191 protein-coding genes and 33 pseudogenes (2 of these 224 cut by a window edge) are annotated in these 227,885 nt (G+C 67.9%); 123 read left to right on the top strand and 101 right to left on the bottom strand.

All coding sequences use genetic code 11. The annotated features are described in order from the left end of the window. The 3 genes in view from ACHMW8_RS18505 to ACHMW8_RS18495 are tightly spaced (at most 55 nt apart) and all read left to right on the top strand, a layout consistent with a single transcriptional unit that may run on beyond the window. On the top strand, window positions 1-727 hold the final stretch of the coding sequence (locus tag ACHMW8_RS18505) for an FAD-dependent oxidoreductase (protein WP_395443380.1). The gene continues 797 nt to the left of window position 1, outside the view; only the last 727 of its 1,524 coding nucleotides appear in the window; its start codon lies beyond the left edge, outside the window; its stop codon occupies window positions 725-727. Continuing rightward, complete coding sequence (locus ACHMW8_RS18500) at window positions 724-1,050, top strand: hypothetical protein (RefSeq protein WP_395443379.1); 327 nt, start codon at window positions 724-726, stop codon at window positions 1,048-1,050. Before ACHMW8_RS18505 ends, ACHMW8_RS18500 begins: the two co-directional genes overlap by 4 nt. A 55-nt stretch (window positions 1,051-1,105) precedes the next feature. Continuing rightward, window positions 1,106-1,285 carry a hypothetical protein gene (locus ACHMW8_RS18495; RefSeq protein ID WP_125157822.1) on the top strand — a complete coding sequence of 60 codons (180 nt, stop codon included), beginning with the start codon at window positions 1,106-1,108 and terminating at the stop codon, window positions 1,283-1,285. Window positions 1,286-1,291: 6 nt separating this feature from the next. On the opposite strand, the gene ACHMW8_RS18490 is transcribed toward ACHMW8_RS18495, so the two are convergent. The 4 genes from ACHMW8_RS18490 to ACHMW8_RS18475 all read right to left on the bottom strand — a co-directional run bounded on the left by ACHMW8_RS18490 (window position 1,292) and on the right by ACHMW8_RS18475 (window position 5,913). Continuing rightward, on the bottom strand, window positions 1,292-1,741 hold the full coding sequence (locus ACHMW8_RS18490) for a DUF2147 domain-containing protein (protein WP_395443378.1): 450 nt from the start codon (window positions 1,739-1,741) through the stop codon (window positions 1,292-1,294). Between the two features lie 125 nt (window positions 1,742-1,866). Further along, entirely contained in the window at window positions 1,867-3,312 is a 1,446-nt protein-coding gene (locus tag ACHMW8_RS18485) for an efflux transporter outer membrane subunit (RefSeq protein ID WP_395443377.1), read from the bottom strand. Continuing rightward, window positions 3,296-4,834 carry a DHA2 family efflux MFS transporter permease subunit gene (locus tag ACHMW8_RS18480; RefSeq protein ID WP_395443376.1) on the bottom strand — a complete coding sequence of 513 codons (1,539 nt, stop codon included), beginning with the start codon at window positions 4,832-4,834 and terminating at the stop codon, window positions 3,296-3,298. Before ACHMW8_RS18480 ends, ACHMW8_RS18485 begins: the two co-directional genes overlap by 17 nt. Continuing rightward, window positions 4,834-5,913 carry an HlyD family secretion protein gene (locus ACHMW8_RS18475; protein ID WP_395443375.1) on the bottom strand — a complete coding sequence of 360 codons (1,080 nt, stop codon included), beginning with the start codon at window positions 5,911-5,913 and terminating at the stop codon, window positions 4,834-4,836. Before ACHMW8_RS18475 ends, ACHMW8_RS18480 begins: the two co-directional genes overlap by 1 nt. A gap of 120 nt (window positions 5,914-6,033) precedes the next feature. Here ACHMW8_RS18475 and ACHMW8_RS18470 point away from each other — a divergent pair, with 120 nt between their 5' ends. Continuing rightward, window positions 6,034-6,981: a LysR family transcriptional regulator gene (locus tag ACHMW8_RS18470; protein ID WP_395443374.1), complete on the top strand. Its 948-nt coding sequence runs from the start codon at window positions 6,034-6,036 to the stop codon at window positions 6,979-6,981. 4 nt (window positions 6,982-6,985) lie between these two features. Here ACHMW8_RS18470 and ilvD read toward each other — a convergent pair whose 3' ends face one another. After that, on the bottom strand, window positions 6,986-8,833 hold the full coding sequence (gene ilvD, locus ACHMW8_RS18465) for a dihydroxy-acid dehydratase (protein ID WP_395443373.1): 1,848 nt from the start codon (window positions 8,831-8,833) through the stop codon (window positions 6,986-6,988). Between the two features lie 95 nt (window positions 8,834-8,928). Between ilvD and ACHMW8_RS18460 the strand changes: the two genes are divergently transcribed. Beyond that, on the top strand, window positions 8,929-9,870 hold the full coding sequence (locus tag ACHMW8_RS18460; protein WP_395443372.1) for a LysR family transcriptional regulator: 942 nt from the start codon (window positions 8,929-8,931) through the stop codon (window positions 9,868-9,870). 21 nt (window positions 9,871-9,891) lie between these two features. On the opposite strand, the pseudogene ACHMW8_RS18455 reads toward ACHMW8_RS18460, so the two are convergent. The 5 genes and pseudogenes from ACHMW8_RS18455 to ACHMW8_RS18435 all read right to left on the bottom strand — a co-directional run bounded on the left by ACHMW8_RS18455 (window position 9,892) and on the right by ACHMW8_RS18435 (window position 15,738). After that, window positions 9,892-11,515: pseudogene (locus ACHMW8_RS18455) on the bottom strand (GMC family oxidoreductase). A 33-nt stretch (window positions 11,516-11,548) separates the two neighbouring features. After that, complete coding sequence (locus tag ACHMW8_RS18450) at window positions 11,549-12,013, bottom strand: DUF1348 family protein (protein ID WP_395443371.1); 465 nt, start codon at window positions 12,011-12,013, stop codon at window positions 11,549-11,551. 17 nt (window positions 12,014-12,030) lie between these two features. Further along, a complete protein-coding gene (locus ACHMW8_RS18445; RefSeq protein WP_395443370.1) occupies window positions 12,031-14,079 on the bottom strand; it encodes a pyridoxamine 5'-phosphate oxidase family protein in 2,049 nt (682 codons plus the stop codon). 24 nt (window positions 14,080-14,103) lie between these two features. Then, entirely contained in the window at window positions 14,104-14,715 is a 612-nt protein-coding gene (locus tag ACHMW8_RS18440) for a glutathione S-transferase family protein (RefSeq protein WP_125157811.1), read from the bottom strand. 126 nt (window positions 14,716-14,841) lie between these two features. Next, on the bottom strand, window positions 14,842-15,738 hold the full coding sequence (locus ACHMW8_RS18435) for a LysR family transcriptional regulator (protein WP_395443369.1): 897 nt from the start codon (window positions 15,736-15,738) through the stop codon (window positions 14,842-14,844). A 271-nt stretch (window positions 15,739-16,009) separates the two neighbouring features. On the opposite strand from ACHMW8_RS18435, the pseudogene ACHMW8_RS18430 reads away from it, so the two are divergent. The 18 genes and pseudogenes from ACHMW8_RS18430 (at window position 16,010) to ACHMW8_RS18345 (ending at window position 34,114) form a co-directional block, all read left to right on the top strand. Next, window positions 16,010-17,642 (top strand): annotated as a pseudogene (locus ACHMW8_RS18430) (TldD/PmbA family protein). A gap of 22 nt (window positions 17,643-17,664) precedes the next feature. Next, window positions 17,665-18,997, top strand: a pseudogene (locus ACHMW8_RS18425) (TldD/PmbA family protein). An 8-nt stretch (window positions 18,998-19,005) separates the two neighbouring features. Continuing rightward, a complete protein-coding gene (locus tag ACHMW8_RS18420) occupies window positions 19,006-19,725 on the top strand; it encodes a DUF4159 domain-containing protein (RefSeq protein ID WP_395443368.1) in 720 nt (239 codons plus the stop codon). Window positions 19,726-19,753: 28 nt separating this feature from the next. Beyond that, the gene (locus ACHMW8_RS18415; RefSeq protein ID WP_395443367.1) at window positions 19,754-20,755 is read left to right on the top strand and encodes an AAA family ATPase; all 1,002 of its coding nucleotides are present in this window, start codon (window positions 19,754-19,756) and stop codon (window positions 20,753-20,755) included. Between the two features lie 6 nt (window positions 20,756-20,761). Beyond that, on the top strand, window positions 20,762-21,649 hold the full coding sequence (locus ACHMW8_RS18410; protein WP_395443366.1) for a DUF58 domain-containing protein: 888 nt from the start codon (window positions 20,762-20,764) through the stop codon (window positions 21,647-21,649). 36 nt (window positions 21,650-21,685) lie between these two features. After that, a pseudogene (locus ACHMW8_RS18405) lies at window positions 21,686-21,832 on the top strand (hypothetical protein); the annotation flags it as partial. Between the two features lie 24 nt (window positions 21,833-21,856). Next, complete coding sequence (locus ACHMW8_RS18400; protein WP_395443365.1) at window positions 21,857-22,801, top strand: hypothetical protein; 945 nt, start codon at window positions 21,857-21,859, stop codon at window positions 22,799-22,801. A 510-nt stretch (window positions 22,802-23,311) separates the two neighbouring features. Then, window positions 23,312-24,925, top strand: coding sequence for a DUF4175 family protein (locus ACHMW8_RS18395; protein WP_395446010.1), 1,614 nt, complete (start codon window positions 23,312-23,314; stop codon window positions 24,923-24,925). Further along, entirely contained in the window at window positions 24,922-26,418 is a 1,497-nt protein-coding gene (locus ACHMW8_RS18390; protein WP_395443364.1) for a hypothetical protein, read from the top strand. Before ACHMW8_RS18395 ends, ACHMW8_RS18390 begins: the two co-directional genes overlap by 4 nt. 295 nt (window positions 26,419-26,713) lie before the next feature. Beyond that, window positions 26,714-27,883 (top strand): alpha-hydroxy-acid oxidizing protein, encoded by a 1,170-nt coding sequence (locus ACHMW8_RS18385; protein WP_395443363.1) that lies wholly within the window; start codon window positions 26,714-26,716, stop codon window positions 27,881-27,883. A gap of 138 nt (window positions 27,884-28,021) precedes the next feature. Next, a complete protein-coding gene (locus ACHMW8_RS18380; protein WP_395443362.1) occupies window positions 28,022-28,669 on the top strand; it encodes a hypothetical protein in 648 nt (215 codons plus the stop codon). Window positions 28,670-28,703: 34 nt separating this feature from the next. Further along, the gene (locus ACHMW8_RS18375; RefSeq protein WP_395443361.1) at window positions 28,704-28,928 is read left to right on the top strand and encodes a hypothetical protein; all 225 of its coding nucleotides are present in this window, start codon (window positions 28,704-28,706) and stop codon (window positions 28,926-28,928) included. 218 nt (window positions 28,929-29,146) lie between these two features. After that, window positions 29,147-29,896, top strand: a complete 750-nt coding sequence (locus tag ACHMW8_RS18370) for a response regulator (protein ID WP_125157798.1) — start codon at window positions 29,147-29,149, stop codon at window positions 29,894-29,896. Continuing rightward, window positions 29,893-30,519: pseudogene (locus ACHMW8_RS18365) on the top strand (hypothetical protein); the annotation flags it as partial. The gene ACHMW8_RS18370 and the pseudogene ACHMW8_RS18365, both read left to right, overlap by 4 nt. A 292-nt stretch (window positions 30,520-30,811) precedes the next feature. Beyond that, window positions 30,812-31,216, top strand: a complete 405-nt coding sequence (locus ACHMW8_RS18360) for an ATP-binding protein (protein WP_395443360.1) — start codon at window positions 30,812-30,814, stop codon at window positions 31,214-31,216. 163 nt (window positions 31,217-31,379) lie between these two features. After that, complete coding sequence (locus ACHMW8_RS18355) at window positions 31,380-32,075, top strand: carbonic anhydrase (RefSeq protein ID WP_125157796.1); 696 nt, start codon at window positions 31,380-31,382, stop codon at window positions 32,073-32,075. Next, a complete protein-coding gene (locus ACHMW8_RS18350; RefSeq protein WP_125157795.1) occupies window positions 32,072-33,622 on the top strand; it encodes a SulP family inorganic anion transporter in 1,551 nt (516 codons plus the stop codon). The genes ACHMW8_RS18355 and ACHMW8_RS18350 overlap by 4 nt, the downstream gene beginning before the upstream one ends. A gap of 81 nt (window positions 33,623-33,703) precedes the next feature. Then, window positions 33,704-34,114, top strand: a complete 411-nt coding sequence (locus tag ACHMW8_RS18345; protein ID WP_125157794.1) for a MucR family transcriptional regulator — start codon at window positions 33,704-33,706, stop codon at window positions 34,112-34,114. 14 nt (window positions 34,115-34,128) lie between these two features. Here ACHMW8_RS18345 and phnX read toward each other — a convergent pair whose 3' ends face one another. The 4 genes from phnX to ACHMW8_RS18325 all read right to left on the bottom strand — a co-directional run bounded on the left by phnX (window position 34,129) and on the right by ACHMW8_RS18325 (window position 38,248). Next, a complete protein-coding gene (gene phnX, locus ACHMW8_RS18340) occupies window positions 34,129-34,938 on the bottom strand; it encodes a phosphonoacetaldehyde hydrolase (RefSeq protein ID WP_395443359.1) in 810 nt (269 codons plus the stop codon). Further along, window positions 34,935-36,074: a TIGR03364 family FAD-dependent oxidoreductase gene (locus ACHMW8_RS18335; protein ID WP_395443358.1), complete on the bottom strand. Its 1,140-nt coding sequence runs from the start codon at window positions 36,072-36,074 to the stop codon at window positions 34,935-34,937. The genes phnX and ACHMW8_RS18335 overlap by 4 nt, the downstream gene beginning before the upstream one ends. Continuing rightward, the gene (locus tag ACHMW8_RS18330) at window positions 36,074-37,405 is read right to left on the bottom strand and encodes a DUF5690 family protein (RefSeq protein ID WP_395443357.1); all 1,332 of its coding nucleotides are present in this window, start codon (window positions 37,403-37,405) and stop codon (window positions 36,074-36,076) included. Before ACHMW8_RS18330 ends, ACHMW8_RS18335 begins: the two co-directional genes overlap by 1 nt. Before the next feature lie 90 nt (window positions 37,406-37,495). After that, window positions 37,496-38,248 carry a UTRA domain-containing protein gene (locus ACHMW8_RS18325; protein ID WP_395443356.1) on the bottom strand — a complete coding sequence of 251 codons (753 nt, stop codon included), beginning with the start codon at window positions 38,246-38,248 and terminating at the stop codon, window positions 37,496-37,498. A gap of 152 nt (window positions 38,249-38,400) precedes the next feature. On the opposite strand from ACHMW8_RS18325, the pseudogene ACHMW8_RS18320 reads away from it, so the two are divergent. Together ACHMW8_RS18320 and ACHMW8_RS18315 are read left to right on the top strand one after the other, a co-directional pair. Further along, window positions 38,401-40,525: pseudogene (locus tag ACHMW8_RS18320) on the top strand (phosphocholine-specific phospholipase C). Window positions 40,526-40,547: 22 nt separating this feature from the next. Next, window positions 40,548-41,123, top strand: coding sequence for an HD domain-containing protein (locus ACHMW8_RS18315; protein ID WP_395443355.1), 576 nt, complete (start codon window positions 40,548-40,550; stop codon window positions 41,121-41,123). On the opposite strand, the gene ACHMW8_RS18310 is transcribed toward ACHMW8_RS18315, so the two are convergent. The 10 genes and pseudogenes from ACHMW8_RS18310 to ACHMW8_RS18265 all read right to left on the bottom strand — a co-directional run bounded on the left by ACHMW8_RS18310 (window position 41,120) and on the right by ACHMW8_RS18265 (window position 60,406). Continuing rightward, a complete protein-coding gene (locus ACHMW8_RS18310) occupies window positions 41,120-42,058 on the bottom strand; it encodes an aspartyl/asparaginyl beta-hydroxylase domain-containing protein (protein ID WP_395443354.1) in 939 nt (312 codons plus the stop codon). The genes ACHMW8_RS18315 and ACHMW8_RS18310 overlap by 4 nt on opposite strands. 3 nt (window positions 42,059-42,061) lie before the next feature. Beyond that, a complete protein-coding gene (locus ACHMW8_RS18305) occupies window positions 42,062-43,963 on the bottom strand; it encodes a sulfotransferase (protein ID WP_395443353.1) in 1,902 nt (633 codons plus the stop codon). After that, window positions 43,960-44,580: an aspartyl/asparaginyl beta-hydroxylase domain-containing protein gene (locus ACHMW8_RS18300; RefSeq protein ID WP_395443352.1), complete on the bottom strand. Its 621-nt coding sequence runs from the start codon at window positions 44,578-44,580 to the stop codon at window positions 43,960-43,962. The genes ACHMW8_RS18305 and ACHMW8_RS18300 overlap by 4 nt, the downstream gene beginning before the upstream one ends. Then, window positions 44,577-45,215 (bottom strand): sulfotransferase family 2 domain-containing protein, encoded by a 639-nt coding sequence (locus tag ACHMW8_RS18295; RefSeq protein WP_395443351.1) that lies wholly within the window; start codon window positions 45,213-45,215, stop codon window positions 44,577-44,579. Before ACHMW8_RS18295 ends, ACHMW8_RS18300 begins: the two co-directional genes overlap by 4 nt. Before the next feature lie 80 nt (window positions 45,216-45,295). Continuing rightward, window positions 45,296-48,098, bottom strand: a pseudogene (locus ACHMW8_RS18290) (TonB-dependent receptor). A gap of 524 nt (window positions 48,099-48,622) precedes the next feature. Continuing rightward, window positions 48,623-49,913, bottom strand: a pseudogene (locus tag ACHMW8_RS18285) (MFS transporter). After that, window positions 49,906-50,964: pseudogene (locus tag ACHMW8_RS18280) on the bottom strand (LacI family DNA-binding transcriptional regulator). The pseudogenes ACHMW8_RS18285 and ACHMW8_RS18280 overlap by 8 nt, the downstream one beginning before the upstream one ends. A gap of 192 nt (window positions 50,965-51,156) precedes the next feature. Then, window positions 51,157-54,156: a TonB-dependent receptor plug domain-containing protein gene (locus ACHMW8_RS18275; RefSeq protein ID WP_395443350.1), complete on the bottom strand. Its 3,000-nt coding sequence runs from the start codon at window positions 54,154-54,156 to the stop codon at window positions 51,157-51,159. 181 nt (window positions 54,157-54,337) lie between these two features. Beyond that, entirely contained in the window at window positions 54,338-57,373 is a 3,036-nt protein-coding gene (locus tag ACHMW8_RS18270; RefSeq protein WP_395443349.1) for a glycosyl hydrolase family 28-related protein, read from the bottom strand. Window positions 57,374-57,395: 22 nt separating this feature from the next. Next, window positions 57,396-60,406: pseudogene (locus tag ACHMW8_RS18265) on the bottom strand (glycosyl hydrolase family 28-related protein). 151 nt (window positions 60,407-60,557) lie between these two features. Here ACHMW8_RS18265 and ACHMW8_RS18260 point away from each other — a divergent pair. Beyond that, a complete protein-coding gene (locus ACHMW8_RS18260; protein ID WP_233586651.1) occupies window positions 60,558-61,145 on the top strand; it encodes a gluconokinase in 588 nt (195 codons plus the stop codon). Here the strand turns inward: ACHMW8_RS18260 and ACHMW8_RS18255 are convergent. After that, the gene (locus ACHMW8_RS18255) at window positions 61,113-61,790 is read right to left on the bottom strand and encodes a FadR/GntR family transcriptional regulator (protein ID WP_395443348.1); all 678 of its coding nucleotides are present in this window, start codon (window positions 61,788-61,790) and stop codon (window positions 61,113-61,115) included. The genes ACHMW8_RS18260 and ACHMW8_RS18255 overlap by 33 nt on opposite strands. A 336-nt stretch (window positions 61,791-62,126) precedes the next feature. Between ACHMW8_RS18255 and ACHMW8_RS18250 the strand changes: the two are divergent. The 8 genes and pseudogenes from ACHMW8_RS18250 to ACHMW8_RS18215 form a co-directional block, all read left to right on the top strand. Further along, window positions 62,127-62,339: pseudogene (locus ACHMW8_RS18250) on the top strand (response regulator transcription factor); the annotation flags it as partial. A 44-nt stretch (window positions 62,340-62,383) separates the two neighbouring features. Continuing rightward, on the top strand, window positions 62,384-63,298 hold the full coding sequence (locus tag ACHMW8_RS18245; protein WP_395443347.1) for a hypothetical protein: 915 nt from the start codon (window positions 62,384-62,386) through the stop codon (window positions 63,296-63,298). Between the two features lie 126 nt (window positions 63,299-63,424). Beyond that, the gene (locus ACHMW8_RS18240; RefSeq protein WP_395443346.1) at window positions 63,425-64,585 is read left to right on the top strand and encodes a hypothetical protein; all 1,161 of its coding nucleotides are present in this window, start codon (window positions 63,425-63,427) and stop codon (window positions 64,583-64,585) included. After that, a pseudogene (locus tag ACHMW8_RS18235) lies at window positions 64,578-66,638 on the top strand (glycosyltransferase); the annotation flags it as partial. The gene ACHMW8_RS18240 and the pseudogene ACHMW8_RS18235, both read left to right, overlap by 8 nt. Beyond that, window positions 66,593-66,715, top strand: a pseudogene (locus tag ACHMW8_RS18230) (hypothetical protein); the annotation flags it as partial. The pseudogenes ACHMW8_RS18235 and ACHMW8_RS18230, both read left to right, overlap by 46 nt. A 27-nt stretch (window positions 66,716-66,742) precedes the next feature. After that, on the top strand, window positions 66,743-67,000 hold the full coding sequence (locus tag ACHMW8_RS18225) for a glycosyltransferase (protein WP_395443345.1): 258 nt from the start codon (window positions 66,743-66,745) through the stop codon (window positions 66,998-67,000). Further along, window positions 66,997-67,713, top strand: a pseudogene (locus ACHMW8_RS18220) (glycosyltransferase); the annotation flags it as partial. The gene ACHMW8_RS18225 and the pseudogene ACHMW8_RS18220, both read left to right, overlap by 4 nt. Window positions 67,714-67,783: 70 nt before the next feature. Next, a pseudogene (locus ACHMW8_RS18215) lies at window positions 67,784-67,903 on the top strand (glycosyltransferase); the annotation flags it as partial. 121 nt (window positions 67,904-68,024) lie between these two features. Here the strand turns inward: ACHMW8_RS18215 and ACHMW8_RS18210 are convergent. The 5 genes from ACHMW8_RS18210 to ACHMW8_RS18190 form a co-directional block, all read right to left on the bottom strand. After that, the gene (locus ACHMW8_RS18210) at window positions 68,025-69,293 is read right to left on the bottom strand and encodes an MmgE/PrpD family protein (RefSeq protein WP_395446009.1); all 1,269 of its coding nucleotides are present in this window, start codon (window positions 69,291-69,293) and stop codon (window positions 68,025-68,027) included. Window positions 69,294-69,401: 108 nt separating this feature from the next. Continuing rightward, the gene (locus ACHMW8_RS18205) at window positions 69,402-70,301 is read right to left on the bottom strand and encodes an adenosine deaminase (protein WP_395443344.1); all 900 of its coding nucleotides are present in this window, start codon (window positions 70,299-70,301) and stop codon (window positions 69,402-69,404) included. A gap of 231 nt (window positions 70,302-70,532) precedes the next feature. After that, window positions 70,533-71,855: an NCS2 family permease gene (locus ACHMW8_RS18200; protein ID WP_395443343.1), complete on the bottom strand. Its 1,323-nt coding sequence runs from the start codon at window positions 71,853-71,855 to the stop codon at window positions 70,533-70,535. Then, entirely contained in the window at window positions 71,852-72,973 is a 1,122-nt protein-coding gene (locus tag ACHMW8_RS18195) for a nucleoside hydrolase (RefSeq protein WP_395443342.1), read from the bottom strand. Before ACHMW8_RS18195 ends, ACHMW8_RS18200 begins: the two co-directional genes overlap by 4 nt. A 68-nt stretch (window positions 72,974-73,041) precedes the next feature. Further along, on the bottom strand, window positions 73,042-76,005 hold the full coding sequence (locus ACHMW8_RS18190; RefSeq protein WP_395443341.1) for a TonB-dependent receptor: 2,964 nt from the start codon (window positions 76,003-76,005) through the stop codon (window positions 73,042-73,044). A gap of 277 nt (window positions 76,006-76,282) precedes the next feature. On the opposite strand from ACHMW8_RS18190, the gene ACHMW8_RS18185 reads away from it, so the two are divergent. Next, window positions 76,283-77,236, top strand: coding sequence for a LysR family transcriptional regulator (locus ACHMW8_RS18185; protein WP_125157766.1), 954 nt, complete (start codon window positions 76,283-76,285; stop codon window positions 77,234-77,236). A gap of 29 nt (window positions 77,237-77,265) precedes the next feature. On the opposite strand, the gene ACHMW8_RS18180 is transcribed toward ACHMW8_RS18185, so the two are convergent. Together ACHMW8_RS18180 and ACHMW8_RS18175 are read right to left on the bottom strand one after the other, a co-directional pair. Next, window positions 77,266-78,189: a hypothetical protein gene (locus tag ACHMW8_RS18180; protein ID WP_395443340.1), complete on the bottom strand. Its 924-nt coding sequence runs from the start codon at window positions 78,187-78,189 to the stop codon at window positions 77,266-77,268. A gap of 5 nt (window positions 78,190-78,194) precedes the next feature. Next, on the bottom strand, window positions 78,195-79,409 hold the full coding sequence (locus ACHMW8_RS18175) for a glycosyltransferase (protein WP_395443339.1): 1,215 nt from the start codon (window positions 79,407-79,409) through the stop codon (window positions 78,195-78,197). 206 nt (window positions 79,410-79,615) lie between these two features. Between ACHMW8_RS18175 and ACHMW8_RS18170 the strand changes: the two genes are divergently transcribed. The 4 genes from ACHMW8_RS18170 (at window position 79,616) to ACHMW8_RS18155 (ending at window position 83,704) form a co-directional block, all read left to right on the top strand. Continuing rightward, window positions 79,616-80,851, top strand: coding sequence for a glycosyltransferase family 4 protein (locus ACHMW8_RS18170; RefSeq protein WP_395443338.1), 1,236 nt, complete (start codon window positions 79,616-79,618; stop codon window positions 80,849-80,851). Between the two features lie 19 nt (window positions 80,852-80,870). After that, the gene (locus tag ACHMW8_RS18165; protein ID WP_125157763.1) at window positions 80,871-82,067 is read left to right on the top strand and encodes an LptF/LptG family permease; all 1,197 of its coding nucleotides are present in this window, start codon (window positions 80,871-80,873) and stop codon (window positions 82,065-82,067) included. A gap of 172 nt (window positions 82,068-82,239) precedes the next feature. Next, complete coding sequence (locus tag ACHMW8_RS18160; RefSeq protein WP_395443337.1) at window positions 82,240-82,884, top strand: glycoside hydrolase family 19 protein; 645 nt, start codon at window positions 82,240-82,242, stop codon at window positions 82,882-82,884. A 151-nt stretch (window positions 82,885-83,035) separates the two neighbouring features. Further along, the gene (locus tag ACHMW8_RS18155; RefSeq protein ID WP_125159695.1) at window positions 83,036-83,704 is read left to right on the top strand and encodes a helix-turn-helix domain-containing protein; all 669 of its coding nucleotides are present in this window, start codon (window positions 83,036-83,038) and stop codon (window positions 83,702-83,704) included. A gap of 298 nt (window positions 83,705-84,002) precedes the next feature. On the opposite strand, the gene ACHMW8_RS18150 is transcribed toward ACHMW8_RS18155, so the two are convergent. After that, entirely contained in the window at window positions 84,003-85,790 is a 1,788-nt protein-coding gene (locus ACHMW8_RS18150) for a PHA/PHB synthase family protein (protein WP_395443336.1), read from the bottom strand. Between the two features lie 166 nt (window positions 85,791-85,956). Here ACHMW8_RS18150 and ACHMW8_RS18145 point away from each other — a divergent pair, with 166 nt between their 5' ends. The 3 genes and pseudogenes from ACHMW8_RS18145 (at window position 85,957) to ACHMW8_RS18135 (ending at window position 89,213) form a co-directional block, all read left to right on the top strand. Continuing rightward, a complete protein-coding gene (locus ACHMW8_RS18145) occupies window positions 85,957-86,604 on the top strand; it encodes a Bax inhibitor-1/YccA family protein (protein ID WP_395443335.1) in 648 nt (215 codons plus the stop codon). A 61-nt stretch (window positions 86,605-86,665) separates the two neighbouring features. Then, a pseudogene (locus tag ACHMW8_RS18140) lies at window positions 86,666-87,637 on the top strand (HAD-IC family P-type ATPase); the annotation flags it as partial. A gap of 166 nt (window positions 87,638-87,803) precedes the next feature. Continuing rightward, on the top strand, window positions 87,804-89,213 hold the full coding sequence (locus tag ACHMW8_RS18135; RefSeq protein WP_395443334.1) for an HAD-IC family P-type ATPase: 1,410 nt from the start codon (window positions 87,804-87,806) through the stop codon (window positions 89,211-89,213). 59 nt (window positions 89,214-89,272) lie between these two features. Here the strand turns inward: ACHMW8_RS18135 and ACHMW8_RS18130 are convergent, their stop codons facing one another. Then, window positions 89,273-89,716 (bottom strand): hypothetical protein, encoded by a 444-nt coding sequence (locus ACHMW8_RS18130; RefSeq protein WP_125157758.1) that lies wholly within the window; start codon window positions 89,714-89,716, stop codon window positions 89,273-89,275. A gap of 151 nt (window positions 89,717-89,867) precedes the next feature. Between ACHMW8_RS18130 and ACHMW8_RS18125 the strand changes: the two genes are divergently transcribed. The 4 genes from ACHMW8_RS18125 to ACHMW8_RS18110 all read left to right on the top strand — a co-directional run bounded on the left by ACHMW8_RS18125 (window position 89,868) and on the right by ACHMW8_RS18110 (window position 94,174). Next, window positions 89,868-90,953: an efflux RND transporter periplasmic adaptor subunit gene (locus ACHMW8_RS18125; RefSeq protein ID WP_395443333.1), complete on the top strand. Its 1,086-nt coding sequence runs from the start codon at window positions 89,868-89,870 to the stop codon at window positions 90,951-90,953. Between the two features lie 162 nt (window positions 90,954-91,115). After that, the gene (locus ACHMW8_RS18120) at window positions 91,116-92,210 is read left to right on the top strand and encodes an ABC transporter permease (RefSeq protein WP_395443332.1); all 1,095 of its coding nucleotides are present in this window, start codon (window positions 91,116-91,118) and stop codon (window positions 92,208-92,210) included. Beyond that, the gene (locus tag ACHMW8_RS18115; protein WP_125157755.1) at window positions 92,207-92,887 is read left to right on the top strand and encodes an ABC transporter ATP-binding protein; all 681 of its coding nucleotides are present in this window, start codon (window positions 92,207-92,209) and stop codon (window positions 92,885-92,887) included. The genes ACHMW8_RS18120 and ACHMW8_RS18115 overlap by 4 nt, the downstream gene beginning before the upstream one ends. A 606-nt stretch (window positions 92,888-93,493) precedes the next feature. Then, window positions 93,494-94,174, top strand: coding sequence for a glycosyltransferase (locus ACHMW8_RS18110; protein WP_395443331.1), 681 nt, complete (start codon window positions 93,494-93,496; stop codon window positions 94,172-94,174). Here ACHMW8_RS18110 and ACHMW8_RS18105 read toward each other — a convergent pair. Together ACHMW8_RS18105 and ACHMW8_RS18100 are read right to left on the bottom strand one after the other, a co-directional pair. Further along, a complete protein-coding gene (locus ACHMW8_RS18105; protein ID WP_395443330.1) occupies window positions 94,161-95,153 on the bottom strand; it encodes a zinc-binding alcohol dehydrogenase family protein in 993 nt (330 codons plus the stop codon). The genes ACHMW8_RS18110 and ACHMW8_RS18105 overlap by 14 nt on opposite strands. Before the next feature lie 2 nt (window positions 95,154-95,155). After that, window positions 95,156-95,629 carry an Hsp20/alpha crystallin family protein gene (locus ACHMW8_RS18100; protein WP_395443329.1) on the bottom strand — a complete coding sequence of 158 codons (474 nt, stop codon included), beginning with the start codon at window positions 95,627-95,629 and terminating at the stop codon, window positions 95,156-95,158. A gap of 136 nt (window positions 95,630-95,765) precedes the next feature. Here ACHMW8_RS18100 and ACHMW8_RS18095 point away from each other — a divergent pair, with 136 nt between their 5' ends. From ACHMW8_RS18095 to ACHMW8_RS18075, 5 genes are all read left to right on the top strand, one after another. Then, window positions 95,766-96,032 carry a hypothetical protein gene (locus ACHMW8_RS18095; RefSeq protein WP_125157751.1) on the top strand — a complete coding sequence of 89 codons (267 nt, stop codon included), beginning with the start codon at window positions 95,766-95,768 and terminating at the stop codon, window positions 96,030-96,032. A gap of 63 nt (window positions 96,033-96,095) precedes the next feature. Next, window positions 96,096-97,142, top strand: a complete 1,047-nt coding sequence (gene ptcA / locus ACHMW8_RS18090) for a putrescine carbamoyltransferase (protein WP_395443328.1) — start codon at window positions 96,096-96,098, stop codon at window positions 97,140-97,142. A gap of 3 nt (window positions 97,143-97,145) precedes the next feature. Continuing rightward, window positions 97,146-98,591: an APC family permease gene (locus ACHMW8_RS18085; RefSeq protein WP_125157749.1), complete on the top strand. Its 1,446-nt coding sequence runs from the start codon at window positions 97,146-97,148 to the stop codon at window positions 98,589-98,591. 41 nt (window positions 98,592-98,632) lie between these two features. Next, window positions 98,633-99,757 carry an agmatine deiminase gene (gene aguA / locus ACHMW8_RS18080; protein WP_395443327.1) on the top strand — a complete coding sequence of 375 codons (1,125 nt, stop codon included), beginning with the start codon at window positions 98,633-98,635 and terminating at the stop codon, window positions 99,755-99,757. A gap of 189 nt (window positions 99,758-99,946) precedes the next feature. Continuing rightward, on the top strand, window positions 99,947-100,660 hold the full coding sequence (locus ACHMW8_RS18075; RefSeq protein WP_395443326.1) for a carbamate kinase: 714 nt from the start codon (window positions 99,947-99,949) through the stop codon (window positions 100,658-100,660). Between the two features lie 254 nt (window positions 100,661-100,914). On the opposite strand, the gene ACHMW8_RS18070 is transcribed toward ACHMW8_RS18075, so the two are convergent. Beyond that, window positions 100,915-101,388: a hypothetical protein gene (locus ACHMW8_RS18070; protein ID WP_395443325.1), complete on the bottom strand. Its 474-nt coding sequence runs from the start codon at window positions 101,386-101,388 to the stop codon at window positions 100,915-100,917. A gap of 53 nt (window positions 101,389-101,441) precedes the next feature. After that, entirely contained in the window at window positions 101,442-102,014 is a 573-nt protein-coding gene (locus ACHMW8_RS18065) for a MarR family winged helix-turn-helix transcriptional regulator (RefSeq protein WP_395443324.1), read from the bottom strand. 67 nt (window positions 102,015-102,081) lie between these two features. Here ACHMW8_RS18065 and ACHMW8_RS18060 point away from each other — a divergent pair, with 67 nt between their 5' ends. Together ACHMW8_RS18060 and ACHMW8_RS18055 are read left to right on the top strand one after the other, a co-directional pair. Then, the gene (locus ACHMW8_RS18060; RefSeq protein WP_395443323.1) at window positions 102,082-103,596 is read left to right on the top strand and encodes a serine hydrolase; all 1,515 of its coding nucleotides are present in this window, start codon (window positions 102,082-102,084) and stop codon (window positions 103,594-103,596) included. A gap of 57 nt (window positions 103,597-103,653) precedes the next feature. Further along, a pseudogene (locus tag ACHMW8_RS18055) lies at window positions 103,654-103,968 on the top strand (hypothetical protein); the annotation flags it as partial. A gap of 207 nt (window positions 103,969-104,175) precedes the next feature. Here the strand turns inward: ACHMW8_RS18055 and ACHMW8_RS18050 are convergent. Both ACHMW8_RS18050 and ACHMW8_RS18045 read right to left on the bottom strand, forming a co-directional pair. Next, window positions 104,176-105,744, bottom strand: a pseudogene (locus ACHMW8_RS18050) (TonB-dependent receptor domain-containing protein); the annotation flags it as partial. Window positions 105,745-106,323: 579 nt separating this feature from the next. Next, a pseudogene (locus tag ACHMW8_RS18045) lies at window positions 106,324-106,848 on the bottom strand (TonB-dependent receptor plug domain-containing protein); the annotation flags it as partial. 712 nt (window positions 106,849-107,560) lie between these two features. Between ACHMW8_RS18045 and ACHMW8_RS18040 the strand changes: the two are divergent. The 4 genes from ACHMW8_RS18040 to ACHMW8_RS18025 all read left to right on the top strand — a co-directional run bounded on the left by ACHMW8_RS18040 (window position 107,561) and on the right by ACHMW8_RS18025 (window position 117,699). After that, on the top strand, window positions 107,561-108,394 hold the full coding sequence (locus ACHMW8_RS18040) for an IclR family transcriptional regulator (protein WP_395443322.1): 834 nt from the start codon (window positions 107,561-107,563) through the stop codon (window positions 108,392-108,394). A gap of 441 nt (window positions 108,395-108,835) precedes the next feature. After that, window positions 108,836-112,240, top strand: a complete 3,405-nt coding sequence (locus ACHMW8_RS18035) for a glycosyl hydrolase (protein ID WP_395443321.1) — start codon at window positions 108,836-108,838, stop codon at window positions 112,238-112,240. A gap of 743 nt (window positions 112,241-112,983) precedes the next feature. Beyond that, window positions 112,984-114,144, top strand: a complete 1,161-nt coding sequence (locus ACHMW8_RS18030; RefSeq protein ID WP_395443320.1) for a hypothetical protein — start codon at window positions 112,984-112,986, stop codon at window positions 114,142-114,144. Between the two features lie 453 nt (window positions 114,145-114,597). Next, on the top strand, window positions 114,598-117,699 hold the full coding sequence (locus ACHMW8_RS18025) for a PAS domain S-box protein (RefSeq protein ID WP_395443319.1): 3,102 nt from the start codon (window positions 114,598-114,600) through the stop codon (window positions 117,697-117,699). Between the two features lie 108 nt (window positions 117,700-117,807). Here the strand turns inward: ACHMW8_RS18025 and ACHMW8_RS18020 are convergent, their stop codons facing one another. The 8 genes from ACHMW8_RS18020 to ACHMW8_RS17985 form a co-directional block, all read right to left on the bottom strand. Then, entirely contained in the window at window positions 117,808-118,320 is a 513-nt protein-coding gene (locus ACHMW8_RS18020) for a CinA family protein (RefSeq protein WP_395443318.1), read from the bottom strand. Window positions 118,321-118,325: 5 nt separating this feature from the next. After that, complete coding sequence (locus tag ACHMW8_RS18015; RefSeq protein WP_395443317.1) at window positions 118,326-118,853, bottom strand: hemerythrin domain-containing protein; 528 nt, start codon at window positions 118,851-118,853, stop codon at window positions 118,326-118,328. A gap of 113 nt (window positions 118,854-118,966) precedes the next feature. Next, entirely contained in the window at window positions 118,967-120,256 is a 1,290-nt protein-coding gene (locus tag ACHMW8_RS18010) for an NRAMP family divalent metal transporter (RefSeq protein ID WP_395443316.1), read from the bottom strand. Window positions 120,257-120,461: 205 nt separating this feature from the next. Then, on the bottom strand, window positions 120,462-121,253 hold the full coding sequence (locus tag ACHMW8_RS18005) for an SDR family NAD(P)-dependent oxidoreductase (protein WP_395443315.1): 792 nt from the start codon (window positions 121,251-121,253) through the stop codon (window positions 120,462-120,464). Further along, entirely contained in the window at window positions 121,253-122,443 is a 1,191-nt protein-coding gene (locus tag ACHMW8_RS18000; protein WP_395443314.1) for a zinc-dependent alcohol dehydrogenase, read from the bottom strand. Before ACHMW8_RS18000 ends, ACHMW8_RS18005 begins: the two co-directional genes overlap by 1 nt. Before the next feature lie 111 nt (window positions 122,444-122,554). Beyond that, window positions 122,555-123,064 (bottom strand): SRPBCC family protein, encoded by a 510-nt coding sequence (locus tag ACHMW8_RS17995; protein ID WP_395443313.1) that lies wholly within the window; start codon window positions 123,062-123,064, stop codon window positions 122,555-122,557. Window positions 123,065-123,175: 111 nt separating this feature from the next. Next, window positions 123,176-123,592 carry a DUF6766 family protein gene (locus tag ACHMW8_RS17990; RefSeq protein ID WP_395443312.1) on the bottom strand — a complete coding sequence of 139 codons (417 nt, stop codon included), beginning with the start codon at window positions 123,590-123,592 and terminating at the stop codon, window positions 123,176-123,178. After that, complete coding sequence (locus ACHMW8_RS17985; protein WP_395443311.1) at window positions 123,589-125,274, bottom strand: glycoside hydrolase family 65 protein; 1,686 nt, start codon at window positions 125,272-125,274, stop codon at window positions 123,589-123,591. Before ACHMW8_RS17985 ends, ACHMW8_RS17990 begins: the two co-directional genes overlap by 4 nt. 157 nt (window positions 125,275-125,431) lie before the next feature. On the opposite strand from ACHMW8_RS17985, the gene ACHMW8_RS17980 reads away from it, so the two are divergent. The 7 genes from ACHMW8_RS17980 (at window position 125,432) to ACHMW8_RS17950 (ending at window position 129,197) form a co-directional block, all read left to right on the top strand. After that, complete coding sequence (locus ACHMW8_RS17980; RefSeq protein WP_395443310.1) at window positions 125,432-125,692, top strand: hypothetical protein; 261 nt, start codon at window positions 125,432-125,434, stop codon at window positions 125,690-125,692. A gap of 490 nt (window positions 125,693-126,182) precedes the next feature. Further along, on the top strand, window positions 126,183-126,500 hold the full coding sequence (locus tag ACHMW8_RS17975) for a plasmid stabilization protein (RefSeq protein WP_395443309.1): 318 nt from the start codon (window positions 126,183-126,185) through the stop codon (window positions 126,498-126,500). A gap of 11 nt (window positions 126,501-126,511) precedes the next feature. Beyond that, a complete protein-coding gene (locus ACHMW8_RS17970) occupies window positions 126,512-126,781 on the top strand; it encodes a DUF2188 domain-containing protein (protein WP_395443308.1) in 270 nt (89 codons plus the stop codon). Next, window positions 126,778-127,770 (top strand): SDR family oxidoreductase, encoded by a 993-nt coding sequence (locus tag ACHMW8_RS17965; RefSeq protein ID WP_395443307.1) that lies wholly within the window; start codon window positions 126,778-126,780, stop codon window positions 127,768-127,770. Before ACHMW8_RS17970 ends, ACHMW8_RS17965 begins: the two co-directional genes overlap by 4 nt. Window positions 127,771-127,889: 119 nt before the next feature. Further along, window positions 127,890-128,096: a hypothetical protein gene (locus tag ACHMW8_RS17960; RefSeq protein ID WP_395443306.1), complete on the top strand. Its 207-nt coding sequence runs from the start codon at window positions 127,890-127,892 to the stop codon at window positions 128,094-128,096. A gap of 266 nt (window positions 128,097-128,362) precedes the next feature. Further along, on the top strand, window positions 128,363-128,656 hold the full coding sequence (locus ACHMW8_RS17955; RefSeq protein ID WP_395443305.1) for a DUF3175 domain-containing protein: 294 nt from the start codon (window positions 128,363-128,365) through the stop codon (window positions 128,654-128,656). 277 nt (window positions 128,657-128,933) lie between these two features. Beyond that, a complete protein-coding gene (locus tag ACHMW8_RS17950) occupies window positions 128,934-129,197 on the top strand; it encodes a DksA/TraR family C4-type zinc finger protein (protein WP_395443304.1) in 264 nt (87 codons plus the stop codon). A gap of 423 nt (window positions 129,198-129,620) precedes the next feature. On the opposite strand, the gene ACHMW8_RS17945 is transcribed toward ACHMW8_RS17950, so the two are convergent. The 6 genes from ACHMW8_RS17945 to ACHMW8_RS17920 form a co-directional block, all read right to left on the bottom strand. After that, a complete protein-coding gene (locus ACHMW8_RS17945) occupies window positions 129,621-129,806 on the bottom strand; it encodes a DUF3606 domain-containing protein (protein ID WP_395443303.1) in 186 nt (61 codons plus the stop codon). Between the two features lie 42 nt (window positions 129,807-129,848). Next, window positions 129,849-130,196: a hypothetical protein gene (locus ACHMW8_RS17940; RefSeq protein ID WP_395443302.1), complete on the bottom strand. Its 348-nt coding sequence runs from the start codon at window positions 130,194-130,196 to the stop codon at window positions 129,849-129,851. Window positions 130,197-130,408: 212 nt separating this feature from the next. Further along, window positions 130,409-130,744 (bottom strand): hypothetical protein, encoded by a 336-nt coding sequence (locus tag ACHMW8_RS17935; protein WP_395443301.1) that lies wholly within the window; start codon window positions 130,742-130,744, stop codon window positions 130,409-130,411. A 65-nt stretch (window positions 130,745-130,809) separates the two neighbouring features. Continuing rightward, window positions 130,810-131,211, bottom strand: coding sequence for a hypothetical protein (locus tag ACHMW8_RS17930; RefSeq protein ID WP_395443300.1), 402 nt, complete (start codon window positions 131,209-131,211; stop codon window positions 130,810-130,812). A gap of 79 nt (window positions 131,212-131,290) precedes the next feature. Next, the gene (locus ACHMW8_RS17925) at window positions 131,291-131,527 is read right to left on the bottom strand and encodes a KTSC domain-containing protein (RefSeq protein ID WP_395443299.1); all 237 of its coding nucleotides are present in this window, start codon (window positions 131,525-131,527) and stop codon (window positions 131,291-131,293) included. Between the two features lie 11 nt (window positions 131,528-131,538). Further along, the gene (locus ACHMW8_RS17920; protein WP_395443298.1) at window positions 131,539-131,718 is read right to left on the bottom strand and encodes a hypothetical protein; all 180 of its coding nucleotides are present in this window, start codon (window positions 131,716-131,718) and stop codon (window positions 131,539-131,541) included. 108 nt (window positions 131,719-131,826) lie between these two features. On the opposite strand from ACHMW8_RS17920, the gene ACHMW8_RS17915 reads away from it, so the two are divergent. The 9 genes and pseudogenes from ACHMW8_RS17915 to ACHMW8_RS17875 all read left to right on the top strand — a co-directional run bounded on the left by ACHMW8_RS17915 (window position 131,827) and on the right by ACHMW8_RS17875 (window position 137,572). Further along, window positions 131,827-132,012, top strand: a complete 186-nt coding sequence (locus ACHMW8_RS17915; protein WP_395443297.1) for a DUF3606 domain-containing protein — start codon at window positions 131,827-131,829, stop codon at window positions 132,010-132,012. 4 nt (window positions 132,013-132,016) lie between these two features. Next, window positions 132,017-132,790, top strand: coding sequence for an exodeoxyribonuclease III (locus ACHMW8_RS17910; protein WP_395443296.1), 774 nt, complete (start codon window positions 132,017-132,019; stop codon window positions 132,788-132,790). Continuing rightward, on the top strand, window positions 132,787-133,125 hold the full coding sequence (locus tag ACHMW8_RS17905; RefSeq protein WP_395443295.1) for a hypothetical protein: 339 nt from the start codon (window positions 132,787-132,789) through the stop codon (window positions 133,123-133,125). The genes ACHMW8_RS17910 and ACHMW8_RS17905 overlap by 4 nt, the downstream gene beginning before the upstream one ends. Further along, a pseudogene (gene dinB, locus ACHMW8_RS17900) lies at window positions 133,094-133,954 on the top strand (DNA polymerase IV); the annotation flags it as partial. The gene ACHMW8_RS17905 and the pseudogene dinB, both read left to right, overlap by 32 nt. A 76-nt stretch (window positions 133,955-134,030) precedes the next feature. After that, window positions 134,031-134,240: a hypothetical protein gene (locus ACHMW8_RS17895; RefSeq protein ID WP_395446008.1), complete on the top strand. Its 210-nt coding sequence runs from the start codon at window positions 134,031-134,033 to the stop codon at window positions 134,238-134,240. A gap of 33 nt (window positions 134,241-134,273) precedes the next feature. After that, on the top strand, window positions 134,274-134,399 hold the full coding sequence (locus tag ACHMW8_RS17890; RefSeq protein ID WP_395443294.1) for a hypothetical protein: 126 nt from the start codon (window positions 134,274-134,276) through the stop codon (window positions 134,397-134,399). 194 nt (window positions 134,400-134,593) lie between these two features. Beyond that, complete coding sequence (locus ACHMW8_RS17885; RefSeq protein ID WP_395443293.1) at window positions 134,594-135,241, top strand: DsbA family oxidoreductase; 648 nt, start codon at window positions 134,594-134,596, stop codon at window positions 135,239-135,241. A 135-nt stretch (window positions 135,242-135,376) separates the two neighbouring features. Beyond that, entirely contained in the window at window positions 135,377-136,207 is an 831-nt protein-coding gene (locus tag ACHMW8_RS17880; RefSeq protein ID WP_395443292.1) for an aldo/keto reductase, read from the top strand. Between the two features lie 108 nt (window positions 136,208-136,315). Next, on the top strand, window positions 136,316-137,572 hold the full coding sequence (locus tag ACHMW8_RS17875) for a DUF6880 family protein (protein ID WP_395443291.1): 1,257 nt from the start codon (window positions 136,316-136,318) through the stop codon (window positions 137,570-137,572). 32 nt (window positions 137,573-137,604) lie between these two features. Here ACHMW8_RS17875 and ACHMW8_RS17870 read toward each other — a convergent pair whose 3' ends face one another. Next, window positions 137,605-137,793, bottom strand: coding sequence for a hypothetical protein (locus ACHMW8_RS17870; RefSeq protein WP_395443290.1), 189 nt, complete (start codon window positions 137,791-137,793; stop codon window positions 137,605-137,607). 118 nt (window positions 137,794-137,911) lie between these two features. Here ACHMW8_RS17870 and ACHMW8_RS17865 point away from each other — a divergent pair, with 118 nt between their 5' ends. From ACHMW8_RS17865 to ACHMW8_RS17840, 6 genes and pseudogenes are all read left to right on the top strand, one after another. Beyond that, a complete protein-coding gene (locus tag ACHMW8_RS17865) occupies window positions 137,912-138,676 on the top strand; it encodes a histidine phosphatase family protein (RefSeq protein ID WP_395443289.1) in 765 nt (254 codons plus the stop codon). Beyond that, complete coding sequence (locus ACHMW8_RS17860; RefSeq protein ID WP_395443288.1) at window positions 138,673-139,533, top strand: NAD(P)H-hydrate dehydratase; 861 nt, start codon at window positions 138,673-138,675, stop codon at window positions 139,531-139,533. The genes ACHMW8_RS17865 and ACHMW8_RS17860 overlap by 4 nt, the downstream gene beginning before the upstream one ends. Before the next feature lie 63 nt (window positions 139,534-139,596). Next, entirely contained in the window at window positions 139,597-139,749 is a 153-nt protein-coding gene (locus ACHMW8_RS17855; protein WP_395443287.1) for a hypothetical protein, read from the top strand. Window positions 139,750-139,791: 42 nt separating this feature from the next. Beyond that, window positions 139,792-140,688 (top strand): annotated as a pseudogene (locus tag ACHMW8_RS17850) (ATP-dependent DNA ligase); the annotation flags it as partial. Continuing rightward, window positions 140,654-140,986, top strand: coding sequence for a hypothetical protein (locus ACHMW8_RS17845; protein WP_395443286.1), 333 nt, complete (start codon window positions 140,654-140,656; stop codon window positions 140,984-140,986). The pseudogene ACHMW8_RS17850 and the gene ACHMW8_RS17845, both read left to right, overlap by 35 nt. Before the next feature lie 297 nt (window positions 140,987-141,283). After that, window positions 141,284-141,695 (top strand): annotated as a pseudogene (locus ACHMW8_RS17840) (helix-turn-helix domain-containing protein). Between the two features lie 4 nt (window positions 141,696-141,699). Here the strand turns inward: ACHMW8_RS17840 and ACHMW8_RS17835 are convergent. The 11 genes and pseudogenes from ACHMW8_RS17835 to trbB form a co-directional block, all read right to left on the bottom strand. Then, on the bottom strand, window positions 141,700-141,924 hold the full coding sequence (locus ACHMW8_RS17835; RefSeq protein ID WP_012286309.1) for a DUF2274 domain-containing protein: 225 nt from the start codon (window positions 141,922-141,924) through the stop codon (window positions 141,700-141,702). Further along, window positions 141,921-143,078 carry a TrbI/VirB10 family protein gene (locus ACHMW8_RS17830; protein ID WP_395443285.1) on the bottom strand — a complete coding sequence of 386 codons (1,158 nt, stop codon included), beginning with the start codon at window positions 143,076-143,078 and terminating at the stop codon, window positions 141,921-141,923. Before ACHMW8_RS17830 ends, ACHMW8_RS17835 begins: the two co-directional genes overlap by 4 nt. Then, window positions 143,075-143,875 (bottom strand): P-type conjugative transfer protein TrbG, encoded by an 801-nt coding sequence (trbG, locus tag ACHMW8_RS17825; RefSeq protein ID WP_395443284.1) that lies wholly within the window; start codon window positions 143,873-143,875, stop codon window positions 143,075-143,077. Before trbG ends, ACHMW8_RS17830 begins: the two co-directional genes overlap by 4 nt. Further along, complete coding sequence (trbF, locus tag ACHMW8_RS17820) at window positions 143,872-144,558, bottom strand: conjugal transfer protein TrbF (RefSeq protein ID WP_395443283.1); 687 nt, start codon at window positions 144,556-144,558, stop codon at window positions 143,872-143,874. Before trbF ends, trbG begins: the two co-directional genes overlap by 4 nt. After that, on the bottom strand, window positions 144,558-145,814 hold the full coding sequence (gene trbL, locus ACHMW8_RS17815) for a P-type conjugative transfer protein TrbL (protein ID WP_395443282.1): 1,257 nt from the start codon (window positions 145,812-145,814) through the stop codon (window positions 144,558-144,560). The genes trbF and trbL overlap by 1 nt, the downstream gene beginning before the upstream one ends. Beyond that, a complete protein-coding gene (trbK-alt, locus tag ACHMW8_RS17810; RefSeq protein ID WP_395443281.1) occupies window positions 145,811-146,050 on the bottom strand; it encodes a putative entry exclusion protein TrbK-alt in 240 nt (79 codons plus the stop codon). Before trbK-alt ends, trbL begins: the two co-directional genes overlap by 4 nt. Continuing rightward, window positions 146,047-146,766 carry a P-type conjugative transfer protein TrbJ gene (gene trbJ, locus ACHMW8_RS17805; RefSeq protein WP_395443280.1) on the bottom strand — a complete coding sequence of 240 codons (720 nt, stop codon included), beginning with the start codon at window positions 146,764-146,766 and terminating at the stop codon, window positions 146,047-146,049. The genes trbK-alt and trbJ overlap by 4 nt, the downstream gene beginning before the upstream one ends. Further along, window positions 146,763-149,202, bottom strand: a pseudogene (gene trbE / locus ACHMW8_RS17800) (conjugal transfer protein TrbE). Before trbE ends, trbJ begins: the two are co-directional and overlap by 4 nt. 2 nt (window positions 149,203-149,204) lie before the next feature. Continuing rightward, window positions 149,205-149,471 (bottom strand): VirB3 family type IV secretion system protein, encoded by a 267-nt coding sequence (locus ACHMW8_RS17795; RefSeq protein WP_395443279.1) that lies wholly within the window; start codon window positions 149,469-149,471, stop codon window positions 149,205-149,207. Next, a pseudogene (locus ACHMW8_RS17790) lies at window positions 149,471-149,843 on the bottom strand (TrbC/VirB2 family protein). Before ACHMW8_RS17790 ends, ACHMW8_RS17795 begins: the two are co-directional and overlap by 1 nt. Then, a complete protein-coding gene (trbB, locus tag ACHMW8_RS17785) occupies window positions 149,833-150,816 on the bottom strand; it encodes a P-type conjugative transfer ATPase TrbB (RefSeq protein ID WP_395443278.1) in 984 nt (327 codons plus the stop codon). The pseudogene ACHMW8_RS17790 and the gene trbB overlap by 11 nt, the downstream one beginning before the upstream one ends. Before the next feature lie 61 nt (window positions 150,817-150,877). Here trbB and ACHMW8_RS17780 point away from each other — a divergent pair. Beyond that, window positions 150,878-152,050 (top strand): annotated as a pseudogene (locus ACHMW8_RS17780) (IS3 family transposase). A 45-nt stretch (window positions 152,051-152,095) separates the two neighbouring features. On the opposite strand, the pseudogene ACHMW8_RS17775 reads toward ACHMW8_RS17780, so the two are convergent. Then, window positions 152,096-152,659, bottom strand: a pseudogene (locus tag ACHMW8_RS17775) (IS110 family transposase); the annotation flags it as partial. Between the two features lie 675 nt (window positions 152,660-153,334). Further along, window positions 153,335-153,964, bottom strand: coding sequence for a MarC family protein (locus ACHMW8_RS17770; RefSeq protein WP_395443277.1), 630 nt, complete (start codon window positions 153,962-153,964; stop codon window positions 153,335-153,337). A gap of 232 nt (window positions 153,965-154,196) precedes the next feature. Here ACHMW8_RS17770 and ACHMW8_RS17765 point away from each other — a divergent pair, with 232 nt between their 5' ends. The 6 genes from ACHMW8_RS17765 (at window position 154,197) to ACHMW8_RS17740 (ending at window position 159,449) form a co-directional block, all read left to right on the top strand. Then, entirely contained in the window at window positions 154,197-154,673 is a 477-nt protein-coding gene (locus ACHMW8_RS17765; RefSeq protein WP_395443276.1) for an Hsp20 family protein, read from the top strand. A 39-nt stretch (window positions 154,674-154,712) separates the two neighbouring features. After that, window positions 154,713-155,216, top strand: a complete 504-nt coding sequence (locus ACHMW8_RS17760; protein WP_395443275.1) for an Hsp20/alpha crystallin family protein — start codon at window positions 154,713-154,715, stop codon at window positions 155,214-155,216. A gap of 78 nt (window positions 155,217-155,294) precedes the next feature. Further along, window positions 155,295-156,515 (top strand): S1C family serine protease, encoded by a 1,221-nt coding sequence (locus ACHMW8_RS17755; RefSeq protein ID WP_395443274.1) that lies wholly within the window; start codon window positions 155,295-155,297, stop codon window positions 156,513-156,515. Continuing rightward, window positions 156,421-156,756 carry a PDZ domain-containing protein gene (locus tag ACHMW8_RS17750; protein ID WP_395446007.1) on the top strand — a complete coding sequence of 112 codons (336 nt, stop codon included), beginning with the start codon at window positions 156,421-156,423 and terminating at the stop codon, window positions 156,754-156,756. Before ACHMW8_RS17755 ends, ACHMW8_RS17750 begins: the two co-directional genes overlap by 95 nt. Before the next feature lie 69 nt (window positions 156,757-156,825). Beyond that, entirely contained in the window at window positions 156,826-158,928 is a 2,103-nt protein-coding gene (locus ACHMW8_RS17745) for a gamma-glutamyl-gamma-aminobutyrate hydrolase family protein (RefSeq protein WP_395443273.1), read from the top strand. Further along, window positions 158,925-159,449: a DedA family protein gene (locus tag ACHMW8_RS17740; RefSeq protein WP_395443272.1), complete on the top strand. Its 525-nt coding sequence runs from the start codon at window positions 158,925-158,927 to the stop codon at window positions 159,447-159,449. Before ACHMW8_RS17745 ends, ACHMW8_RS17740 begins: the two co-directional genes overlap by 4 nt. Window positions 159,450-159,479: 30 nt before the next feature. Here the strand turns inward: ACHMW8_RS17740 and ACHMW8_RS17735 are convergent, their stop codons facing one another. After that, complete coding sequence (locus tag ACHMW8_RS17735; RefSeq protein ID WP_395443271.1) at window positions 159,480-159,974, bottom strand: usg protein; 495 nt, start codon at window positions 159,972-159,974, stop codon at window positions 159,480-159,482. Between the two features lie 103 nt (window positions 159,975-160,077). Between ACHMW8_RS17735 and groES the strand changes: the two genes are divergently transcribed. The 6 genes and pseudogenes from groES (at window position 160,078) to ACHMW8_RS17705 (ending at window position 166,544) form a co-directional block, all read left to right on the top strand. After that, complete coding sequence (groES, locus tag ACHMW8_RS17730) at window positions 160,078-160,392, top strand: co-chaperone GroES (RefSeq protein WP_395443270.1); 315 nt, start codon at window positions 160,078-160,080, stop codon at window positions 160,390-160,392. Between the two features lie 50 nt (window positions 160,393-160,442). Further along, window positions 160,443-162,061: pseudogene (gene groL, locus ACHMW8_RS17725) on the top strand (chaperonin GroEL). Window positions 162,062-162,541: 480 nt separating this feature from the next. Continuing rightward, entirely contained in the window at window positions 162,542-163,054 is a 513-nt protein-coding gene (locus ACHMW8_RS17720) for an RNA polymerase sigma factor (protein ID WP_395443269.1), read from the top strand. A gap of 14 nt (window positions 163,055-163,068) precedes the next feature. Then, entirely contained in the window at window positions 163,069-164,091 is a 1,023-nt protein-coding gene (locus tag ACHMW8_RS17715) for a FecR family protein (protein WP_395443268.1), read from the top strand. Next, window positions 164,081-165,973, top strand: coding sequence for an NAD(P)-binding protein (locus ACHMW8_RS17710; RefSeq protein ID WP_395443267.1), 1,893 nt, complete (start codon window positions 164,081-164,083; stop codon window positions 165,971-165,973). The genes ACHMW8_RS17715 and ACHMW8_RS17710 overlap by 11 nt, the downstream gene beginning before the upstream one ends. A gap of 97 nt (window positions 165,974-166,070) precedes the next feature. Next, window positions 166,071-166,544 (top strand): Rid family hydrolase, encoded by a 474-nt coding sequence (locus ACHMW8_RS17705; protein ID WP_395443266.1) that lies wholly within the window; start codon window positions 166,071-166,073, stop codon window positions 166,542-166,544. Window positions 166,545-166,732: 188 nt separating this feature from the next. On the opposite strand, the gene ACHMW8_RS17700 is transcribed toward ACHMW8_RS17705, so the two are convergent. The 6 genes from ACHMW8_RS17700 to ACHMW8_RS17675 form a co-directional block, all read right to left on the bottom strand. Continuing rightward, window positions 166,733-167,317, bottom strand: a complete 585-nt coding sequence (locus tag ACHMW8_RS17700) for a hypothetical protein (protein WP_395443265.1) — start codon at window positions 167,315-167,317, stop codon at window positions 166,733-166,735. After that, a complete protein-coding gene (locus ACHMW8_RS17695; RefSeq protein ID WP_395443264.1) occupies window positions 167,244-169,940 on the bottom strand; it encodes a TonB-dependent receptor plug domain-containing protein in 2,697 nt (898 codons plus the stop codon). Before ACHMW8_RS17695 ends, ACHMW8_RS17700 begins: the two co-directional genes overlap by 74 nt. A gap of 281 nt (window positions 169,941-170,221) precedes the next feature. Beyond that, a complete protein-coding gene (locus ACHMW8_RS17690; RefSeq protein WP_395443263.1) occupies window positions 170,222-170,401 on the bottom strand; it encodes a hypothetical protein in 180 nt (59 codons plus the stop codon). An 80-nt stretch (window positions 170,402-170,481) separates the two neighbouring features. Beyond that, on the bottom strand, window positions 170,482-170,928 hold the full coding sequence (locus ACHMW8_RS17685) for an NADPH-dependent F420 reductase (RefSeq protein WP_395443262.1): 447 nt from the start codon (window positions 170,926-170,928) through the stop codon (window positions 170,482-170,484). Window positions 170,929-171,096: 168 nt separating this feature from the next. Next, complete coding sequence (locus ACHMW8_RS17680; protein ID WP_395443261.1) at window positions 171,097-172,929, bottom strand: SEC-C metal-binding domain-containing protein; 1,833 nt, start codon at window positions 172,927-172,929, stop codon at window positions 171,097-171,099. Continuing rightward, window positions 172,913-173,302, bottom strand: coding sequence for a hypothetical protein (locus ACHMW8_RS17675; RefSeq protein WP_395443260.1), 390 nt, complete (start codon window positions 173,300-173,302; stop codon window positions 172,913-172,915). The genes ACHMW8_RS17680 and ACHMW8_RS17675 overlap by 17 nt, the downstream gene beginning before the upstream one ends. A gap of 325 nt (window positions 173,303-173,627) precedes the next feature. On the opposite strand from ACHMW8_RS17675, the gene ACHMW8_RS17670 reads away from it, so the two are divergent. Then, window positions 173,628-173,957 (top strand): hypothetical protein, encoded by a 330-nt coding sequence (locus ACHMW8_RS17670; RefSeq protein ID WP_395443259.1) that lies wholly within the window; start codon window positions 173,628-173,630, stop codon window positions 173,955-173,957. Between the two features lie 181 nt (window positions 173,958-174,138). On the opposite strand, the gene ACHMW8_RS17665 is transcribed toward ACHMW8_RS17670, so the two are convergent. After that, window positions 174,139-174,546 (bottom strand): hypothetical protein, encoded by a 408-nt coding sequence (locus tag ACHMW8_RS17665; protein ID WP_395443258.1) that lies wholly within the window; start codon window positions 174,544-174,546, stop codon window positions 174,139-174,141. Next, entirely contained in the window at window positions 174,543-175,046 is a 504-nt protein-coding gene (locus tag ACHMW8_RS17660; RefSeq protein WP_395443257.1) for a hypothetical protein, read from the bottom strand. The genes ACHMW8_RS17665 and ACHMW8_RS17660 overlap by 4 nt, the downstream gene beginning before the upstream one ends. A 99-nt stretch (window positions 175,047-175,145) precedes the next feature. Between ACHMW8_RS17660 and ACHMW8_RS17655 the strand changes: the two genes are divergently transcribed. Then, window positions 175,146-176,204, top strand: a complete 1,059-nt coding sequence (locus ACHMW8_RS17655) for a helix-turn-helix domain-containing protein (protein ID WP_395443256.1) — start codon at window positions 175,146-175,148, stop codon at window positions 176,202-176,204. Here ACHMW8_RS17655 and ACHMW8_RS17650 read toward each other — a convergent pair. Further along, complete coding sequence (locus tag ACHMW8_RS17650; RefSeq protein WP_395443255.1) at window positions 176,195-177,025, bottom strand: abortive infection family protein; 831 nt, start codon at window positions 177,023-177,025, stop codon at window positions 176,195-176,197. The two genes, ACHMW8_RS17655 and ACHMW8_RS17650, sit on opposite strands and share 10 nt — an antisense overlap. Before the next feature lie 127 nt (window positions 177,026-177,152). Between ACHMW8_RS17650 and ACHMW8_RS17645 the strand changes: the two genes are divergently transcribed. The 4 genes from ACHMW8_RS17645 to ACHMW8_RS17630 all read left to right on the top strand — a co-directional run bounded on the left by ACHMW8_RS17645 (window position 177,153) and on the right by ACHMW8_RS17630 (window position 181,459). Continuing rightward, window positions 177,153-177,527 (top strand): hypothetical protein, encoded by a 375-nt coding sequence (locus ACHMW8_RS17645; RefSeq protein WP_395443254.1) that lies wholly within the window; start codon window positions 177,153-177,155, stop codon window positions 177,525-177,527. 271 nt (window positions 177,528-177,798) lie between these two features. Next, entirely contained in the window at window positions 177,799-179,010 is a 1,212-nt protein-coding gene (locus tag ACHMW8_RS17640; RefSeq protein ID WP_395443253.1) for an ABC-three component system protein, read from the top strand. Then, window positions 179,010-179,522: a three component ABC system middle component gene (locus ACHMW8_RS17635; protein WP_395443252.1), complete on the top strand. Its 513-nt coding sequence runs from the start codon at window positions 179,010-179,012 to the stop codon at window positions 179,520-179,522. The genes ACHMW8_RS17640 and ACHMW8_RS17635 overlap by 1 nt, the downstream gene beginning before the upstream one ends. After that, window positions 179,519-181,459, top strand: a complete 1,941-nt coding sequence (locus ACHMW8_RS17630) for a DUF3732 domain-containing protein (protein ID WP_395443251.1) — start codon at window positions 179,519-179,521, stop codon at window positions 181,457-181,459. Before ACHMW8_RS17635 ends, ACHMW8_RS17630 begins: the two co-directional genes overlap by 4 nt. 736 nt (window positions 181,460-182,195) lie before the next feature. Here ACHMW8_RS17630 and ACHMW8_RS17625 read toward each other — a convergent pair. The 4 genes from ACHMW8_RS17625 to ACHMW8_RS17610 all read right to left on the bottom strand — a co-directional run bounded on the left by ACHMW8_RS17625 (window position 182,196) and on the right by ACHMW8_RS17610 (window position 184,025). Beyond that, window positions 182,196-183,122 (bottom strand): alpha/beta hydrolase, encoded by a 927-nt coding sequence (locus tag ACHMW8_RS17625; protein ID WP_395443250.1) that lies wholly within the window; start codon window positions 183,120-183,122, stop codon window positions 182,196-182,198. After that, the gene (locus ACHMW8_RS17620) at window positions 183,119-183,289 is read right to left on the bottom strand and encodes an EF-hand domain-containing protein (RefSeq protein ID WP_395446006.1); all 171 of its coding nucleotides are present in this window, start codon (window positions 183,287-183,289) and stop codon (window positions 183,119-183,121) included. Before ACHMW8_RS17620 ends, ACHMW8_RS17625 begins: the two co-directional genes overlap by 4 nt. Then, the gene (locus ACHMW8_RS17615; RefSeq protein WP_395446005.1) at window positions 183,286-183,450 is read right to left on the bottom strand and encodes a hypothetical protein; all 165 of its coding nucleotides are present in this window, start codon (window positions 183,448-183,450) and stop codon (window positions 183,286-183,288) included. The genes ACHMW8_RS17620 and ACHMW8_RS17615 overlap by 4 nt, the downstream gene beginning before the upstream one ends. A gap of 167 nt (window positions 183,451-183,617) precedes the next feature. Further along, window positions 183,618-184,025 carry a hypothetical protein gene (locus ACHMW8_RS17610; RefSeq protein ID WP_125158034.1) on the bottom strand — a complete coding sequence of 136 codons (408 nt, stop codon included), beginning with the start codon at window positions 184,023-184,025 and terminating at the stop codon, window positions 183,618-183,620. A 154-nt stretch (window positions 184,026-184,179) separates the two neighbouring features. Here ACHMW8_RS17610 and ACHMW8_RS17605 point away from each other — a divergent pair, with 154 nt between their 5' ends. The 4 genes and pseudogenes from ACHMW8_RS17605 (at window position 184,180) to ACHMW8_RS17590 (ending at window position 186,249) form a co-directional block, all read left to right on the top strand. Then, window positions 184,180-185,514: a response regulator gene (locus tag ACHMW8_RS17605; RefSeq protein WP_395443249.1), complete on the top strand. Its 1,335-nt coding sequence runs from the start codon at window positions 184,180-184,182 to the stop codon at window positions 185,512-185,514. After that, window positions 185,498-185,545: pseudogene (locus tag ACHMW8_RS17600) on the top strand (hypothetical protein); the annotation flags it as partial. The gene ACHMW8_RS17605 and the pseudogene ACHMW8_RS17600, both read left to right, overlap by 17 nt. Window positions 185,546-185,936: 391 nt before the next feature. Then, window positions 185,937-186,032 (top strand): annotated as a pseudogene (locus ACHMW8_RS17595) (hypothetical protein); the annotation flags it as partial. Between the two features lie 4 nt (window positions 186,033-186,036). Next, window positions 186,037-186,249: an ATP-binding protein gene (locus tag ACHMW8_RS17590; protein WP_395443248.1), complete on the top strand. Its 213-nt coding sequence runs from the start codon at window positions 186,037-186,039 to the stop codon at window positions 186,247-186,249. 83 nt (window positions 186,250-186,332) lie between these two features. Here ACHMW8_RS17590 and ACHMW8_RS17585 read toward each other — a convergent pair whose 3' ends face one another. From ACHMW8_RS17585 to ACHMW8_RS17575, 3 genes are all read right to left on the bottom strand, one after another. Then, the gene (locus tag ACHMW8_RS17585) at window positions 186,333-187,598 is read right to left on the bottom strand and encodes a TolC family outer membrane protein (protein WP_395443247.1); all 1,266 of its coding nucleotides are present in this window, start codon (window positions 187,596-187,598) and stop codon (window positions 186,333-186,335) included. Continuing rightward, a complete protein-coding gene (locus ACHMW8_RS17580; protein WP_125158031.1) occupies window positions 187,595-187,798 on the bottom strand; it encodes a DUF2892 domain-containing protein in 204 nt (67 codons plus the stop codon). The genes ACHMW8_RS17585 and ACHMW8_RS17580 overlap by 4 nt, the downstream gene beginning before the upstream one ends. A 112-nt stretch (window positions 187,799-187,910) precedes the next feature. Beyond that, window positions 187,911-189,191, bottom strand: coding sequence for an NAD(P)/FAD-dependent oxidoreductase (locus ACHMW8_RS17575; RefSeq protein WP_395443246.1), 1,281 nt, complete (start codon window positions 189,189-189,191; stop codon window positions 187,911-187,913). A 154-nt stretch (window positions 189,192-189,345) separates the two neighbouring features. On the opposite strand from ACHMW8_RS17575, the gene ACHMW8_RS17570 reads away from it, so the two are divergent. The 7 genes and pseudogenes from ACHMW8_RS17570 to ACHMW8_RS17540 all read left to right on the top strand — a co-directional run bounded on the left by ACHMW8_RS17570 (window position 189,346) and on the right by ACHMW8_RS17540 (window position 194,836). Continuing rightward, window positions 189,346-189,690 carry a helix-turn-helix transcriptional regulator gene (locus tag ACHMW8_RS17570; protein ID WP_125158029.1) on the top strand — a complete coding sequence of 115 codons (345 nt, stop codon included), beginning with the start codon at window positions 189,346-189,348 and terminating at the stop codon, window positions 189,688-189,690. Then, window positions 189,690-190,016, top strand: a complete 327-nt coding sequence (locus ACHMW8_RS17565; protein ID WP_395443245.1) for a rhodanese-like domain-containing protein — start codon at window positions 189,690-189,692, stop codon at window positions 190,014-190,016. The genes ACHMW8_RS17570 and ACHMW8_RS17565 overlap by 1 nt, the downstream gene beginning before the upstream one ends. Window positions 190,017-190,210: 194 nt before the next feature. After that, window positions 190,211-190,708, top strand: coding sequence for a biotin/lipoyl-binding protein (locus tag ACHMW8_RS17560; RefSeq protein ID WP_395443244.1), 498 nt, complete (start codon window positions 190,211-190,213; stop codon window positions 190,706-190,708). Next, window positions 190,605-190,877 (top strand): annotated as a pseudogene (locus ACHMW8_RS17555) (HlyD family efflux transporter periplasmic adaptor subunit); the annotation flags it as partial. The gene ACHMW8_RS17560 and the pseudogene ACHMW8_RS17555, both read left to right, overlap by 104 nt. A 25-nt stretch (window positions 190,878-190,902) precedes the next feature. After that, window positions 190,903-191,247, top strand: a complete 345-nt coding sequence (locus tag ACHMW8_RS17550; RefSeq protein WP_395446080.1) for a hypothetical protein — start codon at window positions 190,903-190,905, stop codon at window positions 191,245-191,247. Continuing rightward, window positions 191,244-194,456 (top strand): efflux RND transporter permease subunit, encoded by a 3,213-nt coding sequence (locus ACHMW8_RS17545; RefSeq protein WP_395443243.1) that lies wholly within the window; start codon window positions 191,244-191,246, stop codon window positions 194,454-194,456. The genes ACHMW8_RS17550 and ACHMW8_RS17545 overlap by 4 nt, the downstream gene beginning before the upstream one ends. A gap of 161 nt (window positions 194,457-194,617) precedes the next feature. Continuing rightward, window positions 194,618-194,836, top strand: coding sequence for an ArsR/SmtB family transcription factor (locus ACHMW8_RS17540; protein WP_395443242.1), 219 nt, complete (start codon window positions 194,618-194,620; stop codon window positions 194,834-194,836). 35 nt (window positions 194,837-194,871) lie between these two features. On the opposite strand, the gene ACHMW8_RS17535 is transcribed toward ACHMW8_RS17540, so the two are convergent. From ACHMW8_RS17535 to ACHMW8_RS17500, 8 genes and pseudogenes are all read right to left on the bottom strand, one after another. Beyond that, window positions 194,872-196,209: a DUF1254 domain-containing protein gene (locus ACHMW8_RS17535; protein WP_395443241.1), complete on the bottom strand. Its 1,338-nt coding sequence runs from the start codon at window positions 196,207-196,209 to the stop codon at window positions 194,872-194,874. Between the two features lie 26 nt (window positions 196,210-196,235). Next, the gene (locus ACHMW8_RS17530) at window positions 196,236-198,761 is read right to left on the bottom strand and encodes a TonB-dependent receptor domain-containing protein (RefSeq protein ID WP_395446004.1); all 2,526 of its coding nucleotides are present in this window, start codon (window positions 198,759-198,761) and stop codon (window positions 196,236-196,238) included. A 320-nt stretch (window positions 198,762-199,081) separates the two neighbouring features. Beyond that, a pseudogene (locus tag ACHMW8_RS17525) lies at window positions 199,082-199,489 on the bottom strand (TonB-dependent receptor plug domain-containing protein); the annotation flags it as partial. A gap of 196 nt (window positions 199,490-199,685) precedes the next feature. Further along, complete coding sequence (locus tag ACHMW8_RS17520; RefSeq protein ID WP_158624706.1) at window positions 199,686-200,315, bottom strand: GntR family transcriptional regulator; 630 nt, start codon at window positions 200,313-200,315, stop codon at window positions 199,686-199,688. Window positions 200,316-200,507: 192 nt separating this feature from the next. Next, window positions 200,508-201,488 (bottom strand): TonB-dependent receptor domain-containing protein, encoded by a 981-nt coding sequence (locus tag ACHMW8_RS17515; RefSeq protein WP_395443240.1) that lies wholly within the window; start codon window positions 201,486-201,488, stop codon window positions 200,508-200,510. Further along, window positions 201,466-202,902, bottom strand: a complete 1,437-nt coding sequence (locus tag ACHMW8_RS17510) for a TonB-dependent receptor plug domain-containing protein (protein WP_395443239.1) — start codon at window positions 202,900-202,902, stop codon at window positions 201,466-201,468. The genes ACHMW8_RS17515 and ACHMW8_RS17510 overlap by 23 nt, the downstream gene beginning before the upstream one ends. Before the next feature lie 59 nt (window positions 202,903-202,961). Beyond that, on the bottom strand, window positions 202,962-203,945 hold the full coding sequence (locus ACHMW8_RS17505; protein WP_395443238.1) for a FecR family protein: 984 nt from the start codon (window positions 203,943-203,945) through the stop codon (window positions 202,962-202,964). A 97-nt stretch (window positions 203,946-204,042) separates the two neighbouring features. After that, window positions 204,043-204,570 (bottom strand): RNA polymerase sigma factor, encoded by a 528-nt coding sequence (locus ACHMW8_RS17500; RefSeq protein WP_395443237.1) that lies wholly within the window; start codon window positions 204,568-204,570, stop codon window positions 204,043-204,045. A 171-nt stretch (window positions 204,571-204,741) separates the two neighbouring features. Here ACHMW8_RS17500 and ACHMW8_RS17495 point away from each other — a divergent pair, with 171 nt between their 5' ends. From ACHMW8_RS17495 to ACHMW8_RS17475, 5 genes are read left to right on the top strand one after another with little or no spacing between them, the layout of a single operon-like run. Continuing rightward, window positions 204,742-205,452, top strand: coding sequence for a thermostable hemolysin (locus ACHMW8_RS17495; RefSeq protein ID WP_395446003.1), 711 nt, complete (start codon window positions 204,742-204,744; stop codon window positions 205,450-205,452). After that, complete coding sequence (locus tag ACHMW8_RS17490; protein ID WP_395443236.1) at window positions 205,449-206,915, top strand: AMP-binding protein; 1,467 nt, start codon at window positions 205,449-205,451, stop codon at window positions 206,913-206,915. The genes ACHMW8_RS17495 and ACHMW8_RS17490 overlap by 4 nt, the downstream gene beginning before the upstream one ends. After that, entirely contained in the window at window positions 206,912-207,580 is a 669-nt protein-coding gene (locus tag ACHMW8_RS17485) for a TenA family transcriptional regulator (protein WP_395443235.1), read from the top strand. Before ACHMW8_RS17490 ends, ACHMW8_RS17485 begins: the two co-directional genes overlap by 4 nt. Beyond that, window positions 207,573-208,325, top strand: coding sequence for an SDR family NAD(P)-dependent oxidoreductase (locus ACHMW8_RS17480; RefSeq protein ID WP_395443234.1), 753 nt, complete (start codon window positions 207,573-207,575; stop codon window positions 208,323-208,325). Before ACHMW8_RS17485 ends, ACHMW8_RS17480 begins: the two co-directional genes overlap by 8 nt. A gap of 18 nt (window positions 208,326-208,343) precedes the next feature. After that, window positions 208,344-209,048, top strand: coding sequence for a hypothetical protein (locus ACHMW8_RS17475; protein WP_395443233.1), 705 nt, complete (start codon window positions 208,344-208,346; stop codon window positions 209,046-209,048). On the opposite strand, the gene ACHMW8_RS17470 is transcribed toward ACHMW8_RS17475, so the two are convergent. Then, window positions 209,017-209,718: a VIT family protein gene (locus ACHMW8_RS17470; RefSeq protein WP_395443232.1), complete on the bottom strand. Its 702-nt coding sequence runs from the start codon at window positions 209,716-209,718 to the stop codon at window positions 209,017-209,019. The genes ACHMW8_RS17475 and ACHMW8_RS17470 overlap by 32 nt on opposite strands. Before the next feature lie 453 nt (window positions 209,719-210,171). Between ACHMW8_RS17470 and ACHMW8_RS17465 the strand changes: the two genes are divergently transcribed. Continuing rightward, complete coding sequence (locus tag ACHMW8_RS17465; RefSeq protein ID WP_395443231.1) at window positions 210,172-210,546, top strand: hypothetical protein; 375 nt, start codon at window positions 210,172-210,174, stop codon at window positions 210,544-210,546. Between the two features lie 31 nt (window positions 210,547-210,577). On the opposite strand, the gene ACHMW8_RS17460 is transcribed toward ACHMW8_RS17465, so the two are convergent. Both ACHMW8_RS17460 and ACHMW8_RS17455 read right to left on the bottom strand, forming a co-directional pair. Then, window positions 210,578-211,333 carry a DeoR/GlpR family DNA-binding transcription regulator gene (locus ACHMW8_RS17460; RefSeq protein WP_125158012.1) on the bottom strand — a complete coding sequence of 252 codons (756 nt, stop codon included), beginning with the start codon at window positions 211,331-211,333 and terminating at the stop codon, window positions 210,578-210,580. Between the two features lie 108 nt (window positions 211,334-211,441). Continuing rightward, entirely contained in the window at window positions 211,442-214,459 is a 3,018-nt protein-coding gene (locus ACHMW8_RS17455; protein WP_395443230.1) for a carboxypeptidase regulatory-like domain-containing protein, read from the bottom strand. Window positions 214,460-214,759: 300 nt separating this feature from the next. Between ACHMW8_RS17455 and ACHMW8_RS17450 the strand changes: the two are divergent. Further along, window positions 214,760-215,806, top strand: a pseudogene (locus ACHMW8_RS17450) (metallophosphoesterase N-terminal domain-containing protein); the annotation flags it as partial. Window positions 215,807-216,008: 202 nt separating this feature from the next. Then, on the top strand, window positions 216,009-216,746 hold the full coding sequence (locus ACHMW8_RS17445; RefSeq protein WP_395446002.1) for a calcineurin-like phosphoesterase C-terminal domain-containing protein: 738 nt from the start codon (window positions 216,009-216,011) through the stop codon (window positions 216,744-216,746). A 37-nt stretch (window positions 216,747-216,783) separates the two neighbouring features. Here ACHMW8_RS17445 and ACHMW8_RS17440 read toward each other — a convergent pair. The 3 genes and pseudogenes from ACHMW8_RS17440 to ACHMW8_RS17430 form a co-directional block, all read right to left on the bottom strand. Then, a pseudogene (locus ACHMW8_RS17440) lies at window positions 216,784-218,206 on the bottom strand (amino acid permease). 52 nt (window positions 218,207-218,258) lie between these two features. Continuing rightward, the gene (locus tag ACHMW8_RS17435) at window positions 218,259-219,461 is read right to left on the bottom strand and encodes a Xaa-Pro peptidase family protein (RefSeq protein WP_125158009.1); all 1,203 of its coding nucleotides are present in this window, start codon (window positions 219,459-219,461) and stop codon (window positions 218,259-218,261) included. Next, on the bottom strand, window positions 219,458-220,738 hold the full coding sequence (locus tag ACHMW8_RS17430) for an NAD(P)/FAD-dependent oxidoreductase (RefSeq protein ID WP_395443229.1): 1,281 nt from the start codon (window positions 220,736-220,738) through the stop codon (window positions 219,458-219,460). Before ACHMW8_RS17430 ends, ACHMW8_RS17435 begins: the two co-directional genes overlap by 4 nt. Window positions 220,739-220,813: 75 nt before the next feature. Between ACHMW8_RS17430 and ACHMW8_RS17425 the strand changes: the two genes are divergently transcribed. The 5 genes from ACHMW8_RS17425 to ACHMW8_RS17405 all read left to right on the top strand — a co-directional run bounded on the left by ACHMW8_RS17425 (window position 220,814) and on the right by ACHMW8_RS17405 (window position 225,067). After that, window positions 220,814-221,713: a dihydrodipicolinate synthase family protein gene (locus ACHMW8_RS17425; RefSeq protein WP_395443228.1), complete on the top strand. Its 900-nt coding sequence runs from the start codon at window positions 220,814-220,816 to the stop codon at window positions 221,711-221,713. 30 nt (window positions 221,714-221,743) lie between these two features. Beyond that, complete coding sequence (locus ACHMW8_RS17420; RefSeq protein ID WP_395443227.1) at window positions 221,744-222,754, top strand: 4-hydroxyproline epimerase; 1,011 nt, start codon at window positions 221,744-221,746, stop codon at window positions 222,752-222,754. Between the two features lie 112 nt (window positions 222,755-222,866). Beyond that, window positions 222,867-223,256 carry a GntR family transcriptional regulator gene (locus ACHMW8_RS17415; RefSeq protein ID WP_395443226.1) on the top strand — a complete coding sequence of 130 codons (390 nt, stop codon included), beginning with the start codon at window positions 222,867-222,869 and terminating at the stop codon, window positions 223,254-223,256. Further along, on the top strand, window positions 223,253-223,513 hold the full coding sequence (locus ACHMW8_RS17410) for an FCD domain-containing protein (protein WP_395443225.1): 261 nt from the start codon (window positions 223,253-223,255) through the stop codon (window positions 223,511-223,513). Before ACHMW8_RS17415 ends, ACHMW8_RS17410 begins: the two co-directional genes overlap by 4 nt. Window positions 223,514-223,582: 69 nt before the next feature. Next, window positions 223,583-225,067 (top strand): amidohydrolase family protein, encoded by a 1,485-nt coding sequence (locus ACHMW8_RS17405; RefSeq protein WP_395443224.1) that lies wholly within the window; start codon window positions 223,583-223,585, stop codon window positions 225,065-225,067. Here ACHMW8_RS17405 and ACHMW8_RS17400 read toward each other — a convergent pair. Next, window positions 225,064-226,062, bottom strand: a complete 999-nt coding sequence (locus tag ACHMW8_RS17400; protein WP_395443223.1) for a hypothetical protein — start codon at window positions 226,060-226,062, stop codon at window positions 225,064-225,066. The genes ACHMW8_RS17405 and ACHMW8_RS17400 overlap by 4 nt on opposite strands. Window positions 226,063-226,162: 100 nt before the next feature. Further along, the gene (locus tag ACHMW8_RS17395) at window positions 226,163-226,288 is read right to left on the bottom strand and encodes a hypothetical protein (RefSeq protein ID WP_395443222.1); all 126 of its coding nucleotides are present in this window, start codon (window positions 226,286-226,288) and stop codon (window positions 226,163-226,165) included. A gap of 461 nt (window positions 226,289-226,749) precedes the next feature. Between ACHMW8_RS17395 and ACHMW8_RS17390 the strand changes: the two genes are divergently transcribed. After that, a protein-coding gene (locus tag ACHMW8_RS17390; RefSeq protein WP_395443221.1) for a DPP IV N-terminal domain-containing protein crosses the window boundary here: on the top strand, window positions 226,750-227,885 show its 5' portion. Its footprint extends 784 nt past the window's final position; 1,136 of the gene's 1,920 nt are visible here — the first part of the coding sequence; the start codon lies at window positions 226,750-226,752; its stop codon lies off the right edge, out of view.

Raw genomic sequence — 227,885 nt, 5'->3', positions numbered from 1 at the left:
CCACGTCACCTATTCGAACGACGGCGACGCCGAGACCGAAGGCTCGGTCGTGGCCGTCACGCGCACGGCGCCGCTGGAGCTCTATGCGCCGACCAAGCGGCTGTCGCCCCACTGCGTGATCGGCTCGGGCCTGAAGGCCCAGGCGCGGATGAAGACCGGCAATTTCACCGCCACCCTCTACAAGGCCACGCCCTCCGGGGCCGACACCAAGGTCGGCGCCGACACGCAGGCGATCCGTCGGACCAGCGGCCGCATCGCCGGCCAGGACGAGGCCCAGCTGCTGGGCTACTTCGCCATGACCGAGCACTTCCCCAATCCCGACAGCCGCGTGACCCTGGACCCCGAGCACAAGGATCCTTTGGGCATGCCGCGCGTGCGCCTGACCTGGACCTATGGCGAGAAGGACTATGCCGATCTGGAGCGGTCGGTGGCGGGCCTGGCCGACGCGTTCGGCGCCTCCGGCCAGGGGCGACTGTGCTGGTCGATCCCGCGCGACAAGTTGCTGGCGACCTCCAGCGCCTCGCGCCACCACATGGGAACGACACGGATGCACACTGATCCGAGCAAGGGCGTGGTCGACGCCGATCTGCGTCTGCATGAGGCCAGGAACCTCTATGTCGCCGGCAGCTCGGTCTTCCCGACCTCCGGCATCGTCAACCCGACCCTGACCATCCTGGCGCTGTGCATGCGGCTGGCCGACCACCTGAAAAGCGAGACTGCACAATGACCAGCCGCCGCGACCTCCTGGCCGCCCTGGTGGCGCTGGCCACACCGGCCATGGCCCGCTCCGCCACACCCGACGTCGTCGTCGGCCTCGACGCCGCCGCCGTGCAGCGGATCGGCGAGGCCTGGCGCGAACTGCATCCGAACGTCACTGCCGCCGTGCTGGCCAAGCGCCTGTTCCCGGCCGGACGCGGTCTCGCCGCCCTCCCCCGGCTGCGCGATCAGGCCGCCGCCGATTTCCGCAAGGGCGCGGTTTTCACCTATCGCGGCTGGCGGCTGTCGGACACCGAGGGGGCGCTGCTGGCGCTGCTCTCGTTCGAAGCTTAGCCCCAGGAACTCGAGCGGGCATGGCCGGTTAGGTCCTCAGCAGAGGAGTTTCGCCATGCCCCAGGGCGACAAGAGCAAGTACACGGACAAGCAGGAACGCAAGGCCGACCACATCGCCGAAGGCTACGAGGCCAAGGGCGTCTCGGACAAGGAAGCCGAGCGCCGGGCCTGGGCCACGGTCAACAAGCAGGACGGCGGCGGCAAGAAGCCCGGCGGCTCGGGTCGCCACGCCTGAGCCGGGTCAGGACGCCTTGGCCGTACCGGCGTTGGCGGTGTCCACCCGTGTCCAGGTCTGCGACTTGCAGAGGAAGTTGGGCAGCAGACAGCCCTTGGCCTTCAGCGAGGCGCGGTCCAGCAGCTTGACCTGGCCCGAAAAGGTCATGTCCAGGTCAGGCACATAGACCCGTCCCTTCCACTCGTTGGGATCCGACGCGGAAAAGTCACGCAGCAGCTGCATGCCGACCAGGTCTTGGTTCTTCTTTTTCTTCACGTCGGCGCGCGCGTTGTCATTGGCCCAGACGACAACCCCGCAGGTGCGGCCCTCGCAGGGCTTGATCTCGATATGGACGCTGCCCTTGGGATTACGCCAGACGCCGTAGATGTCCCCCGGACGCGGCGCGGCGCCGGTCTGCGCGAGGGCGGCTCCGCCCCCGGCCCACAGCGCTAACGCCACAGCCAGTCCACGCGACATGCTTCGGCTCATCATGGCCGTCCTTCTCTCAGCGGCTACGCCAACGCGCACCCCGACGGGGCGCGAAGCTAGCCGCTTGGAAAGACGAGGTGAAGCCGTCAGAATTGAGGCGTCCCCTTATTCGGTCAGCCGGTGCGCCAATCGGCCCCGGTCGCCCCGAACAGGCGGATGGCGTCGACCAGGCGTTGGCCCTGCGCGCGGGCCTGGGCCGAGCGCGCGGCGTTGAGCGTACGCTGAGCGTCGACGACCTCCAGCAGCGTGCCGCCGCCCTTGTCGAAGGCGACCCGGGCCAGGCGCAGGCGCTCGGTCGCCTGCTGCTCGGTGCGGGCGTGGGCGGCCAGCGCGGCCTCGTCGGACGACAGAGCCGACAGCGCGTCCGCGACCTGGCCGAAGGCGGTCAGCACGGTCTGCTGGTAGCGGGCGCTGGCGGCGCGGGCGGCCTCGCGGGCCTGCTGGCGACGCGCCTTCAGGGCGCCGCCGTCGAAGATCGGGGCGGTCAGGCCGGCCCCGAGGTCCCAGCCGCTGGCGTCGTACGAGAAGAGGTCGCCCGGCTTCAGCGCGCCCTGGGTCAGCGACGCCGTCAGCTTTAGGTTCGGATAAAGGTCGGCCGTCGCCACGCCGATGTCGGCCGTGGCCGCGTGCAGCTCGGCCTCGGCCGCCAGGATGTCAGGACGCTTGCGGACCAGCTGCGACGGCAGGGTCACCGGCACGGGCGCGTTCAGGACCATGGTCGAAAGATCAAAGGCCGGAGCGTTCCAGTCGGCCGGCGCCTTGCCGACCAGAACGGCCAGGGCGTGGCGGGCGGCGGCCAGTTCGCCCTGCAGGGCCGGCAGCTGGCCGCGGTCCTCTTCCAACTGGCTTGCCGCCGAGACCTTGGCCAGGCTGGTCGAGCCGCCCAGGGCGTTGGCCTTGCGGATCAGCTCGATATTGGCCTGGTCGTCGGCGATCATCCGCTCGACGCTGGCGATCTGGGCCCGCAGCGTGGCGATGGTCGCGGCCTGGAGGGCGACATTGGCGGTCAGGCTGAGATAGGCCGCCTCGGCGCGGCGCCCCTGGGCCTCGGCCCGGGCGGTCGCGCTCTCGATCCGCCGCCTGTTCCCGCCCCACAGGTCGAGGTCATAGCTGACCGCGCCGCCGACCGAATAGAGGCTGAAGGTCGGGTTGCTGAGCTGGATGTCGCCAAAGCCCGTAAAGCCGAACGCCTGCAGGTTGGCGCGTTCGCGGGCGACGCCGGCGTTGCCCGTGACCTGAGGTCCGGCCACGCCGCGCGCCTGGGCCAGGGCCGATTGGGCCTGAGCCAGGGTGGCGTCCGCCTCGGCGAGCGTGGGACTGTCCTTCAGCGCCTGGCGGATGACGGCGTCCAGTTCGGGCGCGTTCAGGGCCGTCCACCACGGGCCGGCGTTAGCCGCCTCGGCGTCAAGGCGCGCGGCGGCTGGAGCCGTCTCGCCCGCGCCGAGGGCCGAGGCGGTCTTGGGCGCGTCCGGCGCCTGGAAGTTCGGCCCCACGGTCGCGCAGGCGGACAGGCTGGTCGCCGCCAGCAAGGCGGTCAGGAGCTTAGTGGTCGGAGACATTGGCGGCCTTCGCCCCGGGCTTGGGGGTACGCATGAGAAGGATGAGCGGCGCGCAGGCGATGGTGATCACCAGCATCAGCCGGAAGTCGTCGAGATAGGACAGCATCGCCGCCTGCCGGCCGATGACGCCGTTGAACGCGGCCATCGCCGCCTCGGTCGAGAACACGTTCGGAGCGTAGGCCTGGTACAGGGGGTTGTCGGGCCGGGCGTGCTCGACCAGCACCGCGTGGTGCTTCTCGATGCCGCTGACGAACAGGGCCTGCATGATCGAGATGCCCGCCGCCGAGCCGATATTGCGGATCAGGGTGAACAGCCCCGCGCCCTCGGCTCGGTGCTGCGGCATGACCTTGGCGAAGGCGATGGTGCTGAGCGGCACGAAGATCAGGCCCGTGCCGACGCCCGACAGGAAGCCCGAGGTCACGAGCAGGGTCGTGTCCATCTCCAGATTGTAGTGGCTCATCTGCCAGAGCGAGAGCGCGCTGATCGCCAGGCCGATGCTGAGCAGCAGCTTGATGTTCATCCGCCCCATCAGCTGGCCCACCGCGAACATGGCGATGAACGAACCCAGGCCGCGCGGCATCGACACCAGCCCCGTGAAGGCGACCGGATAGCCCAGCAGGGTCTGCATCAGCGGCGGCAGCAAGGCCAGGGTGCTGTACAGCAGGATGCCGATGAAGAAGCCGAACAGGCAACAGGTGATGAAGTTGCCGTCGGCCAGCAGTTCACGCGCCACGAACGGCTTCTCGGCCGTGGCCAGCTGAACGCCGAATACCCACAACGCGATGACGGCGACGATCAACTCGACCCAGATCTCGCGTGAGCCGAACCAGTCCTGGCTGGGGCCGCGGTCAAGCATCAGCTGGAAGGCGCCGATGGCGATGGCCAGGGCCAGAAAGCCCAGAGTGTCGAACTTGCGCTTCTCGCTGCTTCTCTTCTCGGAGAGAAAGAAGAACACGCCGCAGAAGGCCAGCACGCCGATCGGCAGGTTGATGAAGAACACCCACCGCCAGTCGAGATTGTCGGTCAGCCAACCGCCCAGGCCGGGCCCCAGCAACGGCCCCAGCACCGCGCCGGCGCCCCAGACGGCCATGGCCTGGCCGTGGCGCTCGGGCGGGTTGATGTCCAGCAGCACCGCCTGGGACAGCGGGATCAGCGCCGCGCCGAACAGGCCTTGCAGCAGGCGGAACAGCACGATCTCGACCAGGTTCTGGGCCACGCCGCACAGCATCGAGGCGGCGGTGAAGCCGATGATCGAAACGATCAGCACCATCTTGCGGCCCATCCGCTCGGTCAGGAAGCCGGTCAGCGGCGTCATGATCGTCGAGGCCACGATGTAGGAGGTCAGCACCCAGGTGATCTGGTCGGTCGACGCCGAGACGCTGCCCTGGATGTGCGGCAGGGCGACGTTGGCGATCGTGGTGTCCAGCGAGATCATGATCGTCGCCAGCATCACCGAGATGGTGATCGGCAAGCGATTGGCGACGTCGCGGGCGTGACCCTCCTGGAGCGCCTTGGGGGTCATCAGCGCTTGCCCGAGCGAATGTCCACCTTCGCCTTGGCGCTGAGCCCCGCCGACAGGTTGCTGGGCGCGGCGTCGTCCAGGGTCAGGCGCACGGGCACGCGCTGGACCACCTTGACCCAGTTGCCGGTGGCGTTCTCGGCCGGCAGCAGGGCGAAGCTGGCGCCGGTGCCCGGGCTGAAGCTGGCGACATGGGCCTTCAGCGGCTTGTCATAGGCGTCGACCTTGATCGTGGCCGGCTGGCCGACGCGCATGTGGGCCAGCTGGTCTTCCTTGAAGTTAGCCTCGATCCAGGGCTTGCCCGAGATCAGGAAGAACAGGGGCCTGGACGCCTCGACCCGCTGGCCGACCTGCAGCTGCTCGACCTTTGCGATGACGCCGTCGGCCGGGGCGATCACGGCGGCGTAGGAGCGATCCAGCTTGGCGCGCTCCAGCTTGGCGGCGGCTTCCAGCACCCCGGGCTGCTGCTCGGTGGCGATGTCGGCGCGACCGCCGAGGTCGGCCAGGGCCGTGGCGATCTGCTGCCGGACGACGGCGACCTGGCGCTGGGCCTGGTCGGCGGCGTGGCGGGCCTCGTCGGCCTGGGCCTTGGTGGCGACGCCGGCGGCGGCCAGATCCCGCTGACGGGCGGCCTCGCGCTGGGCGTAGCCGGCGGTCTCCTGGACGGCGGCCAGATCGGCCAGACGCTGGCTATAGACCGCGCGCTTGCCCTGGACGTCGAAGCGGGCCTGGGCGAGCGCCGCCTCGGCCTGCGACACCGCCACCTGATAGTCGGCCGGGTCGAGGCGGAACAGCACCTGCCCCTTGGCCACGCGTTGGTTCTCCCGCACGTCGATCTCGATCACCCGGCCGTCGATGCTGGTGCTGATCGCCGTGCGGCTGGCCTGGACGTAGGCGTTGTCGGTGGTTTCGGACTTGCCGCCGGTGAGCACGACGAAGGCGCCGATGCCCACGAGAACGACGACCGGCACGCCGATCATCAACGGCCAGCGCAGCCGCTGGCCCAGGGTCTTCTGGCGCCGCCTGCCGGCCGCGCCGACCTCGGCTTCGGCGATGGCGTCGTAACCTTCAGCGTCGCTCACGCGCTGCTCCACGTCTCGATAGGTTTTGGGGAATCGTCGAGGTTCGTTCGGCTCGCGAACCTTGGCGCTCAGATAGGGCTCGGCCCGTCATGAGAGAAATGATATGTCTTCACGACAGCCATGAACGTCGTGAATTTCCGAAACGCCGATCTCAACCTCTTCCGGGTGTTCGTCACCCTGCTGGAAGAGAAGAACGCCACACGCGCCGGCGAGCGCCTGGGCCTGTCGCAATCGGCTGTGAGCCATTCTCTGCGGCGACTGCGCGAAATGGTCGGTGACGACCTCTTCGTCAGGGGACAGACCGGTCTGCGCCCCACGCCCCGCGCGCTGGAGATCGCCGACACCGCCCGCACCGCCCTGAAGCTGCTGGAGACCGCCGTCACCAACCAGCGGTTCGACCCGGCGCTCGACACCCACACCTTCAACATCGCGGCCGGGACCTACATTTCCTACGTCCTGGGCCCTTTGATCGCCGAGCGCGTGATCGCCACCGCGCCCAACGTCCAGATCCACTTCCACAACCTCTATGCCGGCATGACCGAGGACCTCGACACGGGGCGGCTCGACATGGTCATCGGCTGTTTCGAGGCGATCCCTGGACGCTTCTCCTACAGTCCGCTGTTCGAGGAGACAGGCGTGTGGGTGCTGCGCGCCGACCACCCCATGGTCGCGAGCGGCGTCGACTACGACACCCTGGCCCGTCTGCCGCGCCTGGGCGTATCGGGCGGCGGCAACGACGATCCCGACCGCACCTCGGCCGGTCACCTGGGCCTGCGGCGCGTAACCTCTTGGGGCGACACTTACGCCCTGGGCGAGAGCCCCTATCAGCCGTTCACGGTGCAGGACTCATTCAGCGCCATGAACATGGTCGGCCGGTCGGACATGACCTGCATCCTGCCGCGGCGCCTGGCCCAGTTGGCCGCCGACCGGGGCAAGGTGTTCATGGTCGAGCCGCCGAACGCCCCGCCCCCCATGCCGTTCGGCGCGGTGCTACGGGCCAGCGACGCGGCGGACTCGCCCAATGGCTGGCTGCTGGACCTCTGCCGGGAAGCAGCGGCCCAGCTATAACCCTCTATTCGACCTGGCTGACGTCGCGCACCGCGCCGCGGGCGGCGTTGGTGGTCATGGCGGCGTAGGCGCGCAGGGCCGGGCTAACCTCGCGCTTGCGATCCAGCGGCTTCCAGGCCTTGGCGCCCCGGGCTTCCTGGGCGGCGCGGCGCTCGGCCAGGACCGCGTCGGAGACTTCGAGGGTGATGCCGCGATTGGGGATGTCGATCAGGATCGAGTCGCCGGTCTCGACCAGGGCGATCAGGCCGCCCTCGCCCGCTTCCGGCGAGACGTGGCCGATCGACAGGCCCGAGGTGCCGCCCGAGAATCGGCCGTCGGTGATCAGGGCGCAGGCCGCGCCCAGGCCCTTCGATTTCAGATAGGTGGTCGGGTACAGCATCTCCTGCATGCCCGGACCGCCCTTGGGCCCCTCGTAGCGGATGACCACGACCTCGCCGGCCACGACCTTGCCGCCCAGGATGCCGCTGACCGCCGCCTCCTGGCTCTCGAAGACACGCGCCGAGCCTCGGAAGGTCAGGATCGAGTCGTCGACCCCGGCCGTCTTCACGATGCAGCCCTCGGGGGCCAGGTTGCCAAACAGCACCGCCAGGCCGCCGTCCTTCGAGAACGGATGCTCGACCGAGCGGATGACGCCCTTCTCGCGGTCCAGGTCCAGGCTTTCCCAGCGGGCGGCCTGACTGAAGGCGATCTGGGTCGGCTTGCCGCCCGGCGCGGCGCGGAACAGCTCGTGAGCGACGGCGCTGTTGGTGCGGCCGATGTCCCAGCGCGCCAGGGCCTCGGCCAGGGTCGTGGCGTGGACGGTCGGCTGGGTCGTGTCGATCAGACCGCCGCGCTCCAGCTCGCCCAGGATGGCCATGACGCCGCCGGCGCGGTGGACGTCCTCCATGTGCACGTCGGCCTTGGCCGGGGCCACCTTGGACAGGCACGGCACCCGGCGCGACAGGCGGTCGATGTCCTCCATCTTGAAGTCGACCCCGCCCTCCTGGGCGGCGGCCAGCAGGTGCAGCACGGTGTTGGTCGAACCGCCCATGGCGATGTCCAGGCTCATGGCGTTCTCGAACGCCGCTCGCGTGGCGATGCCGCGCGGCAGGGCCGTGGCGTCGTCCTGCTCGTACCAGCGCTGGCAGAGGTCGACGACCAGGCGGCCGGCTTCCTTGAACAGCGCTTCGCGGTCGGCGTGAGTGGCCAGGACCGAGCCGTTGCCCGGCAGCGACAGGCCCAGGGCCTCGGTCAGGCAGTTCATCGAGTTGGCGGTGAACATCCCCGAGCACGAGCCGCAGGTCGGGCACGCGGCCTTCTCGATCGCGTTGACTTCTTCGTCGGTGTACTTGTCGTCGGCGGCGACGACCATGGCGTCGACCAGATCCAGCGCTCGGATCTCGCCCTTCACCCGCACCTTGCCGGCCTCCATCGGGCCGCCCGAGACGAAGACCACCGGAATGTTGAGCCGCATGGCGGCCATCAGCATGCCGGGCGTGATCTTGTCGCAGTTGGAGATGCAGACGATGGCGTCGGCGCAGTGGGCGTTGACCATGTACTCGACGCTGTCGGCGATCAGTTCGCGGCTGGGCAGCGAGTACAGCATCCCGCCATGGCCCATGGCGATGCCGTCGTCGACGGCGATGGTGTTGAACTCCTTGGCCACGCCGCCGGCCGCCTCGATCTCGCGGGCGACCAGTTGGCCCAGGTCCTTCAGGTGCACGTGGCCCGGGACGAACTGGGTGAAGCTGTTGGCCACGGCGATGATCGGCTTGCCGAAATCCTCGTCCTTCATGCCCGTCGCGCGCCAGAGGCCGCGGGCTCCCGCCATGTTGCGGCCGTGGGTGGAGGTGCGTGAGCGATAGGGAGGCATGGCAAATCTCAATGTCGGCGGTGGGGTTATTTACGGCCGTTTCGTCCGCGCTCAAAATATATTAGTTCAGCATCATTAGGTTGCTGAGAATATCAATGGATGCTCGCCCGCTCCGCCACTTCGTCGCCGTGGCCCGGACCCTGCACTTCGGACGCGCCGCCGAACGACTGGGCATGACCCAGCCGCCGCTCAGCCAGTCGATCATGAACCTCGAGCGCGACCTGGGCGCGCCGCTGTTCGAACGCACCAAGCGCAGCGTCCGCCTGACCGCCTTGGGCGAGCAATGGCTGCCGCATGCGCTGGAAGCCCTGGCGACGCTGGACGGCCTGCCCGCCCTGGCCCAGCGGATGCGCGACGGCCAGACCGGCTATCTGGCCCTGTCGTTCGTCAGCACCGCCGACTACAGCGTCCTGCCCTCTCTGGTCCGGCGATATTCCCAGGCCTATCCAGACGTCGAGATCCGCCTGTTCGAGGCCACCAGCGACGTGCAGATCCCGGCCATCGTCGGCGGCGAGCGCCATGCCGGCATCATCATTCCGCCGCTCGATCATCCCTTGCCCCCTGCCCTCGCCTATCGACGCCTGCTTCGCGAGCCTCTCGTCGCCGCCGTCCCCAGCGCCTGGATCGAGGACGGCCGCATCGCCCACGAGACCGAGATCTCCAGCACGGAGGTGCTGGCGTCGCCGCTGATCCTGTTCCCCAAACACGTGGCCCCGGCCTTTCACGACCTGGTCACCGGCTATTTCGCGTCACTGGGCGGGACGGCGCGGATCATCCAGGAAGCCATCCAGATGCAGACGATCATCAGCCTGGTCTCCAGCGGCCTGGGGATCGCGCTCGTGCCCGCTTCGCTGCGCAACCTGGCGCGGGCGGGGGTCACCTATGTCCCGCTGGCCGGGGTCGCGCCGATGCTGGAGACCGGCCTGGCCTGGCGACGCGACGATCAGGCCCCGACCCTGGCCAACCTCCTGAACCTGCTGGACGAGGCCGAAGCGCCGGGCTCGACGATCGGCGAAGACGCGCCTCGACATCCATGAGGAGCAGGAGCCGGCGCGGCGTTAGCCCCGGCGATCTTCCAGGATCATCGCCGCGCCCTTTTCGGCGATCATCACGGTGGGGGCGTTGGTGTTGCCCGAGGTGATCGTCGGCATCACCGAGGCGTCGACGACCCGCAGGCCTTCGAGGCCGCGCACTCTCAGCCGTTCGTCGAGTACCGCCATCGGGTCGTCCGCCACGCCCATGGCCGCCGTGCCGACGGGGTGAAAGATGGTCGTGGCCAGGGCTTTGGCGGCCGCCAGCAGGCCCTGATCGGTATCGACCTCAGCCCCTGGCCGGAACGCCTCGGGCGCATAGGCGGCCAGGGCCGGTTGTCCCATGATCCGCCTTGCCCAGCGCAGCGAGGCCACGGCGACGTCCCGGTCGGCCTCGGTGGTCAGGTAGCGGGGATCGATCAGCGGGGGATCGGCGAGGTCCGGGCCCGAGAGCGTGACGCTACCCCGGCTGGTGGGCCGCAGGTTGCAGACGCTGGCCGTTATCGCGCCGAACCGGTGCAGGCCCTCACCCCAACGATCCAGGCTGAGCGGCTGGAAGTGGAACTCCAGGTCCGGCGTGGTCAGGCGCGGGTCCGACCGACAGAACATGCCCAACTGCGACGGGGCCATGGTCAGCGGCCCGGACCGCCGCAGGGCATAGTCCAGACCCATGCCCAGCCGCCGCGCCAGGTTGGCGTAGTCGGTATTCAGGGTCCGCACGCCGCTCACCTTGTAGACCGGCCGGATCTGCAGGTGATCCTAGGTTGGCCCCGACGCCGGGCAGGTGATGGCGAGGCGCGACGCCGATCCGCTTCAGAACCTCGGCGTCGCCGACGCCCGAGCGTTGCAGGATCACCGGAGAGCCGATCGCTCCGGCGGCCAGGATCACCTCGCCCTTGGCGCGGGCGCTCAGCGCCTGCCCGCCCCGTCGCGCGCGCAGGCCGATCACGCGCTTGCCGTCGAACACGAGGCTTTCGACCTCGACGCCCTTCTCCAGCCGCAGGTTGCTGCGCCCGAGAATGGGCTTGAGGAAGGCCGTGGCGGTGCTCCAGCGCCGACCGGCCCGCTGGTTGACCTGGAAATAGGACGAACCGGCGTTGTCGCCGCCGTTGAAGTCGTCGATTTGCGGGACGCCCGCCTGCTCGCCCGCCAGCCGGATCGCGTCGAGAATGTCCCAGCGCACGCGCGGATGCTCGACCCGATATTCGCCGCCAGACCTGTGGTGCTCCCCCTGGGGGGCGACGTGGTCCTCGTGGCGCAGGAAGTAGGGCAGCACGTCGGACCAGCTCCAGCCGGCGAGGCCGCGCTGGCGCCAGCCGTCATAGTCCTGAGCCTGGCCGCGCATGTAGATCATGGCGTTGATCGCCGACGACCCGCCGATCACCTTGCCGCGCGGATAGGCCAGGACCCGGTTGTCGAGCCCTGGCTGAGCCGTCGTCTCGAACAGCCAGTCGGCGCGCGGATGGCCGATCGCGAACAGGTAGCCGACCGGAATGTGGAACCAGATCCAGTCGTCCTGACCGCCAGCCTCCAGCAGCAGCACGCGAACCGAAGGATCGGTCGTCAGCCGATTGGCCAGCAGGCATCCGGCGGATCCCGCCCCAACCACGATATAGTCGTACTCGCCCAGATCGATCGCGTCCGTGGTCACGGCTGATTCCGTCCTCCCGAGAGAAGACTGCGGTCAGAAGCCGAAGTCGCTCAAGCCGGGATGATCGTCGGGTCGGCGGCCCAGCGGCCAATGGAACTTGCGGTCGGCCTCGGCGATCGGCTGTTCGTTGATGCTGGCGTGACGATTGCGCATCAAGCCGTCGGCGTCGAACTCCCAGTTCTCGTTGCCGTAGGCGCGGAACCAGTTGCCGCTGTCGTCGTGATATTCATAGGCGTAGCGAACGGCGATGCGATCGCTCTCGAAAGCCCACAGCTCCTTGATCAGCCGATAGTCCAGCTCCTTGGCCCATTTGCGCTCCAGGAAGGCCTGGGCCTGATCACGGCCGTTCAGGAACTCGGCGCGGTTCCGCCAATGGGTGTCGGTCGTATAGGCCAGGGCGACCTTGGCGGCGTCGCGGCTGTTCCAGCCATCCTCGGCCAGGCGGACCTTCTCTATGGCTGTTTCGCGCGTGAACGGGGGCAGCGGCGGACGGGACATGGGCTTCTCCTTGAGGATCAGAGGGCGAGTTGCAGCGCCTCGCCTTCAGCGGCCGGAACAGCGCAGCAGATCAGCGCCTCGTCCTCGGCGACCGGAGCGGTCGGCGGCGTCAGATAGGAAACGGCGCCTTGCAGCACCTTTGTCTTGCAGGAACCGCAAGTTCCGGCGCGGCAGCTGAATTCGGGTTGCAGTCCCCGCGCCTCGGCCAGTTCCAGCAGCGTGCCCGAGCCGGGCTCCCAGCGGGCTTCCTTGGATGACTCCATGAACAACACCGGCTTCGAGGTCGTCGCGGGCGGCGGGCCGACCTTGGCCGGCGCGCCGCCCAGGTCCGGCGTGCGTTGCAGCGATGCGGGGCCAAAGGCCTCGGCATGGATGCGCCGATCGGCGACGTTCAGACCCCGCAGGCCGTCATAGATCGCCTGCATGAACCCCGGCGGGCCACACAGATAGAAGTCATAGTCGTCGAACGGCAACTCGGCGCGCAGGGCGTCCATGTCCAGCCGGCCCAGGAGATCGTAGTCATCCGGGTCCGCGCCGTCCGTGTCGCCGAGGATGCGCGTCAGGCGGATCGCCCCCTGCCCCGCCTCGACCAGCGCCGCGAGCTCCTCGTCGAACGCCCGCTCGGCCTTGGTCCGCGCCGCCTGGAAGATGTACGTCCGCCGGACACCGCGCGTGCGGAAACCCTCGAACAGGATGTGCCGCGCCATGGCGATCATGGGCGTGATGCCAACGCCAGCCGCCAGCAGCACCGCCGGACGCCTTTCCGCGGCGTCGATCGTGAAGCCGCCAGCCGGGGCGCGAGCCTCGATCAGGTCGCCTTCGCGGATCTGGTCGTGGAGGTATTGGGAGACCCCGCCCTCGCGCTTGACGCTGATCCGGTAGAACGGGTCCGACGGCGCGACCGAGAGCGTGTAGGTGCGGATGACGGGCCGCTCGTCGCCGGGCAACAGGACGCGGATCGGCAGATGCTGACCGGCCAGGTGCGGAATGGTCGCCACGCCATCTGCCGGCTCGAGCTCGAACGAGCGGATCGTCGCGCTCTCCCGGGTGATCTTCCTGACCCGGAACGGACGCCACCGGCCGGCCAGTTCGGCGGCCTTCAGCCGCGCCGCCGTCGCATCCCAGTCGCCGGTGATCAGGGCGTTCGGCGAAGCGCCGTTGGCGCGGTCGGCCCAGCGCACCGGCAAGATGCTCCGTCGACGGACGATCTTGGTGGGACGCACGCGCCACAGGCGCTCCGCGCCCTGGAAAGCGGCGATCTCGGGCGAGTCCAGCACCACCTCGGCCTCGCCGGTCAGCTGCAGCATGTCACCGGACGAGAAGTCGACAAAGACCAGGCCGGCCTTGCCGTTCAGGCGGATATTGCCCAGTGTGTTGAAGAACAGGTTGCCGGCGAAGTCGGGAATGGTCAGGACGCCGTCTTGGCCGATCCGCACGAAGCCAGGCTTGCCGCCCCGGTGCGAGACGTCGACCCGTCGCCCGCCCTCGTCGCTGTAGGACGCCACGAAAAACGTGTCGGCGGCGGCGATCAGCGCGCGGGCGTCGACGTCCAGATCCGTAGAGGTCTCGACCTCGCCGGCATAGGGCGCGGCGGGGTCGCCCACGATCGCGAAGTCGCGCAGCTGGATGTATTGCGGGCAATTGCCATAGCTCTGGTCCACGACCACGTCGAAGCCGCCAGCCGTGCGGCGCAACGCACCGTTCATGCGATTGCGGCGGCGCGTATGCAGCTCGACGCCCAGCAGGCCGACGGGGTCGCCGTCCTCCATCCCCGCATCGGCGGGATCACTGGGTTGCCGCGCGGCCTCGATCGAGAGGGTGTAGATGTCGGGCGAGCCGATGAAACCCGGCTGGCCGGCGACGATGGTCGCCCAGGGCGCGCCCGCCGGATCGACGCTGCCCACCACCAGGAAAGGCAGTTGCGGAAAGAACGCGCGGTGCTGATCCAGCAGGTAGTCGCGGATGACGCGACGGCCGATCCCGTCCATCCTCGCCTCGACGCCGACGCTACGCTGGATCTCGACCTCGCCGCGATGCCAGGGAGAGGGCTTTTCGGTGGTGGTCATGGGCCCGCTCCCCGGCGCTCGACGCTACGCGGCCAGGCCGACGGGCGTCTGGCGGAACGGCACGAAGCCCGGCAGAGCCTCGATGCGCGCCAGCCATTGGCGGACGGCCGGATAGGGCTGAAGGTCGACGTTCCCCTCGGGCGCGCGGGCCGTGTAGCTGTAGAGCGCCACGTCGGCGATCGTCGGGCGGCCGGCGACCAGCCAGTCCTGCTGGGTCAGAAGGCCTTCCAAGATATTCAGCAGCGCGGCGCCGCGCCCGATGACCTCGTCGGCGTCGCGCTTGGCCCCGAACACGGTGATCAGGCGAGCGGCGGCGGCGCCGTAGGCCAGTTCGCCGGCGGCCACGGACAGCCAGCGCTGGACCTGGGCGGCCTCGATGACGCCCTCCGGCAGCCAGTCGGTCTTGTCGAACTTGCGAGCCAGATAAACCATGATGCCGTTGGAATCCGAGACGATGACGCCGTCGTCGTCCAGCACGGGCACCTGGCCGAACGGGTTCAGCTTCAGGAATTCCGGCGTCTTGTGCGCGCCCGACGCCAGATCGACCTCGACCAGCTCGAAGTCCGCGCCGATCAGCGACAGGAACAGGTGGGCCCGGTGGGCATGGCCCGACAGCGGATGGTGGTAGAGGCGCATCGTCATGTCCTTCGCGGAGCGGCTGGACACAGCGTCCATCCGACGGGCCAAGGACACTCCATCCAACGGACGGGCTGAAGCCGCGACGAGGGAAAGGCACTCTTCCGCGCGGCGGAATGCTCTAGCCTAATTGATCCGGCGGTCCGCCCGTAGCCGCCCCGCCGCGAAGTCGATGAAGGTGCGGACCTTGGCCGGCGCGTGCCGTCCCTCAGGGTGGACGATGTGGACCGGCAGCGGATGCTCTTCATAGTCCGAAAGCACCGTCCGCAACGCGCCGGACGCCAGCGACGGCGCCGCCTGGTAGGACAGCACCCGCGTCAGGCCGAAGCCGTCGATCGCCGCCTGGAGGGCCGCGTCGTTGGTGTTGCAGTAGAGCCGCGGATAGACGTGAACGACGGTCTTCTGGTCCTGGCCGAAGCGCCACTCCGTCGAGGCCCAGGCGCTGGTCGCCGAGATCACCGAGTGGCAGGCCAGATCCGCCGGCGTGGTCGGGACGCCGTTCTTCTCGAAATAACCGGGCGAGCCGCAGACGACCCGGCGAACCGAGCCGACGCGCAAGGCGCTGAAGCCGGAATTGGGCAGGTTGCCGATCCGCACGGCCAGATCCACGCCTTCGTCGACGATGTTGACCATGCGGTCGACGAACAGGGTGCGGATGCTGACCCGCGGATGTTCGGCCAGGTAGTCCATGATGATCGGCAGGATGTACTGATGACCGAACATCACCGAGGCGGTGATGGTCAACGTGCCGCTGGGCGTGGCGAAACTTCCGGCGGCGCTGGCCTCGGCCTCGGCCAGATCGGCCAGGATCCGCGAGCAGTCCTCGAAGAACCGCGCGCCGGCGTCGGTCAGGGTCACCGAGCGCGTGGTGCGCACCAGCAGACGCGCGCCGATCGTCTCTTCCAGCGCCGCGACCGCGCGGGTCACGGCCGGCGGGCTCATGTGCAACTGCCGCGCCGCCTCGGCGAAGCCCTTGGTCTCGGCGACCTTCACGAACACCTTCATCGCTTGCCAGCGATCCATGACGCCCGTCCCTGTTCCCGAGTCCCTGGCGTTATAGCCGGGACGCGACACCCTAGGCCACGCCTTCGCGGTCAGCCCCGGTTCGGGACGCGGGAGGTGACGTTGCGTCGCGCTTGGCCGCCAATGCGCGCAATCCGATCATATCGACTACAATATACGGGAAAGATTTGACCTCGGCGGCGGGGCGCTACAGAACTTCGTTCGCGCGAGATTCCCGCGCGCGGGGGGTCACGCGAGCGCCTGTGTTTTTGGGCCGTTGGGGAGAAGAAACTTGGATAGACGTCAGTTCCTTGCCGCCTGCGGGATCGGCGCCGGCGGCGTTCTGCTGCCCGGCTTCGGCCGCGCCATCGCCGCCGAACAGCTGGTCGAGTCCCTCGAACGTGGCGGTCAAGAAGCGCCTGGCCGACGCGGCCATGAGCGCCGCCAAGGCCGCCGGGGCCAGCTATTGCGACGTGCGCGTGGGCCGCTACCTGCGCCAGTTCATTCAGACGCGCGAAGCCAATGTGCAGGGCGTGACCAACACCGAATCCAGCGGCGTCGGCGTGCGCGTCATCGCCGGCGGCGCCTGGGGCTTCGCGGCCACCAACAGCCTCTCGGCCGAGGCGGTGGCCGACACCGCCCGCCTGGCGGTCGCCATCGCCAAGGCCAACGCCAAGAACCAGACCGCTCCCGTGCAGCTGGCCCCGACCAAGGGCGTCGGCGAGGTGAAGTGGGCGACGCCGCTGCGCCGCAACGGCATGGAGGTCTCGCTGCAGGAAAAGGTCGACCTGCTGATGCGGGTCAATGGCGCGGCCCTGAAGGCGGGCGCCAACTTCGTCAATTCCAGCCTGTTCCTGATCAACGAGCAGAAGTACTTCGCCAGCACCGACGGCTCGTACATCGACCAGGACGTCCACCGCATCTGGTCGCCGTTCACGGTCACCGCCGTCGACAAGACCACTGGCAAGTTCCGCTCGCGCGAGGGCCTCTCGGCCCCGATGGGCATGGGCTACGAGTATCTCGATCCGCAGGCCAAGGATAAGACCCTCTCGCCCAACGGCATCATCAGCTACGGCCGGTCCTACGACATGGTCGAGGACGCCCAGGCCGCCGCAGTACAGGCGCGCGAGAAGCTGACCGCCAAGTCGGTCAAGCCGGGCCGCTACGATCTGGTCCTGGATCCCAACCACCTGGGCCTGACCATCCACGAGTCGATCGGCCACCCGCTGGAGCTCGACCGCGTGCTGGGCTACGAGGCCAACTACGCAGGCACCAGCTTCGCCACGCTGGACAAGCGCGCCGCGCACTTCAAGTACGGCAGCGACCTCGTCAACATCATGGCCGACAAGCTGCAACCGGGCAGCCTGGGGGCCGTCGGCTTCGACGACGAAGGCGTCAAGACCAAGCAATGGCCGCTGATCCAGGACGGCAAGCTGGTCGACTACCAGGCCACCCGCGACCAGGCCCATATCCTGGGCAAGACCGAGAGCGACGGCTGCTCCTACGCCGACTCCTGGTCGACGGTGCAGTTCCAGCGGATGCCCAACGTCTCGCTGCAGCCGGGCAAGACGCCGCTCAGCCTCAACGACATGATCGCGGGCGTCGAGGACGGCATCTACATCCTGGGCCGCGGCTCGTTCTCGATCGACCAGCAGCGCTACAACGCCCAGTTCGGCGGCACGCTGTTCTACGAGATCAAGAACGGCAAGATCACCCAGCCTCTGGAAGACGTCGCCTACCAGATGCGCACGCCCGAGTTCTGGAACGCCTGCTCGGCGATCTGCGACGAGCGCGACTATCGCCTGTTCGGTTCCTTCTTCGACGGCAAGGGCCAGCCCAGCCAGGTCTCGGCCGTGAGCCACGGCTCGTCGACCACGCGGTTCAACGGCATCAACGTCATCAACACCGCGCGTTCGCTCGGTTGATCGGTTCGGGGAAGATTATCCAATGAGCATCATGACCGAAGCCGAGGCCAAGACGATCCTCGCGAAAGTCATCAAGCTGTCGACGGCGGATGAGTGCACCGCGCAGCTGACCGGTTCGATCGAGGGCAATATCCGCTTCGCCCTGAACAACGTCTCCACCAGTGGCGTCGTCAGCAATATCGACCTGGCCGTCACCGTCGCCTTCGGACGTCGCGTCGGCACCGCGACGATCAACGAGTTCTCGGACTCGGCCTTGGCCCGCGTGGTCAAGCGCGCCGAGGAGCTGGCCAAGCTGGCGCCTGAGAACCCCGAGTTCGTACCCGCCGTCGAGGCCACGACCTACAAGCCGAGCGACACCTTCAGCGCCGCGACCGCGGCGATCACGCCCGACCAGCGGGCCGAGGTCGCTCGCGCCTCGATCGCCCCGTGCCGCGCCCAGAACCTGGTCGCCGCCGGCTTCCTGCAGGACGAGCAGAGCTTCGTGGCCTTCGCCAACAGCAAGGGCGCGTTCGGCTATCAGCGCGCCACCCAGATGGACTACACCTGCACGGTGCGGACGGCCGACGGCAAGGGCTCGGGCTGGGTCGCCCGCAACCTGCAAGAACTCCAGCGCCTTCAAGCCGGCCAGCGACATCGAGATCGCCATGCGCAAGGCTAGCGCCTCGGCCGAGGCCCAGGCGCTGGAACCGGGCAAGTACACGGTAATCCTGGAGCCGAACGCGGCTTCGGGCCTGATCTCGTTCATGTTCAACTATTTCGACGCCCGTCAGGCCGACGAGGGCCGCAGCTTCCTGTCCAAGAAGGGCGGCGGCAACAAGCTGGGCGAACAGGTCTTCGATCCGCGCGTCACCTTCATGGCCGACCCTTGGGACAAGGAACTGCCGGTGTTCCCGTGGGACGAGCAGGGCCGTCCGCGCGAGCGCATGCCGTTGGTCGAGAACGGCAAGATCGCCAACCTGCTCTACAGCCCCTACTGGGCCCAGAAGCAGGGCAAGAAGGTCACCGGCCGACCGGGCAATATCGTCATGTCGGGCGGCACGAAGTCGACCGCAGACCTGGTGCGCGAGACCGAGCGCGGCATCCTGGTGACCCGCACCTGGTATATCCGCATGGTCGACCCGCAGACCGTGCTGCTGACCGGCCTGACCCGCGACGGCACCTTCTACATCGAGAACGGCCAGCTGAAGCACCCGGTGAAGAACTTCCGCTTCAACGAGTCGCCGGTGATCATGCTGAACAACATCGATGACCTGGGCCGCCCGGTCCGCGTCAGCGAAGGCGGTCGCATGCAGATGATGATCCCCGCCATGCGCCTGCGGGATTTCACCTTCACCTCTCTGTCGGACGCCGTCTGACGTTCGACATGCCGAGTAGAAGCGTAACGCGTACCGAGTGCCTGCGTCTGCTGGCGGGCGGCGCGATGGGAAGCTGGCTCGCCAGCCGACCATCCGCCGTCCAGGCCGCGCCGACCTACGACTTCTGGTTCACGCGCCTGCGCTACGATTCCGGCGACTGGGACGTCGACCAGCGGATGCCGTCCAACATCCTGACCTCGCTGGTCGACTACACCAACCTGCGCGTGGACACCGAGGAGCGCGTGGTGCGCCTCTCGGACCCGGCCATGCTGACCGCGCCGCTCTGCTATCTGGCCGGCCACAAGCTGGTCGAGTTCAACCCCGCCGAAGCCGCGAACTTCCAGCGCTACGTCCGCAATGGCGGCTTCGTTCTGGTCGACGACTGCAACCACGACATCGACGGCCTGTTCGCCAAGTCGTTCGAGCGTCAGATGGCCAAGCTTTTCGGCGGCGACGCCCTGAAGAAGCTGGCCAAGGACCATCCGATCTATCGCAGCTTCTTCAAGTTCGACGGCCCGCCCGCCACCAGCTTCGAGCTGAATGGATGGGGCGACGATCTCGTCCATGACTACCTCAAGGGCATCGAGATCAACGGGCGCCTCGGGGTGCTCTACAGCAACAAGGATTACGGCTGCGAGTGGGATTACGACTGGCGCAACAAGCGCTTCCTGGCCGAGGACAACACCAGGTTCGCGGTCAACATCGTCCTCTACGCCCTAACGGCCTGATCCGCTTTACGACCTGTCCGGAGTTCCGATGAGCGTCACCCCCACCGAAGCCGACATCGCGGCCAAGCTCGAGCGCCTGGGCCAGCTGCGCGCCGCCATCGGTCAGGCCATCGTCGGCCAGGACGAGGTCGTCGAGCAGTTGCTGATCGGTCTGCTGGCCGGTGGTCACTGCCTGATCGAGGGCGTGCCGGGCCTGGGCAAGACCCTGCTGGTCCGCACCCTGGGCCAGGCGCTGTCGCTGGACTTCCGCCGCGTGCAGTTCACACCCGACCTGATGCCCAGCGACATCCTGGGCACCGAGGTGCTGGAAGAGGACCATGGCACCGGCCACCGTCACTTCCGCTTCCAGCCAGGGCCGGTCTTCACCCACCTGCTGCTGGCCGACGAACTGAACCGCACGCCGCCCAAGACCCAGGCCGCCCTGCTGGAGGCCATGCAGGAGCACCAGGTCAGCTACGCCGGCGTCACCCACCGGCTGTCCGAGCCGTTCTTCGTGCTGGCCACCCAGAACCCTCTGGAGCAGGCCGGCACGTACCCCCTGCCCGAGGCCCAGCTCGATCGCTTCCTCCTCAACATCCGCGTCGGCTATCCGACCGCCGAGGAAGAGCGCGCCATCCTGACCCTGACCACCGGCGGCGCGATCGCCGCGCCGGCGGCTGTGATGACGGGGGCCGACATCGTCGAGCTGCAGACGTGGGTTCGTCAGGTCCATGTCAGCGACGGCCTGCTGACCTGGATCACCGCGCTGGTCCGCGGCACCCGGCCCGGGCCGGACGCCCCCGCCGCCGTCCAGGACTACGTCCGCTGGGGCGCTGGCCCCCGCGCTGGTCAGGCCCTGGTGCTGGCCGCCAAGGCCCGCGCCCTGCTGCACGGACGCTTGGCCGCCACGCGTGAAGACGTCAAGGCCCTGGCCGCGCCGGTCATGCGCCACCGCATCCTCTTGTCCTTCGCCGCGGAGGCCGAACGCAAGTCGACCGACGACGTGGTCGCCGCCCTGCTGGCCGCCCTGCCCGCGCCGGCGCGCGACTAGCAGACAATGTCCCCGTTCGACCTGCCCCCGGACCTGCGTAGCCGTCTGCGACGTCTGTCGCTGACGCCGCGCGCGGCCGCGGTGCTGAACGGGGATGGCCACCACGCCAGCCGCAATCGCGGCGGGGCCATGGAGTTCGCCCAGTACCGCGCCTACGAGCGTGGCGACGACCTGCGGCGCATCGACTGGAAACTCTATTCGCGCTCGGACAAGTTCTTCGTCCGCGACGCCGAGCGTGAGAGCCCCGTGGCGATCTGGGTCGTGCTGGACGCCAGCGCCTCCATGGGCCAGACCGATCTCGCCAAGCCTAGCTGGACGCGCTTCGACGCCGCCCGCCGCCTGACCGCCGCGATCATCGAGGTCGCGCTCCAGCAGGGCGACCGCTTCGGGGTGATCGTCGCCCAGGCCGAGGGCGCGATCGTTCTGCCGCCCTCCAGCGACAGCCGCCATCGCGACCGTATCCGGCTGGCGCTGAGTCCGCTCCGTCCCAAGGGCGTCCCCCAATGGGATCGGGACCTGAAGCTGCTGGGCGAGCGGATCGCCCCCGGCGACCTGACGATCTTCATCTCCGACGGCTTCGACGACACCTGTGTCGCTGCCGCCGAGCGGCTGGCCGCGTCTGGTCGCGACGTCTCGTTCGTCCAACTCCTGACCGGCGACGAGCGCGACTTCCCGTTCGATCGGAGCCTGCTGTTCCGCGATCCGGAGAGCGACATCGCACTGGCCGGCGACGGCCGCGGCCTGCGCGCCGACTTCCTGACGCGCTTCGCCGAGGCTCGCGCCGCTCTGCGCGCGCGGCTGGAGGCCAAGGGCGCGCGGTTCGTCGAACACTTCAGCGATCGGGATCCTGACCAGCCGATCCAGGATCTCTCCCGCCCGGCGACGCGCGGATGATCCCCGCCCTGCTCGCCCCCCGCCGCGCTCGGCGCCCTGCTCGCGGTCCTGGTCCCGCTGGCGATCCACATCGCCCGCCGCACCGAGACACAAGTCATCGACTTCGCCGCCCTGCGCTGGCTGAACCCGAACCCCAAGCCCGTCCAGCGACTGCGCCTCGACGAGCGGCTGCTGCTGGCGGCGCGCATCGCCCTGGTCGCCGCGATCGTGCTGGCTCTGGCCGAGCCGGTGCTACGGCCGACGAGCGACGGCCGGCCCGTGGTCGCCGTCTCGCCCGCGGTCGACGCCAGGAGCGTACCGGACCGTGGCGAGCGGCGCGTGTGGCTCGCGCCGGGCTACCCGGGCCTCGACCGTCCACCTCCCGCGCCGTCGGCGGACTTCGCCAGCCTCGTGCGCCAATTGGACGCCGAGACGCCCGGCAAGACACCCATCACGATTGTCGCGCCGCCGGAAGTGAGCGGCGATGCCGAACGGCTTTACCTGTCGCGCAAAGTGGATTGGCGGATCGGCGCGGCGGCTGCGCGCTCGAAGACCGTCACCGCGCCAGCGCCCCCGGCGCTGACCGTCCGCTACGCCCCGGCCAGCGAACGCGCGGTCGGCTACTTCCGCGCGGCGGCGACCGCCTTCGCCGAGGCCGGTAAGCCGCCCGCCTTCGACGCCGTGCCGACCGACAGTCCCGTGCCGGGGACGGCGCGCTATCTCATCTGGCTCTCCGACGCGCCCATGCCCGCGCCCGTTCTCGACTGGATCGAGACCGGCGGCGTCGCCTTGCTGGCCCGAGACGCCCCCTCGCCCGTCGAAGGCGCGCAGCCCGCGATCTGGCGCGACGCCGACGGCGCGCCGCTGGCCACGGCCGGCCGCTTCGGAAAGGGCCGCGTGTTGCGCCTGACCCGTCCGCTCGAACCCAGCGCCATGCCGGACTTGGTCGAGCCGAACTTCCCCGAGCAGCTGTGGACGCTGCTGGCCCCGCCGCCCGCGCCAAGTCGGGTCGCGGCGACCGACTATGCCCCGAGCGTCCGCCCGGCGGCGGGCGGCTTGGCTTACAATCCGCATCCCGTCAGCCTGAAGCCTTGGCTGGCCCTGATCATCGCCCTGATTTTCGCCGTCGAGCGCTGGCTGGCGACACGGCGTGACCGTCCGGTGGCCGCATGATCGCCGCCCTCGCCCACCATCCGCGCGCGGCTCGACAGCGGGCTGTTCTCGACACGGTCGCCGTCGGCCTGCCCGTCGTTCTGGCGCTCGCCGCGCTGGGCCTGCGCTGGTTCCAGGTCGTCGGGGCCATCGCCGTGCTCGTCGTCGGCGCGCTCGTCCTGGCCGGGATCGCGATGCGCCGCGCGAGCCGTTTCGATCAGACCTGGCTCACCGCCGCCCTTGACGCGCGCGCCCCAGGTCTGGAGGACAGCAGCGACCTCCTGTTTCAGCCCGCCGTCGACGGCCTGGCCGCCCTGCAGCGCGCCCGCCTGGAGGCCCGCCTCGCCGAAGCCGCCGCCGTGGACCTGCGGCCCGACTGGTCCCGTCGCTGGATCCCCTGGACCGCCGGCTTCGGCGCGCTCGTGATCCTCGCCGCCTTGTTCTGGCCGCCCGCATCGGGCGTCGCTCTCGGCCCAGAGGAAGCCGAAAACCGCGGCGGCGCCCGGCGCGCCCAAGGTCACCAACGCCAAGCTGCGGATCACGCCGCCGGCCTATACCGGCCAGCGCCCCTACGACCAGGGCGGCCTGGACGCGCGGGCTCCGGAGGGGTCGCGCATCGAGTGGACGGTAAGCTTCCGCCCGCATCCCGACGCCGCCAGCCTCAACTTCCCAGGCGAGGCCTCGCTGTCGCTGCGCCGCGACGGCGGACGCTGGCTGGGGGGGCGTGCGTTCGAGCGGTCGGCGCTCTATCGCGTTGAAGCCCCTGGACTGGCCCGCCAGCGCCTGCACCGCCTTGAGATCATCCCCGACGCACCGCCCGTCGTCCGCGTCGTGACGCCCGACAGTTCGCTGACCCTCATCGCGCCCGGCCAAACCCGCTGGTCGCCGGTGTTCGAGGTCCGCGACGACTACGGCGTCGACGGCGCCGCCCAGCTGCGCATCACCGTGACCAAGGGCGAAGGGGAGAACATCACCACCACCCAGCGGACCCAGCCCCTGAGCGGCCAGGGCGCCGGGCGGCTCAAACGCTTCACCGCCGCGCTGGACCTGGCGCGCGAAGGCCTGGCGCCGGGCGGCGACATGATCGTCCAGCTGGTCGTCGGCGATAACCGCGTCCCGCGACGCCACACGGTGGAGGGTCCTAGCGTCATCCTGCGCTGGCCCGCCGCCATGGGCCTGGCCGACGGCCTGGACGGCATGGCCAAGCAGGTCATGCCCGCCTATTTCCGCAGCCAGCGCCAGATCATCATCGACGCCGAGGCCCTGATCGCCCAGCGCGGCAAGATCACGCCCGACGCCTTTCTGAGCCGCTCGAACAGCCTGGGCGCCGACCAGGCCCAGCTGCGGCTGCGCTATGGTCAGTTCATGGGCGAGAAGGCCGAAGGCGAAAGCGGCGGCGGCCTCGACCTGCCGACCAACGACGCGCCCGCCCTGCCGACGGACGATGCGCCCGCCGCCACGCCCGCCAAGGCCGAGGCGCATCACGACGACGATGACGGCCACGACCATGGTGGCGGGGCCAATCTCAACGACATGACCGACGTCGTCGCCAAATACGGTCACGCCCACGATACCGGCGACGCCGCGACGCTGTTCGACCCGGGCACGCGCTCGACCCTGGCCCAGGCGCTGGACGCCATGTCGGATTCCGAGCGCGCCCTGCGCCAGGGCAAGCCGAAGGACGCCCTGCCCCACGCCTACAAGGCCCTGAACCTGCTGAAGACCGCCCAGCAGGCCGGACGCATCTTCCTGGCGCGCACGCCGCCGAAGCTGCCGCCGGTCGACCTGTCCCGCCGCCTGACCGGCAAGCGCGAGGGCATCGCGCCGAGTCACCTCGCGCCGGCGACGCGCGATCCCGCCGACACGCCGGCCGTCGAGGTCTGGCGCGCGCTGGGCGATCGCCCCGACGCCCCGCTCCAGCTCGACGCCTTGGCCCGCTGGGTGAACGCCAACCAAAAGCGCCTGGCCGATCCGCTGGCCCTGTCGGCCGCGATCGACACGGTCCGCAACGAACCCCAGTGCCAGGACTGCCGCCGCAAGCTGCGCGCCCTGCTCTGGACCGCGCTGGAGCGCCCGCCCGCCGCCGTCAGTCGCCGCGATCCGGCCGACGCACGCGGCCGGCGCTATCTGGACGCTTTGCGATGAGCGGTCCCTTGGAACTCTGGACGGCGACCCTGATCGCGATCGTCACGGTCGGCGGGATCGCGCGGACGGTTCTGCGGCGACGATCGGCCGACGTGCGCGGGCCCGCCTGGCGGTTCGCCGCGCTGATCGCTCTGCAGATCCTGGGTGGAGCGCTGCTCTATCCGACGCTCTTCCCGCCTTCGGTCGCTACGCCGCCTGGTCGCCTCGTGGTCGCCACGCATAGCGCGAAACCGGCGCTACGCGCCTCGGGGGACGTCCTGGTCGCTCTGCCGGAGGCCGGGCCGCTGCCGGGAGCGGTCCGCGCGCCCGACCTTGGCTCGGCCTTGCGCCTCTATCCGGAGCCCGGGCGCCTGCGGATCGAGGGCGACGGCCTGACGCCGCGCGACCAGATTCAGCTCGACCGCCCCGCCGAGTTCGCCCCCTCGCCCGCGCCCAGAGGCCTGATCGCGCTGACGCCGCCGAAGCCGCTCGCCCCGGGCGAACGCTTCACGGTCGCCGGCCTGGTGGGAGGCGGGGGCGGTGTCGAACTGATCGATCCAGCCGGCGCCGTGGTCGACCAGGCCGCCGTCGCCGCCGACGGACGCTTCCAGCTGTCGGCCGCCGCCCGCGCGCCCGGTCTGGCCCTGTTCGACCTGCGCCTGAAGGACGCCGCCGGCCGCACGGTCGAACAGATCGAGATCCCGATCGAGACCCGCGCCCAGCGCCAGCCGCGCGTGCTGGTCCTGGCCGGCGCGCCGAGCGCGGAGACCAAGTACCTGCGCCGCTGGGCCCAGGACGCCGGCATCGCGCTCAACCTCGACATCGACGTGGGCGCTGGCGTGGCCCTGGGCGATCCTCCGATACCGATCACCCGCGCGACCCTGGCCGAGATCGATCTCGTCGTGGTCGACGATCGCCGTTGGGAAAGCCTCTCGCCCGGCGCGCGGACCGCCCTGGCCGCGGCGACGGGCGAGGGCCTGGGCCTGCTGCTGCGCCCAACCGGCCCGCTCTCGGCCGCCACGCGGCGCGATTGGACCAATATGGGGATGGCGACATCGGGCGATGGCGAGGTCCACGCCTTCAGGCTCGACGGCCCGACCAACCTTGAGCTCAGTCGCTACGACCTCGCTCAAGCCGGTCGCGACGGCGTTCCGATGATCCGCGACAAGGCGGGCGCGCCTCTAGCCGCCTGGCGGCCGCGCGGCCAGGGGCGCGTGGAACTCTGGATCGTGGTCGACAGCTACGGCCTCGCCCTGGCCGGCCACGCGGATCGCTACGGCGAAATGTGGAGCGAACTCTTCTCCACCCTGGCCCGGCCCAGCGACGGCCCCGGTGTGTGGGTGGACGGTATCGCCAGGGTGGGCCAACGCGCGACGCTCCGCGGCGTCAGGGGGCCGATCCCGGGTTGTCGACCCGGATGGCGTCGAAAGCCGGCCCGTCGTCGATCCGGCGGCCGGCCCCGCCGCCCGCGCCGCCTACTGGCCCCGCCGCGCCGGCTGGCACAGGGTCTCTGACGGCGCGCGCTTCTACGTCCATCCCGCCGACGCCGCGCCCTCGCTGGCCTGGGCCGCCGACCGCCAGGCGACGCTCGACGTGGTGGCCACCAGCGACACGCGCGGCGCCCGCGCCATCCGTACGGCGCCGGGTTCGTCCTGGCCCTGGGCCGCCGGCCTACTGGCCGTGCTTGGCCTTCTGTGGTGGCTGGAGCGCCGATCACGCTCTTGAAGGACTGGCGGCCGGCGGCGCGATCGCGTCAAATCGGATCGACGCATCGACGCCCAGACTGTCGAGCAGCCCAGGGAGCAAACCATGCCGCACTACGGCGACTACCAGACCGAGATCTATTTCCAGGGCCTGCACGGGGTGCTGCCGAAATACCCCGTCGACTTTGCCGGCCTCGTGGCGCGCGCCCAGGCGGCCATGCCACCCTCGACCCTGAAATACGTGCAGGGCGGTTGCGGCGACGAACACACCCAGGACAGCAACGCCTCGGCCTTCAAGCACTGGGGGCTGATCCCGCGGATGATGGTCGACTGCTCCACGCGCGACCTCTCCATAGACCTGTTCGGCATGAAGCTGCCCAGCCCGCTGTTCATGGCCCCGATCGGCGTGACCGGCCTCTGCACCCAGGACGGCCACGGCGACCTCGCCGCCGCCCGCGCCGCCGCCGCGACGGGCGTGCCCATGGTGGTCTCAACCCTGACCAACGATCCGCTGGAGGACGTCGCCGCGGCCATGGGCGACACGCCAGGGATGTTTCAGCTGTACACACCCAAGGACCCCGAACTGGCCGCCAGTCTGGTCAGTCGCGCAGAAGCGGCCGGCTACAAGGCCATCGTCGTGACCCTGGACACCTGGGTGACTGGCTGGCGGCCGCGCGACCTCAACGACTCCAACTTCCCACAGCTGCGCGGCGCCGTGCTGGCCAACTATTTCTCGGACCCGCGCTTTCGCGCCATGATCGGCGGAAAGGACCCGAAGTCGGACCTCCAGACCTCGGTGATGACCTGGGCGGCGACCTTCGGCAAGGTGCTGACCTGGGCCGACCTGCCGTGGCTGCGGTCGCTGACCAAGCTGCCGATCGTGCTGAAGGGGATCTGCCATCCCGACGACGTGCGCCGGGCCAAGGACGAGGGCGTCGACGGAATCTACTGCTCAAACCACGGCGGTCGGCAGGCCAATGGCGGCGTCGCGGCCATCGACATGCTGCCGGGCGTAGTCGAGGCGGCGGGCGACACGCCGGTGCTGTTCGACTCTGGCGTCCGCTCGGGCAGCGACGTCGCCAAGGCCCTGGCGATCGGCGCGACGGCGGTGGGCGTCGGACGTCCCTATTCCTACGGCTTGGCCCTGGGCGGGACCGAAGGCGCGGTCCACGTCCTGCGCTCGCTGCTGGCCGAGGCGGACCTGCTGATGGCCGTCGACGGCTTCCCGACGATCAAGGCCCTGCGCGAGGCCGGGGCGGTGCGCCTGCCGGCGTAGCCTCGGGCGTTCTTGCCGAGCAGCGTCGCCTGTCATGCTTTGTCACAATCGCGATGCAGAGCCGCAAGGCGGGCTCGCCACTCTCGAACCGTTGAAAGGCCGCCCCCGATGGCGCGGCCCCTGTTCGGGAGAACATGGATGCGCAAGACCCATACCGGCCTGGCGGCCCTGGCCGTCGTAGCCGGACTCGCCGTGAGCGGCGCCGCGAGCGCCGAGACCGTCCGCCTGCCCGCCAAGCAGACCGCCCTGACCGCCGACCACTTCCATGCCCGCGCCCAAGTCATCGACGATCCGTTGGACATCGAGACGGTGATCAGCACCGAGCGCGGCTTCCAGACCGGCAAGGGCGTCTTCAAGTCGCCCCGTAACGACAACCACCTGCGGGCGGTCGTCGACAAGCGCTCGGGCGCCACGCGCTTCGAGGTCCGGCAGACCCTGACCTACCCTGGCTCTATCCGCGGTTATAGCGAGGTCTCGCATCAGACGGGCCAATGGCCGGTCGCCGCGCCGCTGACCAAGATTCGCGACAACGCGAGCCACTGCTTCCTGTTCGAGGCGCCGGAAGTCTGCCGCGAGGAGGTCTCGTTCGGCGTCGCCGAGAGCGAATTGCGCCGCGCCGCCGCGACCCCCGGCGCCTGGGCCTTCAAGTTCACCTCGGCCAAGGGCTACGAGCATCGCGCCGCCATCACCCATGCCGAGATCGAGGGCCTGTTGAAGGCTGTCGACACCTACCGCCGCACCCTGCCCGCCACTCAGGCGCAAGCCGACACCGCCGCAGGCGGCTGAGTTTCCTCGTTCAATTTCCCGGAGTCTGTTTCGTATGAAAGTCCTCGCGTCCCTCGGCCTCGCCGCCTGCCTGCTGGCCTCCCCGGCCATCGCGGGTCCCGCCGGCACCGGCCTGACCTTCACCGAGGAGGTCGCCAAGAAGAACCAACAGAAGCGCGACGCCAAGGCCCAGGCAGCCATCGCCTGCGCCACGCCCAAGGCCCAGACAACCGACGCCGCGCCAGCGGACACCGCCGTCGACACCTGCCTCGCCGGCTAGCGCGGCGTCCGGACGGTCGCCGTAGCTTCATCGTCAACGGCGGCCAGCCCTCGCGCGCTCCCCTACCTGCAAAATGCGCGCGAGGGCCCAGTTTCGTGGGATGCTGAAAGTATCCCCGCTTTTTAGTCCGGAGCTGGCGAGAAATCGTCGGCTCCGGCCTTGTTCCCGGCGCTACGGCGCCTAACTAGCCCGAGCATATGGATTCTTCAGGCCACGGAATGATCGCGCTGCCGCGCGACTTGGCGACCGCGCCGCTCGCCTCCACAGTGCTCGTCGTAGAGGACGATCCGGCCCTTCGCACCCTGCTGATGCGCCTGCTGCGCGAGGAAGGCTTCCAGCCGCTCAGCGCCGCTCATGGCGCGGAAATGGCGCGCGTTCTTGAGACCAATACGGTCGACCTTATCCTCTTGGATGTCATGCTGCCGGGCAGCAATGGCTTCGATCTCTGTCGCCTGGTGCGCCGCGAGAGCGATGTGCCGATCGTCATGCTCAGCGCCCGCCACGACGAGACCGACCGCCTGATCGGCCTGGAGCTCGGCGCCGACGACTATATCGGCAAGCCCTTCAGCAAGAAGGAGCTGATCGCCCGCATCCGCGCCATCCTGCGTCGGACCCAGACCGGATCGCAGTCCAGCCAGCCGCGCGGCCACCAGCGGATGACCTTCTCCGGCTGGAGCCTGGATCCCGGCCGCCGCGAACTCCTGTCGCCGGACGGCGCCTTCGTCGACCTGTCGGGCGCCGAGTTCGACCTGCTGCTGGCCTTCGTCAGCTCGCCCCAGCGGGTGATCGGCCGCGAGCGACTGCTCGAGATGTCCCGCGCCCGCCTTTCCGACGCCTCGGACCGCAGCATCGACGTGCTGGTCAGCCGCCTGCGCCGCAAGCTGGCCGTTGTCGGCCAGGCCGAACCTCTGCTGCGCACCGTGCGCGGCGTCGGCTACATCTTCACCGCCGCCGTCGAGCGCCGATGAAGTCCTGGCGGCTGTGGCCGCAGCGTCTTGTCGGCCAGGTCACCCTGGTCCTGATGCTGGCCGTAGCCCTGGAGTTCATCGGCAGTTCGATCCTGTTCGAGAACAGCCGGCTCTATCCCGACCGCGAGAACCAGATCCGACGCGTGGCCGAGCAGTTGGCGGCCGCGACGGAGATTCTGGAGTCGTCGTCTCCAGGCGAGCGCGGGGTGCGGGCGGCGGTGATTTCCAATCGCGCCACCCACCTGACCTGGTCGGTCCTGCCCACGTTGGTCGACGGCGGCCGGGCGGTCGAGAACGACTACCGCGAAGAACTGTTCGACGCCGAGCCCAGCCTGCGCGACCGCGATCTGCGCGTCCACGCCGACATCGACCGCGCCCTGCCGCGCGACACCCGCCTGAAGGTGGCCGTCAAGTTGCGCGACGGCAGCTGGATGGCGTTGAGCACCAAGATCCGCGTCGCGCCCTGGGCGGTGCTGCTGAGCGGCTTTGGTTCCGCCTTTACGTTGGGCCTGGGCGTGATCATCGCCGCGGCGCTGGTGCTGCGCAATCTCAGCCGCCCGCTGCGGGCCTTGGCCGAGGCCGCCGACAAGGTCGGCAAGGGCGGACAGGTCCGTATCGCCGAGAGCGGGGCCGGCGACCTCAAGCTGGTGGCCAAGGCTTTCAACGCCATGCAGGACCGCATAGCCGGCCTGCTGCAAGCCCGCACCGAAGCCCTGGCCGCCGTCGGTCACGATCTGCGCACGCCCCTGGCCCGCCTGCGGCTGAGGGCGGGCTTCGTGACGGACCCGGACGCGCGCGAGGCCCTTGAGGCCGACGTCGACGAGATGACGTCCATGCTGAGACTCCCTGCTGGCCTATCTGGGCGGTCAGGAGGATCCCGAGCCCCGGCGACGGACAGACCTGGCCGCAATCGCCATGACGGTAGTCGACGACGCCGCCGACGCCGAACGGCCCGCGACCTATGCCGGCCTCGACCACCTGCCCGTGCTGGCCCGACCGCTCTCCGTGAAGCGGGCGATCAGCAACATCGTCGAGAACGCCCTGCACTACGGCGGCGACGCCGCCCTCACGCTCACGCGCGACGGCGACACGGCGGTGCTGGCCATCGAGGACAACGGTCCGGGCATACCCGAGGCGGAGTTGACCCATGTGCTTCAGCCGTTCCATCGCCTCGACGACGCCCGGGCCCGCAACACCGGCGGCCTGGGTCTGGGTCTGACCATCGTCCAGCAGATCCTGCAGCGCGAGAACGGAACCCTGGTCCTCAAGAATCGTCCGCGCGGCGGTCTGCGCGTCGAGATCCGCCTGCCCGCGCTTTAGGCCGACCGAACTCCCCCCAAGACATCCTTTGTCACAAAGCCGCTGCACCGCAGCAAAGACCCCAAACGACCTTCATCAATGCGTCCGGCGCTTCTCGCCGTAGCGCTCGCCGCGGCGCCCGCCCCCCTTTTGGGCGTCGCGGCGATCAGTTTACGGAGGTCCCTTGGAACAGTTTCTCGAACGCGCCGCCTTATTTCGCGGCCAGGTCTTCCCCGCCCAGAGCGCCCTCTACGAACGCCTGGCCAGCCACGGCCAGAGCCCGTCGGCCCTGATGATCTCGTGCGCCGACTCGCGCGTGGTTCCCGAACTGATCACCCAGGCCGCGCCGGGCGACCTGTTCGTCTGCCGCAACGCCGGCAACATCGTTCCGCCGTTCAGCCAAGCCAATGGCGGCGTCTCGTCGGCGGTTGAATACGCCGTCATGGCCCTGGGCGTTCGCGATATCGTCGTCTGCGGCCACTCGGACTGCGGCGCGATGAAGGCGTTCTCGAACCCGGCGGCCCTGGAAAAAATGCCGAACGTGGCCGCCTGGCTGCGCCACGCCCACGCCGCCCACAGCGTCGTGTGCAACGCCTATCACGGCCTCGACGAGCATGGCACGACCCGCGCCCTGTCGCTGGAAAACGTCGTCGTCCAGCTGAATCACCTGCGCACCCACCCGTCGGTGGCGTCGGCCATCGCCCAAGGCAAGCTGACCCTGCACGGCTGGTTCTTCGAGATCGAGACCGGCCAGATCCAGGCCTATAACGGCGACACCGGCCAGTTCGAGCAGGTCTATGAGGGCGCGCCCCTCCCCGTCGCGCAGCGCCCCTCGCGCCGCATGGTCGCCGCCGATCACCTGGGCATCGCCGCCGAATGACCCAAGCTGTCGCTTCCTCTCCCCAGGGCGTGAAGCCTGGCTTCTCGACGATCCTGTCGCGTGACTTCATCGCGTCGATCGTCGTCTTCCTCGTGGCGATGCCGCTGTGCATGGGCATCGCCGTCGCCTCCGGCGTCCCGGCCGAGCGCGGTCTCGTTACCGGCATCATCGGCGGCGTCATCGTCGGCGCCCTCGCCGGCTCGCCCTTGCAGGTCAGCGGGCCCGCCGCCGGCCTCGCGGTCATCGTCTTCGAGATCGTCGCCAAGCACGGCCTGTCCATGCTGGGCCCGATCCTGGTCGTCGCCGGCCTGATCCAGTTGATCGCCGGCGCGGCCAAGCTGGGCAACTGGTTCCGCGCCATCTCGCCCGCCGTCGTGCATGGCATGCTGGCCGGTATCGGCGTGCTGATCGTGGCGGGGCAGTTCCACGTCCTGTTCGGCGACTCGCCCAAGGCCCACGGCCTGCAGAATCTGGCGGCCATCCCGTCGGCCCTGGCCGGCGTGCAGTTCGCCACCTTGACCCAGGTCGAAGCCGCCCTCGCGGTCGGCGTGGTGACCATCGGCTCGATCCTCCTGTGGGAAAAATTCCGCCCCAAGGCCCTGAAGCTGGTTCCGGGCGCCCTGCTGGGCGTCGTCGCCGGCACCGTGCTGGCCACGGCCCTGGGCCTGGACGTCCAGAAGATCGTCGTGCCGGAATCGATCGCCGCGGCGATCGCCATTCCTGGCGTCGCCGACTTCGCCCGCATGGCCGATCCGATGCTGCTGGTGACCGCCATCGCGGTGGCCTTCATCGCCTCGGCCGAGACCCTGTTGTCGGCCGCCGCCGTCGATCGGATGCACGACGGCGAGCGCACCAAGTACAACAAGGAGCTGGGCGCCCAGGGCGTCGGCAACATGCTGTGCGGCCTGGTCGGCGCCCTGCCGATGACCGGCGTGATCGTGCGCAGCTCGGCCAACGTCCAGGCCGGCGCCATGACCCGCCTGTCGGCCATCCTGCACGGCGTCTGGATCCTGGCCTTCGTCGCCCTGCTGCCCTGGCTGCTGCGCATGGTGCCCAGCGCCGCCCTCGCCGGCGTGCTGGTCGTCACGGGCTGGAAACTGGTCAGCCTGCAGCACGTCCGCCATCTCTTCGCCCGCTACGGTCTCCTGCCGGCGATGATCTGGGCCGCGACGTTCGTAATGGTCGTAGCAACGGACCTTCTGACCGGCGTGCTGGTCGGCATGGCCCTGACGCTGCTCGAGCTGGTTCCCAACCTCAAGAAGATGCGCCTCAACGTCTCCCAGCACGAACTGGGCCCCGACGAGAGCGAGATCCGACTGGAGGGCGCGGCCACGTTCATTCAGCTGCCCAAGATCGCCAAGGTCCTGGACGGCGCGCCGAACAACGGCCGGGTGACGCTGGACACGCGCGGCCTCACCAGCCTGGACCACACCGTCGCCGAGGCTCTCAGCGACTGGCTGAAGGGCAAGGCGCGCGCTGGGGTGAAGGTCGAGTTGCCCCCGACCTGCGCCTTCGGCGACCGCCTTCGAGCCGCGGGCGCGCACTGACCCACCGTTCGTCCGCCAACTGGCCCAGGGGCGCGATCCCAGCGCCCCTGGGTCTCTTCCCACAGGATCCCCGAGACCCCCATGACCAAGGCCCAGGAACGCGCCGCCGAGATCGCCGCCCAGGTGCTGTGCGCCTATCTCAGCCGTAACACCGTGTCGGCGGACGACCTGCCGGCGCTGAGCGCGCGCACCTACGCCGCGCTCGAAGCCGTGTTCGCCGGCGCTGCGACCGGCGCCCCGCCCACCGAGCCGCCGACGCCCGACCAGATCGCCGCCAGCGTCACGCCCGACGCTATCGTCAGCTTCGAGAACGGCCGTCGCTATCGTTCGCTGCGCCGGCATCTGAACCAGTTGGGGCTGAGCGAAGACCAGTACCGCGCCAAGTGGGGTCTGCCCGCGGACTATCCGCTGGTGGCCCAGAGCTTCTCGGACCTGCGCTCCAGCGCGGCCCGCGCCCAGCGCTTCGGCGGCGCGGCGGTGGCGGCCGAGTAACGCCGGCGCAAGCCTTAAGCCGCCGGACGCTCGCCGCGTTCGATCCGGGCCGCGATCTCGGCTAGGACGGGCCCGAGCTCGGCGACGCTCTCGACCACGTAGTGGGCGCCGGCCCCGCGCAGGGCCTGGGCGGACGCCTCGACCCGAGCAACGCGCTCGGCTTCCGGCAGTTGGGCCAGGTCATCGAACGAAAGACCGACCCCATTGCCAGAGGCCGACAGGCCCACGGTCCAGGCGCCGACCTCCAGCCCCTCGCCGATGCCGACGACCGCGTCGTCGACCTTGACGCAGGCCTGCGCCGGCCAGGCGCCCAGCTCGACCAGGGCTTTCCACATCATCAGGGGCGAAGGCCGTCCCGCCGCCGTCTCGCCGGCGCAGACCACCACTTCGGGCGCATAGCCCTGTTCGGCGGCCAGCGGCATGATGTCAGCCATCATCGGGCGGGTGTAGCCGGTGGTGGAGCCGATCTTCACGCCTCGCGCCCGCAGCTCGGCGACGAGTTCGGCCGCGCCGGGGATCAGCTGGGCGCAATCGCGGGCGGCGGCGCGCATCCTCGGCTCGACGGCGTCGTGCAGGCGATCGACATCCGCCTCCGTCGAGGCCGCGCCGTGTCGCTCGGTCCAGAGCTTGGCGAGGCGCGGCATGGCCAGCAAGGCCCGCACGTGGTCGCGCTTGGCCTTGCCCATGTCGGCGCGAGCCTCCGCTTCCGAGATCCCGATCCCTGCCTCGGAGAACACCTCGCGCAAGGCCATGACCGGCGCGCGGCAGCCAAAATCGATCATGGTGCCGGCCCAGTCGAAGACGACGGCCTGGATTGGGCTCATGCGGCGGCTCCTTGCCGGGGAAGGCCGTAGAGGCCGGCGATCACGTCCTCGGCCAGGCCGAAGGCCGTCGAGGCGCCGGTGCCGCTGGTCACGGTCACCAGGCGCACGCGCGGCATCGGGGCCTCGATCAGACTGTGACCGACCGCCGACGCATAGGTGCCGGTCCATCGCTCCAGCACCGGCGGCGGCGCCTGGCCGAACACCTTGGCGAATTCGTCGAGGATCAGGGCGTCGACGTCGTCGCGGGCGAAGGGGTCGGGCGTGGCGCCATAGTGGTGACTGTCGCCGACCACCAGCGAGCCGTCCGCGCTCTGCGCCACGATCAGGTGGACGCCGTGCTCCAGATGCGACGGCTGCTCGGCCTCCAGCCGCGCGCGCAGCGCCGCCGCCTGGGGCAAGGCGGCATAGCCGAGGTAGCGAACCAGACCGAGGTCGGACATCACCGGACCGGGCAGACGCCAGCCCGGCGCGGCCAGACGCAGCATCTGCAGCTTGCAGCGCGTCACCTCGGCCTGGGCGAAGGCGTCGGGGAACAGGGTGACGAGATCGTCCCCCGGGCAGACCACGACGGTCTCCGCCGAAACGGCCCCGACGGAGGTCTCCAGGCGACCGGTCTCGACGCCACGAACGGCGACGCCTCGCAGGAAGGTCACGCCGTGCGCGGCCTCCAGCCAGGCGGCCAGGCGCGGAATGGCGGTGCGGGATTCGACCCGCAGATCGACCGAACTCGTCAGGGCGCCCAGCACCTCGCCCTGAACCGGCAGTCGGTCGCCGAGGTCGCCGGCGTCGCGCCAGGCGCAGCCCTCGGCCATCTCGGTTTCGAGAAAGGCTTCCAGCACGGCCTTGGCCTCGGTCCGGCGGGCGACCATGGTCAGGCCGCGCTGCACGACCTCGATTCCGGCCGGCCCGGCGATCTCGGCCCAGACCCGCGCCGAGCGCCGCGCCCGTCGCCAGACCTCGCCTCGCGCCTGGCCCGTGACGGTCACGAAGCCGAAATTGCGCACCGAGGCGCCGTTGGCCTGGGCGTCGCGGTCGATCACCACGACACGCTTGCCAAGGCGCGCGGCGGCCAGCGCATGGGCCAGGCCGACAATGCCCGCGCCGACAACGGCGAGATCGAAGGGGCGCTCCGACATCACGGCTCGACGATCTGGCCGGGGGCCGCAAAGGCCACCGCGCCCTGCCCGCTGTCGGACGCCTTCCGCCGACGCAGGAAATAGAGGCCCGCTAACAGCGTGCAGATCGCGCCAACGACGCTGGTCGCGTAGGCGCTGTTGACGAAAAAGCTCAGCCAGTCGAGGTCGACCATGGCGAAGTTGCGCCAGACCAGCAGCGCCACGCTGCCCAGATACCCCGAGGCGTCGGCCACATAGATCAGGAAGCCGGCCGTGCCGACCTGGCCGCTGAAGGCGATCATGCGGTCGAACAGCATGGCGTTGAACGGGGTGTAGGCCATGTAGAGCCCCGCGCCGGTCAGGACCATCCAGGTCAGGGGGGCCAGCATATGCGCCTGAAACGCCAGGGTCGAGCCGCCCAGCACCAGGAAGCCGGCTAGGATCACGCCGTGCATGACCAGCAAGGCCCGCAGGTTGTCGCGCACCAGCATCACCGCGCCCATCACGGCCAACGAGACGACCGCGACCGGCAGTTCGCTGGCGGTGAACACGCCCGAGGCCTCGCCGAAGCCCAGGGCGGTCCAGATCTCGGCGGCGAAATTGTCACGAAAGTCGCGCAGGGCCGTCAGCAGGATGTAGGCCAGCACCAGCAACACGACGCCCGGCGCGTAGGATCCCAGGAAGGCGCGGCGCTGGGCCTTGTCCATAGGCTCCCGGCGCACGCGAGCGGCCTCGTCGGCGGCGCTCGGCGGCGGCATCTGGACCAGCGCCCAGACCGAGACGGCCAGCAGCGGCATGAAGATCGCGCCGGTGGCGGCCGGCATCCAGAACGGCGAAACGTGCAGGTCGACCATCAGCCACTTGCCGACCGACTTCACCACGCCCGACGACAGGATGAAGCTGGCGCAGAGGATGGCGCCCAGCACCTCCGACGTGCGGCGGCCTTCCATGAAGCCAAACACCAGGCCCCAGATCATGCCCAGCGGCAGGCCGTTCAGGAACAGCGCCGCGACATTCCAGGGCGCGGGCGTGACCGCGAAGGCCAGCAGCGCCAGCCACGAGAGGCCGATCAGGCCCAGAATGGCGCCGCCGCGATGGCGAGGCGCGATCTCCGAGATCACCTTGACGCCGATCATCTTGGACAGGGCGTAGCCGGCGACCTGGGCCAGCACGAGCGCGATCTTGTAGTCGACCGCGAAATTCCAGCCCTCGACCACGCCGAACGTCGCCGCCGCGAACGGCTTGCGGAAGGCGTACATCGAGAAATAGGCGCAGAAGCCGGCAAGGCCCGCGAATAGGGTGAAGGCCAGCGGGTTGGCGCGCTCCAGCCAGCGCTTTGGACCAGTTGTCATGCGACGCCCTCTTTGGAGCGCACTGGTCTAGACCAAGTCTAAGACACTTGGATGACGGCCGCGTATGCCCGGGACGCACCCCTTCTCAAGTCAGCGTACGCGGATATCGACGCTGATTTTAAGGGAGTCGTGGCGCCAGTGTTCACGGTCGAACTCGACCACGCGACCCTGCGCGTCATAGCAGGTGCGAACCAGATTGAGCCCCGGCAGGCCGGACTTGACGCGGAGGGCCTCGGCCTCCTCGCCCGTGAGGGCGCAGGGCCTCATGTCGACCTTGTTGCGCGCCACGCCGATGCCATAGACCGACTTCAGCACACTGGTCAGCGAGCCATTCAGATCGTGGTCTATCAGACCCGGCGCCAAGGATGCGTCGACGACGATGCTCTCGAACAGCACCGCCCGGCCATCGACCGAACGCCGGCGGCGGATCCAGTACATGGGCGACCCGATCGGGCGCGAGAAGATCTCGGCCAGCATGCCGTCGCAGACGATGTCGGTCTTGCTGAGCGTCTCCGTCGCCGGCCGCCGCCCCTGCGCCTCGACATAGGACATGAAGCCTTCCCAGCGGGTCGGGTCGTAGACCACGGGCGGTGGCGAGACATACCAGCCGCTGCGGTCCTTGCGGTAGATGACGCCTTCGGCCTCGAGCTGGAACAGGGCTTCGCGAACCGTGCCGCGGGCGACGCCGCCGCCGATCTGCAACTGGCGCTCTGACGGAAGGCGCTCGCCCGGCTTGAACTCGCCGCCAGCGATGCGCGCGGCGATGTCATCGCGCACGCCGAGATACTGAAGGCTTTCGGGATGCTGCATCGAGCGACCTGGCCAGCGGTCGAATCCCGCCATGGCGCGAGGATGGGAGGGCGCTCCCCCAGGGTCAAGGAACTGGATCGGTCCGGCAGCGGAATGGCCTGATCCACGTCGCGCTGTCACGAAACTTTCGCCGACGCCCCAAACAATCTGGTCTATACCAAACAAGAATTTCGGGAGATGGGCCGATGACGACCGACCGCCGCTCTTTCCTGCGCGCCGCCGCCACGGCCAGCGCTGCGGCCGGCCTGTTGCCAGCCACCGTCGCCAGGGCCATGGCCATCCCCGCGCGCCATCGCACCGGCACGATCATGGATGTCGAGCACGTCGTGATCTTCATGCAGGAGAACCGGTCGTTCGACCATTATTTCGGGGCGCTGAACGGCGTGCGCGGCCTGGGCGACCCGCGTCCGCAGCGCCTGCCCGGCGGCGCATCGGTGTGGCGACAGCCGAGCAAGGAACACCCGGACGGCTTCGTCGCCCCGTTCCACGGCGACGCCTCGGCGACCAACGCCTACACCGTCGACGGCTCGGACCAGGGCCACCAGGCGGCGATCACCATCGTCAACGGCGGGCGCTACGACCAGTGGGGCCACTCGGGCGAACTGCACAAGCGGATGGTCTACTACAAGGCCTCCGACCTACCCTTCTACCACGCCTTGGCCAGCGCCTTCACGGTCTGCGACGCCTATCACTGCTCGACCCTGACCCAGACCTACCCGAACCGCCTGCACCTTTGGACAGGCTGCAACGGCGGCGGCAAGGTTGGCGGCGATCCGGAAATGAGCAACTACGGCGAGGACGAGACGCCCAGCGCCGACATGGCCGAAGACAAGGTCATGGCCAAGGGGCCGCACGACTGGACGACCTATGCAGAGCGCCTGCAGGCGGCCGGGGTCAGTTGGAAGGTCTATCAAGAGTACGACAATTTCGGCGACAACATCCTGTCGGTGTTCAAACCCTTCCGCCCCTGCGCCAAGGACTCCGAGCTCTACGTGCGCGGCCGCTCTTGGGTGAGTGAAGACAAGTCGGGCGCCGACCGCAGCCGCTCGGACGGAGAACAACTGGTTCGAGGCCTTCCGCGCCGACGTCGCCGCCGACCGGTTGCCGCAGGTCTCGTGGATCGTCACCGCCGCCGACCTCTCCGAACATCCCCAGGCCGAGCCCTCTAAGGGCGAACATGTCTGCGCCGAACTGATCAAGGCCCTGGTCGACCACCCCGAGGTGTTCGCCAAGACCGTCTTCATCGTCAATTACGACGAAGCCGGCGGCTTCTACGACCACATGCAGCCGCCGATGCCGCCTCTGACGCCCGAACAAGGCTGGAGTTCGGTGTCGGTGGCCGGCGAGGCCAAGACCTACGGTCCCGACGCCGAAGGCCCGAACAAGGGCGCCCATCCCCTGGGCCTGGGCATCCGCGTGCCGGCTATCGTCGTCTCGCCCTGGAGCCGGGGCGGCTTCGTCTGCTCGGAGGTGTTCGACCACACCTCGACGCTGAAGTTCCTGGAGAAGCGCTTCGGGGTCCGCGAGGACAATATCAGCGACTGGCGCAGGACGGTCTGCGGCGACCTGACCTCGGCCTTCGACTTCGCCACGCCGAACCAGGACTGGACGGCCCTGACCCTGCCCGCCACCGCCGACTACATGCAGCGCGTGGCCCGCTCCAAGGCCGCGGCAAGCCTGAAGATCCCCGTCACGCAAGGTCCATCGGCCCAGGACGGCCCGCAGCGCGGCGCGCGCGCCCTGCCCTACGTCCTGTCGGCCGACGCCCGCGTCTTGGACGGCGCGCTGTGGATCGACTTGGTCAACGCCGGCCGCGCGGGCGCGGTGTTCCAGGTGTTCGACAACACCGACCGCGACGCACCCTGGCGCTTCACCCTGGCGGCGGGCCGGAAATACGCCGCCGGTCACTGGAACAAGGACGGCCGCGCGCCGGGTCCCTACGACCTGACCGTCCACGGCCCGAACGGCTTTTACCGTCGCTTCGCCGGCGACACGTCACGATCGCAGCCGATCGTCACGGTCGCCGCCGACGCCCGCTCACGTCTGGTCGTCAGCCTGCAGGGCGTCGGCCTGGCGACCCTGCGCATGGCCGAGGACTATCCGCTGGCCGAGGGCGAGGCCCGCCAGACCGTCGTGTTGAAGCCCAAGGGCGTCGTCCGCTCGGTCTGGGACCTGCGCGGCAGCGACCACTGGTACGATCTGACCCTGACCTCGGCCGACGATCCCTCGTTCATCCAGCGCCTGGCCGGACACCTGGAAACCGGCCGCGCCAGCCGCACCGATCCCGGCATCGGCCGGATGCGCCCCTAAGCCTTCAGTACACGGATAGTCCATGACCACTCGTCCCGCCGCCGACGCCTTTCTGGCCGAACTGACAGACCTGTTCACCCGTCTGGGCGATCTGCACTACGGTGAAGGCGTCAGCCAACTGGAGCACGCGCTGCAGACCGCGCACCACGCCAAGCTGGACAACGCCCCGCCGGAACTGGTCGCCGCCGCCCTGCTGCACGACGTCGGCCACCTGATGCAGAAGATCGGCGAGAACGCCGCCGACCTGGGCATCGACACCCGCCACGAACACATCGGCGCCGGCTATCTGGCCCGCGTTTTCAGTCCGGCGGTCACCGAACCGATCCGCCTGCACGTGGCGGCCAAGCGCTATCGGGTCTCGGTCGATCCGGCCTATCTGGAACGTCTTAGCCCCGCTTCGCTGCAGAGCCTGGCCCTGCAGGGCGGCCCGATGTCGGCGGCCGAGATCGACGACTTCCTGGCCGATCCGGCGGCGCACAGCGCCCTGCGATTGCGCGGCTACGACGAGGCCGGCAAGGCGCCAGACGCCGAGGTGGCGGGCCTGGCGACCTATCACGACCTCCTCCGCGACCTGATCGACCGCGCGGACGGGACCTAATCCACGACCAGGTGCTGCAACACACGCTTTTCCAGCACCAGCAGCGCGCTGGCGTCGTTGGTGCGCATCACCAGTCCCTCGGCCAACGGTCCGGCGGCTTCGCGCAAGGCGCCGGCCAGCCGCCGAAAGTCCTCGAGCCCCCGCCCGCCGACGCCGTGGAGCGCGCACAGCTGGCGCCAGTCGAACAGGAAGCTCTCCAGCAGCTTTCCGAACCGCGCCGCGCGCGCCCTGGCGGCGGCCGTGTCGTCGGTGATCGCCAGTTCCGCGCACAGGTCGTCGATCAGCCACTGAGCCTCGGCGGCGGGCATCACGGGCGAGCGCTGGCCATCCTCGGTGAGCAGCTCCGGGCTGGCGCCGGGATCCCAGGCCAACGTCCGCCATTGCGCGCGCGGCGGCGTCGGCCCGCAGGCGAGCCGCCAGAACGCCGCCGTGCCCGTGGTGTCCGCGACCAGATGGATACGCTCGGCGCTGGCTCTGTTCTCGACATGGTGCCGGCGCCAGTTGTCGAAGATCCAGGCCTCGCCGGCGGCCATGTGCACCGCCTCGCCATCGCAATGGAAGCGCACCGCCGGCTGAGTGAAGACCGGAATGTGGACACGCACCCGCGTGTGCCAGTGGTAGTTGATGTCGGCGTGCTCGGGCACGTCGGCGCCTGCCGCCAGGCGCATCAGTCGCGAGCGGCTCCAGACCACGCCGAAGCCCGCCAGGACCTGTTGAAGGTAGGGCATGCTCTGCAGCCAGCGTGTCGGCAGCATCTGTCCGTGCACGGCGTCGGTCTCGCCCCCGCCGGCGCTGATCAAGCGCGCCGCGCTGTTGCCCGGCAGGCGATCCGGATGCGCAACCCAGGCCTCGCCCGGCAACGCGGCGACCTCGGCCTGCAGGCGCGCCACGTCGAAGAGCACGGGAATCTGGAAGAAGGGCCGCGACAGCCGCATCGGTTAGTCCTTGTAGTCGGTCACGGCGCCGCCCAGCGCCTGTCGGAGCGGTTCCAGCCACGGGGCGTAGTTCCGCCACTGGGTCAGTCCGTCTCTTCCGAGGGGCTGACGCACCTGTTCGGAGCTTGGCGTGCGCACGCTACGGCGCGTTTCGTGGAAGGTCAGGCAGGCCGGTTCGAACGGCAATCCGGCATGGTCCACCATCCGGCGCACGCCGCCCTCGAGATCCTCGACCATGTCTTCGTACGCGACCCTCAGCACCCGCCCCGGCAGCACCGCGGTCCAGTGCCGCATGACGTCGAGATAGGTCCGGTAGTAGCGGGCGATATCGTCGACGCCATAGGTAAATTCCTGGTTCGTCGTCCCGAAAAGTTGCTTGAGGTTGCTGAAACCGCAGGCCATCGGCTCGCGCCGGACGTCGAGGATCGTCGCGCGCGGCAGGATCAGGTGGATCAGTCCGATGTGCCAGAAATTGTTCGGCATCTTGTCGACGAAGAAAGGCCGGCCCAGCCGGCGATAGGTCCGCGTCTCGGTCAGAAAGCGTTCGCCCAGCGCCCTCGCCCCTTCGGCCGTCAGATCCAGCAGCGCCTCGGGGTCCAGCGGCAGGCCGCAGTCCGCATCGCGGCCGCACAGCTCGGCGGCATAACGGCCGATCTCGGTCAGCTCTTGCGTCCCCTCGACCTGGGAATGGGAGGCCAGGATCTGCTCGATCAGGGTCGAACCCGACCGCGGCAGGCCCAGGATGAAGATGGGCGCCGGATCCTCCAGGCCCCAGCCGGCGCGTTCGGCGAAGACCTTGGCGGTGAAGACCTGTTTCAGCCGGGCCGCGTGAGCTTCCGCCACCTCCGGCCGCCAGCGACCGAGACCGCGGCGCACCGCGTTGCCGCGCGCGTAGGATCGCCACGAGGCCTCATGGTCGCCCCGGTCTTCCAGCGCCTTGCCCAGGGCGAACCCGAGATAGACGCGGTCCATGTCCTGGAGATCGTTCCGCCCCTCCAGAGCGCTCATCCGCGCGACCTCGTCGTCGGAGAAGCGATAGGTCTTGAGGTTGGCGAGACTGAACCAGGCCACGCCGTTATCCGGCCGCGCCGCCAGCGAAGCCTGGTAGTCGGCGATGGCCTCGGCCTGCCGCCCTGTGACCTTCAAGGCGTTGGCCCGCCACAGGCGCAGGTCGGCGACCTCCGGTCCCGTCGGGGGCAGACCGTCCAGCAGCCGCGCATAGACGTCGATGACCGGCTCGTGGTCGCCCAGCGCGACGCAGGCCGCGCCGTACTGCTTGAGGTAGTCGCGGTTGTCGGGATCGTCTCGCAGCAGCCGCTCGGCTTCCCGCCGCGCCTGTGCCGGCTTCTGCCGCTGCAACAGCACCATCCCGTAGTCGAAGCGGGCCGCATGATAGTCCGGCGCGCGTTCGACCACCGACTGCAGCAGCGCTTCTGCCCCGGCGAGATCGCCACGCTCCAGACGAATCCGGGCGAACAGGCGCAAGGCGCCGACATTGAGATGGTCCTGGCGCAGGTAGTCGCGCAGGACCGCCTCCGCCGGTTCCAGGTCGCCATCGGCCAACAGGCTGTTGGCCATCACCACCGCTGGCGGCAGCTGCTTCAGGATCGCCAGATGCTGAGCCGCCGTCGCCGCCTGAGCGGCGTCGCCCGCCATGCGGTAGAGCTGTTCCAGCATATCCCAGCTGGCCGGCAGGCTCGGGTTGAGACGCACGGCCTCACGCAGCGCCTCGATCGCCGCCGGCCCATCGCGCAGCAGGATGTGGCAGTGCCCCCGTTCCTGGTGAAGGCGGCCGAACCGGGGATTCAGCGCCTCCAGCCGCGCCAACGTGGCCAGGGCGTCCGGGACACGCTGGCTGGCGCGCAGGCCCTGGGCCTCGCGCAGCAAGGCGTCGCGTTCCGTCACCGCGCCACGCTCGCCGCCAGGAACGGCGCCAGCCAGTCCGGATCTGGCTGGTCGGCGTCGTAATATTCGAAGATCAGGTGGATGCGGTCGGTGTCGCCGTCGTTGCGCACCCAGTGCGGACCGAGGTTGTCGACCTCCACCGCCTCGCCCACGGGGAAATGGCGCTCTTCGCCGCCGAAGAACGACACCACACCCGGATTGGTCGTCAGCGGCACGTGGACCTTGTGCGGCCATTTCGCGGCGGGGTTGGCGTCGATGTGCGGATGGATCAACCCGCCCGGCGGCATGCTGGCCAGCATCACCCGCGGAAACAGTCCGCGCGCATAGCCGTAGTCGCGCACCGCCTGGGCGAGCACCGGCTCCAGCCGATCGCGCCATGCGGCCCAGGCCGGACGATCGTGCGACCCGCGCCAGTCGCGCGGACTGTCGATGAAACGGAAGACGATGTGACGGGTCGCGCCCAGCGCCTCGAACCGGTTGGGCTTGCCGGCGTTCTCCGCCGCCCAGATGTCCTCGGGGATCGCCAGCACGGCCGCCCGCAGGTCGGCGATATCAACGGGGCCGAGCTTGCGGACCGCCGCGGTCTTGCGCGGATTGGCGGCCGGCATGGCGCTCATCGCGGGCCGTCGAAAGTGTAGCCGAACAGCTCCAGATCCTGGGCGTAGCGGGCCGCGACGCCGTCGATCAGGGCCTGATCGTAGTACTGGCGATAGTCGCCGTGCCGACTGCCGTTGACGCGCTCGAGCGGCTGGGAGGGAATGCCGATGCGGGCGCAGATGGCCTCGTAGGATCCCTGCATGTCCTCGACCCGGCCGATCGCGTCGGTCAGCAGGGTCGCGCCGTCGTCGTCGACCAGTAGCGAGGCCTGCGGCTTGAACAGGATGTGCTGCTCCGGTGGCTCGGCGAAGAGAAAGTGGCGCATCACATCGCGCGGGCGCTGCTGGAAGGCATCGCCGCCGCGCAGCATGAAGGCGCAATAGGACACGAAACGGTCGAACGGGTTGCGGACGAAGGCGAACTTGAAATAGCCGCCGAAAGCGTCATCTCCCAGATACGGCCTGACCTGCTGCAGTGACAGATGGCCATGCTGGATCTCAGCCAGGTCCTGCCAGGGGAAGCGCTTGTTGAGGAACAGCCCGACCTGTTCGACATCCTCGTCGCCAAGCTGCTCGCGCAGGGCGCGTCGCACCGAATGGGTGCCCGTCTTGGGCACCGCGGCGAAAATGAAGCGATGGCGATGGGAGACAATCACGTTCGAGCCCACGCAAAGGGGGCGACCCTCCCCGCCGGAAAGGCGGGTCGGGGGCGCGGTATTGATCGAGTTCGGTCGTCTTAGAACTTGTAGCGAAGACCGACCATGTAGGTCGAACCGCTCTGGGTCTGGTTATAGAGATACTCGTTCTGCCCCCAGAACTGGGTGTCCTTCTGGTTCGTCAGGTTGATCGCATTCAGCGTCAGCTGCAGCGCGCTGGAGACGTTGACGAAGGCCGAGGCGTCCACATAGGTGGATCCCTGGAACCCTCGCGTGCTGGCGCTCATCAGGCTGTCGCTATGGCCGGTGAACCACTTGTTGCGATGGCTCAAGGAGCCCCGCAGTCCCCAGCGCTCGGTTTCATAGTAGAGCGTGGCGTTATAGCTGGTGTTCGAAATGCCGGTGAGCGCCTCGTCGGCGTCCACATAGGTATAGTTCACCACCGCGCCCAGCTTGTCGAACGGCGCCGGCAGGAACGAGAACTGGCCTTGCGCGGCCAGTTCCACGCCGGTCAACTGCTTCGTGCCGGCGATGTTGATCGGCATCTCGAACTCTTTGACGATCGAAGTAGCCGTCGCGCCCGGGATCGTGGTGTAGGGCACGCCGGTCTGGCTGAACGGCACGTTCTCGAGCGTCTGCGTACCGATGAAGTTCTTCAGGCTCTTGTGGAACACGCTGGCCGACAGCAGCCCGTCCTGGCCGAAGTAGTATTCCGCCGCCAGGTCCAGCGTGCTGTCCTTATAGGGCTTCAGGTTGGGGTTGCCGCGCGAGGCCGTGATGTCGCCGCTGTCGGACTGGAAGGCGCTGCCCTTGGCCGCCATCGAGCCCAGACCCGGACGGTTCAGGTTTTGCGTGGCGGAGAAGCGCACCAGCACCTGCGGCGTCAGTTCCAGCACCGAGTTCATGGCCGGCAGTACGCCGTCATAGCTGCCCTTCACGTCCGTCGTGCCCAGATAGGCGTAAGCGTCCCCCTGAATCCAGCCGGTGCCGTGCGTGTCGGTCTGATAGCCGCGCAGGCCGATATTACCGCGGAAGCGCTTGCCGAAGAGGTCGCTGTCCCAGTCCGCCTGCACATACTCGGACACGGTCTCTTCCGAGGTCTCGTAGACGTTCTCGATGTCCTGCAGCGCGCCGCCCGTGCCGTCCTTGTTCGGGCCGAAGCGGTGGTACTCGTTGAACTTGGCGAAGGTCTTGTCGTAGTCGCCGACCAGCCACGAACCGAACGCGTTGGTGAACACGGAGACCAGGCCGGTGACCGACGCGCCGCGCATCTTGGATCGGGTGCCATTGACGTTGTCGTCATAGAACAGGTCCCGGCCGCCTTGCGTGAACTTGTGGTAGGCCACGCCAGCGCGCAGGGTCCACGTGTCGTTCAGCGCATACTGGGCGTTCAGCACGCCTTCCTTCAGTTCCGACTGGTTGTTGAAGCCACGATAGTAGAAGGAATCCAACGCGTAGTTCGCCGGGTTGGTGGCGTCGAAATTCGGGTAGGAGAACGTCGCTGATTGGCCATCAGCGCCATAGTTGGCGACCATATTGCCCTTGGCGCGCATATACAGCTTGTCGTCATAGGGGGTCTTGTAGGTCGACTTCTCGTAGCCGACGTGACCATCGATCTTGAGGCGATCGGACAGGTCCCACTTGCCGGTCAGCGCGACCTGGTTGAAGCGGTTTTCGTTCAACGACCGGCGATGCTCGCTGCCGAAGGTCGTGCCCGTGACATCGGTCATGGTGACGTAGTTGCTGCTGTCCCACGCCAGGTTGTTGAGCACCGAACCCTTCTGGAACTGCGACGGCCAGACCCCGCCGGCCGGGGTGTCGAACGCGAAGGATTTCGTCCCTGACCCCAGCGGCCGCGTGGCCAGGTGATATTCGTTGCGGTGGGTCGTGAACTCGCCGTGCAACACGTCCAGCGTCAGGAGGAGATTGTCCGCCGGCTTCCACTGCACGGCGCCCGTCAGACCCAGGCGCTCGGCCTTCGAGTTCCAGGAGGAGATGCGGTTGCCGTCCGCGATATACAGGTCGCCGGACAGGAACTTGGCCTGCTGCGCGGCGGAGAGGTGGGAGATGTCCAAGCCGTTGGCGACCAGCTTGCCCATGTCCGAGGCGCTCAGCTTGTCGTAGTTATACGTGTTGTGACCTTGCTCGGTGGTCTCGCGCTTGCTGTAGGCGACCGACACCGCCACGCCGAACCTGTTGTCCCAGTTGTAGCTGAACAGGCCGGCGACGCGCGGCTGGGTGTCCTTGGTATATTGGTTGGTGCCGGCCTTGACCGAGATGGCGCCTTTGGCGCCGGGCGCGTAGTCGAACGGCTTGCCGGTGAACAGGCCGACCGTGCCGGCCATGCCGCCCTCGTTCTGGGCGGCCTGGAAGGTCTTCTCGACCTCGACCTTCGAGAACAGTTCCGAGGCGAAGATGTTGAAGTCGAAGGCGCGGTCGCGCGAGCGCTGGCCGCGGCTGTCCTGCGCCGAGTCGACATTGCCCAGCACTTCCATGCCGTTCAGCTGCACGCGGGCGAAGTCGGGACCCAGGCCCCGCAGCGAGATGCGGCGACCTTCGCCGGCCTCGCGGGTGATCTGCACGCCCGGCAGGCGCTGCCAGCGACTCGGCCAGGTTCAGTTCCGGGAACTTCGCCATGTCCTCGGCGACGATCACGTCCTTCTGGATGACCGAGTCGCGCTTGATGGCGCGCGCGTCGCTCAGCGACTTGCGGAAGCCGGTGACCACGACCGCGTCGACCGTGTCGGCCGCGGCCGATTCATTGGCGGTCTGTTGCGCGAACGCGGCCGATGAATGAGCGCCAACGGCCAGCGCCGCGACGGTCGCCAACAGAATGGTCTTCAGGTTCGGGCGCGCGGCTCGAACGGGATATAGCGTCGACATAGGTGGCTCCCCTGCCCCAACTGGTATGGACCAGAGCGCTTTAAGCAGCTTGCCACGACATCAGCGTGACAGTCGGCGTCGATGAACTAGAAAATCGGCTTGCCCTGCCAAAGCGTCAGCGAACCCCCTCGTCGCAAGCTCAGGTTGAAGCCCATAATCTCATCGATCGAACCCTTCCGAGCGAATTTCATCGCATACGGATGAACGCCGAGCCGCATCCCCAGGCGCTAGGCGATGTTGCTTCCGCCAGACATGCTCGCAGGCGCATGGCGGCCGCGCTTCAGCCAGGACTCCACTTTTGGACTATACCAAAATCAGTTCAGGGAGCCCATCCGCGACCAGCGTCGCCGATCGGGGACAGACGGCCGACCGCGGCCAAGGCGGATAAGGGCCGCGCGGGGTCAACGCGCCGTTTGAGCGTTCGCCCCGCGGCCTGGCTGGAAGACGTCGTCGGATCGATCCGGATCACCAGCGCCTTGCGGCGCCGGCTGCGGGCGATGGGACGGCGGCGAATGGCGTGCGGATCAAGCCAGGTCCCGCCGGCCCAACTTCCGCATGGCGTAGAAGATCAGCAGGCTGGTCACCAGCAAGACGGCGGCCAGGGCCAGCATGGGCGCCAGGTTGCTGCCGGTGGCGTCGCGCACCATCGGCACCATGTTCTGGGCGATGAAGCCGCCCAGATTGCCGATCGCGTTGATCGCCGCGATCCCGGCCGCCGCTCTAGGGCCGCTTAGAAAGCTGGGCGGCAGACTCGCAGAACACCGGCTGGGCGGCGAAAATGGCCGGCGCGGCGATGCACAACGCGGCGAACTTGAGCACCGGCCCCGGCAGGACCACGCTGAGGACGAGACAGAGCGCCCCCAGCAGAACCGGTCCGGCGATATGCCAGGCGCTAGCCCCATGGCGCGCGGCATGGCGCGGCACCGCCCAAAGCGCCACGGCGACCATCAGCCAGGGGATGACGTTGATCAGGCCGTTTGTCGTATTGGAGACGCCGAACGACTTGACGATGGTCGGCAGCCAGTAGCTCAGACCGTAGGCCCCCAGCGGCATGCCGATGTAGAGGCCCGCCAGCAGAAGCACGCGCGGATCGAAGATCGCCTTCCAGGCGCCGCGATGGTCGTCCATCGCGCCGCCGCGCTCGGTGTCCAGCATCTTGGCCAGCCAGGCCTTCTGATCGTCCGGCAGCCAACGCGCATGGGCCGGGCCATTGGGCAGCTTCCACAGCACATAGGGCGTCAGCAGGATCGCCGGCGCGCCGGTGGCCAGGAACACCCATTGCCAGCCGGCCAGCCCCAGCAGGCCGTCCAGGTCCAGCAGCAGGCCGCCCAAGGCCGCGCCCACCGCGTTGGCGATGGCGCTGGCGATCATGAACAGCCCCACCATGCGCGCCCGGTGCGACTGCGGATACCAGAGCGTGAGGACATAGAGCACGCCGGGGAAGAACCCGGCCTCGGTGACGCCGAGCAGGAAGCGCAGGACGTAGAACATCGTGGCGTTCTGGGTGAAGCCCAGGGCCAGGGTGACCAGACCCCAGGTGAACATGATCCGCGCGAACCAGACCCGCGCGCCCACCTTGGCCAGGATCAGGTTCGACGGCGCCTCGAACAGGAAGTAGCCGATGAAAAACAGGGACGCGCCAAGACCATAGGAGGCTTCGCTGAGGCCAAGGGCCTGGACCATGTCGAGCTTGGCGTAAGAGACGTTCTGCCGGTCGATATAGGCGATCAGGTACATCAGACAGAACAGCGGCATCAGCCGTGCGGTGACCCGCCGGACGGTCGCGACTTCCAGATTGGGAGACGGATCAGACATTCGAGGGCCTCTTGTCGGGACGTCGGGGTGGAGCGGTAGAGTCCCGCTGGATAAGCACATGGTCCAGCACGTGATCCGCATAGACCTCCGCCGAGGGCTTGGGCGAACGCAACGCGCGCAGCAGAAGGTCGAGGGCCACCGCGGCCATCTGGCGGACAGGCTGGTGAATGGTGGTCAGCGGCGGCCACAGCGTGGTGGCCACGGTCGTGTCGTCAAACCCGACGATGGTCAGGTCGCCCGGCACGTCCAGGTGTCTGCGATGAGCGACCGAGACGGCGGCGGCGGCCATGTCGTCGTTGCTGGCGAAGATCGCGGTTGGCAGGCGCTCGCCGTCCAGCAACACCTCGGCGGCGCGCAGACCGGAGTCGTAGGTGAACGCGCCGTGCGCCAGGACAAGCTCGGCGTCTTCGACGGCTGCGACGGCCGCCCGGGCGCCGTCCAGGCGCGCGGCGCTGGCGGTCTGGTTGGGGTTGCCAACGATGAAGCCGATCCCGGCGATGACCCAGATCCAGCAGATGCCGGGTCATGGCTTGGCTGGCCTGACGGTCATCGATCCGGACATTGATCGCGTCCGCCGGAGGACGCCCCGCGGCGACCACGGCGACGGGCAGATTGGCGGCGCGGAGGATATCCAGCACCGCGGCGGACTCGCCGAGCGGGGGCGCTAGGACCACGCCGTGAACGCCGCCGTTCAACAGGGGCCGCAGCTCCTGGAGCGAAGGGGCCGCGCCGTTCTCGCCGCGCACCAGGATCAGCCGCGCGCCGGCGTTGGTGGCCTCCTCGAACACGCCAACCAGGAAGTCGCTCATGAACGCGGCGCTAGGATTGGAATAGACGACGCCGATCCGCAGTTCCCGGCCGTGACGAGATTGCGGGCCGCCAGGTTGGGTTGGAAATTGAGGTCGCGGATGGCTTCGAGCACGGCCCGCCGAGTGGCCTCGCGGACCTTGGCGCCGTCGTTGATGACGCGTGACACGGTCATCCGCGAGACGCCCGCCCGCTCGGCGACGTCGGCCATGGTGGCGTCGCGGAGGCGGTCCGGCCTGCTCAACGGGGCCCCCTCGGCTGATCGCTCTCGTCACCAGAATCCTCAACTCGATCTCCCCGCCCAAGGCCGCCTCTGGCGGCGCCGGCCGGCTTCAGTGTGTAGCGCAAAGAAAGACGCCCGAGCCACGATCCGGCGCTTGGCCGGACTCGGGCCCGGGCGGGACCGCCCAGGGGAAGGAAAGGCGGAGGAACCGGACTAGAAGCTGTAACGCAGACCAACGTGGTAGAAGCGGCCCAGCAGGTCATAGAGCGCCGGATTGGCGTCCAGGCCGGTGTTGGTCTGCGGCGACGGCGTCGGATCGCGGTTCAGCAGGTTGTCGACCTTGCCATAGAGCTGCAGACCCTTGCCGAACTTGTACGAGGCGCTGATGTCGACATAGGTCGCGCCCTTCATATGGTTGTAGTCGATGGTCGGGTTGACGCCGGTCGAGACGGGGCAGCTGCCCGGCTTGCATTCGATATAGTCGGTGGTCGTGCCGCCGAACCGGCCATTGCTGAACCAGCGCTCCTGGACGCTGAAGGCGAAGCGGTCGGTGTCCCACGACTGGATGGCCAGGAACTTCCAGTCCGGCGTCGCGCCGGAGTTCTGGCCAGCCGAGTCGACGGCGACCGCGCCGGGGATGCCCGGATTGGTAACGAACTTGTGGGTGTTCGTGGCCAGGCCACGGACCGTGAAGCGCCCCGGAACGCTGGGCAGCTCGAAGCGATAGCTGCTTTCGATGTCGAAGCCGCTGGTCTTGATCGAGGCCAGGTTGAACGTCTGGGAGTTGATGAACGGCGTCACGCCGCCCGAGGGGGCAAGATTGAAGGCGCCGCAGAACTGGCTGAGGCCAGCATAGCAGAAATTGACGATCTGCTGGGCGCCCAGGCTGGAGATGCCGCCATTGAGGACGATGTTGTACCAGTCGACCGAAACGCTGAAGCCCGGCAGCCATTGCGGGTTCGACAGCACCGCGCCGATGGTCACGTTCTTGGCGATTTCCGGCTTCAGGTCCGGGTTCCCCACCACGTTCTGGAACGCCGTCACCGCGCCGCCGGAAGGCTGGCCTGGCGGGGGGTTGTTGGTCGTGGGAATGGTGAAGTTCGGCAGGGTGGTCGTCACCGGTGCGGCGAACAGTTCCGACAGGTTCGGCGCGCGGACGTCCCGCGAGGTGACGGCCCGCAGGCGGACGCCGTCGATCGGCGTGTCCCAGGTAGCCCCGACCTTCCAGGTGTAGACGGTGCCGGAGGTGCTGTAGTCGGTCCAGCGGCCGGCCATGTTCAGATTGGCCCGGCCCGCCGCGTCCGAATTGACCAGCGGGATGTTCACTTCGGCGTAGGCTTCCTTGACCGAATACTCGCCGGCGCCGGAGTGGTAGTTGCCCGCGAACCAGTTGGAGCCCGATGCATTCAGGACCGGATCGGCCGGGTAATCGGCGGTATCGGGCGAGTCCGTGTTGCCGTCGCCGTAGGGGTCGCCTTGGACGTGGTACTGCTCCTTGCGCCACTCGCCGCCAAACGCCAGCGAGACCGGACCTGCCCAAGACGAGAAGGGTTCGCCGCTGAAATTGATGCTGGCGACGTCCTGCTTCTGCACCGAGTGCTGATACGGGCCGTTCTTGGGCGTGATGTAGGCTAGGGCGGCTTCGCTCGGCGGCTTACCGCCGAAGATATTGATCGGCACGCAGCCGTTGGCGCGGGCGATCGGGTCGGCGCAGACGATCTGACCACCGACGGTCGTGGCCTGGATGGCCGCGCGATAGCGCGGCATCAGCAGGATGTCGCGAACGTGGATGTTCGTCGTGTTCTGGCCGTGGGTGTAATAGGCGTCGTAGCGCCACTCCTTGCCCATGGCGTTGAACTTGCCGTCGGCGCCGATGACCGCCCGGACCTGGGTCCGCGTCGGATGGACCGAGATATTCCGCGGCAGCAGCGCGTTGCTGGTGCCGAAGTTGAAGGACGTGATGTTGTTGGCCGCGCAGGCCGCCACGATCGACGCCGGCAGGAACGGGTTCGAGCACGACATCGTCAGGCCGGTGGTCGCCGCGCCCGGATTGGGCTGGTTGCTGCTTTCCACACGGGCGACGTTCAGGGTCGCGTAGATCTCGTTGTTGTCGTCCAGGTCGTAACCGATGCGGCCATAGCTGCCCATCCGCTTGATCCGGGATTGCAGCGAGGTGCCGACGCCGACGTTGCCCGACAGGTCGCCGCCAACGCAGAAGCCGCCGTTCGTATAGCAGCCGCTGACCGCGCCGTTGGCCGCCTTGGACGGCACGCCGCCGCCACCATACTGAAACTGGAACGGATTGCCGGCCTGGTCGAAGGCTGTGCCTTGCAGCGGCCCGTTACTGATCAGGCCGTATTTGGTGTACTGATAGGCTTGGGCGTGCTCGCGATAGAGGTACTGAGGCGAACCGTCGTTGGTGACCCCGCGATTGACCAGGGTGGCGGTCGTATACCAGTCGCGGCTGCCCGGCGCGTCCTCGCCGAAGCCACCCGCCGGGACGCCCTCTTCCCAGTCATATTCGCCGCTGACCTGGACATGCAGGCGGTCATTCAGGAAGTTCTTCCCGGCGGCGACCTGGGCCAACCATTGGTGGTTGTCGCCATACTTGGTGACGCCCCCCATGACGTTGGCCTTGAAGCCCACGAACTTCTTGTTGGTGATGAAGTTGACCACGCCGCCGACGGCGTCCGAGCCATAGGAGGCCGAGGCGCCGCCGGTGACCACGTCGACCCGCTCGACCAGCAGCTGGGGGAACAGGCTGATGTCCGGCACGCCGGTGACATTGGCCGGCACGACCCGCTGGCCGTCCAGCAGGGTCAGGGTGCGGATGGTGCCAAGGCCCCGCAGCGAGAACGAGGACAGGCCCTGCTGGCCGCTTGAGGTGCTGAACGTGCCGGTAGTGGCGCCGCTGGAGCCCTGCAGGGACGGCAGCTGAGTGATGGCGGTGAAGATGTTCGGCTGGGCGGCGCGCTCGAGATCGGCCTGGCCCAAGACCTGGGTCGGGGTCGGCGCGGTGAACCCGGTCGACCGGATCCGCGTGCCCGTGACGATGATTTCGGTCAGCGCCGTCGAGTCGGACGATCCCGCGGCGGGGGCCGGCGCCGTCTGGGCGTTGGCCGCTCCGGCCGCCATGACCATCGCGACCGCGCTGGTCGCGAGCAACATGCTCAAAACGGGCGATCGCCCCCGCAGGCTACCGACAGCGCTCATCCTACACCCTCCCATTTTTCATTGAGACCACCGTTCGGTGGCCTGATCGGACTATCTCAGACGATGGGACCGCTAACTATACGACCATGGTCGTATGCCCCGCGGGCGGGAGCTTCGGGCGAACGCCAACAGCCCCGAACGCGACGCGTTCGGGGCTGCTTCGCCGTCCGTCATCGGCGTTTTATCGCGGGCGAACCGCGTAGAGCGCGTGGTGGGTCAGCACGAACAAAGTCTGCTTGCCGGGGCCGCCGAACAGCAGCTGCAGCGGCCGCTCGGGAACGTCCACGCGACCCAGTTCCTGGCCGTCCGGCGCGTAGACGAACACCTGGCCGTTGGCGACATAGACCCGGCCCTGGCCGTCCGTCGCGACGCTCTCGCCGCCCCGGTCGGCGAAGGGTTTCAGGTCGGTGATCGCCCCGCCCTTCCCCACCACGCCGCTGTAGGTCTTGTTCTCGGAGCTGTTAGCCAGGAACACCCGCTGTCCCGGCTTCGCCGCCGTGAAGCCGTAGGTGTCCAGCGAGTCGGAGAACCGCAGGCCGCGATAGTCCGGCGGTCCCTGCTGAAAGACGCGGTAGGCCGGCAGAACCAGGCTACCGTCGGGCGAGACGTATTCGCGCGACTTCGAGCCGGCCATGCCACGGACGAAGAGCTCGGCCAGGGTCGGATACTGGTAGGTCTCCGGGTCGATCTGGTCCTTGAACTCACCGTTGTTCCACCAGTTGACCGGCAACACGGTGGCCGCGCCGGCGTGGTCGGCGGTCGGCGTCGCGGCGATCACCGTCACCTCGGTGTCCGGGCTTCCAGGCTTGAAGCTATAGACCGAGCCGTTGCGGCCGTCCGACGACAGCACCAACAGGTTCCCCGAGGCGTCGACCGCCAGGTTGACCGGATCCAGGGTGTTGTCGCGCACGATCGACAGCTTGCGGGCGTCCGACCAACTGTAGATGCGCTGATGCTTGCGATCGGCGAAGTACAGCGTCCCGGCCGCGTCCACCGCGCCGCCGCCCAACGAATAGAAGCCGTCGGCCAGCTTCTCCACCGTCGCGCCGGCCGGGAAAACCGAGGGCGCGACCGGCTTCGAGACGGCCGGAAGGTCCAGCACCGCGAACTGGCGCTCGCGCACCTCCAGGCCGTTGGTGACGTCCTGGATCGCGTTCTCGTACGGGTACTTGGTCAGCCGCAGGAAGGTCGCGCAGCCGTTCTCGTCGCAGGTCCCCAGACCGCTCTCGCCATTGACCGCCACGTTGCGGAATCGGATGTCGCGCGAGTTGTAGACCCGCACCGCCGCCGGCGCCGGCTTGCGCGTCCGGGTGACGCGATAGCCGTGATAGTTGGCCAGCAGGATGTTGTGGGAGTCGCGGATCTCCAGCGAGACGGTGTCCTCGCCCTCCCCGGCCTCCTCCTCGGTCTGCGGCGCCAGGAACTCCCAGTTGGCGACACGGTTGAGGGTGATCTCGGTGCGCACGTGGTGCTCGACCGAGGCCTGGTAGACGTGACCCGGCGTCGTGGTGTCGGAAACGTAGATGCCCGTATAGGCATAGGTATTGGGGCTCCAGACGTTGGCGAACGTTCCGCCGCCGCCGTTGGTCACCCACAGGCTGGGATACTGCCCCGCCCAGCGCTTGGCCGGGTCGGCGTCGCCGGTTCCGTTGGCGTTGTAGGGAATGACCCGCGTCCCATCGAACAGGTTGGTGCCGTGGCCGCCCTGAAACTTGACGTCGTTGACCATCGAGGTCGCGCCGGCCGTCCATAGCAGCGCCGTGGCGCGCGGATTGGCGCCGTCGGTGTAGAGGCCCAGGCCGAAGACGATGTTGTCGCCCCCCTTCGCCGACTCCACCAGCGCCTTGGGCGCGCCGACGCCCTGATAGGCGGGCGTCCCGTGGGGCAGGACGATCTGGGTCAGGCTGGGATGCAGGCCGACAAGCACGGTGTCGGGTTTCAGCTTCAGGGTGTCGGTGACGCGGTAGAAGCCGGTCGGGAAATAGACGACCCGATGGCCGTCGATCGCCTTCTGGATGGCGGCGGTGTCGTCGGTGACGTTGTCGCCCTTAGCGCCCAGCGTGCGGACATTCGTCCAGTCGGCGGTCGGCGGCAGCGGCCGGATCGCGGGCGCGTTGACCTTGGGAAAGGCCTTCAAGGGTTCGGCCTGGAGGTTCGTACGGTACTCGCCCATCTGGCCGGGGGCCGGCACGGTGAGGCCATGGTTGAAGGCGGAAACGTGGTAGGTCGCCCCCTTGCCGGCGACCGTCTTGCCGCTGTCGCGGAAGCGGGCGAACACCGGGGTGTTGGACGCCACGGCGTTCTCGAAGCCGACCTGAGTATAGACGTTGCGCTCGTTGGAAATGACGACGCCGGCCTTGGAGACGTTCTCGAAGCGGACGTCCTTGCCCCACAGCCAATCGCCATAGCCCTTGTCGATCTCGATGCCGACCGGCGTGTCGCGCATCGTGACATTGACCAGGGTCAGGCCAGCCTCGTGCTCGCGGATCGCCGCGTCGCGCTGGCCCTCGAAGGTCGAGTCCAGCAGCACAAAGCCCCAGGCTGGCGACGGCTTCTCGGCGAGAATGCCATAGCGACCGCCCTTGAAGTGTAGGTCCTCGGCCTCGTTGGCGACGTGGTAGAGACCCGCCAGGCCCGAGCCGATGTCGAACTCCATGTGGGTCAGCACAGCGTGCTGGGCGGCGTGGAAACGGATCGCCGTCGCGGCCGGATTGCCCTTGCCGATCTTGAAGTCGATGTTGCTCATCGCGCTGTAGAAGGTGCCGGGATTGGCGTCGGGCACGGTCTTGTCGAACGGCACGCTGCCCGGCGGCGGAAAGGCCACAGGACGGCCCGCCGGGTCGCGCTTGGCGCCGGCGAAGATCACCATGTTGGCGACGCCCTTCTGGAAGCCCGGGGTGGCGTCGGGAAGCTCGATCAGCGGCCGCGTCGCGCCGACGCCGAACACCCGCACGCCCGGCCACAGGAACAGGGTCCTGGTGATCCGATAGCGCCCCGAGGGCAGGAAGACGAGACCGCCGCCCGGCTTGGCCGCCGCCGCGTCGATGGCCGCCTGGATCGCCGCGCCGTCGTCGGCTTTGCCGTCGCCCTTGGCTTTGACCACGATGGCGGCCGGGTCGTCGGGGACCGTCGCCAGGACCGAGGTCGAGGCCCAGACGGAGCCCGCCGCCAAGCTCAGCGCGATCGAAGCCGCGCCCAACACCAGCCAATGCTTCATGGCAGCCTCCCTCACCCGCGACCTACGGGTTCACAGCGTAGAGCGAATGGTGGGTCAGGACGAACAGGGTCTTGCCGCCCTCCCCGCCGAAGATCAGTTGCAGCGGCCGCTCGGGCACGTCGATGCGACCAGCCGGCTGGCCATCGGGGCCGTACTGGAAGATCTGGCCGTTGGCGACGAACACCCGGCCCTGGCCGTCCACCGCCACGCTCTCGCCGCCGCGGTTGGCGAACACCTTCAGGTCGGTCAGCGTCCCGCCGGGCCCCACCTGGCCGCTATAGGTCTTGTTCTCCGAGCCGTTGGTGAAGAACAATCGCTCGCCGACCGCGCCGCCGATCAGGCCGTGGGCCTGCAGGCTGTCGGACCAGCGCCAGCCGACATGGTCCGGCGGCCCTTGTTGCCAGACCCGGAAGGCCGGAAGCGCCACGCTGCCGTCGGGCGAGACGTATTCCTGGGCCTTGGGTGTCCCGACGTCGCGGGCGAACATCTCGGCCAGGGTCGTGAACTCGCCCTTGGCCGGGTCGTACTGGTCGCGGAATTCGCCATTGTTCCACCAGTTGACCGGCAGCAGCGTCTTGGTCCCGGCGCGCGAGGAGACGGCCGTCGGCGCGATCATCGTCATCTGGTCCTTGGGGCCGTTCGGATCGATCGAATAGACCGCGCCTTGCGGCCCCAGCGATGACACCACCAGCAGGTTGCCCGAACGGTCGACGGCCAGGTTGGTCGGGTCCAGCGAGCTGTCGCGGACGATCTCCAGGCCCTTGGCCGCCGTCCAGCGATAGATCCGCTGGAAGCGCTTCTCGACGAAATACAGCGCCCCGTCCGCGCCGACCGTCGCGCCCGAGATCGACCAGAAGCCGGTCTCCAGCTTCTTGACGTTCGGATTGGCCGGAGGCGGCGCCGGCTGGTCATCCTTCACATCCAGCACCGCGAACTCGCGCTCGCGCACCTCCAGCTTGCGGGTCTTGTCCTGGATGGCGTTCTCGAACGGATACTTGCTGGCCCGCAGGTAGGTGCCGCAGCCTATTGTGTCGCAAAGGGCCACGCCGCTCTCGGCGTTGATGTGGACATTGCGGAAGCGGATGTCGGTCGAGTTGAACAGCTTCACCGCCGTCTCGGCCGGGTGGTACGACCGCGTCACCCGATAGCCGTGATAGTTGGCGAACAGGATGTTCTTGGAGTTGCGGATCTCCAGAGACACCGCATCGGGGCCGTCGCCGACCTCCTGCTCGGTCTGAGGCGCCAGGAATTCCCAGTTCTCGACATTGTCGAGCACGAACTCGTTGCGCACGTGGTGCTCGACCGAAACCTCGTAGATGTGGCCCGGCGTCTTGGTGTCGCTGATGTAGAACCCCGCGGAGGCGAAGGTGTTCGGGCTCCAGACATTGGCGAAGGTCCCGCCGCCGCCGTCCGTCACCCAGATGCTGGGGTACTGAGCGTCCCAGCGACCGTCGGCCACGGGATCGCCGCTGCGGGCCTGGGCCGCGCCCAGCGGCTTGCCGTCGGCGGTGGGCGTGCCGCCGCCGCCCATGATCTTGACGTCCGTGACCAGGGACTTTTCGCCCGACCGCCACAGCAGCGCCGAGGCGCGCGGATTGATGCGGCCTGTGAACAGCCCGATGCCGGACAGGATGTTGTCGCCGCCCTTCGGCGTCTCCAGGATCGGCTTCACCGCCCCGACGCCGGCGTGACGGGAATTGCCATCCGGAATGACCAGCTGGGTCAGGGCTGGGTGCAGGCCGATCAGCACGGTGTCGGCTTTGAGCTTCAGGGTGTCGCTGACCATGTAGAAGCCGATCGGCAGATAGAGCACGCGATGGCTGTCGATGGCCTTCTGCAGGGCGACGGTGTCGTCCGTCGCGCCATCCCCCTTGACGCCCAGCGTCTTGACGTTGGTCCACTCGCCGATCGGGGGCGTGGAACGCAGCGCCGGCGCGCCGGCGTTGGGCAGCGCCTTGAGCGGCGCGATGTCGGAGATCGTCTTGTACTCGCCCACTTGACCCAGGCCCGGCAGGGTCAGGCCGTAGGTGAAGTTGGCGACCCGATAGGCCTTGCCCTTGCCCGTCACCGTCTTGCCGCTGTCGCGGAAGCGCGCGAACACCGGGGTGTTGGAGGCCACCGCGTTGTCGAAGCCAACCTGGGTGAAGACGTTGTCCTCGGCGGAGATGACCACGCCGGCCTTGGAGACGTTCTCGAACCGGACGTTCTTGCCCCACAGGCTGTCGCTGTAGCCGCGATCGATCTCGATCCCGACCGGCGTATTCTTGATCGCGACATTGACCAGGGTCAGGTCGACCTCGTGCTCGCGGATCGCCGCGTCGCGCTGGCCGTCGAAGGTGGAGTCCACCAGGGTGAACTGCCAGGCGGGCGAGGTCTTCTCGGTGACGATGCCATAGCGGCCGCCGTGGAAGTGGACGTCCTCCATGATGTTGCCGGCCTGGTAGACGCCCGCGAAACCCGAGCCCAGGCGGAAGTCCATGTGGCTGAGGAAGGCGTGCTGGGCCATCCGGAAGCGGACCCGGCCGCGGCCGGATTGCCGTCGCCGATCTCGATGTCGACATTGCTCATCGACGAATAGAAGGTGCCGGAATTGGCGTCGCGCACCTTGGCGGTGGCGGGCCGCACGGTCGGCACCGGCACGGGGATGTCGCCGACCTGGTACTGGTCGCCGCCGGTGAACACGACCATCGTGCCCACGCCCTCCTGGAAGCCTGGCGTGTTGGCGCCCAGCACGAACACAGGCCGGGTCGCGCCCACGCCGAAGACGCGAACGCCCGGCGGCACCAGCAGGCTTCGGCTGATGCGATAGCGACCCGACGGCAGGAAGACCAGGCCATGACCCGCGCCGTCTCGGGCGGCGTCGATGGCCTTCTGGACGGCGTCGGTGTCGTCGGCCTTGCCGTCCCCGACACCCTTGACCGTGATCGCCCGAGGATCGTCAGGCGCCTTGGGCAGATACGAATTCGAAGCCGCGGCTTCCGCCACGACGGGGCACGCAGCCACCAGGATCGCCGACAACAGGATCGCTCTCATGCTGCTCCCCAAATCTACTTTGGGACTAGTGATAGAGCGGTCAGCGTGGGCGCCCACCGCGACCATGGTCGTAGTTACGGCTCGTCGACACGCCGCTAGAACCCCAACCTCGGCGTGTCGATCTCCGACACCTTCCGGTCGAGGACACCGCTTGCCGCCATCGCGCCCAGCACGCTCCACCAGTTTCGCCGTCGTCGTCATGGGCGTCAGCGGCTGCGGAAAGTCGACCCTTGGCGCCCTGCTGGCCGGCGCGCTGGACTGCCCGTTCCTGGAAGGCGACGAGTTTCACGACAGCGGCGCCGTCGCCAAGATGCGTGCGGGCCAGCCCCTGGCTGACGACGACCGCTGGCCATGGCTCGATCGACTGGGCGCGGCCACCGGGGAGTCCCTGACAACGCAGGGCGGCGTCGTGGCGGCCTGCTCGGCGCTGAAACGCAGCTATCGCGAGCGACTGCGCGAGGCCATAGGGGCGCCCACGCGGTTCGTCTTTCTTGACGCACAACCAGACGAACTCATGCGCCGCCTCACCCAGCGCGCGGGCCACTATATGCCGGCCAGCCTATTGAACAGCCAGTTGGCCACCCTGGAGCGTCCGGACAGCGACGAGGCCATCCTCACGCTCGACGCCGCCGCCTCGCCCGAGCGTCTGCGGGACCTGGCGCAGACCTGGCTCGAGACCATCGCTCGGCCAGCCAGCGCCACGCGCCTAGGGCATGAGCCGCTTCCGCCCCCTGGATAGATGCCAGCGCATGGCCAGAGCGGCGCCGTCGCCGTCCTGCGCTCGGATCGCTTCCACGATCATCTCGTGCTCGCGCATCATCTCGGCGATCGCTTCCGGCGGCCTTGACCGCGAGATGTCGACGCCGGCGCGCATGATGCGGTCGACATCGGCCTCCAGCGCCTCGAAGGCGGCCAGGAAGGCCGGGTTGGCGGTCGCCAGCACGATCTCGCGATGCAGCGCCATATCCTCCGCGTGGGCCGGCGCGCTCGACATCAAGGCGGTGCGCAGCCTCGATAGCGCCGCCTCGATCGCCATCATTTCCTCCGCCGAGCGTCGCACCGCCGCCAGCCGCGCGGCCTCGGCTTCCAGCACGAAGCGCACCTCGTAGCTGCCCATGGTCGACGGCAGCTCGGACAGCGGCATGTAGGCGCTCAGCTTGTCCGACGGCCGGTTCTTGATGAACGAGCCCGCCCCGCGCCGCGCCTCGGTGATGCTGTCGGCGGCGAGGCGCACCAGGGCCTCCCGCACGACGGTGCGCGACATGCCGAACATCTCGGCCAGCCGCGCCTCGGACGGCAGGCGGTCGCCAACCTCCAGGCCATCGCTGTTGATCATCTCGACGATGCCCGTATAGGCCCGATCAGCCAGGCGGCCTTCGCTCATCGCTCTCCCCTTCGTTGACGCCACCATCGGGCCATTCGCGTCGCGAGGCCAACCCCCACGCTCCGCAACCGTGCGCCACCCAAAAACCTGTATGACAGATTTCGGAGATATAACGACGCCGACGCGATGTTCACGCTCACATTTCTAAAATCGCTTGAATTGGTCCAACAGATAACGCTAACATCCGAAATCAGCGAACCGGGCCCAGCCGACTCACAGCGGCAGCGAGAAGCCGGTCGCCGCGCCTCCGAACACGGAGGCGCCGGGACGAGACAGAGGGGTTGACGCATGACCACGATGGACATCCGCGGCGCGGACCAAGGCTTCGAGACCGGGCTGGGCGCTTTGACGCCGACCCAGATGAAGGTCCTTGAGGGCGTCAATCTGGGGCTGCTGAACAAGCAGATCGCCCACGATCTCGGCATCGCCGAGGCCACGGTGAAGGCGCACATGACCGCGCTGATGCGCAAGCTCAACGTCCACAATCGCACCCAAGCCGCCATCGCCGCACAGTCCCTGGCTCAAGGCCTGCGGTCCGCCGGACGCTAAGCCCGCGCTTGCCAATAGGGGCGCCCTCGCGCTAGCGCAGAGCCATGCCCCTATTCGCGGATATCTGGCGCGTCGGCGTGATCGAGAGTTCCATCCAGGCCGTCGCCGCGGCTGGGGGCCTGCACGCCGCCCCCGTGCGTTGGCTGCCGGAGGAGCCGTCCTACAGATTTCTGGCGGACCCGTTCGGCCTGTGGCGCGACGGCCGGATACACCTGTTCGCCGAGGCCTACGACTACCGCACGCGGCATGGCGTCATCGACTATCTTGAGCTGGACTCCGACTATCGGCCGGTCCGCCGCGAGACGGTGATCCGCGAGCCCTGGCACCTCTCCTATCCCGTCGTGTTCGAGGCCGACGGCGAGACCTGGATGACGCCGGAGGCCTTTCGATCGGGGACCTTCACCCTCTATCGCGCCCAGCGCTTCCCGGACGTCTGGGAGCCAGTGGCGAAGATCGCCTTCGACACCCCCGCCATAGACCCGACCTTCTTCCAGTGGGAGGGACGCTGGTGGTGCGCCTATTCGCCGGACGGCGCGCAGCGTGACAAGCAGGGCAAGATGCACCTGGCGCACGCCGATCGCCTCGAAGGCCCCTGGACGCCCCATCCGGGCAATCCGGTGCGGATCGACCTGGCCAGCAGCCGGCCGGGCGGCACGCCCTTCATCCACGAAAATCGCCTTCACCTGCCGGTTCAGGACTGCACCCGCACCTACGGCGGCGACCTGCGCCTGCTCATCGTCAACGTCCTGACCCCCAACCGCTTCGAGGCCGAGGCGACAGCGATCCTCAAGTCCCCTGTCGACGCCGGCCGCTATACGGGCGGACGCCATACCCTGGCCGCCTGCGGGCCCGTGACCCTGTTCGACGCCAAGCAACAGAAGGTCTCGCCACGTGGCCTGGCGATCGACATCGCCCGCAAAATCCGCGAGCGCGGGGCGAAGGCTGGGCGCTCCGCCTGACGTCCCGCCGCGCGGCGCGGTGTCACGGTCGCGCTTTTTTCACGAACCAGTACGGCTCCGCTCGATCGGTGTCGTCAGACTGGTATGCGGATTTGTTTCCTCTTCAATCACGACCAAGTCCATCAGGTGGCGCATAGCCTGCCGATCGCCCTGGCGATGCTGGACGCCAATCTCGACGCCGAGATCATCATCGCGACGTCGAACGCCCGACTGACGGCCGAAGTGACGCGATTGAGCGGAGGCCGGGCCGGCCTGCCCGTCGTGGAACTGGGCCTGACACGCCGGTCCAGCCAGCTTGCGAACCAGATGCTGGAGCGATTGCTCCCCGCCGGCAAGCTGCTGTTCTACCGCGACAATCTCGACTTCTTCCGCTCGGTGGACGTGCTGGTGGTCGCCGAGAAGACCTCGCTGATCCTCAAGACCAAGTTCGGTCTGGACAACCTCAGGATCGTCCACACGCGTCACGGCGCGGGGGACCGGGCGGTCGGCTTCGACCCCGCCAGCGCCCTCTTCGACCATGTGCTGGTTTCGGGTCCGAAGATCCGCGAGCGACTGGTCAGCGACACCGGCGTGAGTCCCGAGGCGATCTCGGTGGTCGGCTATCCGAAATTCGACCTGGCCTCGGCCGCCCCCGCGCGGCCGCTGCCGAACGACGGTCGTCCGCTGGTGCTGTACAACCCCCACGTCTCGCCGCACCTGTCGTCGTGGTTCACCGTCGGCCGCCAGGTCCTGGACTGGTTCGTCGACCACCCCGAATACCAACTGATCTTCGCGCCGCACGTCATGCTGTTCGAGCGCCCGTTCACGATCAGCGTCGACAAGCTACGCATCGACCGGCCCGGTCGCCTGGCGGCGCGACACCTGAACGCGCCGAACATCCATATCGACCTGGGCAGCCGCGCCTCGACGACCATGACCTACACCCAGGCCGCCGACATCTATCTTGGCGACGCCAGCAGCCAGGTCTACGAGTTCCTGCTGCGCTCGCGTCCCTGCATCTTCCTGAACCCGCAGGGCCATGACTGGCAGAACGACAAGAACTTCGGACACTGGAAGATGGGCCGCGTGATCAACGGCGTGGATCAGTTGGGCAGCGCGCTCGAAACAGCCTCGACCGACCACGCCGCCGGCTACTGCCATGTCCAGCGCGAGCAGTTCGAGAACAGCTTCGACCTGACCGAGGAGCCCTCGGCCCGTCGCGCGGCGCGGGCCGTGGCGGCGTTCGCGGGCCTGACCGCGCCTTTGCTGCAGCCGATCGCCGAGTTCGTCCGTGTCGCGAATGGCTGAGGATCGCGGCGCGCTGCGCGGCATCTTCGGCAACACCTTGCGTCTCCTGAGCGGCAAGGCCGGGGCCGGGATCATCAGCCTCGTCTATATCGCCCTGGCCGCCCACGCCCTGGGCCCGAAGGACTACGGCATTCTGGTTCTGGTCCACACCTATGTGCTCGCCGTCGGCGGCGTCATCGAGTTCCCGGGCTGGCACGCGGTGGTGCGCTATGGCGCCCAGGCCCTGCTGGCCGGAGACGAGCGAAGGCTTGCCCGCCTGCTCAAATGCGCCGCCGCGTTGGAGCTGGCCTGCGGGGTCGTCGCCGTCGTGATCTCGGCGCTGCTCGCGCCGTGGATCGGCGCCAAGCTCGGCTGGTCGGCGCGCGCCATCGAACTGAGTCTGCCCTACAGCCTGGCGGTGCTGGCCACCGTGCGCGCCACGGCCGCTGGCTATCTGCAGGTCACTGGACGCTTCGGCCTGCTGGGCGTCCACAGCCTGGTTCCGCCCGTCGTGCGCCTGATTGGCGCCGTCGTCGTCTGGATTGGCGGCTGGGGGCTGGTCGGTTTCCTTTGGGCCTGGCTGGCCGCGGCCGTGCTGGAATGGGCCGTGATGTGGATCATGGCCTTCGCCGTCATGCCCCGGTCGCTACGCGGGCTTGCCCTGGCCGCCGATCCCCGCGGCGTGCGCGCCGAGAACCCCGGCATTGTCCGCTTCATGCTGGGCGCCAACGCCGATGTGACCTTGGCTGAACTGGCTGCGCGCGTGACGCCGCTGGCCATCGGCTGGCTGGGCGGCCCGGCCGCCGCCGGCCTCTTCGCCATCGCCCAGCGCGCCACCACCGTGATCGCCCAACCCGCCCAGAGCCTTGGCCAGGCGGCCTACGCCGAATTGGCCAAGCTGGCCGCCAGGGGGGAGACGGCGCTGGTCATCTCGACGATCGCCCGCGCCAGCGGCGTGACCATGGCTATCGCGATCCCGGTCTGCGTCCTTTTCGGCCTGTTCGGAGACACGTTCGCCCGGCTGATGGGCGGTGATGGGTTCGCCGCGGCCGGCGGGCTGATGCTTTGGCTGGCCATCGCCCGCACCCTGCTGCTCTGCGCCCCGCCGCTGAGCGCGGCCCTGACCGCCCTCGGTCGTCCCGGCCTGTCGGCCACCATGAATCTGATGGGCAGTTTCAGCCTGGTCGCCATGTTGTCGATCGCCCTGCCCGACTGGGGCCAGGGCGCGATCGGTCCTTGCATCGTCGCGCAGGCGGTGCTGACCATGGCGCTGCTGGCCGCGGCGTTGGCCACCCAGGCTCGTCCGTCCGCGAGCACGCCCCGAAACCGCGTAGTATGGCCGCCTGACATGCGTATCGCCTATGTGATCAACTCCGTCGAAGGCGGCGGCGCTCAATCGCCTGTTCCCGCCATCGCCCGGGTGCTGCGCGACGAAGGCGCGGAGGTCGCGGTGTTCGCGCTCAGCCGCCGCGACGGCCGAGGCGCCGTCGCCATGGAGGCCGCCGGCTTGGACGTACGCGTCTGTCCGGCCAGCGAAAAACAGCAGATCGCCGCCCTTCGCTGGCTCCACGCCGAGCTGAAGGCCTGGGAGCCCGATGTGGTCTGGACCTCCCTGACCCGCGCCACCCTGATGGGCCAGATCGTCGGCGGCTGGCTGGGCAAGCCGGTGGTCAGCTGGCAGCACGCCGCCTTCCTCAAGCCCGCCAACCGCGCCCTGCTGCGCTGGCGGCGCTCGGCGTCGGCCCTGTGGATCGGCGATTCAGAAAGCGTCACCGCCCTGACCGCCGAACGGATCGCCCCCGATCCGGACAAGCTGGTCTGCTGGCCGATCTTCTCTGTGGACGCCGACGCGCCCCAGGCCAAGCCGTGGCGCCCGGGCCAGACCCTGCGGCTCGGCGCGCTGGGCAGACTGCACCCCGTGAAAGGCTATGACGTCCTGCTCGAGGCTCTGACCCAGTTGAAGGCTCAGGGCTTCGCGCCCGCCACGCCGTTCGAGGTGCTGATCGCTGGCGATGGCGGCGAGCTGGAGCGGCTCGAGGCCCAGAAGGCGGAAGCCAGTCTCGACAATGTCCGGTTCGTCGGTTTCAGCCAGGACCCGCGGAGCTTCCTGGCGACCTTGCATCTCTATCTGTCCAGCCCTCGCGCTCGGAGGGCCTGTGCGTCGCGGCCCACGAAGCGATGCAGGCCGGCTTGCCGGTGCTGGCCTCGGCGGTCGGCGAGCTCCCCTACAGTATCGTGGACGGTGAGACTGGTTTCCTCGTTCCGCCGCTCGACCCCGCCGCGCTGGCCGTGGCTCTGGCTGAAGCGCTATCGAATCCGGAGCGCCTGGAGCCCATGGGTCAGGCCGCCCGCGCCCGGATCGAGACGCGCTTCGGGGCCGAACAATTCGCGGCGCGCGGCGCGGCGATCGTCCAGCGCTTGAAACGCCTGGCATGAAAATCCTCGTCGTGCTGCACGACCTGCCCCTGGGCGGCACCGAGCGCGTCGCCCTGCGCCTGACCGACGCCTGGGCCAAGGCGGGTCATCAGGTCACCTTGCTGTGCGGCTCGGCGACAGGCGCCCAGGCGGGTTTGGTGTCGGAGGCCGTGGAGTTGGTCGAGTGCGCCCCGCCGATCCCACGCGGCTTCGGCTCCCGCATCCGACTGGGCCGCGCGGTGGCCGAGCATTTGCGCCGCCATCCCGCCGACGTGCTGTTCGCGCCCGGGAACTTCCACTGGTCGGTCTGCCGCTCCGTGGCCAAGAGCCTGGGCGACGACCGTCCGGCCATCGTCGCCCAGGTCAGCTCCCCCATCTTCAAACATGGCCGCAAGGGCTTGAAACAACGGATGTTCGAGGCCGGCGCGCGCCGCCGCCTTCGGGATGTCGACGCGATGGTGACGCTGTCGCCTCGGACCGTGCCCGAGACGGATAGATTGTTGGGCCGCCGCATCGCCACCGCGATCCCCCTGCCCGCGCTCGACGACACCCTCCATCCGGCGAAGATCGCCTCCGGCAAGCTGATCGTCGCGGCGGGTCGCCTGGCGCCGGAAAAGGGCTATGACATCGCCCTGAAGGCCTTCGCCAGGATCGCCGATGCCGAAGCCCGCCTGGCCTTCATCGGCGACGGGCCGCTGCGGGCGGATCTGGAAGCGCTGGCCAAGAGCCTCGGCGTCCGGGAGCGCGTGACCTTCGCCGGCTACGCGCCGGACATCGCCCCCCTGGCTCGATCGCGCGCGGCTCCTGCTGCTCAGTTCCTGGCACGAGGGCTTCGGCGCGGTCATCGTCGAGGCCCTGGGGCGCGGCCGTCCTGTCGTCGCCACGGACTGCACGCCAGCGGTGCGGGACCTCCTGGACACGCCCGGGCGCGGGCGCGTCGCGGCGGCGGGCGACGTGGACGGCCTCGCCAGGGCGCTCGAAGCCGAACTGGCCGCCGCCCCGCCCGAGCCCTCCGCCCTGATCGCCGCGGTTCAGGCCTACCGGATCACCCCGGTGGCAAACGCCTATCTCGACGTCTTCGAAGCCAGCCGCAGGCGGCCGCGAGCAACCCGACGAGATCCTCCGTCGACGCCAGGGTCTCTACGCGGCTCATCAGGTCCTTGGAATGCGCCGCTCCAAGGCGAGGCTCGACCAGATTCAGGAACTTTGTCCGCAACCTCCCTCTCAGGACGTTCAGATCGCCGGCGGGTCTGGAGACGTCGTGACGCGCCACGAACCTCCGGCCGTCGAGGGTCTCGATGCTGACCTCGGTGACATCCTCGGGCCATCCCGCCGGCGCCAGCTCAACCTCGGTGATAGCCCGAACAGCCTGCAGATCGCCGCGCTGAACGACGGAGTCCGCATAGGCGGCGACATCCGAGGTATCGACGCCGTGCAGGGCCAGGGCCGCGTTGAAACGCAGGCTGAACTTGGCTTCCAGCCCCGTCCTTGGCTCGGCGATGTTGCACATGGCGTCGGCCCCGGCGTCCACCTTCAGGCGGATCGCGCGCACAGCGTCTGGCGCGAGGCCCTGGCGACGGAGGGCTCCAATCGCCTCCAGGGTCCCGTGCGCGCCGAAACAGGCGGCGTGGTGCTTGAACAGGTTCCTGTCCAAGGCGTAGCCGTCCCACGTCAACCCTTGTGTCGGCAGCCCGTCGCTCTGGGTGGCGGCGAAGCCGCGCGGATGCTCCAGGATGTCGGCGCGAGCGCTCACGCCCGCGCGCGCCCACAGCGCCGCCATCACGCCGGCCTCGGCGGCTCGCCCCGCGTGCAGCGGCTTGGCCATGGTGCCGAACTGCGCCTTCAGCCCCGCCGCCTGAGAGCCGGCCAGGCCATAGGCCCGCGCCGTCTCCTCTTCGTCGAGGCCCAGCAGATGGGCGCAGGCCGCCGCCGCGCCGAACGCGCCGATCGTCCCGGTCGCGTGAAAGCCCCGCGCATAGTGGCTGGCGCTGATCAGGGTCCCGATCATGCCGGCGGCTTCGTAACCGGCGACGAAGGCCTCGATCACCGCGCGTCCCGACAGGCCCTCGGCCTCGGCCAGGGCCAGCAATCCGGGCAGGATCACCGCCGTTGGGTGGACACGCATCGCCAGATTGACATCGTCATAGTCCAGCGCGTGTCCGGCCACCCCATTGACCAGGGCCGCCTGACGAGCGCTGAACCGCCTTCCCCCGCCCACCGCCGAGGCGACGGGAGCAGCGCCTTCAGCCTCCGCGACCTGGCGGATCAACCGCGTCGCAGGTTCCTCGCCCCCCCGATCGCCAGGCCGAACCAGTCGAGGACGCAGAGTCCCGCCATGTCGAGCGTGGCGGACGGAACATCGGCCGCCGCCGCGCGGCTCCGCCGAATGATCGCCGTCGTCAGCCCGCTCACTGGGGCCTGCTCACTGGGAGAAGACCGCCGGACCGGGCCAGCTTGTCGTCGCGACCAGGGCGTCGAACTCGGCCGGCCAGCGTGCGCGCCATTCGGCCTTCTGGTCGTCATCGGTCCAGGAACCGTCCACGCCGTTCAGCATCATCGCGCGAAGGTCAGCCATGTCGTAGCCGAGATGGCTGTGCATCAGCTCCCACGCGCCGCCGGGCGTGACGTTGTGCAAGGTCGGGTCGTCGGTGTTGGGGTGCAACTTCAGCCCCAGGGCGGACATGGCGCGGATCGGATGATCGATCGCCCAGCGCTCGGGCTCCAGCGTGCGCAGATAGTAGGAGTTGGTCGGCACGATGGTGAACACCAGGCCCCGCTCGGCATAGCGCCGGGCCAGATCCGGGTTGTCGACGATGGTGTAGCCGTGGTCGATCCGATCGACCTTCAGCCTCTCGACGGCCGTCTGGACGTTGGTCCAGGGCATGCCGAACTCGCCCGCATGGGCTGTGGCCTTCAGGCCATGGCGACGCGCCAGGGCGTAGGCCTCATGGAAGAGCTCGGGCGGGCGGTCGTTCTCGCGATAGTCGATGCCGATGCCGGGTACGGCGGGATCGCGGCAGCCGAGCATAAGTTCGACCATCTCGAGCGCGCTGGAAGCCTCGGCTTCGCGATCGATGCTGGGGATGAGCAGCCCGCTGACGCCGACATCCGCCCGCGCCTCGCGGACGCCCGCCAGGATCCCGGCCTGGGCCTCGCGGTAGGCCAGGCCCGTATCGCGAACCGTCGCGGTCGGGTTCCAGAAGAACTCGGCGTGACGCACGCCCTCGGCCGCCGCGTCCTGGAGGTACTCGTAGGTGATCCGGCGGAAGTCGTCGGGTTCCTGCAGCAGGTGACGCTCCAGCGCCCGCAGCACGCGCAGCACGCCGACCGGCTTGGACCCGCGCTCGTAGAACGCGGCGATCTCGGTCTCGGTGATCGGCGCGCCCCCTTCGACGGACCATGTCCGTGAAGGTCTCGCGCCGCACCGAACCCAGCAGATGGCAGTGCAACTCGACCTTGGGAATGGCGCGGAAGACGGCGCGCTGGGCGTCGGTCGTCTTGCGTCCCAGCGTGGAGGCCGGGACGGCTCCGATGGATGCGGTGGTGTCGGTCATCAGTGCGTGGCGGCCGTGTAGAAGTAGTAGCCGAGCGGAATGGCCAGAATGAACAGGCCGAGCGGGATCTCGCGGGCCTTGCCAGCCAGCACCTGGACGATGACGTGGACCAGCAGGCCGCCGGCGATGCCCGTGCCGAAACTGTTGGAGATCAGGGTCAGCAGCACCATGGCGATGGCGGGGAAAAGGTCCGTGACGTCTTCGCCGCGCAGGTGGCGGATCGTGCCCAGCATCGAGACGCCGATCAGGATCAGGGCCGGGGCGGTGGCCTGCTTGGGGATGGCCATGGCCAGCGGCAGCAGGCACAGGGCGCCCAGGAATAGCGCCGCGGCGGTGACCGGCGTCAGGCCCGTGCGGCCGCCGGCCTCGACGCCCGCGGCGGACTCGACCAGGGCGGTGCCAGCGGGAATGCCGATCAGCGGCCCGACAGCGGCCGCGAAGGAGTCGACCAGGAACGGCCGCTCGATCCCCGGCAGGTTTCCCTCCGCGTCGGTCAGTCCGGCCTTGGCGCCGATCGCCAGGGTGGTGCCGAGGGTCGAGAAGAACTCGCCCGCGAAGAAGGCGAAGACATAGGGCAGAGCCGCCAGGCTGAACGCGCCCGCGAAGTCGACCTGCAGGGCGACCGGTCCAAGGCCGTGCGGCAGCGAAAGCAGGCTGGGCGGCAGCTTGGTCAGGCCCAACGGAATGCCCGCGAGGGCGGCGGCGGCGATGCCGGCCAGCACCGCGCCGGGAATCTTGCGGGCCTGCAGGGTCAGGGCGACCGCTAAGCCGATCAGGGCCACCACCGGTCCGGGCTGGGAGAAGTCGCCCAGCTTCAGGGCCATGGTCTTGGCGTTGACCGCCACCATGCCCGCGTCGCGGCAGCCCAGCATGGCGATGAACAGGCCAATCGACGCGCCCAGGCCGAGCTTGATCTGGGGCGGGATCATCTTGACCACCAGCTCGCGCGCACCGGTCAGGGTCAGAACCAGGAAAAGCACGCCAGAAGTCATGGCGATGGCCAGACCAGTGGCCAGGGGGACATGCTCGGTGTGCGCCAGGGTCACGCCCAGGATCACCGAGCCACCGATGCCGGGTCCGACGATGAACGGCAGGTTGGCGTAGACGCCCATGGCGATGCTGCCCAAGGCCATCACCAGGATCGCCGCCGTGGTGGCCGCGCCCCGGTCCATGCCGCCGGTCGACAGCAGAGACGGGATCACGACGATCAGATAGGCGGCCGCCAGGAAGCTGGTCAGGCCCGCCATCATCTCGCGGCCGATCGTGGTCTCGCGCGCGCTCAGAGCGAAACGGCGATCTAGCAGCGTATACAGCCTGGTCATTTGGAGGCCTGCGCCACGAAGGTCTCAAGGAAGCGCGGCACGTCGATGGCCCGCACGATGTGGACTTCACGCTCGCCGGCGTTCGGCGCCATGTCCGACTTCCAGACGACGGGCTGGCCATAGGAGGGCCCGGCGAAGGTGTCGACGTCCATGCGCGCCACCAGTTCCTCGGTGACCAGCGAACGGTCGACGGCCACGGCGACGGTAATCTCGTCCCACAAAGGCTGGCCGATCCGGGCGTAGGTCTTAACGTAGGTCGCCACCGGCGTGCCGGCCGCGCCGATGCGGTCGACCACTTCCTGCGTCGCCTTGGCGGCGGCGGTGACGTTGCCCATCACGGTGATCTTCTTCCACGGCGCGGTCAGCACGATATGCGCCGCCTCCGGGTCGAAGATGAAGTTGAAGTCGGTGGCGTAGTCGGTATTGCCGGTCACCCGCGCCACGGCGGTGTCCAGCTTGCCCGGCTCGATGACGATCTCCTTGGCCAGGGTCGCGATGTCGGGCGCGATGCGCAGCGCCAGGGCGATGTTGGTCAGGGGGCCGGCGCTGACGATCGTCACCTCGCCCGGATGAGCGCGGACGTTGCGGATCAGGGCGTGGACGGCGTCCTCCTCGGAGGCCTTGAGCTTCGGCTCGCCCTCCGGCATCGGCGGGATCAGGTCGGGATCCTGGGGATGGTAGGTGCGGCCGGGGCGCGGCGTGCTCCAGGCGCCCTTGAACGGCACCTTGCCGTAGCGCGCCTCCCAGTTGGCCATCTCGGCCTGGGTGCGGATCAGCGGCATCTGCGCGCCCAGGTGGACGGGAGGCTCGGGACGCTTGGCGATTTCGAGGAAGCGAAGCGCATGAGCGGCTTCCTCCTTCAGCCAGGCGTCGCCCGTGACGACGCCGATGCCCAGCAGCTTGACCCGGTCGTCGCGCAGCAGCGGGATCAGCGACTGGATGTTGCTCTGGCCCGGACCGAGAAAATCGTTGTCGAAGAAGATCGCGACCTTGTCCCTGGCGGCGGCCGGCGACGTGGTCTGGGCGAGCGCGCCGCTCGCGAGCGACTGGCTCGCGAGCAGCGCCGCCAGGCCAAGGGCTGCGTGGCGCAAATAAGGGGAGAAGCGACAGGGCAGCATGGGAGATCCTTGGCCTGGACGCGGGAGGAAGAACGCCCCTCCCCCGTCTGGATCGAAAAGGGACTTGATCAGAAGCGGGCGGTGGCGCCGACGAAGATGTAGCGACCCAGCGAGTCGTACATCCCCGCAAAGAAGGCGCCGTTCGAGGTCTGGCCGCCCGTGCTGGCGGTCACAGGCGGATCCTTGTCGAAGGCGTTGTTGACGCCCAGGCGCAGGGTGACCTTCTCGGTGACATTGGCCGAAGCCGCGAAGTCGATATAGCTGACGCTGGGCATCTTCAGGTCGTAGGGCTGGTAGGCCCCGGTCAGGTAGATCGAGGTGCTCGACTTGTCGTTCTTCGTACCGCCGATATAGCGCCACGTGGTCGACAGGTTGACGCCGCTGGGCAGGGTCCAGTCGGCCACCAGGCGGTGACGCCATTCCGGGATCGGCTGACCGCAGGTGACGCCGAAATAGCCGTCGCAACGGTACGGCGCCAGGCCCGGCAGAATCTGGACTTCGTACTTGTCGGTCTTCGTGCCTGCGAAGTTCAGGCCCAGACGGCCCAGGTTCGCGCCAAACAGTTCCGGCAGATCGTGGGCGTAGCTGGCCGCGAAATCCAGGCCCTTGGTCTTCAGGTAGCCGGCGTTGATGCTGGTGGTGACGACATAGCCGCTGGTCACCAGCGAGCCGGTGGCGGGGTTACGCTTGATCAGTTCGCACGAGACGCCGGAATTGATGCACTGGTTCAGCTCGATGCTGGCCGGCACCGTGGTGATCAGCTTCTTCACGTCGATGTCGAAATAGTCGATCGAGAGGCTCAGGCCCTGCACGAAACGCGGGGTGAACTGGACGCCGAACGACTTGGTGTTCGAGGTCTCGGGATCCAGGTTCGGATTGCCTCCGACCATCGCGCCCGACTGCTGGCCGGCCGCCGGAGCGATCGAGCCGTACTGCAGCGCAGTCACACCGGACAGCGCGCATTGGGCGGCGGTCGCCTTGGGCGTCGCGCCTTCGCAGGGGTCGCTGATCGCGGCCGTTACGACCCGCTGGGGACCGAACAGCTCGACCAGATTAGGGGCCCGAACGGCGCGCTGATAGCTGGCGCGCAGGCGCACGTCGCTGATCGGGGCCCACTCGCCGCCGCCCTTGTAGGCCCAGGTGTCGCCAGCGGTGCTATAGTCGGAATAGCGGACGCCGCCCTCGACCGACAGGCTCTTGAAGAACGGCTTGTTCTCGACCAGCGGGATCCGGATTTCGCCATAGACCTCCTTGACGTCGAACGAGCCGGCGATCGGGAATTCACCGCCCGAGTTCCCGGCCACGTCGCGGCTGCTGTAGAAGCTGTCGGGCTGGAAGCTGATCTTTTCCTTGCGGTATTCGGCGCCGATGGCCACGCCGATCGGATAGGAGGCCAGCGGGCTGGTCACGCCCAGGTCGCCGGTCAAAGAGCCGCTGAAGATGCTCTCCTCGGTGTAGCCGTCGCGGTAGACGACGTTCTGCACGTAGTTCAGCGCCGCGGGCGTGATGCCGTCGGCCTGGAACAGGTTGATCGGCACGCACGACGGATCGGTCCCGTTGACCACGGATTCGCAGACGATCTGGCCGCTGCTGTTGGTCACCGCGCGCAGGGCCTTGGCGAACTTGGCCAGCGAGTAGTCGCCGGTCAGGCGCGAGCTGTAGTCGGTGCGGCCGTACTGGGCGTAGACGTCATAGCGCCAGTGCGAGGAGAGGTCGCCGCGCAGGCCCGCCACGCCGCGATAAGAGGTGTGGTTCGTGTAGTCGTGACGCGAGCCGCCCAGGGCGTTGCGCTGCGAGACGATGACATTGGCGCTCTGCGCATCGGTCAGGCCGACCGAGGTGCAGATCAGGTTCTTTTCCTGAGCCGACATCAGCGGATTGTTGCAGTTGATCTTCTCGGAGACCGTGAACACGGCGGTCGGCGACAGCTTGATGTCGGCCTCGTCGCGCATGTACATCAGCTCGCCATAGGCCTCGACCTTGTCGGAGAACCGGTAGCGGGCGAACAGGTCGGCGTTGTAGCGCTTGTCAGGCGATTGCAGGTCGTAGGTGTTGCCGTTGTTGAAGCCGTCCGTGCTGCGATAGGTGCGCAGCGTATTGCCTTCCAGGGCGTAGCTGCCGCGGGTCGCGCCCGTGGTCGGGTTGGTCAGCTGGAACTGCACCGGATAGGTGGCGCTGGACAGCGAGCAGGCATAACCAGTCGCCGTGGCCGACAGGTTGCAGGTCGAGAAGTCGCGATCCTTGGTGCCGACGCCGGAGATGTGCTTGTAGCTGAAGAAGCCGGTGACGTTGCCACGGCCTTCGGCGAAGTTCTTGCCCGCGGTGATCGAATAGCTCTGCTGCTCGCCGTCGAAGCTGCGGCCGAAGGCCGGCAACTGACCGGCCGCCCGCGCCGCCGAGGCGATCCGATTGCCGTTCGAGTGCATGTAAAGGCCGCCCTGCGCGTCCACCTGCACGCCGTCGAAGTCGCGCTTGAGCATGAAGTTGACGACACCGGCCAGGGCGTCCGAGCCGTAGACGGCCGAGGCGCCGCCCGTGACCACGTCGATGCGCTGGATCAGAGCCGCCGGGATGTTGTTGATGTCGGCCGCCTGGGCCGCCGAGCGCGCTGGATCGCCCTGCATAAGGCGACGCCCGTCGATCAGGACCAAGGTCCGCTGGTTGCCCAGGTTTCGCAGGTTGATGGTCGCCGTGCCGCTGGCGCCGACCGTGCCGCCGCGGTTGCCGCTGCCTTGGTCCGCGAAGGCCTGCGGCAGGGTGTTGATCAGGTCCTCGACGCGCACGACGCCGCGTCGGGCGATTTCCTTGTCGCCGATCGTGCTGACCGGGCTGACGCTGGTGGCGTCGGGGCTCTTGATGCGCGAGCCGGTGACGACGATCGCCTCGACCTGATCGGACGACGCTTCCTGAGCGCTGGCGACGGAACCGCAGGCCACGGCGGCCAGCACGGCGGTGGAGGCTAGCCCAAGCCACGACGCGCGCTTGCGGCGGATGTGGATCGCTTCGAACGCGAGACCGGGAAAGGACGACATCGAAGAACCCCCTTGGTTGTTGGCGCGCTCCGCCGACAGCCCTCCCAGCATTTTCTCTTTATTGTTGTTCACCCCGATAAGTAGAGATGATCAAAATTCGCGCTCCCCTGAGCACGACTTCGATCTTCCCTGCCCTCTATTTATACTGCTGGGTGGAAGCGCGATGAGGGAACGCTAGCGAGCCCCCTTAGAAAGGGAAATTCTTTGTAATTATCTCGCTATCGATCGCGCTTATAACCAACCCGGAGGCGCGATCCAGTCTTGCTGGAAATCCGCCGTGCCGCCTTCATCGACCGCCACGCTCCCCCGTCCCGCGGCCCGCACCCAGGCCATTTCGCTCCGCCAACTGAGGTTCTTCACGGCCCTGGCCGAGTCGGCGAACTTCAGCCGCGCCGCCGAGCGGATGATGGTGTCGCAGCCCGCGCTGAGCGCCGCGATCCGACAGGTCGAGGACCATATGGGCCTGCGCCTGTTCGACCGCAGCACCCACCATGTCGCCCTGACCGAGGCGGGCGCGGCCTTCCTGCCCCATGCTCGCCGCCTGCTGACCACCGCCGAGAACGCCTTCGTCGATATGACCGACGTGGCCACGCGCGGCCGGGCGGTCGTGCGCGTCGGCGTCATTCCCTCGGTGGTGCCGGCCGCGGCCGAAGCCATCGCGCGCCTGGGTCAGGAGCGCCCCGACATCTGCTTCCACCTGCGCGACGGCAAGAACGACAGCCTGATGGCCGATTTGCGGTCCGGCGCGCTGGACCTCGTCGTCGGCGTGCTGGGGCGGGTCGAGGACGATGTCGAGGCCAGCCTGATCACCGAGGACGAGATGATGCTGGCCGCGCCGGTCGACCACCCCCTCGCCTCGCATGACGTCCTGCCCTGGAGCGCCCTGGAAGGCGACGAGATCGTCCACTTCACCGGCGGCAGCATCGGCGAACTGAGTTCGGCGGCCATGCGCCAGAACAATCTCTCGCCCTCCCAGCGCTTCCGCGTGGATCAGGTCGGCTCGCTGTTCGGGCTGGTCGGCGCCGGCATGGCCCTGGGCGTCATCCCCTGGCTCTACGCGCGAGGCTACGACACGGACAAGATCAGGCTCATCCCTCTGACCGCGCCGACCATCCGGCGCAAGCTGATGCTCTTCCAACGCGCCAAGTTGCGCGAAGAGCATCCCGCGGCTTGCGCCTTGGGATCGGCCCTGGCCCCGTCGCTGGGCGCGATCCTGTCGGGGAAGACCTAGCCGCCTCGCGTTCGCGCGGCTGGGCGCGGTCAGGCGCTCGTCGTGGGTCCGCGCGCGACACCACGGACCAGATCGACAGCGAAAAGCCCGATGATCACCGCCAAGTGCAGGCCAAGCGTCATGAGCGCCAGCGCCGCCAGCAACACCGCCACCGAGGACTGCGCGCCCAGCAGCAGAAGCATCAGGTTTCCGAACACCAGATCCTTGTTCGAGATCAGCGGGAGGCGTGAAACGAGATAGCGGATCGCCAGCACGACCAACCACAGGCCTGGAGCGACGTCCGGCAACGCGATCCTCCAGATCAGAACGATCAGGGCCGTCGACGCCACGAGCCGAAGCGCGTGCGCGACGGCGACATAGGCCAGTTGCCCCAGGCGCAGCGAGAACACCCGGCGCCCGAAGATCAGAAGGCCGACCGAGATCGCCACGGGAATGAGCCCAGACCACATCGCTGGCCCCAGCCGCTGGGCGAAGTCGAGATCCTGGAGCCGGGTGGCGCTGATCGCCGCCAGCGCCAAGGTCAGGAGATTGCCGAGCAGCGCCGAGACGATGTTGACGTCCTTGATGGCGCCGAAAGGCGCGGCGGCGCCGACCGCACGCCGCGCCCAGACGTAGAGATAGGCCTCGCCGCTGTAACCGAGCACGACCTCGTTGATCACGGTCTTGCGCAACAGAGCCTCGAAGCCTGCCAGGGGCAGGTTCCAGAGCCGCCGGAAAACCGCGAAATCACAGATCGGCTGCGTCAGGTAGAGCAGCACCAAGACCGGCCAAACAAGGAGCGGAAGCCGGTTGATCGTCTTCAGGACGTCCGAGGTCGCGTCGTCCAGCTGGAGAACGATGGCCACGACCAGGCCAACCGACAGGGCGCCGCCCAGCACGTTCCACCATGGCGACGCCTTTTTTGTCGCGACCTCTGGCTTGTCGTCGGAGGGGGCGGCATCGGCTTGCCTCACGCGAGTCAAACGCTCGCGCCCGCCGGCGGCCGCCGGGCCGCGGGCCTCGGCTCGACTGACCGCCCTCTATCCGCGACACGTTGATAGTGCTCGAACAGGTCCGCGAAATGGTCGGTGTCGCGCCTGACCCCCGCGGCCGCCTCGATCGCCGCAGCCTTCAATGCGCCCGGGTCGCGCGAGAACAAGCGACGGATGGCCGCCGCGGCCGCCTGGGTGTCGCCGGAGCGGTAGACTTCCGAGGTCGACGGTTGGGCGAGGTCGGCGAAACCGCCGCGATCGGGCCCCACCAGTGGAAGGCCGCTAGCCATCGCCTCGGCCGGAAGCAGGCCGAAGGTCTCTGAGTCGCAGCCGTGCACCAGGACATCCGCGCTGGCCAGGTGAGCGGCCAGCAAGCCTCTGTCGCGGATCGGCGGGATCAGATGGACGTGAACCTTGCCGGCGGCCGCTCGCCGAACCCTGGCGCGGTCGATGCCGTCGCCCACCACGACGAGGCCGATCGGGACATCGGCGCGGGCTCTTGTCGTGGCCTCGATCACCATGGGCCAGCGCTTTTCAGGGTGGAAACGTCCGACCGCCAGGGCCAATTTCGCATCGTTCGGGCAGGAACAGGCCTCCAGCAGCTCCGACCTCAGACGTTCGTCCCGCAGTCGCGGCGAGAAAGAGCCACGATCCACGCCGAGCGGGATGCTCGTCACGGCCTCCAGGCCGTGATGCTCGAAGCGGCGACCCAGCCAGTGCCCGCCAGTCACGACGGAGGCGAAACGCCCCGTCAGCTTTCGAAGATAGTTCCAGAACCAGTCGAAGAGCTGATCGATCCTCTCGGGGCTGGCGACGGAGGCCATCCACCTCTGGGGATAGATCGCCACCGGGTCGGCGTGCATGAACATGGCCCGGGCGGCGGGCGCGGACCAGTTGGCGACGATCCAGGCCCCGCGCCAAGGCGAGGACGCCTCGACTAGGTCCGGCGACAGTGAATCGAGCCAGCGATGCACCGGTCCCGCTTCCCAGAACATGTGATAGTTCGCGTCGAACGGCAGCCGGGGAGCGCGAACCTGGATCAGGCCTCCCGAGGCGCGCGGTTCGAATCCGTCCTCCGACCCCGGCGCGATGACGAAGAGTTCGTGGCCCAACTGGGCGGCCGCCTCGAACTTGCGATCGATATAGGTTCGCACGCCCCCGCCAGTGGGCGAATAGAACTCGGCGACATCCACTACCCGCATCGTGCTTCCTGAAATTACCCCGCCGGCACCCGTAGACCATCACCGTGACGGTGGCGCGGCGGGCCGCCTTCACAAAAAGACGACGTTAGCGGGTGTAGGTCTCATCGAGTTCGAGATTCCGTGTGGTGGTGGGGCAAGCGCGTCGTCGTAGTGGCCGGGGGGCCAGGGGCCGCGCTCGTGGAAGGACTGATATGGACGTCAAGGCGTTGACGCGCACCGATGGTGTGCGCCCGTTGCGGATTGCCTTGTTTTCGGGGAACTACAACTACACCCTCGATGGCGCGAACAAGTCGCTGAACCGGTTGGTCGACCACCTGCAGCGCACCGTGGGCGCGGAGGTGCGGGTCTATTCCCCGACCGGCCCGAACCCTGCCTTCGAGCCCATGGGACAGCTGATCTCGGTGCCGTCCGTGAAGATCCCGTTCCGGCGGGACTACCGCCTGGCCCTGGGCCTCCCGCGCGCCTTGCGACGCGATATCCAGGCCTTCAAGCCCGACCTCATCCATCTGTCCGCGCCGGACCTTCTGGGCTCGGCGGCCTTGAAGTTCGCGCGCGCGCTGAAGGTTCCGGTGGTCGCCAGCCTGCACACGCTGTTCGACACCTATCTCGACTACTATGGCCTGGGCCGACTGCGCCCGTTGGTGCGTCGCCATCTCTGGAACTTCTATGGGGCTTGCGATTATGTCCTGGCCCCGACCGAAGCGATCGGCGACGAGCTTCGCGCCGATAACCTGCCGGTCCGCATCCGGACCTGGGCGCGCGGCGTCGATCCCGAACTCTTCCATCCCGGACGCCGCAGCGAGGCCTGGCGACTGAGCCAGGGTTTCGCCCCTGATCGTCCGGTGATCGTCTTTCTCGGGCGGATCGTCATGGAAAAAGGCCTGGCGGCGTTCGCCGAGACCATCGGTCAACTGGAGGCGGCGGGCCACGCCCCGCAGGTGGTGGTGATCGGCGACGGACCCGGCCGATCCTGGTTCCAGGAGCGGATGCCCTCGGCCGTCTTCACCGGCTTCCTGACCGGAGAGACTTTGGCCACGGCCCTGGCCAGCGGCGACATCTTCCTCAATCCCAGCACCACCGAGACCTTCGGCAACGTCAATCTGGAAGCGATGGCCTGCGGCCTGGCGATGGTCTGCGCCGATGCGCCCAACACGCGCGCGCTGCTGCGCCACGGCCGCAACGCCCTCCTCTGCGCGGATCATCCTTCAGCCTATGCCGGCGCCCTGTCGGGTCTGCTCGTCCACCCGGAGGAACGACGGCGCCTGGGCGCCGCCGCGCTCGAGCGCAGCGCCGCCTATCGCTGGACGGAGGTTATGGACGCGGTGCTGGACGTCTACGCCGAGGCCCTGGACGCGCGCCCCGCTCCGCAAGCCCCCGCCGTGCGCGCGTGGCGCTCACCGGCCAAGGTGGAGCCGCGGGCCGCCGGCCTGCCGGCGCTTTGAAGCCCCCCGCGTATCGCCCATGTTCCCGACCATACTTGACCGCTACCTGCTGCGGCGGACTTTGACGCCGATGGCCGCCGTGCTGATCAGCACGATGGTGGCGTTCCTGATGGAGCGTCTGATGCGGTCCTTCCAACTGCTCTCTCAGACGACGGAAGGCTTCAAGTTCCTGACCGAGCTGCTGGTCAATCTCGTCCCGCACTATGTGGGCCTGACCCTGCCCGGCGGCTTTTTCATCGGCTTGTTCGTGGTCGTGAACGGCCTCAACAAGAGTTCGGAGATCGACGCCATCCTGGCCAGCGGCATATCGCTGGGCCGGTTCGCCGCCCCCTTCGTCGGCCTTGGCCTCCTGCTGATGGTCTTCAGCGTGGTGTTGTTCGGCTTCATCCAGCCCTATAGCCGCTACGCCTATCACGCGGTCCTGCACGCGGCCGAGAACGCCGGATGGAACGGCGACGTCAGGCCCAAGGCCTTGCTCAACGCCGGGCCCGACGTCTTCCTGACCGCCGATGACGCCGACGCCAGCGGACGTCGTCTCCAACATGTCTTCATCCGCAAGATCGGTCCCGACGGACGCGAGGACGTCCTGACGGCGGTCTCGGCGGAGGTCAGCAAGGACGCGGGCGATCAAAGCGTGAAGCTGGAGCTGCGCGACGGTCGACAGGTCAGCACGACCCGCGACGCCCGGGTCTATGTCGCCCGATTCTCGCGCTTCGCCTTCGATCTGCCCCTGTCGCAGTCGGCCAAGCTGCTGCGGCTGCGGGGCGACGAGGTCAGCGAGCTGACTCTGGTCGAACTGGCCCAGCAGGGCTTTGGCGCCGCGCGACCCGCCCTTCCCCGGCAGACCTTGCTGGCCGAACTCTATGCTCGGTCCTCGCGGGCGCTGATCCTGCCCCTGCTGCCGCTCCTGGCCGTTCCGTTCGGCCTGAGCGCCAAGCGCGCGGGCTCGGGGTCGGCCATGGCCACTGGCGGGGTTCTGCTGTTCCTCTTCGAGACCTCCATGATCCTCGGCCAGGCCATGGTCTCGGCGGCTCGCCTTCCGGCGGCCGTGACGGTCGGCGGGCCGGCCGCGCTCTTCGCGATCATCTGCGTCGCCACCTGGGTGACCAGCCGCCGACGCCCCGGCGAAAATCCCGTCAGTTGGCTGACCGAGCACGTCGCCGCCGCCTTCGCCGCCGTCGCACGGGCGCTCCGCATGCGTCGCGTCGCGCCGTAGCCGGCCGCCTCCCGAACGCTCGCCACTGACGGCGGTCTATCCGCGGCGATCGCGATAGAACGCCGCTCTTGACGGTCCAGCTCAATCGCTCATGGTGGCGACGCGAACTTTGGCCGCGCACACGCCATAATGGCAATATCGAGCTAACAGCGCTTCAGGAGATAGCGGGCGCATGTCTCTGATCACCTACGACACCTTCCGGAAATTCGTACCGAAGATCGGACCTCAGAGCGCGGAGGCCTGGTGCGCTGCGCTGGCGCGGGCGGGCGATATGTGTGGCATCACCGGCCGGCGCGCGACCGTTCACTGGCTTGGCCAGATGGCCCATGAGTCCATGGGATTCCGAACGTTCGAGGAAGATCTGTGGTACTCGGCCGCGCAAATTCGCAAGACCTGGCCTGGACGCTTCAAGACCGTCGACCCCACGCCGTTCGCCGGAAATCCAAAGGCGCTCGCCAACAAGGTCTACAACGGCCGCATGGGCAACCGCGAGGGCTCGGACGACGGCTATTACTTTCGAGGCCGGGGGCCCAAGCAACTGACCGGACGCGACAACTATACGCTCTTTGGCGCGTGGTTGGCGTCTCGACGACCTGATGTCGGCGATATCCGCCTGAAGCCGGAGCTGGTCGCCGGCCCGGATATCGGGTCCCTCGCCGCGGCCTGGTTCTGGGACAAGAACCACCTGTCGGCGATCCTGCAGGCCGACAGCAACGACGAAAGCGCGAGCAGGAAGATCACCCAGGCGATCAACAACGGCCAAACCGGCTGGGAGTCGCGATGGACCTGGACCCAAAGGGCCATGACGATCTGGTAACCCGCGTCCGATCGACCGCACTGGACGGTCCGACAGCGGCACCGACGCACACGTCCACGGAGGTCTGCACGCCAGGGTTAAGTATTGTTCCCAATGGTGTGGTTGGGGCGTGCGGCACTATCCCTGTCATCGCGCCGCAGGGAGAGCCACGATGTCGATGCACGCCTTACCGAGATCCGCCGCCGCTCCAGCGATGACGTCGCTTTATCCGCCCATGGCCGACATGTTCGGCGACATGGGCGTCAGCATCGCCTACGCCAGCGACGAGGAGATCTACGCCCAGGGCGAAGAGACCGATCTCGTCTATCAGGTCCAGAGCGGCGCGGTGCGCGCCTCGCGCCTGACCAGCGACGGCCGCCGCCAGATCGCCGGCTTCTATTATCCGGGCGATCTCTTCGGCCTGGAGACCGGACCCGCGCACCTGTCCTCGGCCGAGGCGCTGGGTCCCACCCGCGTCCTGGTCGCCCGGCGCTCGACCATGCGCCATCGCGGTGAGGCCGGCCACGGCCTGGAACGGGCCATCTGGCAGGCCACCGGCTCGGAGCTGGAACGGGCGCACGAGCACATGATGCTCCTGGCCCGCAAGAGCGCCTTGGAGAAGGTCGCCGGCTTCCTGTCCGACGTGGCCAAGCGACAGCGGTCGGTCTGGAGCGAGTTGGCGATGAGCCGCCAGGACATCGCCGATCACCTGGGCCTGAGCATCGAGACCGTCTCGCGCATGTTCAGCCAGCTGCAGAGCGAAGGCCTCATCGCCCTGGAGGGCTGCCGTCGCTTCCGCGTCGCCTCCCCCGCCAGGCTGGCCGCTCGCGCCGCGCCCTAGGCGGTGTCCGTGGGCCTATGGCCCGAGGCGGTCCCGCGTTCTTACCGCCGTGCGCGCCAAGGTGCAGCAGAGCCATGCCGGGGCGCCATCGGCGTCCACAGGGTCAACAGTCGCAGCAGGACCGTCGAGGCGAAGACCTGCTCCATTGGCGCCCTGGAGGTGCAGGGTCGCCGTGCAGGTGGCCTAGAAAGCGCCTAGTCCCGACGGGATCAGCCCCAAGGTGACGACGATCGAAGCCATGATCAGCGCGATGAAGCTCGTGGTCGGCGCGGGCTTGGCTTGTGCTGTTTCCCGCGAGTCAGCGTTCGAGAACATAGCGCCCCGGCGCGGGCGCGCGACTGCCTTTCCCGGGCTGGTCGGCCGGTTCCAGCGTCCGGGCCGGAACGGACGGACCCGAGCGATCGGCCAGCCATTTCGCCCATTGCGGCCACCAGGATCCCTCTCCCTGCTCGGCCTGGCCGAGCCAGGCCTCGGGGTCGACATAGCGGCCGTCGGCCGGCCGCGTCCGGCGACGCCATCGCCGGCCCGGACGACGCGGTTCGGAGATGATGCCGGCGTTATGCCCGCCACTGGTCAGCAGGAAGGTGACCTCGGCGCCAGTCAGCAGATGGATCTTGAAGACCGAACGCCATGGCGCGACGTGGTCCCATTCGGCGCCGACGGCGAAGATCGGGACCCGGATATCCTCCAGGGCGATGGGCCGTCCCTCGACCAGGAACCGCCCCTCGGCCAGATCATCGTTCAAGAACAATGAATGAAGATATTGGCTGTGCATGGCGTAGGGCAGTCTGGTGCCATCGCTGTTCCAGGCCATCAGATCGCTCATGGGCGCGCGCTCGCCCATCAGGTAGTCCCGCACCAGGCGCGACCAGACAAGGTCGTTGGAACGCAGAATCTGGAAAGCCCCGCTCATCTGACGCGGGTCGAGATAGCCCCTGGACCACATCAGGTCCTCCAGGAAACGCACCTGACCCGCATCAATGAACAGGCCCAGTTCCCCTGGCTCGCTGAACTCCGTCTGCGCGGCCAGCAGCGTCACGCTCGCCAGTCGCTCATCGCCGTCGCGCGCCATGGTCGCGGCGGCGATGGCCAGCAAGGTTCCGCCCAGGCAGTATCCCACCGCGTGAACGGCGCTGGCTCCGGTCTCCGCGACCACCGCGTCCAGCGCCGCCAGGAAACCCTGACGCCGGTAATCCTCCAGGTCCAGGCCCCGATCCGCGGGGCCTGGATTGCGCCAGGAGATCATGAAGACGCAAAACCCTTGGTCCACCAGCCAACGCACCAGGGAGTTCTCGGGCGACAGGTCCAGGATGTAGAACTTCATGATCCAGGCCGAGGTGATCAGCACCGGCTCGGGCCGGACCTGCGCGGTGGCGGGCGCATAGCGGATCAGCTCGATCAGATCGTTGCGGAACACCACCTGCCCCGGCGTGATCGCCACCTCATGGCCAGGACGAAAGGCTTCCGCCCCGGCCGGCGGCTCACCGGAGAGCCCGCGGCGGACATCGTCGAGGAGATTGGCCGCGCCTTGGGCCAGGCAGACGCCGCCTGTCTTGGCGACCTTGGCCTGGACGACGGGATTGGTGAGCACGAAGTTCGACGGCGCCAGGACATCCAGCATCTGGCGCGCGGCGAAGCGCGCCATGGCCTGATGCGGCGCGGTGACGCCCGGCACGCCAGTCAAGGCCGCATCCCACCATTGTTGCTGCAGCAGGAAGCCCTGCTCGAGCAGATTGAAGGGCCAGGTTCGCCAAGCCGGATCATCGAACCGGTGGTCCTGGGGCAAGGGTGTGATCGCCGGCGCGGCGGCCGAGCCTTCCAGAAGGGCGCGCCCGGTGAAGTCGGCCAAGCGCGACATCTTGCGTCCGGCCTTGACGCCCAAGCGCCACTGGCGGCCGGGCGAAAGAGCCAGGTGGGTCGCCCAGTCGGCATACGCAGAGAGGATCGAAAGCGGCGAGAGCCCGCCGGTCATCCGCGCCAGCCCCGCGCTGGCCAGGCGATCCAGGCGTTCAGCCCACGCATCGCCGGGATCGTCGGCCTTGGCGGCTGGCGGCTGGCGGCTGTCGATCGCAAGAGCGGCGGTCACGGCGGGCTCTCCTCCACCAAGGCGGCGTGCGCTTGACCTATCGCGACCTCGGCGCGGGCGAACCTCGCAAATCTACGTAGCTTTCCCAATTGGGCGCGGCGGTCGCCCCGACCACCCTCCGCGCGTCTGGTTCCCGGCGCCGAGAGCGACGGCGGAGGAGAAAGCAATGCCTAGGCGCGGAGACGACCTTGACCTTGGCGCGGCCCTATCGGTCCCGCCCGATCGGGCGACGGGTTTCATGGCCTCGGTCTGGGCCTGGATGGCTGGCGGCGTGTTGATCTCGGCGGCCGCGGCCTGGAGCGCGGCCTATCTGCCGGCCGTTTCGCGGGCCCTGTTCACCGACCAGGGTCTGACGGGCGTCGGCTGGATGGTGACCCTGGCGCCCCTGCTGATCGTGCTGACCCTCAGCGCCTCGATCACCCGCCTCTCTCCCGCCGTCGCGGCGATGATGTTTCTGAGCTACGCCGCGCTGGTCGGACTATCCCTGGGCGGGCTGGTGATGGCCTATTCCGGCCATGACCTGGCCCTGGCCCTGGTGTGCGTCGCGGCCGGGTTCGGAGTCATGGCCGCGCTCGGCGCGGTGACCCGGATCGATCTTGGCGGCCTGGGGGTCTTCATGACCATGAGCGTCGTGACCTTGCTCCTGGCCATGGTGGCCAACCTCTTTCTGCGATCCTCGCCTCTGGACCTCGCGATTTGCGCGATGGGCGCCCTGATATTCGCCGGTCTGACCGCCTTCGATGTCCAGCGCTTGCGGCGCCTCGCCGCCGAAGGCTGGAATGGCGCCCGCGGCCGGCGGTCATGGGCGGCCTGACGCTCTATCTTGATCTGCTGAACCTCTTCCTGTTCGCGCTTCGCCTGACCGGGCGCCGGCGGTGAGCGCCAAGCTCCCGCCGTTCTGGCGGCAAGGCGCCGACGTCCTGCTCAAGACCCTGGGGAGCGATCTCCAGGGTCTTTCGACGCAGGAAGCCGTGCGCCGACTGGCCGTGGATGGCCCCAACAGCCTCGCCCCGAGCACGCACAGCCATCCCCTGGCGGATCTGCTGCGGCGCCTGGCGAACCCCTTGGTGGCCATCCTGCTGGTGGCCGCCGCGATCGCCGGGGCCACGGGAGACGCGCCCAGTTTCGTGATCATCGTCGCCGTCGTCCTGGCGTCCACCGGGCTGGACATGATCCAGGAACATCGCGCGCGGGCGAGCGCGGAGGCCTTGCGCCAAACGATCGCGTTGCGCGCTCGCGCCTGGCGAGACGGCAAGGCCGGCGAAGTTCCCGCCGCCCAGTTGGTGGCTGGCGACGTCGTCGACTTGGCGGCAGGCGACCTTGTGCCGGCCGACGGCGTGGTGCTGGCCGCCAACAATGTCCAGGTCAACCAGGCCCTGCTGACCGGCGAGCCCTATCCGGTGGAGAAAGCCGTCGAGCCCGCCGCGACGGAAGCCACCTTGGCGGACGCGCGCAACGCCCTGTTCGAGGGCGCCTCGGTGGTCGCCGGCACGGCCAGAATGCTGGTGGCCGCCACCGGCCCGCGCACCCGGCTTGGCGCCATCGCCCGAGCCTTGAGCAAAGCGCAGCCGCCCACCGCGTTCGAGCGCGGCGTTCACCAGCTGGGGGTCCTGATCGTTCGCCTGACCCTGTTCCTGGTGCTCTTCGTGCTGCTGGCCCACTTGGCGCTGGGTCGACCGGCCCTTCAGTCGTTCCTGTTCGCCATGGCCCTGGCGGTCGGGCTGACGCCCGAACTCCTGCCGATGATCATGACCGTGGCCCTGTCGCGCGGCGCCCAGCGCATGGCCGCCGCCAAGGTGGTGGTCAAGCGCCTGTCGGCGATCCACGACCTGGGTCAGATGGACATCCTTTGCACCGACAAGACGGGCACGTTGACCCAGGCGCGCATAGCGCTGGTCGCCCATCCTGGGATCGACGGCGAAGACGATGACCAGGTGGCCGAATGGGCGGCGATCAACGCGCGCTTCGAGACCGGTCTGAGGAGTTCCCCTCGACGAGGCGTTGCTCCAGCACATGTCCGACCGCGACCTCAACGGCTGGCGCAAGCTCGACGAGCGCCCCTTCGATTTCGAACGACGGCGAGTCTCGGTCCTCGTCGAGCGCGCCGCCGACGGCGTCCGGCTCGAGATCGTCAAGGGCGCGCCCGAAACCCTGCTGACCCTTTGCGCGAACGCTCAGGACCGCTCGGGAGCGGTTAGACCGCTCGACGCGGCGCTTCGTCAGCGCCTGGCCGACCTCCAGGCCGACCGCGCCGCCCAAGGGCTGCGTCTCCTGGGCGTGGCGTTCAGATCCGCCGCCGGCCGCCAAACCATCGGCCAGGATGACGACGCAGGTCTTGTGTTCCTGGGCTTCTGCGTCTTCGTGGACCCGCCCAAGGCCAGCGCCACCCAGGCGATCTCCCGGCTTCAGGCGGCCGGCGTACGGGTCAAGGTGATCTCGGGCGACGCCGCGGCCGTCGTGCAGCATCTGGTCACCACGCTGAACTTGCCGGTCGAGGGCCTGTTGACCGGGGAGATGATCGACAAGCTCAACGACCAGGCTCTGGCCGTCCGGGTCGAACACACCGATCTCTTCGCCCGCGTCACGCCTGACCAGAAGACCCGGATCGTCCGCGCCTTGCGCGCGCGTGGTCATACGGTCGGTTTCCTCGGCGATGGGATCAACGACGCCCCGGCGATCAGGGCCGCCGATGTCGGCCTGTCGGTCGACGGCGCCACGGACGTGGCGCGCGAGGCGGCCGATATGATCCTGCTGGATCAGGACCTTTCCGTCTTGGCCGACGGGGTGGCCGAGGGACGGCGCACCTACGCCAACATCATGAAATACGTGCGGATGGGCACCAGCTCCAACTTCGGCAACATGCTGACCATGGCGCTGGCCTCGCTGGCCCTGCCCTTCCTGCCGCTGACCGCCGTCCAGGTGCTGCTCAACAACCTGATCTACGATCTTGCGCAGGTCGGCATTCCGCTCGATGGGGCGGACGCTTCGGATCTGTCGCGTCCCAGAGCCTGGGACATGCGCGGCCTGATGCGCTTCACGGCGATCATGGGACCGCTGTCATCGGTGTTCGATGTCGCCACCTTCGCCCTGCTGCTATGGGTGTTCCACGCCGATGTGGCCCAGTTTCGCGCCGCCTGGTTCATCGAATCCATGGCCAGCCAGATCCTGGTGATCTTCGTGATCCGGACGGCGGGTCCGGCCTTGGCCAGCCGCGCGCATCCGGCCCTGACCGCCACGGCGCTCGCCGGTCTGGCCCTCGCCCTGGCCTTGCCGCTCCTGCCATGGGGCGCGGTGCTGGGCTTCGCGCCCCCGACCGGGGCGACCCTGGCGGCGATCGCCGGGCTGGTAGGAACCTATCTCGTCTGCGCGGAGGGCCTAAAGCGCCTGGCGCTAGGTCAAGCGCGCGACGGGAGGATCTTCTAGACCTCGCGCCGTGTGGGCCCTCAGCGAGACCGAGCCCCACGCGGTTCGAGACCAGACGCCTAGCCGAAGACGATTCTCGCGCCTCCGGCGGCGATCATCAGGGCCAGTCCTCGACCTTCGAGGTTTAGGCGGATCTCCACGCCCTTGCCGTTGCGCAAGATCGCCGCGCCGCGGCCCAGGACCAAGGCGCCGCTCGCGCCCGCGCCCCAATAGACTCCTTCGAAGTCGGCGAGGGACTTCAAGTGGCGAACCTCGGCCGTTCCTTCGAGGCGCTCGGCGCCGACGCCGACCGCGGCCAGGCCGTTGACGCGGAAGTCATAGCGTCGCCCCTGGAAAGTCAGGCGACCAGCGCCCGACTGGTAGCCGACGACCAAGGCCAGGTTTTCTCCCCTGAACGTGGCTTGCGCCGTATCGGAACGGCCCTGGCCGAACGCGGCCATTGGCGCCAGCGGCATGGCCGCGGCCAAGGTCATCAAGGTTCTACGGTTGAGATATCGAGGCATGGCGGAGCTTCTCCAGGGCGCGGCGGGGATGGCCAAGGTCGCGCCGCTCGGCGCTCAATCGCATGATCTTGATCAATCCCGGCCGCCCCAGCCCGTGTCATCACCATGCAAGGCCGGCGTCCGGCGGCCTTCTGGATTGGCCCCTGGCACGATGGACACGCCCCTCCCCCGCTCCGCCGCGGCGCCAAAGACGGCCAATCCCACGCCGGCGGCCGCGCCGATATCCGCCAGGGCGGGATCGCGCCGGCTATGGGTCTTTGGCGCGGGCCTGCTCGTGCTGATCGCGGCGCTCGCCGCCGGGGCGCTCTATCTGAGGCCGCCACGGGTCGTCGTCGCTCAAGCCGTCGTGGGGCAGGCGGTCGATGTCGTCTACGCGTCCGGCGTGGTCGACTATGTGCGCCAGGCCCATGTCGCGCCGATCGTCAGCGCGCCAATACGCGAGGTCGCGGTCGCCGAAGGCCAGTGGGTCAAGGCGGGCCAACTGCTGGCTCAGCTCGAGGATGGTCCGGCGCAAGGCACGGCCCTGCAGTTGGCCGCCCAGGCGGCGCAGGCCCGCGTTGTCGCCGGTCGCACGCGACGCCTGCTGGAGGCGGGTTTCGCCGCGCGCGCCGCCGATGACGACGCCCAGGCGCAGGCCCGCGCCGCGGGGGCGGCCGCAGAAGGCGCCCTGGCCCACCTGCGCGACTATCGCCTGACCGCGCCGTTCGCCGGCCAGATCCTGCGGCGCGAGGCCGAACCCGGCGATCTGGCGACTGTGGGAACGATGCTGTTCCTGCTGGCCGATCCACGCACCCTGCGCATCACCGCCGACGTCGATGAGCGTGATATCGCCCGCCTGAAGCTCGGCGCCCAGGCCCTGATCCGCGCCGACGCCTTTCCCGGGCGGACATTCCAGGGATCCATCGCCCGGATCACCCCGGCCGGCGACGCCACGGGCCGGGTGTTCCGCGTCCGCATCGCCCTGCCCGCCGACTGCCCGCTCTCGCCCGGCATGACCGTCGAGACCAACCTCGTCGCCGCGCGGCGCGAGCAGGCGATCCTCGTCCCCGCCACGGCGGTCCAGAACGGCCAGGTGTGGCGCGTGGAAAATGGGCGCGCCCGCCGAGTTCCGGTGCAGGTCGGCGCGATTGGCGCGACCCAGACCGAGCTCAAGTCGGGCATGGCCGCCGGTGACACCGTCATCATTGCGCCCGGCCGCCTTCGGGACGGTCAACACGTAAGCGCCGCGCGCCCATGAACTCGGTCGCCGGCGTTCTGGCCGGGGTGGCCCTGGCGCATCTCCGAGTACGAGCCCGCCAAACCCTGGTGGCCACCTTGGGCGTGGCGATCGGCGTCGGGTTCTTCCTGGCCGTCTCGGGCATGATGGTCGGCTCCCAGAAGGACTTCATCAAGACTTCTGGTGAACTCCGCGCCCCACATCATCGTGCGCGACGAGCAGCGCAAGCCGGTTCGCCAGCCCGCCCTGGACGCCTTTCCGAACGCCGCGGTCGCCATCCACGGCCTGCGGCCTCAGGAGGAGGTGCGCGGATTGAAGGATTGGCCCGCCATGCTCGCCGACGCCCGCGCGATCCCCGGGGCCCTGGCCGCCCCGTCGCTGAGCGGCGCGGTGACCATAGCCTACGCGGGCAGGACAGCGGCGGTGGCGCTCAATGGCGTCGACCCACGGCTGGAAGGACGCCTGGCCAAGATCGGCGAAACTCTGGTCGGCGGCGCGCTGACGGACCTGGAGGCGCGCCCCGACGGGATCATCATCAGCCGCCCCCTGGCCGAACGCCTGGGTGCGCGCTTAGGCGACACCCTGGTCGTGACCGCCTCAAGCGGGACCCTGCAGCGCATGCGGATCCTGGCGCTGATCGAGCCCGACGCCCAGGCCGGCTTCTATGCCGGCGACACGGTAGCCTATGGCCTGCTGCGCACCGCCCAGGTCCTGTTCTCGCGGCCAGACATCGTCAACCAGCTCCATATCCGGCTGGCCCGGTCCGACGACGCCAAGGCGCAGGCCGAGCGCCTCGAGAGCCGGTGGGGCTACAAATGGGAGTCCTGGCAGGAGCGTTCGGCCGACATTCTCAACCTGCTGGTCGTGCGGAACATCATCATGTACGCGGTGATCCTGGCGATCCTGGTCGTAGCCAGTTTCGGCATCTACACGGCCGTCTCCAACAGCGTCGCCGACAAGCGCCGCGACATCGCCATCCTGCGTGCGATGGGTTTCACGGCCGGCGACATCCAGGCGATCTTCCTGATGGAGGGCCTGCTGGTGGGCGTGTTGGGTGCGCTCGTCGGCTTCGCCGTCGGTACCGGTCTTCTGCAGATCCTGGCCAGCCTGCCTTTGACCATGGGCGGCAAGCCGCTGGTGCTGCCGCTCGACCGCAGCCTGCCGCAATATCTCCTGGCCGGCGGCGCGTCGCTCGCCGCGGCCCTGATCGCCGCCTGGCTTCCGGCGCGCAAGGCCGCGCGGGTGGACCCGGTCGACATTCTGCGGGGGGCGACGTGAGCGCTCTGATCGAAGCGCGCGCGGTTACGCGGGTTCTCGTGGATCCCGAGCCCTTCACCCTGGTCGACGCGGCGACCCTGAAGATCGAGGCCGGCGCCCTGGTGGCGATCGTGGGGCCGTCCGGGTGCGGCAAGTCCTCGTTGCTTTACCTGCTGGGCCTCCTGGATCGACCCGACCAGGGCGAGGTGCTGATCGCCGGACAGCCAACGACCGATCTCGGCGAAGCGGCCCGCACGCGGCTGCGCCTGGAGCGGATCGGCTATGTCTTCCAGTTCCACTTCCTGCTGCCGGAGCTGACGGCCCACGCCAACGTCGCCCTGCCAATGCGACGCCTGGGACGTCGCAGTCCTCTAGAGATCGATCAGGCCGTCCATACCCTGCTTGAGAAGCTCGGCTTGGCCCAACAGGCCGGGCGGCGGCCTGACCGCCTCTCCGGCGGTCAACGGCAACGCGTGGCGATCGCCCGCGCCTTGGCCAACGACCCGGCCATCGTGCTATGCGATGAGCCGACCGGCAATCTCGACAGCGTCAACACCCGCCTGGTGATAGAGGAGTTCCAGCGCCTGGCCCATGCCGAACAGCGCGCGGTGGTGTGCGTGACCCACGACGAGAGTTTCGCCGAAGCCGCCGATCGCCGTATCCGCATGCTGGACGGCCGGATCGTTGAGGATCGCTAGATTGGGTCAAGATCGCGTTCTACGCAGGGCGGCTCCACCGGCGACCGATACATCCCATGTCTGCCGCGCGCTGGTCGTCGGCGCCGATCGGAGGCGCCATGTGGCGTGACGCTTCGCTCTCCATCGCCGCGACCGGCCTGCCCGCTCCCCCGCCGGTTGGCTCAGTCGGGCTGGTTGACACGACCATGCTCTACGCGCCGGCCAGCGGCGGCGTGCGGCGCTATCTGAACGCCAAGGCCGACTGGGTGGCCCGACGCCGACCCAGCCTGCGCCATCGGCAGGTGCTGCCCGGGCCCACTGATCGTGACGAGGCTCAGATCGCCTTTGTTCAGTCGGCCATCCTGCCCTTCACGCACGGCTATCGCTGGCCGATGAACTTGGCGGCCTGGACCGAGCGCATCCTGCGCGAGAGCCCCGCCCTGATCGAAGCCGAGGATCCCTACCTGCCCGGCAAGGCGGCTTTGCGGGCCGGCCAAGCTCTCGGCGTCCCGGTGGTCGGCTTCTGCCATAGCGACGTGGCGGCCCTGACCCCGGCGACTTCTCGACGGCCGTGGAGCCGTCGCGTTTCGCAAGCTTTGGGCGCACCGCTTTCGTCGCTTCGACCAAGTGCTGGCGCCGAGCCGCTACATGGCCGAAATCCTGGGCGAGGCTGGCGTGGAAAATGTCCAAGACGTCTCGCTCGGCGTCGATACCGACATCTTCCATCCCTATCCGCAGGCTCGCGCGCCGCTGCGCGCGGCCCTTGGCCTTGGCGCGCGGGAGCGGTTGGTCGTCTTCGCCGGGCGGCCCGCGCCTGAGAAGCGACTGGACGTGCTCGTCGAGGCGGTGGAGCGCCTAGGTCCGGACTACCGCCTGCTGCTGATCGGCGGAGGCGCATCGCGCTCGCGGCAGGTGCTGACCCTGCCGTTCCAGAACGACCCCGCCAGGCTGGCCAGGATCCTCTCGGGCTGCGACGCCCTGGTCCATGCCAATCCCTTCGAAACCCTCGGCCTGGTGGTGCTCGAAGCCATGGCTTGCGGCGTGCCGGTGGTGGGGGTCGCCCATGGAGGCGTCGGCGAAACGGTCGACGAGACGTTCGGCCAACTGGCCGCGCGGGCAACGCCCGAGGCCATGGCCGAGGCGATCGCGGCGCTGTTTGATCGCGATCTGTCGGTTCTGGGAGCCCGCGCCAGGACGCGGGCCGTCGAGCGCTATCGTTGGGACACGACGTTCGAACACCTCACCCAACTTTATCATCGCCTGACAGGACTGCCCGCGTTCAATAACAGCCCGGCTAGCGCCCCTTGATCGCGAGGACGGCCGCGCCGGTGAAGGCGCCGGCGCGCAAGTCGGCCAGGGCCTTTCCGGCCTGGCGCAATCCGTAAGTCGTGATGTGCGCGCGTACGCCCGCCGCGGCGGCGCGCTTCAGATAGTCGGCGCCATCGGCGCGAGTGAGATTGGCCACCGACAGGACCCGACGCTCTTCCCACAGGTCGCTATAGTCGAGGGCCGGAATGGCGCTCATGTGGATGCCGGCGCAGACCACAGCGCGCCCTCGGTCGACCGCGCGCAGCGCCAAGGGGACGAGGGCTCCGTCGGCGGCGAAGATGATCGCCGCGTCCAGCGGCTGTGGCGGCCGTTCGGCGGAAGAGCCGGCCCAGACACAGCCGAGCGAGCGCGCCAGAGCCTGCGCGGCGGTGTCCCCGGGCCGCGTGAAGGCGTAAACGTCCTGGCCTTCGAAGATGGCCAACTGCGCCAGGAGATGCGCCGCCGCGCCGAAGCCATAGAGACCAAGGCGCCGGACCACGCGCCCCTGGGCGGCCATGCGCCAAGCCCGGAAGCCAATCGCGCCGGCGCAAAGCAGAGGCGCGGCTTCCAGGTCGCTGAACGCTTCGGGCAGCGGCAGGCAGAAGGCGGCATCGGCCAAGACCTGGTCGGCATAGCCGCCGTCCCGGGTCCATCCGGTGAACTCGGCGCGCTTGCAGAGGTTCTCCAGGCCTTCGCGGCAAAGGTCGCAGCGGCCGCAGGCCCGACCCAGCCAGGACACGCCGACGCGCTGGCCGAGCGCCAGGGTTGTGACGCCCTCGCCCAGCGCGGCGACGGTCCCGACGACCTGGTGGCCTGGCACGATCGGGCGGGAGGTCGATAGATCGCCATCCAGCAGATGCAGATCCGTGCGGCAGACCCCGCACGCGCGGATCTCCAGCCGCACCTGCCCCGCGCCAGGCTCGGGAACCGGGCGCAGGGTGGCTGTCAGCCGACCGTCCTCGAGGACCATGGCCAGCATGGTCAGGCGGCCGGCGACGCGGCTTGGATGGGAATGGTGCGGCCGACGCTCTCGTTGGTTTTTGGCGCGACGATCGTCAGCACGCCGTCCTTGAGATTGGCGGTGAACCCCTCGGCGTCGACCGTTCGCGGCAAGGTGACCTGACGCGTGAATTCGCCCGAGCGCCGTTCAAGCACGCGATAGGTCTTGTCGCCGCTCTCGGTCTGATCCGTCTTGTGGCCATGGACGATCAGGCGGTCGTCTTCGACCGTCACGGTCAATTCGCTTTCAGTATAGCCTGGCACATCGAGCTTCAGCTCGATGCCCTGGGCGGTCTCGCTGAAGTCGAGACTAGGAACGGCGAAAGTCTCGGTCATGCCGAAGCCGCGGCCGAACTCGCTGAACACGCGATCGATCTCGCGCTGAAGCGGCGCGAAGATGTGGGTGGCCTGTTGTCCGATGGTCGGCAGAGTGGATTTGATCTCAGGCTGGGACATTGGAAGTTCCTTGCGCAAGACACGCCCAATCGGCGCGCGCGGATGATCGCGCTGGCTGGTCCGTGTGGGTTGATCCCCGTCAAAACGGTCCGTTTTGGGCGGCGCATCCTGGTCGCCTCAACCCGGAGATAGTTCAATGGCCAAGACCGATACCCCAAAGGTCGCGGAGTCCGTCTTCGACACCGTGATCGCCGCAGCGCAAAACGGCCAAACCCAGATGGCCCGCGACTGGTCGCAAGGCTGCGAACGGTATGCGCGCTATTTCGCCAGCCTGGCCAAGGCGCGTGGCCCTGAAGATCTGATGGCCGCCAATGCGGACCTGATGCTCGGCGGGCTGGACGCTGTGGTCCGCCGGACCACCGTCCTGCCGAGCGTCGACGGGACGCCGCCGCCGGCCGCTTGACGCAGATCAGTTTCGCGCGCGCGGGCCGGCCTAGGTTTGGGCGTCTTCGTCGCGAGGTTCGCCGTGCGCCATTTCATCGATACCCAGGATTTCACCAAGACCGAGCTCGTCTGGCTCATGGACCTCATCGGGCTCCTGAAGACGGCCGACCGCGACCGCGCCCTGCCTCCGCTGCTGGCAGGCGCATCGCTGGGAATGATCTTCGAGGAGCCCTCGACCCGGACGCGGATTTCGTTCGAGGTGGCGATGACCAAGCTTGGCGGGCACGCGCTCTATCTCAAGCCAGGCGAAATCCACCTGGGCGTGCGCGAGAGCATCAAGGACTCCGCGCGCGTGATCAGCCGCATGGTCGACGCCATCGAGGCGCGCACCCTCAAGCACGCCACGGTCACGGAACTCGCCCGCTACGCCAACGTGCCGGTGATCAACGGCCTGACCGACTACAACCACCCCACCCAGGTGCTCTGCGACGTCTTCACCATGCGAGAGCATCGGCCCGCCGGTAAGCCGCTCGAGGCGCTCAAGGTCGCCTTCATCGGCGACGCGACCAATGTCTGCTCCTCGTTGATGATGATCTGCACCCAGATGGGCATGGAGTTCGTCCACTGCGCGCCGCCGCGCTATCAGGCGCCCGAAGCCTGGCAATTGATCGCCCGGGCCAATTGCGTCCAGTCCGGAGGGCGGTTCTCCGTGACCGACGACCCGGTCCAGGCGGTCGCCGACGCCGACTTCATCTACACCGATCTCTGGTGGTGGGTGGGCCAGGAGGCCGAGATTCCCGAGCGGCAGGCCGCCTTCATGCCGCGCTACCAGGTCAACGACGCCCTGTTGGCCAACGCCCCGCCTCACGCCAAGTTCATGCACTGCCTGCCGGCCTCGCGGGGCGTCGAGGTCACCGACGCCGTCATGGATGGGCCTCGGGCCATCATCTACGATCAGGCTGAAAACCGACTGCACGCCGAAAAGGCCATTCTCGTCGCCTTCGTGCGGCCGCACCTGAGACTTCCCAGCGCCAAGCGCTCGGCCCGCCACGCGCACGCGATCGGCGCCTTCCTCGACGATCATCAACTGGACGGCGCGGCGACGCCCGCCGCCGCTCTGGAGGCTTGAGTCATGGCCAAATCTCCCGCCGCCCCGACCCGCGCGCGCTTCGCCCGCGTCATGGGTCTGCTCGACGTAACCCTGTTCACGGTCTGCGCGATCCTGGTCATCGACACCCTGGCCGCCTCGGCGGCGATCGGCCCCTCGGCCCTGAGTTGGTGGGTGATCACATTCGCCCTGTTCTTCATTCCCTATGGCCTGATCACCGCTGAACTCGGCGCGGCCTATCCCGGCGAAGGCGGCATCCAGACCTGGATCCGTCGCGCCTTCGGCGATCGTTGGGCAGCGCGCGCCACCTGGTACTACTGGGTCAACGTCGCGCTGTGGATGCCCTCGGGCTACATCTTGCTGGCGGGTCTGATCGCGCAGATCACCGGCGTCGAGATGGGCCTGTGGTCGAAGATCCTGATCGGCGTGGGCGCGACCTGGCTGACCGTGCTGATCGGCGTCACCAGCCTGGCCGCGGCCAAGTGGGTGCCCAATGTCGGCGCCTTCATCAAGGCCGGCATCATGCTGCTGATCGGCGGTGGCGGCATCTACGTCCTGGTCACCCGCGGCGCGGCCAACGACCTGTCGTGGGCCAGCCTGATGCCGCATTGGAGCGCGGGTTTGGGTTTCCTTCCGGTCATCGTCTACAACTTCATGGGCTTTGAACTAGTCTCCGGCGCGGGCGAAGAGATGCGCAATCCCGCCCGGGACGTGCCCATCGCGGTCATCACCGCCGGCCTGCTGATCTCAGCCTTCTATCTCCTGGCCACGTTTGGCATTCTGGTCGCCCTGCCCGTCAAGGATATCGGCCTGATCAAGGGTCTTCTGGACACCCTGAGCTCGCTGCTGGCCGGAGCGCCGGGCCTCGACGTAATCATCATCGTCGTCGGCGTCGGCGCGGTGTTCACGATCCTCGCCAATCTGGTGACCTGGTCGATGGGCGCCAACCGCGCGGCCCAGTCCGCCGCCGCCGACGGCGAACTGCCCAAGGTGTTTGGCTGGCAACGCAAGTCCAACCAGACCCCGGTCGGCGCCTATCTGCTCACCGGTCTGGTCTCGACGGTGGTGATCATCGCCTATGGCGTCTTCGCCCGCAGCGCCGAGGATCTGTTCTGGTCGCTGTTCGCCTTCAGCTCGGTGATCTTCCTGCTGCCCTATCTGGTGCTCTTTCCGGCCTTCCTGACCCTGCGACGCAAGGATCCGACCACGCCCCGCCCCTACCGGGTTCCGGGCGGCGCGCTCGGCGCCGGAGTCCTGGCGGGCGTCTGCACCCTGTTCATCGCCCAGGCGATCATCTTCTTCCTGTGGGTTCCGGGGGTGGCGATCGACTGGAGCAAGACCGGGCCGATCCTGGGCGGCGTCATTGTCACCCTGGTGCTGGGCGAACTGGTGATCGGGACCATGAAAGCCAATCGGCGCGCGAACACGCCGGAATCTGACCCGCCCGCCGAACCTGCCCGTCCACGCTGATTTCTCCACTCGCCGCTCAATCACATTCGGAAGGTCCCGCCATGAGCCGCCTCCTGACCACCACGCCGCGCGCCGACGGCTTCCGCATGCCCGCCGAATGGGAGCTCCACGCCGGATGTTGGATGCTTTGGCCCGAACGCTCAGACAACTGGCGCGGCGGCGCCAAGCCGGCCCAGCACGCCTTCGCCGCCGTCGCCGCCGCCATCGCTCAGGGCGAACCGGTCACCGTCTGCGCCTCGCCGGCGCAGTACATCATCGCCCGTGAAATGCTCGACCCGACCGTGCGCGTGGTCGAGATGACCAGCAACGACAGCTGGATCCGGGATTGCGGGCCGACCTTCGTCGTCAACGCCGCCGGAGAGGTTCGCGGCGTCGACTGGAAGTTCAACGCCTGGGGCGGTCTTGTCGGGGGACTCTATTTCCCATGGGACCAGGATGACCTGGTCGGCGAGAAAGTCGTCGAGATGGAGGGCGACGACCGCTACGGCCCGGACTTCATCCTCGAAGGGGGCTCGATCGATGTCGATGGCCAGGGCGCGGTCCTGGCGACCAAGGAGTGTCTGCTCAACCCCAATCGCAACCCCGGCCTCCGTCAGGACGAGATCGAGCAAAGGCTGCGCGACTATCTCGGAGTCGAGACCGTGATCTGGCTCGATCAGGGCGTCTATCTCGACGAGACCGACGGCCACGTCGACAACATGTGCCGGTTCGTGGCGCCCGGCGAGGTCGTGCTGACCTGGACCGATGACCAGGCCGACCCACAGTACGCACGCTCGGCAGCCGCGCTCGAGCGACTTTCCGTGGCGCGTGACGCACGGGGTCGCCCCTTGCGAGTCCACAAGGTCTATCAGCCGGCGCCCGTCCTGATCACGGCCGCGGAGGCCGCAGGCGTCGACAAGGTCCCGGGCACCCTGCCCCGCGAGCCCGGCGACCGGATGGCCGCCTCCTACGTCAATTTCTATATCGGCAACGGCGTGGTGGTCGTCCCCGCCTTCGACGACCCGATGGACGCGCCCGCCCAGGCGCTGCTGGCTGAGTGCTTTCCCGGCCGAAAAATCCTGCCGGTTCCGGCTCGCGAAATTCTCCTGGGCGGCGGCAACATCCACTGCATCACTCAGCAGGAGCCGTTGGGGCAACGGCCGGCGGCGATCCGGCGGCAGGCCTGATGCGCCAAGTCATCGCCCTCGGCGGCAACGCCCTGCTCAAGCGCGGGGAGGTCGCCTCGGCGGACAATCAACGCCACAACGTGGCGCGAGCGGCCGCCAGCCTCGCGATGGCCTGCGACGGCGTTGAGACCGCGCTCGTCCACGGCAATGGCCCACAGATCGGCCTGCTCGCCCTGCAAGCGGAAGCCTATGCGGCCGCGCCAGCCTATCCCCTCGAACATGCTGGGCGCGGAGTCGCAGGGCATGATCGGCTATGTGCTAGCCCAGGAGTTGCGCAACGCGCGGCCCGAACGGCAGGTCGCGACCTTGCTGACCCAGACCCTGGTCGATCGCCGTGATCCGGCCTTTCAGCGGCCCACCAAGCCGATAGGGCCCGTTTATACTGCCGAGCAGGTCCTGGCCTTGGGCGAGACACGCGGCTGGTCCTTCGCCAAGGACGGCGCCGGTCAACGCCGCGTCGTCGCCTCGCCCGCACCCATCGAGGTCATCGAACAATCAATCATCGAGCGCCTTATGAGAGACGGAACGCTGGTGATCTGCGCGGGCGGCGGCGGCGTTCCGGTGGCCAAAGACGCGGCCGGCCGGTTGATCGGCCTGGAGGCGGTGATCGACAAGGATTTGGCCGCGGCCCTGCTGGCGATCCGGCTGAACGTCGACCGACTTGTCATCCTGACGGACGTGGAGGCGGTCTATCGCGACTGGGGCGGTCCCTACGCGACACCCCTGAGGATGATCCGCGCCGACGATCCCGCGGGACAGACCTATGCCGAAGGCTCGATGGGCCCCAAGGTGCGGGCCGCCCGACAGTTCGCTTTAGCGACTGGACGCGAAGCGTTTATCGGCTCTCTCGACGACGTCACGGGCGTACTGGCCGGCAGCAGCGGAACGCGGATCACGCCTTGAGCCGAAAGAAGGCGCGCGATTGTCGAGCCGCCCACCGTTCAAGCTCTTAACTTGATGGCCCCCACTCGCCGACGCTGGTCCTCCTCGTTTGAGTGGACACCCATGCTAGCTTTTCGGAGGTGGAGAGGAGTGTCTGATGAGCATGAAGCGCTCGGGCTTCCTGTCTGAGATCAAATAACAGGAATCAAACGAGCGTCGGGTGGCGCGCCCGACGTTCAGGTTCGGCGGCGGCGTCGGCGATCCACGGGAGCGGATCAGCCGGCCTCGTCCACGACAGCCTCGTAGATGGTCGTGCGATCCGGCCCCTCATATATGTGAAGTAGCGTCCACGTGTCGCCGCGCTGCGCCACGATCACGCGCATTCGATCGCCGAACAGACCGTCCGCGAAGCCGGTGGGCGCGACCTTGCCCGAATTGAAGATCAGCGCGCCCATGCCCGAGCCACACGCCCTTTCGCCCACGCATGAAAAGACCGTACGGAAGCCGGCAGACTGTAATAGGCCTTCATAGTAACGGCCGACCTGCGCGGTCGCTGTGGCGGGGGTCAGAACATAATCGATATGCGTGACGTCGCCGGTCATCTGCCGCGCCAGCGAAGCGGCCTTCTCGTCGCCAATACGACTGGCCGGAATGATCACGGTATCCTGCGACGACGCGCGATAGGCGTGGATCTCAGCGCCTTCGTAGCGAGGCAGCAGCGGGTGATCCTCACCAGGCGCTTCGGCCATGGCGGTCGCTGAGAAAGACATCGCCAGACATAAGGCCAGGACCGATACCGGTTTCATTCTCGATGTACCTCCGATGCAGGCGGGGCCGGCGCTCTGCCCAACCGGCGCAAGATCATCGCCAGGGCGTCCCTCTGGTCGGTGTCCAATTCGGCCAAGGCGTCGTTCGCCAGTGCAAATCTCGCATCGATCAGCGCTTCGACCTTTTTCACACCCACGTCCGTAAGCCGCGCCGTGAGCCGGCGTCGGTCGGCAAAGGCGGAGCGCCGTTCGATCAGCTTCAGCGTCTCCAGCCGGCGCAGGCATGCAGTCATCGCCCCGGAGGTCAGCAGAACATTATGCCGCAGTTGGGTCGGCGACATTTCATGGGGCGGACCGATCCGGCACAGCGTCGCCAGAACGTCGAAGTCCGAATAGGACAGGCCATGAGGACGCAGCAGCCGCGTCACGTGCTCTTCATACGCGCGGCCCAGGCGGATGACCCGGCCGACAACCTGCATGGGCTCGGGCCGGGTATTGGGCCGGGTCCGTCGCCACTCGTCCACGAGCATATCGATCATGTCGGCGTCGTCGCGCTGAGCCATCGCGATACGGTAGCCGGGAATCTCGATCGGCAACAGCCTTGACATGAAGTATCTTCATATAAAGTAATCTACGTCGAACTGAGGCGAGATGAAGCAGACCGGGAGACGGGGCTTGGCGGTATCGATAGTCGAACGCAGACGAGCATGGCGCTGGGCGATGATCGGAATGGCGGCCTGGAGCGCTGCGCTGGCTGTCAGCGCGACACCCGTCGCGGCGCGTACGCAGGCGGCGCTGGCGCCATCCACTACCGCCCCTGCCGGAAAAGCGCTCGATACAGCGCTGGACGCCTATCTCGCCGCAGCGACCAAAAACGAGCAGTTTTCAGGCACGGTGCTGTTGGCGCGAGATGGCAAGCCGGTGTTCGTGCGCAGCTACGGCATGGCGAATTACGAACTGGGCGTGCCCAACAGCGCGGACACGGTGTTTCGCCTCGCATCGGTCACCAAGCAGTTCACCGCACTGGCGGTCATGCAGCTTCAAGAGCAGGGCCGCCTCAAGGTCGATGACCCGATCTGCCGCTATCTGGCGGACTGCCCGGCTGCATGGCGGCCGATCACGATCCGCGAGTTGCTGAACCATACGTCGGGCATCCCCAACTTCTCCAGCCTGCCCGACTGGGACGAAGTGCTGTCACGGCGCGACTATACGCCGGCCGAGCTGGTCTCGCTGTTCCGTGACCTGCCGCTGAAGTTCACGCCGGGCGAGAAGTACGACTATTCCAATTCCGGCTACCACCTGCTCGGCCTCATCATCGAACGCGCATCGGGAATTGGCTGGGGCGAGTATGTGCAGCAGCGTATTTTCAACCCGCTGGGCATGACGCACAGCGGGGACGACAATACTCGCGCGTTGGTGCCGCATCGCGCATCCGGCTATTATTCGCTTGGCGCCACCTTCATCAACGCGCCGATCATCAGCCGGACGGTCGGCTATGCCGCGGGTGGGCTGTATTCCACGGTCGGGGATCTGCTCCTGTGGGACCGGGCTCTCGCCCCAGGCAAGTTGCTCGGCCAGGTCTCGCTTGATGCGATGTTTACGCCGGCCAAAAGCGGCTACGGTTTCGGCTGGCGGATCGGCGAACGTTTCGGCCGACGCGAGATGGATCATTCGGGCAGCGACAACGGCTACTCAACCTACATCATCCGCTTCCCCGCTGATGGCCTGACCGCGATCGTGCTGAGCAACAGCGATCGTGCGTCGGCGGGCAAGGTCGGCAATGCGATGGCGGCGATCGCCTTCGGTCAACCAGTGACGCTGCCGACGGCGCAGCTGCGCGAAATCCTATGGGAGCGGATCGATCGCGACGGCGTCGCCGGGGCGATTGCTCACTATGGCGAACTGAAACGGTCTGGGGCCAAGCTGGACTTCGGCGACGACGCGCTCGTCGGGTTGGGATATGATTTGTACGAGGCGCGCCGTTATGCGGACGCCAAGGCGATCTTCCGCTTCAATCTGACGATCTATCCCAAGTCCGCTTACAGCCATGATGGGCTTGCGGACATCGCAGTCGCCGAAGGTGATCCGAAGCAGGCGATCACCCTGTTCCGACAGTCTTTGGCTCTCGACCCGACCAACAGCTACGCCAGCGATGCCCTGAAACGACTCGGCTCGTCGGCGCGTGATTGACCCCGTCACCCTTCCGACACCGGCGTTGCCGCAGCCGGGGCCAAGATGACAGACGATATGATCGAGGACATCCGCCTGATCCAGCCGAGAGCTGCGAAACCTATGGATCGCTGCGCGGCCTGGCCGCACTGCCCCGCCGCACCCGCGCCACCGACAACCGCCATGGCTATCCGATCGCCCCCAACAGGCTCGCCCGCAACTTCCAGTCCGCGCCCCAGGCCAGGTCTGGCTCGCTGATCTGACCTACATCATCCCGACCGGCGAAAGCTGGCTCTACCTGGCCCTGGCTCAGTCGGAGATCACCCCAAGACCGAGCACGTTCATCACCGGATCTACGCCACCCGCGCCGAGGCCAGGCGCGATCTGTTCGGCTAGCTCTCTGGACGGCTGGTGCATCACTCGGCGCGCTTTTCCCCGAACTCTCACCTTCTAAGATCGAGGTCGGATAGAGGGCGCGACGCCCCGCGCCGAGGATTGCCCTCCCCATCTCCGAAAAAGCGGCCCCCGGCGTTTATTCGCCGGAGGCCTAGCAGCAGGAAGCTTTACGTCGGGAGGTGTGACGTTGGCTTTATGGAAGTCCTACCAGCGCTTGCGCAGGCCGACCGTCCACATCCGCCCGATCGGGTTGGATCGGGTGAAGTCGATATTGCTGGCATTGGTGTCGGCGAAGGTCGGCGGATCTTGATCGGTCAGGTTCGACACGTCGAGCGAGAGCTCGATGCCCGACAACAGCCCCTCGCCTTCCGGCGCATAGCCCAGGTGCAGATCGACGGTCTTGAAGGCCTTGATCCGCTTGTTGGTCGAGGTATTGACGTAGCTGCCGGTGTAGTTGCCGAACAGCACGGCCGTCCACGCTCCGTGGCTCCAGCTGGCATTGCCGCGCCCCAGCCACTTGACCGCGTAGTTGGTGTCCAGACGCGAGCTGGTGCGGGTGTCGCCATTGATGGTCTGGCGGAACTTGGTCAGGCGCGTGCCGCCGACCCCGAAACCCAGATTGCCGACGTCGGTGGTCACGCGATAGCGCACGTCGTAGTCGAGGCCTTCGATATTCTGGGTCGCGAAGTTCTGGCGCCGCAGGTCGTAGACCGCCGTCGGCAGGGCCGTCACGTCCGGATAGACCAGGCCATCGTGACGCATCGAACCCACGGCCGTGGTCACCTGGGCCGCCGTCGGGTTGTAGATCCGATAGCGGTCATAGAGCGGATTGTTCGGCTCGGTGACGACGTTGAAGCCGGGGAAGGTGATGACGTTCTTGTAGTCGATCTTGAAGAAGCCGAGGCTGGCCGACAGGCCCGGCAAGGCGTCGGGCTTGAAGTCGAAGCCCAGCGAGTAGGTGTCCGCCGTTTCGGGCTTCAGCGTGTTGCCGCCGGCCAGGATGATCGAATAAGCGCCCGGGGTCGTGCTGCCGGTGAAGTCGGCGAAGCGGATCGCGCGGGTGTCGATCGCCGTCGAGGAGTCGGCCATGCTGGGCGCATGGAACGAGGTGCCGTAGCTGCCGCGCAGCTTAAAGCCGTGAAACAGCTCCCAGTTGACGCCGATCTTCGGGTTGGTGGTCGAGCCGACGTCGTCGAAGTCGTCATAGCGCAGCGATAGCGACACATCGATGCTGCGAGCCAGAGCGATGTTCTGAGCCTCACCAATCACCGGAATGAACACCTCGCCGTAGACCGAGGTCACCTTGCGCTCGCCACGGACCGAGACCGGCGCGGTGACCGGCGCGCCGGCCTGGGGCCCTTCGCGATAGGTGGCCGCGAAGGTCTCCTGGCGGCGGGTGACGCCAAAGGCGCCCTTCACTCCGCCGGCTGGCAGGTCGAACAGCGTGCCCTGGACCTTTGCCAGTCCCTCGAGCAGGGTCTGGCGGACCGAGTAGCGGCTCTCATAGTCGCCGACCTGGCGCAGCAGGGCCTGGCTGGTCGCGGGGCCGACACCATAGGGATTGAGCGAACCGTTGGCCGCCGAGCTCGTCACCAGGCTCTGGTTGATGCCGTACTGGCGCACGATGTCGCGCTCGAAGCCGTGGTTAATCTCGGCCGAGGCTACCCAGTCGCCACCAAGCTTGTACTCAGCGCCCAGCAGGCTAGAGACCGTCCGGGTCTGCGTGCGATTGGTGAAGGTGTCGCCAAAGTCGCCGACGGGATTATAGGTCACGGTATGCGCACCGGCCGGAACGCCCAGGTTGCCGGTGACGTAGTTATAGGCCGGGCCTTGGGTGACCGTGACCGCCAGACCAGCTTTGGAGTTGTCGCGGCTGTTGACGCCGACGTCGGTATAGACCTCGCGACGTGAATACAGGGCCGAGCCATAGACCGAAAGCCTGTCGCTCAAATCCTGGGTTACCGAGATCAGGCCCTGGTGGCGATGCTGCTTGGGATAGAGATCGCTGGCCTGGTTGCTCTCACACTTGTTGGGAGGGCCGGCTATCGCGCCCGCGCCCGACAGGGCGTAGGTCGCGCCGCCGACCGTGACGTTGGCGGGCGCGCAGATCGTCGAGCGGTTGTCCGTCCCGCCGATGGAGACCTGATTGTCGGTGATGTAGCTGCGTTCGAGACCACTCAGGTGACTATTGGCCGAATAAGCATAGTCGACCAGCAGCGAGCCACCGTCCCAGGTCTTGCCGAACAGCTGGTTAAAGCTCTTGCTTGTGTAGCCGTCGGCGACCCCGTAGTTGGCCGAGGTCTCCGCGCCGTTGAAGTTCTTGCGGGTGATGAAGTTGATGACGCCGGCGACGGCGTCCGAGCCGTAGACCGACGAGGCGCCGTCGGCGACCACTTCCACGCGTTCGATAGCGCCAGGGGGGATGGAGCTGGGGTCGGGCGCGCTCTGATTGATACCCGCGCCAGGCAGACGGTGACCGTTGAACAGCACCAGGGTCAGGCCGCCGCCGCCATTGCCCGCACCAATACCGTGGATCGTGGGCTGATCGACGATGTTGGCCTGATTGGCGCCGCGGTTGCCGCCCGTGGCGTTGAAGTTGCTGACTGTGGGCGTCGAGCGCAACAGTTCGGTGGCGTTGGTGGCCGGCACCTGCTTGATGTCTTCTCGGGTCACTGCGCTCAACGGCGAGCCGACCGGCGCGACGCCGCGGATCGAGCTGCCGGTGACGACGACTTCCTCGACCGCGACCGACTCGTCCCGAGACGTCGTCTGAGTCTGCGCCTGAGCCTGAGCGCTTAACGCCAGCACGCCAGCCAGGACCGCCGAGCCGGCGAGCAGGCGGTTACGCAGAGTTCCGCGAACGAATGACGACGACATGGACGTTGCTCCCATTGTTCGGGCGAAAAGCGCCCGATTTGTTTTTTCGGGGATGCAGAGCGGCGCTCGCCCTCCCCGACCGGCTGAACCTCCGGTTACGACAACGTTATCGTAATCCCATTTTTTGGCAAGCAGGCCCAACAAGTGATATTGTTGTGCGTTGCAGATCTGCAACTTCTACCCAGTTTGGGGCCGCATTGTCCGAAACGACGAGCCCTCTTCAAGCGCAACCGGAGGGCTGGAGACGAGACTCGATCTCAATAAATGGGATTTTCGAGCGGACCGTGAGGAGTCTAACTGGAGCGACCAAGCTTGCGCACCACACGCCGTTGCGGATGAGTCCGCCGAACATCGCCAGGCACAGGGCGGATGGACCGATCCATAGCGGGCCCGCGCGGGTCGAGAGGCCGTCCATCAGTGACCGCCACCCTGGTGGCGCAGCCCGCCCCCGAACCACAAACGCGCGCGTTGATCTCCAGGAAAGCTACGGATCACTCGATAATTGGGATGGCGCGGCTTGGGACGACCGCACAGCCGATAGGATGAAACCGAGAAATTAACCGAGCGCTGCGCCGAACCCCACTATGCCTGCGCGTTTACAGGTGTTTCCGCCCGTGCTTCCGCCCGCGCGGAAGCCTCCCGAACGTCGGCGCGAGCGCTTGAAAGCGTCCCATCGCCTAAATAGGATAGCTGTAAGATGGAATCTCCAGCGTTGATCGAGGCGGATGGCGACGAAGCCAAAGGCGGCGCGGCCAGCCGCACGCTCGTGCGCGGCCTTGAGGTGCTGCATGCGGTCAGTTGCGGGCACGCCGAATTGGGAGATCTGGCGACCACGCTTGGCCTGACCCGCAGTACGACGCATCGCCTGGCCTCCACCCTGGTCGAGCACCGCTATCTGAGCTTCACACCGCGCGTGGGCTATTCGCTCGGCCCCAAGCTCCTCGAGCTGGGCTTTATCGCCGGCCGTCAGATGAACGTCACCAAGGCCGCACGCGAACACCTCGAGCTGCTGTCGAGCGGCTCTGGCGACACCGTCCATCTGGGCGTACTCGAGGGGGGCAAGGTCCTCTACCTGGACAAGATCCCCGGCAGCCGGCGCGTCGATATCAGCTCGCGGATCGGCGAGCGTCAGCCGCTGCGGTCGACGGGCCTGGGTAAGGCTCTGTTGCTCGACGAGCCGACCGCGCGCCTGCGCGACATCTACGAAGCCGAGCAGCGCGAAGGATTCCGCTACTCCGTGGAGCTGTCCGAATGGCTGCGGCGGATGAAGGACTATCGCGCCTCGGGCGTGGCTTTCGACCTGGAAGAGAACGAAGACAGGGTTCGGTGCGTCGCCGCCCCCATTCGCGACGTCAGCAGTAAGATCGTCGCGGCGATCAGTCTGTCGAGCGCCGGACAGTACATGGACGACACGCGCATGGAGCGCTTGACGGCTGACGTCAAGGCGGCGGCCGAGGCCATCAGCCGCGATCTTGGATGGCGTGCCGCCCAAGCCAATATCGCCGGCCCTTCAACAACCGCGAGCCGCAAACGCGGGCCGGCGTAAGAAACATTGAGGCTGCTGAATGCCGGTGACCGGCGCCTCGCAGCCGCTGACACCGCCGCCCAAGTCGAAACCGCCCAGTCCTTCATGCAGGCCGCCATCGACGCGTCCGGCGACTGGACCGCCGAATGCGCGACTGCCAGAACACCGGCGTGGAGTTCGACGTCGAGGAAAACGCCTACAAGGTGCGCAGCGTCGCCGCCCCGGATCGATCACCGTGACGGCGAATCCGACGGGCGCATCCAATTGATCAACCAATGGATTTACGCGTCATCTCTTTGAAGGCTCGCTGGAGACCGGCCGTAGACTTGACAAAAGGAGCCCCGCTGAACAGTATCAACTTATAAACAATAATCTCATGGGATGGGACGAAAGGGGTCGCTTTTCTCCAGATCCCGTGGGGCCTTCAGCGCCGACTCGTTGGCCCTCGACGAAAGCGTCCCGATGACCCAGCCCTCCCCGCGCCGCCGCGCCAGCTTCGCCTGCGCCCTGCTCCTGGCATCCAGCGCGCTGAGCGCGCCCGCCCTTGGCTTGGCTCAGGGCGCCGCCGATCCGCTGGCGGCCGGGTTTCAGTCTCCGCCGGAATCGGCCAAGCCCCGCGTCTGGTGGCATTGGCTTTCAGGCAACGTGTCCAAGGCCGGCATCACAGCCGATCTTGAATGGATGAAACGCATCGGCCTGGGGGGCATGCAGATGTTCGACGGCGACCTCGGCGCGCCCAAGGTCGTCGACCACCGCATCGCCGCCCTGACGCCCGAATGGCGTGATCATCTGAAATTCGCCGCCGCCGAAGCCGATCGCCTGGACCTGGAATTCGGCATGGCGGCCGCGCCGGGATGGAGCGAGACCGGCGGTCCTTGGGTCAAGCCCGAGGCAGGCATGAAGAAGGTCGTCTGGGCCGAGACCCAGGTCACGGGCGGCAAGCGTCTGGCCGCGCCCCTGACCTCGCCACCGCGTCAGTCCGGGCCTTTCCAGGACGCGCCTCACGTCGACTTCACCGGTAAGCCGCTCGTCGGCCCCGAACATTTCGACACCATTTCGGTGCTAGCCTATCGCCGTCCGACCGGGGACATGCCGCTGAGCGCCCTGGCACCAAAAATTTCGACCCAGGGTGTTGAGGGCGCGGCAAGCCTGCTCGTCGACGGCAAGCTCGACCAGTCGGTGGTCCTGACCGATCCCAAGCCGGGCGCGCCGGTCATCATCAGCTTCGATTTCGACAAGCCCCAGATCATCCGCGCCCTCACCTATGCCGGTCCGGTCGGCGATCGCTTCAACACCGGTCCTGGCGGTCGCCTGGAGGCGAGCGCCGACGGCAAGGCTTGGACGGTGGTCGCCGCCTTGACCGGAGCCGGGCACAATCCCGCGCCCCAGCGCACCTTCGCCTTTCCCGAAACGACCGCGCGGCATTTCCGCGTCATCTTCGACCAGCCGGCTACCACCGAGAACCCCTGGCCGCGTGGCCCGGTGAAGGTCGCCGAACTGGCTCTGACGCCCGGAGCCCGGGTCAATCACTTCGAGGACAAGGCCGGCTTCGGCGTCGCTCCCGAGGACGAGACCCTGCGCACGCCGGCGGTCACGCCGGGCGCGGCCATCGCCTCCAAGGACATCCTCGACCTGACCAGCAAGCTCAGGCCTGACGGTACGCTCGACTGGACGCCGCCGAAGGGCGAGTGGTCGATCCTCTGGCTCGGCTACTCGCTGACCGGCGAGGTCAACCACCCTGCCACGCCGGAAGCCACCGGCCTGGAGGTCGACAAGTTCAATCCCGCCCACGTGCGCGACCACCTGGACGCCTATCTCGGCCCGGTGGCCAAGTCGCTGAATGACCTGGTCGGGGCCAAGGGCCTCAGATACATCATCACCGACAGCTGGGAGGCGGGCGACGAGAACTGGACTGAGGCGATGGCCAAGGAGTTCAAGTCCCGTCGCGGTTATGACATGACGCCGTTCCTGCCGGTCCTGGCTGGCAGGGTCGTCGACAGCGCCGAGGTCAGTGACGCCTTCCTCTGGGACTTCCGTCGCACCCTCGCCGACCTGCTGGCCGAGAGCCACTACGGGACCATCACCCGCTACGCCAAGGAACACGGGCTGGGCTACTACGGCGAGGCGACCGGCGCGGCTTGGCCCACAGTGGCCGACGGCATGCTCGCCAAGAGCCTGACCGACATTCCGATGGGCGAGTTCTGGGACATGCCGTTCGGCGGCGAGGCGGCCGCGTTCCAGGGCGTGCGCAGCGACGAGTTCCCGGCCGATATCGTCGAGACCGCCTCGACCGCGCACGTGTACGGCAAGTCTCTGGTGGCGGCCGAGTCCTTCACTTCGTCCCAACCCCTGTGGACCCGGACCCCTTGGACCTTGAAGTGGATCGCCGACCGCTACATGGCCATGGGCGTGAATCGCCTGGTGATCCACACCTCGCCCCACCAGCCCGATACGGTCGAAAAACCCGGCCTGACGCTCGGCCCGTTCGGCCAGACCTTCACCCGCAACGAAGCCTGGGGACCGCTGGCCAAGCCCTGGGTCGATTATCTGTCCCGCAGTTCCTTCATGCTCCAGCAGGGCGCGCCCGTCGCCGACCTGCTCTTTTTCTATGGTGAGGGCGCGCCGTCGGGGGTTCCCTATCGAGAAGCGGCCAAACCGGGACCGGTCGAGGGCCACGGCTACGACTACGTCAATGCCGACGCGCTCTTGCGGCTGGCCAAGGTGGAGGACGGCAAGATCGTCTTTCCAGGCGGGGCGGCCTATTCGGCCTTGGTGCTGCCCGACACCCTCGATCGCATGACCTTGCCGCTGCTCGAGAAGCTCACCGCCCTGGTCGAGGCCGGCGGCGTTCTGGTCGGACCGCGGCCGCAGGGCTCGCCGAGCCTGGCGTCGGACGATGCGGCCGTACAGGCCGCGGCCCGCAAGCTCTGGGGCCAAACCGACGGCCGCATGGCCACCCGCGCCGATTTCGGCAAGGGCCGGGTCTACTGGGGCAAGACCCCGGCCGAAGTCCTGGCCGACCTCAAGGTCGTGGCCGACTTCGACTATACCCGGCCAAGCGTGGAGACCAAGCTGATGTTCGCACATCGACGCTTGGCCAACGGCGCCGAACTCTATTTCGTCACCAACCAGACCGACCGGACCGAGACGCTCGACGCGATCTTCCGCACCAGCGGCAAGGCGCCGGAAATCTGGCGCGCCGACACCGGCGGGGCCCGCGACGCCGGCTACCAGTTCGACAACGGCCGCACCACCGTGCCCCTGAAGCTGGCGCCCTACGACGCGGTCTTCGTGGTCTTCCGCAAGCCGGCGACCGCGCCGGCGGCCGCGGTGGCCGAGCCAGTCGAGCGAAAGGTCGCGACGGTGTCAGGGCCCTGGTCGCTCAGCTTCGAAGCCAACAGGGGCGCTCCGGCCAAGGTCGAGAAGACCGCCCTCGGTTCCTGGACTGACAACGCCAGCGCCGACATCAAGTACTATTCGGGCGTTGGGACCTACAGCCACGCGATCAAGGTCGATCCGAACTGGCTCAAGGGCGGCCAGCGACTGACCCTTGACCTGGGCCGGGTTGGCGACGTCGCCGAAGTCTGGCTCAACGGCAAGCGCGTTGGCGGCCTCTGGAAGGCGCCCTACCAGATCGACGTCACCGAAGCGGCCAAGCCCGGCGACAATCAGCTGGTGGTGAAGGTGGGAAATGTCTGGCTCAACCGCTTCATCGGCGATCGCCAGCCCGGCGCGACCAAGCAGGCCTTCACCAACGCCGCCGAGGGCGGCGGCTTTGCGATGCTCGGTAAGGGCATCAGCAAGGATAGCCCACTTTCGCCGTCGGGCCTTATCGGCCCCGTCACCCTGTGGAGCGTTGGGCGCTAGGTGGTGGTGACGATCGAGCTATTTGAGCCAAAGCATGATTGCGACGTGGCATGATTTTTCCTTTTGTTTCAAAAACTTGAGTGTGGCGTCAGTGAGCATGAACGGCTCCTGCGCACCCCGAAAACCGCGAAAAAGGCCGCAAAATACCGTCACGCTTAAAACGCCACGGTGGAAGCGCCTTTTCCTGAGCGAATTCAGGGGCTTGATGCTGGAAAAAGCACCGTCAGGCCTGACTTGCCGTGACGGTGTCAGCCGCCCGGCCTCGCGAGCAAGGTCGCGGCGACACCGTCAGACGCACGAAATGTGAACTGGCTCCACCGATCGCCGCCGATCATTGGAGATTCAGAATACAAATTATTTCAATAATTTAGGCTATATTCGCGATGGTCCGCGAAGGTCCCGAAAGGACCCTGAATCACTCCCACTCAATTCCAGTAATTACACCAACCCGTTGAATTTATTACGTTTCAGCGATCACGCGTTCGTGTATACCTGTGATCAATACCGCTAAATATTAGCGTTTTGAATTCACTCAGCAATTCGAATGCTTGACATATAGCGGCGCGCATGGATCGAATTCGCATCACATCGCGACAAATACCTTAAACCTACTCTCTATATCTTTCGATAACCTTCAGCATCATTCACGATCTATCGCGAACGCCATCGGCATTTCGCCTCTCGGCACGACCCCTGGGCCGCAGCCTTGGTCGCATCCCTCCCAGAACAGCGCGAGGAGCAAAATGGACGAAGCTCTGAGTCGGCAAGCACTCTACGACTTGGTCTGGTCTGAACCGATCAAGGCCGCTGCGCAGCGGCTTGGCGTGCCCGAGGTCGCGGTCAAGAAAGCCTGCATGAGCGGCGACGTGCCGGTTCCATATAGTGGCTACTGGACCAAACTCGCGGCCGGGCAGCCGATCAGGCCCATTCCCCTGCCCTACCGCACGCCCGGCGCAAACGAGATGCTGCGGATCGGCGAGCTAGACTATCAAGCCTCGCGGGCTACGCCGGAAGCGCAGCTGGCTCAGCCCCTACCGAAACCGCCACGCTTCGAAGAATCCCTGGAGAGCGTACGCGCCCGATCGCAGGCGCGATTGGGCGCGGTCAAATACGTGCGCGACCTTTCCAGCCCATGGGCCGGGTTGCGCCAAATCCTTCAGGAGGACCTCAAGCGCGCTGCACGCCAGCGCTCAGAGAAGGCGGCATCGCCCTGGAACAAGCCGCTCTTTGAAAGCGGGTTCGAAAAACGGCGCTTGAGAATCCTCAACAGCCTAGGCCTGGGTATGGCCAAGGCGCGGGCCCGCATTGAGGTTCGCGGCAAGGCTGGCCGGGACGTCTCCGTCCTCGTCGGCGATACTCGGGTTCCGCTTCGCCTGGACCACCCCCTGGCGGAGCCGGACAGGCAAGGCCAGTGGCAAGTCCGACAAGGCCCAGCCGACACCTTGAGGCTGATGATCGGGCCGAGTACAGGCCGCGCGGACGGCTACCAGGTCTTCTGGGAAGAAGTCGCCGACGATCCGCTTGAGGAGCGCCTGTCCGCCGTGGCCCTGGAGATCCTGGTGGCCGGCGAAGTGGAGTTTCGGGCCGAGGCCGCGCGCGCTCATGCCCGACAACTTCAGTACAGGGAGCAACTGGCTCAAACGATGGAAAGGCGACGGGTCGAGCCCAGGAAGCAACCCGATCCCCCGATCTCCTTCCCACAACAGGGGCGCCAACATCTGCTCACCCAAGCCGCCGAATGGCGCGCCGCCCAGGATGTCCGGGACTTCGTGGCCGCAGTTCTCGCCCGATCAGATGCGACGCAGTCCCTGATGGCGTGGGCAACTTGGGCGCTGGCGGAAGCCGACGCGCTCGATCCAGTCACGTCCCAGGTCCCGATATTTTCCAAGGCGCTGAAAGCCTAAGGCGCGGCTTGGCAGTGCGATGTCCCGCGCGGACTCGCCGATAAATTTCATCCCGTGACTGTCTCCCATGAGCGTTTGAGACGTCTCAGAACGGCGCACCAGGTGATCTTGAGTGAGGAACGGTCAGTTGGCCAAAGGACCCGAAAAACCTACGACCCGCACCGCGACCGGTCCTAAGCAACGTTCGAGAAGAACGCCGGCAGTGGTCGTGGTCACCGACGACTGGCCCGATGACGTTCCTATAACTGTACAGGAGGTAAGGGTGATCGAGACCCATCTCAGCTCAGTCCTCGATGAGCTTCTTGGCCCCCTGTGGTACAAGCCAGCATCCGAACCACCACGTCGTCCTCGACGACGAGGATAGGCCTGGCGAACTGAAGCCGAGCTTTGGCGTTGATGAGGCGCCTGCCCTCAAGCTTCACGGAGCGGCAGGATAAGTGGGGGAGTTGAGCCATGCCGGATGAGATGGAACGGCGACAATCCATTCCAGCCTTTCCGGCCGGCGACGGTGACCTGGCACGCCTGATCGAGGCCTTTGATTGGAGCCGCACCAGCCTTGGCCCGAAGGCGGCCTGGCCCGCTCATCTCAAGACCGTCATCAGCCTGATCCTGCGCTGTCATGTGCCGATCGTCACCCTGTGGGGCGAGGATGGCGTGATGATCTACAACGACGCCTATTCGGTGTTCGCTGGCGGCCGCCACCCCGCGCTGCTCGGCTCCAAGGTCCGTGAAGGCTGGCCCGAGGTCGCCGATTTCAACGACAACGTCATGCGCGTGGGCCTGGCGCGGGGCAATCTCAGCTACCAGGACCAGGAGCTGACCCTGCATCGCAGCGGCCAGCCCGAACCCGTATGGATGGACCTGGACTACTCGCCGGTGCTCGACGAGGCTGGCCGTCCGGTGGGCGTGATCGCCATCGTCATCGAAACCACCCAGAAGGTCCTGGCGCGGCGGGTGCTCAACGAGTCCGAGGCGCAGCTGCGGCGCGCTCAGGAAGCCGGCGGCGTTGGCCTGTTCACCATCGACATCCTTCGAAACGAGCTGCGCGGCACCCCGGAGTTCTATCGGCTGTTCGGCCTGCCTCAGGCCGATGTCGCTCCGCCGGAAGCTATTCAGCGTCTGGTCCTGCCTGAAGATCGCTTGTCCATATCCGACGCGGCGACCCGGGCCAGCGGCCAGGCACCGCTCGACGTGGAGTACCGCATCGCGCGCGCCGATGACGGCCGCGAGCGCATCATCGCCCGGCGCGGCGAGTATGAGCGGGACGAGGACGGCCGCCCCGTGCGCCTGATCGGCGTGGTGCAGGACGTCACCGAGCGCCGCGCCGAGCAGCGCGCCCTGGCGCAGAGCGAAGCGCAGTTTCGCGCCCTGACCCAGGCCTTGCCCAACCAGGTATGGACCGCCACGCCATCGGGCGCCCTGGACTGGTTCAACGCCCGCATCCTGGAAGACAGCGGCCTGGAGGTCGAGCAGCTGCTCGGCGAAGGCTGGTCGGTGCTGGTGCATCCCGACGACTTGCCGCTGACCACCGAGCAGTGGGCGACCGCCCTCGCGACCGGCGAGACCTACCAGAACGCGTTTCGGCTTCGAGATCGTGACGGGCGTTATCGCTGGCATCTGAGCCGCGCCGTGCCGTTGCGCGACCCCGGCGGCGCGGTGGTTCGGTGGGTCGGGACCAACACCGACATCCACGCGCAGAAACTGGCGGAGGCGCAAAGCACCCGCGACCGCGACCGTATGTGGGCGATGTCGCCAGACCTTATGTTGATCTGCGACCTCGATGGCATGATCACCGCCGCCAATCCGACGGCGACCCGGTTGCTCGGCTGGGAGCTCGACGAATTTGTCGGCCGCAGGCTTTCGGAGTTCATCCACCCTGGCGATCTGGACTCCACGGCCGCTGAACTGGGCAAGCTGGCGGCGGGCCGCACCACCCTGGCTTTCGAGAACCGTTACCGCACCAAGGACGGCGGCTATCGTCTGCTCGACTGGACCGCGGTGCCCGAAGCCGGGCGCGTCCACGCCGTGGGCCGCGACATTACTCAGGAGCGGGCGATCGCCCGCGATCAGGAACGCATCTGGACCCTGTCTCCGGTCCTGAAGATCGTCGCCGTCCAGGACGGCGCGATCTCGGCGATCAACCCGGCCTGGACCCACGTGCTGGGCTGGAGCAACGCTGAAACCTTGGGCCGATCCTTGAGCGATTTCCTGGCGCCGGAGGCTCAAGACGCAGGCGCGGCGATCCTTGAGCGATTGGCCCGCGGCGAAAGGGTCCGCGACGAGCAGATCACGCTGCGCACGCGCGATGGCCAGAACCGCCACATCATCTGGACCTTCGCCGGCGAGGCCGACACGGTCTACGGCTTTGGGCGGGACGTCAGCGAGCAGCGCCTGGCCGAGGAAGCCCTGCGCCAAAGCCAGAAGATGGAAGCCGTCGGCCAGTTGACCGGCGGCATCGCTCACGACTTCAACAACCTCCTGCAGGGCATCACCGGCAGCCTGGACCTGGTTCAGAAGCGCATCAGCCAGGGGCGCCTGTCGGATCTAGACCGCTTCATCACCGGGGCGATGAACTCGGCCGCCCGCGCCTCGGCCCTCACCCACCGCCTGCTGGCCTTCTCTCGCCGCCAACCCCTCGATCCTCGCGCCGTGCGCGCCAATCCCCTCGTGACCTCGATGGAGGATTTGCTCCGCCGGACCCTGGGCGAGCGGATTGAGCTCGAACTGGTGCTGGCCGGTGGTTTGTGGATGACGCGTTGCGATCCCAACCAGCTGGAGAGCGCGATCCTGAACCTGGCGATCAATGCCCGCGACGCCATGCCCGATGGCGGCAAGCTGACGATCGAGACCGGCAACGCCCATCTCGACAGCCAGTACGCCGCCCGGCAAAGCGACGTCGCGCCGGGCCAGTATGTCTGCGTTTGCGTCACCGACACCGGGGTGGGCATGGACGAGGCGACCATCGCCCGCGCGTTCGAACCGTTCTTCACGACCAAGCCCATCGGCCAGGGCACGGGCCTGGGCTTATCGATGATCTATGGGTTCGCGAGACAGTCGGAGGGCTACGCCAAGATCTATAGCGAGGTGGGCAAGGGCACGACGTTCAAGCTCTATCTGCCCCGCTTCCAAGGCCCGGCCGAGGAAGACCAAGCCCTGCCCGAGCTCTCCGAAGCGCATCAGGCCCATGCCGACGAAACGGTCTTGGTGGTCGAGGACGAGCCGGTCGTGCGCGGGCTGATCGTCGAGGTCCTGAGCGATCTGGGGTATCGCGCCGTCGAGGCGGCCGACGGCAACCAAGGCCTGGAAATCCTGCAGTCCAAGCGCAGGATCGACCTGATGATCACCGACATGGGTCTGCCGGGGCTCAATGGCCGCCAGATCGCCGACGCCGGACGTCAGCTTCGGCCCGATCTGAAGGTGTTGTTCATGACCGGCTATGCCGAGAACGCCGCCCTGGCCTCCGGTTTCCTGGAGCCGGGCATGGCGATGATCACCAAGCCGTTCGCCATGGAGCTCCTGGCCACGCGGGTACGCGACATCCTCGGGGAAGCCTGATCGACCGGGCCTTGTCGGGGCGATCGATCGCCTTGCCGCCGCCCAAAGCCTGAGGCCTCGCCCCCATGGACGAAAGCCCAACGCCTTGCCGACACCGAAGGGTGATCATCAGAGCGAAACCGCGACGAAGAGCATGTCCATGGCGATCTCCAAGCAGGCCAATCGGAAGGCCTGCCGGCCGATCACGCCAAGCTCGGCCTTTCGATGATGGGTGGGGCGGTCCCGGCTGGCGCAGGCAAAATGGACCAGGCCGCCGGGCTTTTGCGGATCGCCCATATCTTCCGCCCATCCGGTCACGGCCAGGACGATGTCAGCCCTAGAGCGCGCCAGGGCGCCACTGGCCATGGCCAGGGCGACGCCTTGGGAAACGGCGCCGCCGGCTTCGAGCATGTCGCGCGGGACGCCAAGCAGGTCATGCTTGGCGTCCTCCGAATAGACGACAAAGCCTCGCTCGAACGCGTGCGAGCAGCCGGGCACGTCGGTCAGCAGGGAGGCCAGCAAGCCTCCGGTGCAGCTTTCCGCCGTGCCCAATTTCAGCCCTTGCGCGCAGGCTTTCTCGAGCACGCAGCAGGTCAGCGCGTCCAGTTCGGGTGTCAGGATTGGGTCGAGCGCTTCGGCCAAGGACGTTAGTTCGCCGCCGGGCCGCCCATCTGCGCCATCAGCTCTTCCTTCCGCGCCTTCAGGCGTTCGCCCATGGCGTCGAGATCCTCGTCACCCTTCTTGGCTTGGGCGAAGATACCGCCGGGCTGCTCTTCTTCCTTGACGTGGTGCTTGATGTACTCGCCCAGCACCTTGACCTTGGCGTCGTAAAATTCATCGCCGGGCTGCATCGCCTCGATCTCGGCGATCAGCTTTTTGGCGCCGTCGTGTTCGACATAGGCCTCGTCGAGCATGTCGTCCTCGACCTCGCCGCGCTCTTCCGGATAGAAGATCTCCTCCTCGATCTGGGTGTGGACCTTCAAGGCCAGAGCGATCTTGTTGAACAGGGCCAGTTTCTCGGCATCGGCCTCCAACTGCTCGTAATCATCGAACCAGCCTTCGACCTCGCGGTGATCCTTCTTCAGCAGCGTGATGGCCAGCGGGTCGCGGCGACCGGTGCGACGGGTGCGACGGGTCTTGGCGGCGGCGGTTTTGGACTTGGCGGCGGCGACCATGAGAAGCTCCTCAATGGGTTGAAATTCCACCTCAAAATGAACCGAACTTGCGGAGGTTCCTGCGGCGCAGCTAGCTGAGAATCACTTTCAGCGGGCGTCGCCTCGCTCGGAAATCAGGTCGCGCCGGAGGCCATTTCCACGAACATGGCGATCGCGGCGATGGCCATCACCGCCGTCGCCGCCCAGCCGAACGTCTTCAGCGCCGGCCCGGCGATGAAGCGCCCCATCTGGTTGCGGCGAGACACCACCAGCATCATCACCACCATCATCGGCACGGCGATCACGCCGTTGATGACCGCGCTCCAGAACAAGGCCTTGATCGGATCGAGCCCGGCCAGATCGATGCCGATGCCCAGCAGGGTCGCGGCCCCGATCACCGCATAGAAGCCGATGGCCTCCCACGGCTTGTTGTCCAGGCCGCACGTCCAGCCGCGCGTCTCGCCCACCGCATAGGCCGCCGAGCCGGCCAGGACGGGGATCGATAGCAGGCCCGTGCCGACGATCCCCAGGGTGAACAGCAGGAAGGCGAAGGGGCCGGCGACCGGCTCCAGCGCCTGGGCCGCGTCGGCGGCGGTGGCGATCTCGGTCTTGCCCTGGGCGTGCAGCGTGGCGGCGACGGCGATCATGATGGCGATCGCGATGAGGTTCGACGCCGCCATGCCGACGAAGGTGTCCAGCTTGATGCGCCGCAGCTCGGGCTTGGCCTGGTCGGGCGCCGACCGCAAGGGCTGGGCGGCGGGGTCGTGGTCGACCTCCTCCACCTCCTGGGCCGCCTGCCAGAAGAACAGGTAGGGACTGATCGTCGTGCCGAAGATGGCGACGATCGTGGTGATCGCCGCCTTGGAGCCGAACACCGCCGGATCGGGCCAGACCGATCCCCGGCCCGCCGCGGGCCAGTCCACCTTCACCACGAGCAGCACGGCGACATAGGCCAGCAACACCAGGGTCAGCCACTTCAAGAAGCGGACGTAGCGCCGATAGGGAATGAACATCTGCAGCAACAGCGACAGTACCGCGAAGCCCGCCGTGAACCCGTGCGCGCCGCCGCCCGCCAGCAGTTGCGACGCCGCGCCCATGGCCGCCAGGTCCGCGCCGATATTGATGGTGTTGGCGATGAACAGGAGCGCGACGAGCGCGGTGACGATCGGCTCGGCGACCACCTCGCCCATGTTGTGGGCCAGGCCCTTGCCCGTGACCCGCCCGATCTCGCCGCTGACCAGCTGGATGGCGGTCATCAGCGGATAGGTCAGCAGCATGGTCCACAGCAGTCCATGGCCGAAGCGGGCGCCGGTCTGGGAATAGGTGGCGATGCCGGAAGGATCGTCGTCGGCCGCCCCGGTGACCAATCCAGGCCCGAGTTGCTCGAACAGGGCGATCGAGCGGATCTTGCGACGCAGGGACATATTCGGCCTTCTGACGGGCGTCTGCAAACTAGGCGGAGACACGGCGCGCGGATCTAGTCCGCGCCGTTTCCCGGATCACCGGCTTGAGGATCAGAAGTGTTCTCCGTCTTCTTGGTTGGGTCGGCGCTGGGCGGCGGCGGCGCCTCGAGACCCGCCGGCCGGGGCGCTTCGGATTGTGGTGGCTGGCTGTCGTTTGGCTTTCGCATCAGGCCTTGTCCGAGCCGGGTTCGGCCATCTTGCGGTGCTGCTCGGCCAGGACGCTCTGCGGCGTCACCGCCGCCATCGCCGCTTGCAGCTTGTTCTTGAAGCCGGCGACGACGTCGCCTTCGCCCTTCTGCATGGCGCGGTAGCCGGTCTTGGCGACATCGGCCGGATCGGCCTTCTTCGGGTCGGCGCCGACCTTGGTGTCGAGCATGTCGGCGCGGTCGAAGAACTCGGTGTCGGTCGGGCCCGGCATCAGGCAACTGACAGAGACGCCGCTGTCCTTCAGCTCGTTGCGCAAAGCCCAGGCGAAGCTGTCGAGGAACGCCTTGGTGCCGTTGTAGACGGCCTGGAACGCGCCGGGCATCAGGCCGGCGATCGAGCCAGTGATCAGGATCTTGCCCCGGTCGCGTTCGCGCATGTCGCGGGCGACCTGCTGGATCAGGTAGACCGTGCCGGTGATGTTGGTGTCGATGACGAACCTGGCCTCGTCCCAATCCTGGTCGAGGAAGCCATGACCCAGGCCCCGGCCGGCATTGGCCATCAGCACGTCGACCGGGCGTTCGCCGATCAGGTCCAAAAGCCGATCGACGCCTTCGATTGTCGACAGATCGACCTGCAGCGACTCCACGCGGGCGCCATGCTGCTCGATCCCCGCCTGGGCCTCGACGATCGACGGCTCGTCGGCGGCGATGACCAAGTCATAGCCGTCCTCGGCGGCCAGCTTGGCCAATTCGTAGCCGATGCCGGAGGACGCCCCGGTGACGACGGCGAGCGGGCGAACATCCTCAATCATCACGCGGCCTCCTTCTGCCAGTCGGGCTTGAGGACGACCTTGGTCACCGCGTTCTGGTCTTCCTTGAACATCTTGTAGCCGTCCGGCGCGCGTTCGAGCGGCAGGCGATGGCTGATCAGGAAGGTCGTGTCGATCACGCCCTCGCCGATCAGGTCCAGCAGCGGCCGAAGGTACTTGTGGACGTGGGTCTGGCCGCTGCGGATCTGAAGGCCCTTCTCCATCAGGGCGCCGATCGGGATCTTGTCGCCCATGCCGCCGTAGACACCCGGGATCGAAACGCGGCCGCCGGTGCGGCAGGCCATCAGCACCTCGCGCAGCACGTGGGCGCGGTCGGTTCCAAGGCGCGTGGCGACCTTGACCGCGTCGACCACGTTGTCGATCGAAAAGCCGTGGCTCTCCATGCCGACCGCGTCGATACAGGCGTCCGGACCGATGCCGCCGGTCATGGACATCAGGGCCTCGCGGACCTTGACGTCATGGTAGTTGATCACCTGCGCGCCCAGCGACTTGGCCAGTTCCAAACGGTGCGGATGATGGTCGATGGCGATGACCTTGTGCGCGCCTTGGATCAAGGCGCTCTGGATCGCGAACAGGCCGACCGGACCACAGCCCCAGACGGCCACGGTGTCACCGGGCTCGATCTGGCAGTTCTCCGCCGCCATCCAGCCGGTGGGCAGGATGTCCGAGAGGAACAGAACCTTCTCGTCCTCCAAGCCGTCGGGAATGACGATCGGCCCGACATCGCTATAGGGCACACGGACATATTCGGCCTGGCCGCCGGCATAGCCGCCGGTCATGTGCGAATAGCCGAAGAGGCCCGTCATCGCCGTGCCGTAGGCGATCTCGCCCAGGTCTTGCGTCTCGGCCGGATTGGAGTTCTCGCAGCCCGAGAACTGCTGCTTCTCGCAGTGGAAGCACTTGCCGCAGGCGATCACGAACGGAACGACCACCCGCTGGCCCTTCTGAAGGGTCGAGCCCGGCCCGGTCTCGACGACCTCGCCCATGAACTCGTGGCCCAGGATGTCGCCCTTTTCCATCGAGGGGATCATGCTGTCGTACAGGTGCAGGTCCGAGCCGCAGATGGCGGTCGAGGTGATCTTGATGATCGCATCGCGGGGATTGACGATCTTGGGGTCGGGCACGGTGTCCATCCGGACGTCGTGCTTGCCGTGCCAGGTCAGGGCGCGCATGGGCGTCTCCGTCTTATCAAATGAGGGTCGGGTCAGCCTTGCGGCGCGGCGTCGGGGCCTTTGGCGGTGGAGATCTCACCGGTCTCCATCAGTTGCTTGAAGCGGCGCAGCTCACGCCGGGCCTGAATCTTCGGCTCCTTCTGGAAGAGCTTGGCGATCAGCTTGCCCAGGTCGCCGCCAGGCGGCTCGTAGACGATGGTCGCGGTGACCTCGGTGCCGCGCCCGGGCGGGCCGTCCTTGAACTCGATGCGGCCGGCGTTCTTGATGTCGGCGCCCTCGGCGGAATTCCCAGGCCAGGACCTCGTTCTCGACCTCTTCGGTCAGGACGCTGTCCCACTCGACGGTCTTGCCGGCTGGGGCCTTGACCACCCAGTGAGAACGCTCGTCGTCGCCCGGCGTCACGCGCTCGACGTTTTCCATGAACAGCGCAAGGTTCCTGAAATCGCGCCAGAAGGCATAGAGCTCGGCGCGCGGCCGGTTGATCGTGACGGTGCGGCCAACCAAGGCCGCTTCGTGCCAGCCGCGCTCTTCGGCGACCTCGTGGGCGACATCGCGCTGGTGCACGGCGGCGGTCAGCGGGGCGTCGCTTTCCAGCGCTCGGGCGACAGACTGTTCGGACATGAGATGTTCCTCCTGCCCGCTTTCAACAACTCACGCCACGACATGTTCCTACAGCAAAGCCAGAGACTTAATTTGGCTAACCTGTGTCGGACCACCGACATAGACTGCCCGTTACTCGTGCCCGGAGACGACGCCGCCCCCTGCGTGACCGTGGGGCTTGGAGTGGCCGCCCGTCCGCAGATAGCGCCGGTCGATCTCGGCGATGATGTCCTCGGCCTTGTCGCCGCCCTGCAGACGGATCAGCGCGTCCAGCTTGGCTTCGGTGCGATCGTCGTTCTCCTTGGACGAGGGCGAGCCGACATAGAGGAAATAGGCCAGGCCCACGACCTGCCAGATCAGTTGCAGGAACTCCGACTGCCAGTTCTCAAAGGTGTCGCGCCCCATCTCGACGAGGTAGGGCGTCAGGCTCGGCGCCTGGTGCAGCGCCTGCTGTTCGTCGACGAAGGCGAACCAGCCGAACACCCAGTGCCCGACGATCGACACGAAGAAGAACAGCCCGGTCAGCCAGGCATAGGCGTAGCGTTTCATGGAAGGGTCTCCTCAAGGGCGGTCAGGCGCGCAGGCGCGCCGTGGCGGGCTTCCAGGCGCATGGGCCGACCGCGCACCCACAACCGATCGATCTCGATCGCCGTCCAGCCGGCCGGCAGGACCACCGCCGCCTTGGACCAGGTCTCCGGCTCGCCTTCGCCCGGCTCCAGGCGCGGCATGCCCAGCACCAGGCCGCTCAGAAAGCCGCCCATATTGGCGAAGAACGGCCCTGCCCGCGGCTGTTCGGGAAAGCGGTCTGGACGATATTCGAAGATCTGGCCAAACCGCCCGCCCTCGAACTTGGCATAGCCTTCATCGAGCAGCCTCAGGGCCAGATCTCGATCCCCGGCGCGCGTCGCCCAAGCCCCATAGAGCGCCGACAGCATCGGGCTGCCCAGATAGGCGTCGGCCTGGTCCAGATAGAAGTCGAGCGTGGCCTTCTCCGCCTCGGGCTCGAGCCGATAGCCGAAGGGCCAGACGCCCATCAGGGGATCGGGGGTCGCGCCCTTTTCCTCGGTCTTGCGATAGCCGTCATGCGACACGACGACCTGGCCCCGCCGCGGCACGACCATGCTCTTGGCGATCGCTTGCCAGCGCGGATCGACCGCGTGACCCAGGCGCTGGCCGATCCGGGTCGCGTCTTCCAAAACCACCACGGCGGCCATGTTGGTGAAGGCGGCGTTGTCGACCGGCTGTTCCCGCTCGGCGATGCCCATCGAGGCGGGGATCTCGTAGCCGTCCGGCGTCTGATGGACCCTGGAGGCAATCCAGTCGGCGACGCCCGAGAGCACGGGCCAGGCCTGCTGGCGCCGAAACTCCCCCTGCCCCGTGACGTCGGCGAACAGCGCGAAGGCGCGGGCGACATCCAGCGAGACATGGTCCTCGTGCCAGGCCGCCGTGCCCGGCAGCGGCGCGGCTTCCTCGCCGAACGACGGCGAGCTTTCCCACGGAAACTGCGCACCGGTGCGCCCCATCAGCTTGGCGTTGTCGCGGGCCGCGGCGAGGTTGCGGAAGCGATAGTCCAGCAGCGACGCGGCCGCCTGGGGTTGGACCAGGGTCAGGACCGGGACCGCGAAGGCCTCGATGTCCCACATCACGTGGCCGTAGTAGTAGTGATAGTCGTGCCAGGTGGCCAAACCGAAGATCGAGGTCGACGCGCACGACGAGGCGTGGACCGAGCTGTTGAGGTAGAAGAAGGCCGCGTCGGCCAGGGCCTGCCAGCGCGGTTCGGCGCCGACCAGTCGGATCCGCCCTTTCCACAATTCGTCCCAGGCGGCGCGGTTCTCGGCCCGTATGGCCTCGAACCCGTCGTGCCGCGCCTTGGCGGCCATGCGGCCAGCCTGCTCATCGGGACGGCGGTGCAGGGTGCTGGGCACCAGGCTGGTGACCTGCCGCAGGCGGTAGGTCGTACCGGCGCGGCCCCGGAAGGCGTAGGTCGAGATCAGGCCCGAGCCGTCGAGCGCTGGCCGCACCGCTTCGACTTCCGCGCTGGCCCCGCCCGCCATCTGCGTGAAATAGGCCAGACCCACCCGTCCCAGCGCCCCCGCGGACTCCCAGAGCAGGACGCCGTCGCAGGCGCTCGCCGGCTCGCCCGGCGTATCGCGCAGGAACCGCAAGGCTCGCCCCAGAACGCCGGACACCGTGAGGCCGGCGCGGACCTGCAGCTCGGCACGCCCCGTCAACCGTCAGGGCGATCTCCTGGCAGACCAGGGTCGGGTCCTCGCGGCTGGCAAAGGTCAGCACCGTGCAGCTCACCCGCCGACCGCGGGCCGCGAACACGAACCGGCTGGTCAGTTCTCCAGAGGCGAAGTCATAGGCCTGCTCCAGGTCACTGACCAGATGCAGCAGGTCCGACAGCCAAACGCCGTCAACGGCGATGTCGCCAGCCAGCGGATAGGGCGCCGGGGCGGCCGCCTCGATGCGGCGCTCGGGGTCCTCGCCGGCGTAGCCGCTGACCAGGGCCATGCCGGCCTGCAGCGGCTGGGCGCGAACGCGCAGGCCGATCAGGCCATTGCTGACATAGGCGGGCAGATCGCGATCCCCCTCCCCGGTCACGGGCGGCGGGCTGATGGGTCCTTGCACGGTTTCACCGTTGGCTAATCGTCATGCGTGTCAGCGCCAAGCGGCGCGGTGGCTGCTAACGCTTCCCCTCGGCCGGATTGCCCTTGGATCCCTTGAAGGTGTCGCCAACTTCGGTCGCGTCGGGCCCATCGGGTCCCGCCGACTTCCGTTCGGCCAGGCCCGTCCGCTCGGCGCCTTTTTGGACACCAGGCCTGATCGCTCGCCAAGCGGCTGAGCCTGGTTCTGCTGGCGGCCGTCACTGTTTGATGGCTCGCTCATGGTTGAGCCTCCTCGTGAAGTGCGTCTGTTCACGGCCCAACCGATTTTGGCGCCGACCGGTTCCCGTTGACGCGTCGGGCGTCGCGAGCCCCCTCGCCCGCGCGGGTCAAGTCTTGAAGCCCCTTCCGCAAGCCTCAACGCCGCGCGTCGACTTCTCGACAGAAACCACGGGGCTCGAACGGCGTTTGGCCAATATCGGTCGAGAAACGCCAAGGGCGTATGCCGGCCTGTTCAGTGCAGGAGTCCCGCCATGCCGCGTGGAGACAAGTCCAGCTATACAGACAAGCAGGAACGCAAGGCCGACCACATCGCCGAGCACTATGAGGACAAGGGCGTTTCGGAAAAGGAAGCCGAGCGCCGCGCCTGGGCCACGGTCAACAAGGATGATGGCGGCGGCAAGAAATCAGGCTCGGGTCGTGGCAAGTCGACCGGCCACCCCGCCGCGCACAAGGGCGGTGAAAAGGGCGGCAAGGCCGCGGCGTCCCGCACGCACGCCGAGCGTTCCGCCTCGGCCAAGAAGGCCGCCGCCACGCGCAAGCGCAATGCCGAACAACACGCCCACCACTAGCGGAGGGCGTGATGACCTGCATCTTCCATGTCTCGCCTTTCGACGGCGGCTGGTGCGTGAAGATCTGCGACACCGGAGAGGTCCTGTTCTTTAAGACCGGCGGCGAGGCTGAGCGCCAGGCCCGTCGTCTGGCCGCCGCCTATCCCGGACCTAGCGAGGTCCGTGTCCACGATCGCGAGGGTCGTCGGATCGGCCGGTGGATCGATGGCGCGTCGGTTCTCGATGGCGCCGCATCATCGACGTCGCCCCCGCCCCTTGTTTCGACCGGAGCCGTTCCATGACCGATCAGCCTGATCAGGGCCGCCGCCTTGTCCTGGGGGCCGTCGCCACCGGCGGCTTGGCCGCGACGCCGATCCTCGCCCACAGCCAGAAGGTCCAGACCATGGCCAAGCCGCTTGTCGATCCGACTTCCGCCTATCCCAAGCCGCCGTTCCCCAAGCAGCAGCAGCCGTGGCCAGGCTTGACCAGCCAGATGGATCCTCGTCCCGACCATGGCGAGGCCAGCTACAAGGGCTCGGGTCGCCTGGCGGGACGCAAGGCGCTGCTGACCGGCGGCGACAGCGGCATCGGCCGCGCCGCCGCCATCGCCTATGCCCGCGAGGGCGCCGACGTGGCGATCAACTACCTGCCTGCAGAGGAGCCCGACGCCCAGGAGGTGGCCAAGCTGATCGGCGACGCCGGCCGCAAGGCGGTGCTGATCCCCGGCGACATCAAGGACGAGGCCTTCTGCCAGAAGCTGGTGGCCGAGGCCGTCGCGCGGCTGGGCGGCCTGGACATCCTGGTCAACAACGCCGCCCGGCAGATCTCGCGGGATTCGATCCTCGACATCACGACCCTGGACTTCGACGAGACCTATAAGACCAACGTCTATGCGATGTTCTGGATCACCAAGGCGGCGGTCCCGCACCTGAAGCCAGGTTCGACGATCATCAACACCGCCTCGGTCAATGCCTATGAGCCGAGCGAGAACCTGCTGGACTACGCCTCTACCAAGGGCGCGATCATGATCTTTTCCAAGGCTCTGGCCAAGCAACTGGCCCCCAAAGGAATCCGCGTCAACGCCGTCGCGCCCGGTCCGTTCTGGACGCCGTTGCAGGTCACCGGCGGCCAGCCGGCCGACAAGCTGCCGGAATTTGGGGCCGACAGCCCGATGGGCCGCGCGGGCCAGCCGGCGGAACTGGCCGGGATCTACGTGCTGCTGGCCTCGCCGGAGTCGAGCTATTCGACCGGACAAGTCTTCGCCGCGGTCGGCGGGCGCGGCGGTCCGTAGAGACATCGTCAAGCAGCGCGCCCAGCGCGCTGGGTTCTCTGATCTGTCCAACCGGTGTATAGTCTCGCCAGAGGTCTGCTTTTGGCGCTCTAGAAGGGATCAACCCCAGGGAGGAAAGCTTGACTTATTTCTGTTACGTTTACTCCGAGGACTCCACCACGCCCCATATGGAGGCGCTGGCCAGCCAATCGCTTTACGACGCCAAGACGCAATCGAGCCGGATGCTGTTTGAGCGCACGCGCCCACTGAGAGCCGAACTCTTTGATGACGAACGGCGCGTGGCGACGATTTCGCTGGGAGAGGCCGCCGAACGCCTGGGCGGATAGGCGCCATCCTGCCGCAAGGGTCTGGACCCGGCCTCGCGCTTCAGGGCCTCGAACGGACGACGAGCCGCCCGCGCACACACCTAGATGAACCGAATTTGGCGAGGCTTGTCGATATGGCCTTGGCTGACACCGGTCGCCTTGCCGAGGTGTAGAGCCAAGGGGCGCTAGCCTCCGCGCTCAAGGAACCGAAACGTTGGAACACGACCCAACCGACGACGTTTCACGTCGAACTGGCGGCGCGAACCGCCCTCACCGCGGAGACGGCCATGTCGAAGAAAGACAAGGACCATCGTTGGTCCGCCAAGGTCACCGAAACCAGCGACGCGCTCGACCTGAAGGCCCACATCTTCGAGCAGGATGATCCGGCCAAGATCGCCGCCTCGCTGAAGCGCTCGGCCGAGCACAGCCATCGCCGCAAAGCCACGCCGTTTCAGTCGGCGATGTCGATGCTGACCTTCTACATCAACCGCGCCGGCAAAAATCTGTCCGCCGAACGCAAAGGCAAGCTGAACGCCGCCAAGGACGCGCTGCGCGAAAAGTTCCACCGCAAGCCCGGCTGAAGGCGTGGCCGAAAGCGCTGGCGCCCCCGGACGGTCGACAGTCCGAACGGCGTCCGGCGCCGAACAGGCGCCGCCTTGAGCCGTCCCCTGACCTGCTGACAGCTATGGAAGACCCATCAGCCGATCAGGCGATCAGCCGATCGTCACCCCATCGGCCTGTCCGCGCGTCCACGCCCCTGCGACGATTTATCAGCGCATTGCCGCCTGAGGTCTGCTGGAGATCGCCTTAGGAATTCCTATCTAAGAGCCTGAACCAACACAGGAGTTTTATGCGCGCATGGCCGGCGGCTGGACACATGACGGGGGCGTTCTGGACCAGATCGAGGACACGGTCATCGACGGGGTCCTCCATGCTCGCGCGCGCCTGCCTTCCGGCGAAGGCTCGTTGTTCTGCGACGAATGCGGTGAGGACATCCCGGAGGCGCGACGGCGGGCGCTGCCCGGCGCGCGGACCTGCGTGGCCTGCCAATCGACACGGGACAAGCGCGTGACGATCGGCGGCATCAACCGGCGCGGCAGCAAGGATAGCCAGCTGCGCTGACCCTCGTTTGATCGGAGCCTTAGCGCGCCTTTTTAGGCCCGCGTGCGTCCGCAAGGCGGAACCGACCCGTCCAAGGGCGATGTTGTTCACTTGGCCGCCGACGAGCGCCATGACCTGGCCTGATGCCCTCCCTCAGGACCGCGACGCCGGCGACCTGACCTGGCGTCCTGGCGGCGGCGGGGTCGTCGCTGGGTTCTTGCCGGGATTTTCGGTCGCCGGTCGCCGGTCGCCGGTCGCCGGCCGCCGGCCGCCTAGCACGCCGTTAGCGGCTCGCGCAAAGCGGCAAACCTGCGCCTGGCCGCGTGCCCTCACCCAGCGCGAAGACCGGAGCGCAATCGAACACCAGCAGCGCGGCCAGCAACATCGTCGCCCGAACGCGCGTCCGGTGAGACGGCCGGGTCACCGCGCTGGACGCGACCATCCTCAGGACGCGTCCCGTTGGAAGTAAGCCCGCACCGCCTGCACGCTATTGCCCACCGCGACGACCGCCTTGGCCAGCTCGTCGCGCGTGACACCAAGGGTTTCAATCCAGTAGGCAGCCTCGTAGGGCTCACTCAGACTTATCCAGGATGCGTCGGCGGGACCGCGCTTTTCCTTGTCGTCCGACATCGCAACTCCGTCTCGAACTTGGGATGGCCTCGGCGCCGAACCTCAGCGGTCGCGCACGTAGACGATCCGGGTCGTCGGCCCGCGCAGGAGCAGCCCCAGGAGAACGCCAACGCCAGCGGCGACGCCCACAGCGCGGGCCGGCTTTAGCCGCGCCCAGACTTCGAGGTCGCCATAGCGATGCTGGATTTTCTCGGCGGCTTCCCCCGCGAGCGACCGGACGCGGTCGCTGGCCTCGCCCAGCGCGATCTCGGCGGCTTCGCGCACGCTGTCGGCGGCGGCCTTGGCAGAGAGCCGGGCCGCCTTCAGAGTCGCCGCGCCGTCGCGGGGCGGAAGGTCGCCGCCAAGTTCGCCGATGAAGCCGTCACCGTCATTGGAAGCATAGTCGCTCACGTCGTTTTCCCCACGGCCTTCGCGCCCAGCGGCACGGTCAGAAGTCAAAACTGGAGCCAGCGCGGTTCGTTCCTGTGTCGGCCACAGGACAATGCTGGCCGACAGCGCGGCGAGCGCCGTGGGGATGGTCGTCTTGGCGGGATTGTTCAGGCGTTGAGGGGGCGGCGTGGTGATCGCCACGCCTTGCCTTCATGGCCGCCGGCGTGGGCGCCCTAGTCGCCGGGGTTCTTCTCGGCCGACCAGGCCGACGGTCCATCCGGGGCGATCCGCGCATCCTGGAAGGGAGCCTGCGGGGTCTGGATCGGGCGCAAGGTCGACTCGCGCGCACTGGCGTCGGAGGGCGGCTCCACGGGGGCGGCGACCGTGTGGACGACCTTGGCGATCTGGTCGGGATCATTGACGAAGGCGTCCGAGCCCGGGATCGGCCCGCGCGCGACGACCACCGGCTCGCTGTTCGGCAACGGCGCGGGGGTTTGGGGTCGCGGCTCGGCGACCTTGTGCACGCCGCCCAGGCCGTCGGCGGTAAGAGGATCCTTGCCCGTGGTCATGATGTTGCTCCTTGCGGGACCGCAAGACCAACGCACGGCGTTACGGACGGTTCGGCGCCGCGGCGTCAGGTCGCCTCGCCTGGCGGCGTCCCCAGATCCAGCGAGACCAGATAGGCCTCGATCAGCGGCCCGGCCAGGGTTTCGAACCTGGCCGCCAGGGTCTTGGGAATGCGGGCCGCCAGGCCGTCATGGCTGCGGGAGACGGCGCCGCCGGTCAAGCCGACGATGAGCTGCAGCTGATCGGCCGCGTCGCGCGGCTCGCCAGAGCCCAAGCTTGCGATCAGCGCGCCAGGCGGCAGGACGAAGCGATAGACGATCACCGGCCGGGCCTGGTCGACATAGGCCGCCAACCGCTCGCGACGCAAAACGACGTCGTCGAAGGCGATGATCTCGCCGTCGCCAAGCAGGCGATCTTCGTCCGCGCCCGGGAGGGACTGTGCGGCCTGCGCCGCGCGGTTTGTGGGCATGATCTGGATATGGGAAGGCGCGGGCTAGCCGACCAGGGGCCGACCGTCGCACGCCGTGCGGCCTGGTGACGCTGGACCTTCACAGCAGCGGCGGCTGGTCCGGCGGCTCGGCGCCCGCGACGGCGACGGCGACGGCGATGAAGTGGTCGCGGATCGCCTTATTGAAGTATTCGCCCTTGGCGAAGGCCAGGCGCATCCCTTCGGCGACATCGGCCGGCACGCCTTGATAGCCGTAGACGCGCCCGCTGACGAAGGTGATGGTCAGCACCCGGCCCTGAGGGTCATAGGCGAAACGTTTGATCACCGACGAGGGCATGGCCGCGGGCCTTACGTCTGGCGGTCGCCCTTGTCGCCCTGGCCCTTGCCGGCGTCATGGTCGGCGTGCTGTCGTTGATCGGCGGCCAGCGACTTGCCGACATCGACTTGCTCGGAGAATTGGCCCTGGTCGTCGCGACGCACGAAGCGCTTGTCGCCGGGATTGGGCTCGATCAGTTCGCGTTTGGACATGGCGATAGGTCTCCTTCTCCAACCCGAATCCGCGACTCAGCCAAACTGTTCCCGCAATGGCCGGAACGGCGCGCCCGGGCGTTCATTAGACATCCCAGGAGACCGCCGATGCCGACGCCTCTAGACCCCGCCCCCGCCGAACGGATCGATCCGGACGACGACGCCGCCGTCGAGCGTTGGGCCACGCGGCTGGGCGTCGACGCCCAGGCGGTGCGCAACACCATCGTCGCGGTCGGCGGCGACAGCGAGGCGGTGGCGCTGCGCCTCAGATCGGCGCGCGGCGCGGCCGACTGACCGCGTGAAGATCGCCACCCTCAACATCAACAACGTCAACACCCGCCTTGGCCCGCTGACCGCCTGGCTGGAGGCCGAGCAGCCCGACGTCGTCTGCCTGCAGGAGCTGAAGGCCGACCAGGGCGCCTTTCCGGCGCAGGCGCTCGAGGCCGTGGGCTACCAGGCCGCTTGGCGCGGCCAGCGCACCTGGAACGGGGTGGCGATCCTGGCGCGCGGCGGAGCCCCGATCGTCACCCGCACCGCCCTGCCCGGCGATCCCGACAAGAGCCAGGCGCGCTACATCGAGGCGGCGGTGAATGGGGTGTTGATTGCATGCCTATACCTGCCCAACGGCAACCCCCATCCCGGTCCCAAGTTCGATTACAAACTGGCCTGGTTCGACCGTCTGATCGACCATGCCGCCACGCTGCTGGCGAGTGGCGCGCCAGTCATCCTGGCCGGCGACTACAATGTCGTGCCGACCGAGGCCGACCTCTATCCAAACCATTCCTATGGCGACAACGCCTTGCTGGCCCCGCAAAGCCGGGCCGCGTTCGCCCGGTTGCTTGATCAGGGCTGGACCGACGCCCTGCGGGCCGTCCATCCCACCGGGCCGCTGTGGACCTTCTGGTCCTACATGCGCCACCGCTGGCCCAACGACAAAGGCCTGAGGATCGACCATCTGCTGCTCAGCCCCAATCTCGCCGACGCGCTGTCCGACGCCGGGGTCGATCGCTGGGTGCGGGGCCTGGAGGGCGCCAGCGACCACGCGCCGGCCTGGATCGTCCTGGACCGATGAGCCCGAAGGCCGCTGGATCCACACCGCTGAAGACGCCCGACGGCCGCTACATCGTCGTTCGCGGCCGGCTCTGGCGCACCGCCAATCCGCATCTTCCGCCCCAAGCGCGCCAAGCGCTCGTTGATCAATTGATGGCCGCGCGCCGCGCGGTGCGTGAAGCGCTGAAGGCAGCCGACGCCGAACAGCTCGCCGCCGCGCGCCGCCAGGCGCAGGCCGCCAAGGTCGGCCTGGGCGAGCGAGGCCCGGTGTGGTGGACCGACGGCGCGCCGGACCTCAATCGGCATATGGCGCGCAATACGCCCTATGCCGCGTGGTTCGCCCAAATCAAGGCGTAGCAGTTCCCGTTACGTTCCAGCTCTGCTAAGGTGGATCGTCATGACCGAGCCGCTGCGCAAGATCATCCATATCGACATGGACGCCTTCTTCGCCTCGGTGGAGCAGCGCGTTGATCCGACCCTGCGCGGCAAGCCCCTGGCCGTGGGTCATGGCGCGCGACGCGGCGTGGTGGCCGCCGCAAGCTATGAGGCGCGCCGGTTTGGGGTGCGCTCGGCCATGCCCTCGACCACGGCCCTGCGCCAGTGCCCGCAGCTGCTGTTCGTGCCGCCAAGGTTCGAGGTCTACAAGGCCGTGTCGTGGCAGATCCACGCGATCTTCGCCGACTACGCCGACGCCATCGAGCCGCTGTCGCTGGATGAGGCCTATCTCGACGTGACCGCCAACCGGGCCGGTCTTGAGACGGCCACCGACACGGCCCGGCGGATCCGTCAGCGCATCTTCGAGGAAACCGGCCTGACCGCCTCGGCCGGGATCTCCTACAACAAGTTCCTGGCCAAGCTGGCCTCGGACCAGCGCAAGCCCAACGGCCAGTTCGTGGTGGCGCCGGGTCAGGGCGAGGCCTTCGTCGCCAGCTTGCCGATCGGCCGCTTTCACGGCGTGGGCGCGGTGACCGAAGCCAAGATGAAGCGGTTAGGGATCCACACGGGCGAGGATCTCCATCGCCGGTCGCTGGAGGATCTGGTCCAGCATTTCGGCAAGTCCGGCCCCTGGTTTCATGGCGTGGCGCGCGGCGTCGATCACCGCCCGGTCAATCCCGATCGAGTGCGCAAGTCCTCAGGCTCGGAGACGACGTTCCAGACCGACCTGACCGATCCCGCCGCCATCAAGGACGAGGTCCAGGCGCTGGCCGACAAGGTGTTTGGCTGGTGCGAACGCAGCGGCGCATTTCGGGCGCACCGTCACGGTGAAGATCAAATATGCCGACTTCCAGCAGGCCACGCGAAGCCGCTCGGCCAGCGGCCCGGTGACGGCTCAGGCGGTCTTGCGACGCCTGGCCGACGATCTCGTCGGCTCGGTGATGCCCGTGACCCAGGGGGTGCGACTGTTGGGGGTGACGGTGTCGAATTTCGAACCGGGGGCGACCAGCGCCCAGCAACCGTCCCTCATCGCCTAGCCTCAAGCTTGGCCCTGCCCTAAGGTCTTCCCCATGCCTCCCCGCCTTCGACCGACCGGCCGCCTCCTGACCGCCACTGGATGGACCGGCCTGCTGGCCGTCCTGCTGCTCGGCGGGCTCGCGGCCCTGGCCATCGTGATCGGCTTGCCGCGCGCCTAGTGATGCCAGAAAACGTGCACGGCCCCGGGGTTCGGTTTCCAGCGTGAAGACCTCGGCGCTGAGCCTCGCCTCCAGTCGATATCGGCGCGCAGGGACCCGCGGGATCGTCGTGGCCAGCTTGGCGTGGGCTTCGAAACCGTCGGATTCTGTTTCATCGCGCCTATATCTGCCGTTCCCCCACTCTGGATCGCCCGATGACCAAGCCCCTGAAGATCGACTTCGTCTCCGACGTCTCCTGCCCCTGGTGCGTGGTGGGCCTTGGCGGGCTGGAGGCCGCGCTCGAGCGGGTCGGCGACCTCGTCGACGCGGAAATCCATTTCCAACCCTTTGAGCTGAACCCGGACATGCCGGCGGAGGGGCAGAACATCGTCGAGCACGTGGCCCAGAAGTACGGCGCGACCCGCGAGCAGTCGGCGGCCAACCGTCAGGCCATTCACGATCGGGCCGCGTCGGTGGGCTTCACCATGGCCACCGACGAGAACAGCCGCATCTACAACACCTTCGACGCCCACCGCCTGCTGCATTGGGCGGGCTTGGTTGGCGACCAGAAGGCTCTCAAGCGCGCTCTGTTCGACGCCTATTTCACCGACAACGACAGCCCCGCCGATCACGAGGTGCTGGTGCGCGCGGCGATAAAGGCGGGCCTGGATCCGCATGAGGCCCACGCGGTGCTGACCTCGGGCCGCTATGCCCAGGAGGTGCGCGAGGCCGAACGCGCCTGGCAGGCGGCGGGGATCAGCTCGGTGCCGGCCGTGGTGATCAACGACCGCTACCTGATCTCGGGCGGCCAGCCCCCCGAATATTTCGAACAGGCGCTGCGCCAGATCGCCGCCGAGGCTTGACCCGCACCGGCGCCGTGTTTGGTCGGCTGAGTTCCGCGACGTGACGGAACGTCGAGGCCAGCCCCTCGTTTGCCTGCGCGTCGTCAAGCCTGGACGCGGCGCGCGCGGACAGGCCCTCAACAGCGAGCGCAAAACATGAAGACGATCCGCTTCCCGGACGGCGCCGAGGTCCCAGCCCTGGGCCAAGGCACCTGGATGATGGCCGAGCGCCCCGAGCGCCGCGCCGACGAGATCGCGGCCCTGCGCGAGGGCGTGAACCTGGGCATGACCCTGATCGACACCGCCGAGATGTATGGCGAGGGCGCGGCCGAAACCCTGGTCGGCGAGGCGATCGGCGGCCTGCGCGATCGCGTCTTCCTGGTGAGCAAGGCCTATCCGCAGAACGCCTCGCGCGCCCGCTTGCCCAAGGCCTGCGAGGCCAGCCTCAAGCGGCTGGGCGTCGACCATCTTGATCTCTACCTGCTGCATTGGCGCGGAAACGTTCCCCTGGCCGAGACCGTCGAGGCCATGGAACGCCTGGTCGAGGCTGGCAAGATCGCGCGCTGGGGCGTCAGCAATCTCGACGCCGACGACATGATCGCCCTGATGGCGGCTGGCGGCCAGCGCTGTGCGACCGACCAGATCCTCTTCAACCTCACCCGCCGCGCCCCGGAACTGGATCTCCTGCCCTGGCTGAACGACCACGCCCTGCCGGTCATGGCCTACAGTCCGGTCGAACAGGGCCGCCTGCTCGCCGACACCACGCTCAAGGATCTGGCCCGCCAGAAGGACGCCACGCCGGCGCAGGTCGCCTTGGCCTGGTTGCTGCGCCAACCCGGCCTGCTGCCCATCCCCAAGGCGGGCGCGCCGGCCCATGTTCGCGACAATCGCGCCGCCGCCGATCTCGTGCTGTCCCCGGAAGATCTCGTGACGCTGGAGCGCGCCTTCCCACGCCCCAAACGTCGCCGCCCGCTGGAGATGCTCTGAAGCCTTCCATCGAAGCCTTCCATCGGGCGGCGCCTTCCCGAGCGCACCACCCCGCTGAAACGGCCAAGCCATCCCGGCGTTGTCTTCCCGCTGCTCGCCGTGGACGTCATGACCAAACCCAGCCTCGCCAGCCAGAAGAAGGTGACGCCCGAGAACCTCGCCAGCCTCGGGGCCGAACGGCTGGCCGAGATTCTGGCCGAGGTCGCCGACACGCGCAAGGATCTGAAGCGCCGCCTACGGATGGAACTGGCCGCGGGTCTGGGCGCGACCCACCTGGTCCCGGAGATCGACAAACGTCTCGCCGCCGTCGAGACCAGCCGCGGCCAGGTGACCTGGCGCGAGAAGCCGGCCTTCCTGCGGGACCTCGACGCCCTGCGGGGCCTGATCGCCGGCCGCCTGGCGCTGGAAGACACCGCCGCCGCATCGCAGCGGCTCTGGCGATTGATCGCCACCGCGCCGCAGACGACCCGGCGCCTGCGTGAACGCGACGACGCCCTGGAAGCGATCTATCGCCGCGCCGCCGAGGACCTGGGACGCCTTCAGGCCGAGCACGACAGCCAGTTGGCCGCCCAGGCGCTGATCGAGGCCATCGCCTTGCAGCCCCGCGCCTGGGAGTCCTGGCTCCCGGGGCTTGTCTCCCAGACCTCTGCGGCGATGGCGAAGATCGCCCTGTCCCTGGCGCTCGACCACGCAACCCGACACCCCGGCTGGATCCCGATCGTTCGCCACCTGGCCGACGCGGCCGGCGACGTCGAGGCGTTCGGCCAGACCTATTCTCCCGCCGCCCTCGCGACGCCGCCGGTGGCGATCGCGATGGCCCAGCGCCTGATGGCCGCCGGCCAGACCGAAGCGGCCGGGGCCGCCTTGCGACTGGCGGCCCCCAAGCCCTCGGGCTTCAGGGGGCGCCTGGCCGCGCCGGATTTCGATTGGGAGACCGCTTGGATCGACTATCTCGAAGCCTCGGGCGACACCGCCGGCGCCCAGGCGGTGCGGTGGGCCTCGTTCCAGCGGACCCTGGACATGGGCCGGGCCAAGGCTTTCGTCAGCCGCCTGGCAGGCTTCGACGATGTCGAGGCGGAGGCCAGGGCCCTGGCCTATGCGGCCGCCCATCCGGATTTCGAAAAGGGCCTGGCGGTTCTGATGAGCTGGCCCGCCCTGCCCGAGGCCAGCGCCATGATCGCCAACCGGACCAACGAATTGAAGGTCGCGCCCGAGAACGCCGAGCTTTGGGCTGGCAAGCTGCGCAAGCGCTTTCCCGCCGCCGCCCACGCCCTGCTGCGCAAGGGCGCGGCGGCGGCCTTCAAGCGGCGGGAATTCAAGCTCTGCGACCGGCTGACCGAAGAGGCCGACACGATCCTGGTCTAACCGAACCTACACCGTGCAGGTCCGCGCCAACGTCAGCCCAAGGGTTTCTGGTAGACTTCTTGCGGCTCGCCAGCCGCCGCGATGGCGCGCTGGAGATTGCTCAGGGACGTACGGGCCGTGTCCAGGGACATCGCGCGCCTGAAGCCGTCCGGTCCGGTGACGACGATCTCGGCGCCGACAAGTTCGGCGTTCAGCGCAGGGGTGGAGGAAGTCTGGGTCATGAGCCCAGAACGCCGAAGCCGGCGACCGGTTCTCGCCAAGACGCAGACGGTCGCGCCGTTCGCTAGGCCCAGGCGGCGAGACGAAGAACCAAGGCGGCGATCAGGTGTTCCTCATGACATGGAGCAACGCTGGCCCGACCGACTCTGGATCGTCCGACACGGTCAAAGCGCGGGCAATGTCGCGCGCGACGCGGCCGACGCCGCCGGCTTGACGCACATCGACATCGCCGATCGGGATATGGACGTGGCCCTGAGCGCCCTGGGCCAGCAGCAGGCCCAGGCCTTGGGTCGCTGGTTCGCGCGCCAGCCGCACGAGGAGCGTCCCTGCACCTTGATGACCTCGCCCTATCTGCGCGCCATCCAGACCAGTCAGGCCGTGCGCGACGCTGGCGGCCTGGTGGATCCCCGCCACAAGTTCTGCATCGACGAGCGGCTGCGGGAAAAAGAGTTTGGGATCCTGGACCGCCTCACGCGCCGGGGCATCGAGGCCCAGTTTCCCGACCAGGCGGAATTTCGTCGGCTGCTGGGCAAGTTCTATCACCGGCCGCCAGGCGGCGAGAGCTGGTGCGATGTCATCCTTCGGCTTCGCAGCATCATCGATACGCTCAGCCTGCATCATGCCGGCGACCGGGTGATGATCATCGCCCACCAGGTGGTGGTCCTGTGCCTGCGCTATCTGCTCGAAGGTCTGACCGAACAGGACATCCTGGCGATCGACGCCGAGGGCGACATCGTCAACTGCGGCGTCACCGAATACCGCTTCGACGCCGATCAAGGCCAGGACGGCGGGCTGGTGTTGGCGCGCTACAATTTCACGGCGCCGTTGGAAGATGAGGCCGCGCCCGTGACCGCCGAGCCGGACGCGGCCGTGGCGGCGCGATGAGCGCGATCGAAGCCCTCGACGGCGCCTGGATGCGCGCCCACCCCCTCGCGCCCCCCGGCGATGGCGGCAAGGATTCCCGCGGTCGGGTTCTCGTCGTGGGCGGCGGTGTCGAGCTCACGGGCGCGGCAATGCTCGCGGGCGTGGCCGCGTTGCGCGCCGGCGCGGGCAAGCTCCAGGTGGTCGTCGCCGAGGCGGCGGTCGCGACGCTGAGCGTCGCCTTGCCTGAAGCTCGCGTGCTCGCCCTGCCCCAGAACGGCGGCGCGCAGGCGTCGGACAAGGCCATGGCGATCATCGCCGAACACGCCGAACGCTGTGACGCCCTGTTGATCGGCCCTGGCATGATGGACGACGGCGATGGCCTGGCAGCCGCCCTGCTGGCCCGCGAAACGAGCCGGGCGATCGTCGTTGACGCGGGAGCCTTGGAGGCGGTGCGCGACGGGCCAAGACGGCAGGGTCTGGTCCTCACCCCCAACGCCGGCGAAATGGCGCGCCTGCTGGACTGGCCCAAGGCGCGGATCGACGATGACCCGCTGGCCGCCGGCCGAGCGGTGGCCAGTCGTTTCAAGGCGATCGTCGCGGCCAAGGGCCCGATCACCCATGTCATCGACGCCGACGGTCGGGCGGGCCGCTACGCGGGCGGCGGCCCTGGCCTTGGCGTCTCGGGATCCGGCGACGTCCTGGGCGGCCTGATCACCGGTCTGCTGGCGCGGGGCGTGGCGCCGTTCGAGGCCGCGGCCTGGGGCGTGTTCATTCACGGCGAAGCTGGGACACGCTTGGCGGGCCGCGTTGGACGGCTTGGCTATCTGGCGCGCGAAATCGCCGATGAGGCCCCGCCCATCCTGTCGAGTTTCGACTGAACTCCAAGCGGCCGGAACATCGCCCAGTGGCCGGCGCTTTGTTCAGATCCTTTGGAGATCACCATGAGCGAGCCGATCAAACCCTCCCCTGACAGTGCGCCGGAGGATCAGTCTGCGGCCAAGACGCCGCCCAAACCCGCCAGCGACATTCCGGCCTCCCCGACCGATGGCCGCCTGGGCCCGGCCGCCGACCCGGCCGAAGGCAAACGCGAATGAGGCGCCGCTTCCGCCGCCGACGGACGCCGCCGATCCATCGCCATGGCTAAGCCCAAGGCCAGGCTGACCGAAGCCATCGCCATGGAAGCGCGTTCGGTGAGCCGCTTGCCCGACGAGCCGGGCTGGTGGTTCGAGCCCAAGTGGGACGGCTTTCGCTGTCTGGCGTTTCGCCTGGCCGACGTCGTGATCCTGCAGGCCAAGTCCGGCAAACCCCTGACCCGCTACTTCCCGGAGGTCGTCGCCCAGCTGGCCGCCCTCCCCGCGACGTCGTTCGCCATCGATGGCGAGTTGCTGATCGCCCAGGGCGACGCGTTCTCGTTCGAGGCGCTGCAGATGCGGCTGCACCCGGCCCAGAGCCGCATCCTGCGGCTAGCCCATGAGACTCCAGCAACCTTCGCGCTATTCGACATGCTGCAGGCCCCGGACGGGACCGACCTTCGACAACGTCCCTTGAGCGAACGCCACGCCGCGCTCGTGGCTTTCCACCAGCAGCAGGGCGGACCAAGGCTGAGCCTGACGCCGGGGACGAAAGATCGCGCTACGGCCCAGGCCTGGCTGGATGAAGGCAAGCTCGAAGGGATCGTGGCCAAACGCCTGGACGGCCCCTACAGCGAGGGCGCGCGGGCGATGCTCAAGGTCAAGCGTCAGCGTACGGCCGACTGCGTGGTCGGCGGCTTCCGCTATGGCAAGGACAGCAAGCTGGTCGGCTCGCTGCTGCTGGGCCTCTACAACGACCAGGGCTTGCTCGACCACGTCGGCTTCACCTCGGGCCTGGCCGCGGTCGACAAGCCGGACCTGACGCGGCGGCTGGAGGCGCTGGCCGGGGGACACGGCTTCACCGGCGACGCGCCCGGCGGCCCCAGCCGCTGGTGTCGAGGCCCAAAACGCCGCCGAGGCGTTGCGGATGTACGCCGCTCATACGAACATCACCGTCCTCTTCACCGACGTGAACATGCCCGGCGCGATGAACGGCATCGACCTGGCCGAAAGCCTCAAGGCGCTGGCGCCCGACCTGCACGTCCTGGTGACCTCGGCCTTGCCGATCTTGCGACCGGTCGATCACCTCGGGCCTGTTCATTCCCAAGCCCTACGACCTCCAGGACGTCTGCGGCGCGGCGCGACGGCTCCTGGCCGCCTGACGCCACGGGCGCCAGGCCGCCAACAGCGTCCATGGGCCCGCGAGGGGCGCGCGGGACCTGGGGTCGGAAAACACGCGGAAACGCGCCGAGCCGCCTAAACGCGGGTGACCGTCCGCACGGCGTTCAACAAGGCTCCCAGTTCCGCCATCCGGAAGGGTTTCGTCAGGCGCGGGAGCGCCGCGCCCATTGCCCTGCCCGCCGGCTAAGACGCCGCGGCGCCGGCCGCCGTAGCGCTACAGCTGAAGCGGGCGGGCGTGTGTCTGGCGCTCGAGTTGAAACGCGCCTTGGATCCTTCCAACGCCGACTAGGCGGGCGCAAAAATAGTCCGCGCCCAAGCGTCCCTTCCAGCCCGCCGGTTCGTCTCAGATCGGTCAACCTTCCTGGAGCGCTCCGCCTTGACCAACGCCTCCCCTCATCCCGTCGACCTCCATGTCGGCCAACGTATTCGCCTGCGCCGAAAGCTAGCGGGCGCGAGCCAAACACAGGTGGCCGACGCCTTGGGACTCACTTTCCAGCAGTTGCAGAAGTACGAGCGCGGAACCAACCGGATCAGCGCGTCCAAGCTTCAGGCCCTGGCGTTGCACCTGCAGGTCCCGATCAGCTGGTTTTTCGAAGGCCTTGAGGAGCCCACTGCTGAAAACGCCGCCATCAATTGCCGGCAAACCGTGGTGGACGCGTTTCTGGCCAGCCGCGAGGGCGTGGAACTGGCGCTCGCCTTCCCGAAAGATTCGCTCGGGCCAACGCAGCCAGATCCTCGCCCTTGTTCGCACCCTCGCGGCCGATGAAGAGTTTGCGCAAGACGATTGAACGTTCAGGCCTTTCTAGCCTTGCGCCCGCGCGTGAACCCCCGGTCGCTCTCCATGAAGCGCGCCACCATCGGCACGATCAGCTTGCCCGGTTCGGCGACCTTCGAGCCCGTCTCGGCCGCTAGTTGCTTGCCATAGTCGACGAGATCGCGATGCACGGCCGCTGGGAGATCGACCGTGACCTTCACCGGGGTTTCGTCCTCGATCGGACCCAGCTTGAGCTTGTTCATGGACGCGCCTCCTCGGCATAGGGCTCGAGGACCAGATCGCGCGACAGCAGCACCCGCAGCGGCGCGCCGGGTCGAATGGTCAGGGTCGGGGTCAGGGAGAGGCTGCGGCCGACCGCCTGCTGGCCGACGTCGCTGATCGACTGACTGGCGCCGCGACGGATCGCCTGCTCCAGGTCATCGCCGCCGCTCGACTGCCCGGCCTCGGCCCCGATGGCCAGGACCGTGCTGAGCGCGGCGGCGGCGAGCACCGCCTTGCCGTGCCGGTCTACGCCGTCCTGCAGACCGGCCATGCCTTGGGCGTCGGCGCCCGGCAGCTTGTCGAGGATGATCGAACGCCCCGAGGGCAGGATCAGCCGTGTCCACGCGACCGCCAGCCGGCTCTGGCCGACGTGGGTGGCGGTCTCGTATTGGCCGATCAGCCTGGATCCGGCCGGGATCAGGAGGTGATGTCCGCCCAGGCTGTCGAAGACATCCTGACTGACCTGGGCGATGGCCAAGCCCGCCGCGTCCGACCGAAGCCCTGTCACCAGCGCCGCTGGAATGATCGATCCGGCCTGCAGCAGATAGGGCGAGGCCGGCGGCTGGAGCCGCTCGGGGCTGGTCGCCCGCGCGTCGGCGAGGCTGGCGACTGCCGCGCCCACCGAAGCGGCGGGCGACGTCTGCTCACCGCCCTTGACCGTCGCCGCCGCGAAGAGACCGGCTTTGCGCGCCGCCTGCCAGGCCTGGACTGCTTGATCCACCGCCACCGGCCTCTCGACTGGACGCGCAGTCACTGGCGGCGGCAAGGACATCGTCTGCTCCGACGGCGCGGCTGAAGCGTCAAGCCCGCGAGCGCGCTGGGCGCTGAGCATCGGCCGGCCAAGATCGCCGGGCAGCGGCGGCCCCAGCACCGGAACCTCGCGCCGTTGCAGGTAGTCGCGCGGCAAGCCGGTGACCGCTTCGGGCGGCGAGGCGGCAGGCTGGAACATCGGCGCAGCGGCGGAACGCTCCTTTTCGCGCAGCGACCACGCCACGGCGGCGGCCACGCCGATCGCCACAACGCCAACCGTGATGATCAGGGCCTTGCGCGAGACGCGCGCCACGGGCTTGGCTGCGCCACGCAGGCGAAGGCTCTTGGCGATGGCCTGCTGTTCTTGGTCGATGGGCTGGGTCATTGGATGGCCTCCCGCGCAGGCGCCGTTCGCTCGATCCGGACGCGGCGTTCCCATCGTTTCAGGCCAAAGCGCAGCTCGGCGCGGTCGAACAGCCGATCGACCACCAGCCGACGACCTTCGAGGCGATAGTTGATCAGTTCCGAGGTCTTGCCGCCCGGTCCCAGACCGTAGAGCGGCGGCAGGTCGGACAGGGCGATCGCGGGACCAAACTCGACATAGGTCCGTGCGCCGTCGTCGTAGACCCGCGCTGGCCGCCAGCGCGCCTCGCCCTTGATGCGATAGCCGAGATTGCGCGTCACCGGCGCTGGCGGAGCCGGCGGTGACACCAAGACGACCGGCTTGACCGGGACCGCCGGCGTCAGGTTCGGCGCTTGCGGATAGCGCCAGGCCACCTGCGAAAGATAGGCGCGCGTCGAGGCGCGCATCTGCAGGTGATAGCTGCGCCGACTGGTGTTGATGATCAGGTTGGTCGAAAGGCCCGCCTCAACGGGCTTGACCAGGACATGGACACGGCGGCTGGCCCCCTCGCCGCTGGTGGTGTCGCCGATCACCCAGCGGGCGGTGTCGCCGGCGGCGATCGGATTGGTCTCGACCAGGGTCTCGCCCGGCTCCAGGACGATGTCGGTGATCTGGCCTGGCGCGGCGACCAGCTCGAACACGCCGCGCTCGACGAAGAGATATTCCGTGGCCGCCACCGCCTGCACAGTCCGGTCGGCGGCCTTGTGGGGCGGCGACGCCAAGCCGGCCGCCGGCGTCGCGACCCCCGCCAGCGCGATCATCAGCATCGAGCGGGTCATGCGCCGTACTCCCGGGACCACGAAATCGCCCGCACGAAGATCCCGAACGGGTTCTTGACGAAGGCCTCGGGCGAGGTCGGCGCGGCGATCACCAGGGTCAGGATGGCGCTCCAACGCTGGGTCGAGACCAGCTGGCCGTCGACATAGCGCCGCTCGGTCCAGGCCAGTCGGAAGCTGTCGGGCGAGGCGCGCACGACATTGGTGACATCGACGGAGACCTGCGCCTTGCCGACCTCTACGAAGGGATCAGCGCCCCGCGCATAGTCCGACAGGGCCGCCGCGCCCGCCGCGTCGGTGAAGTCATAGGCCCGCCGCCAGTTCTGGCCCAGCACCACCGGGTCGGCCGGCAGGGCGCGGGTGTTCTCGATGAAGCGCGACAGGGTCCAGGCGATCACCGGATCGGGCGGACGATAGCCGCGAACCGCCGGGCCGACCGCGAGGGTCTGGCCGAGGCGATCGACCTCGACCACCCAGGGGGTGACCGTGCCGCGCGCGGCCTGCCAGATCATGCCGCCCGACTGGACGATGTTGCTGGCCAGCAGGCCCAGGGCGATCAGCCGCCAGTTGGCGGCCTGGACCCTTGCCGAACCGATGCGCTCGTCCCAGGCCTGGCCGGCGCGCTGATAGGGGGTTTCGGGGACGGGTGTCGCGCCCAGGCGCGAGGGACCCTTGAAGGGGTTCATCAGCTTTGCTCCGAGAGAGAGGGACTGGCGCCGCCGCTGTGGTCGTCGCCGCTGGCCAGGCCGTGGGCGGCCAGGCTCGCGCCATGGGCCAGGGCCTGCTGTTGCTTGAGATCGCGCGCCCAGGCCGGCGCCTCGGCGGCCGGGGCCTCGCCGGCGCCGGACGACGCAGCGCCCGAGCCGGGCTCGCCGCCGCCCGAGGTCGCAGGCCTGCTGGGCGCGGCTCCACCGGCCGGCTGAGCGGACCCGCCGCCCGATCCTGGACCCGGGCCAGGTCCCCCGCCGGCGCCGCTGGGAGCTGGCGCATCAGGACCCGGACGCGGCCCGCCGGCGCCGCCGGCGGTCGAAGCCGCAGCGGCCAAACCCGACCCGCCGCGCACGGCCATCTGCGCCGCGCCGGCGCCGACCATGGCCATGCCCGCCACGGTCAGGCCCGTGCCGACCGCCGCTCCGGCGCCCAGTTGCGGCGCGCCCGACACCAGGCCCGAGGCGATGCCCGGTCCGAAGATCGACAGGCCCAAGAGCGTCAGGGCCGCCAAGGCCATGGCCAGGACCTCTTCCAGGGTCGGCTGGCCGGAGGCGGCGCTGGTGAATTCCGAGAACAGGCTCGAGCCGATCCCGACGATCACCGCCAGGACCATCACCTTGACGCCCGAGGCGATGACCGCGCCGAGAACGCGCTCGGCCAGGAAGGCGGTGCGACCGAACAGGCCGAATGGCACGAGGACGAAGCCCGCAAGCGTGGCCAACTTAAACTCTATGAGGACCACGAAAATTTGCACCGCGATCACGAAGAAGGCGACGATGACCAGGAGGGCCACGGCCAGCAGGATCACGATCTGGACGATGTTCTCGAAGAAGCCGGGAAAGCCGCCCAGCTCGCTGGCCGCCTGCAGGATCGGCTTGCACGACGAGATCCCCAGGGCCGCCAGCTTGCCAGGCCGCAGGAAGTCGTCGGCCGAAATCCCCGCGCCCGAGGCCTTCAGGCCCAGGCCCGAGAAGCTCTTCAGAACGATCAGGCTGAGCGCGTGGAAGTTGCCGATCAGGAAGGCGAAGAAGCCGACATAGAGCGTCTTCTTGACCAGGCGCGCGGTGACGTCGTCCTGGGCCCAGGCCCAGAACAGCGCCGCCAGGGTCATGTCGATGGCCACCAGGGTGGTGGACAGGAACGCCACCTCGCCGCCCAGCAGACCAAAGCCGCTGTCGATGTGCTGGGTGTAGACGTCCAGCATCCGGTCGATGACGCCGGTGTCGCTCATGACGCCGGCCGCCCGAAGAACCGTTCCCGCGCCGCCGCCCAGGCCGCGCGGCAGGCTTCATCGTCCTCCCCCGCCGTCCTGCAGCGCGCAAGCTCGCTCTGAGCCCCGGCCGACCGTGTCGACGCCGAGACCTGGATTGGCGCTTGGGACGCCCTGCCCGCCAAGACAGCAGCCCCAAGCAAGATGATCAGCGCGGCCCCCCAGACGAGGGCCCGAAAGCCGGCGGAATGTTTCATGGCTGCGGCGCGGCTCCCATGAACTTGGAGAAGCGGGCCTTGGCGTCGGCGCGCGCGGCGGCGCGGTCGGCCGCCTCCAGGGCCTGCGCCCGACCGTTGGCCACCACCACGGCGGTCAGGGCCGAGAGCTGTTGGGCCTGCAAGGCCAGGAGCTGGTTGCCGGCCTGGGCCGCTTGCAGCGCGCCGCTCGCGCCCTGGCTGGCCGACACCAGGCTCTGCATCTCGCCGCGGCTGGTCTCAAGACCGCCGACCACGCCGGCCTGGACCTTCAAGGCGTCCTCGAACCCGGCCACCGAGGTGGTCCAGCGGGCCTCGGCCCGCGCGGTCAGGTCGGCGTCACTGGCCAGAAGATCGGCCACGTCATAGTGGCGATGAAAGGCGTCCTGGATGTCCTGGACATTGTAGGCCAGGGCCCGGGCCTCTCCCAGCAGGGCCTGGGTCGCGGCGACCTGCTGCTGCAGCGCCGACAACGACGAATACGGCAGGCTGGCCAGATTGCGCGCCTGGCCAATCAGCATCTGAGCTTGATTCTGCAAGCTGCTGATCTGGTTATTGATCTGCTGCAAGGCTCGCGCCGCCTGCAGCACGTTCTGAGCGTAGTTGGAGGGGTCGTAAACGGCCACCTGGGCCAGGGCCGAGGGGACCAGGGCGGGTGTAGCCGCCAGGGGGAATGCGCCACACAGCAGCGCCGCCAGATGGCGTCGAGAAACACTCATCGCGAGGACTCCGGGAGGGTGATGGACGGCAGGAGGTCGGCGGCCCAGAAGAGGCCCCGATGGCGCAGCCAGCCGGCCGCGAAGTCCTCGGGACCATGGGCGGCGACGACGGCGGCGATGTCGGCCTGGTCGGCTTTCGAGGAGGCCGCGCAGAAGGCCAGGGCGACGGGCCCCAGGCCCAGGTCGAACAGGCGCTCGCCTGCCCGGGACTGGACGTAGTAGTCGCGCTTGGGCGCGGAGCGGCTGAGGATCTCGACCTGGCGGGCGCTGAGCCCGAAACGGGCGTAGATCGCCGCGCTCTGCGGTTCGAGGGCGCGCGGGTTGGGCAGGAAGATGCGCGTCGGACAGCTTTCGACAATCACCGGGGCGATCGAGCTGGCGTCGATATCGGTCAGTGACTGGGTGGCGAAGACCACCGAGGCGTTCTTCTTACGCAGGGTTTTGAGCCATTCGCGCAGCTGGGCGCCGAAGGCCGGGTCATCGAGCGCCAGCCAGCCCTCGTCGATCAGGATCAGGGTTGGCCGGCCGTCCAGCTCGCGCTCGATGCGGTGGAAGAGATAGGCCAGCACCGCCGGGGCGGCCGGCGTGCCCAGCAAGCCCTCGGTCTCGAACGCCTGGACGGCGCCGGCGGCCAGGGCCTCGTGATCGGCGTCGAGCAGCCGCCCCCAGGGCCCGGCCAGGGTGTAGGGCGTCAGGGCGCTCTTCAGGTCCAGGGTCGGCAGCAGGGCCGCCAGCCCCGTCAAGGTCCGCTCATCGACCGGGGCGGAGGCCAGGCTGGCCAGCGCCGACCAGATGTGGTCGCGCACCGTCGGGGTGACCGGCACGCCCTGCGCCGAGAGCAGGACCGCGATCCACTCGGCGGCCCAGACGCGCTCGGCCGGATCGTCCACGCGCGCCAGAGGCTGCAAGGCCACCGCCGGACGCTCGGCGTCGAGCAGCACGCCGCCCAGGTCATGAAAGACCCCGCCCATGCCCAGGGCCGCGGCCCGGATCGAGCCGCCGAAGTCGAAGGCGACGACCCGCGCGCCCGCATAGCGCCGAAACTGCAGGGCCAGCAGCGCCAGCAGCACGCTCTTGCCCACGCCGGTCGGCCCGACAACCAACGCATGACCGACGTCACCGACGTGCAGCGAAAGCCGAAACGGCGTGGAGCCCTCGGTCTTGGCCAGCAGCAGCGGCGGACCGCCCAGGTGCGGGTTGGACGACGGCCCGGCCCAGACGGCCGACAGCGGCGCGATATGAGCCAGGTTCAGGGTCGACAGCGGCGGCTGGCGGACATTGGCGTAGGTCTGGCCCGGCAGCGTTCCCAGCCACGCCTCGACGGCGTTGATCCGCTCCTTGATGATCGTGAAATCCCGGCCGGCGATGACCTTCTCGGCCAGGGCCAGCTTGGCGTCGGCGCGGTCGGGATCCTCGTCCCAGACCACCAGGCTGGCGGTGACGTAGGCATAGGCCACGGCGTCGCCGCCAAGGTCCTGCAAGGCCTGATCGGCCTCATCGGCCTTGTTGGCGGCGTCGTTGTCGACCAGGGCCGAGGGCTGCTGGGTCAGGGCCTCCTGCAAGAGGACACCGATCGACTTGCGCTTGGCGAACCATTGGCGCCGGATCTTGCCGATCAGCCGGTTGGCGTCGGCCTTGTCCAGGCACAGGGCCCGGGTCGACCAGCGATAGGCGAAGGCCAGGCGATTGAGCTCATCGAGGAGGCCCGGCACGGTCTGGCTCGGGAAGCCGACGATGGTCAGGACGCGCAGATGGGATTGGCCCAGGCGCGGCTCCAGCCCGCCCTCCAGCGGCTGCGTCGCCAACAGCGCGTCCAGGTGCATCGGCGTCTCGGGGACGCGCACGCCTTGGCGCTGGGTGGTCACCGCCCCGTGCAGAAAGCCCAAGGTGGCCGCGTCTGACAGCCACGCGGCCTCGCGGGTCAGGCCCTGGATCAGGGCCAACAGGCGATCGGACCTGTCGATGAAGCTGGCAAGCTGAGCGCGCCAGTCGATCTGGCTGCGCGCCCGCCCCTCGACAAAGAGGTTCTCCAGCCGGCCCGTCCGCTCGGCCGGCGGCAGATAGACGAGCGTCAGGAAGTAGCGGCTCTCGAAATGCGCCCCCTCCTCCAGGAAGGCCTGGCGGCGCTCGATATCGACCAGGGCCGAGACCGGATCGGGGAAGACGCTGCCCGGGATAGGCCATGGCCGGGTCACGGCGGGCCTCTATGAAGATCGCCCAACCCGAACCCAGCCGACGCAGGGCGTTGTTCAGCCGCGCGGCGACGGCGGCGACCTCGGCGTCGCCGACGGAGTCGAGGTCGGGGCCACGAAAGCCGGCGGTGCGCTGGAAGGCGCCGTCCTTGTTGAGCACCACGCCCGGCGCGACCAGGGCCGCCCAAGGCAGGTAGTCGCAGAGCAGCTTGGGCCGGCGGGCATATTCGCGAAGGTCCAGCATGGCTAGACCTCCAGGCGCGTTGGCACGCGCACGTGGCGGCGGCCGACGTCGAAGATCAGGGGGTCGTGGCGCGCGGCCCAGACGGCTAGGCCATGACCGACCAGCCAGACCCCGACGCCGACCAGCCAGAGCCGCAGGCCCAGGCCCAAGGCGGCGGCCAAGGTCCCGTTGACCAGGGCGATCGCGCGCGGGGCCCCGGCCAGCAGCATCGGCTCGGTTAGGGCCCGATGCACGGGCGCGGCGAACCCCAACGCGCGATCGCCGGCCATCAGATCACCGCCCCGCCGCCGAACGAGAAGAACGACAGGAAGAAGCTGGAAGCGGCAAACGCGATCGACAGCCCGAAGACGATCTGGATCAGCTTGCGCGAGCCGCCGGAGGTGTCGCCAAAGGCCAGGGTCAGGCCGGTGACGATGATGATGATCACCGCGATGATCTTGGCGACGGGCCCCTCGATCGACTCCAGGATCCGCTGCCAGCGGCTCCTCCCAGGGCATGGACGAGCCGGCGGCCTGGGCGTGGCTGGCGACGAGGATCGCCGTCCCGGAAAGCCCGGCGGCGATCGACCGCAGGGTCAGGCGCGAGAAGCGCCACCGGGGCGGTTCTAACGGGGATCCGGGCGCGACGAGGCTACGAGACATGGGGCATCTCCTTTGAGGTCAGGGCGGGGGTGAGCTGGTAGGCGCCGTCGGGCCCAAGGCCGGTCAGGCGCGCCAGATCGACCAGGCGGCGCTGCCGGCCGCGGCCGGAAATGACGGCCACCAGATCGATGGTTTCGGCGATCAGGGCGCGCGGCACGGTGACCACCGCCTCCTGGATCAGCTGTTCGAGGCGCAGCAGCGCGCCCAGGGCCGACCCGGCGTGCAGGGTGGCCACGCCGCCCGGATGGCCGGTGCCCCAGGCCTTGATCAGGTCGAGGGCTTCAGCGCCCCGGACCTCGCCGATGATGATGCGGTCGGGCCGCAGGCGCAGGGACGAGCGCACGAGATCGGCCAGACTCGCCACGCCCTCCTTGGTGCGCAGGGCCACCAGGTTGCGGGCCGGGCATTGCAGCTCGCGCACGTCCTCGATCAGGACCACGCGCTCATCCAGCGCGGCGACTTCGGCCAGCAGCGCGTTGACCAGGGTGGTCTTGCCGCTGGAGGTGGGACCCACGACCAGGATGTTGCGACGCTCGACCACGGCGTCGGCGAGCGCCCTCGCCTCCTCCGCCCGCATCACCCCATGCTCGACGTAGTCGCCGAGGGGGAAGACCACGCTGGCGGGCTTGCGCAGGGAAAAGGTCGGCCCCGAGACCAGCGGCGGCAGCAGGCCCTCGAAGCGCTCGCCGCCGCCCGGCAGTTCGGCGGCCAGACGGGGCCGGCCGGCGTGGACCTCGACGCCGACGTGATGGGCGACCAGGCGGATGATCCGCTCGCCGTCGGCCGGGCTCAGGGACAGGTCGGCGGGCCGTAGCCCCACGTCGAACCGGTCGATCCAGACCGTCCCATCGGGATTGAGCATGACCTCGGCGACGGCGGGATCTTCCAGCCGCGCGAGCAGCAAGGGACCCAAGGCGGTGCGCAGCATGCGATGGCTGCGCGATATCTCCAGATCAGGCTTGGAAGGCTCCATGATCCTCCCTCGCTTGAGTGGACACCCATGCTAGCTTTTCGGAGCTGGAGAGGAGTGTCTGATGAGCGTGAAGCGTCGGGTCTTTCCGGAGACCTTCAAACGAGAAGCGGTTGACCGTGTCGCCAGCAGCGGCCTGTCGGCCGGCATGGTGGCCCGGGAGTTGGGCCTGCACGAGACGGTCCTGCGACGATGGATGATGCAGTACGGGACGCAGGTGATGGGGCCGGCGCGGCGCGCCCACACGCAAGCGCCGGCCCCGTCGCCGTCTGATCTGGCCGCCGAGAACGCCCGCCTGCGTCGCGAGAACGACCATCTGCGGATGGAGCGCGACATCCTAAAAAAAGCCGCGCTCATCTTCGGAGCGGCCTCCCGATGAAGTTCGGGTTCGTCGATGAGCACCGCGGCGCCTGGCCGGTTCGGGGTGATGTGTCGGGTCCTGGGTCTGTCGGCCAGCGGCTACTATGCCTGGCGCGTCAGGCCCGAGAGCCGGCGGGCGGCGGCCAATCGCGCGCTGACCGAGGACATCCGCCTGATCCATGCCGAGAGCTGTGGGACCTATGGTTCGCCGCGCGTCCACGCCGTCCTGCGCGGTCATGGGCGCCGCGTTGGGCGCTCGCGGGTCGAGCGGTTGATGCGCCGGGCGGGCTTGCGCGGCCTGGCCGCGTTGCCTCGCCGTACCCGCACCACCGACAGCCGCCATGGCTATCCGATCGCGCCCAACAGGCTCGCCCGCAACTTCCAGGCGGCGGCTCCAGGCCAGGTCTGGCTGGCCGATCTCACCTACATCCCGACTGGCGAAGGCTGGCTCTACCTGGCCGGCGTCCTCGACATGCACACCCGCAAACTCGTCGGCTGGTCGATGCGCGACACCCTGCACACCCAGATCGCCCTGGAAGCCCTGACCATGGCCATCGCACGCCAAAAGCCCGCGCCCGGCCTCATCCATCATTCGGATCGCGGCATTCAATATGCCGCCGAGGCCTATCGCTCGGCCCTGGCCCAAGCCGGCATCACCCCCTCCATGAGCCGCAAGGGCGACTGCTGGGATAACGCCCCGATGGAGAGCTTCTTCCACACCCTCAAGACCGAGCGCGTCCATCATCGGATCTACGCCACCCGCGCCGAGGCCCGGCGCGATCTGTTCGGCTATATCGAGGGCTTCTACAATTCCCGTCGCCTGCACTCGGCTCTAGGCTATATCAGCCCCGCCGAGGCCGAACGTAGAGCGGCTTAACCCCGTCCACTCTCTCGGGGGAAGATCATGGCGGTTCACCAGGTCGAGCTGGTCAGCCAGCAACTTCAGGCAGATCCGCGCGCTCACCGGCATCCGCTCATCGGTCTCGTCGCGAACGATCTCGACCAGGCTCTGCAGCCCCATCCGGCCGATCGGAGCCACCAGGCCAAACTCGGCTAGGTGAGCCCGGATCGTGTTGGAAAGCTCGATCCGGTGACGCATCAGGGTCATCCGAGTTCGATGGATCACCAGCACGCTCTGCTGCTCGGGGGCCTTCACCTCGACGAAACGCATCGTCGGCCGGGTCACAGCTTCGCAAATCGCCTCGGCATCAGCCGCGTCGTTCTTCTGCCGCTTCACATAGGGCTTCACGTAGGAAGGCGGCATCAGCTTCACCTCGTGGCCCAGCTCAGTCAGCCGGCGACCCCAGTGATGTGCTGTGGCGCAGGCCTCAATCCCCACCCGACAGGGCGGCAGCTTCTCAAAGAACGGGATAAGCTTCGCTCGCGTGAGCTTGCGCTGCACGACCACATGGCCCGCAGCATCGACTCCGTGGACCTGAAACACCGACTTGGCGATGTCCAATCCCACCGTGACCACCTCTTCCATGGCGCTCCTCCATTACGGCCGCACATAGCCTGCGACCTGGGTGGGGAGCCGTCCACGGCATCATCAGCGGACCTTGGGCGCCGTCCGGGAAAGCGACGTTCGACACTCCCCCTACGTCCGCTCCGCCAGCGTCGATGCGAGCCAGCACTACCGGGAAGACATGTTGACTAACGCCGCGTGAACCGCCGTTCACCGACGTAAGACCCATCATCGGTGCGGGCGCCGAGTCGTCCCGAATTCGTTCCGAATCGCGTCCGACGCTACACTGGCCTCATGACGCGGCGGCGGCCGACGCGTCTCCGCTGCACAGTTCTGGAAGAATTTCTCGGCCAAGGCCATCGACATGGCCATGGCCGAGTTGGAAGCCCGCGCTCGCGGCGCGACCGCCTCATTGTGGATCCGGACACTGGCCGACACGCGGCGGTGTTCGGCCGGCGTGTGGGCGAGCGCATCGTGCTGCGGACGGACAGCTCTCAGGCCTTCGCCCGCGAACTGGAGCGGCACCTCGGTGTGGACAGCCGACCTGTCCTTCGCCGCTTTCGCGCCGAGGCCCATGCCGCATGGGCAGCGGCAACCGCCTAAGGCTCCTAGTATTGGCTGTTCACTGCCCTCGGCCGTTAACATGACAAGCCTAGATGGCTTAAACGCGCGTCCAAGCTAACAGCCTCCCGACGATCAGCCCAAAAGGCGCGCCTGCCGCAGACCGTCAAAGATGAATTGCACGGCCAGACCCGCCAGCAAGACACCGGATATGCGCCCGACCACGTCCGCGCCGGTTTCCCCAAGGCGCCGCACCAAAAGCTCGGACGCCCGCATGGCCACGTAGGTTATGCCAAGGCAGACGCCCAGCATCAGCAGAATGGCGGCGCTGTCGAGCACGCCTTCGGATCGCCCCGCCAGCAGAACCACAGCCGATAGGCTTCCCGGCCCCGCGATCAGGGGAAAGGCCAGCGGAAAGACGGCGATGTCGCCGGGCTTGCGGGCTTCGCGGCGCTCGTCCTCGCTGATCGACGACAGTCCGGCGTTGGCGAAGGTGAGACTGAGCGCCTGCAGGAAGAGAAGGACGCCGCCGGCCACGCGGAAGGCCGCCAGGCTGATGTGTAGCAGCGACAGCAGCGCGCGGCCGCATACGGCGAAAAGCAGGAGAACCGCCCCGGCGATCAACACCGCCCGCATCGCCAAGACGCGACGGTCGGGCCGGTGCACGCCTGACGTCAAGCCCGCGAAAATCACGGCCGCCTCGATCGGCCCAATCGTAACGAACAAGGTCACGAACGCCGAAATCCAGTTCGCCGTCAGCAACACGCAAGCCTCTCCTTTCCGAAGTGCTGTTGGCGATGCTTCGGGCCGCGGAGCCTCGCCAGACGGTTATCGGACGGCGATTTGGGAGAGCATGAAAATTTCGCAAGAGCGCTCTTGACGGTCTTTTTCCGCGCTCTACCTCATCGGGCGTCGAGCGCCGGAAGGGCTCGGCACGGGCGGCTCGAGGGCTTCCCCGACGCCGCCCGATCCAACTTGCTCAATCGAGGAGATGGACATGAGAACGGCAATTGACCTTTCGCCGCTTTACCGGTCGATCATCGGCTTCGACCGACTGGCGAGCCAGATCGATAGCGCCATGCAGGGCGACGAGGATCGCGCCTATCCGCCCTACGATATCGAAAAGACGGGCGAGGACGCCTATCGCATCACGCTCGCCGTCGCCGGCTTCAAGCCGAGCGACCTGGAGATCACGACCCAGCCGAACCTGCTGGTCGTCAAGGGCGGGCGCGCCGAAGGCGAGCAAGCCGAAGGGGCCTATCTGCATCGCGGCATCGCGCGCCGAGGCTTCGAGCGTCGCTTCGAGCTGGCCGACTATGTCGTGGTCAAGTCGGCCGAGCACGCCGACGGCCTGCTGTCGATCGACCTGGCGCGCGAGGTCCCCGAGGCCCTCAAGCCGCGGCGCATCGAGGTCCAGACGCGATCCGGCGAGCCGCGGCTGGTCGACCAGAAGGCGAAGGCCCGCGCGGCCTGATCGATTTCCCAACCCAAGCACGTCGAAAGGAGGATTGAAATGAACGTGCGTGATCTCGTCCCGTGGAACCGCAACAACGACGGCGCCCGCAGCGACCCCCTGCGCGAGCCCGTATCGCCCGTCTTCACGCTGCAGCGGGAGATGAACCGGCTGTTCGACGATATCTTCCGCGACTTCGAGGTGCCGCTTTGGAGCGGCGCGCGCGGTAGCTGGCCGCAGATCGAGGTCGAGGAGACCGAGACCGGATACCGCGTGACGGCGGAGCTGCCGGGCCTCGAGGACAAGGACGTCGAGGTGCTGGTGCAGGACGGGGTCCTGACGCTGAGGGGCGAAAAGCGCGCCGAACGGCAGGATCGCGGCCGCGGCTTCAGCGAGCGGGTCTATGGACGCTTCGAACGGCGCCTGGCGCTTGACGGCGTTGACGAGGACCAGGTCAAGGCCAGCTTCCGCAATGGCCTTCTGACCATCACCGCGGCCAAGACCGCGCAGAGCCGCACCAGCGTGAAGAAGATCCCCATCAACCAGAAGGCCATCAGCCACTAAGGCCCGGACGGCCCCGCTCCCAGCGGGCGGGGCCATGCCGTTCGCCGACGGCGGTTGTTCAGAAATTCGCGCTCCACCATGCCAAAATCCATCAAGATGAAGGCCCTGGCCGCGACGGCCGCGGCCACGCTTCTCGGCGCGGCGACGCTCGCCGTCCCCGATCAGGCCACGGGCGTCACGGCCGCGGCGGCCGAACGCGTCGCGCCCGCCAGCGGCCCGGCCAGCTTCGCCGACATCATAGCCCGCGTCGCGCCCGCCGTGGTGTCGATCGACGTCACGCGGCCGGTCAGCGCCCAGCCAAACCTGACGCAGCTCTTTCCCGGCCTACCCTTCGGTTTCCGTTTCGGCCCGCCCGACGATGACGATTCGTCCAGGCTTCCCGACGCGAGGATCTCCGGCTCGGGATTCCTCATCTCCGCCGACGGCTATGTCGTGACCAACAATCATGTCGTCGAGAACGCCGCCAAGGTCACGGTGCGCCTGAGCGACGGGCGCGAGCTGGCCGCGCGCATCGTCGGCCGCGATCCGCTGACCGATCTCGCGGTGCTCAAGGTCGCGGGGACGGGCTTTTCGTACGTGACGTTCGAGACGGCGGCGCGCCCGCGGGTCGGCGACTGGGTCATCGCCATGGGCAATCCGTTCGGCCTTGGCGGCACGGCGACCACCGGCATCATCTCGGCCTATGGGCGCGATCTCGGCGAGGCCTATGTCGATTACCTGCAGATCGACGCGCCGATCAATCGCGGCAATTCGGGCGGACCGGCCTTCGACGTCTATGGCCGCGTCATCGGGGTCAACACGGCGATCTATTCCCCCTCGGGCGGATCGGTCGGCATCGGCTTCGCCATTCCCGCCGACGTCGCCGACCGGGTCACCCGGCAACTGATCGCCGGCGGATCGGTGACGCGCGGCTATATCGGCGCGACGGTGCAGAACATCACGCCCGACATCGCCGACAGCCTCGGCGCGCGCGGCCGCGCCGGGGCCCTCGTCGCGGACGTGACGCCGGGCGGCCCCGCCGACCGGGCGGGCCTGAAAGCCGGTGACGCCCTGCTGGCTCTGAACGGCCAGGCCCTGACCTCGTCGGCGGATCTGACGCGCCGCGTCGGCCAGGCCAGGCCGGGCGAGCGCCTGCGGTTGGAGCTTCTGCGCGAGGGACGCACGCTGCATCTGGACGTCGTCGCCGGCGAGCGGCCCAGCGAAGCTGGCGCGGGTCCGGCCGGCGCGGCCGGCGGCGACGGAACCATTCTGGGGCCTCTCCCTCGTTCCGCTCGACGCCGCCGCGCGCCGGGGCGTTGATGGCCCCGCTGCCGGCGTGCTGATCGACAGGGTCGCCGCCTCGAGCGATGCGGCCGACAAGGGCCTGCGGCGCGGCGATGTGATCACGCGCGTCAACGCCAGGGCGGTGAGCGCCGTCGCCGACGTCCGCGCCGAGGTCGAAGCGGCCAAGAAGCTAGGCCGCGGCTCGGTGCTGCTGAGGATCTGGCGCGACGGTCGGAGCCTGTTCGTTCCGCTTGACCTCGACCGATCCGGCGATTGACGTCGAGCGAGCGTCGAGCGCGCCGGGAACACCACCGTGGCGGTCGCTCCACGCGAGGGGAGAGAGAGCATGACGGCGCTCGATGATCGGATCCGAACGGCCCGGCCCGCCGGGCGGGTGATCCTCACCTACGGCCGCAGCCTGATGGCCCTGGTGATCGCCCGCTCGCTCGCCCAGCGCGGTGTCGAAGTGATCGGCTGCGACGACGTCGATCTGACGGTGCTATCGTTCTCCAAGCACGTGCGGGAGACCTTCACCGTCGCGCCCTGGAAGACCGAGCCCGAGCGCTTCCTGGACGACTTGGAAGCCGCCGTGCTGGATTATGCGCCGGGCGACGGACGGCCCTATGTGCTGATGCCGGTGTTCGGCGAGGCCGAACTGATTGCGCGCCACCGCGCCCGGTTCGAACCGACGATCAAGATCGCCGCCCCCAGTTGGCGGAGCATCGACAAGGTGCACCCCAAGGACCACCTGGTCAGGACGGCCGCGGCCGCCGACCTTCCGGCGCCCAGGACCTGGATCGTTCCCGAGCCGCGTACGCTGCGGGCGCTCGCGCCGGGCCTGACCTACCCGCTGATCGTCAAGCCCAGCAGCGGCGTCGGCGGACGGGGCGTCAGCCTGGTCCAGACGCCACAGGAGGCGATCGAACGGGTCGAGACCCTGGGCTATCGCGCCAGGCCCCTGCTGCAGGAATGCGTTCCTGGACGGGACTATTGCGTCGCCGTCCTGGCCAAGAACGGCCAGTTGGCGGCGTTCATGGCCTATCGCAACCTGACTACCTTCCCGCGCAAGGCCGGCGCCGGCGCCCTGCGCGAGACCGTCGACGCCGAGCCGTTCCGCGCGGCCGTCCAGAAGGTGCTCGAGGCCACGCATTGGAACGGGCTGGCCGAGCTGGATTTCCGCTGGACTGGCGACCCCGCCGACGAGCCCAAGCTGATCGAGGTCAATGCGCGGTTCTGGGCCGGCATCTTCCACTCGATCCAGACCGCCGTGGATTTTCCCTGGCTGCTCTACCTGCAGACCATCGGCGCGCCGCTCGATCCCGTCGGCCAGCCGAACATCGGCGGCCGCACCAAGGTTCCCGGCGTCTGGCTGCTGGCGGCCATCGAGGAGGTCGCCGCCTCCGCCCCGCGCCTCGGCGCCGCCGACGAGGCCTGGACAGCGATCCGCGCGCGTCTTGGCGCGCGCCGCCTGGCCGGCCTGCGCGAGCAGTTGGCGCAAGCCACCGGGGTGCTCTCGCTGGGCGAGATCCTCGCCCATCTTCGGACGGCCCTCTCGCAGGGACGCGACGCGCCGAGCGAACTGTCCGACGACGATGATCCGCTGATCGGTCTGGGGGCGCTGTTCGTCCTCAGTTCGCTGGTCAAGCACGGCCGCTTGCCCGAGGAGCTGACCTATGAGGCCGGCGAGGACCTCCTGACGCGTCGCAGACCCGTCCGGCGCTCGCGGCGGCCGGTGATCGGCGTGACCATGCCCGAGCATGGCGATCGATTGTCGTGGCTGGCCTTGAAGACGGCCATCTGGCTGGCGGGCGGAACGGCCGTCCGATTGACCGCCCGCGCGCCGCGCGACCCCCGCACGATCGACGGCCTGGTGCTGGGCGGCGGCTCGGATGTCTATCCCCTGGCTTTCGAGGGCCGCCCCAAGCCGGGTTATCGTTACGACCTCGCCCGCGGCGACATGGAGGCGTCCTGGGCCCTGGCGGCGCGCCGCCATGACCTGCCGGTGCTGGGCGTGTGCCGCGGCGCCCAGATGCTGAACGTCCTGGCCGGCGGCTCCCTGCACATGGACCTGGCGGCGTTCGAGGGCGCCAAGCTCGCGCCGTCACGCTGGGACCACCTGACGGCGCGCAAGCGGGTTCGGTTGCGCGGCGGGTCCCGCCTGGCCGGCATTCTCGGCCCGGCCCCCTTGAGGGTCAACGCCATCCATCAGCAGGCCATCGACCGACTGGGGGTGGGCCTCACGGTGGCGGCGCGCGAAGCCAACGGCTTGATCCAGGCCATCGAGGATCGCTCGCGCCGGTTCTGGGTCGGCGTGCAGTATCATCCCGAGTTCATGCTCTATCGGACGCGCCATCGGCGGCTGTTCAAGGCGCTGGTCCAGGCCGCCCGGGTCCGGCGAACCGAAAGGACGGCGGCGACGGGCCGCTCCGCCGCCGACGGCGCAGGATGACCTCGGACCTGCTGGACCGCGGACTGGCCATGGCTCAAGCCGGCAGCCCATGGATCGGGCCGGCCTTGGGCGGGGCCGCTTTCGCCGAGGCCGTGGTCGTCGTCGGGCTCTTCGTGCCCGTCACGCCGTTTCTGATCCTGGCGGGCGCGGCGATGGGCGCCGGGGCCCTGGATCACGGAACGGCGGCCTGGGTGTCGGCGGGCGCGTTCCTCGGCAACGCCCTCTCCTATCAGCTGGGCCGCGGCCTTCGAGCTCGCGGCGCGCCGCCGGTGCGGCTTCCAGCCCGGGCCCGCGTCGCGGCCGAGCGCCTTTTCGCGCGCCATGGCGCGGCGGCGATCGTCATCGCCCGGTTCCTGGGCCCGCCCGCGACCGTCGCGCCGTTCCTGGCCGGATGGTCGGGCCTGCCGCGCGGGCGGTTCATGATCGCCAGCCTCCTGGCCAGCCTGGCCTGGCCGCCGCTGATGATCGGGGCCGGAGCGCTGGTCGCCCAGGCGCTGTCGTTTGGCCTCGCGAGCCGATGACGGGCCTCCGAGGCGACCGCAGCCACGCCCTTAGTGAAGCGAGATGACGCCGTTCACGGCCCGCCACTCCGTGGGTCCGATCAGGCGCTCATGGGCGACCTGAACGGAGTGAAGCGCCGCCTCGATCTCGCGCCGCCAGTGATCGAGGAAGCCTTGCAACACCGGAAACCGTGGGGCGAGGTCGTACTCCTGCCAGACATAGAGCTGAAGGAGCGCCGGATGGTCGAGGCGGTAGTAATGAATCTCGGCCGTGGTCAGGCCGTAGCCGTCCAGCTGCTTGAGAAATTCGCGGTCCATGAGCGGCGCCTCAAGCTTGGAGTTCCGGGGCGCGACCGGGCGCGGCGGGGGGGTCTGGGAAACGGGCGTGGGACACGACGGCCTCCTATTCTTGGCTCCTTCTTGCGCAACGGCGCTGGCCGTTCGCAGCTCCAAGGATGTCGCGGCGATCATGACTTCGTCAAGGGTCGACGACAGGAAGAGCCGGGCAACTTCAATGCGTTGCACGCGCAGCAGAATTTTTTGCACGGCGCCTCTTGAAGCTGCTTGGACCGCGCCTAGCTTGGCGTTTGTCCGCCGGTCAATGTCCCGGTGGACCCGTCACATCAAGTTCTGCATCTGGAGGTTATGCATGCATTTCCGCCCCTTGCACGACCGTGTGGTCGTCCGTCGCATCGAAGCCGAGGAGAAGACCTCGGGCGGCATCATCATCCCCGACACCGCCAAGGAAAAGCCTCAGCAGGGCGAGGTGGTCGCCGTCGGTCCCGGCGCCCGCGACGACGCCGGCAAGCTGGTCGAGCTGTCCCTCAAGCCCGGTGACCGGGTGCTGTTCGGCAAATGGTCTGGAACCGAGGTCAAGATCGACGGCGAGGACCTGCTGATCATGAAGGAAAGCGACATCCTGGGCGTGCTCGAGACCGAGGCGACGCTCAAGAAGGCCGCCTAATCCAAACCCAATTCCATCCACTGACAGCCCAACCGAGAGGAGTAGGAACCATGGCTGCCAAGGAAGTGAAGTTCTCGTCCGACGCGCGCGACCGCATGCTGCGCGGTGTCGACATCCTGGCCGACGCGGTGAAGGTCACCCTGGGCCCCAAAGGCCGCAACGTCGTCATCGACAAGAGCTTCGGCGCCCGCGCATCACCAAGGACGGCGTCAGCGTCGCCAAGGAAATCGAACTGAAGGACAAGTTCGAGAACATGGGCGCGCAGATGTTGCGCGAAGTGGCCTCCAAGACCAACGACCTGGCCGGCGACGGCACCACCACCGCCACGGTTCTGGCCCAGGCCATCGTCCGCGAGGGCTCCAAGGCCGTGGCCGCCGGCATGAACCCGATGGACCTCAAGCGCGGCATCGACCTGGGGGTTAGCGCCGTCGTGGCCGATCTCAAGAACCACGCGCGCAAGATCAGCGCCAACACCGAGATCGCCCAGGTCGGCACCATTTCGGCCAACGGCGACCAGGAGATCGGCCGCATCCTGGCCGAGGCCATGGAGAAGGTCGGCAACGAAGGGGTGATCACCGTCGAGGAAGCCAAGAGCCTGGCCACCGAGCTGGAGGTGGTCGAGGGCATGCAGTTCGACCGCGGCTACATCAGCCCCTATTTCGTGACCAACAACGACAAGCTTCGCGTCGAGCTGGACGACCCCTACATCCTGATCCACGAGAAAAAGCTGTCGAACCTGGCCGCGCTCGTGCCGCTGCTGGAGAAGGTGATCCAGTCGGGCCGGCCGCTGCTGATCATCGCCGAGGACGTTGAGGGCGAGGCCCTGGCCACCCTGGTCGTCAACAAGCTGCGCGGTGGCCTGAAGGTGGCGGCGGTCAAGGCTCCGGGCTTCGGCGATCGCCGCAAGGCCATGCTCGAGGACATCGCGGTGCTGACCGCCGGCAACGTGGTCTCCGAGGAGCTGGGGACCAAGCTGGAGAACATCACTGTCGAGATGCTCGGCCGCGCCAAGAAGGTGACCATCGACAAGGACAACACCACGATCATCGACGGGGCGGGCCAGCGCGGCGCGATCGACAGCCGCGCCGCCCAGATCCGCCGGCAGATCGAGGACACCACCTCCGACTACGACCGCGAGAAGCTGCAGGAGCGCCTGGCCAAGCTGGCGGGCGGCGTGGCCGTGGTGCGGGTCGGCGGGGCGACCGAGGTCGAGGTCAAGGAAAAGAAGGACCGGGTCGACGACGCCCTGCACGCGACGCGGGCGGCGGTCGAGGAGGGCATCCTGCCGGGCGGCGGCGTCGCCCTGCTCCGCGCCCTGAAGGCCCTGGACGCCGTCAAGCCGGCCAATGACGACCAGAAGGCCGGCGTCGACATCGTGCGCCGCGCCCTGCAGGCGCCGGCTCGCCAGATCGTCGCCAACGCGGGCGAGGACGCCTCCTACGTGGTCGGCAAGCTGCTGGAGAAGGCCGACTACAACTGGGGCTTCAACGCCGCGACCGGCGAATACCAGGACCTGGTCAAGGCGGGCGTCATCGATCCAGCCAAGGTGGTGCGCACGGCCCTCCAGGACGCCGCTTCGGTCGCCTCGCTGCTGATCACCACCGAGGCGCTGATCGCCGAGGCGCCGAAGGAGGAACGCGCCGCGCCGGTCCCGGCCATGGATTACTGACGTCTATTCAGCTCCGACGGAATGACTGGCGGGAGGGGCCTCGATACGCCCCTCCCCTTTTTGTAAGGTCGAACCGGAGCGCTCCCAGTCACAGTCGACAATCGCGCCGCCCGTCTTACGTGCTAACAGCAAGATAGCGCCATGAGCCGTCGTTGGCGCACCTCCAGAAACTGGACGCTCAGTCAATGTTGACGCGCCAGCCCGCTCTAAGGCTGGCGCCCTCTTGGTTGATCTGCTCGGAATTCTCGAACGCGTCGTCGATCCCGATACCAAGGCATTGGACCGTGTTTCCAATCTTCCTGTGTCCGAGCGTGACGCTAGCGCCTGATGAGCACGATCTTGTGCATGTGCCGCCTTGCCCCGCAGCATACAGCGCGATCCTTCAGCATATAACGCCGAACGCCCTGCAACGTCCCGCAGTCGCAGAAAGCCTTACGGTATTGGAGCCCCGCTGCGTCCTACGACCGGGAGGCTCTTTGCATGTCACTGTCGGTCATGAAATCACCGCTCGAGCAGGTCGTGATCGAGTACGCTGGCCCGCTCACGCGCTTCTTTCAACGGCGCATCCGCGCCGGCCAGGACGCCGACGATCTCGTCCAGGAAGTGTTCGGCCGGCTGGCCCGGCAGAACCTCTCAACAGTGGACAATCTCCAAGGCTACATCTTCCAGATCGCCGCCAATGTCCTGCGCGATCAGGCGCGGCGCGCCAGCACCCGCGACTTCATCGTCGCCCAGGTCGAAGGTTTCGACGCCGAGGATAAGGCAGGCTTCTCGCCCGAACGGGTGTTGCAAAGCCGAGAAGCCCTGCAAGCCCTGGTCTCAGCGCTCTACGAGCTGCCGCAAAACGTCCGGGACGTCTTCAGTCAGTACCACTTCGACGGCGTCTCCCAGGTGGAGATTGCCCGCAGCATGGGCATGTCGCTCAGTACCGTCGAGAAGCAGATGGCCAAGGCCAACGCCCACCTCCTTAAGCGCCTCCGGAAGGTCCTATGACGCGGACGCCGAGCATGGATGACATCGAAGCCGCCGCCGCGGCATGGGACGCGCGGCTACGCCGCGCTGATGCGGCCGATCGCGACCGGATCGCTTTCAGGGCCTGGCTGTTGGAGGCCGAAGAGCACCAGCGCGCCCATGAGCGCCTACAGGCCGCGCTCTTCGCGCTGCGAGCCCAGGCCGATCTGCCCGAACTCAGCGCCTTACGCGACGCCGCACGCCAAAGGACAAGGCGACACGGCCTGAGGCGACGCCTCGCCGCAGGCTGCGTCATCGCCGCGGGGCTTCTGATCACCGTCGGGGTTGGCCTCAACCTGGACCACGGCCCGGAGACCTTGGCCATGGTCCAGGGTGCGAAGATCTATAGCACCACGCTGAACGAACGGACCCAGATCGTCCTGGCGGACGGTTCGGCGGTGACGCTGGATTCGAACACCCGGCTGGCGGCGCGGCTGACGCGGTCGCGGCGGGACATCACCCTGATTTCAGGGCGCGCCCTGTTTCATGTCGCCAAGGACCGCCAACGCCCCTTCGTGGTGCGCGCGCGCGATCGCACAGTGACCGCGTTAGGCACCGTCTTCGATGTCGGCCTGTCGCAGCATGGCCTGCGCGTGACCCTACTGGAGGGGCGCGTCGCGGTGCGGTCCATCCGCGCGGACGCCTCCGCCCAGGAGCTGAAGCCACGCCAGGAACTGGTCGAGACCGACCCCGCCGCCCCCCCCGTCGTGCGGACCGTGGATCTGGAGAAGGCCACCAGCTGGGTAGACGGTCAGCTCTTCTTCGAGAACGACACCTTGGCCGAGGCCGCCGACGAGATGAATCGCTATTCGCGCTTGAAGATCGTCGTCGATCCGGCGGTCGCCAACCTGCGGATCAACGGCATGTTCCGGGCCGGCAACCAGACCGGCTTCGTCGGCGCCCTGCAGACGACCATGCCGGTCGACGCGCGGTCCGACGAGCGCGGCAAGCTTTTTGTCACAAGACGCCCGGGCGCAGCGCGGGACGCAGCCATCGTCGGAGATGCAAGTGAGCAGTAAACAGGAAGACAAGCGCCTGGGCATGTCGGCCCCGATCAGCCGGCGCGACGTCGTCAACGGCATCCTGGCCGGTAGCGGCGCGCTGCTGATGGGCGGCTGCGCCACCGGCGCGGACGCGGCCGAGGCGGCCGGCCCCCTCGTCGATGCGTTCACCGGGCGTGGCGGCGTGGGTGACTATGCGCTGTCGAACGGCAACACCCAGGCGGTGATCAACGCCGCGCACCGCGTGCGCGACATGACCTTCGACGAGTTGCCGACGGCCGAGGACAGCGAACAGGTCGACTTGGTGATCGTGGGGGGCGGTCCGGCCGGCCTTTTGACCGCTTTCGACTACGCCAATCTGACCGGCGGCAAGAAGACCAGCCTGATCCTGGAGAACCATCCGATCTTCGGCGGCGCATCCAAGCAGAACGACTTCCTGGTCAGTGGCGTTCGCCTGACCGGCCCGCAGGCGGCCAACGACTTTGGCGTACCGGCCAAGGGGTCCGGCGGGATCATGGACCGGGTCTTCGACGACCTGGACCTGCCGCGCGAATACGGCTTCGCCAGCTTCGATCCCAAGTTTAAGCCGCTGCGCTTCGCCTGGGACAACTACACCAACATGGACGGCTTCGGCGAACGCCTGGTCGACATCGGCTACCACTTCAACGCCACTGACGGGGCGACCTCGCCGCGCCTGGCGCGCAACATTTGGGATGACGATCTGGCCCGCACGCCGTTCTCGCCCGAGTTACGCCGCCAGCTTCTGGCCTGGCGCGCCAATGCCGGCGGAACCTCCGACCTGACGCCAGAGCAGCTCGATGGCATGAGCTATGCCCACTATCTCGAGGTGGTGAAGGGCTATGACCCGGCGGTGACGCGCGTGGCGCGCCCGCCCATCGCCCTGCTCAGCGGCCTTGGCATGGGCGCGGTGTCGGCGCTCGCCGCCAGCCGCTACGTCACCAACAACGCCCGTCAGACCATGTCCTTCCCGGGCGGCAACAGCGGCATGGTCCGCCCACTGATCAAGAAGATGTTCCCCGGGGCCATCGGCGGCGAGAACACCTTCGCCGACATCCTGAGCAAGCCGATCAATTTCGCCGCCTTCGACCGCCCCGGCCAGCCGACCCGGCTTCGGCTCGGGGCGACGGCGGTGCGTGTCGGCCACACCGGCAAGGCTGGTTCGGAGGATGGCGTGCTCGTCGTCTACGAAAAGGGCGGCCGTCTCCACCAGGTGCGCGCCAAGGCCGTGGTCATGGCCAGCGGCGGCTGGGTGAACCGCCGGGTGCTGGCCGACATGCCGACCGACATCGCCTCGGCCTACGGGGAATTCGTTCATGGCCCTGCCCTGGTCATCAACGTGGCCCTGACCAACTGGCGAGCGATGTACGACCTGGGCGTGACCGCCTTGCGCTGGTTCGACGACGCCAACATGCTAGGCTTCAGCGGCAACATCCGCGCGCCGATGCTGGTGGACGGGATGACGCCGCCGCTCGATCCGGACAAGCCCGCGCTCTTCACCATGTACATGGGCGTCTACTCGATCGACGGGACCGACGCGCGGGCCCAGACCGTCGCCAACCGCATCAGGCTCCTGGGAACGCCCTACGCCGAGTACGAGCGCATCGTCCGCCAGCAGCTGGCGACGATCCTGGCCGGAACTCGCTTCGATCCCGCCAAGGACATTGCCGGGATCGTCATCAACCGCTGGGGTCATGCGCGCGTCGTGCAGCCGCCGGGCTTCTTCCTGGGCCGCGACGGCAAGCCCAGCCCCCTGAAGGTGGTCGCCAAGGGCTATGGCCGGGTGATCATCGCCCACTCCGAGCTCAACGGCGCGCAGAACGCCCGCGGCGCCTTCGAACACGGCGCGCGCGCGGCAAGGGAAGCAGCGGCGCTGACGTGAGCCGCCAGGTCTTCCCGGCCGATTGATCCCTCTCCGCCGCGTGCCCCGCACGCGGCGGTTCCTTTTCGTCCCCCCGCCTATTTGGAGAGACCAGACCATGCGCATCGCCGTTTCCCTCGCCGCCCTCGCCCTGTTCGGCGCGGCGTCGTCCGCCCAGGCCCAGGAGGTCGTTCGCAACGGACGTCCTGGATCCATGCTGCTTGAGAGTGTTGAACTGGGCGCCGGCGCGAAGACGCTCATTCTTGGCGGTTACGCCGCCGCGCCGCTCGACCCTAACGACCGCGCCAAGGGCTATGGCGATACCAAGACCCAGACCATCAGCACCCTCAAGAAGATGCAGGCCGTGCTCGAGCGTCACGGCTACGGCATGGCCGACATGGTCAAGATGAACATCTTCTTGGTGGCGGATCCGGCGCTGGGAAAGGCCGACTACGCCGGCGTGAACGCGGGATTCAAAGAGTTCTTCCAGACCACGGCCAACCCCAACACCGTCGCCCGCACGGCCTTGGAGATCAAGGCGCTGCAGAGCCCGGACCTCTATGTCGAGATCGAGGGCTGGGCCGCGCGCTGAGCGCGTCTCTCCCCGGACCCAAAACGCGATCGCCGCCCGAAAGGGCGGCGATCTTGTTTCCGCCCGAGCGTGGCGGCCGGGCTTCGAGAGGGATGCGGCGTCTTCCCGCTCCAGCACCTCGAAGCAAACTCCACGCGTCCGTCCGCGGCGTCTTCATCGCGGACGGACACTCTTGGGTGGAGGCGCGGTCAGAAGCGGAAGCGGGCTCCGACGCGATAGGCCCGCCCCAGCAGGTCGTACTGACTTGTCGTGCCGAAGGCGTAGGCGACGCTGAACAGGCCCGGGATCGGATTGGGGTCGCGATCGAACAGGTTCTCCACGACACCGAAGACGGTCACGTTCCGCCCCGCGATCTTGAGATCGTAGTTCTGAGCCAGCTCCACATAGGCCGCCGCCCCGAAATGATTGATCTCGTCGGCTACGCCCTGAGCGTTGGTGGACGGGAAATTGCTGAGACGACCACTACCCAGGTAGCGCACGGAGACGGTCGTACGACTTGGGCCATAGGTGTAGGTGCCGGTCAACAGGCCGTTCCATTTCATCGTGCCGGGCAGGCCTAGCTGGTCCGTGAGCGTCCCGGCCAGGGCGGTCTCGTTCTTCAAGGTGTTCGACGCCAGAAGACGGAGGTCGACCGAGCCCTTCAGGCCATCGCTTAGGCTCGCGAGATCGGCCCGGTACGAGAGTTCGTAGTCGACGCCTTCAACCGCCTGCTTCTGCGCGTTGACGCCGCCGATATAGATAGTCGCCCCTTCGATGCCGCGGGCGCCGGGCACGCGAATGATGGACGCGCAGGACGCCGGATCCTGCTGCACGCCGGAGCCGTAGCACTGGTTGATCAACTGCTGCGCGCCGATGGCGACGATCGCGTTGCCGATCTCGATCTTGTACCAGTCGGCCGAGGCGCTGAAGCCAGGCAGCCAGCGGGGGGCGGTAGACCAGGCCCGCCGTCCAGGTCTTGGCCACTTCCGGCACCAGGTTCGGGTTGCCGCCGCTGATCGTGTAGGTCGAGACCGTCGGGCCTCCGGGCTGGCTGGCGTCCACGAAGGTGTTCTGGAACGCCGTGCCGGCGGCGAACAGATCGCTGAGGTTCGGGGCCCGGATGTCGCGCGAGCGCGTGGCGCGCAGACGCAAATCATCGTTCACCTCCCAGGTGAGGCCAGCCTTCCAGGTGGTGACCGCTCCGCTCGTCGAATAGTCGGTGCGGCGGATCGCGCCGTTGAAGTCCACGCTCTTGAAGAACGGCGTGTCCCGGATCAGGGGCACGAGCGTCTCGGCGAAGACCTCCTTGACGTTGTAGTCACCTCTTGAGGCGCTGAAATTACCGGTGAACCAGGCCGACTGCAGGGACAGCGGATCGGCGGTCGCCTTGAACTGTTCCTTGCGGTACTCGAAGCCGGCGGCGATGGAGACCGGCCCGGCCCAAGTCGAGAATGGCTCATACTGGGCGTCGACGGCCCAGACGTCCTGCTGGATGTCGAGGTCCTGGCGCGCCTGCAGGCCTTCCTTCACGCCCAGGACCCAGTTGATCGCCTCGATGCCGGGGGCGCCGATGCCGAAGATGTTCAACGGCACGCAGCCGTTGGTCGCGTTGCTCAGTTGCGAGCGACAGATCGGTTGCCCCGCCGCCACGCCAGCGACACCGCCCGCGATTGGATTGGCGATGACGTCGATGGCCTGGTTGTAGCGGGCGACGATCGGATTGTTGTCTCGCGTATACCAGACGTCGCTGTCGCCGCGCTGGTAGTAGGCGCTCCACTTCCCGGTCTCCAGAAAGCGGCCTTCCAGGGCGGCCAGGTAGCGGTTCTGACGTCGATGGTAGCCCGCCTCGCCGCCGTGACCACCCGGCGTCACCAGGTCGTAGTTCAGACGCCCCATGGTGAAGCCCGTCAGGTTGTTGGCGACCATCGCCTGCCTGACCGTCGTAGGAATGAACGGGTTGTCGATGCTGACATTGATGTTGGCCATCCGCGCGTATTGAGATGACCAGTTGGACGAGTCGGACCCGCCGCGGCTGATCTCGAGAACCGCGGTGATGCTGTCGGTGAGTTCGTAGCTGGCGCGGCCATAGGCGGCCCAATTCTTGACGGGCGGCAGCAACGGCCAGATGCGGGCGATATCTTCCACCGTGCCGCCGGCCTGATAGTCACCGCTTTGGATCGGCCCGAACGTGAATTGGCCCACCTGGGCGTTCTCGCCGAACATCACGCCGCGCAGCGGGCCGCTGGTGATCAGACCGCCGGGGGTGGCGCGGCCATAGCCGATGTCGTTGCGGACGATGCGACCCGGCTGGCCGTTGGTAGCGGTCCAGGCCGGGTTGGCGATCATCCGATAGCCGGGCTGATACCAGTCGCGGCTCATGACCGACTCGACGCCCTTGCCGTCGAAGTAGTTGGCGCTGAGCAGCACGTGGCCGCGGCCGCTGGCGAACTTGGCACCGAAGGCCAGGTCGGCGGTGTAGGTCTCGCTGTCGCCCTGCTCGGTGACGCCGGCGCTGGCCGAACCCTTGAACCCGGTGAACTTGGTGTCGAGCACGAAGTTGACCACCCCGGCCACGGCGTCGGAGCCATAGGCCGCCGAGGCGCCGCCGGTGACGATGTCCACGCGCTGCAAGAGGTTGGTCGGCAGGAGGTTGATGTCGACGGCCGAGTTCAGACCGGCTGACACGACCCGGCGACCGTCCAGCAGCACCAAGGTGCGCGTCGGACCCAGGTTGCGGGCGTTCAAGAGGTTGGCCCCGCCGCCGGTGGTGCCGGCGCTCAGGGTCGTCGTGCGGGGCGAAGTCGGCTGCCCCATCTGCGGCAGCTGGTTGATGTAGTCGGCGACATTGGTCGGCGCGCGGCGATCCAGCGCCTCCTGGCCGAGCACGGTCGTGGGCGTGGGGGCCTGATAGCCGTCACGCACGATGCGCGAGCCGGTGACCATCACCTCCTCGACCACCTGCGGCGCGAGATTTTCGTCGATAGGCGCCTCGGTCGAGGATTGTGTGGTGGGCGCTGACTGACCGTAGCTGATCTTTTCGAGCAGGGACGTGTTGGCCCGGCCGGTCGACACCGGTGGCGGCCCGTCCGTCGAGGTCTCCTGCAGCCGGCCGAGCGTCAGAACCGAACCCCGGTCGGACCCGGGCCGCAGGCCAGTCCCCTTGAGCAGAGTCAGGAGCGCCGCGCGCGGCTCCAGACGCCCTTGCACGCCGGCGGTGCGACGGCCCGCAACCAGCGTGCTGGGCACCATCATTTCCTGGTTGGCCTGACGGGCGAAGGTGCTCAGCGCGACGCCTAGCTCGCCGGGCGCGATGTTGAACTCCCGTGCCTTTTCAGCCGCTACGCCCGGCGTCGCTAACAATGCAAACGCGAGCGCCGTCGCCGAACAACCGCCATAGTTTGAAAGCCTGCTACGCATCTTGCATCCCCGATAGCTGAGAGGCTCACGGCCTTTCCAACCCGGGGGACGCAACTCCGTCACAATCCCGCCAAAAAACTTTAACCTTGCCCGCCCTCGAGTGTTCGCCGCCCCAACCTCGCTCACGATGCAGGCACCCGCGCGTCGCTCGCGAGGCAGCGCCCCCACGTCTGAACCCAGCACCGAGAGGAAGGGCGTAGGCGCGCCTCCGGGAAGGCGACGTCAAGCGCCTTGCAGAGAGAAAGCCTGCATCGACCCGTGTCAGACGTTGGCGGCGCCGATCAGCGCCAGGAGCCTTCGGGCAACAGCTCGCCGCGAATAGCACGCGTGAGGGCTTGGCGCAGCGCCTCCGTGTCGAGAGGCAGGCAGTAGGCCGGCCTGGCGCGTTCGAACCTCCAGCTGTCGGCCAGGGCGCCGGCGTCGAAAGACCCGAAACCGAACTGATGAACCAGATCGGACACGATACGCTTCGCCTCGTTGTCATCGCCGGCAATAGGAAGGGCCCGCCGGGCTCCGGAGGCTAGCCGCGCTCCGGCGGCATTCAGGTCGCGGGCCAGGATCGCGTTGAAGGCCTTGACCAGTCGGCGTCAGGAAAACGCCTGGCGACGAGTTCGCTCGTCGTGATTTCGTTGTCGTCCAGTTCGCGGATCGCGCCGTCGCGCTCCGGATAGTAGTTGTTGGCGTCGACGACGATCTTGCCAGCCAGCCGTCCCTGTTCAAGTTCGAGTGCGCGAACGAAGGGAATTGCGACCAGGACGAGATCCCCGAATGCGGCGGCGTCATCGGCCGAGCCAGTCAGGGCGCCGGATTCCCGCGCGAACTGGTCCAGCGTCTTCGGGTCGCGAGAGTTGCTGACGAGCACCTCATGTCCGGCCTCGATGGCGAGACTTGCAAAAGCGCGTCCGATATTTCCCGCGCCGATCGTGGCGATACGCATTGCAACGCCGTCGGTTACTCGTGCGGTGTAAGTGGTGGCCGTCTGGACCAAGGTCAAGCGCAGAGGCATGCTGAGAACGCGCGGCCTGCACGCCACAGCCCACCCTCTCCAGCCGACCCGAAGGTCCCGCGTCGCCAGCTTGAACGCGCCATCTGCTGACGTTGGCTTGTCTCCAGGAACTGGACATTCAGCCCGCAGGATTGCAATTGCGTCGAGCCCTTAGGCGCAGCAGCGCTTGAATTTCTCACCAGAGCCGCAAGGACAAGGGTCATTGCGGCCGACTTTCACAACAACACGCTGGGTCGGCAGGAATTTAGGACCAGCGATATTGCTGGGCGGTCTAGGCACCACACGACGGCGCCCACTGGCGACCTCTTCGATCACCTGCGCCCGTTCTCGCAGCATCGCGATCTGTTCCGGGTCCCCAGCGTAGTCAATCAGAGCGGCGATCTCGCGGCGCGCTTCGGTCATGCGACCCGCGTAGGCAAGGGCGATGGCGTAGTGGCTGCGAACCGGAATGACCAAGTCAGTTAGCTGCGCCTCGCGCATCATCGGCAGCACATGCTGCTCCATGACGTCCACAGCGCCCTTTGCATCACCCATCCCATCCAGAAAATCATCCGCGAGTTCCTGCCCGGTCGAGACGGCCGAGCGCGCGGCTTGGCCCGCGCCGAAGAACTTCATTGCCGCGATGCGCCGCAAGCCTGGATACATGCCTAGACCCACCACGATGATGGACCATAAGCTTAAGCAGTCGCCGAGACGCTTGCAGTTCTCGTGGTCGATGGGCTGTTTCAAGAGAGCGAGGAATGCCGGTCCGTTCTTGCCGGTCGCCGCCTGCTCGCTCGTGCCGGCCACGGCATAATATTCAGTGATCAATCCTTCTAGGATCGTTTTGGCCTTGCCCGGCTGATGGCCCCGGTTGAGCGCGATGGCGTAGTTGTAGCGCAGAAGGCGAACGATATCGGCTTCCACCTTGAGCGCCGCGCCAGCTCGATAGGCCTTTCCGATCTCGGCGAGATTTCCCTCCGTTCCCCAGTAGGCCAATTCTTTGAAGACCAGCGCCATCTGTTCACGCGGGCCAAGACGCCCCTGAGCCACTAGCTCAGTCATAATATCGAGGCGCCGGCGATCGGGCTGGCCTCCGTCGCGGCTCTCCCAGTAGGCCAAAGAATCCTGGGCCCAGAAGCGGTCCTTCACGCCCTTTGAAGTATCGTCGGCGGCCGCTTCAATTTCACGTCTCAGAGCGCCGGGGTCGCCCTGCTCGTAAAACATCTCGTCGCCTGCCAAATCGACCAGGACATCTACCTGACCAATCCGCGGCAAGAGACGCATAAGAAATCCGAGCCGTACGACGTCGCGCTCGCGCTGCAGACTCACCCTCAGCAAGACAGCGAGCGCCTTCAGCAGCACATCACGCTCGTCTTCGTTCAACCCACCATGATCGATCGCCAGTACGCGCACCGCGTCGTGAAGCCCCAGGCGATCGCCTTGGAAACCGACAACAATCGAGCTGCGCCTAAGGCCGCGAATTGCCCTGCCTGCGTCGACCTCGCCGACGCCGGCCAACTTCAGCAAATCGAATGCCTCCTGCCTGCTCAGCGGTGTTTCAGAAAGGCCGAGAACAGCAGCGGTTTTCCGGCTCGTTGCGTCGAGCCCAACAAAGCTCGCGTCGAGAATAATTTCCTGGGCCGTGGCTGTATCGTTTGCGCGAGCCTCAATCGCCGCGCAAAACGCTTCAACATCGGCCTCGTAGGCGCGCGCTGTCAGAACTGCCGCGCTCCGAACGTAGAGCGGCAAACCCCCAGTGAGCCTGCGGACAACTTCCGCCTGTCGGATCGTGGCAGGTGCCTGTTCGGCGGCGAACTCCGCAGCGATGTCATCTAGCGCCCAGCCGCCAAGATGCTCGGCCTGAATCCCGAAAACTGCTTCAATCAAGGCAGCGCCGGACCAGGGTTGGCCGATGCAGAGAAAGCGGACGCCCGGCGCGGCTCGCACCAGGCTTTGAAGCGCTTCGGCGTCAACACGGTGCACGTTATCTAGTACGACCAAAACCGCGATGCCTTCGTCGACGAGTCTGCGGGCGCTCGCTCGTAGTACGTTCGAGGCCTGATGACTGGGCAAAGAGGCCAGCCGAGGCGCCGGCGCTGCGCCCTCCCAGGAACCTAGCAGCGATTTCACGTGCCAGATTGGCGGCCATGGAGCCGGAAGCCATATCCGTGACGTCAAAATAGACCAGAGACGCCGGACTATGCAGCGCCGCCTGCGAGGCCCATGCGGTTTTGCCCGCCCCTGAAAATCCTGTGACCAGCCGGAACGGCAGCTCTGAAGCCAGCGGCGGTTCATTCATCTGAGGCCGATAATGATCGGGTGGATCAGGAAAGTCCTGCAGTTGCGTCAGGAGCTGCTCCAGCAGCCCAGGCATGTCCTCGGCGAGAAACGTCCTGTTGCGGGCGCCCGTTCGAGGCGTGCTGGACCAGGGCGGCCAGTTTCCAGACCAAGGTCTCACTCGACAGACTGCCAAACGGAACTTCTCTGGCCTTCTCGACGCACCAGGCGAAGAGCGCATCCACATCAGGTCCAGCGGGCGGCATCCCTTCGGGTGGAGCACTCGGCGTGACGAGCGCGACGTCCTTGGGCCAATCTTTCCGCGAGCGAGCCTCCTGCAGTGCAGGTCCTAGGCTTGTGTTTGTGACTACCTGAAAGCGGGGCGAGCCGCTCCTCGCACCGCTGGTGTGCTCGGCTCTGATATGTCCAAAGCGCACGAGCGCGTCGGCGATGTCTGCTGGCTGAAGTGGTCGATTGCGCGTTTTCACCTGTGTGTAGATGCGCTCGTTTTTAGAAAGGACTTCGCTGTCCTCGTCGAGCTCAACGATCACCCGCGCTCCTGGCTGTCGGCCTACCGTAAGAAGGCAGGCGACGGCATAGAGGTGCTGGTAGAGAAAGCCGCCATGAACGGCTCCGATACGCGTGACCTGCGTGGGGTCCAGCGGCGCGCCCAGGAACGATCCACCAATATCCGGCCCTTCCTGCAATCGCCCGCCTCCAAGCAAAACTTCAGATCACCACTTTTACGCTAGTTGCCATCCGTAGCACCGCCATGGCGAGGAAGCCTGTATCCTGTATTTCGCAACGACGGCCGGCGCTCATTATAAACCAACTACCGGCCGCCGACTGGGCGAGCGCAGATGCTGTAAGCTACCAAGTCGTGACGTCGCGTGTTTCGGCCCACAGCCTTCAGCCGATGGACGCCAATCTTGATCAGCCTTCTGGCCACAACGGTGCCGGCGACCAATCCTCGCCGCCCTCGGAGAAGTCGATATACAGCTCGGCTGGGCTCCAGGTTGGCCGCGCCGAAAAGCGGAAGAACGCGCTGAGGTCGGAATGGCCGCCAAGCCCGATTGAGCGCGAAAACTGCGCTGCTAACATCACGACGACGGCGCTGACCGCCAAGAAGGCATTGCCGAGGCTGGCGCGTTCAAACTCGCGCTCGCGGTTGTGCTTGACGCCATTGTAGGCGTCGTACCACGTCAGCGACTGGGTCGGTGCCTCTGAACTCCAGGCGTCGAATGGTCTGACGGGCGCAAGCCAAGGTAAGCTGGGGAACGCCACTTCATAGGCGTCCAACTTCATCGGCCCGAGCAACCGAACATAATCGGCGGTGCTCATCTTCGCCTTATGCACCCGTTGGCGACCAGGACGCCGCGCCAATGCGTCTCGACCTCGGTGGCCGCCAGGATCAGCAGGTTTCGGATTTCATGCCCGTACACGTCCAGGGTTTCGGGTGCGGCGTGTACGGTCTGGCAAATGAGCTCCAATCGCCGCATCAGCGTCGTAGCTTGCACCTGCCCCATCGCCACGACCTGCGACTCCAGCGCCGCACTCGGGCTACAGAGCGACGCGTTGCTGACCATCGACAATGGACGCGCGATGCGCGGATAGTAGTGGCGCGCCCCCAGCTCAATCCGCTGGAAAGGCCCCATGCCACCCGCCCCCATCCATGGGGTCAAGTCGGCCAGGGTTTCCCAGATCGTCTTGCCAGGCGTCCGCTGGAACCAGCCTATACCTTCCAAGGCGTTGGAGAGATGGGGCTGGAGCGCCTTGTCTTCGTCGATCCGCCAGAGTTCGTCGGGATGACCAAAGCCCACGGTTCTTAGGTAGTAGGGCACGACCAGGTCTCCTTTTCGGCCCAGATATAGAAGACCATCCCGTCGCCGCCGACGGCGGGAATCGAACTAGACTGCTGATCGCGCAGGGAGGCAGCGATTTTGCTCGAGCCGACAGTCAACCTCATCGAGTCAAAGGGAATCGTCGAGGGTCGCGACTACGAATTCAAGCAGCAGGTAGACTTCACTGACGCCCGGCAGAAGTCCAACATCGTCGACGATGTGACGGCGTTCCTGAACGCCGAACGTCCGGGCCACATCCTTATCGGCGTGAAGGAGAAGGCCGGAGGCTTCGCCGGCTTCAGCCCGATCCTAGAAGACCCCGACCAGCTGGTGCGTCGCGTGATCAGCCTTCTGCAGGACAACATCGAGCCTCGTCCACTACAGCTCGATGTTCGCGCCCTGGCAGTGGATGGCGGCACCCTACTCCACATCGCCATCGGCGAGCATCGCATGGGTCCATATCAGAACCGGCTCAACGGCGCGTTCTATGTGCGCACGGGGGCCAAGAACACGCCCCTGCGACGCGACGAGCTTGCCGCCTATTTCGTCGATCGCGACCGCTACGACGATACGCTGCGCTCGCGCTTGGGACTTGAGGACGGCGGGCTGAATCAACGCGCGGTCATGTCCACGAAGGGCGCTGTGCTAGATATCGGCATACTGCCACGTGAGCATTTCGACCGAAGCCGCGCCCCGTTCGAGCAGACAGGGCATGTCCTGAAAGCCGCGCCCGGATACCATTTTGGAGGACGCCAGCCCTTCCGCGGTACCGATAGCGGTCATGAGGCGATCGAGCGGGACCTCTATGATGAAGGGATCTGCCGCGTCTTGGTCGCCGAAGACTGGTTCATCCATGCCCAGGTCGTTCATCCGATCGACCATGACTCCTCGGGGCGCGTGAAGATCCATGAGTTCAAGGATGAGCTCACCGCGTTCCTGGAAGATCTCGACCGTCTGGTCAGCGACGAGGGCCTCAAAGGCCCCTTCGGTGTCAGCCTCATGCTCCGGCGATTGCAGTCCGCCGAAAAGATCGCCTGGGTCTTCCAGCGCGCGGACGGCATTGCCCTGCCGCGCCCTGCATGGACTGAGCGTATCGCCGATCCAAAGACCATCGAGCTATTCCATCGTCGCCTGGTCAGCGTGTCCGCTTACGGCTGACGTCGGACAGGGGGCGGCTTTCGCTCCTCGTGCGTCTCGAACAGAAAGAGTGCCAACGTCGTCGCAGCGCCGACGGCCAAGCGCGCATGTCTCGGCGTGAGCCCGCGGGCGCGCCCGTCCTGTCCATGGCCCGAGCCGTAGAAGTTTCGCATCTCGGCGATCCCCGACACCGTCGCCGCCAGACTGCGGAGCGTCTTGCGGATAGCGTCGGCACCCTTGGCCTGTTGGGGCACGTCCTCAGGTATGAGCTTTAGCTGCTTGCTGACGGCCTTGACCAAGTCACCCACGTCGGGCGTGCCGGCCGGCTCGCCTAGGTCGGCTAGGATGGTCTTGCACGCCGTCTCCAAGAGCTCCTTGGCTGTACCGATCGCCAGCGCCGGATCGGTGTCGACGGCCTGGTGGATGCGGTTGATCTGGGTGTGCAGCTGATCGGCGGTGAGCCGTTCGGCAATGGTCGCGAGCGGCGCCAAGCCTCCGTGCGCCTTGGCCGGCAGTCGCCAACCGGCCGCCTCCATCACGATGCCGTCGCGCTCAAGGTGCGCGACAAGCTTGTCGGCCTCGGCCGGCGTCTCGGGGCGCGCCTTGGCGACGACTGTCCGAAACACTTCCAGCAGTCGCGCGGCGTCGCGCGGATCGGCGAAATCGATATTGGCGTAGAACTGCTCCACGAGCCCACGCCGCGCGCCACTGACCTCGGGGACATGATCCCGAGCGGCCGAGAAGCCCTCATTGTCGAACTCGGTGCTGATCTCGGCCAAGGTCCAGCCAACCAAGGCCTCCCGGAAAGCGCTGCGCGTTCGCCTGCTGATCAGATCGGGCACCACGGGCTCCCTGGCCATTTTGGCCGCCACCGATACTAGCGCGTCAGAGCGACTCGCCATGAGCGCGAACCGTCACCATATCACCCCCAAAGGCCGTGCTCGCAGCCGACAATGAAGGGGAATTTGAATGAAGCTCAAGATCGTCGATGTGAAGTCCAAGGGCGACTACGACAACGAATACGTGGTGCTGCGGGCCACCGCCGACTGCAATCTCAAGGACTACATGGTCTGCGATGAAACCTATGACGCCGCTGGCAAGAGCAATCTCAATCGCCACTCGTACTGGTTTCCAGATCACCTTGTAACGAAGGGCGACTACGTCACGGTGTGGACAAAGACAGGCAAAAACATCGTCGGACAAATGGAAAGCGGCGATCCGGCGCATCGCTTTTTCTGGAACCTGAAGGAAGCAGTCTGGAACGACAGCGGCGACGTCGCCCACCTCGTCGAAATCGCCGACGTCGCATCGAAGACTGTACCTGCGGTCAAGCCTAAGCCCTGATCGCAAGAGTGAGGCATATGGCGCGGGGCCTCCGGTCCGCGCCCATCCCTCTTTGGCGTCAGTATTCCGCGGCCAGTATCAGGGCCAGGACCTGTCTGGTGACGGCCTCGTTGGCCGTATCGGGAGAAACGTTGCGGAGGTCCAGGTGAAACCACAGACTGACCGGACAGTTCGGCGTCACCCTAAAGTGGGCGTGCGTTGAAGACTCGGAACATCCGGAGGTTGCCGCGCACAGAAAAATGGTGAAGCTTATGCGCGAAGAGGTATTCGCTTGGCCAAGTCACCGACGAACTTCAGCGCAGCGCCATCCGCTGCAGGCTATCTCTACCAAGCCCGTCTAGCGCTGGCGCTCTGTCTGAAATACGTCAACGTCGATGCGGGCGTCGAAGTCGGCATCGAGCGCCTGGACGACGTTTCGTTTGAAGCCAACGGGACCGCACTCGAGCTCCTCCAGGCAAAACACCACATCGACAGGGTCGCCAGCCTGACCGACAAGAGCGTCGATCTCTGGAAGACGCTACGTGTGTGGAGCGAAGCTGTCGCCAAGGACCCGACCCTGCCAGCCCGCACGCGCCTGGCCTTGGTGACGACAGGGAGTGCGCCGGCCGACAGCGCCGCCTCCATGCTGCGCCCCGCCGCGGCCTACCCCGCCGGCAAGGCGCGCGATCCAAAGGCGGCCGCGGCGCTGCTTGAAGCGGTGGCGGAGGCCGGTGGCAATCAAGAACTCAAGGCGAGCTACGATGCGTTTCTTGCGCTCGGCGCGACGATGCGGATCTCGCTGCTGAGCTCGATCGAAATCCTGGATAACCAGCCCCTCCTGACGGACCTTGAGGCCTCGATCGAGAACGACCTGCGGATGATGGCTCCTCGTGGTCAGGCGGCGGTCGCGCGCGAGCGGCTCGAAGGATGGTGGTGGTCGCGGGCCTGCAAAGCGCTGATCGCGAACCCGCCCGAAGCCATCTCGGTCCTGGAGATTGAAGCCAAGCTCGACGACATCCGCGACGGACTCAAGCGCGACGCCCTTGTCGCCGACCAGGAGCACACAGACCCTCCCGCAGGCGAGATCGCAGAGTATGAGGGCCGCCCCTTCGTCCGACAGCTCAAGGTGGTCGGCGTCGGCGGAAATCGCATCGAGTACGCCAAGCGCGATTATTACCGCGCCTTTACGCAGCGATCGAAATGGGTACGCGAGCACCTGGTGTTCGACGGCGAGATCGCCAAGTACGAACTGACCTTGATCGAGGAGTGGCAGCCTCGCTTCCAACAGATGCGCGACAAGATCGGCGACGGCGAGGTCAGCGACGCGGTGCGCCGCCAAGCTGGCCAAGAACTCTACGGCTGGGTCGAAGCCGACGCGCGTTTCCCATTCCGCACAGTCAGCCAACGCTTCCTGACCGTGGGATCCTTCCACATCCTGGCCAACGACATGCGCGTGGGATGGCATCCTGACTTCGAGACGGCCTGCGCCGCCGAGAACGCCTAGTGGCGGCCTCTCGCTGGAGCTTGAGCTGGCGTGATCGTCCGCCCGAGGAGGCGGCGCTGCTGAACCCGGCGTTTTGCGGCGAGCTCATCGCCCGCGCGACGAAGGACTATGAACGCATCCGCGCCGCGCCCTTCCCGCTCCCACTTGCCTTTGTCGTCCTGCCCCTGCTGCTGCACCCACCGACCAAGGACGCCCTGCCTGGCCGGGCTAACACCACCTTCGCCACTTGGTCGGCGGACAACGAAGCGTTACTGGCCGAACTTCCGGAACGGACGCTGAGACTACGCCCGATCAGCCGCGAGGCTCTGCTGTTCCTTACGCAGCATCGGGCACTCACGGTGACCGCAGATGGCCTGAAGACCGGCGCTGCGCCGATGAAGCTCAGCGCCAAGACGTCGTCGTCCACACCCGACGCGGACGACATCCGTCGCGCCGCCGGCCTTATTGGCCGCTGGTTCGCCAATCAGGGCGCACCGGTCCAAATCCTCCAGACCATGGGCGTAACGCCGTGACCCTGCAGCTGCGCGCAATCGCGATCTACTCCCATGCCGGCGAGCGCCGCGAAGTCAGCTTCGATCTTGGCCGGTTGAACATCGTCACCGGCGCTTCAAAGACCGGCAAGTCGGCGCTCCTGGACATCGTCGACTATTGTTGGGGCCGCAGCGAATGCACGATCCCAGAGGGGGAAATCCGTCGCGCCGTCTCCTGGTTCTCAATCCTGCTCGATCGGGATGGGGAGAACATCCTGGTGGCCCGTCGCAACCCCGGCCCCGCCGGCAAAGCCAGCGATGAGATCTATTTCGAACGCGGCGTCGAGTGGTTCCCCGACACGCCGGAGCCCTTCGCCAAGAACGTGACCGCTGACGGCCTGCGTACGCAGCTCTCTATGGTCCTGGGTATCGCCGAGAACAAATACGTTCCCGAAGCCGGCTCGACCCGCGCGCCGCTGGAAGCCTCTTCCAGCCAAGCAGTGTTTTTCTGCCTCCAGGCCCAGGACGAGATCGCCAACCGTCGCCTGCTGTTCCATCGGCAGGGCGAGCAATTCATCCCCGCAGCAATCAAGGACACCCTGCCCTACTTCGTCGGAGCGATGGGCGAAGACCACTATCTTCAGCGCATGCGCTATGACGAAGCCCGAGCCCGCGTTCGCAAGCTCGAGCGGGAGTTTGCTGAAGCAAAGGCCCTGGCGAATGAGGCATCCGGCACGGCCCAGGCCTTGCTGCAAGAGGCCAAGAGGGTGGGCCTGCTGCCGCCGGAGGCTTTCGCCGAGACCCCCGCGGAGTTGCGCGCACTGCTGGCCAGCGCCGCGGCTCCTCGCGAACTTGCCTACGCGCGCAACGACGACCCGGCAGCGGACCTGACCGATCTCGAAAACCGGCGCCGGCGCCTGCGGGGCGAAATGCAGGACGTTCGTGAAGAGATCGCCGATGTCCAAAGGCTTGAGCGCGAAGCCTCGGAGTTTCAGATCGAGGCGCGCGAGCAGGAGGCGCGGCTGGCCTCGATCGGTCTTCTGGCCGACGACGCTGGCGATGCGGAGACCTGCCCGCTCTGCGACAGCCATCTGCCCACCCCGATCCCATCGGTCGACGATGTCCGTCGCTCCCTTACCGCGCTTGAGGGTCAGCTACAGTCCGTCCGGCGCGATAATCCGCGCTTGCAGGCGCGTCAGGCAGAGCTAGAGGCCCGCCGCAACGCCTTGGACGAGCAGCTGAAGGTGGTCCAGGCCGACATCCTGGCGCGGATCTCGGAGAATGAGCGACTGCGGATCGAGCAGGACCAGTTCACCGAGCAAGCCCGGACGGCCGGCAGGATCGGCTACTACCTGGAAAACGCTCGCACGGTGACTGCCGACGAGGGTCTCGAACTCGCGATCGCCCGAGCCCGCGCGGAATTGGCCGAGCTTGAGCAGTTGCTGGACCAGGAGGCTCTTGAGGAGCGGCTGACTACCGCTTTGGGCCTAGTCGGACGTGACATCACCAAGTACGCTCGCGCACTTGATCTTGAGCATGGCGAGAACACGCTACGCCTCGATCGGAAAAACCTCACCGTGGTCGCCGACACCATCGACGGCCCACTGGCGCTGCCGCAGATAGGCAGCGGTGAAAACTGGGTCGGCTATCACGTCGCCGCCCACCTGGCTCTTCACGGGCTCTTCCGGGCGCGGAAGCGGCCCGTGCCCGCCTTCCTCATGCTCGACCAACCATCGCAGGTCCACTACCCGCCCGATCGCGACGTCGGCGAGATCGATGGCAAGAGCGACGAGGACCAGGCCGCCGTGGCACGGCTGTATCGACTGCTGTTCGACTATTGCGATGAGCACCATCCCGACATGCAGATCATCGTGATGGACCACGTCGAACTGCTCCAGGACTGGTTCCGCGACTCCACGGTTCAACGCTGGCGCGACAACATCAAACTCGTGCCCGTGAGCTGGCTAAGAGCGTCTTAGGCGGTCGCCCCCTCCCGTCGCCGTCGCCACCTGCGGACGTTCCCAAAGTCGGAGAAGAGTCAGGTTTTCCAGTTTTGCGGGATCGGTCTGACCGCCGTTCCCGGCCGCCCGGTATCGGACCTTCCCAGCGGAAGAAAGTCACGCCTGCGCGCTCCGCTGCGCACTCAGAAGGTCCGGGTTGGTGCGAACACCGGCACGGGGACCAATGCACTTTCCTGCACCGCAAAGGCGGAAAAGGAACGGAAAGGAATGGCAATTCCGTGTGCAAATTGCGCACACGATCCACGATAAGATATTGATTTTTATGCGGAATTTACCCAATCCATCATCGGCGCGACGGACAATCTATGCGGCTGAAATTCATGCATTTCTATAGCAACACCACGAGACCAAGCCGCTCACATACGCATCAATGTTGAGGCCAGATTTCGGGCGTGTTCCCGAAAATCGATCGCTGGCCGCGCGCATAGAGCACACGAAATTGGCCACCCTCCAAAACAGAAATCAGGACGCTGTCGCGCCCAAGTCCCTCGCAAGGGTCGCTATCTGGGGAGAGCTTCACCCTGCGCAAGGACGCAGAAAGCCGGGCCGGCCGGAAGGAGCGGCGCCGCTCGGCATGGATCGAAGCGACAATCGCATCTGATGATCCGCGACGCTGCGGCGCCCAGCCCCTTTGGAGCTGGCGCGCGCGCTCGCGCATGCGGGTCCGCTCCCTCAATTCCCGCCCGTGGGAGAACTACCGGGAAAACCGCGCGGCGATGAAGTCGTCGACCGCATCCGTATAGGCGCCGGGCAGCCCCAGCGTGCGATTGACGTCGGCATGGGTCAGATCCAGAGGCAGAACCGGCATGTCGCGCCCCGCCGCTTGCGCCTTGGCCTGGAACCGGCGGGCATCGGCGCAGGGATCGTCGGGTCGCCTGGTCGAGCAGGTCAGCATCATGGGCACGGCCCGCGGCGTCCACTGGTCCATCGGAGAGGCCTTGGCCCAGTAGGCGGGATCGGCGCCGAAGGCTTCGTCATAGAAGCGAGGATGGCGTCCCGCCATGGTCGTCGAGACCTGCATCGTGGCGGAATCCAGCACCACCGTCCCCGCCCAGGCCTTGCCGACCATGTCGGGGCGCGAGGACAACAGCGCCACCAGATGGGCTCCGGCCGAGTGACCCATCAGGATCACCCTGTTCGGATCGCCGCCCCAGCCGTCGGCGTGTCCCTGCGCCCACCGCACGGCCTCGGCGACATCCTGAGCCTGCTCATAGGCCATGGCGTCGGGCAGCATCCGGTAGTTGACGCTCACCACGATCCAGCCCTTCGTCAGCCAGTGCTTGAGCTTGTTCTCGACCGGGCCTGTATTGGCCTTGTCGCCGATCTTCCACGCGCCGCCATGCACCATGATCAGAATCGGCGCGTTGCGGGCGCCCGGCGGGAGGTAGACATCCAGCCGCTGGGCCGCGTCGCTCCCGTAAGCGTCGGTCTGCTTTCGAGCGCCCGGCATAATAGCCCGCAGGTCGATGGGCCGCGCCTCCTCGGCCTTCCTTTCCAGCAGGCGCTGGCGAAGCTGGCCGCGCATGCCGAGTCCCAGCTGGCGGGCCTCAACGACGCCGGCGCCCATCACGGCCAACGCCGCCACGGCGATCGCCGCTCTGGTCAGGGGTTTGATCTTCATTTCAGGGCCTCGAACTGGTCGCGGGCGGCGGCGATCTCGTCCCGGGACAGGCGCCCATCGTGGTCGCGGTCCGCGCGATCGAACAATGGGGCTGGTCCGTCCACGAACTCGGAGCGGGTCACGCGGCCGTCGCCGTTGCGGTCGGCGTGGGTGATGACCGTCTTCAGCGCCTTGGCCTTGGAGCGGTTCGACTTGGCCAGGCGGGGAACTCCGACAGCGTCACCAGGTCATCGCCGTTGCGATCGAGGCGGTCGAACTGGGTTGATCGAGCGGCCTTGAACTCCTCGGGGGTGACATAGCCGTCGTGGTTGGCGTCGGCCTTCTCCAGCCCGCCGCCGAACGTACGGGGAGCCGCATGGGCTCCCCGAGACGGCCAGGGCCAAGGCGGCCGACAGGATCAAGATCTTCACTTTCAAACTCCGGAAAGAGCGGCCCGCCGCGCGTTTTGGGGGGCAATGGCGCGGCGGGCCGGGACGCGTTCGGTCAGGGGGGTGATCAGGGGCGGTTCACCGTTCCGCTGACCGACCGCGTGGCGCCGTCATAGCCGGTGCGCGAATGGTCGTAGCTCACCGTGCCGTCATGGTTGTCGACCACATGGGTGCTGCGGCTGGCCGAGGCGCCGTTGTTGAAGGTGCGGGTCGCCCCGCCCTGATAGGCGCCCTCGCCCCAGCTGGCGCTGCGATTGCTGGCGACGCCGCGGCCCGAATTGGTCTGGGTTCCGCGCGACACGGCGATCGCGCCCGGCTGACGGCTGACATCGCGGCTGTGGACATAGCCGTGGCCGCGCGCGCCCTGAACGCTGACGAAGCGGCCGTGCTGGCCGGCCTGGGCGGGCGCGGCGATCATCGCGGCCAGCACGGTAAGGGTCGAAAGGCCTGCCGCCAGGATGGAAGTCTTGCGCATGATAGCTCCGTTGATTGTGTCGGTGTCCCTCGACGCCGCCACCTGACCATGGTCGTGCAATCGCCTGTTTGCGCCTGTCCGACGAACTGTATCGAAGTGTAAACGGGCCTGGTGGCGACTTCCGCCCAACCCGGGCTTGGGGCATTGGCTTGTCATGGCCGACAACACGCTGATCGCGGTCGTGGAAGACGACGCCGAAATTCGGGACCTGACCCTGGGGCTGCTGCGCCGAGAGGGCTACGAGGCGGTCGGCTGCGAGGACGCGTCCGCCTTCGACCGGCTGGCCGCCCGCCGTCGGGTCGACCTGGTCCTGCTGGACATCATGATGCCGGGCGAGGATGGCCTGTCGGTGTGCCGTCGGCTGCGGGCGGGCGGCGAGGTCGCGATCCTCATGGTCACCGCCAAGGGCGATGATATCGACCGGGTGATCGGGCTCGAGATCGGAGCCGACGACTATCTGGCCAAGCCCTACAATCCGCGCGAACTGCTGGCGCGGGTGAAGGCGATCCTGCGCCGCACGCGCGAGATCCATCGGGTGGCCAGCGCCCCGTCCGGCGAGATGCTGGCCTTCGCGGGCTGGCGACTGGACACCGCCAGCCGCGACCTGACCGATCCCGAAGGCCAGGCCGTGGTTCTGACCGGGGGCGAGCATGACCTTCTGATGGCCTTCCTGCGCCATCCCCAGCGGGTGCTCAGCCGCGACCAGCTGCTGGACTGGACGCGCGGTCGCAGCGCCGAGCCATTCGATCGCGCCATCGACGTCTTGCTGAGCCGCCTGCGTCGCAAGCTGGGCGCGGGCGCTGGCGGATCGGCCTTGATCAAGACCGTGCGGGGCGGCGGCTATCTGTTCAGCGCCCCCGACCGAGCGAGTTCTGATCATGCTGCTGGCCGACAATCTCTCGACCCGAATGACGGCGATCCTGCTGACCGGCCTGGCGGTGATGCTGTTGATCGGCGCGACGCTTCTCGTCTGGCCGCAAGGCGGCGGCGAAGGCGGCGTGCGCTTCTATCAGCTGCCTCGCCCGTCGGAGGCGCGGGCCATCGTCGAGGCGGTGGAAGCCAGCCCGCCGGCGGCCAGGACCAAGGTGATCACGGCCCTCGACACCGGGGTGATCCGCACGACCCTGCGGCCCGACTTCCCTCCTCTAAGGCTTCGCGCCCGGATCGCCGACGACCGCGACCCCGGCTATCAGGCCTATCGCGCCGCCCTGGGCGGTCGCGAACTGCGCATCGACATCCGTCGCGGCGGCCGGCTCAGGGACGGCGCCCTGCCCGGTCGCCACGCGCTGCTGCTCTCGGTGCGGCTGACCGACGGCGAGGTGCTCGTCCTGCGCCGCCGCGCGCCCGAGACCGCCCGCCTGTTCTTCGGTCGCGTCTCGCTGGCGGCCGCCGCCCTGCTGGCGGTCACCCTGCTGATGCTGACCCTGGCCGTGCGCCAGACCACCCGGCCCGTCACCCTGCTGGCGCGCGAGGTGGCCCGGTTCGGTGACGACCTGAACGCCAAGGTCCTGCCGCTGCGCGGTCCGCGCGAGCTTCGCGAACTGTCGGCGGCGTTCAACACCATGCGCGACCAGATCCGCGGCCTGATGGACGAGCGCACCCGGATGCTGGCCGCCATCGCCCACGACCTGCGCACCTATCTTACCCGCCTGACGCTGCGGGCCGAGTTCATCGCCGACGAGACCCAGCGGGCCAAGGCCGGCGCCGACCTGGCCGAGATGGCCCAACTGCTGGACGACACCCTGCTGTTCGCGCGCCAGGACGCGGGTCGCGGCGACGGGGCTCGAGCGATCGACCTGCGTCGCGAACTGGAAACCCTGGTCGCCCTGCGCCGAGAGATGGGCCGAGACGGTCGTCCTTGCGCCAGACATCGCCGCCAGGGTCTGGTCATCGCCCCTGGCTCTGCGGCGGATGCTGGACAATCTGATCGACAACGCCGTCCGCTATGGCGGCGCGGTCACGCTCGACGTTCGCCGCCTGGAAGGCCAGGTCGAGATCATGGTGCTGGACGATGGTCCGGGCCTGCCAGCCGAGGCGCTGGCGACCCTCACCGCCCCGTTCGAGCGCGGCGAGTTCCTCCCGCAACCGCCGCACCGGCGGGGCCGGCCTTGGCCTGTCCATCGTCCAAGCCCTCGCCAAGGGACAAGGGGGGCGGCTGATCCTGAGCAACCGACCAGAGGGCGGCTTGGCCGCGACAATCACTCTCCCGTCCGACGCGCCCTGATCCGCGGGTCGGCCCTGGGCGCCCAAGCCGCGCCCCGGCCAGGAAGCGCCGCCGCGCCTCGAATATCAGCGGGCGTCGCCGCCTCATTGGCCGCGCAGCAGCGCCTCGAGCCGATAGGCCGAGACCGTCACCTCGCCACGCGTCGCGACCAAGGCGCTTTGCGCGGCCAGGGCCTCGCGCTCGGCGTCTAGAAGATCCAGAACGGGCTTTTGGCCCACCCGCACTTCATTGCGGACGCTGTCGAGCGCGCTGGTCGCGGCGCTGGCCTGGTCGGTGGCGGCCAGCATCACCGCGCGCGCGGTGACCACATCGCCCCAGGCGCCGATCACCGCCTCGCGCACCTGAGCCCGCGCCGCATCCACGCCCGCCTGGGCGCGGCGAAGTTCCGCATTGGCCTCGTCGACGCGGCCGCTCACCGCGCCGCCTGAAAACAGCGTCCATCGTCCCTGCACCCCGACGGTCACCCCGTCGGCGCGGTAGCCGGGAAAGAACTGATCGCGCGCCGTGCTGGCGGTCGCGGTCAAGGCCAGGCTGGGCAGGCGTTCGGCGCGGGCGTAGCGGACCCCGGCCTGGGCCGCGCGCTCCGCCGCCTCAGCGGCCAGTAGCATGGGGCTGGACTGGGACGCCATCGCGATCGCCTCGTCGAGCGACGCCGGCGTCGCTGGGGGAACGATCACCGTCTCCAGGCCGTCGGGCTCCGCGCCAACCACCGAGGAGAAGTGGGCCCGACTTCTGGCCAGCTGGCCTTCGGCCCGCGCCAGGGCCGCACGGCTCTCCGCCTGACGAGCCACGGCCTGGTCGAGCTCGGTGCGGGGGATCTCGCCGCCCTTGAAGCGAAGCTTCGCCTGGGCCGTGATGGTGTCCATCTGGACGAGTTGGGCCCGGCTCAGAGCCAGGAGGTCCTGGGCGCTGAGGACGCCGACATAGGCGGCCGCGACCTGCGCGCTCAGCAGGGACGTCGCGCCGCCAAGCTCGGCCCGGGCGGCGGCCTCGCCTTCGCCGGCGCGAGCGATGGCGGCGCTGACGCCGCCGCCGGTGAACAGGGGCTGGCGCAGTTGCAGCGACGCCGCGCGGGGCGACACGTCGCTCTGGCCAAAGCCGAAGAAGCCGCCCAGATCGGTCGTTCCGCCAGCGCCTTCGCCGGACAGGATCAGGCTGGGCAGACGTCCGGCCCGAGCCTGGGCGAGGCGCGCCGAAGCCACGTCGGACCGCGCCCGCGTCTGGGCGAGGTCGGCATTGGAGCGTCGCGCCAGGGCGATGGCCTCGGGAAGCGTCATGGCCGACGCGCCCCACGGCGCGGCGACACTGGCCAGCAAGGTCAGGACCAGGACGGCGCGCACGGTGCTCACCGGAACGCGACACCCGGCTTTACGCCGAGCTTCTTGAAGATCATCGCGGCCGGGCAAAAGCCGGTGAAAGCCGCCTGGATCATGTTGAGACCGGCGAAGATCGATAGAGCGATCCACCAGGGGTGAACGAAATGCGCCAGCCCGACGCCCAGGAGAACGACAAAGCCGGCGAACGCCAGAACCATACGGTCGATAGTCATGGTCAACCTCCTCTAGCGGCTCAGGCGCTCGCCTGGGCCAGGGCCTGGCGCGTCCAGGCGACGATCTGGGCCGCAGCCCGGCGGACCGGGCGATGACGGCCTCGGTCAGCCCTCAGGGCTTGATCTTGTGGATGCCCATGACGTCCAGGGCGAGCTTCTCGTAGAAGGGCTCGCTCTCGCCGCGCTTGACCTTGGCCAGGAAGTATTTCTCGAACCCGACCTTGGCCAGGTGAACCCACTTGCCGCTGGCCGACCAGTTGACGTTGCGCGGCGGAATCTGGGGCTGGGCGACGAAGGCCACGCCGCCGTCGCCGAAATCGGCCAGGCAGATCGCGTTCCAGGTCGCCTCGTGGGTGGCGGACTGACCGTTCACGATGTCCTTGAGATTGTGCGCGATGGCCGTGACCATGCTCTCGATCATGAAACCGGTCTTGGGCACGCCCACGGGCACGGGCGTCTTGCCGGTGGGCGCGATGGCCACGCAGACGCCCAGGGCCATGACGTTCTGATAGGTCGGATTGCGCTGGTGCTTGTCGACGATGATGAAGCCGCGCGGATTGGTCAGGCCGTTGACCCCGTGAACGGCCGCCACGCCTCGGAAGGCCGGCAGCATCATCGAATAGGCGAACGGCAGATCATGGGTCGCCTTGACCGCGCCGTCCTCGGCGATCTCCTCCACATGCATCACGCCCGCCTCGACCGAGGCGACCTTGGCGCTGGTGATCCACTTGATGTGCCGCTGGCGCATCTCGCTTTCCAGCAGTCCCTTGGTGTCGCCCACCCCGTCCAGGCCCAGATGGCCGACATAGGGCTCGGAGGTGACGAAGGTCATGGGAACCTTGTCGCGAATCTTGCGGCGCTTGAGCTCGGTGTCGAGGATCATCGCGAACTCGTAGGCCGGACCAAAGCATGAGGCGCCCTGCACCGCACCGACGATGATCGGCCCGGGGTTTTCGACAAAGCGATCGAAGGCGGCGGCGGCGGCCTCGGCATGGTCGACATGACACACCGACTGGGTGAAGCCGCCATGCGGGCCAAGACCCGGGATCTCGTCGAAGGCCAATTCCGGCCCCGTGGCGATCACCAGGTAGTCGTAGTCGAGCATTACGCCGTCGGTCAGTTCCAGCTGGTTGCGCTCGGGCACGACCTTGGCCGCCCCCACGCCTCGAAAGGCGATGCCCTTCTTCTGAAACACGGGCGGCAGCTTGACCTCGATGGCCTCGCGCTTGCGCCAATGAACGGCGACCCAGGGGTTCGACGGCACGAAGTGGAAGGTGTCGCCTTGGGAGACAACTTCGACCTCGGCCTTGTCGCCGACGGCCTGCTTGATCTCGAAGGCGGCGATCGCGCCGCCTAGTCCAGCGCCCAGAATGACGATGCGCGGCTTAGCCATGATCTCGTTCCTCCAACGCCCTGGTTTGGAGCCGAGACTGGCTCATTCCGGGCGGCTCACTTTGACGAGGATCAGGTCCGGCCCCGAACGCTCGGGATAGCGTCATCCTGATCGATGCTTGACTAAATATGCACAAAGTCGCATATACGCAACTATGAATTTTGAACCTCACGCCCTCAAGGCCTCCGCGGATGACGCCTGCGCCCTGCTCAAGGCGCTGGCCAATCCGCATCGGCTGATGATCGTCTGCGCGCTGGTCAACGGCGAGCAGTCGGTGGGCGCGCTCGCCCAGGCTCTGGGGGTGCGCGAAACCTTGACCTCGCAACACCTGGGGCTGCTGCGCCGCGACGGCGTCGTCTCGGCCCGTCGCGAGGGCCAGACCATTTTCTACGACCTTCGCAGCGGCCAGGCCCGCGCCCTGGTCGAGACCCTGTCGCGTCTGTTCTGCGCGGTTCCCGAGACCCCCGCCTCGCCCGCCCCCTTCAAGGAGACCCATTGATGTTCGGATCGCCCAAGACCAAGGACCTCACCGCCCACCAGGTGAAGGCCGCCCTCGACGCCGACAAGATCCTGCTGGTCGATGTGCGCGAGCCCGCCGAGTTCGCCGCCGAGCGCATTCCCGGCGCGGTCAATGTCCCGCTCTCGAGCTTCGACCCCAAGGCCCTGCCCGACGCCGGCGACAAGGCCGTGGTCTTCAGCTGCGGCTCGGGCAAACGCTCGGCGACCGCCGTGGGCCACTGCCAGAAGGCCGGCCAGGCGCTCGACACCCACCTGACCGGCGGGATCATGGCCTGGAAGGCCGCGGGCCTGCCGACCGTCCGCTAGTGTGCTGGATTTGAAGTTCGCCCGCACTTGGATCAGGCTCCGAGCGAACTTCAAATCCGAAAAAGCACACTAGAAACATAAACTTACTAGTGTCCCTATCGATTCCGAAGTTCGTCGGAGCTTGCCACGAACGCTTGCGAACTTCGGAATCGGGACCCTAGCCGACCATCACAAGAACATCTGGAGGGGACGCCATGACGGCCCGGCCATATCTGATCAGCGCCTTGGGCGCGGCCTTGCTGCTCAGCGCCTGTGGCGAGCCCAAGGAGGCGGCCACGCCGACGATCAGGACGGCGCCCGCCGCCGGACGCCTGACCATCCGCGCCCAGACCGTGGCGGACCTCAAACCCGTGCCCGGAACCCTGACCACGCGGGACATGGCCGAGGCCCGGGCGCGGATCTCTGGGACCTTGGCGGCCTTGAGCGTCAAGGAGGGCGACATCGTCCGCCAGGGCCAGATGATCGGCCGGATCAAGGATGACCGGCTAGCCCTGCAGACCGGGGCGTTCGACGCCCAGGTCGCCGCCGCCGCCGCCGAGGCGGCGCGCGCCCAGGCCGATCTGGCCCGCACGCGCGATCTCTTCTCGCATGGCGTCTACGCCCAGGCCCGCCTGGATCAGGTTCGAGGCCCAGGCCAAGGCCGCCAACGCCAATCTGACGGCGGCCCGCGCCCAGCGCGGCGCCAGCGCTGAATTGGGCGCCCAGGGCGCGATCCTGGCTCCGGCCGCCGGCCGTGTCCTGGTCGCGGACGTACCGGTCGGTTCGGTGGTCATGCCCGGTCAGTCGGTCGCCAAGATCACCGCCGGCCCGCTCGTCGTGCGTATCGAGCTGCCCGAAGGCCAGGCGCGCGCGCTCAAGGTCGGCGATCCCGTCGACCTCGCGGCCGATGACCTGCACGGCGTCGCCGCGGGCGGAACCATCGCCCCAGATCTACCCGGCGATCACCGGGGGCCAGGTCACCGCCGACGTCACCGCGCCCAACCTGCCCGGCGACCTGATCGGCCAACGCGTGCGCGCCGCCGTCAAGATCGGGGAGCGCCAGGCGATCGTCATTCCACGACGCTATGTCGCCACCCGGTTTGGCGTTGACTACGCCAGGCTGGTCGACGCCAGCGGCGCGATCTCCGAAGCGCCGATCCAGACCCGCCCCGCCGCCGCCGCGGACGCGGTCGAGGTTCTGTCCGGCTTGCGTATCGGCGACGTTCTGACCCCGGCGGAGCGCGCGCGATGAACCTGGGCCTTTCCGGCGCGCCTGACCAAGGCGTCGATCAAGTCGCCCCTGACGCCGCTGATCCTGCTGGCGGCGATCGCGGTAGGGCTCCTGGCCCTGGTCTCGATCCCCCGCGAGGAAGAGCCGCAGATCAGCGTGCCTATGGTCGACATCATGGTCGCGCGCCCGGCCTGCGCGCGCCCGACGCCATCGAACTGGTCGGCAAGCCTCTGGAGACCATCGTCAAGAGCGTGGCCGACGTCGAGCACGTCTACACCTTCGCCGACGACAACCAGGTGATGGTCACCGCCCGCTTCAAGGTCGGGGTCGACCCGGACGCCGCGGCCGTCCGCATCCACGAGAAGATCCGCGCCAACTACGATCGCATCCCCGCCGGCATCGCCGAGCCGCTGATCCAGACCCGCGGCATCAATGACGTACCCAGCCTGGTGCTGACCCTGTCTCCGAAGTCCGGCGCCGCCGGCCAGTGGACCGATCAGGCGCTCCATGAACTGGCGGGCAAGCTTCGGACCGAAGTCGCCAAGGTCGACAATGTCGGCCTGACCTTCATCGTCGGCGGCCGGCCCGAGGAGATCCGCGTCGCGCCCGATCCCGCGCGCCTGGCACAGCACGGCGTGTCGCTTGGCGTGCTGATGGACACCGTGCGCCAGGCCAACCGCGCCTTTCCCGCCGGCCAGGTTCGCGGCGGCGGCCAGGCGATCGACGTCATGACCGGCCGCAGCCTGACCAGCGCCACCGACATCGGCCTGCTGGCCCTGCCCTCGGCCAGCGGCCAGGCGGTCTATGTTCGCGACGTCGCCGACGTCGTACAGGCTCCTCGCGAGGATCAGGCGCGCGTCTGGCGCTACGCCCGCGTCGATGGGGTTTGGAACCAAGCGCCCGCGGTCAGTCTGGCCATCGCCAAGCGCAAGGGAGCCAACGCCGTCGTCGTCTCGCAGGCGGTTCTGGCCCGGGTCCAGACCCTGAAGGGCTCGCTGCTGCCCGACAGCCTGGACGTGGCCGTCACCCGCGACTATGGGGCCACGGCCAACGAAAAGGCCAATGAGCTGCTGTTTCACCTGGGCCTGGCGACCCTGTCCATCGTGGTGCTAATCGGCCTGGCGATCGGCTGGCGCGAGGCGGCGGTGACCGCCGTGGTCATCCCCACCACCATCCTGCTGACCCTCTTCGCCTCCAATCTGATGGGCTACACGATCAATCGGGTCAGCCTGTTCGCCCTGATCTTCTCGATCGGCATCCTGGTCGACGACGCCATCGTCATGATCGAGAACATCGCCCGCCATTGGGCCATGAACGACGGCCGAAGCCGGATCGACGCGGCGGTCGACGCGGTGGCCGAGGTGGGCAATCCCACGGTGGTGGCCACCCTGACCGTGGTCTCGGCCCTGCTGCCGATGCTGTTCGTCTCGGGCCTGATGGGCCCCTACATGGCCCCGATCCCGGTCAACGCCTCGGCGGCCATGGTGTTCTCGTTCTTCGTCGCCGTGGTCATCGCGCCCTGGCTGATGGTGCGCTTCGCCCGCAAGACCCTGGCGGCTGGCGGTCATGACCATGACGGCGAAGGCAGGCTCGGCGCGCTCTATCGCCAGGTCGCCGGCCGGGTGATCGCCACGCGCAGGAGCGCCTGGACGTTCCTGATCGGCGTGGGCCTGGCCACCCTGCTGGCCTGCGCCATGTTCGCCACCAAGACCGTGACGGTGAAACTGCTGCCGTTCGACAACAAGTCCGAACTGCAGGTGGTGCTGGACATGCCGGAAGGAACCTCGCTGGAGGCGACCAGCCGAGCGTTGTCCGACGCGGCCGCGATCACCCGCACCCTGCCCGAGGTCACGGCGATCGACGCCTATGCCGGAACCGCCTCCCCGTTCAATTTCAACGGTCTGGTCCGCCACTACTATCTGCGCGGTCGCCCGGACCAGGGCGATCTGTCGGTCGCCCTGGCCGAAAAGGGCGAGCGCAAACGCTCCAGCCACGTCATCGCCCTGGACCTGCGCGAGCGACTGGCCAAGGTCGCCCTGCCCCCCGGCGCGTCGATCAAGGTGGTGGAAGCCCCGCCCGGACCGCCGGTGATGGCCACCTTGCTGGCCGAGATCTACGGACCCGACGCCCAGACGCGACGCGCCGTGGCCGAACGGGTCAAGGCCATCTTCAAATCCGTGCCCTACATCGTCGACGTCGACGACAGCTACGGCCAAGCCCGCCCCGGCCTGCGCCTGGTCCCGGATCGCGATCGGCTGGAAGCCCTGAAGGTCGATGACCGGCAGGTGCTGGACTCGATCGGCGCAGCCTTCGGCGGTCAGGTGGTGGGCTACGCCCATCGTGGCGAAGGGCGCGATCCCCTGGAGATTTCGGTGCGCCTGCCGCAATCGGCGCGCAGCTGGGGCGAAGGCCTGACGGCCCTGCCCGTGGCCCAGAGCCAAAGCGGCCGCCTCGTCGAACTGGGCGAGGTCGTCACCGCTTCCCAGGAGCCCGGATCGACCCACATCTTCCGCCGCGATGGCCGCGACGTCGACATGGTGATGGCCGAGCTGGCCGGCGCCTATGAGGCGCCGATCTACGGCATGATGGCTGTCGACAAGGCCATCCGGACCGCCGATTGGGGCGCGCTACCCAAGCCCGACATCCGCATGAACGGCCAGCCGACCGACGAGCGCAGGCCCACGGTGCTTTGGGACGGCGAATGGGAGATCACCTGGGTGACCTTCCGGGACATGGGCGCGGCCTTCGGGGTGGCGATCCTGGGCATCTATGTGCTGGTCGTCGCCCAGTTCAAAAGCTTCCGCCTGCCGCTGGTGATCCTGACGCCGATCCCCCTGACGCTGGTCGGCATCGTCATCGGCCACATCCTGTTCAAGGCGCCCTTCACCGCCACCTCGATGATCGGCTTCATCGCCCTGGCCGGGATCATCGTGCGCAACTCGATCCTGCTGGTCGACTTCATCCGCCACAGCCAGACCGGCGGCCGGCCGCTGCGCGAGGTGCTTCTGGAGGCCGGCGCCATCCGTTTCAGGCCGATCGTCCTGACCGCCCTGGCGGCCATGATCGGCGCGGCGGTGATCCTGTTCGACCCGATCTTCCAGGGCCTGGCGATCTCGCTGCTGTTCGGCCTGGCCTCATCGACGGTGCTGACCGTGCTGGTCATCCCGGCGATCTACATCGTCCTGCGCGATGACGCGCGGCCCGGACGCGCGGACGCTTCCCAACCTTGAGCCGGGTCGCCTTGAACCTGCATGCGTATCTTCTACATTAGGCAGATGACCAGCCTTACCATCTCCGCGCCGGCCGACGATATCCAGGATCTGGCCGCCAGCGCCCATTCCGCGGCCAGACTTCTGAAGCTCCTGGCCAGCGAGCAACGGCTGCTGATCCTGTGTCGCCTGATCGATGGCGAGGCCTCCGTTGGCGATCTGGCGACTATGTCGGGCTGGCCCAGTCGGCGACCTCGCAGCATCTGGCCAAGATGCGCGCCGAGGGCCTGGTGGCCACGCGACGCGAGGCCCAGACCATCTTCTACCGGCTGGACGATCCGGCCGCGATGCGCGTGCTGGAGACCCTTTGCGACGTCTATCGCGGGTCGAGCAAGAGCTGATCGCGACCGGACGACGTCCCCAGGCCGGTCCCCGGCTATTGGGCCCGCCGGAGGGCGGGAACACGCCAGGTCCGCGCTCTGAGCTCAGGACGTGGCAGATAGGCGCGCAAGGCCAGGCGCATGCGTCCGGGAGGCGCGGGCAGCCAGTTGGCCGCCATGGCGCCCGACGGGCGATCGCGCTGGATCAAGATCTCGAACCCACCGTCGGCGTCCTTGATCAGCCCGGGCGTGCGGTCGCCGATCGCGTATCGGCCGATCGGATTTTCGGTGAAGAAATAGCGTCCTTCGGGCGTGACTTCGTACATGGTCAGCGACCAGAACGCTTCGACGGGCACGCCGCCGGGCGGAACGCGCCAGCGATACGGCGTCGAGCCCATCAGAGGCTCTCCCGCGCCGTCGAAATTGGCGTGGAAGTACATGGCCTCTTCCTCGCCCAGCGCCGCGATGCCCCCGAGGGCGACGGCCGCCCGCAGTTGATCGTTGGTTCCGAAGTCTCCGATCCCGGGCGGCTGATAGCTCCATCCGTCAACGGCGTAGTCTCGGAAGCGAAAGGTCTCGCGCAGGGTTTCGAGGGCGCCGGGGATCATCGTCCGCCAACGGTCGAGCACCGCCTGCGACGGCAAGCCGGGCCCGCCGATCCCTTGGGCGGTGAACTGGCTCGCGCGGCCGAACTGGCCGCCGCCGCCGGGAGAGCGGGCGATGACCTCGTTCACGAGCGACAGGAACTTGACGGGATCGTTCACGTCTCCAGCCGCCGCGTCGAAGCCGCGCGGGGGCGGACGATCCGCCGCGACACTCAGCGTCAGAGCGTTCTGGAAGGCTTGGGCGGCGGCCAGATCGGCGGGACCATCCACGAGCGTACGCATCAGGGCCCAGACGTCGTTGCTCGGCGCGCGGATCAGCTTGACGTCCCCTGGCGCGACGCCCTTCCAGCCTGGCCCGACGATCCAGTAGCGGCCGCCCCGTCCCTTGGTCGCGCGGGTGCCGACATAGGCGAACACGTCCGTGAACGCGCTCATGAAGGCCAGGGAGAAGTAGCGATCCGTCGAGCTGGGCACGTTCAGCTCGACCGGGCCTCCGGACAACTCCAGAAAGACCGACGAATAGACCGTATCGTTATTGGGCGCGGTGACCTGGTGGGAGGTGTGGTCCATCAACTGGGACCGGTGCGCAATGACGTTGAGCTTTCCGGGCTTGCCGACGGCGCCGGTGCGCTCCTGCTCGATGCGCGCCTGCTCATAGAGCGGGAAGGCGAAGAAGAAGGCCCGTTCGAACGGATCCCGCGTCTCCGCAGCCAGGGCGGCCAGGGCGCGCCCGGACGGCAGGAACGCCGAGGCGACGAGCGCGGACTTGATCAGGCGACGGCGATGCATCGGTGGGAACTCCTACGAAACCTGTCTCAACGGGCGTGGCGACTGAAGAACCGCCAGATGGTCTCGGTCGCGTCGATCTGGTCATAGCGGGCGCGCTCCAGGCCGCCGACATTGCGGGCCGGTCCCGGCCAGCCGTGCCCCGCGGACTTCAGACGGTAGAAGACCACCTCGCCGCCCTTCGCGCATCGAGCGTAAGTCTCGACCGTCACGTCGCCCTTGGGCTCGACGGCAGGCTTGTCCGCGCAGCCGTCGGCGCGCCGCCAGAAATCGACCGCGTAGGCGACCTCCCGGAACGGTTTCGACTGGGAGCGGGCCACCAGCGCCATCGGCGAGGTTCCGCCCTTGAATGGCACGATGTCGTCCTGCTCTCCGTGCATGATCAGCACCGGCACGGGCGTCGCCGGCGGCGTCTCCCCGCCGAACATCGCGCCCGAGACGACAGCCATGGCCGCGATGCGCGGCGCGAGCGCGGCGCCGATGCGATAGGTCAGCATGCCGCCGTTAGACAGGCCCGTCACATAGACCCTGGCCTGATCGATCCGATGCTGGCGGGCGATGTCGTCGATCATCGCGGCGATGAAGGCGATGTCGTCGCTGCCCGAGGTCATCGCGAAGCCGCAGCACCCTTCGGCGTTCCATGTCCCCATGTTGGCGTTGCGCCCAACACCGTTCGGGAAGGCCACGGCGAAGCCTTCCCGGCGCGCCGTGTCCAGCCAGCGCGGCGTCATGGTGCGGGCGTTGCCGCCGCCCCCGTGCAGAACAATGACCAGCGGAACCGGACCGGAAGCCTTGACTGGCGTATCGAGCAGATAGTCCCGGTCCACGCCGCCCACGCGGACGCTTCGCGCCATAGGAGCGGCCTCGTCCCGGGCCCAGGCTGGCGTAACGGCCAGCGCCAGCACGGCGACGATGATGGCGGTCAAGACGGATCTCATCACTTTGGTCCTCGCTCCGGCGCTCAATAGCGCAGCGTCAGTTCGGCGCCGTAGACGCGCGGCTGGTTCCAGAATTCGGCGGTGCCGACCACATTGAGCACATAGCGCTCGTTGGTCAGGTTTCGCCCGGTGACGGAGAAGCGCCAGCGCTCTCCTTCGACGCCAAGGCGAGCGTCGTAGAGCGTGTAGCCGGCGTAGGGGCGACTGTTGTCCGGAGTTCTCGAACCCGCCGTGGGCGTACTGGGCGCTGACGCCCGCGAAGCCGCGCAGGCGGCCGATCGGCTGGGTGTAGAGCAGGCTGGCGGCGATCTGGTTGTCGCGCAGGCGCGGCACGTGCTTTCCGTTCAGGTCGACCGTGACGCCCTGGCTGATGAGGCTGGCGCCCTTCTCGAAGGCGCCGTCGGACGTCGAATAGGACACCCGCGCCACCACGCGGCCGGGTCCGACACGGAAGATCCGGCGCGCCTCGGCCTCGAAGCCATAGACGTGCGCGTCGCCGGCGTTGGACAGGATAAAGCCGCTCGAACCCGCCGCCGGCGCGGTGACCACCTGAACCTGATTGGTCCAGGTGTAGTAGACCGCCGCCTCGGCGTTGAAGCCGAACAGACGCCCCTTCCAGCCGGTTTCGTAGTTGTAGGCGTATTCGGCGTCGTAGCGCAGGATCCGTGGCAGCAGGGCGCGGGTCACCGAGGGCGGCAGGTTGGTGTTGAAGCCGCCCGACCGGTAGGCCGTGGCGAAGCGCCAATAGATGTTCTGCTCGTCGGCGAGGTTCCAGCGCAAGGATACGGTCGGCGTATAGAAGGTGTTGTCGAAGCCGGTGCGAATGGTCGCCGTCTCGTTCCCGGCCGCGCAGGCCGGCGCCGCCAGGGTCGGCGGACAGAACTGGACCGTGGTGGCGCCGGAGCCGCCGATGGGCGCGAGCAGACCGGTCGGGACAGCCCCCGACCCGAAATAGACCAACGGATCCTCCGACCACCGCTGGAAGTCGTAGTCGCGGCTGTCATGCTGCGCCCGCAGTTCCAGCCCGAGCAGCCAGCGCTCGGCCAGCTTCGCCTCGACCGCGCCGAACAGCGAGACCGAGTCGACCTTCTCGTCGAAGGCGTCGTGGTTCATCGTGCCGCGCCCAGCCTGGCGAGCCGCCGCCGAGAAGGTGGTCGCCGCGCCGACGGCGGCGGTCCCGACGAAGCAGCCGGGCGTCGCGGGTTGCGCCGCCCCCGTATAGGCGGGGCAATCGAGCGGTTCGGTGACGACCTTGTCCCTGGAATTGAGGTACTCCGCCCCGAACAGCCAGGAGACGCGTCCACCGGGCTTCGACGCGAAGGTCGCCTGAAGCACCTCTCGGCGGTAGTCCTCGAACTGTGGGCGCGAATAGTCCGGATAGGCGACCGCCGCGCCGGGGGCCACGTCCGACAGCGACAAGCCCACGAAGTGATCGTCATCTTCGTTCGTGCGCGCGCCGTCGCGCTCGCGATGCGAAGCGCGCAGGGCCATATCGGCCCAGCCCAGGTCGACATCGGCGCGCAGCGACAAACCCTTCTCCTTGATGTCGGTCCGCCCTTCCCGGTTCTGGTTGGCGCGCGTGTCGGGTCCGGGATCGAGCGTCGGACTCCGGGCCAGGCCGGTGAAGCCCGCGGCGCTGCTGTCGTAATATTGGCCATGGCGCCCAGCGTGACCTTGGACGAGGGACGAGCCTCGATCGCCAGCCGAGCGCCCTTGGAGTCCTGGGTGTCGGTGAAGTTTCCGGTCGTGGTGTTGACGATAAAGCCGTCGTGCTGGTCGCTGATGAACCCGCCCAGCCGCGCGGCGACCTTGTCGGTCAGCGGCAGGTTGACGATCGCCTCCAGGTCGGTGCGATCCGGATCGGACCGGCGGACCGTCGCCGTCCCGCCGAAGTCGGGCTTGGGCGTGTTGGAGATCACGTTCACGGCGCCGCCGACCGCGTTGCGCCCGAACAGCGCGCCCTGCGGACCGCGCAGCACCTCGACCCGGGAATTGTCGAACAGGTCCATGCGCGTCAGCGACCGGCCGCCGAAGCCGCCGCCCGAGCTGTACAGCCCATCACGATAGAGCCCGGTCGCGGTCTCGGTGAACCCGACCCGGCCGCTGCCCTGCCCCCGGATCGAGATGTCGTTCAGATATTCCGGACCAGAGGTCACCAGGGTCACGCCCTGGATCTGGCGCAGGTAGTCCTCCATCCGGTCGAGCACGAGGCCCTGGCGGTCGGCCTCGGTGATCGCAGTCACCGCCGCGGGGACATCGCGCAGCTGCTCGGCCCGGCGGCGCGCGGTGACCACCACCTCGCCGACATCGCCCGCCGCCTGAGCGCGGGCCGCGCCCGCCGCCATGAGCTCCGCCAGCACGGCGATGGCGACACCGCCCATCATGGCCAGTCTGTTCGCCGCGCGCTGGCGGCGCGCGCTCTTGCCGGTCGTAGCCGTCAAAGCTCGTCCCATCGTTACCCTCCCTCACGGCGTCTGCGCGCCTTTTGTCAGGGGGAGGCTATGCCGAGACGATCGTCATTGTCTACAGATTGTCGACAATTTATGCCGTGACCTTCAGGGCAGCGGTCAAGGAGTCATCGTGGGTCAGCTGCGCCTGTCGATCGGCCTCGTCCTGATCGCCGCGCGCAATCGCCTCGATGAGATCCCGCCAGCGCTGGGCGGCGCGAACCCGCAAGGCCTCGGTGGTGAAGCCATAGGGGCCGAAGTTATGGGCGGCGCCGGTCCGGACATCCAGGATCAGGGACCGAAGCCGGCTGCCCCTCGCGGCGTCGAGCACGACAAGACCGGCTCGCAGGGTCTGGCGAAAGAATTCCTGAGGCTCGACGCCCTCGCCCGTCATCGCCTCCAGGCGCTCCACCTGCCGCCAAAGCGCTGTTATATCTTCATCATTTCTGGCGGCGGCGGCCTTGCGCGCGGCCAGACCGAAAAGCACCGCGCTGATTTCGACGCTCTCGCGCGCCTCCTGGTCGGAGAGGCGGGCGACCGCCGCGCCCTTCATCGGCTCGATATGCACCACCGAGCGCGTGGCGAGGATGCGCAGCGCCTCGCGCACGGGCGCGCGGCTGACCTTGAACCGTTCCGAAAGCTCGACTTCTCGAAGGCGATCGCCCGGCTTGTAGACGCCCGTTTCGATCAGGTACGCCAGATCCAGCGCGACCCGGTCGGCCACGGATCGATTTCGCTTCTGCTGCAGGTGTGGGGGTGGCGCTTTGGACATTGCTGACAATCTTGAATCGCTCCTGATCGTAGCAAGGTTCTTCTTCAGAGCGTAGCATCGGTCGAAACCACCCGGCGGCGGACACTTTCGGCTCGAGCGAATCGCCATTTTCCCACGCCGGTCTCCGCGCTGGACCGTCGATCGTCAGTATTGCGCGCGGATCTCAAGAGAGATCGTCCTTGGCCTCTGCGGCGTGCTCTGCGGCGACAGCTTCAAGGTGAATGGATTGCCATAGGCGAACGTATCGCCCGCGCCGTCGAAGAGATTGTCGACCGCCAGGCCCAGGCTCAGGCGTTCCGAGCGAAGCCGCGCGGCGACGCGGGTGGTGGCGTAGCCCCCCATGGACGGCGCGGTCGCCCCGTCGAAGCTCAGGCGCGAACGGCCGACATAGGCCGCCCGGACGTCAAGGCTCGCGCGCCACCCCTCGCCCACGGGTCGCTCATAGTTCGCCGCGAGCGAAACCGAGCCTTGCGGCACGCCCGCCAGCCCGAGGTCCTTGCGGCCGGGAAAGGCGGCGTTGACGGTTTCGAGTTCCGGATGGTTCAGCAGGAAGCTGGCGTCCAGCCGAAGTCCTTCGTGGACATAGCTCCCTTCGAACTCCAGCCCGACATTGCGGCCATCGCCCAGGTTCGCCGTGTACGGCAGCCCGGAGGGCAAGAGCTGATCACTCTGGATGTTCCTCCATGACGCCAGGAACGCGGCGGCCCGCAGGCGCAACCGGCCGTCCACCCACGCGCCCTTCGCCCCGGCCTCGTAGCTCCACAGCTCGTCGCCGTCATAGTGGCGCTGCGGTTCGCCGCCGGCGGTATCGAAGGTCTGGGTCGGGATCACGGCCGTGTTGAAGCCGCCCGAGCGATAGCCTTCGGCCGCCTGGACATAGATCAGCGTCGCGGCGCTCGGCGCGAACGACATCACCACCTTGGGCGCGAAGCCGACATAGCTCCGCGCGTCGCGGAACGTGGCCTCGGCGCCCGTCGTCGTCATCGCCGCGCGACTGGACGCCTCCGACCGCGTCGCGAACAGTCGACCGCCCAACGTCAGGCTCCAGCCGCCGCCGAGATCGCCGATCGCCTCGCCGAAGAGCGCGCCCTCGCCCAGCACGTCACGGCGCTTTTCGCGGACCAACGGCGCGGAAGGCTGATCGGCCAGGAGGATCAGGCCATCGCGCCCCTGTCGCGTACGGGCGAGGAAAGGCGCCGACCTGCCATTGGATCCGCCCCTCCGGCCGCGACGCCAGCGACGCCTCGGCCACGACCGCGCCGACATGGTTGTCGTCGTCGAAGGCTATCGCCGCGCCGGCGGGAACCGCGACGGGCGGCGCGGCGCTGGCGTCGTAGCGGCTGGACAGATCATGCCGCACGGCGGCGAGGGTGAACTTCGCGTCCTGTCCGAAAAGAAGACCTTGGGCACCGACATGAACCTCGACAAAATCGTTGTCGTGCGGCTCGGCGATCCGATTGCGGCGCGCATAGGTCCCGATCCCGCGATCGGCGTACTGCGTATCTTCGGAATCGATCGCCTGAGCGGCCAGACCGGCCTCGGCGCTCCAGTCGGGGCCGAGCATCGTCCGCGCGGTCAGGCGGACGCCCGTGCGACGCGTGGCGTTCACATCGGCGCGCCCCTGGCCGAGATCGTCGACATAGCCCCCCTGGCGTTCGGCGTAGCCGACAAGCCGGACCGCGGCGCGGCCATGCAGCAGCGGCATGTTGATCATCGCCGACGCCAGCCCCCCCGCCTCGCCGCCGCGGGTGGTCGAAGCCGAGACGGAGGCCCAGGCGTCGAAGGCCCCGGGGTCCGGACGATGCGTCGTCAGATGCAGGACGCCCCCCAGCGAACCCGCGCCGTAGAGAGCGCCCTGGGGACCGCGAAGCACCTCGACCTGCCCGATATCGACCATCAGCAGATCGGGGTCGGGAGCGTTGTAGGTCAGCCGCACGTCGTCGAGATAGATGCCGACCATCGACTGGGTCTGGCCGGTCAACGGTCCGTCGGACAGGCCGCGCAGGATGACCTTGTCCCGTCCGGGGCCCAGGTTGGTCACCGTCATGGAGGGAACGGTCAGCGCCAGATCGGTGGCGTCGCGCACGCCCCGGGCCGCCGCGGCGCGCGCGTCGAGGACGCTGACCGAATAGGCCAGACGGTCGGCGACCGCCAGTCGACGTGTGGCGACGATCACCAGTTCAGACAGCGGAAGCGGCGTCTCGGTCGACGTCTCGACCACCGCCGTGACGCGCGGCCGTGTCGCTGTCGGCGCCGGCGGCAAGAGTACGACCCTGTAGGTCCTCGGCGCGATCCAGCGAGCATCGCACCCGGTGCCGCGCAACAGCGCTCTCAACGCCGTGGCGGGAGCCGCGCGTCCCGAAAAGCCCGGCGAGGGCCCGCATCCCTCGGCCGCGCTCAGATCGATCGAAACATGCGCTTGCAACGCGAACGCCGTGGCCGCCGCCCTGAAGGGCCCCGCGGGCGCCGAGAAGACCACCTTTTCGCCTGCGTGGGCGCATAGCGGCGGCGCGACGGTCAGGCCGATCGCCGACGCCATCCCTAGGCGGCGCCACGCGCGGTTACGCAAAGTCACGCCCCTCCAAGACGGTCAGGAGGTCACCTTAGGATGATTTCCCCGTTCGCGCGATCAATGCTCAAGCCTGCATAGGCGGCGATCGCCCGGACCGCGGTCTCCTGGTCGTCCAGGGCGATCACGCCGGAGAAGCGCCGGGTCGCCGCCCCTGGCGAGATACGCACCGGCGTCGCGAAACGACGATTGAGGTCGGCGACGATATCGCCCAGCGTCTCATTGTCGGCGATCAGCTGCCCCTGGGTCCAGGCGAACGCGCCATCGGGCTCCACGCGCCGCACCTCCGATCGCGCCGCGCCCTGATCGTGACGCAGTTCCTGACCCACGGTGAGACGGCTCGGCGGCCCTCCCCGTCCGTCCCGCTGGGCGACCTCGACGACGCCGCGGCGCACGGTGACCCGGACGCCGCCGACATCGTGGCGGATGTTGAATTCGGTGCCGACCACCCGCACGCGCTGGTCGCCCACCCCGATCACGAACGGCCGGGAGGGATCCTTCGCGACGTCGAAGCTGGCCTGCGCCAGGCCCATTTCGACTCGGCGGGTTCGCCACCCCAGTCGAACGCTGAGCCGGGAGCCGCCGTCCAGCGTGATCCGGGTGCCGTCCGCGAGGTCGATCCGACGCATCTCGCCCGGCTTGGTCTCGTAGGTGACCTGCTCGCCCCGCGCGGATTGCCAGAGCGCCGGGCCGCCGACCAGGACCGCCAGCGAGGCGGCGATCGCGCCGCCGATCCAGACGCGCCGGGCCGGCCGCGCAGACCGTCTTGGAAACGCGATGACGTTCGGTCCCTCGGGCGCGAGCCCCGCCGCGATCTCGGCCTTCCTGAGATCGACATCGGCCATGATCAGTTCGGCGTCCTCGAAGGCGGCGAGCCGCGCTTCGGAGCCCTCGAGCCAGTCGGTCAGAGCCATCCAGTCCTCGGCCGTCGCCGCGTCGGACTGGACGCGGAGCAGCCACGCGACGGCTTCGTCGCGCAGCGCCTCCTTCGTCTCTCGATCCTGACCGTTCATAGGACTTCGCCGTGTCTTGGAAGGCCGTCAGCCTTCCCGCTTGCCCCAAAGACGCCATAAAGCGGCCGGCGCCTCAAAGAAATCTCGCGCGTCGATCTCATGGCCATCGCCCGACCTTGGCGACGATCAGCTTGAGACTGGCCATCATGTATTTCTCGATGCTGGACCGCGAGACCCCCATCGCCGCCGCGGTCTCGGCATGGCTCAAGCCCTCCAGCTTGTGCAGGCGGAACGCCTCCCGCGCGGCCGGCGGCATCGCCTCGACCGCCTCGAGGACCCGGGAAAGCTGCTGCTTGGCGGCGGTGGCCTGGTCCGCGGGAACCTCGTCAACGACCTGGTCGCCGCCGATGTCCGACACATGCGCTCCGCGCCATTGGGCGTCGCGCGCCTCGGCCCTTCGCCGGACCTTGATCCGATCCAGCATCAGGTTCGTCCCCAGGCGGTAGAGATAGGCCACGGGATTGTCGATGGTCTCGACGCGCCGATCGACGATCTTGAGATAGATGTCCTGCACCAGATCCTCGGCGGCCTCGTCCGACCGCAGACGCACGCGGAAATACCGCAGCAGGCTCTCGCGCCGCTCCAGATAGGCGGAAAGCAGGGGATGGACGTCTGTGTCGTCCAAGGCGCGGTCGCGCTCCTCGAGGGGTCAGCGCAGAATCCGCGCCTGCGACAATCTTTCCGAACCGCGGACGCCGCGCAACCGTCGAAAGCTTTGAGGCGCCCCTCGAAGGACGTCGTCCTTGCCGGTCGAAGCGCTCGATCATGCGCCGGACAGGAGATCCCCTTGCTGGAAGTGATGATGATGAACGACGGCGCCCGCGTCGGCAGCCTGTGCTTCGACGCCGACCGCGTGCGCCGGTTCACCTCCGTCGAGCCGCGGATCATCTCGATCCACAACCATTTCCGTCCCGAGCGTCTGCGGGTGGAAGCCTATATCGAGGCGACCTACGCCGAGGCGTTCGGCAGCCGGATCCGGTCCCACTATCCGACCCTGATGAGCGTGCAGGACGCCGCGGGCCGGATCCACGCCGCCGTCGGCTTTCGGCTCGCAAGCGAGGCGCCGCTGTTCCTCGAACGCTATCTGGACGAGCCGATCGAGACGGCCCTTCGCACCGCGACCGGCGCGGCCGTCCGTCGCGACGAGGTGGCCGAGATCGGCAGCCTGGCGTCCCAGAGCGCCGGCGCATCCCTGTTCCTCTTCATGGCCCTGGCGCGCCATCTGCACCACGCGGGATGCGAGCACGCCGTGGCCACCGCGACGCGACAGCTGCGCCGGACCTTCAGTCGCGTCGGCTTTCCAACGCGGCGGCTGACGCCGGCCGACCCCGCGCGCCTGGGCCCGGAGGTCAAGGACTGGGGCGGCTACTACGAGCGCGATCCAGAGGTCTTGGCCGGCGCCATCGCCCCCACGCTCGAACCGCTCGCTCAACTGCTGATGACCCAGCCGCCGCCGATCCAAGGCGCCTGCTCCCGTTTGCATCCCCGCCTGGGAGATCGTCCATGAGCCTCGTCCTCGCCGCCATCGCTCAGCGCGCGCGTCTCGGTGACGGCGCCATCGCGCTCAGCGACCAGACCAGCGCCTTCAGCTACGGCGCGCTCGAGACCGCCATCGCCGCCGCGGCGCGGGATCTCTTCCTTTGGGCTCCGCTCGTCAGGCCAGGCTCGCCGATCGCCGTGCGCCTGCCCAACGGGGCGGCCTGGGTCATTCTGGACCTCGCCCTGGCCCGCCTGGGCTGGACCAGTCTTCCGCTGCCGGGCTTCTTCACCGACGCCCAGCGCCAGCACGCCATGGCCGACGCGGGCGCCAGCCTGCTGGTCGAGCTCTCCGACGCCGCCAATGGCGACCTGAGCATCGCCGGGTCGCCGCTGCGCGTGACGCCGCTGTCCCTGCCGGACCGGCGACTGCCCGCCGGAACCGCCAAGATCACCTACACATCCGGTTCCACCGGCCAGCCGAAGGGCGTCTGCCTGTCGCGCCAGCACATGGAGGCGGTCGCCAGCTCCCTGGTCCAGGCCATCGGCGCGAACTATGCCGGCCTGCACCTGCCTCTGCTGCCGCTGTCGATCCTGCTGGAGAACGTGGCCGGTCTCTACACCACCCTGCTGGCCGGCGGCCGCTATCACATATTGCCGCCTGACCAACTGGGCCTGGCCGATCCCTTCCGTCCCGACCTGCCCAGGCTGGCTGGCGCGATCGCCGAACAGCGGGCCAACAGCCTGATCCTCGTGCCCGAACTGCTGCGCGCCCTGATGATGGTCATGACCTTCACCGGCATACGCCTGCCTGACCTGACCCTGGTCGCCGTCGGCGGCGCCAAGGTCGCGCCCTCGTTGCTGGCCCAGGCCGATGAGCTGGGCCTGCCGGTCTACGAGGGCTACGGCCTCAGCGAATGCGCCTCCGTCGTCGCGCTCAATACGCCGTCGGCGCGCAAGGCGGGAACGGTCGGACGCCCCCTGCCCCACCTGGGCGTCGCCATCCGCGAGGGCGAGATCGTCGTCGAGAACTCCGGCTTCCTCGGCTATGCGGGCGGCCAGGCGCACGACGGCCCGGTCTTCACGGGCGATCTCGGCGAGATCGACGAGGACGGCTTCCTGCGCATTTCCGGTCGACGCCTGAACACGATCATCACCAGCCACGGCCGCAACATCGCGCCCGAATGGGTCGAGAGCGAGCTGACCGCCCAGCCCGAGATCCGTCAGGCCGTGGTGCTGGGCGAGGCCCAGGCCGAGCTCTCGGCGCTGATCGTGCCCCTCATCCCAGGCATGGACGAAGCGGCGATCGCGGGCGCCGTCGCCCGCGCCAACGCCAACCTTCCGCCCTACGCCCGGATCGGCCGCTGGCTCGCGCGCGACGCCTTCGACCCCGCCGCTGGCGAATTGACCAACAACGGACGTCCTCGACGCGCGGTGCTCGGCGCCCGCCACCGGGACTTCATGGAAGCTTCCACGACAGGAGATCTCGCGTGAATTTCTATCAACGCCTCGTGACCGAAACGGTCGACGGACAGATGGAGCTCGCCTCGACGCCGCAGATTCAGGACGGCCTGACAGGCCGCATCTCGCGCGAGACCTACATCGCCTACCTGACCGAGGCCTATCATCACGTGAAGCACACCGTGCCGCTGATGCGCGAGGCCCGCGCCGGCATGGACGAGGCTCACCGACGCTTCGTGGAGGCCCTGGACGAATACATCGCCGAAGAGACCGGCCACGAACACTGGATCCTCAGCGACATCAAGAACTGCGGCGGCGATCCGGAGGCCGTTCGCACCGGCGCGCCACGTCCGGCGACGCTGGCGATGACCGACTACGCCTACGACTATATCCGCAACGCCAACCCGATGGGCTTCTTCGGCATGGTCTTCGTGCTCGAAGGCACCAGCGTTCGGCTCGCGACGCAGGGCGCCGAGGCGGTCGCCAAGAACCTTGGCCTGGGTCCGGAGTGCTTCAGCTACCTCACCTCACACGGAGCGCTGGACATCGAGCATCTGAGCTTCTTCGAGACGCTGATGAACCAGGTCGATGATCCCGCCGACCAGGCCGCGATCATCGAGGTCGCCAAGGCGATCTTCCAGCGCTTCGCCGCGGTGTTCCGCTCGATCCCGCACGTCCGGGAAACGGCCCATGCTTGAGAACAAGACCGTTCTCGTCACCGGGGCCTCGGGCGGCCTCGGCGCCCTGGTGGCCAGGCAATTGGCCGACGAAGGCGCGCGTGTCACGGCGCTGGGCCGCAACCGCCCCAACACCGACGTGGACTTTCTGCCCCATGACCTTTCGACGCCCGCCGGCATTGAAGCGGCCGCCGAGGACGTTGGCCAGCGCTGTTGGGACATCCTCGTGAACCTCGCCGGCGTCCAGCATTTCGGCCCGGTCGAGACGGAGGATTCTGAGAGCCTGGTGGCCGGCTACATGGTCAACCTGGTTGCGCCCGTCCGGCTGACTCAGGCCGTGCTGCCCGGCATGAAGGCGCGCGGGGCGGGACAGATCGTCAACATCGGCTCGATCTTCGGCTCGATCAACTTCGCCCACTTCGCCACCTATTCCAGCGCCAAGGCCGGACTGCGCGGGTTCAGCCAGGCCCTTCGGCGCGAGGTGGCTGGGACGGGCGTGGATGTGACCTACATCGCGCCCCGCGCGGTGCGGACGGCGATGGTGTCGGATCGGGTGCTGGAGTTCGCCAAGCTCACCCAGATGCAGATCGACCGGCCCGACGCCACGGCCAGACGGATCGTCTCGGCTATCCGGGCGCGACGCCGCGACGTGTATCTGGGCTTCCCCGAAGCCTTCTTCGTTCGCCTGAACGCCCTGCTGCCCGGTCTCGTCGACCGCGCCCTCTCCGCCAACGACCGCAAGGCCGCGCAGCTGTTCGCGCGCTGATCACTCCAGGACATCGCCATGATTCAGAAATCCCTCGTCGCCTTCGGCCTGGCCCTCTCGCTGGCGGCCGGCGCCGCCCGGGCCGATGCGCTCGACCCCCGCCTGGACGGCCTCGCCCGCGCCTGGGCCCACGCCAACTATGAGATCGCCGACAAGGGCGCCCAGGGCGCGGCGGCGGCGCAGGTGGCCGCCGACGCCGACGCCCTGGCCAAGCAGAACCCCGGCCGCGCCGAGCCCCTCGTCTGGGAAGCCATCGCCAAGGCGACCCAGGCCGGCGCCAAGGGCGGGCTCGGCGGACTGGCCCTGGCCAAGGAGTCGAGGTCACTGCTGGAACGCGCCGAGAAGATCAATCCCAACGCGCTGGGCGACGGCTCCGTCTACACCAGCCTGGGCTCGCTCTACGCCCAGGTGCCAGGCTTTCCGATCGGCTTCGGCGATCCCGCCAAGGCGCGGAGCTATCTGCAGAAGGCCCTCGCGGCCAACCCCAACGGCGTGGACTTCCAACTTCTTCTACGGCGATTTCCTGATGCGCCAGAACGACTATGCCGGCGCCAGCAAGGCGCTGCAGAAGGCGCTGGCCGCGCCGCCGCGTCCGGGCCGGGAGATCGCCGACAAGGGCCGCAAGGCCCAGGCGTCGACCCTCCTCAGCCAGGCCCAGGCCAAGCTGCGCTAGATAGCGTGGGCGTGGCGATCAGATCGCCGCGCCCACGAAGCGCCCTATGACGGCCGTCACGGCCATCGCCACCGCGCCCCACAGCGTGACACGGACGACGCCCCGCCAAGGCGACGCATCGCCGGCCTTGGCGCCCACATAGCCGAGGATCGCCAGGCCGCAGAGCGAGGCGATCGTCACCGCGCCGCTCAGCATCGCGCGCGGCGCCGCCACCGCGACCACGAGGGGCAAAACCGCCCCGGCGGCGAAACTGGCGGCGGACGACAACGCCGCCTGGACCGGCCGGGCGCCGGTCAAGTCCGACAGACCCAGCTCGTCGCGGGCATGCGCCGCGAGCGCGTCCTTGGCCATCAGCTGCGTCGCGACCAGGCGCGCGGTTTCCGGTTCGACGCCGCGGCTGATATAGATCTGGGCCAGTTCCTCGTGCTCGGCTTCGGGCAGATCGCGGAGTTCGGCGACCTCACGGGCCAGCTCCGCCTTTTCCGTATCGGCCTGCGAGCTCACCGACACATATTCGCCCGCGGCCATCGACATCGCGCCGGCCACGACGGCGGCGACGCCGGCGACGACCACCTCCCCCGGAGACTTCGCGGCCGACGCCACGCCGACGATCAGGCTCGCGGTGGACACCAGACCGTCGTTGGCGCCGAGCACGGCGGCGCGTAGCCAGCCGATCCGCGACACGCGGTGACGCTCAACATGGCGATAGACAGCGCGCATTCTAGGCCTCCTGGCCGAGTCCCCCGGACGTCGACTCGCCGGATGGACGAGCTTGGCCCCGACATTCACCGACTCCATGACGAAGATCAAAGCCCGCTCGCATCGCACGGCCCGCCTCCTGAAAGCGCTGTGCGTTTTTCATCCGCGCCGGGAGACGTCGCTTCAACGACGGCGGATGGGATTGGCGCGGGGGTGGTCCTCGGCTCTGAGATGATCGCGCCATCCGGAAACACCGGCGCCCGAGATCGCAATCATTTCCCCGTTTCGGGGCTGTCCGTGCTACGAGCTCCCCGAGGCGCGAAGTCACGCCATTCGGACAGGTTCCTCCGCGAACGGTCCAAGGTCCCGAAGCCGGGGACGCCCACCACACCACCAGCAAATTGCCGGGCGGCCCAAGGGTTCGGACCGACGCTCTCCGCGGTTTTCCGCCTCCGCCAGAATTGGAATGTCGACGTGGTCAGCCGAAAGCTTCTGATGGCGCTGTGCGCGACGGCCTATGTCGGCGCCGTCGGGTTTTCCGTCACGGACCTCCTGCGCGACCCGCCCTTGAAGTCCTACGCCATCGCCCTCGGGGGGGATTGGACGCGGTGCGTCGAAGTGCGCGCCACCAGCGAGCGCCTGGCCCGTCGTGAAGCGCTCAAGGGTCCGTCCCCCGCGAAGGCGGAAGGCCGCTGCACCACCCTCCCCGCCATCAAGGCCGTGGACCAACGCCTGATCTGGGAGCGCGGCTTCAACGCCCTGCTCGTCGTCTCGACGATCCTGGCGGCGCTGTGGAGCGTCGAATTCGCGACGCGCGCCTGGCGTCAAAGCGCCGCGCCGTCGACCTGAGGCCCGATGGCGACAGGCCCGGCGGCGGTCCCTAGGCCACCACGACCTCGGCATGGGAAAAGGCGTCCTGGAACGCCGGGCTCAGCGCGGCGTCCGTGACCAGGATGTCGACATCCTTCAACGAGGCGGTGTGGACCAGGCCGATGCGGCCGAACTTGCCCTCATCCACCGCCAGCAGCACGCGGCTGGCCGTCGAATAGGCGATGCGGCTCATGATCGCCTCGCTAGGCGAGTGGTCCATCAGGCCATGCTCCAGACTGACCGCGCCGACGGTCAGCACCGACAGGCTGGGCCGGAAGCCCGCCAGGAAGTCCTGGGCGTAACGATCGGAGAACGACTGGTAGGCCGCGTTCAGCTCGCCGCCGGCCAGGAACAGGGTGTGGCCGCGATCCTTGCGCACCGCCTGGGCCACGGCCAGGGAATTGGTGATGATCTTCAGCTGGCGATGCTCGCCCAGGGCCTTGGCCACGAAGCAGGACGTCGAGCCGCTGTCGAGGAACAGGGTGTCGCCGTCCGAGATGAACTTGACGACCGCCTCGGCGATGCGGGTCTTGCCGGCGACGTTCTTCTGCATGCGCAGATCGAACGGGCCTTCGATCTCCTGCGGCGGCAGGCGGACGGCGCCGTGCAGGCGCACGATCGTCCCGGCCTCCTCCATCACCCGCAGCTCGCGCCGGATCGTCTCTTCCGAGACCGACAGCGCCTTGGCGATGTCGGTGATGGCGCGCGTCTGGTTCGGCTCCAGCAGGTTCAGGATATCGCGCTGACGATCGTAGCGTTTGAGCATTCTCTGTCCGTCTCCGCGGGCCGCGCGACACTATGCCGTGAGTCCCGATAGATGAAGTGCGCCCCCGGCCGGCGGGGATTGGGGAGACCGGCCGGGGACGCGCGCGTCCTAGAAGGCGACGCGCAACTGGATCCGCGCGTAGCGCGGGGTCTGGTAATCGACCGGCTTGCGGAAGTTGGTGTCCGCCACGCCGCTGCCGCCCACGTCGCCGAACTCGTGATAGGCGGTCACCGCGTGCGAGTTGAACAGGTTGAAGACGTCCAGCCGCAGCGAGGCGTCGAACCGGTCGCCCGGCGTCGGCAGGGTCACCACCGCCGAGGCGTTGAACTGGGTCACCCAGTCGCCCTCGAAGGCCGAGCCGCGCTCGACCACCTTGCCCTGGCAGTAGAAGCCGTAGCCCTGATAGCCATAGGCGGTGGCGTCGACGGCCTTGGGCACGATGCCGATGCAGCTGTACTTGCGCGGCGACTGGACCAGGCCGTTGCCGCCCAGGGTCAGCCAGTCGTTGACCTTGTAGCTGCCATAGGCCTTGAACGTGTGGCGGCGATGGTTGGGCAGGTAGCCGTCGGCGCCGTTCAGGAAGCCCGGCGAGTCGAAGTCGGCCGTGGTGTTGATCGCCAGCTGGCCGTTCTCCGAGCGCACGCCGCCCTCGTAGTTCCCCTTCAGGCTGGCCCAGGTATACGACCCCGAGACCGACCACTGGCCGTCGTAAGCCCGGTCGAAGGTGAAGGTCATGGCGTTGTAGTCGCGCTTGGGCTTGGGATAGGTCAGGTCCGCCGCCGACAGGGTGACGACCGGCTTGGAGCCGTCGGGCAGGCTGTTGAGGCGGATCTTCACGTCCTCGCCCGGGTTGACGATCACCCACTGGCGACCGCCGCCGAAGCTCGACTGGCACTGGGCGGCGCTGAAGCCGGCTTTCATGCAATAGGCGCGCGCGCCGGTGTCGATGGCCACGTCCTCGACGATGTTGTTCAGCTCGCGGTGGGTGAAATAGGCGCCCAGCTTGATCAGGTCGCCGACCCGCCGCTCATAGCCCAGCACGAACTCGTCGGCCGACTGGGGCTTGAGGTTATGGGCGATGGACTCGGCGGTGTCGGCCACCAGGCCCGAGGCCGAGACCAGGCAGTTCGACACGCCTGTATCCGGGCAGGCCGAGACGCCGTTAGCCGTGGTGATCGCCGCGCCGATGGACGGGTCGCCATTGGCGCCGACGCCGTTGAGCAGGTTGTAGCGGGTGTAGGTGACCAGCGAGCCGGCGAACTTCAGCGACAGGTCGCTGGGCAGCGGCAGGTAGTAACGGCCGAAGAAGCCGTACAGCTTTGACTTGCCGTCGCCGAAGGGATCGCCGGAGACCGACAGGCGCGGCGCCCACTGGTCGCCCGGATCGTAGAAGCTCTTGTTCTCGGCGTTGCGGTTGTCGAAGCGGTCGTTGCGGACGCCGGCCTCGACCTGCAGGCGGTCGTTGAACAGCGACCACTGGTCTTGAGCGTAGAACGCCTGGTTGACGGTGCCGAAGCTGCCGCTGTTGCGATAGACGCGGGTCGTCACGTACTCGACGCCGGCCGGCAGGTTGCTCTGATCCGAACCGTTCGAGCGATACAGCTTGAAGGCGCCCCGGCCGATCGTCTCGAAGAACTGGGTCGCCGTATTCTTTTCGTGGTCGTAGCCGATCCGCAGGTGGTGGGCGCCGAACAGGTCGAAGTTGAAGTCGGCGTCGGCGCGATAGAACGTGCGCTTGTCGTCGTTGAACGACTGGGCGTCGGTGACCTTGTTCAGGCCGATGTTCACCCCGGCGGTGTTGCTCCGATAGTCGACGACCTGCTCGTGGGTCGTGTCCAGCGGCAGTTGGCCGTCGCGGAACTTGTTGACGCCATAGGCCGCCGACAGGGTGAACCAGGGCGTGAAGGTGCCGGTATAGCGCCCGATATAGTTCTCGCCGCCCGAGCGCTGATTGGTGCCGCCCGTCTCCGCGCCGACCGTCTTGGTCGTCGGATCGTAGTTGAGGCTGCGGTTACGCACGTCCTTGGTGGTGTCGAAATAGGTGAACTCCAGGTGCTGCTTGGAGGTCAGCCAGCCGTCCAGCTTGCCGCCCCAGAACGGCGCGTCGTCGGTCACCCGGGTGGCGTTGGCGCCTGTGGCCTGAGGCGTGAAGCTCTTCAGCTTGCGCTGGTTGTAGAGGCCATAGAAGAACAGGCGGTCCTTGATGATCGGTCCGCCCAGCTCGGCCACCCACTCCTCGCGGCTGGACGTGGAGTCCTGGAAATTGTTGCGGAAGGTGTTGGGCGCGCTGTCGCGCAGGTCGCCCGGCTCCCAGGTCGCCGTCACGCCGCCGTGGAAGGCATTGGTGCCCGACTTGGTGACGGCGTTGACGAAGCCGCCGGTCGAGCGGCCGAACTCGGCCGGATAGCCGCCGGTCTTCACTTCCACCGATTTATAGAAGTCGAACGGCACTTCCACGGGCAACAGGCCCATGCGGAAATTGGTGATGTTCAGGCCGTTCACGAAGAAGGCGTTCTCGATGAAGCTGGCGCCCGAGATCGAGATCTGGTTGGCGAAGCTGCCGTTTGCCGAGGACGAGCCCTGCACGACGCCTGGCGACATCAGAGCGATGTCGCGCAGCGAGCGGCCGACCGGCACGCGCTCGACCAGTTCGCCGATCTCGATCGCCGCGCCGGTGGTGGTGATCTCGAAGTCCGGCGTGCGCATCCGACCAGCCTTGACCACGATGGCCTCGACCGAGCCGATGGGCGCCAGGGTGAAGAGGTTCGACGCGCCCGCGCGGCTGATCAGCACGCCGCTTTCAGCGTAGGCGTCATAGCCGTCGGCGGACACCGACACCGCATAGGCCCCCGGGGCCAGCTGCGGGATGACATAGGCGCCGCTGGCGTTGGTGGTCGCCGAACGCTTCACGCCCAGGCTTTCCGAGGTCAGCTGCACCACCGCCCCGGCGATCGGCTTGCCTTCGGCCGACTGCACGCGGCCCGAGGCCTGGACGTTGGTGTAGTCCTCGGCGAAGGCCGGCGCCGTCATCAGCGCGACCGCCGTAATGCTCGTGCTGACCAGGGCCAGTGCCCGCAGCGCCAGGACGCCGCTCAGGCGCCGCCCGGCTCGAGTGTGTTGCCTCACGACCGACTCTCCCAAAGAGAAATTTGTGCCCGACGAGCGTTGCGACCGTCCTGCCGGCCGCCGCCCCCTCGCCACGGTCTCCCTTAGGCGCGATTTGTGGATGTGATGTGACATTTGTTGATTTCATGTTCATGTCACACGAGATTGGCTTGCGATTTGCGAGCATCTTGGCCACAAACCTCTCAAATCCCCACACGGAAGGCCTCGCCGGCGGTCAGATCGCCGCCAGCGCGCGGACCTTCATCGGGATGTGTCAGACGTCCGCCAAACAGGGGGGCGTCTTCAGCCAAGAGGCTTGTCGTGACCAAGACTTCCCTGCCGATCGCCCTGCTGTGCGCGACGATCCTCGGCGGATGCGCCAGCGCCGCCCTGGCCGCGCCGGCGAACCCGACGACACCCTATTTCGCCGACATCGACGTGCGCCGCGACGCGCGGACGGACGACAGGACGATCGCCGGCGTCGTATTCGATGACGTCAATCATAATGGGCGCCTGGACGCGGGCGAGCGCGGCGTGGCCGGGGTGAAGGTCTCCAACAGCCGCGAGGTCGTGCTGACCGACAAGGCCGGCCGCTACGCCCTGCCCGCGCGTCCGGACATGGCGGTGTTCGTGATCCAGCCCAGCGGCTGGCGCGTGCCCACCGACACGCGCTGGGTTCCGCGGTTCGCCTATCAGCACAAGCCGGCCGGCACGCCCAAGGCCCTGCGCTATGGCGGCCTGCCGCCGACCGGTCCCCTGCCCTCGGCGATCAACTTTCCGATCATTCCCACAGAATCCGGTCAGACCTTCGACTGCGCGGTGCTGGGCGACGTCCAGCCGGCGTCCAATATCGAGGTCGGCTATGTCCGCGACTCCCTGGTCCGCGAACTGGTGAACGCGCCCAAGAAACCGGCCTGCCTGCTGGCCCTGGGCGACATCGTCAGCGACGACCTTCACCTGATCCCGCGCACGGCCGAGGTGATGGGCGCGATCGGCGTCCCGCAATGGTGGGTGCAGGGCAATCACGACTACGACCACGACGCCGACCACGACATCGACAGCTCCGACACCTGGCGGCGGCTGTATGGCCCCAACAACTACGCGTTCGAGATGGGCCAGGCGGTGTTCATCGTGCTGGACAACGTCTCGTTCCCCTGCGGCGAGGATCCCCGCGAGGCGCGCGAGCGGCCGTTCTGCAAACAGTACTGGAAGACCTATGCCGGACGCCTGCTACCCGACCAGATGACCTTCATCGAGAACGTGCTGAAGACCACCGATCGCAAGAAGCTGGTCGTGTTCGCCGCCCACATCCCGTTCGTCGGCTTCGACAACAGCGAGTCACAGCCCCACCAGACGGCCAATCTTGACGAGCTCTACGCCCTTGTGAAGGGGCGACCGGCCCTGTCCCTGACCGGCCACAGCCACACGCTGGAGAACATGGCGCCCGGCGACTCGATGGCCGGCTGGAAGGAAAACGTCGGCGTCTCGACCATCCCGTTCCGCCACCTGGTGGCCGGCCGCCGTCGCCGGCGACTGGTGGGGCGGCGACTACGACATCGACGGCGCGCCGATGAGCATCCAGGGCGACGGCTCGCCGCGCGGCTATGTCGACTTCGTGGTCAAAGGGACGAACTACACGCTCGACTACCGCGCCAGCGGCCTGCCGCGCGACCGGGCCATGTGGCTGTCGGTCAGCACTCCGGCCTTCCGCGACTGGGCCGACAAGATCTTCGCCTGGCGCGACGCGCCGGAGGACAAGCGCGATCCCGTGCCACCGCTCAGCGTCCAGGACCTGCCGGACGTCAAGCTGCTGACCCCGACCGACTTGGCCGGCCAGAGCTGGCTGACCGCCGACGTGTGGATGGGCGACTCCACGACCAAGGTCCTGGTCGCCATCGACGGCGGCGCGCCCCGGCCGATGACCCGCACCCAGGAGATGAAGGGCGAGACCGTCCACAGCGGCGCGACCTGGTCGGATCCGTTCGCCCTGCAGCGCCAGCTGACCATGGCCCGCGCGGCGATCCAGAGCCGCTCGGGCGATCCCGAGACTCAAGGCTACGTCCAGGGCCGCCAGAAGCGCCTGCCGCCGATGCCGCCCCAGCCGCGCGGCTCGCGCGCCGACCACTCTCCGCACATCTGGCGCTACGACCTGCCCAGGGACATGGCCGAAGGGATGCACACGGCGGTCGTCACGGTCACCCGCGACCAGGGCGCGCCGTCCCGCGACACCCTGGTGTTCGAGGTCCGGCCGACCCGTCCGAAGCCGACCTTCGACTTCGAGCATTGGGACAGGTTCAAGAACCAGTAGCGCGTCGGCGGCGTCCGCCGCCGACGTGATACCGACCTCAGCTCGCCGTCGAAGGCGTGTTGAGGAAGCTCTTGCGACGGCCGTAGAGCAGGTAGACGACGATCCCGACCACGTTCCACGCCAGGAAGCGGCCAAGCGTCGCCGGCGGCAGGCTGATCATGAAGTAGAGGCAGCCGACCACCGCCAGCGGACCGACCACCCACACGGCCGGGCAGCGGAACAGGCGCGGCAGGTCGGGCTTGGTCACGCGCAGAACCATCACGCAGACGGCCACGCAGATGAAGGCCAGCAGGGTGCCGGCGTTCGACAGCTCGGCGATCTCGTCCAGTCGGAACAGGCCCGCGACCACAGCCACGAAGGCGCCGACCATCAGGGTCAGCTTCACCGGCGTGCCGCGACGCTCGTGCAGACGGCTCAGGCCGTGCGGCAGCAGGCCGTCGCGCGACATCACGAAGAATACCCGCGTCTGGCCGAACATCATCACCAGGATGACGCTGGGCAGGGCGATGACGGCCGCCGCCGCGATGGCCACCGCCGCCCAGGGGTGGTTCAGGCTGCGCAGGATGAAGGCCAGCGGCTCGCCGCTGCGGGCGAACTCGCTATAGGCCCAGGCCCCGACCGCGCAGGTGGCGACCAGCATGTAGATCAGGGTGCTGACGACCATCGAGCCGACGATGCCGATGGTCAGGTCGCGCTTGGGGTTCTTCACCTCCTCGGCCGAGGTCGAGACCGCGTCGAAGCCGAAGAAGGCGAAGAACACGATGGCCGCCGCCGCCATGACGCCGCGGGTGTGGCCGTTCACGGTCTCGGACGCGAAGCCGTAGGGCATGAAGGGGGTGAAGTTCTCGGGCTTCAGCGCGGTGATGGTCAGCATCACGAACACGGCCAGGGCCAGGATCTTGATGGCCACCAGGGCGATGTTGACCACCGCGCTCTCCTTGGCGCCGCGGATCAGCAGGGCGGTGACCGCCAGCACGATCAGCACCGCCGGCAGGTTGACGACGCCGCCGCCGTGCGGTCCGGCCAGCAGGGCCGCCGGCAGGGTTACGCCCGCGCTCTTCAGAAGCCCGACCATGTAGCCCGACCAGCCCACCGCCACGGCGCTGCAGGTCACCGAATATTCCAGGACGAGGCTCCAGCCGACGATCCAGGCCAGCCCCTCGCCCAGCACGGCGTAGGCGTAGGTGTAGGCGCTGCCGGCCGCCGGGATCATGGTGGCCATCTCGGCATAGGTCAGGGCGGCGAACACGCAGAGCACGCCGCAGGCCGCGAAGGCCAGGATCACGGCGGGACCGGCCCGTTCCGCGCCGATGCCGGTCAGGGTGTAGATGCCCGTGCCGATGATCGCGCCGATGCCCAGGGCGATCAGGTGCGGCCAACTCAGCGTCGGCTTGAGGCGGCGGCTTTCCTCGAACGCGGAGCACCGCGTCCAGCGCCTTGCGGCGCGTCCAGAAGGTCATCAGTCCCAGTCCCCTGTTGTTGTCGCGCCCGGCCCCCTCGCCGGTCCGCGCTTTACGAAAACGGCCTGTCGATCGCGGCCGAAGGCTTGGTGAACCAGGCCGCGCCGTCGGGCGTGACATGGAAATGGTCTTCGAGCCGGACGCCGAACTGGTCGGGCAGCACGATCATCGGCTCGTTGGAAAAGCACATGCCGACCGCCAGCGGGGTCGTGTCGCCGCGTACCAGATACGGGCCTTCATGGATGGAGAGGCCGATGCCGTGGCCGGTGCGATGCGGCAGGCCGGGCAAGGCGTAGTCGGGGCCCAGGCCATGGCGTTGCAGCACCTCGCGCGCCGTCTGGTCGATCACTTCGCACGGCACGCCGGGCCGCACGGCCGCGAAGGCTGCGGCCTGGGCCTCGTGCTCGATGTCCCAGATCCGCCGGTGCTCGGCGCTGGGCGTCCCGAAGACGTAGGTGCGGGTGATGTCGGAATGGTAGCCGTCGATCTGACAGCCGGTGTCGATCAGCACGAGATCGCCGTCCGCCAGGCTCTGCTCGCCCGGCACGCCATGCGGATAGGCGCTGGCGACGCCGAACTGCACCGCGCAGAAGGTCGAGCCGTTGTCGGCCCCGCAGGCGCGGTGGGCCGTGTCGATGAAGCGCTTGACCTCGCCGGTGGTGATCCCGGGGCGCAGGATCGCGGCGGCGCGGCGATGGACCTCCAGGGTCAGGCTCTTGGCGTATTGCAGCAAAGCGAGCTCGGCCGGCGACTTGATCCCGCGGCAGCCGTCGACGACGGGCGCGGCGTTCAGCACGGTGAGGTCGGGCGCGGCCCGGCGGACGTCGTCGAAGGCCTGGAAGGACAGGGCCGGGTCGAAGGCCAGGGTCGTGACGCCCAGCGCCTTCAGCATCTCGGCGACCAGCGCGCCCGGCGGCTCGTCCTCCTGCCAGAGACGGATCTCGGCCTCGACGCCCAGGCTGGCTTCCAGCGAGCCCAGCTCGAAGGCCGGGCAGATCATCATCGGCTCGCCCTCGACGGGCAGCAGCATGGCGACCAGTCGCTCGGTCGCACCCCAGGTCACGCCGGTGAAATAGCGCAGGCTGGCGCCGGCGCCGATCAGCAGCGCCTGGGCGCCCAGCGCCCGCGTCAGGCCCCGCGCCTTGGCCAGGCGCGCCCGGCGCTCGGCGGCGTCGATCGGCGCGGGCCGGCCGGGCGGCGGCGCGAGGTCAGCGAGTTCCTGTTCGGCGGAAGATCCGCCAATGCCGGTCGTCATGCGGCGATCTCCTTGGCGCGGCGCGCGGCGCCGGGGGCGAAACGGTCCAGGTCGAACGGCGCCAGGTCAACCGCCGCCGCGCCGCCGCCGGCCAGGGCGGTGACGATCTCGCCGGTCGTCGCCGCCAGGGTCAGACCCAGATGCTGGTGGCCGAAGGCGTAGATCAGGTTGGACGCACGGCGGCTGACGCCGATGGCCGGCAGGTAGTCGGGCAAGGTCGGCCGCGCGCCCATCCACTGGCTGCGCGACGCCGCCATCGGCAGGCCCAGCGCGCCCACATGCCGATGCAGGCGCGCCCATTTGCGTGGATCGGCCGGAGAATCCTGGCGGGCGAACTCGACGAAGCTGGCCGCCCTCAGCCGGTCGCCGAACCGGGTGACGATCATCGACCGGTCCTCGAAGACCATCGGCGGCAGGTCACCCCACGCGCGTCCATCGCCTTCGAGGACCTCGCCCTCGATGTGATAGCCGCGCTCGGCGACGATGGGCGCGACATGGCCCAGGCCTCGCATCAGCCGTCCGCTGCCGACTCCGGCGGCCAGGACGACCTGGTCCGCTCGCGGCGTCTCGCCGTCGTCCAGGGCGACGACCGCGCAACCGCCCTCGAGCCTCAGCGCCGTGACCCTGGCCGAACGAATCGCGCCGCCCAGGGCCACGAAGGCGTCGCGCAAGGTCCGCAGGGCCAAGCCAGGATCGCTGATCTGCCCGCTGTTCTCGAAACGCAGGCCGCCCGCCGGCGCGACGGCCAGACGGCTGGCGACCTCCAGCAGCTCGACGCCCCGCAGGTCGCGCGTTCGCGCCTGGCCGATGTCGGCCGCGCCCCAGGCCGCCCTGCCCTTTTCGGCGCTGGCCAGGCTCTCCCAGACCACGATGTGGCCGCGCTCGCTCAGCAGGTCGGGCCGGCCGGCCGCCGCGGCGAGACGTCGCCAGGCCGGGATCGCGTCGGCGAGCAAGGCGCCCAGCGCCGCCTTTCCGTGATCGAAGGCGTCCGGCGCGCAAGCCTGGACATACCGCCCCGCCCAGCCGCCCCATGAGAGAATGTCCGCGAATCTGAAGTCCAGGGCCCCGCCGCGCGGGAACCAGCGCGTCGGGGCCGATCTCAACGCCTTCATCGAGGCGATCGGTTCGACCTGTTCGATGGCGATATGACCGGCATTGCCCCAGGACGCCGATGGACCCGCGCCCTCGTCGATGAGCAGCACGTCAGCGCCCGCGCGTCGGAGATCCAACGCGCAGGCAAGCCCCACCACGCCTCCGCCGACAACGACTATACTCATTGGACAGCCACCAGGCCTTTACCTCGAGATCTCATATCGTATATGGTAGACGAACATCACAGAGGTGCAAGCGGTATGAATTCGATCTCCTGGCGCGGCGTCTATCCAGCGGCGACCACTCAATTCAATGCGGACTCGTCCATCGACTTCGAGGCGAGCCAGGGCGTCCTCGACGCCCTGATCAAGGACGGCGTCCATGGGCTCATCGTGCTCGGCACCTGCGGCGAAAACAACTCGCTTGAAGCCGATGAGAAGCGCGCGGCGCTGAAAGCCGCCGTCGAAGTGGTCGCGGGGCGCGTTCCGGTGGTGGTCGGTGTCTCGGAAATGACCACCGACCGCGCCGCCAAGTTCGCCAAGGACGCCGAAGCCCTCGGCGCCGACGCCCTCATGGTGCTGCCGGCCATGGTCTATGTGCCCACCGAGCTGGAGCTGGAGCACCACTTCCGCACGGTCGCGGCGGCCACCAGCCTGCCGATGATGCTCTACAACAACCCGCCGGCCTATCGCGTCTCGATCACCACCAGCGTGCTGCAGCGCCTGGCGGACGTGCCCAATATCGTGGCGGTCAAGGAAAGCGCGCCCGACACCCGCCGCTTCACCGACCTGCTCAACGTCTTCGGCGATCGCTACATCCTGATGGCCGGTCTCGACGACGTCGCGCTGGAGGGTCTGCTGCTAGGCGCCCACGGCTGGGTCTCGGGCCTGACCAGCGCCTTCCCACAGGAATCGGTGGCCCTGGTGGCCGCCATCGACCGGGGCGACCTGGCCGAAGCCCTGCGGATCTACCGCTGGTTCATGCCGCTGCTGCACCTCGACGCCGAACATGATCTCGTCCAGTCTATCAAGCTGGCCGAGCAGATCATGGGCCGGGGCTCCGAGCGCGTCCGCGCGCCGCGCCTGCCGCTGGCCGGGGCCCGTCGCGCCGAGGTGACGGCCATGGTCGAGAAGGCCGCCGCCACCCGTCCCGTCGGCTAGGCCCCGATCAACCAGGACTGTCGATCAGCCATGCGTCACACCTTCTTCTGCATTGACGGCCACACCGCCGGCAATCCCGTACGGCTGATCGTCGGCGGCGCGCCCCTGCTCCGGGGCGCGTCGATGAGCGAGCGCCGCCAGGACTTCCTGGAGCGCTTCGACTGGATCCGCACGGGCCTCATGTTCGAGCCGCGAGGCCACGACATGATGTCCGGCGGCTTCCTCTATCCCCCCACCCGCGACGACACCGAGGCCGGCATCCTGTTCGTCGAGACCAGCGGCTGCCTGCCGATGTGCGGCCATGGCACGATCGGCATGGTCACCTTCGCCCTGGAGAACGGCCTGATCACCCCGCGCGTCCCGGGCCGCCTGAAGCTGGAAGTGCCGGCCGGCGTCATCGACATCGAATACACGACGGCGGGCGACAAGGTCACGGCGGTGAAGATCGTCAATGTGCCGGCCTATCTGGCGGTGACCGACATCGAGATCGACGTTCCGGGCCTGGGTCCGCTGAAGCTGGACGTCGCCTATGGCGGCAACTTCTACGCCATCGTCGAGCCGCAAGGCGCGTACAAGGGCCTGGACGCGTTCAGCGCCCAGGACATCCTGCGCTACAGCCCCATCGTCCGCGAATTGGTGCGCGAGAAGACCACGCCCATCCACCCGCTGGATCCGACCATTCGCGGGGTCAGCCACGTCTTGTGGGCCGACGGTCCCAGCACGGAAGGCGCGGACGGCAAAGCCGTTGGGCGCAACGCGGTGTTCTATGGCGACAAGGCCATCGATCGCAGCCCCTGCGGCACCGGCACCTCGGCCCGCCTGGCCCATCTCCACGCCAAGAACAGGCTCAAGGTCGGCGAGACCTTCGTGCATGAAAGCTTCATTCGCAGCCGCTTCATCGGCAAGGTCGAGGCGGAAACCGCAATCGGGGATCAGGCCGCGATCATTCCCTCCGTCGAGGGCTCGGCGATCTCGACCGGCTTCAATACGATCTGGATCGATCAGGCAGACCAGTTCTGGCGAGGTTTTCAAGTCGTTTAGGGCGCGGTCGACGATTTCTTGTTTGCACTGGCCGGTTACAGGGACCTATGACCGTTGAGGGCGCGCTTCGCGCCGCCAAGCCTTTGCGCTTCTTGAGAGACACGCCCACCCGATGACCATCGTCGTCCGCACCCTCTCCGACCAGACCTACGAGCTGGTCCGCAAGCGTATCCTGCTGGGCCAGATGGCCCCTGGAACGCCGGTGCGACAGGACACGATCGCCGAGGAGCTGGGGGTCAGCAAGATCCCGCTGCGCGAGGCCCTGAGCCGGCTTGAGCAGGACGGCCTGCTCAGCTCCTACCCGAACCGCGGCTATGTCGTTCGGCCGCTGTCGGTCGACGAGGCGCACGAGGTGTTCGATCTGCGCCTCAAGCTGGAGCCCGGCGCGACGGCCGCGGGCTGCAAGAAGGCCACGCCCGAGGATCAGCAGGTGGTCAAGGCCGCCCTGGCCGCCCTCGAGACGGCCCAGCAGAGCGGCGCCCGGGCGATCACGTGTCGATGAACCGCGCCTTCCACATGGCCATGATCCGGCCTTCGGGCGGCCTGGTCACCTATCAGCTGCTGGAGCGCCTTCAGGTCCTGGCCGAGCGCTATGTGCGCGTCCACCTGGAGCCCTATGGCCGGGAAGCCCGCGCGGCCGAGGAGCATCGCGAGCTTCTCGACGCCTGGCTGAAGGGCGACGCCGCCAAGGTCGAGTCCCTGACCGCCGCCCACATCCGCGGCACGATGAAGGACCTGAAGCAGCAGCTGTCGGCCTAGGCGCCGCGCTTATTGTGTACGATATGATACCGTATACAGTCCCAAGCTTGAGAAGCTTGGGGATGAGCCATGGCGCGCGGATTGACGCAACGATCGGCGATCGCCGCCGCCTCAGGATTGGTCCTCTGGCTGACGGGGTTCTGCGCGCAGGCCGCGCCTAGGCCGCAAGAGCCTCTGCTCATCACCGGCGTCACGGTGATCGACGGCACAGGCGCCCCGCCTCGGCCCAACGCCGCCGTGCGGATCGAGAACGGCCGCATCGTCTCGATCGGCGACACGCCGGCCAAGCCGCCGAGGAAGGTCCGCGTCATTGACGGCCGAGGCCGCTATCTGCTGCCCGGCTTCATCGACAGCAACGCCCACGTCTCGGTCTACGGCACGCCGGCGCGCCGCGACACCTCGCTGAAATACGCCGATCGGGGCGAGGAGCTGGCGCTGGAGTTCGCCCAGCGCGCCCTCAAGTACGGCGTCACCACGGTGCGCGACAGCTATGGCGTCCTGCCCCCGACCCTGGCGGTCCGCGACCGCATCGACCGGGGCGAGGCGGTCGGCGCGCGTATCAAGGCCGCCGGCAATATCCTGGGCTGGAGCGGTCCGTTCTCGCTGTCGTTCTCGCTGACCAAGGATTCCGACCTGTCGGTCTTTCAAGAGCAATGGAACGACCTGCTGGCCCAGGACATGGGTGAGGAGATCATGGACATGACCCCGGACGAGCTGCGGGTCGCCATGAACCGCTATCTCGACAAGGGCGTCGACTTCATCAAATACGGCGGCACCAGCCATTTCGTCCGCCCCTCGCTGATCGGCTTCTCGCCGCGCCAGCAGGCGGTGATCGTCGGAGAAGCTCACAAGCGCGGCAAGCTGGTCGAGACCCACGCCACCAGCTCCGAAGGCCTGCGCCTCGCCGTCGAGGCCGGCATCGACCTGATCCAGCATCCCGAACTGATGAGCCGCGACCTGCCCGACGACCTGATCCGGCTGATCGTCGACAAGAACGTGCTATGCGGCATGCGCGCCAACATGATCACCGGCGCCGCGCGGGAAAAGCACCTGGCCAAGCGCGCCGAGGCGCAAGGACAGATCGACAAGCTGCCGCCCGCGACCACCAGCGCCGAACGCTGGCGGCGGCTGGACATGCTGGGCGACAACGAGGACATCCAGCGCCGCAACGCCGAGCGCCTGATCAAGGCCGGTTGCCGGGTGACGCCCGCCACCGACGCCTTCTTCGGCGACGCGCCGGAGTTTCGCCGCGCCCCGAAGCCCGACGCGGCCGAGCCTGGCATCGCCACGCTGCGCGCCATCGAGGGCTTCGTGGAGCTGGGCCTGACGCCGATGCAGGCGATCGTCGCGGCGACCAAGACCGGCGCGGCCGCGGCGGCCATGCCAGACCTCGGAACCATCGCGCCCGGCAAGATCGCCGATCTGGTGCTGCTGTCCGCCGATCCGCTGGCAGACATCCGCAACATCGAGAGGATCGACGGGGTCATCGCCCAGGGCCACTGGGTCGACCCGGCCGCCCTGCCCGAGCGGCCGGTGTTCTATAAAAAAACCTAGCGCCGTCGCGCCGTGATGACGGTGTCGATCTCGTCGGCGCGAGGGTTGATGAACTCCAGCTGGACGCGGCCGTCGGCCAGGGTCTTGACCGTGGCCGGGACCGAGCTGTTGGTCAGCACCCAGCCGGCGGGCAGCACCACGGTGTTCAGCGGCCGGCCGAATGACCGCCGCCAGACCAGCTCGTCGCCGACCAGCGTGTAGCGCTCGGCGTCGGTATAGGTCTCGCTGAAGCGCAGGCGAGCGCTCTGGCCCGGCTTCACGGGATCGAAGTGGAACACGATAGCCTCGGTCTCGGGCGTGACGCCCTTCTGGTCGGGCGCGGCCTTCAGGATGTCGGCGCCCTTCAGCATCTCCCACTTCAGGGCCGCGCCGGTGTCGAGGTTGCGCGCCGATGGCTTGGAGGCGGCGCTGCCCGCCCGGACGATATTGACATAGACGCCCACGCCCGGCCGGGTCTCGGTGTAGTCGTGATAGAGATCGAAGCTGTGGGTTTCCGGCGGCTGCAGGAAGTACACGATCTCGCGGCTCTGGTGGGCGCGCTCGTCCAGCGCCTTGGCCTGTGACGAGGCGCCAGATTTCAGGTTCGGCGAAGGCCGCGCCTTGATCACCAGCGGCGCCTGGGCCGGGGTGTTGTTCCAGAAGGCGATCTTGATGCGGCCGTCAGCCTCCTGCAGCACCTGGGCCGGGTAGTTGCAGGACACCAGTTCGTAACCGGCCGGCAGGACCACCGCGTTGCGCTTCACGCCCAGCGGCCGGTCGAAGACGATCAGTTCGCCCTCCTGGTAGTAGCTCTTGGCGTCCTCATAGGTCTTGTCGATCAGCACCCGGCCCTCGCCGCCGTCGGCCGGCACCGGATGGGCCAGCTCGACGCGGATGTAGCTGCCGTCGGGACTGGCCCCGCGCACCCCGCCGGCCTTGGCGACATCGCCGCCGACCACGTCGAACTTCAGCGGCTTGCCGGTGGCGCGGTCGCTGACGCTTTCGTCGGTGGCCACGCTGCCGGGCCGGATGGGATTGTAGTAGGCGCTCGCCCCTGGCGTGCTGGCGGTGATCTCGTAGACGATCCGGAACTTGTGACTGCCCGCGCCGAGCAGCTCATAGCGCGTGTAGCCGTCGGAACTCGGTCTGTTGCGGCGGCGTGGCGGCCGTCTGCGCTTGGAGCGGCCCCGCCAGCAGCAGCGTCAGGGCCGTCCCGGCCAGCGCCTTGCGAAATACCGACATGCTTCCCTCCCCTTTAGGCTTCACCTCGCCAAGCCTCACCGTATACATAATACGATAACTCGACGAGCGTCCTGGGGACTGTACATGCGGACTGGCGGATTGATCGTACTGGCGTTGACCCTGCAGGCGACACCGGTCCTGGCGCAGGTGACGGCTCAGGACATGACGCGCTCGCTGCGGCTGCGCGAGACGCAGATGTACCTGACCCGCGACGTCGCCGATCCGGCCGCGTGGTCGGGCGACGACAAGCTCTTCTACCGCAAGACGGTCGAGGGCGGCTTCGCCTTCGTCACCTACGACGTCAAGACCGGCGCCAAGACGCCCAGCTTCGACCAGGCCCGCATCGCCGCCGGCCTCGGCAAGGCCGCCAACACGACCTTCGATCCCCTGCGGCTGCCGTTCGAGACCTTCACCTTCGCCGACAAGGGCGCGGCGATCCGTTTCGCGTTCAATGAAGCCGGTTGGCGCTGTACGCTGACCGACTACAGCTGCACCGAGGCGCCCGGCCGGGTCGGCCCAGCGGCTTCGGCGTGGTGCGCGACCTGTCCGTCCCGGCCGACAACCATCCGCGCCGCTCGCCCGACGGCCAGTGGGAGGCGCGTGTCGAGAACTTCAACATCGCCGTGCGCCCGGTCGGCGGAGCCTGGAAACGGATCAGCACCGACGGCTCGGAGGCCAACTTCTACGATCCGGAGTCGATCGTCTGGTCGCCGGACTCGGCCAAGCTGGCCGCCTATCGCGTGCGCCCCGGCTTCCGGCGCATCGTCTATCGCGTCGAGGCCCGTCCCGCCGATCAGGTGCAGCCCAAGCTCCAGACCCAGCTCTATCCGAAGCCCGGCGACGCGGTGGACATCGAGCGGCCGGTCGTCTTCCTGGCGGCCGAAGGCAAGCAACTGCCGACGCCGGACGACCTGTTCGCCAACCCTTACGACCTCTCCAAGCTGGAATGGCGCAAGGACAGCGCCACGGTGTCCTTCATCTACGAACAGCGCGGCCACCAGTTGGCGCGCGTGATCGAGATCGACGCCAGAACCGGCCAGCCGCGCGCCGTGGTCACCGAGACGGCCAAGACCTTCATCAATGAGGGCCGCCGCTTCCGGCAGGACATCGACAACGGCCGCGAGGTCCTTTGGATGTCCGAGCGCGACGGCTGGAACCACCTCTATCTGTTCGACGGCAAGACCGGCGCGGTGAAGACCCAGATCACCAAGGGCCCCTGGGTGGTGCGCCAGGTGCTGAAGGTCGACGAGGCCAGGCGGCAGGTCTACTTCGCCGCCAGCGGCATGGTCGCCGGCCAGGACCCCTACTTCCAGCACGTCTATCGCATCGGCTTCGACGGCAAGGGCCTGACGGCCCTGACCACCGCCGACGCCTATCACGACGTGGCCCTGTCGCCGGACGCCAGCCTCTATGTCGACACCTATTCGCGCGTCGATCTGCCACCGGTCTCGGAGCTGCGCCGCACCAGCGACGGCGGCCTGGTCGCCACGCTCGAAAAACCCGACATCAGCCAGCTGGTCGCCGCCGGTTTCAAGCCGCCCGAGCCGTTCGTCGCCAAGGGCCGTGACGGCAAGACCGACATCTACGGCCTGATCGT

It is taken from the genome of Caulobacter sp. UC70_42 (assembly GCF_044056025.1).
In the GTDB taxonomy this organism is placed as follows: domain Bacteria; phylum Pseudomonadota; class Alphaproteobacteria; order Caulobacterales; family Caulobacteraceae; genus Caulobacter.
This window is presented reverse-complemented; position numbering and strand designations above follow the sequence as displayed.

Excerpts from the sequence above, each read along its gene's own strand:
- ACHMW8_RS17570 (WP_125158029.1), top strand. The coding sequence starts at position 189,346 with ATGAATTTTGAACCTCACGCCCTCAAGGCCTCCGCGGATGACGCCTGC.
- ACHMW8_RS17480 (WP_395443234.1), top strand. The coding sequence starts at position 207,573 with ATGCTTGAGAACAAGACCGTTCTCGTCACCGGGGCCTCGGGCGGCCTC.
- ACHMW8_RS18450 (WP_395443371.1), bottom strand. The coding sequence starts at position 12,013 with ATGTCCCGTCCGCCGCTGCCCCCGTTCACGCGCGAAACAGCCATAGAG.
- trbL (WP_395443282.1), bottom strand. The coding sequence starts at position 145,814 with ATGAGCGACACCGGCGTCATCGACCGGATGCTGGACGTCTACACCCAG.
- ACHMW8_RS17425 (WP_395443228.1), top strand. The coding sequence starts at position 220,814 with ATGAATTCGATCTCCTGGCGCGGCGTCTATCCAGCGGCGACCACTCAA.
- trbB (WP_395443278.1), bottom strand. The coding sequence starts at position 150,816 with ATGGAGCCTTCCAAGCCTGATCTGGAGATATCGCGCAGCCATCGCATG.
- ACHMW8_RS18255 (WP_395443348.1), bottom strand. The coding sequence starts at position 61,790 with ATGAGCGAAGGCCGCCTGGCTGATCGGGCCTATACGGGCATCGTCGAG.
- ACHMW8_RS18440 (WP_125157811.1), bottom strand. The coding sequence starts at position 14,715 with ATGCGCCTCTACCACCATCCGCTGTCGGGCCATGCCCACCGGGCCCAC.
- ACHMW8_RS18420 (WP_395443368.1), top strand. The coding sequence starts at position 19,006 with ATGCCGAGTAGAAGCGTAACGCGTACCGAGTGCCTGCGTCTGCTGGCG.
- ACHMW8_RS17915 (WP_395443297.1), top strand. The coding sequence starts at position 131,827 with ATGCCGACGCCTCTAGACCCCGCCCCCGCCGAACGGATCGATCCGGAC.
- ACHMW8_RS18070 (WP_395443325.1), bottom strand. The coding sequence starts at position 101,388 with ATGGCCGAAGCGCCTGGTGAGGATCACCCGCTGCTGCCTCGCTACGAA.
- trbG (WP_395443284.1), bottom strand. The coding sequence starts at position 143,875 with ATGACCCGCTCGATGCTGATGATCGCGCTGGCGGGGGTCGCGACGCCG.
- ACHMW8_RS18010 (WP_395443316.1), bottom strand. The coding sequence starts at position 120,256 with ATGTCCCTGCGTCGCAAGATCCGCTCGATCGCCCTGTTCGAGCAACTC.
- ACHMW8_RS18410 (WP_395443366.1), top strand. The coding sequence starts at position 20,762 with ATGTCCCCGTTCGACCTGCCCCCGGACCTGCGTAGCCGTCTGCGACGT.
- ACHMW8_RS18035 (WP_395443321.1), top strand. The coding sequence starts at position 108,836 with ATGACCCAGCCCTCCCCGCGCCGCCGCGCCAGCTTCGCCTGCGCCCTG.
- ACHMW8_RS17835 (WP_012286309.1), bottom strand. The coding sequence starts at position 141,924 with ATGAACAAGCTCAAGCTGGGTCCGATCGAGGACGAAACCCCGGTGAAG.
- ACHMW8_RS18310 (WP_395443354.1), bottom strand. The coding sequence starts at position 42,058 with ATGCGGCTGTCGCGGCCCTTCTTCCAGATTCCCGTGCTCTTCGACGTG.
- ACHMW8_RS17545 (WP_395443243.1), top strand. The coding sequence starts at position 191,244 with ATGAACCTGGGCCTTTCCGGCGCGCCTGACCAAGGCGTCGATCAAGTC.
- ACHMW8_RS17765 (WP_395443276.1), top strand. The coding sequence starts at position 154,197 with ATGAGAACGGCAATTGACCTTTCGCCGCTTTACCGGTCGATCATCGGC.
- ACHMW8_RS17475 (WP_395443233.1), top strand. The coding sequence starts at position 208,344 with ATGATTCAGAAATCCCTCGTCGCCTTCGGCCTGGCCCTCTCGCTGGCG.
- ACHMW8_RS17430 (WP_395443229.1), bottom strand. The coding sequence starts at position 220,738 with ATGAGTATAGTCGTTGTCGGCGGAGGCGTGGTGGGGCTTGCCTGCGCG.
- ACHMW8_RS18315 (WP_395443355.1), top strand. The coding sequence starts at position 40,548 with ATGACCACTCGTCCCGCCGCCGACGCCTTTCTGGCCGAACTGACAGAC.
- ACHMW8_RS18325 (WP_395443356.1), bottom strand. The coding sequence starts at position 38,248 with ATGGCGGGATTCGACCGCTGGCCAGGTCGCTCGATGCAGCATCCCGAA.
- ACHMW8_RS18385 (WP_395443363.1), top strand. The coding sequence starts at position 26,714 with ATGCCGCACTACGGCGACTACCAGACCGAGATCTATTTCCAGGGCCTG.
- ACHMW8_RS18075 (WP_395443326.1), top strand. The coding sequence starts at position 99,947 with ATGCGGCCGCGCCAGCCTATCCCCTCGAACATGCTGGGCGCGGAGTCG.
- ACHMW8_RS18200 (WP_395443343.1), bottom strand. The coding sequence starts at position 71,855 with ATGACCAGGCTGTATACGCTGCTAGATCGCCGTTTCGCTCTGAGCGCG.
- ACHMW8_RS17415 (WP_395443226.1), top strand. The coding sequence starts at position 222,867 with ATGACCATCGTCGTCCGCACCCTCTCCGACCAGACCTACGAGCTGGTC.
- ACHMW8_RS18300 (WP_395443352.1), bottom strand. The coding sequence starts at position 44,580 with ATGAGCGCCATGCCGGCCGCCAATCCGCGCAAGACCGCGGCGGTCCGC.
- ACHMW8_RS17625 (WP_395443250.1), bottom strand. The coding sequence starts at position 183,122 with ATGAAGATCAAACCCCTGACCAGAGCGGCGATCGCCGTGGCGGCGTTG.
- ACHMW8_RS17965 (WP_395443307.1), top strand. The coding sequence starts at position 126,778 with ATGACCGATCAGCCTGATCAGGGCCGCCGCCTTGTCCTGGGGGCCGTC.
- ACHMW8_RS17905 (WP_395443295.1), top strand. The coding sequence starts at position 132,787 with ATGAGCCCGAAGGCCGCTGGATCCACACCGCTGAAGACGCCCGACGGC.
- ACHMW8_RS17550 (WP_395446080.1), top strand. The coding sequence starts at position 190,903 with ATGACCTGCACGGCGTCGCCGCGGGCGGAACCATCGCCCCAGATCTAC.
- ACHMW8_RS17855 (WP_395443287.1), top strand. The coding sequence starts at position 139,597 with ATGAGCGAGCCGATCAAACCCTCCCCTGACAGTGCGCCGGAGGATCAG.
- ACHMW8_RS17665 (WP_395443258.1), bottom strand. The coding sequence starts at position 174,546 with ATGAGCACCGCCGATTATGTTCGGTTGCTCGGGCCGATGAAGTTGGAC.
- aguA (WP_395443327.1), top strand. The coding sequence starts at position 98,633 with ATGAGCCGCCTCCTGACCACCACGCCGCGCGCCGACGGCTTCCGCATG.
- ilvD (WP_395443373.1), bottom strand. The coding sequence starts at position 8,833 with ATGCCTCCCTATCGCTCACGCACCTCCACCCACGGCCGCAACATGGCG.
- ACHMW8_RS17715 (WP_395443268.1), top strand. The coding sequence starts at position 163,069 with ATGGATGACATCGAAGCCGCCGCCGCGGCATGGGACGCGCGGCTACGC.
- ACHMW8_RS18500 (WP_395443379.1), top strand. The coding sequence starts at position 724 with ATGACCAGCCGCCGCGACCTCCTGGCCGCCCTGGTGGCGCTGGCCACA.
- ACHMW8_RS18100 (WP_395443329.1), bottom strand. The coding sequence starts at position 95,629 with ATGTCCCAGCCTGAGATCAAATCCACTCTGCCGACCATCGGACAACAG.
- ACHMW8_RS18380 (WP_395443362.1), top strand. The coding sequence starts at position 28,022 with ATGCGCAAGACCCATACCGGCCTGGCGGCCCTGGCCGTCGTAGCCGGA.
- ACHMW8_RS17945 (WP_395443303.1), bottom strand. The coding sequence starts at position 129,806 with ATGTCGGACGACAAGGAAAAGCGCGGTCCCGCCGACGCATCCTGGATA.
- ACHMW8_RS17980 (WP_395443310.1), top strand. The coding sequence starts at position 125,432 with ATGCAGCAGGTCCGACAGCCAAACGCCGTCAACGGCGATGTCGCCAGC.
- ACHMW8_RS17950 (WP_395443304.1), top strand. The coding sequence starts at position 128,934 with ATGGCCGGCGGCTGGACACATGACGGGGGCGTTCTGGACCAGATCGAG.
- ACHMW8_RS18460 (WP_395443372.1), top strand. The coding sequence starts at position 8,929 with ATGGATGCTCGCCCGCTCCGCCACTTCGTCGCCGTGGCCCGGACCCTG.
- ACHMW8_RS18105 (WP_395443330.1), bottom strand. The coding sequence starts at position 95,153 with ATGCTGGCCATGGTCCTCGAGGACGGTCGGCTGACAGCCACCCTGCGC.
- ACHMW8_RS17935 (WP_395443301.1), bottom strand. The coding sequence starts at position 130,744 with ATGACCACGGGCAAGGATCCTCTTACCGCCGACGGCCTGGGCGGCGTG.
- ACHMW8_RS18360 (WP_395443360.1), top strand. The coding sequence starts at position 30,812 with ATGACGGTAGTCGACGACGCCGCCGACGCCGAACGGCCCGCGACCTAT.
- ACHMW8_RS17755 (WP_395443274.1), top strand. The coding sequence starts at position 155,295 with ATGCCAAAATCCATCAAGATGAAGGCCCTGGCCGCGACGGCCGCGGCC.
- ACHMW8_RS17695 (WP_395443264.1), bottom strand. The coding sequence starts at position 169,940 with ATGCGTAGCAGGCTTTCAAACTATGGCGGTTGTTCGGCGACGGCGCTC.
- ACHMW8_RS18335 (WP_395443358.1), bottom strand. The coding sequence starts at position 36,074 with ATGTCGGAGCGCCCCTTCGATCTCGCCGTTGTCGGCGCGGGCATTGTC.
- ACHMW8_RS18485 (WP_395443377.1), bottom strand. The coding sequence starts at position 3,312 with ATGTCTCCGACCACTAAGCTCCTGACCGCCTTGCTGGCGGCGACCAGC.
- ACHMW8_RS18195 (WP_395443342.1), bottom strand. The coding sequence starts at position 72,973 with ATGCTGCCCTGTCGCTTCTCCCCTTATTTGCGCCACGCAGCCCTTGGC.
- ACHMW8_RS18480 (WP_395443376.1), bottom strand. The coding sequence starts at position 4,834 with ATGACCCCCAAGGCGCTCCAGGAGGGTCACGCCCGCGACGTCGCCAAT.
- ACHMW8_RS17705 (WP_395443266.1), top strand. The coding sequence starts at position 166,071 with ATGCGCATCGCCGTTTCCCTCGCCGCCCTCGCCCTGTTCGGCGCGGCG.
- ACHMW8_RS17505 (WP_395443238.1), bottom strand. The coding sequence starts at position 203,945 with ATGAACGGTCAGGATCGAGAGACGAAGGAGGCGCTGCGCGACGAAGCC.
- ACHMW8_RS17590 (WP_395443248.1), top strand. The coding sequence starts at position 186,037 with ATGGTCCGGGCCTGCCAGCCGAGGCGCTGGCGACCCTCACCGCCCCGT.
- ACHMW8_RS18130 (WP_125157758.1), bottom strand. The coding sequence starts at position 89,716 with ATGCCTCGATATCTCAACCGTAGAACCTTGATGACCTTGGCCGCGGCC.
- ACHMW8_RS18000 (WP_395443314.1), bottom strand. The coding sequence starts at position 122,443 with ATGCGCGCCCTGACCTGGCACGGCAAGCACGACGTCCGGATGGACACC.
- ACHMW8_RS18370 (WP_125157798.1), top strand. The coding sequence starts at position 29,147 with ATGATCGCGCTGCCGCGCGACTTGGCGACCGCGCCGCTCGCCTCCACA.
- ACHMW8_RS18390 (WP_395443364.1), top strand. The coding sequence starts at position 24,922 with ATGAGCGGTCCCTTGGAACTCTGGACGGCGACCCTGATCGCGATCGTC.
- ACHMW8_RS17930 (WP_395443300.1), bottom strand. The coding sequence starts at position 131,211 with ATGCCCACAAACCGCGCGGCGCAGGCCGCACAGTCCCTCCCGGGCGCG.
- ACHMW8_RS18270 (WP_395443349.1), bottom strand. The coding sequence starts at position 57,373 with ATGAAGCATTGGCTGGTGTTGGGCGCGGCTTCGATCGCGCTGAGCTTG.
- ACHMW8_RS18165 (WP_125157763.1), top strand. The coding sequence starts at position 80,871 with ATGTTCCCGACCATACTTGACCGCTACCTGCTGCGGCGGACTTTGACG.
- ACHMW8_RS18225 (WP_395443345.1), top strand. The coding sequence starts at position 66,743 with ATGCAGGCCGGCTTGCCGGTGCTGGCCTCGGCGGTCGGCGAGCTCCCC.
- ACHMW8_RS17605 (WP_395443249.1), top strand. The coding sequence starts at position 184,180 with ATGGCCGACAACACGCTGATCGCGGTCGTGGAAGACGACGCCGAAATT.
- ACHMW8_RS18490 (WP_395443378.1), bottom strand. The coding sequence starts at position 1,741 with ATGTCGCGTGGACTGGCTGTGGCGTTAGCGCTGTGGGCCGGGGGCGGA.
- ACHMW8_RS18330 (WP_395443357.1), bottom strand. The coding sequence starts at position 37,405 with ATGACAACTGGTCCAAAGCGCTGGCTGGAGCGCGCCAACCCGCTGGCC.
- ACHMW8_RS18095 (WP_125157751.1), top strand. The coding sequence starts at position 95,766 with ATGGCCAAGACCGATACCCCAAAGGTCGCGGAGTCCGTCTTCGACACC.
- ACHMW8_RS17405 (WP_395443224.1), top strand. The coding sequence starts at position 223,583 with ATGGCGCGCGGATTGACGCAACGATCGGCGATCGCCGCCGCCTCAGGA.
- ACHMW8_RS18445 (WP_395443370.1), bottom strand. The coding sequence starts at position 14,079 with ATGACCACCACCGAAAAGCCCTCTCCCTGGCATCGCGGCGAGGTCGAG.
- ACHMW8_RS17560 (WP_395443244.1), top strand. The coding sequence starts at position 190,211 with ATGACGGCCCGGCCATATCTGATCAGCGCCTTGGGCGCGGCCTTGCTG.
- ACHMW8_RS17435 (WP_125158009.1), bottom strand. The coding sequence starts at position 219,461 with ATGACGACCGGCATTGGCGGATCTTCCGCCGAACAGGAACTCGCTGAC.
- phnX (WP_395443359.1), bottom strand. The coding sequence starts at position 34,938 with ATGAGCCCAATCCAGGCCGTCGTCTTCGACTGGGCCGGCACCATGATC.
- ACHMW8_RS17395 (WP_395443222.1), bottom strand. The coding sequence starts at position 226,288 with ATGTCGGTATTTCGCAAGGCGCTGGCCGGGACGGCCCTGACGCTGCTG.
- ACHMW8_RS17795 (WP_395443279.1), bottom strand. The coding sequence starts at position 149,471 with ATGGCCGGCGATCGCGCGTTGGGGTTCGCCGCGCCCGTGCATCGGGCC.
- ACHMW8_RS17875 (WP_395443291.1), top strand. The coding sequence starts at position 136,316 with ATGACCAAACCCAGCCTCGCCAGCCAGAAGAAGGTGACGCCCGAGAAC.
- ACHMW8_RS17610 (WP_125158034.1), bottom strand. The coding sequence starts at position 184,025 with ATGCGCAAGACTTCCATCCTGGCGGCAGGCCTTTCGACCCTTACCGTG.
- ACHMW8_RS18470 (WP_395443374.1), top strand. The coding sequence starts at position 6,034 with ATGAACGTCGTGAATTTCCGAAACGCCGATCTCAACCTCTTCCGGGTG.
- ACHMW8_RS17745 (WP_395443273.1), top strand. The coding sequence starts at position 156,826 with ATGACGGCGCTCGATGATCGGATCCGAACGGCCCGGCCCGCCGGGCGG.
- ACHMW8_RS18350 (WP_125157795.1), top strand. The coding sequence starts at position 32,072 with ATGACCCAAGCTGTCGCTTCCTCTCCCCAGGGCGTGAAGCCTGGCTTC.
- ACHMW8_RS18160 (WP_395443337.1), top strand. The coding sequence starts at position 82,240 with ATGTCTCTGATCACCTACGACACCTTCCGGAAATTCGTACCGAAGATC.
- ACHMW8_RS18030 (WP_395443320.1), top strand. The coding sequence starts at position 112,984 with ATGGACGAAGCTCTGAGTCGGCAAGCACTCTACGACTTGGTCTGGTCT.
- ACHMW8_RS17410 (WP_395443225.1), top strand. The coding sequence starts at position 223,253 with ATGAACCGCGCCTTCCACATGGCCATGATCCGGCCTTCGGGCGGCCTG.
- ACHMW8_RS18065 (WP_395443324.1), bottom strand. The coding sequence starts at position 102,014 with ATGTCAAGGCTGTTGCCGATCGAGATTCCCGGCTACCGTATCGCGATG.
- ACHMW8_RS17990 (WP_395443312.1), bottom strand. The coding sequence starts at position 123,592 with ATGAAACGCTACGCCTATGCCTGGCTGACCGGGCTGTTCTTCTTCGTG.
- ACHMW8_RS17860 (WP_395443288.1), top strand. The coding sequence starts at position 138,673 with ATGAGCGCGATCGAAGCCCTCGACGGCGCCTGGATGCGCGCCCACCCC.
- ACHMW8_RS18145 (WP_395443335.1), top strand. The coding sequence starts at position 85,957 with ATGCCTAGGCGCGGAGACGACCTTGACCTTGGCGCGGCCCTATCGGTC.
- ACHMW8_RS17460 (WP_125158012.1), bottom strand. The coding sequence starts at position 211,333 with ATGCTCAAACGCTACGATCGTCAGCGCGATATCCTGAACCTGCTGGAG.
- ACHMW8_RS17510 (WP_395443239.1), bottom strand. The coding sequence starts at position 202,902 with ATGGCGTCGGCGATCGGCCTGACCGTCGCGCCGCCGCTATGCGCCCAC.
- ACHMW8_RS17995 (WP_395443313.1), bottom strand. The coding sequence starts at position 123,064 with ATGTCCGAACAGTCTGTCGCCCGAGCGCTGGAAAGCGACGCCCCGCTG.
- ACHMW8_RS18155 (WP_125159695.1), top strand. The coding sequence starts at position 83,036 with ATGTCGATGCACGCCTTACCGAGATCCGCCGCCGCTCCAGCGATGACG.
- ACHMW8_RS17920 (WP_395443298.1), bottom strand. The coding sequence starts at position 131,718 with ATGTCCAAACGCGAACTGATCGAGCCCAATCCCGGCGACAAGCGCTTC.
- ACHMW8_RS18435 (WP_395443369.1), bottom strand. The coding sequence starts at position 15,738 with ATGGATCGCTGGCAAGCGATGAAGGTGTTCGTGAAGGTCGCCGAGACC.
- ACHMW8_RS17880 (WP_395443292.1), top strand. The coding sequence starts at position 135,377 with ATGAAGACGATCCGCTTCCCGGACGGCGCCGAGGTCCCAGCCCTGGGC.
- ACHMW8_RS17645 (WP_395443254.1), top strand. The coding sequence starts at position 177,153 with ATGAAGCTCAAGATCGTCGATGTGAAGTCCAAGGGCGACTACGACAAC.
- ACHMW8_RS18275 (WP_395443350.1), bottom strand. The coding sequence starts at position 54,156 with ATGAGCGCTGTCGGTAGCCTGCGGGGGCGATCGCCCGTTTTGAGCATG.
- trbJ (WP_395443280.1), bottom strand. The coding sequence starts at position 146,766 with ATGAGTGTTTCTCGACGCCATCTGGCGGCGCTGCTGTGTGGCGCATTC.
- ACHMW8_RS17445 (WP_395446002.1), top strand. The coding sequence starts at position 216,009 with ATGAGCATCCAGGGCGACGGCTCGCCGCGCGGCTATGTCGACTTCGTG.
- ACHMW8_RS17830 (WP_395443285.1), bottom strand. The coding sequence starts at position 143,078 with ATGACCCAGCCCATCGACCAAGAACAGCAGGCCATCGCCAAGAGCCTT.
- ACHMW8_RS17720 (WP_395443269.1), top strand. The coding sequence starts at position 162,542 with ATGTCACTGTCGGTCATGAAATCACCGCTCGAGCAGGTCGTGATCGAG.
- ACHMW8_RS17870 (WP_395443290.1), bottom strand. The coding sequence starts at position 137,793 with ATGACCCAGACTTCCTCCACCCCTGCGCTGAACGCCGAACTTGTCGGC.
- ACHMW8_RS17565 (WP_395443245.1), top strand. The coding sequence starts at position 189,690 with ATGTTCGGATCGCCCAAGACCAAGGACCTCACCGCCCACCAGGTGAAG.
- ACHMW8_RS18190 (WP_395443341.1), bottom strand. The coding sequence starts at position 76,005 with ATGTCGTCCTTTCCCGGTCTCGCGTTCGAAGCGATCCACATCCGCCGC.
- ACHMW8_RS17975 (WP_395443309.1), top strand. The coding sequence starts at position 126,183 with ATGCCGCGTGGAGACAAGTCCAGCTATACAGACAAGCAGGAACGCAAG.
- ACHMW8_RS17470 (WP_395443232.1), bottom strand. The coding sequence starts at position 209,718 with ATGCGCGCTGTCTATCGCCATGTTGAGCGTCACCGCGTGTCGCGGATC.
- ACHMW8_RS17740 (WP_395443272.1), top strand. The coding sequence starts at position 158,925 with ATGACCTCGGACCTGCTGGACCGCGGACTGGCCATGGCTCAAGCCGGC.
- trbF (WP_395443283.1), bottom strand. The coding sequence starts at position 144,558 with ATGAACCCCTTCAAGGGTCCCTCGCGCCTGGGCGCGACACCCGTCCCC.
- ACHMW8_RS17535 (WP_395443241.1), bottom strand. The coding sequence starts at position 196,209 with ATGCATCGCCGTCGCCTGATCAAGTCCGCGCTCGTCGCCTCGGCGTTC.
- ACHMW8_RS18495 (WP_125157822.1), top strand. The coding sequence starts at position 1,106 with ATGCCCCAGGGCGACAAGAGCAAGTACACGGACAAGCAGGAACGCAAG.
- ACHMW8_RS18345 (WP_125157794.1), top strand. The coding sequence starts at position 33,704 with ATGACCAAGGCCCAGGAACGCGCCGCCGAGATCGCCGCCCAGGTGCTG.
- ACHMW8_RS17675 (WP_395443260.1), bottom strand. The coding sequence starts at position 173,302 with ATGCCTGGGCTGCTGGAGCAGCTCCTGACGCAACTGCAGGACTTTCCT.
- ACHMW8_RS18175 (WP_395443339.1), bottom strand. The coding sequence starts at position 79,409 with ATGCGGGTAGTGGATGTCGCCGAGTTCTATTCGCCCACTGGCGGGGGC.
- ACHMW8_RS17955 (WP_395443305.1), top strand. The coding sequence starts at position 128,363 with ATGTCGAAGAAAGACAAGGACCATCGTTGGTCCGCCAAGGTCACCGAA.
- ACHMW8_RS17760 (WP_395443275.1), top strand. The coding sequence starts at position 154,713 with ATGAACGTGCGTGATCTCGTCCCGTGGAACCGCAACAACGACGGCGCC.
- ACHMW8_RS17865 (WP_395443289.1), top strand. The coding sequence starts at position 137,912 with ATGGAGCAACGCTGGCCCGACCGACTCTGGATCGTCCGACACGGTCAA.
- ACHMW8_RS17670 (WP_395443259.1), top strand. The coding sequence starts at position 173,628 with ATGTCCAAAGCGCACGAGCGCGTCGGCGATGTCTGCTGGCTGAAGTGG.
- ACHMW8_RS18025 (WP_395443319.1), top strand. The coding sequence starts at position 114,598 with ATGCCGGATGAGATGGAACGGCGACAATCCATTCCAGCCTTTCCGGCC.
- ACHMW8_RS18005 (WP_395443315.1), bottom strand. The coding sequence starts at position 121,253 with ATGATTGAGGATGTTCGCCCGCTCGCCGTCGTCACCGGGGCGTCCTCC.
- ACHMW8_RS18015 (WP_395443317.1), bottom strand. The coding sequence starts at position 118,853 with ATGGTCGCCGCCGCCAAGTCCAAAACCGCCGCCGCCAAGACCCGTCGC.
- trbK-alt (WP_395443281.1), bottom strand. The coding sequence starts at position 146,050 with ATGAAACATTCCGCCGGCTTTCGGGCCCTCGTCTGGGGGGCCGCGCTG.
- ACHMW8_RS17885 (WP_395443293.1), top strand. The coding sequence starts at position 134,594 with ATGACCAAGCCCCTGAAGATCGACTTCGTCTCCGACGTCTCCTGCCCC.
- ACHMW8_RS17420 (WP_395443227.1), top strand. The coding sequence starts at position 221,744 with ATGCGTCACACCTTCTTCTGCATTGACGGCCACACCGCCGGCAATCCC.
- ACHMW8_RS18135 (WP_395443334.1), top strand. The coding sequence starts at position 87,804 with ATGTCCGACCGCGACCTCAACGGCTGGCGCAAGCTCGACGAGCGCCCC.
- ACHMW8_RS18125 (WP_395443333.1), top strand. The coding sequence starts at position 89,868 with ATGGACACGCCCCTCCCCCGCTCCGCCGCGGCGCCAAAGACGGCCAAT.
- ACHMW8_RS17845 (WP_395443286.1), top strand. The coding sequence starts at position 140,654 with ATGTACGCCGCTCATACGAACATCACCGTCCTCTTCACCGACGTGAAC.
- ACHMW8_RS17890 (WP_395443294.1), top strand. The coding sequence starts at position 134,274 with ATGCCTCCCCGCCTTCGACCGACCGGCCGCCTCCTGACCGCCACTGGA.
- ACHMW8_RS17970 (WP_395443308.1), top strand. The coding sequence starts at position 126,512 with ATGACCTGCATCTTCCATGTCTCGCCTTTCGACGGCGGCTGGTGCGTG.
- ACHMW8_RS17490 (WP_395443236.1), top strand. The coding sequence starts at position 205,449 with ATGAGCCTCGTCCTCGCCGCCATCGCTCAGCGCGCGCGTCTCGGTGAC.
- ACHMW8_RS18245 (WP_395443347.1), top strand. The coding sequence starts at position 62,384 with ATGCCCCTATTCGCGGATATCTGGCGCGTCGGCGTGATCGAGAGTTCC.
- ACHMW8_RS18085 (WP_125157749.1), top strand. The coding sequence starts at position 97,146 with ATGGCCAAATCTCCCGCCGCCCCGACCCGCGCGCGCTTCGCCCGCGTC.
- ACHMW8_RS17580 (WP_125158031.1), bottom strand. The coding sequence starts at position 187,798 with ATGACTATCGACCGTATGGTTCTGGCGTTCGCCGGCTTTGTCGTTCTC.
- ACHMW8_RS18415 (WP_395443367.1), top strand. The coding sequence starts at position 19,754 with ATGAGCGTCACCCCCACCGAAGCCGACATCGCGGCCAAGCTCGAGCGC.
- groES (WP_395443270.1), top strand. The coding sequence starts at position 160,078 with ATGCATTTCCGCCCCTTGCACGACCGTGTGGTCGTCCGTCGCATCGAA.
- ACHMW8_RS17925 (WP_395443299.1), bottom strand. The coding sequence starts at position 131,527 with ATGCCCTCGTCGGTGATCAAACGTTTCGCCTATGACCCTCAGGGCCGG.
- ACHMW8_RS17575 (WP_395443246.1), bottom strand. The coding sequence starts at position 189,191 with ATGGCTAAGCCGCGCATCGTCATTCTGGGCGCTGGACTAGGCGGCGCG.
- ACHMW8_RS18375 (WP_395443361.1), top strand. The coding sequence starts at position 28,704 with ATGAAAGTCCTCGCGTCCCTCGGCCTCGCCGCCTGCCTGCTGGCCTCC.